The following is a 228,004-nucleotide window of genomic DNA, read 5'->3' on the forward strand; positions in this document are numbered from 1 at the left end:
CCGCGCGATGTCGCGGTCGGAATCACCGCGTCGCATGCGCACAAGGATATGACGATACTCAAACAATTCGAACCTCCTGTTGGCCATAGGCGCTCCGCTCAAATGAACGGAGCGTACCGACTTGGAAAGTTCGAACTGCGCTTGTGCCCGCTACCGCTGGCTTCTACACGCCAGCCCGCTGGGTGGCTTCTTTACGCCGCCCATGAGGTGGCTCGATTACGCCGCCCCTGAACTGGCTTCATTGCGCCGCCCCTCAGGTGGCCCGATTACGCCGCCCCCAGATTGGCTCTATAACGCCGCCCGCTGACAACGGGACCACCGCCGGTGTTGAGAGTCACAGTTGCTCCGACTTTAAATTTCGGTTTCCAAGTAGCCATGGTCTTCCTGTTTAGTTATGGTAAAACTTAATCATAGCGGTTTACGCGAACTCAGTCGAAGCGGTGCTGGCTCACCTACCTCGAACGTCAAGTGCAAAGTCCGGCATTGAGTTGAAAGCAGCTCCATGACCGACGACGAGGTGATTGCCTACGACAAGCAGATCATTGCGTGGCGAGACGATTGCAGGGCGAACCCGAATGCTCATCCTTCAGTCGAGCGTCAGATATCGCAGCTAAAGATCATGCCGCCAACATCGGGCAACTAGATCCACCCGCACAAGCACCATGCAGCACCTCCGGGGCTGTATTTTTTTTGCCAACGTTCGCGTCTCGCCTTTGGCGGTTCGGATCAGATTAGAGATCAGTTTGTGTCGCCAGCACCACTGCGAGGTACACGATCTGGCGAAAGCACAAAACGTTTCTGTTCGTCGTGCTACCAATGAGCTTAGGCGAATGTACAAGTCGGACTACCGGCAAAAAAACAGACTCCCAGACGATATCTCATAAGCTCCGTCGAAATCGAGTTTGCCCAGACGCCACTCGCATTCCCAACTCGCCGATTTCTTCTGGTCTTCATCTGTGGAATTTTTACATGCACTCGTATCACATATGAGATGAGGAATTGATCAGCAAGGTGCCGTGGTCGTATCGGTAGCAGAGAAGATTCACTGTACTGGAAAGAATAGAGGGGAATACGGTACGCGCACTTACCGTTTCTCGAAATTCAAACGGTTCATGTAACCTCAACACGATCAATCACCCGTCTCCGAACATGGCCAGCCAACGGTGCTGGCCTTTTTATTTTTCTAACGAGAAAGGGTAGATCGATCATGGCAAGTTTTCATCACCGAATCAAGAGCGGCAAGAAAGGCTCCGCCACGGATCACGGCGCGTACATCGCCAGACAGGGTAAGCACCGCAAGAAAGAAGAAGATCTGGTAGCCACCGACTACGGCAACATGCCTGGCTGGGCACAAGGCGACGCAACACTGTTCTGGAAAGCGAGCGATAAGCACGAGCGCGCCAACGGTGCCGCTTACCGTGAGCACGAGATTGCGCTACCGGAAGAACTCACGCTTGAACAGCAGAAAGAACTTGTTCGGCAACTCGTTCCGGCACTGATCGGGAATAAGCCATTCCAATTCGCGATTCATGCGCCAGATGCGGCACTCGGCAGTGGGACAAACTCGCATGTCCACCTAATGTACTCGGATCGCGAAGACGACGGTATCGAACGCTCACCGGAGCAAACATTCCGACGCTATAACGCACAGCATCCTGAGCGCGGTGGACGCAGGAAGGACAGCGGGGGCAAGAACAGCATGGAACTTCGCGACCAGATGATCGCAACGCGCAAGAAATGCGCGGACATTCAAAATGCTGCGCTGGAGAAATATGGTCATGCCGCTCGTGTCGACCATCGAACATTAAAGGCACAAGGAATCGACCGGGCACCCGAGCACCATCTTGGTCAGGCGCGAATTCGCGGAATGTCGAAAGAAGAGCGGGAAAAGTACGACGCGCGCCGGCAACAGCTTGTCGGATCGTAGTCGCGACGAAGTGCCCGGCCAGATACAGGTCTCTCCGGCATTTTAAAATCGACACACCGCCTATCCAGAAATGCTTTTTCTGCTGTCCAGCCAGCAGAAAAAGCATATTCGGATGGTGCGCGCGTGCCGTTTTTTTACACATTGCGTAGTGCCCAGCTACACGGGCTGGCGACAGGACACCATGCCGCCTCGGAAGCCAGGCGAACGAATTACAAAAAAGGGAGAAGTCGAGGGGGCACCGTGGGAATTCGTCCTCAGCGCCATGATAGGGGATGCTCGCAACTAGCCGGCAGGCCGTTGCGAGTCGAGGGGGAGGGAAATTGAAACGAGCTGCGCGGCGAAGGCGGTGACCTCTGATATATCAACGCATCAGATCGATCGAGTTTGCCGCCAATTTATCTCGGCGATTTTCAGTTGGACATATTCGGTCTGCCTTCGAGTCGATGTTGGCGACAGCTTGTGATAAACAGAAATTTTGCCGTGCTGGACAAGCCACGCAACAGCTCGATCGAACAGATCTCGGTCCTTTCGCAGATTGAATTTCGTACAAAAATTCCGCAGCTCGTGCTTGGGGTACTCGAAATTCTGGTTCGCCAAAGTCGGGATTTCGGGCAGCTCACCGCCGTTGTTCGCTCTCAGTCTCTCCTTCAGTTTTTTTAGTACATGAGCCGCAACCTCTGCGATCTGAGCATCGGGATTGAAGATTGCGCGGAACTCGTTGAGGTACCACTCGGTAATTTCAATCGCCGACTCGACGATACGGTCCGGGATTTCCATGCCGCGTTGCTGCTGGCGCCCTGACTCCTCAGATTCAGCCAGGATGGCTGTCTCGAAGAACCAGAAAAGCGCAGCCAACCGCGCGACATGCTCGCCGTAGCGGCTGATGAATTCACGCTCATGCACATGCCTGGCGCCGTCAACAGTTTGCGCCTCTTTTTCGTTGACCACGCTATCCCACAACTGCTGGGCAGCAGGTGAGAAGTGCAGAATCGAGCGCTTCGACAAGCGCTGATCTATATCGACGCGACCATATTCCAGCAAATCGCGGACACGTTGGTTAAATAATTCGAGCCAAGTGGTCGAACGAGGTATCGAACGGTCGATGGTACGCTCTCCATACGACGGTTCGGCACGGGCGATCAACGTCCGAGGCAAGAAGCCGATGCCCTTTGCCAACTCTCCCTTTCGCGCAATAAAGCGATCGAAGATATCCGGTTGCACCATCAGCGAAAGTGTCAGGCGTGGATCGGTGACCGCAAAGCTTTCCCGTCTCGTGCGGCCTACCACGTCGATCCGCTGCCCGTCCCACAGCCTATCCAGACGCGCCATATCTGCACTGCTGCGACTTTCAAGCAGGTCGGCAGCCTCGTTTGCAAACCATCCTGCGGACGGCCAGTTCTCATGCAAACTGTGCTGGAGCTCGCGCATTGAGGCTTGCATATACAGTGTCTTGCGCAATTGTGGCGCTTTTTCGGGTGCCCGGCGGCGGATGTCCATCAACATCTGTTGGACCTCTTCAAGCGCAACTGCAGCCTCTTGCGCTTTGGCCGAAGCACCTGTATATGCCTTCCGCATCAAACTCGTGTAGGTGCGCTGAAGTGCTCGCTCCTCGTCCTGACTGAATTTACGCCCGCAATCGGAATGAAGTTTTTGCTGCTCGTGTTCAAGCACGGCATCTTCGTCGAGCTGCTGGATCGCTGCCGTAACTGCATGGTCGGCAGTCGATTTGCGGGCACCGCTGTCTGAAACCGCAAGCAGGAAGAGCGAACAGATCGACGGATCCCCGATGCCGCGGTCGACCATCACGAGGTCCTGGCAGGCCACCGAAACAGCAGACAGCGCAGACTGGGCAGCCAACGCTATTGGCACTTTATCGTTCGCGCAGATTTCGAGTACCGCGCCTCGAATCATCTCCGGCAAGGCTTGCCACGGAAAATCACCGGGCGGTTCGTAGTTAGGAAATACCGACTTACGACGGTCGTCGAGGACATCAATTACCACATTTGGATCAAGGTCTACGTTCACGCGACCTCCGTGTCAAGACGACCAAACCGCTCGGCGTACACTCGGTTGAGATGGCCCGCCCGCTGCTGACCGCAACCAAGAAACTTGCGAATCGCCTTTTGCGTCGGACTAAGGCGCCCCGTCGAGACGGCAGAGTGGATACGTACGATCTCGCGTTCGTCGTCGGACAACGATCCACCTGCATTGGTTGTGTCCATTGCGAGAAAACGCTCGATACCTGCGGCAGGCGCAATGTCCGTCGCGTTGCCCGCCGACCCCGCGACATCCGGTAAAGCGTCCACGCGACTGGCGTAATCCTCCTGACGACCGGACGCGCTCCCAACCACGAGCCAGCTCATGATGGCCGCCCCCTCCAGCACTACAGCCATCGCGACAGCAAACGACAGGGACAACACCGATTCGGTCGCGCCGAGCGACTTGGCGAGATGCGACACTACCGGATCGGAACGCATGCGGTCGCGAAGCGCGTTGCCACGTTCTAACTGTTCAGCGGCGAGATCCGCCGCGACTTCACGGCGCGTTGCCTCACTGGCCTCTACATTCAGTACCGCGAGTTTCGCCGACAATGACGCCTTCCTCGCCTTGAGCTGGACACACGAATCAAGACACGCCTCGGCATCTACACGAGCCAACGCCAAACGTACCTTCGACACGTCCTGCGCGATCTGGAGAGGGTTGCGCACACCCGGCATAGCTACTACCGTCTGCATAGGCTCGTTCGGTACAGCCAGGGCTCGCACATTACCCGCATGCTCTTGCGCCCGCAGGATGAACGCTACCTGGCCGTATGCGACCACGACCAACCCGACAAACCAAAGCACAATTGCCGCCATGCGAGCGGCCCAGCCCAAACGAGGCAACATGGTAGGGGCGAGATGCACAAAAAGAACGGCGACCATCGAGAGCGCGATGCTCACGGCCTGTTCCGCGTATGTGCCGCCGCGCTCGCCCCCCGAGAGCACCGCGATAAAAATCGACGCCGCGGTAGTGAACAGTGCAAACGCAAGGGCGGTCTTGTTAATGCGAAGACGTTCCATTAGGCAGCCTCCAGCGCCAAACGCACATCAGCTGCGGAAAAGTACCAGCGGCGGCCGAAGCGCCGAGGCTTCAGACCATGAAATGCCCCTTTTTGGGAGATTGCCTTGCGGATCGTCTGAGCCTCGCAACGCAGATACGTCGCAGTTTCCTCGACGGTCCAATTCGGCATGACCAAGAAAGCCGGCGGAGTCACTGCTTGACTGTCCGTGCAGTACGACAGCGATGAGCAGGGACGCAGTGTATTCAACGGCGCGTCAATGAGCGGCACTGCGCTCTCGACAGGAACGGCGAGATGATGATCAGGTTCTATCGCGGGCGGGTGATGCAGCATGTTGTTTTCTCCAAGTCGCGAGCGGTGGGCGGCTCGCTGAACGCCGGGCCATCCATGCCGATCCAGTGAGACCGACGTTGACGACTTGGAGCGGATTGAAAATAACGGCATTTGAAGCGGGCCTCAGCGGCCCGATTGCCGGGTTTATTATTTTTCTTTTAAATCAATATGTTACGCACAAACCCGAGCATAAAGCCTACCATCACTGCCGGTTTTCCCTGCCGGGTTTTCCTGCCGCATCCCCCGATTTCATAGGTCGGTAGACATCCTCAAGCCAGTCATTCCAATCTTTCCGCCATCGTCGAAGCAACTCGACTTTTTGAAATCTCTCATCTATCGCACGAAAGAAGTCGCGTGCAGATCCCGTGGAAGGTGCGCGCCGAGACTCCAGTACAGCAACCTTCGCGAACTCCAATGGGTCCCACAGTGATTCATTTCCTTTCCCTTTAGAACCCGCATGAAGGCGAATCTTTGGATCCGTAGCCCATTGCGGCGGGTCTTGTAGATACTTCAGCCAATTTCTGCCGGTCTTACGACTGCAGTCATCGTTATCGGCAAATGCGTCAGCCAGATTTCGTGTCGAGAGTGCGCAGTCGAGCCGCTTCCCTTGTGTGCCACGCAGCAGATTCCGAGATGCGACCGGGAAATCGCCGTTGGCCTGCGGCGTCGAATCAACTGAGGTGCCACCAGTTGACCTCCGGTCCGCCCGGACTTCGCCAATAAGATCGTCCAGCTTTGCCATCATCATTGCTGGAGCGCTTTCCTCTACGTACTGGACGACGTCAACGGGAACCATGCTCTGTGCCGACGATTGGCCGAGGACGTCGAGAAAAATATCAATCCATTCAAACTCGTGAAAGATCGCGTATTGCTCCCTGACCTGATCGTCCAAAAGCCACGCAATGAACTCCCCCGGCGCAACCACGCTTGGACGATGCCCCTCATCTTCGCAATGCTCCTCGAACGCAGCCAGAATTCTGCGCGCTTCGTGGAAACGCGCGTCCCCCAGGCGTCGAATCGCGCCACCATCCAGCCCTACGGCCCCTTGCTCGGGGAACTCAGTGCAGCCCTGCTCGGGACGCAATCCCGCCAGAAGCATCGCGCCCATCGATGGCGTCCATGCGCTCATATCGAGATAGGTACGTAGCTCGGCATGCACACTCGCACTGGAAGCAATTCGCTCCCGCATCATCTTTGCCTGTACCATGATGCCGCTCCTCCTATACACCGGCTCTCAAAGGTCCGAAGTTTTTGGTTTCTATAGTCCGGCTGCAAGCGAACGCTCAGGGTATGTCGGCATTTCCAGCCACCCACTTACCCGGCCCGGACAGGCGTGTAATTGCCTCGAACAGCAACCGAATGACATCATCTATATCTACTGACTGCTGCATTCCTTGACCTGCCAGGAACATGATCGTCGTGCGAATCGACGCAAAATTTTGCGCCAGCAGGATCAGATGTACGCCGCTCGGCCCACAAACTCCTGATAGCCAATTCTGAACGGTTCGTTCACTTGCGTGCGTCATGCGCGCAAGTGAACGAACCGCGTGCCGTGACGTTCCGATCTCCGCCGCAGGAACAGACATACGACAGATCTCATAGGCCAGCCGCCACTAAATCGCGCAACAGCGCTGCGCCAAGCTGAACTCGGTCTTGCATGTCGAGTCGGTATCCACTTGACTCGACTTTTGGGATCGTCAGGAGAAGATCAGGGCCAATCCCATGGTCCGTACAAACGCGCGAGAAAGCATCCGCTTGCGAAGGCGCCGTAGGGAGAGTGCGGAGTAGCAGCCCCTCTTCTACGCACTGGATTTCGATTCCACTCGCCGTGAGACGCATCCAGCGCGCCTCTGTCTCATAGCCCGTGAACCAGGGGCCGCCAGCCCAGTGTTGCGCGACCGCTCCTTCGACGGCCGTCTCCTCTACGCCACTTTGCTGCCGAATCGCAGAGAGATACGGGTCGCGGTAGTAGCTGCTCATCGCCGTCTTATCCAGCATGCATACGTTGTAGCCCAGCGCACCTGTCGCGCAGGCATAGATGCCCGAGCGACCTACGCGCATCTCTGGATAGCGCACGAAGTACCAGCGCCAGTCCAAACCGTTCACACCTCCCGAAATCTCCAGCCAGTCATCCGTAAAGGACTTGAGTGCCGACCGTACATCGCCTTTTCGTTCAGCAACAGCGTCGAGTAGGCGTTTCAGCGCGTCGCGTACGTTCACGAGGTGAGCGCGACTTGAACCAGCAAGGATTTCCTCCCGCCACTGAGACATGTTGGAGCCGGAACCGAGTTGCAGGAACCGATGGTTAATGCGCTGGGCGTAGTCCCCTGCGGCGAGCAACGCCCCGGTGAGAGCGGGCAGTATGCTTGAGTTAGCAAAAAGCTCGTGGAAGGCTTGTGCCCGGCGCTCAAACAACGACGCATCAAGCTCGAAGGCAGCCAGACAGCCGCGCAGAAGTGGATGATCTTCGAGATTGAAGAGATGGTGCTCCAGAGCGGGCGCTTTGCTCAACATCTCGGCCTTCAACCGTTCGTCTGCAAGCTGCGCCTGGTTGAAGCTGGTGATGCCGTCAAGCGCGCCTTCGACGATGATTCGGCGCACATCAGAAATCAGCGCTGGCATCTTTTCAGCACGAAGTTCGCTGTTGGATGCCTCAATCAGGTTTCGAAGCACGCGGAGCCTACGTGGAAACTCGGCGGTACCGTTCAACCTGTGTAGTAGCACTGCGTAAAGCAGAAGGGTACGTGGCAAGCTACGGCGCATTTGGCCCTGACAGCACTCGGCAAACAGGTTTACCGTGCTTCCATATATGCCAAACAGGACCACTTTACTGGTGTCAGCCGACTCGAGCGAAACTGTCGCCTGGGAGAATATCTCGGAGAAAGCGGCGGCTATGTCGATATTGCACCAGGTGTCGAAGCAGCGGATGACAAAGTCTAGGTGCGCCTCAGCCGTTGCATTGCCCGGGCCGAAGACGCGCTCTGCAAGCGTCTCCGTGTCGCCAAACGGAAGCCGTCCGTCGTGCCACTCACAGACCTCCGCGAGGAACTGGAAGTAACGGAGAAACTCGTCATCGACGATGTCGTCGGCTCCTCGGAATGGCCACAGCAGGTTAGCCCATACGCCGTCGACTTTTTGCGCAAACTCCTCGACGCGGTCCGGGGAGGAACGTTCTAAGATCTGCTCGAATCGCGCTTTGAAGTTCTCGAACGGCGTAAGAGGTTTGCCACGCGAATTCATCTTGATGTAAAGGTCCTCGCTCAGCCCCATCTGCTCGATCGGCAACAGGTGAAACGAGATCGGCGGCTCCTTGATGTCCACGAGCCGACCCCATGCAGCAGTACAGTCAACGTCAGCGAAGCGCTCGTGGATCGCCTCCAGCATCAGCAGCATCGCTTGGATCGTCGGATCGTGCCGCCACGTGTGCAGGAACCAGTGCTGGTCCTCAAACCACTCGCGCAACTTCACTTCAATTTGCGGCTTCGACTCCACGAGACAGGCGCAGAAACGACGCGCACTGGGACGGGTGGCATACGCGAATTGCTTCCATCCCTGCTCCTTGTCCAGTTGATCCGCCCGCCAAGCGAGGTACCAGTGCAGCAAGAACAGAGTGGTGAGACGCTGCTGACCGTCGAGAGGACGAAGCGTACCGTTCTCGACATCGCCGTAGACGAAGTCGAGGCTGATAGGCATCCCGGTCGTTAGCGCGTCGTACAAGACGTTGAGGAAGTTAGCGCGAATGCGAGCAACGGCTTCGCTGTCTCGCCCCTGCGCGTAATCTCTTTGAATGATCGGGATCTCAATGCGCTCTACCTCCGGTGCGTCCACCGCGCGTCGAGTGAACAGACCGTTATAAGACGTGACGTAGCTCTTCATGACTGCGGCATCTCCACCTTGAGGTAAGCGCCCACACCCCCGCTGGAGGAGAGAATCGCGTTCAAGTAGGATTCTCGGTCCTGCGTGCTCCAGAAGTGAAACTGCTGTGCATCCGCATCCGTGTAGTACTTTAAGAAGACTTGGCGCGTGCAGATCGGGATGTATGCCCCACGTCGATCGAGCTCGAGGATGCGTCGCCGCTTTACCTCGAAGACCGCGTTATTCAAGGCGCTGTTATGACCACTTGCAAGAAGCGCGAGGTTAGACACTGAATGAACCGAGTGCGCCATGACCGCATTCGGCGCGTCAGCGAGCGTGAATACTGCTGTTATCTCACGCGCCAGCGCTTGGAAAACCTGTCGGTCGATCTTATCGCCGACATCGTCGATCCGGTGGAGAAGTTCTTCCCGTCGAAGTTCGTCGAGTGACGGAAGATCTGCGAGCGCCTCGCGGTGAAGCCGGAGCCATTCCTTCCACTGCTCAGCCTTGGTTAGGTTTTCCGCCTGCTGCGCATGGATATGCTCTAGCGACCATGTTTGGCGGCGATGGATACGGAAGGAGTAGCGCTCGGTCGAGTCCTTCATTCGCCGTACCGTCTCGACGTTCATCAAGAGAAGCAGGCGCGAGCACTTGTGTGCATCGGACTCGTAGTTCAGTGCTGCGACCCCAGAAGGCGTAAGGTCGAGGCTATCGCAAATCCGCGCGTCGAGCAGAGTTCCGAATTCGCTTTTCGTCTTGCCGGACGCAAGCGCGACAAGGTCGCTAAACCGCTGCCCGACGGCCACGAGGTAGCCGATTTTGTGGTAGTGATCCCGGTTTTCGTACCACCCCAAAACGAGCGCGTGGAGTTGGACCACGTCGTTCCAGACCGCCTCCATTCCACTCTTCTCCACCTTGTCCCTCAGGACGTCGAAGGTATGGAACCGCGGACGTAGTCGACCGCGGGGTCCACCCGCAAGGGTGTCGAGTAGCAGCGTTATCCGCGTCGGGCTATCTGCAGCCGCCTCGTCTGCGACAAACGCCCAGACGTCGGGGTGATGGAGATCACGCTCGATGCTATCCCATTGCGCAGCGATCTCATGAATTCTGTCCGAGGTTCCAGCTCCTCCCCGACTTTGGGAAAGCAAGAGCGCCTTGAACAGTTCCGCGTCCGTAAGCGGAATTCTCCCAACGTTAAGGCGCGTGAAGAGTGTCGTCGAATCCAGCTCCTTCGGCGCCTCATACCAGATTACGCGCACACTTTTGCAAAGGTAACGAAAGACGTCGTCGGCAACTTCTTGCCGCTTGAGGGGCGTTGGGCCCTTTTGCTCGAACCACTTTTGGATGCAAGCGTGCGCTGCATGCAGATGAAAGAAATCGATGTTGCTGTTGGCAAGCGCGGGGTCCAGTTCTTGTAAGTAGTCCCGGGTCTGCGTCTTCGTGTCGTAGCTGATGGAGTACTGCGGGCCGACATTCTTGAGGCCCGCGCGCTGCATATATACGAAAATCAGGTACAACGTCGTCAGTCGCTGCTGGCCGTCGACCAGCTCCCAAACGGTTTCGTTGTCGCGTTTCACGACGACCGGCTGCAGGCTGTAGGGTTCTCCCTTGCTCTCCCAGATATCGTTAAGCAGGCGCTCCACCTCGAGCTTGCCCCAGCGATATCCCCGCTGGTATCTAGCCACACGGAATGAGCCCACGATGTCACCAATAAGCCGGAGCTCAAGAATTGCAGTATCTATGCTCATTTCTCCCCTTCGCTCCCCTTTACCGATTCGTGATTCTCAATGATCGGAAGCATACGGGCAATGGCAAAGCCATTCGAATTGGATGGCCACATGCTGACCCTTTCATGGGCCGAACTGTCTGGTCGACGGTAGGTTGCTGATGAAACCATCAGAATTTCGACTGTCAGGATCGACCGCGTTGCGCGCGTAGGTGGTTGCCGCCGCCGTAGCGCTTCGCAGCAGGTCATCGATACAGCGGCATGCCGCACCGGTATTTACTGATGAGAGTTCCGTGAGCCCGCGGGGAATGGTTCACGCCGGCATCGGCATAACGTTGATGCCAAGGCCGCGACAGGAAAGCAGCGGGACGTATACTCGCCGCGTGGCGAAGGACATGGAATAAGATTGACCAAATCCGGTTACACAGCGGTTACACGTCCCGCAGAAACACAAAAGGGTTACAGGCAAATCACCTGTAACCCTTTGAATTTCTTGGTGGAGCGGATGAGGATCGAACTCACGACCTTCGCATTGCGAACGCGACGCTCTCCCAGCTGAGCTACCGCCCCAACGAATCACCGATTCTACACACACAAAATCCGTTTTGCCAAGCGTCAAATTTAACCCCAAGCAAAACTACTTCGAAGGCGCTCCAGCGAGCACCCACGTCACAACCGAATGGATATCGGCGGCGCTCATCCCCGGGTGAGACGGCATAGGAATAGCGCCCCACACCCCAGCACCACCGTCCCGCACCTTCTTCTCCAGCTTGGCCTGGGCAGCAGCATCGCCCTTGTACTTCGCAGCGACATCCTTAAACGACGGCCCCACAAGCTTGCGATCCACCGCATGGCACCCCATGCAAGCATTCGCCTTAGCCACCTTCAACCCATCCGCCACAGCAGCAAAAGCGGGCGAAGCGAGACCAAGACCAACCGCAGCAACTACAACCCCACCAACCAAACGCCGCATCACAAAGCCCCCGTATTCCCCGGCTTCGTGGCCGAAGAATTCGTCACGGGCGCGGGCGCCTGGTGCTCAATAGGCTGCGAGGTCACGCCCGAATCAGGCACTGCCCCCACCGTCGGCGCATCGGCAGCAGGCGCCGCCGCCGGCGCACTGGCAGCAGCCGCCGTCGCCACCGCCGCCTGTTGCGCGTCGATGTACTGGTAGCACTTCACCACCTGCGCCACGCCCATCACCCCGGCCGTCGCGTTGGCGGCGATATTGCCTTCATCCGGCGTAACGAGGCCCATCAGATAGATCGTGCCACGCTCGCTCACCACCTTGAAGTTGTTCGCGGAGATGCCCTTATAGGCAATCAGTTCCGCCTTCACGCGTCCTTCGAGGTACGAGTCGTTCGCGCGGTCGGAGAACGAGCTGGCCGGCTGCACCGCCAGCTCGTTGACGATCGATGCAACGTTCGTCACGGCTCGCACGATGCTCTCGGCCTTCTGCTTCGAGGCGTCGTCGGGCACTTCGCCCGTGATCAGCACGCGCTGGTTGAACACCGCCACGTTCACGTGCGCCGTATCGGGCAGTTGCTTGCCGAGATCGGCGAGCGCCTTTACCTGGATCTCGCGGTCCTCGGTTTGTGATCCCACCGTGCGGCGGTCGGTTGCCACCAGCGCCGTGCCCCCCGCCGCGCCCGCCAGCGCCAGGAAGCAGCCCTGCAGGCTTGCGCAGAGTGAGGCTGCGAAGCCGATCGTCAGCGTGGTCCGTGCCAGCGCGCGCGTCATGCCGTATCTGCTCATCAACTTCCCCTCTCTTCGTCTTACGGTGTCAGTCTTCGCCCAGCAGCATCGCGTCGATGCCGTCGCACAGGCAGTGAATAGTTAACAGATGCACTTCCTGAATGCGCGCCGTCCGGTCGCTCGGCACGCACAGCTGAATGTCGGTATCGGCGAGCACGCTGTTCACGTCGCCGCCGCCCTTGCCGGTCAGCGCAATCACGACCATTTCGCGTTCGTGCGCTTCCTGTATGGCGGCCAGCACGTTCACGGAGTTGCCCGAGGTCGTGATGGCGAGCAGCACGTCGCCGGGCTGGCCGAGCGCGCGCACCTGCTTCGCGAATACCTGCTCGTACGCGTAATCGTTGGCAACGGCGGTGAGCACCGAGGCGTCGGTGGTCAGCGCGAGCGCGGGCAGGCCCGGGCGTTCGCGCTCGAACCGGCCGATCAGTTCGGCGGCGAGTTGCTGGGCGGTGGCGGCGGATCCGCCATTGCCACACGCGAGAATCTTGTTGCTGTTCGCGAGCGCGGCGAACATCGTATCGACCGCGGCGGCAATCGGGACCGCCAGGGTTTCCATGGCCGCGAGCGTAGTGGCTGCGCTATCGCGGAAGTGCTGTTGAATGCGTTCGACGGACATCGAGTCTCTAATCTGTACTGCAGGTATCGCAAAATTTCCGCGTGGCGCGGCGTGCCGCAAGTTTAGCGCACTCGAGGGCGTTCATTTTCACCCTTCTTTCCATTGCGTAAGTTTTAGCTCTCGTGCGCTTCCGGTTGAAACGCGTCGCGCAGCCACACGAGCCGGCCGCTCTCGAACGCGATCACGTCGAAGCGGCACGCGGGCGGCGTTCGCGCTTGCGTGGCCGCTTTCCCGTTCGCATCGGCGGCGCGCCATGTCGCGAGAAAGTAGCGCGCCGCGCGCAGCACGCGCTGCTGTTTGCGCCACCCCACGCTCGCCGCCGCGCCGCCGAACTCCGGCCGCGCGCGGGCGCGCACTTCCACGAAAACCAGCGTGCCGTCGCGCTCGCGCATCACGAGATCGAGTTCGCCGCCGCGGCAATTCACGTTGCGCGCGACCAGCTCGAGGCGCTCGCGCCGCAAAAACGCCAGCGCGTGCGCTTCGAAACGCGCGCCTGTCGCGCGGCGTTGGGCATTCGACTGCGCTCGCGCGCAAAAGTTGTCGACGCGTGCACTTTCGTTCGCGCCGCGTCCCTCGGGTGCGCCCGCGCCCGCGTGGCACAATGTCGGCCTCTTTTCCTGCATTCGCGCGTTGCGTGCCATGACGTCCCTCTCGTCCCCCTTCGAACTCGCACAGGCCCAGCAGTATCCGGCCGCCACGCTGTACGTCGTGGCCACGCCCATCGGCAACGTCGCCGACATCACTTTGCGCGCGCTGCACGTGCTCGGCCTCGTCGATCGCATCGCCGCCGAAGACACGCGCAACACCGGCCAGCTCCTCGCGCGCTACGGCATTTCGAAGCCGCTCGTCGCCGTGCACGAGCACAACGAGCGCGAGGCGGCGCAACGCGTGATCGAATTTCTGCGCGCGGGCGAGCGCGTGGCCTGCGTGTCCGACGCAGGCACGCCCGGCATTTCCGATCCGGGCGCCAAGCTCGTGGACGCCGTGCGCGCCGCCGGCCTGAACGTCGTGCCGCTGCCTGGCGCGAGCGCACTCGCAACTGCGCTTTCCGCTGCCGGCGACTGGGTCTCGACCTTCACGTTCCTCGGTTTTCTGCCGCCCAAGCCCAAGCAGCGCGCAGCCGCCTTGCAGCCGCTGGCCGCGCATACGCACGCGATGGTGTTTTACGAAGCCCCGCATCGCATCGTCGAAACCGTGCAGTCGCTCGCCGATGCGTTCGGTCCCGCGCGCCGCATCCTCATCGCCCGCGAATTGACGAAGCTACACGAGTCGCTCTGGAGCGGCACCCTGGCCGAAGCGCCAACGTGGCTCGCTGGGGATGCGAACCGTCAGCGCGGCGAGTTCGTGCTGGTGGTGGAAGGCGCGAGCGAGCAGGCGGAAGGCGAAGCCGATCACGACGCGCTTTTGCGCGTGCTGCTTCAGGAAGTGCCGGTGAAGGGCGCGGCGAAGATCGCGGCGGCGCTCACGGGTGCGTCGCGCAATGCGCTCTACGCGCGGGCGCTGGAATTGAAGGGTGAAGGCGAGGAAGAAGCGGACGACTGAACCGCCAGCCGAAGCTGCCAAAAGCACGAGCCGGAAAAACCGAAGGGCCGCCTGAGTCAATCAGGCGGCCCTTCGCGTATGTATCCAGCGGTACCAGGCGGTTCAGCTTCGGGCGCGTCGCGGCGCACCCAGCGCCACGCCCAAACGAACGCGCTTAGTGATCGATGTTCGAGTTCGCGGCAAGCATATCCGCTTGCGCTGCCTTCGCTTCCTGGCGCGTGAGGCCTTCGATGTCCACCTTCGCCGTACCCGCGTGCTGCACGCCAAGGAGCTTGGCGGCGGCATACGAGAGGTCGAGTACACGGCCACGTGCGTACGGGCCACGGTCGTTGATCTTCACCACCACCCACTTCGACGTGCCGGGCACGCTCACCCGCACATACGAGCCGAGCGGCAGCGTGCGGTGCGCAGCCGTGAGCGCCTTCATGTTGAAGCGCTCGCCGCTTGCGGTGCGGCGGCCGTGGAACGCGCGGCCGTACCACGAGGCGCGGCCGGTCTGGTGGAACGAGTGGACGTCCGGGCTGTTCTCGTCGATCGCCTCGGCGTTCGCGAGCGAGTTGTCCTTGGCGGTGCCCGATGCGGGCAGCGCAGCGAGCGCGGAGCCGTAGCCCTGCGGCGCGGTGAAAGCGGCATCCTTCGTACGAAGGGCGTCGCTGGATGCCTGGTCCTGCTGGGCAGGCGGCATGGCACAACCGGCCAGAATGGACACGGCCGCGAGACTCCCGAGTCGTCGTCGAGTCAGTCTAAGGTTCATAACATTGCCATCACGTTCTCGAAGCCTGTCCCGCGCCATATGTGCGCGTTGTCGGAAAAGCTTCGGCGGTCGCGGGCAAAGCTTCGCCATCGCTCGCCTGGAATGAAAAAGGCGAACGCGTGCCAATGCCCGGATGCAGCCCTAATAAGCCGCTAACCGCTAGTTATCTTTCACGTCTGGCGCAACCTGTCCCCGGCAGCCTGACCAGACCCCACATGCCGCCATCGAACGATGAAGCTCGTTCAGGCGCGCCGGAAACTCTCGGCGCACAGGAACGGCGGCGTAGGCCCCACCCAGCGTCACGGCATGTAGGCCGTTGCAGGCGCGTGGCACCTGGCTGGGCAAGACGTGCGGCGTCGAACGGATCGACACCTGATTTGCTATCTTGTAAGGCAGCCTGTTTCGGCCCGCCTAGAACGACAGCACTGCTTGACGGCGATGTATGCGACCTCTTTTTTTACGAAGGTCACACCGCCCTTTGAAAGCACGAATTCCGTGCGTGATGGGTCGCATTATACCCAAAAGTTATTCCTGTCACGCCTGTGCCTCACAAATCTCCATGATTTCTCACTATTGATGTAACAAAGCCGTTCGCCTTGCGCCGCCGCATCCCTTGTCAGACAAGGGATTGAGGCCGTCGCGAGCGGCGTCGGCGGCGCTTCCTGCACCCCGGTACAATCGATCCTTTGGCTGGGGCCGTCGGCACGCACCGGCGCTTTCGAAGCGTTGCCGCGCCCGCCCCGCGAGACCCGAACCCCACGAACCCCGCATGAAAGTCACGCTGATTCCCGTCACGCCGTTCCAGCAAAACTGCTCGCTGCTCGTCGACGAAACGACGAACCGCGCCGCCGTCGTCGATCCGGGCGGCGACCTCGAACGCATCGAGGCTGAAATCGAGCGTCAGGGCGTGCAGCTGGAAAAGGTGCTGCTCACCCATGGCCACCTCGACCACTGCGCCGGCGCGAAGGCGCTCGCCACGAAGTGCGGCGTGCCGATCGAAGGGCCGCAGGAGGACGAGCGCTTCTGGATCGACCAGTTGCCGCAGCAGAGCGTGCGCTTCGGCTTCGGCCACGCCGAGGCGTTCGAGCCCACGCGCTGGCTTCAAGACGGCGACACGGTGCGCTTCGGCGGCGAGGAACTCGAGGTCTATCACTGCCCCGGGCACACGCCGGGTCACGTGATCTTCTTCAGCCGCAAGCACCGGGTCGCGACGGTCGGCGACGTGCTGTTCGCGGGATCGATCGGCCGCACGGACTTTCCGCGCGGCAATCATGCGGACCTGATCCGTTCGATCCGCGAAAAGCTCTGGCCGCTGGGCGACGACGTCACGTTCGTGCCGGGCCATGGCCCGGTTTCGACCTTCGGCGAGGAGCGCCGCTCCAACCCTTACGTAGCAGATGGCGTACCTGGATGAGAGTGAAAAGTACGATGAATCAAGCCGCTATTGAGGAGATTTACGTCAGCACCGACGTCGAGGCCGATGGTCCCATTCCGGGCCCGCATTCGATGCTGAGTTTCGCTTCGGCCGCGTACACCGCCGACAAGCGTTTGATCGCCACGTTCTCGGCCAATCTCGAGATGCTCGAAGGCGCGGCGCCGCATCCGGTGCAGGCCGCCTGGTGGGAGACGCAGCCCGAGGCCTGGGCCGCGTGCCGCAAGGATCTGCAGGACCCGGCGGCGGCGCTCGTCGCCTATGTCGAATGGGTGGAGGCACTGCCCGGCAAGCCCGTGTTCGTGGCGATGCCGGCGGGCTTCGATTTCACCTTCATGTTCTGGTACATGATGCGATTCGCCGGGCGTTGTCCGTTCTCGTGGTCGGCGCTCGACATCAAGACGCTCGCCTTCGCGATGACGGGCCTGCCGTACCGCAAGTGCATCAAGCCGCGCTTTCCGAAGCACTGGTTCGACGATCATCCGCACACGCATGTCGCGCTCGACGACGCGATCGAGCAAGGCGCCCTCTTTTGCAACATGCTGGCCGACCTGCGCGCACAGCAAGCCGCGCTCGCAGCAGATGGGGACGACTCAGGGCAAAACGCCGCGAGCACTCCGGCAAATTAGGTAATCTCCCTCATCATCTGCGCTTCGCATTGCGTTCTGTTCTCCTGGCCTCTACCATTCAGGAATACAGCGACGCAATGGAGGCGCAGTTGACACTCGATACGTTCTCTCAGAAGATCCTGCGCCTGCTGCAGCTCGACGCGCGCCGTTCGGTGCAGGAAATTTCCGATCAGGTGGGGCTCTCCAGCACGCCGTGCTGGCGCCGTATCAAGGACATGGAACAGTCGGGCGTGATCCAGCGCTACACGGCGCTGCTCGATCGCGAAAAGCTTGGCCTGCACGTCTGCGCGCTCGCGCATATCCATCTCACGCGCCACACCGAAGGCGGTGTCGAAGCCTTCGAACGTGAGATCGCCACCTGCCCCGAAGTCACCGAGTGTTACAGCACCACGGGCGAATCGGACTACATCCTCAAGATCGTTGCGCCCGACATCAAGGCCTACGACGCCTTCCTGCACGAACGCATCTTCCGCATTCCCGCCGTGGCGCAGGTGCGTACGAGCGTCGTGCTGCGGGAAATCAAGTTCGATACGCAATTGCCGCTGTGAAGCGATAACGGCGCGGTGGCTTCACTGCCGCGCCGCGCGCGTGCCAACCGCGTGGTGAGATTCAATGCGCCTCGCGCGGTTTGACGGGCACGGCCAGCGCGCCATGTGCATCGACCGACTGCATGACGTCGAGCTTGCTCGCGCCGAGGCTCGCGCGCAGCGCTTCGAGGTCCATCGAGGCCGCGCGGCGCGCGTCGTCCGCCGCGGCCAGCACCACCTGAATCTCCAGCCCCGTGCTCAAGTAGTGCAGCGTGATGCCTTCGATGTGCACGTCATGCTCCGCCAGCGCGTTTCGCAAGCGCTTGGCGACATCGTCGCGCGCAGGCAGGTTGGCCACGGACCGCACGTGCATGTCGTCTTCGGGATCGACGTGAATCAGCGCGTCGAACACGCGAGCATCGGTGAGCAGGCGCGCGCGCGCCGTCTCCGCGATGTAGTGCCCTTCCGAAACCGAAATCAGCGGATCGACGAGGATGTGCGCATCCACGAGCGCGAGGTCTCCCGTCTTGCGTGTGCGCATCTCGTGCACGTCGAGCACGCCCGGCGTGCCCATCAGCAGCGCGCGCAGGTCCGCGGCGGTGGCTTCGTCGAGCGCGCGGTCCGAGAGGTCCTGCAGCGCGTCCCAGCCGAACACCCAGCCCATGCGCGCGACCATGAAGCCGACGATGGCCGCCGCGATCGGATCGAGCAGTCGCACGCCCGCGAGACTGCCCACAATGCCGATCGCCACGACGAGCGACGAAGCCGCGTCCGAGCGCGCATGCCACGCATTGGCGATCAGCATGGCCGAGCGCACGCGCTGCGCCTCGCGCAGCATGTAGCGAAAGAGACCTTCCTTGGAAACCAGCACGAGGAGCGCGACGACCAGCGCGCTCACGTGCAGCGCGGGAATATCGCCGAGATTCATGATGCGCGTGCCGGCGCGCACCAGCATGCCGACGCCCACCGCAATCAATAATGCGCCAAGGAATAACGACGCGACCGTCTCATAACGGCTGTGGCCATAGTTATGATCGGCGTCCGGCTTTGCGCCGCTATGCCGGTTGGCCAGCAGCACGACGAAGTCGGAAACGATATCGGCCAGCGAATGAACGCCATCGGCGATCAACGCCTGCGAATGCGCAAACACGCCAATGACGATTTGCAGCACCACCAGAACACTATTGACGGCAACGCTGACCCAGGTCGTGCGGCGCGCGACCTCGTGTTTATCTGATAACGGCGGGGCGGAGGAGGAAGTCATGCGCGGCGCGAGAGCAAATTAGGGAATAACCGCGATTGTAGCGACTGCATGCGACGATTTTATGGATAACCCTAAAAATCTCTTTTAAATCAGATGCCTACAATACCAAGAAGCATTCTCATTCATGTCAAGGATACGCTTCGATCCAATCGCGCGTGGCGCGAAAATCAAAAAGCCGCGCGTCCCCGGACTGCGCGGCTTCTTGTTTTCGAGAATCGGGAGATACCTCGCCCGACTCCGCTGCTGCTTTCACTCATGCACAGCGCGTTCAAACGCGCCGCTGACAAGTTGATTTACTTCTGGATCAGAAAACGATCGCGGTCTTGACCGGCGATCCAGCGCGGCGGCTTGCCACGGCCCGACCACGTGCTGCCGCTGTCGGGATCGCGGTATTTCGGCGCGACGCTCGCACGCGAACGGCTGGCTGCCTTCGCCGCTTTGGCGCTGGCGCGGCCGCCACCGAGTTCTGCCAGGGTAATGCCGTAGTCGGCCATTTTCTGCTTGATTTCATCGAGGACCTCGGCATATTCGCGAGCCTTCGCCTCTTCAATCTGCTTTTCCAGCTTCTCTCGCTGAGCGAGAAGTTCCTTGTAGGAAGACATAGGTGCCCTTGTGGTTTGATCTTAATGGCTACTGATCTCGCGCCAGTATGCCGATTGATAGATGCGTGCCTCGGAAATCGGTGGCGAGATTAACACAGATTTGAATGCCGGGTTGCGTGTAAGCAATAAAAATAATTAAAGCCAGATTTCCAATCCAGCGTCTTCCAGCAAGCGTCTAACTCATTGTCATTTCGTGCAAATCGGTATTTTTACTAAATCCCGCTTTCGCCAGATAAATCCACATCTCATAATTAGCAGCGGATGAAAATTAAATGCGTCGAAATACGTCAAACATTTCATCGCATGACAACTTTGAGCCAATCAACGGGGACAGAAACCGGTTGCTGCGAGGCAGCATGAGGCCACGCGCTATATAGAACGGCGGATAACGCCCGCATGGGCGGAATAAACCGTCATTGCGTATGGCGCTCTATGCAGTCCGCTAGCACCGCATGCAAGGATTGCAAATCAAGCTGTGGTGCATCGAAAACGAAGCGCGTACGAGCGCCGTCGATCACGAGATCGGCGCCGTAGCGATCCACGCCTGCGAGATCCAGGCCAGCGCGCCGCGCGGGGTGCGTTTCGAAGAAGCGGATCAGCGTGGCTTCGTCGGCAGGAGCGAGCGGCGTGAGCGTGTCGAGGTCGGCGCCGTCCATCCAGCCCATCGCGCCAAAGCCGCCGATATAGCGCAGCCGCTCGACGTGCATGACCCAGAAGGTGAAGTCGCCGAGTGCGAGATAGCGCTCGGCGTCCGGGTGATAGCGCACGTAGCGCCGCGCCAGCGCCTCGTTCGCTTCGTGGGCGGCTGAATCGACCGGCGCGACCGGTTCGAAGCGGCCGAGCAGGGTCGCGCGCGGGGCGTTCAGCACGTCGGCGTCGGGGGCGTGCGCGACGAGAAAGCCCGCGCGCGGGTCGTCGAGCAGATTGCGCGTGTGCTCGGCCAGGCGGCTCACCAGGATCACCGGACGATGCCGCGCGTCGACCGCGAACGGCAGCAGCGTGGGATACGGGAAACCGCGCGGCTCGCGCGAGTGCGTGGCGAGCGTGCCGGTGGGCGCCTGGTGCAGCAGATGCAGCGGGGCGTGAGCGGGAATCTTCAAGGGCGCGTCCTCGAATCGAACCATGGATTCTGCCGATATTAGAGCAGCCGGCCCGGCCAACGCGCTGCGACAGGCCGGTCGCACCTTCGTTAGAATCATCGTTTGCTTTCAGGCGCCTTCCTGGTCCCTTCTCTTCCTTCTGCCCGGAATTCCCGTGTCCGACCGACCGACCGATCCCGCGCTCGCCGTCGCGAGCCCAGCCGCCCATCATCGGGCGCTGCCCGCCGCCACGCGTCATCGCGCGCGCATCGCGACCATGGCGCTCTTTTTCGTCGCCGGCATGATGTACGCGTCGTGGGGCGTGCACGTGCCCACCGTGCGCGACAAGTTCCATCTGAGCCCGGCGCTGCTCTCCTACGCGCTGTTCGCGGTCGCGGGCGGCTCGATCGCCGCGATGACGACCATCGGCGGCTGGATCGCGCGCGTGGGCTCGCGCCGCGCCTGCCTCACCGGCGGCCTGACGATGTCCGTGTGCGGCGCGCTGATCCTCGTGGTCCCGTATTACTGGATGCTGATCGTCGTGCTCGCCTTTTTCGGCGTGGGCATGGCCACGCTCGACGTCGCCATGAACGCCGAAGCGAGCGCCGTGGAAGAAGCCGTCGCCAAGCCGATCATGTCGGGGCTGCACGGCATGTTCAGCCTGGGCGGCATGGCGGGCGCGGCGATTGGCGGCGCGCTGCTCGCGCGCGGCATGGCGCCGGCGCTGCATCTCTTTCTCGCTTCGGCGCTGGCGGCGCTCGTGCTGTTCGTCTCGTGCCCGGCCGTCCTGCCGCACGTGCCGCACGCCACACACGGGGAGCACGCGAAAACCGGCAACCGCTGGCGCACGCCCGCGCTCTGGGCGCTCGGCGCCATCGCGCTCATCGCGCTGATCGCCGAAGGCGCAATGTACGACTGGGCCACAGTCTACATGCGCGACGTGGTGCTCTCCACACCTGCGCTCGCCAGCGCGGCCTACGCGGCGTTCTCGGGCGGCATGGCCGCGGCGCGCTTCGCCGGCGACGCCGTGCGCGCACGCTTTGGCGCGCCGCAGCTCGTGATGGCGAGCGCCTCGCTCGCGTGCGCGGGCATGATCGGCGCGCTGTTGCTGCCGTTCTCGTTCACGGCGCTCACGGGCTTCACGCTGATGGGCCTCGGCCTCGCCAACATGATGCCGGTGCTGTTCGCGGCCGCCGCGCGCGTGAAAGGCATTCACGCGGCCGAAGGGCTAGCGCACGTCGCGGGCATTGCGTATTTCGGCTTGCTGTTCGGCCCGGTGGTGATCGGCGGCATCACGCAGGTGACCAATCTCACGGTCGGGCTCGCCGTGGTGGCGTTGTGCGCGGCGCTCGTGGCGTTTGCGGGGCCGAAGGTGCTGCGGCGGCTGGGGATCTGAAAGCGCTTCTAGCGCATCGATAGCCGCGCGGCGCGCAACCCCAAACGAGAAAAAAAGCCCGCGGGCCGAAACCCGCGGGCTTTTCCAATCGCGTGAGCGAAATCGGTAAATACGCGCTAAGCGCGATTTACATCTTCACGACGTCGAGCAGCGACTTCTTGCCCGACTTGTAGTTGTACAGCGAGATCACGCCGTGCTTGAGGTCGCCCTTCGAATCGAAGGTCGTCTCGCCAATCACGCCCTTGTAGTCCGTCGTCGGCATTTCGGCGAGGATCTTTGCCGGATCCGTCGAGTTCGCACGCTTCATGGCGTCGACGATGATGTACACAGCGTCATACGTGAACGGTGCGTAGATCTGGATCGGCTGGCCGAAGCGCTTCTCGAACTTGGCTTCGAATTCCTTGCCGCCCGGCATCTTTTCGAGCGCCATGCCTGCTTCCGAACACACGATGTTGTCGGTCGCGTCGCCAGCGAGGTCGGCCAGCTTGTCGGTACAGACGCCGTCACCCGCGAGCACCTTCGCGCGCAGGCCAAGCTGCTTGGCTTGCTTGGCGAACGGGCCGCCGGTGGCGTCCATGCCGCCGTACATGATCGCGTCGGGGTTTTCGCCCTTGATCTTCGTCAGAATGGCGCGGAAGTCCACGGCCTTGTCGTTCGTCGCGTCATGCGACAGCACGTTCATGCCGAGCGACTTGGCGGTCTTCTCGAATTCGTTCGCGAGACCCTGGCCATAAGCCGTCGAGTCGTCGACCACGGCAACGGTCTTGACCTTCAGGTTCTTCGCCGCGTAGTTCGCGAGCGCCGGGCCCTGCTGGGCGTCCGTCGCCACGACACGGTAGGTCGTCTTGAAGCCTTGTTGCGTGTAGGCCGGGTTCGTGGCCGACGGCGAGATCTGCACGATGCCTGCATCGCTGTAGATCTTCGATGCCGGGATCGAAGTGCCCGAGTTCAGGTGGCCGACGACGGCAACGACCTTGTCGTCGACGAGCTTCTGCGCGACCTGGGTGGCCGTGCGCGGGTCAGCCGCGTCGTCTTGTGCGTCGAGCACGAGCGTGACCTTCTGGCCGCCGACCATGAGGCCCTTCGCGTTGATCTCTTCGACTGCGAGACGTGCGCCGTTTTCGTTGTCTTTACCGAGGTGCGCAATCCCACCCGTAAGCGGCGCGACGTGGCCAATCTTGACCGTAACGTCTGCGCTCGCTGCCGTTGCGAACGACGCGAACATAATGGCCGCAGCGCTGATCGGCAACAGCTTGTGAAGCTTGATAGTCATGTAAGTCTCCAGTTTCGAACCCAAAAGCTACGTAATCGCCCAGTGCTCCCGCGCCCCGAACGTGTCGCTCCCCGTGCGGACGACCACGCAGGATGCATCCTTGATGCACCTGGCCAGCATGGCGAATGGTCCGTTCATGGCGGGCCGCCCATCCATACTTGCGCGCAAGTGTAGGTGATCAAATTAATTTGGGGGATTTTTTTCAGATATTGGTGCGAGTACCAATATGCGTAGTGCAAGAACAGTTCGAAACCCTGATCAATCGACCGCAAGCCTTATGTAATAAGGCATCCCGACTTTGGATCCAATTATTGGGAGATTCCCTGAGGGGTCCCGCGCGAATCGTTTTTTGGATTGGTTGACGGGAGTTATTGGTGTGTTAGCGCACGCGTTCCGGGAATACACCAGGACGCCTTGCGACCATATGAAAATCCCTCGCATTCGCGATAACGTTTGCGAGTTGCGCGCGCGTCGGGCACGCGCTTTTTGCGCGTGCCGGTTCAAGTAAGCATTCGATTAATTTCGGACGCCGATGCGTTGCAGACCCGCATCTCATGCGGCCAGATACCTCACGCGTCGTGACTGAGTCTGCCGAGTCGTTCGCTGAACAGTTTGCCGAGAAGCGCGCGCGATTCGGCATCGAGCGCCGCAACGATTTGCGCGGCGCCGAGACCGGCCTCGCGCGTGCGCGAAAGCGGTGCGCCCTGCCCCGACCACAGCGAAAGATAGTCGCCGTCGTTCTCGCGCGCCGCGCGCTGACGCAACGGCTGCGTGAGCGCGTTCTGCACGGGGTACGGCGCGACCGTCTCGGGCCGTGCTTCGAGTTGCTGCATGAGCGGATTGCGAATGCCGCGCGCGTGGCGCCCGGTGATCGCGCGCGTGACCGAGGTCGCGGTATCCGTCGACGCACGCAGCCGCGCCTTCCAGCCGGCGGGAATCGCACTTTCCGCGCAGCCGAGAAACGCGGTGCCCATCTGCACGCCTTGCGCGCCCAGCGCGAGCGCCGCGACGATGCCGCGCCCGTCCATGATGCCGCCCGCCGCCAGCACCGGCAGGCCGGCCGCCTCGACGGCATCCACGAGTTGCGGCACCAGCGCCATCGTGCCGACGAGCGCGTGCGGCGCCTCGCCGATGAACGTGCCGCGGTGCCCGCCCGCTTCGGCGCCTTGCGCGACGATCGCATCCGCACCCGCGTCGCGCCACGCGAGGGCTTCGGCCACGTGCGTCGCCGTGCCCATCACGTAGCTGCCCGCTGCCTGCAGGCGCGCAACATCGGCCTTGGGCAACAGGCCGAACGTGAAGCTCACCACCGGCACGCGCAACTCGATCACCATGTCCAGTTGCGCGCGAAAGTCGGGCGCGTAACGTGCGAGCGCCTCGCCGGGCGGCAGGCCGAACTGCGCCGCCACCGGATCGATCGCTTCGAGCGCGCGGCGCACGGTGGCCTCTTCGGGATGCGCGGGGTCGAGCACGAAGAGATTCACGCCGAACGGCTTGTCCGTGAGCGCGCGAATCGCGGCGACTTCGCTCGCGATCTTTTCGGGCGCAAGCGCCGCGCCGGCGAGAAAACCGAGCCCGCCCGCGTTGGATACCGCCGCGATGAGCGCGGGCGTGGTCGGGCCGCCCGCCATCGGCCCCTGCACGAGCGGCAGGCGCAATCCGAAGCGGCGGCTGAACGGCGTGGAAAAGTCGGGCGATGTGCGCAACGCGGGAGCAGAACTCATGAGGCGATCCTTGTATGGCGGAATGAGCGATGACGGTACAAATCGCTACCGACTCTAGCCAAAGCCCTCGTGCCCGAAAAATGAATAATCGAGATCATTACGATCCGCTTGCGAGAACGAGGTTTCCGTGGCGTGCGCTGCAGAGGTTCAAGGGCCTATGGCAAACTGGCTCCCCGATTTCGCGACGCGCCGCGGGCAGTGTGCGAGCCGCCTGCCTGAGCGCTGCGGCGCGTCGCATGACTCATTGATGAAGACGGAGAAACAACATGAGCGTTTCGACCCAATGGATCGACATTCCCGCCGGCAATGACAGCTTCGGCGCGTACCTCGCGCTGCCCAAGGGCGGCAAGGGCCCGGGCATCGTCATCCTGCAGGAGATCTTCGGCGTGAACGGGCACATCCGCGACGTCGTCGAGCAATACGCGCTCGACGGCTACGTGGCGATCGCCCCCGACGTGTTCTGGCGCGCAGCCCCGCGCGTCGAGCTCGACTACGTGGGCGCGGACCGCGATCGCGGCATCGCACTGATGCAGAAGACGGACGTCAACCTCGTGGTCGAGGACATCGCCGCGACGGCGGCCGCGCTGCGCGCGCTGCCCGAGTGCACGGGCAAGGTTGCGGCGATCGGCTACTGCTTCGGCGGCCGCCTTGCCTACCTCGCGGCCGCCAGCGGCTCGGTGGATGCAGCGGTGTCCTACTACGGCGGCGGCATCCAGAATCAGCTCGATCTCGCCGACCAGGTCACCAAGCCGATTCTCTTCCACTACGCCGAGCTCGATCACGGCATTCCGCTGTCGGCGGTGGGCCAGGTGAAGGAGCGCTTCGCGGGCCGCCCGAACGCCGAGTTCCACCTGTACCCGAACGCCGATCACGGCTTCAACTGCTCGGTGCGCGCCTCGTACAACCAGCACGCTTCGGCGCTCGCGCACGGCCGCACGCTGAGCTTCCTCGCCGAGCATCTGTAATACCCTTCGGGCGGCGGCGGTTGTCGCGATGAGGCCTTGCCGCCGCCCGTCAGTCGTTGTGCGCGCACCCCTTGCTGCATCGATGCGCGCGCAACGACAGACCCCGCAAGCGCGCCGCCCGCTTACACTCCTTGCGTAGCCCGTATCGCCCAAGCCCGGCCCCAACCCGACGACGAGGAGTGCGCGCCTTGCAGTCCGACTATCTGGAATACGACGCCATCGGCCTCGCCGATCTCGTGCGCCGCCGCGAGGTGAGCGCGCGCGAGTTGCTCGACACCGCCATCGCCCGTGCGGAAGCCACCAACCCTGCCATCAACGCCATCGTCCTCAAGGACTATGAAGCGGCGCGCGAGCGCGCGCGGCGCATCGAGGCGTCCGGCAACGGCGTGAGCGCGCTGAGCGAAGGGCCGCTCGCGGGTGTGCCGTTTCTCGTCAAGGACCTCGGCGCGGCGGTGGCCGGGCTGCGCATGACGCTCGGCAGCCGCCATTACCGCCATTACATCCCCACCGCCGACGCGCCCGTGGTCGCGCGCTTTCGCGCCGCGGGCCTGAACATCTTCGGCAAGACCAGCGCCTCGGAACTCGGGCAGATGCCCTACACCGAACCCGAGCTGTTCGGCCCCTGCCGCAACCCGTGGAACCTCGATCACACGCCCGGCGGCTCGAGCGGCGGCGCGGCCGCCTCGGTCGCGGCGGGCATCGTGCCGCTCGCGCATGCGTCCGACGGCGGCGGGTCGATCCGCATTCCGGCGTCGTGCTGCGGGCTCTTCGGCTTCAAGCCGTCGCGCGCGTTCCAGCCCGCGTCCGACGTGCCGCCGCCGCCCGGCGCGCTCGGCGTCGATCTCGCGGTGTCGCGCAGCGTGCGTGACAGCGCGCTGATGCTCGACCTGATCGCCGGCGACCCCGCGCTGCCTGCCGGCGCGCCCGGCACCTTCCTCGCCGCCGCGCGCGCGCCGCTCGACGGATCGAAGCCGCTCGCCATCGCGCTGCTGACCGAGCCGATGTTCGCGGACACGGTTTCGCCCGAAGTGCGCAGCGCGCTCGACGACGCCGCCGAACTGCTCACGTCGCTCGGCCATCGCGTGGAGCCGTATTCGCTGCCCGTGAACTACGCGCAGGCGCGCGAAGCGTTCCTCATGCTGTGGTCGGTGGTGGCCGAACAGTACGTGCTGCACGCGGACGACATCACCGGCACTAAGCCGCGCCGCCGGGAGTTCGAGATCGCCACCTGGGCCATGGCGCACATCGGCCAGAAGCTCGGCGAGCGCGAGCTGCCCGCGGCGCTCGACGTGCAGCAGCGCATCACGGCGCAGCTCGCCGACCTGATGAAGCGCTACGACGTGCTGCTGTGCCCGACGCTCGCGGCGCCGCCGGTGAAAATCGGCGAACTGAAGCCAAGCCAGAGCGAGCGCATCCAGATGCGCGCGGTCACGGCCATGCCGGTGGAAGTGCTGATGAGAAAGCTGCTGACCGAAGCCTCGAACAAGGCGTTCGCGTGGGCGGGCTGCACGGAGCTGTTCAACCTGACGGGCCAGCCGTCGATGTCGGTGCCGCTCGCGTGGAACGCTCGTGGGCTGCCGATCGGCGTTCAGTTCGCCGCGCGCGAGGGCAACGACGCGTTGTTGCTGCGCCTCGCGGCGCAGCTGGAGGCGGCGCGCCCGTGGTTCAACCGTCGGCCGCCGCTGCTGCAGGCGCGGCTCTAGCGCGCTCGCGCTTCCTTTCTGAACGACGTGCGCGGGCAGCGAAGCGCGTGGGGTCTACGCATTGCACCGCCCGCGCCGATTCATCACGCCTTCTTGTTATAGGCGCTGCACCAGCCCTTACCGGCGACCTGCTTGCCGCCGAACATCGGGCACGGCGCGAACGCGTCGGTGGCCTTGCCCTGATAGAACGTGCAGTTGCTGCAGTCCTGGCCGGCGGCGTACTTCGCGAACTTCGCTCGGTCGACCTTGGTCGCGTCGAGCTTGTAGCCGAGCGCCTGGGAAGTGGGATCGGATTCGGCAGCCTTGGGCGCGTCGGCGAAGGCCTGGCGCGAAAGCGCGAGCGTCGAAGCGACGCCGATGCTCGTGATCAGAAAGCTGCGGCGGGACGATTTCATATGACTCACTCCAGTATTGTGGCGATTCGTTCGCTGGGTTTTCGCGCGGCGCTTTCGTGTGGCGCGTGCCGCGCATGCCTCTGAGCCGCTCTGGTGGCGGCGTCGCGAAGAAGCTTAACAACGAAGCAAGCCCCGGTGACGCTGCAATGCTGGAGATAAGTGAGCGGCATGATGCCGCTCATTGGAAGAAGGGCGCAAAGCCCGATCAATCGAACGAAGCCATCTCGCAGACGCGCTGCGCGATCGCCAGCGAAGCCGTGAGCCCCGGCGACTCGATGCCGAACAGGTTTACGAGGCCGCGCACGCCGTGCGACGCCGCGCCCTGGATCATGAAATCGGCGGCCGGTTCGCCAGGCCCCGAGAGCTTCGGGCGGATGCCCGCGTAGGCCGGCTGCAGCGCGCCGTCGGGCAGCGCGGGCCAGTAGGTGCGGATCTGCGCGTAGAAGGACTCGGCGCGGCGGGGATCGACGTCGTAATCGACCGCATCGATCCATTCGACGTCGGGGCCGAAGCGCGCCTGGCCGCCCAGATCGAGCGTGAGATGCACGCCGAGGCCGGCGTCGTTGGGCATCGGGTAGATGAGACGCGAGAACGGCACGCGACCCGACACGCTGAAGTAATTGCCGCGCGCCAGATAGAACGGCGGCACGTGGCGCGCGTCGAGCCCGCGAATGCGTTTGGCGAGCTTCGTCGCATACAGGCCCGCGCTATTGACGACGCAGCCGGCGCGGATGTCGATCGGCGCGTCGCCGCCCGTTCGCACCGTGAAGCCGCTGCCCAGCGCATCGATCGACTCGACCGGCGACTTCAGCGCGATCACGGCGCCGTCGCGCTCGGCGTCGCCTTGCAGCGCAAGCATGAGCTGATGGCTGTCGACGATGCCGGTTTGCGGCGAGTACACGGCCGCGACGCATTCGAGCGCCGGTTCGAGCGCGAGCGCCTCGCTGCCGCTGATGCGCGTGAGGTCGAACACGCCGTTTTCCTTGCCGCGCGCGCGAATCGCCTCGAGTTGCGGAATCTGGTTCGCCGCCGTGGCGACGAGCAGCTTGCCGCAGCGCGCGTGCGTGACGTTGTGCGACGCGCAGTACTCGTAGAGCATTTCGCGCCCGCGCACGCACAATGTGGCCTTGAGCGAGCCGCGCGGGTAGTAGAGCCCGGCGTGAATGACCTCGCTATTGCGCGAACTGGTGCTGGTGCCGATGGCCTCGGCGGCTTCGAGCACGATCACCTCGCGCCCGCGCGCCGCAAGCGCACGCGCTACGGCGAGGCCGACCACGCCCGCGCCGATCACCACGCATTCGATCTGGTCCATGTCCCTGCGTCCCGCCTTCGCAGCGCCGGCAGGCAAGCCAGCCGCGCCGCGATCCTCTCTGCCATGGGATGGGCAACGCACAACGCGCGCCGCCGCGTGACAAAAATTGTACGCCGCCCGGCGGGGAGGCTACGCCAGACTCTCGCAAGGAAAGAGCGGAAGGGAACAGAGATAGATTGTCGCCGCGCACCCGCCGAGGCGTCAGTTGGCGACGTTGCGAGCGTGGAAGAAGCCCGCGGCCTGCTCGCGAGGCGCGGTATAGCCGCCCATCGCGTATTGCTGCGGATAAGCCGGCGAATTCGGGTCCAGACTCAGTTCGCCGTGCGCACGGGCGCTGGCCAGCTCGGCCTTCACCTGGGCGCGCGTCTTCGGGGCGTTCGTGGCGACCGCCGCGACGGGAAGTGATTGAACCTCTGGCGTCGCCGCATCGCCGCCCGCGAATGCGGGCGCGGCGGCAAGGGCGGTGGCGGCGCTGACCAGCAGGGCAGCAAGCGTAACGGACGGCTTCATGGCGAGGCTCCTTCGAGGCGATGCCCGGCAAGCTTTGCAACCCATGCTGGCCAGCCGGCGGAATCCGGACAACGTGTCGGACACGTCGAAGCCAGTGTAAACACGGGCTATCGAAAAACCATCCCGATAAGCAACAAGTCACCGTTGCAGCCACGACAACAATTTTCACCAAAACACCGCAGACACATTTATGTTTGTTGCACTTCAATAACCAATCGTTCGACGCACGATGGTTGAAGCGCGCCCGCCGCGTCCCCATCTCTCATGAACCGCTGCGGTCCGGCGTTTGCGAACCCGGTATAGGATCGATGGTCAGAACGTACCCGCCCCGCCGTAGCGTTGCCGACACTGTCGCTTCGCGCGGCGCCGTGCACGGAGCCACCCATATGAAGTTGTGGAAACATTGCCTTGCCCTGCTGATCCTGGCCGCCCTCTCGGGAACGAGCGTGTGCGCGCTGGCGCAGGGAACGGCGCAGCCGGCCTATACGACGCCTTCGGAACCCCCCATCCTGCCGGGCGCGCAAGCGCCGGCGCCTCCTCCGCCCGCGACCTCACGCGCCGTGACGCCCCCGCCACCACCGCCGCCGCCCACTGCGCCCGCGGGGACCGCTGTGGCGCCCGAGGCGGCGCCTGTCACCCAGGGCGCTGTCCAGTGGGAGCTGCAGGTCATGCGCGACGGCCAGCAAATCGACGCGTTCAATGGCACGACCTCGATCGGCCAGGCGCATACGGACACGCATCACAAGGTCGTCTCGCACAACGTGGGCTGCAAGGATCAGCCGGCAGGCAGCATCGATCTGTCGCGCACGATCACCGTTTCGCCGTTGCAGGTGCGCGCGAACCTGGTCGTCCTGTCGGTCGAGGCGCAGGAAACGCTCGAAAACGACGCCGTGCCGACGACGCCCGAAGGCTGCCGGCTGCCGCCGCAGCCGCGCCAGGTGAGCGCGAGCCATCCGGGCCTGATCGTGCCCGATGGGCAGTGGGTGACCTGGCAGATCGTCGACCAGAACCCCTCGCTGGCGTACCGGGTGCGCGCGATACTCGCGCCGCCGTCCGCACAGTGACCGCACCGATCCAATGCACGACCCGGCGTGACCCAATCCGTTAGAAAAAAACGCATGCGAAATCCCGAACAACCGCTCATCGACACTTCACTGAGCAAAGACTTCGTGGCCGTGAGCTGGAATCTGCACAAGGGCCGCTCGCCGCTGGGCTTCGAGGCCTGGGAGGCGATGCGGCGCTGGGTCCAGTCCACCCATGCCGACGCCTGGTTTCTGCAGGAAGCGATGGCCCGCCGCTTGCCGCAGCCGGTGCTCGCCTCGGCCTTCGGCGCGCAGCTGGGCGACCCCCTCGACGACGTCTGGCACTGCCAGGCCACCGAAATCGCCACCGCGCTCGAATTGCAGATCGCCCTCGGGCCCAACGTGTTCAAGCCTTCATGGCGGCACGGCAATGCGATTCTTTCGCCGCATCCGCTCGATCTGGGCGGCCGCTGGGACATTTCCGCGCACCGCTTCGAGCGGCGCGGGCTGCTCGTTGCGCGCGCAAACGTCGCCGGGCAGTCCGTCACGCTGCTGTGCGCGCACCTTGCGCTCACGCGCAGCGCGCGGCTGCGGCAGATGAACTGGATCGCGCACTGGATCGTGAAGGAAGCGCCGCAGGGGCCGCTCGTGCTGGCGGGCGACTTCAACGACTGGCGCAACGACTCCGTGCCGCTCTTCGCGGAGCATGGGCTGCAGGAAGTCGCGACGCTGCTCGGCGAGCCGGCGCGCACCTTTCCGGCCTTCTCGCCGGCGCTCGCGCTCGACAAGATGTTCGTGCGGGGCCTCAAGCCCGTCGAGCTGATCCAGCCCGCGCAGGAGACCGCCTGGCTCTCCGATCACCTGCCGTACATGGCGCGCCTGCGGCTCGAAGACTGACGCGCCGGGCGGCGGCGCGACGCGGTTCCGCCGAAGCATCCGCGCGACACGCTCCCGATCGCGGCCACCGGCACGCGCAAGCCCGCGCTAATATGTCGCGTCGCGCGCGCCGCGCGTTTCGTCAGGTCTCCTCAGATGCATTACCTCGCCACGCTGCTGCAGATCGTTGTCGTCTATCTGTTTGCGCTCATCAGCCCTGGCCCGAACTTCTTCATGGTCACGCAGCTTTCGCTTGCCGGCCGGCGCGGCCTGGGCGTCGCATCGGCGGCGGGCGTGGGCGTCGGCTCGACACTCTGGGCGGCGCTCGCCATGCTCGGCTTCGCGGCCGTGCTGCAGCACATCGGCTGGCTCTACAACGGCGTGCGCGTGGCCGGCGCGCTCTATCTCGTCTGGTTCGGGCTCAAGCTGCTGCGCTCCGGCGTGCGCCGCGAGCTGGCTGCCGCGGCACAGGCCGCAGTCGCACCGCCGCCTCTCGCCGACCGGCGCGCGTGGCTGCGCACCTGGCGCGCGGGACTCATCACCTGCCTCACGAACCCCAAGTCGTGCGTGTTCTGGACCAGCGTGTTCGCGGCCGTGTTTCCGGCGCATCCGCCGCTGTGGTTCTATGGCGTCGCGCTCGGCACGGTCGCCGCGATGTCGTTCGGCTGGCATTGCAGCCTCGCCTTCCTGTTCGCCGACGACCGCACCCAGCGCGGCTACCGCCGCCTGCGCCGCCCGATCGACGCGTTTTGCGGCGCCGCGCTGATCGGGCTCGGCGTGAAGCTCGCGGCCGACCGCTAGCGCGCGTTCATGCGCCTCGGGCTCCCCGGTCGCCGCGGCGCACCGCCGCAGCACCGCTGCAGCGTCGCAAATGGCGCCATTACGCGCGTATCGGCGCCTAAAAGCCGCGTCGAAACTGCCCCGCTAGCAGGGTCAATGCTGCGGGCTGTCAGACCTTCCGGTATCATTTAGCCGAAAATTCGCACACGCCGATCGCGTTTTCGCAATCTGCCGCGTGTCGCCAGCAACAGGAAAGCCCGCTCTCGCGGGTCCTGGCAAGGTCCGCTGCGGCCCGCGAGGCCCGGCGAAGTTTGACCCGCCGCCCCCTTTTGCCGTCGCCAGCAGTCCCGGCCGTTGCGTGTTGCGCCGGCGCGCGGATGCCAGCACACCGCCGCAGCGAGCCACCCTCCCTTGCCGCGCAGGGGACCCAACCCGGTCCAGGCAGATCGACAAGCAGGATCGACCGGGTCCTTGCGGCTCGAGCGCGGTAAAATAGCGGATTGCGCCTCGTTCGCAGCGGGGCGAACTGGCAAAACAACAGGGACTTGCCTGCCGTGGCGTAACACCAGGCCGCCGGGTCCCGGGCATATCGTCAAAGCTACGCTGTACTGGACAGCAGGCCGGCAGGATCGCCGCAGTCAGGCGGCGCTTGTTTCGCACTTCAGGAACCATGAGCAAATTCACCGAAGAAACCGTTCTGAGCGTCCATCACTGGACCGACACGCTTTTCAGCTTCACCTGCACGCGCGACCAGGCCCTGCGTTTCGACAACGGCCAGTTCACCATGGTCGGCCTCGAAGTGGACGGCAAGCCGCTGATGCGCGCGTACTCGCTCGCGAGCGCCAACTACGAAGAGCATCTGGAGTTTCTCAGCATCAAGGTGCCGGACGGCCCGCTCACGTCGCGCCTGCAGCACCTGAAGATCGGCGACAAGGTGCTGATCGGCAAGAAGCCCGTCGGCACGCTGGTGGCCGACAACCTGCTGCCCGGCAAGGTGCTGTGGCTGCTCTCGACCGGCACGGGCCTCGCCCCGTTCATGTCGATCATCAAGGACCCGGACATCTACGACCGCTTCGACAAGATCGTGCTCACGCACACTTGCCGTTTCGTCGACGAACTCGCGTACAAGGACTTCATCACCGAAGAACTGCGCGAGCATGAATACCTCGGCGAAATCGTGCGCGAAAAGCTGGTGTACTACCCGACCGTCACGCGCGAAGTGTTCGACAACCGCGGCCGCATCACCGAACTGATCGACACGAAGAAGCTGTTCGAAGACCTCGATCTGCCGACGTTCTCGCCCGAGCGCGACCGCATCATGCTCTGCGGCAGCACGCACATGCTGCGCGACACCGTCGAACTGCTCGAAAAGGCCGGCCTCACGGAAGGCAGCAACAACCAGCCGGGTCACTACGTGGTGGAAAAGGCGTTCGTCGGTTAAGCGCCCGCCTCAGGTCACTCGCGACAAGAAGAACCGGAGCCTCGTGCTCCGGTTTTTTTTCGCCTGCGCATTTTTATTTGGCCCTTTATTTTGTCGCTGGCACAGTTACAGTTGTCACACAAATGCGATACCTTTCCTGTCAGTATTTTTCCTACATGACAAAGGCCCGCGACCTCATGCGACACCTGAAGTTTGGCCGCTAACCCTCGTCCAGCCTGAAGTTTTTCCTTTTTTAAGATATTATCGCAGCGCAACATTGGACACACTGATACGTGTCCAGGGGCAGAGCCAGGTTGTTACTGGTTGTAAATTTCGTTACGCTGCGCCGTGCTGTTCGCCGTCACGTCGGGGAGGCCAAATCCCGACGGACGTCTGACAGCAGGAACCGGTTCCTGAACGGGGGAATGATGGATACGTCGAGATACGCCGCGCCGAACGCGCGCACGCCCGCCGGCGATGCGCCGCGCGCCGCTCATGGCGTCGACGGCCTCGCCCTCCTCGCATGGTCCGCTGCGGCCGACGAGGCGGCCACGGTGGCCGCGCTCGAAGGCCTCGACCGCGCGCATCGGCAGATTGCCGCGCCAGCACGCGGCGCGCGCCGGCGCGCGAGCCGCACGCTTGCCCACGGCAGCGCCGCCCAGTCCATCCACGCCGACGAAGCCGTCCGCCACCAACTCGCGCGCGACCTGCACGACAGCGTCGGCGCGGAACTCGCCGCCACGCACTTCGCGCTCGCCAACGTCCACACCTGGCTGCCCGCCAACGCCCCGCCGCAATGCGCCGAGGCGCTCGCGCTCGTCGCCCGCTCGCTCGAAGCCGCCACCGGCGCGATGCGCCAGGTGCTCGACGGCCTGCACGCGCCGCACCTCGACGCGGGCCTGGCGCCCGGGCTCTCGACCTGGGTGCTCGGCTTCGCGGCGCGCACGGGCCTCGCCGCAAGCGTAGCCGGCGCCAGCGACGACGCGCGCCTCGCCCGCCTGCCCGCCGAGGCCGCGCTCGCCGTGTTCCGCGTCGCCCAGGAAGCGCTCGCCAACGTGGCGCGCCACGCGCAGGCCACGTGCGCCGAGGTGCGGCTCGAAAGCACGGCGCGCCACCTCACGCTCACGATCGCCGACGACGGCATCGGCCTCGCGCGCGCCGCGGGCCGCATGCGTCGCAGCCTGACGAATGGTCATGGCGACGACAGCACAGACAACGGCACGAGCCGCTCCGGCCACTACGGCCTCGCCGGCATGCGCGAGCGCTGCGCCGCCTTCGGCGGCTCGCTGCGCGCCGTCAAAGGCGGCATCGCACGCACGCATCACGACGACGCACCGCAGGAAGCCGCCCCGCGCGGCACGACCGTGCGCGCACGCTTCGCGTGGGACGCGCTGCTCGGCGTCGCCCATTCCGCCTCGCCCCTCCTCATCAAAGAAGGCGCCCGCTCATGACCCATCGCATCCTGCTCGTCGACGACCATGCCGTCGTGCGCCAGGGCGTTCGCCAGCTGCTGCTCGACCGCGGCATTGCCGCCGAGGTGATCGAGGCGCAAACGGGCGCCGAGGCGCTCGCCGCGATTGCGAAACACGTGTGCGACGTGGTCCTGCTCGACATCTCGCTGCCCGACATGAACGGCGTGGAGGTGCTCAAGCGCGCCAAGAAAAAGGCGCCGCGCGTGCCGGTGCTGATGTTCTCGATGTATCGCGAGGATCAATACGCGGTGCGCGCGCTGAAGGCGGGCGCGGCCGGCTATCTCTCGAAGACGGTGGACGCCGCGCAGATGATCTCCGCGATCCAGCAGGTCGCCGCGGGCCGCAAGTACGTGAGCCCGGCGATGGCCGAAGCGCTCGCCGACTACGTGCTGGTGGACGGCGAGCAGCTGCCCCACGAGAAGCTCTCCGACCGCGAATACCAGACGCTGTGCATGCTCGCCTCGGGCAAGCGTCTCACCGACATCGCCCACGCGCTCTCGCTGTCGGTGAAGACGGTGAGCGTCTACCGCACGCGCCTGCTCGAAAAGATGAAGCTCACCAACAACGCCGAGCTGACCTTCTATGTGATGAGCAACCGGCTCGTCGACCTCTCGCCTACCGTCAACGCCTGACGTTCCGGCGCCCCTGCGGCATCGAGGCGGCCTTCTCGCTACAACCCGTTGATCCGGAAATGAATTGCGCCGTTTGGGCGGGTCCCGGCAAGGATCGCGCTCGGGCGTCGCCGATTGCGGCGGAATCGTCCGCGTCAAACGAGCGTTTCCGACCCTGCTCGACCGGTCTCGCGCACGACTTCCGCTAAAATTTAGGGTTTCCCCCAAAGACATCCGGCACGCGAAGCCGGCGCAGGCGGGCGTAGGTCAATCATGGGTCAACCACGGGTGAACCACCGCTCCAGCTCCTCGCATTCGCGCGTTTTACGTGGAGTTCCCCGCCAAATGTCCCTCTTTCGCAAGAAGAACGTCGAGCACATGTTGCAGGCGAGCGCCCAGGGCGCCGGCCTGAAAAAAGCACTCGGCGCACTCGACCTCACCTTTCTCGGCATCGGCGCGATCATCGGCACCGGCATTTTCGTGCTGACCGGCACGGGCGCCGTGCAGGCAGGCCCGGCGCTCATGATCGCGTTCCTGATCGCGGCCGTGGCCTGCTGCTTCGCCGCGCTCGCCTACGCCGAGTTCGCCTCGACCATTCCCGTGGCCGGCTCGATCTACACCTATTCGTACGCCACGCTCGGCGAGCTGGCCGCATGGGTAATCGGCTGGGACCTGATGCTCGAGTACGGGCTCGCCACCTCCGCGGTCTCGGTGGGCTGGTCGGGCTACCTGCAGTCGCTGCTTTCGGGCTTCGGCCTCACGCTGCCCGCCGCGCTCTCGGCCGCGCCCGGCGCCGTGCCCGGCGTGCACACGCTCTTCAATCTGCCCGCCTTCCTCGTGATGATGGCGATCACGGGGCTGCTTTCCGTGGGCGTGCGCGAATCCACGCGCATCAACAACGTCATGGTGGCGATCAAGGTGACCGTGGTGCTGCTCGTGATCGCCGTGGGCGTGTTCCACGTCACCCCCGCGAACTGGCATCCGTTCATGCCCAACGGCTGGCGCGGCGTGTTCGGTGCCGCGGCCGTGATGTTCTTCGCGTTCATCGGCTTCGACTCGGTGTCGTCCGCCGCCGAGGAAGTGAAGAACCCAAAGCGCGATCTGCCCGTCGGCATCATCGCCTCGCTCGCCGTGTGCGCGGTGCTGTACGTCGCCGTGGCGGCGGTCGTGACCGGCATCGTGCCCTCGCCGCGCTTCGCCCATGTCGGCCACCCGGTTTCGTTCGCGCTGCAGGTGGCGGGCGAAAACTGGGTCGCGGGCTTCATCGATCTGGGCGCCGTGCTCGGCATGCTCACCGTGATCCTCGTGATGAGCTACGGCCAGACCCGCATCATCTACGCGATGTCGCGCGACGGCCTCTTGCCCGCCAAACTCTCGAAGGTGCATCCGCGCTTCGCCACGCCGTTCTTCACGACCTGGCTCGTCGGCATTTTCTTTGGTCTGATCGGCGCGCTCGTGCCGCTGAACGTGCTCGCCGAGCTGATCAACATCGGCACGCTCGCCGCCTTCTCGATGGTGTCGATCGCCGTGCTCGTGCTGCGCAAGACCCACCCGCACCTGCCGCGCGCGTTCCGCTGCCCGGGCGTGCCCGTGGTGCCGATTCTCGCGGTCGCTTCGTGCCTGTTCCTGATGATCAACCTTCAGCCGCTCACGTGGGTCGCGTTCCTCGTCTGGACCGCGTTTGGCCTCATCGTCTACTTCGGCTATTCGCGCCGCCATTCGCGTCTCGCCCACGCACCGCACGAGCGCGTGCATCACGACTGATGTTTGCGTGATCTTCGCGGCGCTTCGATCCCGCCTGGATCCCGCCTGGATTGCCTTCGATCGCTGCACTGCAACGCAACGGCCCGCCCCGAGTCATCGAGGCGGGCCGTTTTTTTGCGCACGCTGCAAGCATTCTGGAGGGTAAAACCCCGCGCAGCGAAATTCGGCAAATTGTGCTTTACTGTCCGGGCGTCACCCCCAGGCTTCACTGAAAAGCAAGGCACCAGCCGGACCCAGATGCCGCTCCACCCGCAATGGTTCGATCCGCCCGAAGCGTTCCGCGTGATTTGCGTGGCGCCGTGCGTTGCGCGCGCAAAGAGGCGCAATGCGTTGGACGGGCGAGTTTTCCTGCGGGCGGTTATAGCGGTCGATTCAGTGTAAAAAAAGCGGGCCCAGGCAGGTCTCTATCCCATCATCTGGCATGGGACCGGAGCCACACGCAGCGCCGTGCTCCGGTCGACATTGGAGACACATCAATGGCGATCAGTATTAGCCTCACGGTCAACGGCGCGCCCGTGACCGCCGAGGTCGAACCCCACACGCTCCTCGTCCAGTTCCTGCGCGAACAGCAGCGTCTCACCGGCACGCACGTCGGCTGCGACACCGCACAATGCGGGGCCTGCACCGTCCACCTGAACGGCCGCGCGATCAAGTCGTGCAACCAGCTCGCGGTGCAGTGCGACGGCATGGAGGTGACGACGATCGAAGGCCTCGCGAAAAACGGCGAGCTGCATCCCATGCAGGCCGCGTTCCGCGAATGCCACGGCCTGCAATGCGGTTTCTGCACGCCCGGCATGGTGATGTGCGCGACCGCGCTCGCCGCCGCCAAGCCCGACCTCACAGAAAGCGACATACGCGAAGGACTCGACGGCAACTTCTGCCGCTGTACGGGCTATCACAACATCGTGAAGGCCGTGGCCGCCGGCGCGCAGGCAATGCGCGCGGGCGCCCCCGCTGCCGCCACGACGGCGTGACTCGGGAGGCCACCATGAACGCACCCGAACCCAACCGCATGATCGGCGCACCCGTCAAGCGCAAGGAAGACTACCGCTTCCTCACCGGCATCGGCCAGTACACCGACGACGTCGTGCTGCCCGCACAGACCTACGCCGTGTTCGTGCGCTCGCCGCACGCCCATGCGCGCATCAAAAGCATCGACATCGACGCCGCGAAGGCAGCGCCCGGCGTCGTGGCCGTCTTCACCGGCGCGGACCTCGCGGCGGAAAACGTGGGCGGCCTGCCGTGCGGCTGGCTCATCCACAGCATCGACGGCACGCCCATGAACGAGCCGCCGCATCCCGTGATCGCGCATGAAAAAGCGCGCCACGTGGGCGACCAGGTCGCGCTCGTGATCGCCGACTCGGTCAAGGCCGCGAAGGATGCAGCCGAACGGGTCGAGGTCGATTACGAAGAGCTGCCCGCCGCCGTCGACACGGCGCACGCCGCCGACGCCGGCCAGCCGCTCGTGCACGACGGCGTGCCGAACAACACCTGCTACACGTGGGGCCACGGCGACAAGGCCGCGACCGACGCCGCCTTCGCGCAGGCCGCGCACGTGACGACGCTCGACATCGTCAACAACCGGCTCATCCCGAACGCCATCGAGCCGCGCGCCGTGAACGCGAGCTACTCGCCGCACGACGACAGCTACACCGTCTACGTGGCGAACCAGAACCCGCACGTCGAGCGCCTGCTGATGGCCGCGTTCGTTCTCGGGCTGCCGGAAACGAAGCTGCGCATCGTCGCACCCGACGTGGGCGGCGGCTTCGGCTCGAAGATCTTTCTGTATGCCGAAGATGTCGCGCTCACGTGGGCCGCGAAGAAGATCCGCCGGCCGGTGAAGTGGACCGCCGAACGATCGGAGTCCTTCGTTTCCGATGCGCACGGCCGCGACCACGTGACCAAAGCCGAACTCGCGCTCGACAAGGACGGCAAGTTCCTCGCCATGCGCGTGCACACCACGGCGAACATGGGCGCGTATCTCTCGACCTTCGCCTCGAGCGTGCCGACCATCCTGTACGCCACGCTGCTCGCGGGCCAGTACACCACGCCCGCGATCTACGCCGAGGTGAAGGCCGTGTTCACGAACACGGTGCCCGTGGACGCGTACCGCGGCGCGGGGCGCCCGGAAGCGACCTACGTGGTCGAGCGTCTGGTGGAGACGGCCGCGCGCGAGATGAACATCGACCCGGCCGAAATCCGCCGCCGCAACTTCATCACGAGCTTCCCGTACGCCACGCCCGTTGGCCTCACCTATGACACGGGCGACTACGAAGCGTGCCTCGGGCGCGCACTGGAACTCGCCGACGTGAAGGGCTTCGCCACGCGCCGCGACGCATCGAAGGCACAGGGGAAACTGCGCGGTCTCGGCTACTCCTGCTACATCGAGGCGTGCGGGCTCGCGCCTTCGAACATCGCGGGTGCGCTCGGCGCGCGTGCGGGCCTCTTCGAAGCCGGTGAGGTCCGCGTGAATCCGACCGGTTCCGTCACCGTGTTCACGGGCTCGCATAGCCACGGCCAAGGCCACGAGACGACCTTCGCGCAGGTCGTGGCCGATCGCCTGGGCGTGCCGATCGAACAGGTCGAGATCGTGCACGGCGACACGGGCCGCATTCCGTTCGGCATGGGCACCTATGGCTCGCGCTCGATCTCGGTGGGCGGCTCGGCCATCATGAAGGCGCTCGACAAGATCGAGGCGAAGGCGAAGAAGATCGCCGCGCACATGCTCGAAGCAGGCGTGGAGGACATCGAGTTCGCCGACGGCGTGTTCCGCGTGGCGGGCACCGACCGCACGAAGACCTTCGCGGAAATCTCGCTCGCCGCGTACGTGCCGCACAACTATCCGCTGGAGACGCTCGAACCGGGCCTCGACGAAAGCGCGTTCTACGATCCGACCAACTTCACCTATCCGTCGGGCGCGTATCTCTGCGAAGTCGAAGTCGATCCCGAGACGGGCGAGACGCGCATCGAACGCTTCACCGCCGTGGACGATTTCGGCAACGTCATCAACCCGATGATCGTCGAAGGCCAGGTGCATGGCGGCCTAGGCCAGGGGATCGGCCAGGCGATGCTCGAACAGTGCGTGTACGACAACGAGAGCGGCCAGCTGCTCTCGGGCTCGTATATGGACTACGCGATGCCGCACGCGTCGGATGTGCCTTCGTATACGGTCGAAACCGCGAAAGGCACGCCGTGCACGCACAATCCGCTTGGCGTGAAGGGCTGCGGCGAAGCCGGTGCGATCGGCTCGCCACCCGCCGTCATCAACGCGATCCTGGACGCACTTAGCTCCCTAGGCGTGAAGGACCTGCAGATGCCGGCCACGCCGCATCGTGTATGGCAGGCGATCCAGGCCGCGCAGGCCCCTACACAACCTTGAGCGGAGGCGCTCCATGTACGCATTCGACTATCAACGCGCAAGCGACGCGCAAGGCGCCGTGAAAGCCCTCGCGGCCGACGCCGACGCCAAATTCCTCGGTGGCGGCCAGAGCCTGCTCGCGGCCATGAAACTGCGGCTCGCGCAGCCCACCACGCTCGTGGACGTCACGCGCATACCCGAACTGAAAGCCGTGCAGGTGGACGGCAAGGTGGTGAAGGTGGGCGCGGCCGTGTGCCATGCCGACGTCGCCGAGAACGCGCAGATCCGCAACACGCTGCCGGCGCTCGCGGACCTCGCGGGCATGATCGGCGACCGCCAGGTGCGCGCGCTCGGCACGCTGGGCGGCTCGCTCGCGAACGACGATCCGGCCGCCGACTATCCGGCCGCGGTGCTCGCGCTGAACGCGGTGGTGGTGACAGACCGGCGGCGCATCGCAGCGGACGACTTCTTCCTCGGCATGTACGAAACGGCGCTGGAACCCGACGAGCTGATCGTGGCCGTCGAATTCCAGGTGCCCGAACGCGCGGCCTACGAGAAGTTTCCCAATCCGGCCTCGCACTTTGCGCTCGCGGGCGTGTTCGTCGCGAAGTATGCTGGGGAGGCGGCGGGCGGTCCCGTGCGCGTGGCGGTCACGGGCGCCGGGCCTTCGGTATTTCGCGCGGGCGCGCTGGAAAGCGCACTGAAGACGAACTTCGCGCCCGAAGCCGCACGCGCGGTGAAGATGCCCGCCGACGACCTCAATACCGACCTGCACGCGAGCGCGGCCTATCGCGCGCACCTCATCCCGGTGCTCGCGGCGCGCGCGGTGGCGAAGGCCAACGGCTAGGCTTGTCCCGAGGGCGAGCGCTTCCAGGTGAACATGGGAGCGCTCGCCGCCTTTGATTCGCGTTGCCAGAATCCCGCATGCAATCCGCCTCGATCGACGACACCCTCGCACAACTCGAAGCGCGCGGCTATTTCGCGAGCCGCGAACTCGCCACGGCGCTCTTTCTTGCGCTGCGCATGGAACGCCCGCTGTTTCTCGAAGGCGAGCCGGGCGTGGGCAAGACCGAACTCGCGAAGGCCGCGGCGGCGATGCTCGGCACGACGGTGTTGCGCCTGCAATGCTACGAAGGACTCGATACGGCCAGCGCGCTGTACGAGTGGGACTATCCGCGCCAGATCATGGCGCTGCGTCTTGCCGAAGCCGCCGGCGACAAGCCCCGCAACGACACGCTCTATCGCGACGAATTTCTGCTCAAGCGCCCGCTGCTCCAGGCGCTGCAGCCCGACCCGCAAAACCCCGGCGCGCGCCGCGTGCTGCTGATCGACGAAATCGACCGCGCCGACGAACCGTTCGAAGCCTTCCTGCTCGAACTCCTTTCGGACTTCCAGGTATCGATTCCCGAATACGGCACCGTGCGCGCGAGCACGCCGCCGCTCGTCGTGATCACGTCGAACCGCACGCGCGAAGTGCACGACGCGCTCAAACGGCGCTGTCTCTATCAATGGCTCGGCTACCCAGACCGCGCGCGCGAACTCGCGATCGTGGCCGCGCGCGCGCCCGAGACCGCCCCGGAACTGCAGCAGCGCGCCGTGGCGTTCGTGCACCAGTTGCGCACGATGGACCTTTTCAAGGCGCCCGGCATTGCGGAAACGATCGACTGGTGCCGCGCGCTGAGCGCGCTCGCCGTGACGGAACTCGATCCGCAGTCGGTGCAGGACACGCTGGGCGTGCTGCTGAAGTACCAAGACGACCTCGCGCAGCTCGACGCGCAGCGCATCGCGCAAACGCTCGCGCTCGCGGAGTGAGCACGATGCCCGCTGCCTCGTCGTCCGGAACCCACGCCACCTCGCCCGCCGCCATGCCCACGCCCGCGAGCGTGTTCGCGCGCAACGTCGTGCATTTCGTGCGCGTGCTGCGCGGCGCCGGCCTGCCGATGTCGCCTTCGCGCGCCGTCGACGCGATCGAAGCGCTGCGCCACATCGACCTCGGCCGCCGCGAAGACGTGCATGCGGCGCTCGCCGCGCTCCTCACGAGCGCGCCCGACGAGCGCGAGATCTTCGACGCCGCGTTCGCGCTCTTCTGGCGCGATCCGGATTTCGAAGGCAAGCTGTGCGCGCTGCTGCTGCCGAAGGTGCAAGGCGGCGTGCCGCCGCCGCGCCGGAACAACCGCCTCGCCGACGCGCTCGCGGCGCGTCCTGCCCATCGCCCCGGCGCGAAGCCACCGCCCTCGCACGAAGAGCACGAGTTGCGCGCACACGCCACGTTCAGCGCCGAGGAACGCCTGCGCCAGCGCGACTTCGACACGCTCACCGCCGACGAATGGCGCACGCTGCGCCACCTGATCCGCGCGCGCCGCCTGCCGCTCGCCACCGTTCGCACGCGACGCCTGAAGGCAGCGTCGCGCGGCACCCACGCGGATCTGCGCGCGAGCGCGCGCCACGCGGTGCGCGCGGGCGGCGACTGGACCGTGTGGAAATATCGCGCGCCCGTGGAACGCAAGCTGCCGCTCGTGCTGCTGCTCGACATCTCCGGCTCGATGAGCAGCTACTCGCGCGCGGTGCTCTACTTCTGCCACGCGTTGCTGCAATCGCGCGAGCGCCTGCAGGTGTTCCTGTTCGGCACGCGCCTGACGCACGCCACGCGCGCGCTGCGCGAACGCGACCCCGACGTCGCGCTCGCCCAGCTCGCCACCCAGGTCGCGGACTGGTCCGGCGGCACGCGCATCGGCGCCACGCTCGCGGAATTCAACCGCCGCTGGGCGCGCCGCATGCTCGGGGGGCGCGCGACGGTGCTGATCGTCACCGACGGGCTCGATCACGATGAATGCGGCCGGCTCAGCGAGGAGATGGCGCGCCTGCACCGCTTCGCGCATCGCGTGATCTGGCTCAATCCGCTCTTGCGTTACCACGATTTCGCGCCGAAAGCGCGCGGCGTGCAGGCGATGCTGCCCCACGTCGACGCCCACTACCCCGTCCACAATCTCGACAGCCTCGAAGCGTTCGCGCGCAGCCTGTGCGAAGCCGCGCCGATCGGGTCTGCGCCTCATGCGGCAACGCCTCTGGCGACTCGTCTGCCGAAACCGGCACGCGCGTTGCACACCCTGCAGGCGCGCCCGGCACAAGGAGAAACACGATGGAGCTGACTGAAAGCCACACGCTGCCGGTGCCGCAACAGCGCGCCTGGGAAGCGCTCAACGACACGGCGATCCTCAAGGCGTGCATACCGGGCTGCGAAAGCATCGAGGCCGACGGCGAGAACGCCTACGCCGTCGCGCTGACCGCCGCGGTGGGCCCGGTGAAGGCGCGCTTCAAGGGCCGCATGCAGCTCGCCGATATCGACGCCCCCAACAGCTACACGATCGTCTTCGAGGGCCAGGGCGGCGCAGCGGGCTTCGGCAAGGGCGACGCGCACGTGAAGCTCGAAGCCGCGGGCGACGCGTCGACCACGCTCACCTACACCGCGAACGCCCAGGTAGGCGGCAAGCTCGCGCAGATCGGCTCGCGGCTCGTCGACGGCGCGGCGCGCAAGATCGCCGGCGAGTTTTTCAAGCGTTTCGGGCAACAGCTGGGCGGCGGCGCGCAGGAAAATACCGACGAGGCGGCGGAACCGGCCGCGAGCGACGCAGAAGGCCAGCCACAAGGCGAAGGCGCAGAGGAAACACCGAAGAGGAAACGATCATGGACAGCGTGGATCTCGAAGTCCTGAAATCCAGCGTGCGCTGGCTCGACGCAGGGCACCGCGCGCTGCTGGTGACAGTCGTGAAAACGTGGGGCTCGTCGCCGCGTCCCGAGGGCGCGATGCTGGTGGTGCGCGGCGACGGCCTCGTGGTCGGCTCCGTGTCGGGCGGCTGCATCGAGGACGATCTGATCGACCGCGTGCACCGCGAAGGCGTGACGATCGTGAAGCCCGAAGCCGTCAAATACGGCATCACGGCGGAAGAGGCGCATCGTTTCGGACTGCCATGCGGCGGCACGATCCAGCTCGTGCTCGAACCGCTCTCCGAGGCCTCGGGCATTCGCGAACTGCTCGAAACCGTCGAGCGCGGCGAACTCGTTGCGCGCACACTCGACATGGCGACCGGCCGCGCCACGCTCGGCCCCGCGAAAGCGACCGATGGCGTGGACTTCGACGACGTGCGCCTGCTCACGATTCACGGGCCGCGCTACCGCATGCTGGTGATCGGCGCCGGGCAGCTCTCGCGCTATCTCTGCCAGATCGCCGTGGGGCTCGACTACCAGGTGACCGTGTGCGACCCGCGCGAGGAATACACCGACACCTGGGACGTGCCCGGCACGGCGCTCGTGCGCACGATGCCCGACGACACGGTGCTCGACATGAAGCTCGACGAACGCTGCGCCGTGATCGCGCTCACGCACGACCCGAAGCTCGACGACCTCGCGCTGATGGAAGCGCTCAAGACGCCCGCGTTCTACGTGGGCGCGCTGGGCTCGCGGCGCAACAACGCGGCGCGGCGCGAGCGGCTCAAGGAGTTCGACCTGAGCGAAGCGGAACTCGCGCGGCTGCATGGGCCGGTGGGCATTTACATCGGCAGCCGCACGCCGCCGGAAATCGCGGTGTCGATCCTCGCGGAGGTCACGGCGGCGAAGAACGGCGTCTCGCTGCCCACCATTCTCCAGGTGGAAGGCGCAAAGGCCGCGCGAGAACACGCGGCGGGCGCGGGATCGACGTGCGATGTGTGAGGCCGCTGCGCGGCCGCCTTCACGCGTGAGGCGAGCGCCCGTCGCGGTCCGTCCCGCGCCACCGTTCCTGCTCGCGCTCGTGCCACTACGCGCCCCCCAAAAAACTGCGGGCCGCGACTTTCGTCGGCGGCCCGCAGTACGGGTTTCTGGCGGGCGGCTCGCGCCGCCTCGCTTCACTCGAGCGTCACGGCATCAGCCGAACAGCTTCATCGCCTGCGTGAGCGTGTTGGTCACACCCCACACGAGCGGCACCAGCACGTAGAGCCAGAAGATCGCCATCAGCGCCTTGTTCGACGATTTCGGGGCGGCTTGGATAGACATTGCGCGTTTCTCCTTATTTACCGGCGGCGAGTTGCGTCTCGCTCATGTGGTGCTTCGCGTCCACGCGGTGCACGAGCAGATTGCAGATGAAGCCGATCACCAGCAGCGAAGCCATGATGTGCACGGTCATCGTGTAGGCGTCGGCCTTCGCCACGCCGTGCGCGACCTGGTACGCGCGCACGTAGTTCACGAGCACCGGGCCCGCCACGCCTGCCGCGGCCCATGCGGTGAGCAGACGGCCGTGAATGCCGCCGACGAACGCCGTGCCGAACATGTCCGCGAGATAGGCGGGCACGGTCGAGAAGCCGCCGCCGTACATCGAGAGAATCAGGCAGAACGCGAGCACGAAGAACACGATGTTGCCGCTCTGCGCGAACTGCGGCACCGCGTAATAGAGCACCGCGCCGAACACGAAGAAGATGAAGTAGGTGTTCTTGCGGCCCACCCAGTCGGAGGCCGAAGCCCACACGAAGCGCCCGCCCATGTTGAAGAGCGAGAGCAGGCCGACGAAGCCCGCCGCCGCGCCGGCGCTCACGGTGTCCTTGAAGCTTTCCTGGATCATGACCGAGGCCTGGCCCAGAATGCCGATGCCGGCCGTCACGTTGAGGAACAGCACGAGCCAGATCAGGTAGAACTGCGGCGTCTTGAGCGCCTGGTCGATGTGCACGTGCTGGTTCGACACGAGCTTCTTCGCCACGACGGGCGGCGTCCAGCCCGCCGGCTTCCAGTCCGGCGCGGGCACGCGGATGGTGATGGCGCCGATCGTCATCGAGATGAAATACGCCACACCGAGCACCACGAAGGTCTGGGCGACGCCCACGCTCGTGTCGCTCGCGAAATGCTTCATCAGCATGACGGAGAGCGGGGCGGCGATCATCGCGCCGCCGCCGAAGCCCATGATCGCGAGGCCCGTTGCCATGCCGCGGCGGTCGGGGAACCAGCGGATCAGCGTCGAAACCGGCGAGACGTAGCCGAGCCCGAGGCCGATGCCGCCGATCACGCCGTAGCCGAGATAGAGCAGCGCGATCTGGTGCAGATACACGCCGAGCGCGGAAACGAGGAAACCGCCGCCAAAGCAGCACGCCGCGGTAAACATCGTGCGGCGCGGGCCGACACGTTCGAGCCACTTGCCGCCGAACGCGGCGGAAAGGCCGAGAAACACGATGGCCAGCGAGAAAATCCAGCCCAGCGTGGTGAGCGACCAGTCATCGGGCGCGGACTGCGTAATGCCGATCACCTTCGTGAGCGGCGCGTTGAACACGGAAAACGCGTAGGCCTGGCCGATGCACAGGTGCACGGCCAGCGCGGCGGGCGGCACCATCCAGCGCGAAAAGCCCGGCGGGGCGACGGTCGCCTCTTTGGAAAAGAAAGGTGCGCTTTGCGCACCGCGCGTCGAATCTGCAACGCTGCTCATGGGATCTCCCGAATCGACCAGAGGTTGAGAGCGCGGGGTAAACGCTCGCTCTGGTCCCATCCAAAATGGCTGTTGGTAGGCGTGGTCTTTCGTGCTCTTTATATGCGCAAACGCATAGAACACTTAATTGCCGCTTGACGGCTGCACGAACCTTAGTCCCCAACCGCCTCCTTGGCAATATGAGGTAAACATACATATGCCATACAACGGCCCGCGCGCCGCCGCGCTGCCTCGATTGTTGCGTGCGCAGCAAACCGGCGGGGACGCCCAATGACGCCGCGCAGGGCGCCGCAGACGGGCATGTGGTTGCGCGGCCCAGCATTAGACTCAATGCTCGATACAGGGCCCCCAGCGGGCTGTGTGCGGGCCATCCGCTTGACAAGCGCCTTGCATGACTTTTAAGTGGCAGAAGTAGCGCCCATCCGCGACCCGCCACCTGCCGAGCCCCCCATGCGCCTCGCTCTCGCTCTTTGCCTAGCCGTGCTCGGCCCCGCCACGGGAACCTTCGCCGCCGACCTGCGCCCGGGTGTGGCGCAGCTCACTCCGGTGCCGCTCGAAGCGAGCGCGCTGAATCCGGCAGGCAGCGCCGCACAGGCGCCCTACACCAACGAAGCGGAAACGCAGACCTTCACCGTCAATGCGGACGGCTCGTACACCAAGCTCGACTCGCTCACGCTACGCGTGAACACAGAGGCCGGCATTGCGCGCGCGGGCCAGTATTACGTGTGGTTCAACCGCGAAATGGCCCACGTGGAGGTGCTCGAAGCGTGGACCGAGGACGCCCAGGGCGGGCGTCACGACGTGCGCCCCGAGCAGATCCGCGACGTGCAGGAAGTGCGTTCGTTCGACGCCCCGATGTTCCAGGACGTGCAGGACAAGGTGATCGTATTCCCCGCCGTGGAGCCGGGCGCGCGCGTGCATCTCACGTGGCGCAAGATCCAGCGCGTGCCGCTCGTGCCCGGCTGGTTCAGCGACTTCACGCCACCCGACCTCGCGCCCACGCACCGCTTCCGCGTGATCTACGACCTGCCCTCGAAAGTGCCGCTCTACGCCGACGCGCGCGGCTTCACCGTGCTGCCGCCCGCCACGGTGAACGGCCGCACGCGCTACGAGTACCGCTACGACAAGTCGAACTTCGAGCGCCTCGAATATGGCTCGGTCGCCTACGTGAGCTACGGCGACCGGCTGATGGTATCCACCTTTCCCGACTACGCGGCCTTCGCGAAGGTGTATCGCGAGGCGGCGATGGATCCCACCGTGCGCGATCCGGCCATCGTGCGCCTTGCGCAGACGCTCACGGCGCACGACGACACGCCGCGCGCCAAAGCGCAAACGCTCTATGACTGGGTGCGCCGCAACATCCGCTACGTGGCGATGAATATCGGGCGCGGCGAGATCGTGCCGCACCACGTAACCGACGTGCTCGCGAACCGCTACGGCGATTGCAAGGACCACGTCGCACTCTACGGCGCGCTGCTCGGGGCCGTTGGCATCCGCAGCACGCCGGCGCTCGTGAACAGCGGCACGGTCTACACGCTGCCGAGCGTGCCGGGCTTCGGCGTGATCAATCACGTCATCACCTGGCTGCCCGATCTGCAGATGTTCGCGGATTCCACGGCGAGCAACATCGAGTTCAGCTATTTGCCGTCGACGGACATGGACCGCGAGGCCGTGCTCGCCGGCGACGGCACGCAGGTCCGCACGCCCGCCACGGCCACGACCACGCGCGAGAGCGATCTCGATATCACGGTCGCGCCCGACGGCTCGGCGCGCTTCATCTACCGCTTGCAATCGGAGGGCTGGTCCGCCGAACAGACGCGCAGCGTGCTGCGCCTGCAAACGCCCGCGCAGCGCGAGGAGTCGCTGCAATGGGAGCTGCGCAACGCCAACCTGCGCGGCAACGCCACGCTCGCGTCAAGCCCGCTCGACGCCACCGCGGGTCCGCTCGTGCTCACGCTCACGGGCACCTTCGACGGCTTCGTCGACCCGGAAATGACCACGCCCGTGCCCACGCTCACGAGCTTCGTGGGCGGGCTCGACGCGAATCTGCGCTACTGGCTCGGCGAATCGCGGCGCACGCAGCCCTTCATGTGCCGCAACGTGGTGGTGACCGAGCGCACGCGCATCGTGTTGCCGCCTGGCATGCACGTACTCGACGTGCCCATGCCGCAGCACGCCGACAACCGTTTCATCGACTTCAGTTCGCAGTACGCGCTCGACCCGCAGGCGAATGTGCTGCGCGTCACGCGTATGGGTCAAACGCATTTCGCGAGCGACGTCTGCAGCGCCGACGATTTCGCGCAGATGCGCCCCGCGTTCGAGACGATGGCGCGCGACCTGCGCGCGCAGTTGATCGTCAAGCCGTCGGCCCAAGGCGCGGCGCCGGATAGTCCGGCGAGCGCGCAGTGACCCGGCGCACGACGTTCACACGGGCCAGAGCGGTCCTTCCTGCATCGCGCCGATCTGCTCGCGCAGTTCGAGAATGCGCTCTTCCCAGTAGCGCTGCGTGTTGAACCACGGGAAGGCGGCCGGAAACGCGGGATCGTGCCAGCGGCGCGCGAGCCAGGCCGAGTAGTGGATGAGACGCAGCGTGCGCAGCGCTTCGACGAGGTGCAGCTCGCGCGGCTCGAATTCGCAGAAGTCCTCGTAACCGGCGAGCAAATCCGCCATCGCACGCGAAGCGCCTGCGCGATCGCCGGGCAAAAGCAGCCACAAATCCTGGATAGCGGGACCCATGCGGCTGTCGTCGAAGTCCACGAAATGCGGGCCGGCGTCGGTCCAGAGCACGTTGCTCGGATGGCAATCGCCGTGCAGGCGCAACGACCGCAAGTCGCCCGCACGCTCGAAGGCCGCCTCCACGCCTTCGAGCGCGAGCGTCACCGCGGCCTGCCACGCTTCGCGCACGTCCTCTGGCACGAAGCCGTGTTCGAGCAGATACGTGCGTGGCTCGTAGCCGTAGGACTGAATGTCGAGCGTGGGGCGCGCCTCGTACGGCCGGGTCGCGCCCACGGCGTGAATGCGGCCGATGAAGCGGCCGAGCCACTCGAGCGTGTCGCTGCGGTCGAGATCAGGCGCGCGGCCGCCGCGCCGCTCGAACAGCGAGAAGCGAAACCCCTCGAACTCGTGCAGCGTGCGCCCTTCGAAGGCGAGCGCAGGCACGGCCGGAATCTCGCGCGCGGCGAGTTCGGCGACGAAGGCGTGCTCTTCGAGGATCGCCTCGTCGCTCCAGCGCCCGGGGCGATAGAACTTGGCGACGAGCGGCGGCCCGTCTTCCACGCCCACCTGGTAGACGCGGTTCTCGTAGCTGTTGAGCGCGAGCATGCGGCCGTCCGTGCGGCGCTCGGCCGGGATCAGCACGCCGTCGACGGCGTCGAGCACGCATTCGGGTGTGAGGCGCGCGTAGGGCGCGGCCTGGTCGCCGGGATGGCCCGGTTGGCTGGACTCGCCGGGACCGGAAGGCCCGCCCGGGACGGGAGAAGGATCGTAATTCATACCCGCAATTGTGCCTCTTGCGGGCAGTGCCGGCGAGCGCGCGGTGCACGCGCCAGACACGATCAATACAAACGCGGCGCACAACCCTGCGACGGGACGCAACGCGCCTCGTCAACCTGTGACACGGCCCGGACTCAGTGGATCTGCGCGCCGGCGGGCATGACGTGCTCGCCCGTATCGATCAGATCTTCGAGAAAAAAGGGCTCGGTATTGAGCTGCGCCGACGAGCCAGGCTCCCCGGCATACCACGTCACCATCGCCATGTCGCCGAGAATGCGCATCACGATGCCGCGCGCGCCCTGTGGCACCGCGATATGAACGGAACGGACGATAGAACCGATTTGCATGATGTTTCCCCGTTACCTCGCTACCTTCGCCGGCTCCCTCGAAGGAAGACCGGTCGGCATGCTGACAAAAAAACCGATGCGCACCATCAGTTGCGCGCGCATCCAAACCCGCCTCGGGCGACCCGCTCGCGCCGCGCGCTTAAGCACGGCCGGACCCTTGGCATCCCCATTGTTGCCTGTTTGAGCGCGTGAGCAAAGCGAAAAAATAGGGGGGGGTATCAACGGCGGCGGGCAGACGGCGCCCTGTGCCGCCAAAAGCCCCGCCCCCCTTCGCTCACGCATCTTACGAAAACCTGACTGTAATAGATGGTAAACCCCATTCCTCGCGACCTTGCCAGGGCAGTCCCTGAAAAAGTACGCTGATGCAGGGGACTGGCGCTATAGTCCTGTGCCAACCGTGCACCACAAAGGCCCGGCGCAGCACAGGCAAAGACCTCACGCGCGCCACAACAGCCGGCCACGATACCGATAACCTGAACGCTCGCCACCGCGGCCAGACCAGCTGCGCGAGCCAGACTCCGCCACCAGCGAAGGAACCCGCCGTTCCATGTGGATCGTTCGACTCGCGCTCAAGCGCCCGTACACGTTCGTCGTGCTCGCGTTGCTGCTTTTGATTGTCGGGCCGCTGACGATCCTGCGCACGCCCACGGATATCTTCCCGAACATCGACATTCCGGTGCTCTCGGTGATCTGGACCTACACGGGTCTGCCCGCCGACGAGATGGAAAAGCGCATCGTGCTCAACTACGAGCGCGGCCTTTCCGTGGCGGTGAACGATATCGAGCACACCGAATCGACGTCGCTGAACGGCATCGCGGTCGTGAAGATCTTCTTCCAGCCGCATGCCAATATCCAGGAAGCGCTCGCCGAAGTCACGGCGCTGTCACAGGCGCAGCTGCGCTCGCTGCCGCCCGGCATCCAGCCGCCGTTCATCCTGCGCTACAACGCCTCGACGGTGCCGATCCTGCGCCTGTCGCTTTCTTCGCCGCAGCTGACCGAGCAGGAGCTGTTCGACTACGGCAACAACTTCCTGAAGACGCAGCTCGCGACCGTGCCGGGCGCCTCCGCGCCGCTGCCCTATGGCGGCAAGCAGCGGCAGATCATGGTCGACATCAACCAGCGCGCACTGCAGCAGCACAATCTCTCGCCCATGGACGTGGTGAATGCGATCAGCGCGCAGAACCTCATCCTGCCCTCGGGCACGGCAAAAATCGGCGCGACCGAATATTCGGTGACGATGAATGCAAGCCCCGACAGCTTAGCGGGCCTGAACGACATTCCCGTGAAAACCACGGCGAGCGGCACGATCTACATCCGCGACGTGGCGCACGTGCGCGACGGCTACGTGCCGCAAACCAATATCGTGCGCGTGGACGGCCAGCGCGCGTCGCTTCTCACCATCAACAAGAGCGGCAACACGTCGACGCTCGAGATTGTGGACCGCATCAAGGAGATGATGCCGACGCTGCGCAATCTCGTGCCGCCGTCGCTCAATATCGATCCGGTCGCCGACCAGTCGCTGTTCGTGCGCGCCTCCGTGCAGGGCGTGCTGCGCGAAGCGCTGATCGCCGCGGCGCTCACGGCGCTCATGATCCTCCTGTTCCTCGGCAACTGGCGCGCCACGCTCATCATCGCGATCTCGATTCCGCTGTCGATGATCACCTCGGTCATCGTGCTCGCAGCGCTCGGCGAGACCATCAACATCATGACGCTGGGCGGGCTCGCGCTCGCGGTCGGCATTCTGGTTGACGACGCAACGGTCGCGATCGAGAACATCAGCCAGCAACTCGAGCAAGGCAAGACGCTGGAGCAGGCGATTCTCGACGGCGCGCATCAGATCGCCATTCCTACGCTCGTCTCCACGCTCTCCATCTGCATCGTGTTCGTGCCGATGTTCCTGCTCACGGGCGTGGCGCACTACCTCTTCATTCCACTCGCGGAAGCCGTGGTGTTCGCGATGCTGGCGTCGTACTTCTTCTCGCGTACGCTCGTGCCCACGCTCGCGAAGTACCTGATGCGCCATCATCACAAGCCCGCCGACCTGCATCACCTGCATGGCACGACGCGCAATCCGTTCATGCGCGTGCACCTCGCGTTCGAGCGCGGCTTCGAGGGGCTGCGCGAGCGCTATCGCGCGTTTCTCACGGCGCGGGTGAAGCATCCCGTGTGGTTCGTCGTGGCGTTTCTCGCCTGCTGTGGCGCGTCGCTGCTGCTCATGCCGTTCCTCGGGCGCGACTTCTTTCCACAGGTCGATGCGGGCACCATCGCGCTGCACGTGCGCGCGAAAACCGGCATGCGTGTCGAGGAAACCGCCGTGCTCGTCGACCGTATCGACAAGCGCGTGCGCACGCTGATTCCGCCGGGCGAGTTGCATTCGATCATCGACAACATCGGCCTGCCGGTCTCGGGCATCAACCTCTCGTACAGCAACACGGGCACCATCGGCACGTCCGACGCCGACGTACTGATCTCGCTGAACGAGGACCATCACCCCACCGCCGGTTACGTGCGCCTCTTGCGGCGCACGCTCAACGACGAATTCCCCGGCGTGCAGTTCGCCTTCCTGCCCGCCGATATCGTGAGCCAGACGCTGAACTTCGGCATGCCCTCGCCCATCGATGTGCAGATCGTGGGCCGCGACGTGGCCGGCAACCGCGCGTTCGCGGCGAAGCTGCTCGCGCGGCTGCGCGGCGTGCCCGGTTTCGCCGACGCGCGCATCCAGCAGCCCGCGGACCTGCCGCGCATTTTCATCGACGTGGACCGCACGCGCGCGCAGCAGGCAGGCTTCACGCAGAAGGATGTGGCGAGCGACCTGCTCATCACGCTCTCGGGCAGCCAGCAGACCACGCCCACGTTCTGGCTCAATCCGATCAACGGCGTGAGCTACAACGTCGTCACGGAAGCCCCGCAATACACGATCGATTCGCTGCAGTCGCTCGCCAACATTCCGCTCACCGCGAACGGGCGCAGCAACATACTCGGCTCGCTCGCGAGCATGCAGCGCATCTCGGGCGACGCGGTGGTCACGCACTACAACGCGCAGACTACCATCGACATTTACGGCACCGCCGACGGGCGCGACCTGGGCGCCGTTTCCGACGACATCGCGAAGATCATCGATGAGACGCGCAGCGAACTGCCGAAGACGTCGAACATCAAGCTGCGCGGCCAGGTCCAGACGATGAACGATTCGTTCTCCGGACTGTTCGGCGGGCTCATCTTCGCGATCGTGCTCGTGTATCTGCTGATCGTCGTGAACTTCCAGTCGTGGCTCGATCCGTTCATCATCATCACGGCGCTGCCGGGCGCGCTCGCGGGTATTGTCTGGATGCTGTTCCTCACGCACACCACGCTGTCCATTCCCGCGCTCACGGGCGCGATCATGTGTATCGGCATCGCCACGGCGAACTCCATTCTCGTCATCAGCTTTGCGCGCGAGCAGTTGCGCCTGCACGGCGACGCGGCGCGCGCCGCGATCGAAGCGGGCTACACGCGCTTTCGCCCGGTGCTCATGACCGCGCTCGCCATGGTGATCGGCATGGTGCCGATGGCCATCGGCCTTGGCGAAGGCGGCGAGCAGAACGCACCGCTCGGGCGCGCCGTGATCGGCGGCCTCGCGGTGGGCACGCTCGCCACGCTGATCTTCGTCCCGGTGGTGTTCTCGCTCATCTACCGCAAGCTCGGCGAGCGCCGCCAGCGCGCCAGTGAAAACGTGGTGCCCAAATCATGAAACCCCTGTCATGACGACTCATTCGCAAACGCCTTCGCCGCAAGAGCCGCCTCGTCCTCATCAACCGCGGCGCTGGCCCATCGTGCTCGCCGCGCTCGTCGTGCTCGGCCTCGCGGCGCAGGGCATCTGGTCGCGCCATAGCGCACACGCGGCGCTCGAACGCGAGGCGAAATCCGCGAGCACCCTGACCGTGCAGGTCGTCACGCCGCAGCGCTCGGCGCGCGCGCTCGACCTCGTGCTGCCCGGCAACGTGCAGGCCTTTCTCGACACGCCGATCTACGCACGCACGAGCGGTTATCTGCGCAAGTGGTACTTCGACATCGGCGCGCACGTGAAGGCGGGCCAGCTGCTCGCCGAAATCGACGCGCCCGAAGTGGACGACCAGTTGCGCGCCGCGCGCGCCGATCTCGCCAACGCCGAAGCGAACTACGCGCTTGCGAAAACCACGGCCGACCGCTGGACGCAGATGCTGCAAACGCGCTCGGTGGCGAAACAGGACACCGACGAAAAAGTCGGCGACATGCTCGCGAAAAAGGCCACGCTCGACTCCGCGCGCTTCAACGTCTCGCGGCTCTCGCAGCTACAGTCGTACGAACGCGTGACGGCCCCCTTCGCCGGCATCGTCACCGCGCGCAACGTGGACGTGGGCGCGCTCATCGACGCGGGCAACGGCGGCACCTCGCAAAAGGAGCTGTTCCATCTTGCCCAGGCCGACCGTCTGCGCGTGTACGCGAACGTGCCGCAGGCTTACGCACAGCAGATCCGCGTGCAGCAGCATGCGTATCTCACGCTCAACGAGGAGCAGGGCAAGCACTTTCCCGGCATCGTCGCGCGCACGGCGGGCGCCGTCGACGCACAGCAGCGCACCATGCTGGTCGAAGTCGATGTGGACAACCGCAGCGGCGAGTTGCTGCCCGGCGCCTACGCGCAGGTCCACTTCGCGCTCGACGGCTCGGCCACGCCGATCACGCTGCCCGGCAACGCCTTCCTGTTCCGCCCCGACGGCGTGAAGGTGGCGACCGTCGATGCGCAAGATCGCGTGAAGCTCGTGAAGGTCACGCTCGGCACCGACTTCGGCACGCGCGTGGCAGTGGCGGCGGGGCTCACCGGCGACGAGCGCGTGATCGTCAATCCGCAGGACGCGATCGTCGACGGCACGCCGGTGCGCATCGTGCAGCCGCACGGCGAGCACGAGGCCGGTGCGGCGCATGGCGCGAGCGGTGCGGGCAGGAACATGGGCAACAGCGCACAGGCGCAGGGCGAATGATGAAGCCCGCGCGGATTCGACTGTTCGCGTTGGCCATGCTTGCGGCGCTCGGCGGCTGCAAGGTGGGCCCCGACTACGTGCGCCCGGCGATGCCCGTGGCCGCAACCTTCAGGGAACTCGAAGGCACGGGCTGGACGATTGCACAGCCCGCTGACAGCGCGGCGCGCGGCGCGTGGTGGACGATCTACGAGGACGCCCAGCTCGACGCACTCGAAGCCCAGATCGAAGGCGCGAACCAGAACGTGCAGGCCGCGCAGGCGCACTTTCGCGCGGCGCGCGCGAACGTCGCGCAGCAGCGCTCGAGCTTTTTCCCGCTCGTGACGGCGAGCGGCGACTTTTCGCGCTACCGCACCTCGCAGAATCTCCTGTACACGTCGAAAGCCGGTCAGACGATCAACGACTACTCCGTGGGCATCGACGCCACCTGGGAGCCCGACATCTGGGGCCGCGTCGCGCGCAACGTCGAGGCCGCCAAGGCGAACGCACAGGCGAGCGCCGCCGACATGCAGGCCGTGCTGCTCTCCATGCAGGCCGAACTCGCGACCGACTACTTCGAGTTGCGCGGCGTCGACCGCGAACGGCAACTGCTCGACGACACCATCAAGGCCTATCGCGAGTCGCTCGAACTCACGCAGAACCGCTACGCGGGCGGCATCGCCACCGACGCCGATGTGGGCCAGGCGCAAACGCAGTTGCAGACCACCGTGGCGCAGGCGATCGATCTCGGCGTGCAGCGCGCGCAGCTCGAGCACGCCATCGCGATTCTGATCGGACAGTCGCCTTCCACGTTCACGCTCGCTGCCGCACCGAAGGAGGCTTACGCGGTGCGCGCGATCGCGAGCCCGCCGGGCGTGCCGTCGACGCTGCTCGAACGGCGTCCCGACATCGCGGCAGCCGAGCGCCACGTCGCCGCCGCGAACGCGCAGGTGGGCGTGGCGACGGCGGCGTTCTTCCCGAACCTCATGCTCGCGGTCACGGGTGGGCTGGAGGCGACCAACTTCAGCCAGTGGCTCGTCGCGCCCGCGCGCTTCTGGTCGCTCGGGCCGACGCTCGCTGGCACGCTGATCGACTTCGGCGGGCGCGAGGCGGTGCGCAACGAAGCGCGCGCGCAGTATGACGAGAACGTCGCGCAGTATCGCCAGACGGTGCTCGACGCCTTCGGCGAGGTCGAGGACAACCTCGCGGCGCTACGCGTGCTGGCGCAGGAGGCGACCGCCCAGGACCGCGCGGTGGATGCCGCGCAGCGCACGCTCGTCACCATCAACAATCGCTATCTGGGCGGCGCGATCACCTATCTCGACGTGGTGGTCGCGCAAACCACGGCGCTCACCAACGAACGCCAGGCCGTGGCGATCTCGCGCCGGCGCATGGCGGCGAGCGTCGCGCTCGTGAAGGCGCTCGGCGGCGGCTGGAGCGCGGCGGATTTACCAGGCGATGCGGCGCTGGTCCACCCGGACGACGCGCAAAAAGCGCAGCCCGCCAGCGGGCCGCAAGGCGCTTCGCCGAACGCCGCTCGCAGCGCGCAGCCGGGCGCCTCGCGCGCTCCGGGCTGAGCGGCCGCGCGGTTGCGCCGGGCACCCGGCCTGCGGCGCTCGACCACGCCATTTGCTCAACAGGCGTATCGTTGCGCCTTTGCAATCTTGCTGGAGATCCTGTCGTGACTGCATCACCGGGCGCCCCGCGCACTTCCGCGCCCTCCGCCGTTCCGTACATCGAACGCGGCACTCCCGAATTCTGGCGCGCAAGCCTCGCGCTGCTGTTCGCCGGCTACGCCACCTTTTCGCTTCTCTACTGCGTGCAGCCGCTCCTGCCCGCGTTCTCCCAAACCTTCGGCGTGAGCCCCGCGCAGGGCAGCCTCTCGCTCTCGTTCACCACGGCCGCGCTCGCCATCGCGATCTTCGTCGCGGGCTTCGTCTCCGAAGGCTGGAGCCGGCGCGGCATGATGACCGCGTCGCTGTGCGCCTCGTCGCTGCTCACGCTCGCCAGCGCCTTCGTGCCGCACTGGCATGAGATGCTCGTGCTGCGCACGCTCCTCGGCATCGCGCTCGGCGGCGTGCCCGCCGTGGCCATGGCCTGGCTCGCCGAGGAAATGCACCCGGACGGCCTCGGCCTGTCGATGGGACTCTACGTGGGTGGCACGGCGATCGGCGGCATGGCGGGGCGCGTGATCACGGGCATCGTCACCGACCTGTTCGGCTGGCGCGCGGCCGTGGCCGTGATCGGCGTGCTCGGGCTCGCCTCCATGTTCGCGTTCCGCTCGCTGCTGCCGCCCTCGCGCCACTTCGTGCCGAAGAGCGGCCTCGGCTTCGCGCATCACCGCGCGGCGCTGCTGCGCCATTTCGCGCGGCCGGGCCTGCCGATGCTGTTCGTGATGGGCTTCGTGCTGATGGGCAGCTTCGTCACGCTCTACAACTACATCGGCTACCGGTTGATCGCGGCGCCCTATCACATGAGCCAGGCGGCCATCGGCGCGATTTTCCTCGTCTACCTGACCGGCGTGGTCGCCTCGCCGTGGTCGGGCCGCATGGCCGACACCTTCGGGCGCGGCCGCGTGCTGATCGCCAGTCTCGCGCTGATGCTCACGGGCGTCGTGCTCACGCTGTTCGCACCGCTCACGGCGATTGCGGCGGGCATCGCCTGCCTGACCATCGGCTTCTTCGCGGGACACGCGGTGGCGAGCGGCTGGGTCGGCCGGCTCGCGCGCGAAGCGAAAGGCCAGGCCGCCGCGCTTTACCTGCTCGCCTATTACCTCGGCTCGAGCGTGATGGGGTCGATCGGCGGACACTTCTGGGCCGGCGCGGGCTGGGGCGGCGTGGCCGGCCTCGTGATCGTGCTGCTGGTCGTGGGCCTCGCACTGGCGCTCACGCTGCGCGGGCGCGAGCGAGCCGGAGCGGCCTGAGCCCGCGAAGCCGCCCGCGCGGCATGCAAACTGCGCACTCGCGACTTTGTGTGCTGCGCGCGACGGCAATCGAAAGGCGTCCGTAATATTCAGACGACTCGCGATTTGCGGGCCGTGTGCCTCGCACCGCAGCGCAGCGCCGCATCTGGCGGGCTTTTGCGGCGCGGCATCTGCTTCACGGGGAGTCTGACGGCGCGCACACGCGCCGCCGCCCTCACCTATACTCGATTGCAGGCCCGGGGCCGCAGCGTCATGCCATTGGCATGGCGACGAGAAAGACAACCACTGCGAGCCATCGTCGCCCATACGATACGCAATCCCTGCATGGGACCGGAGTCAATGCTGAAGCACTAACTCCGGATCGACAGGAGACAAGCATGGAAGGTTATTTCACGATCGGCGATTTCGTGATGATCATCCCGATGGCCCTCGCTGGCGCGCTCTTTCTTGGCGCAGTGCCGTGCGCAACGGAATTCAGACACAACACGCTGCGCGTGATCGGCGCGCTGATCGGCGTACTCGCGGCCGTTGCACTTGTCGAGACGCTGCCGGCGCTAATGTAGCGGACGTTTGCCGCACGCTTCGTACGCACGGCGGCTCGCAGGCGCGCGAAGTGGCGAAGCACCATCCTCGCGGCTCGAAGCGCCGCGGCTGGCGCGCACGCGCGCCACTCGCTCGCACTCCCCCCTCTCAGCCGGGATCGATACCCGGCTGCAAGCCCTTGAACTGACGCAACGCAGCGGCCAGATAGCCCGCGCGCGCAGGCGCGCCTGCAGCGTCTTCGGCGTGCACGAGCGCGGGCAGCGCCGTCCACGGCAGCGTCGGATGCAGATGATGCTGGCGATGCAGGTGGTGGTTCATCAGCAGCACGCCCAAAGCGCGCGGCACGCGAAAATCCCGCGCGCGGCCCGGTTCGTCGAGCGCAACGCCGTAGTGCGGCAGGTTGTCGGCAAGCGAAAGCCACAGTCCGCGCAGGTACATCGCCACGAGCAGCACGGGCCAGGCCTTGCCGTAGAGCGCGAACGAAGCCGCATAGAGTGCGAGCGACGCAAGCCAGTCGCGCCGCGCACGGCGGCGCCTCACGGGATCGGTAGCGTGGTTCGCGAAGAGCCGCTGCACCTGCACGCCTTCGCGGCCATGCGCGCCCACGCCGCGCTCGATGACGGCACGCGCGAGCCGCGCCGGCATAAACGCCAACAGCGGCAGCAGCAATTCAGCGAGGTAGAGACCACCCATCAACCGCCCGTAGTACGCCACGCGACGACGCCAGCGCGGGCCGCTCGCGCCGTGCGTGTCGTGCACATCGGGCCGGTCGAACGGCTCGCGCGTGAAGCGGTGATGCATCAGGTGTCCGAAACGCACGGCGTCGAACGGCATCGCCAGACCGATCGAGAGCGCGCGGGCGAGCCACTCGTTCACGCGCCGGTCGCGCGCCAGTTGTCCGTGTATGCCTTCATGAATGAGGCCCCAGTGGATCGGCGTGGCGAGCACGACGGGCGCGAGTGTCGCCAGCAGCGCGAGCGTCGGGCCGCCCGCTGCGTCCAGCAACAGCGGCAAGCCGATGAGTTCGTAGCTAAGCGCCGTGAGCGCGAACGCGATCAGCGCGGCGTTCATGCGGCTCGCCGTTGCGGGCCGGGGTGAGTGGGTTGACCGCCTGGCGGGTTCGGCGCGGGTGGCGGACGGGGAAAGCGCTTCAGTTTCGGCGCTCAAGAACTCCATGGTGATTCCTCGCGGCAAAGGCTGCCGCGACGTTAGCAGGGCCACATGACAAAGCGAAGAACCGCGCGCCGCGCGGCCGTGGCCGATGTGCGCCCGATCGTTCGCGCATAAAAAACCGCCTCGCGAGGAGGCGGTTCTTTGCGCCGGGAAGCAGGCAGAAGCGTGCCGCTCAGATGGGCTGATCGGTCGACGGCTTCTCCCACAGGTTCACGCCGCCTTCGGTCGCATAGCGGTCGATCTCCGCGAGTTCTTCCTTCGAAAACTCGAGGTTCTTCAGCGCCGCGACGTTCTCGCGTACCTGCTCCGCGCGGCTCGCGCCGATCAGCGCCGAGGTCACGCGGCCGCCGCGCAGCGTCCACGCGATCGCCATCTGCGCGAGGCTCTGGCCGCGGCGCAGCGCGAGGTCGTTGAGCTTGCGCACGTGCTCGATGTTCTGGGCGCTCAGGTGCTCGCTCTTGAGCGAGCCGCCGCCCGGGCGGTTCACGCGCGCGTCTTCGGGCACGCCGTTCAGGTACTTGTTCGTGAGCACGCCCTGCGCGAGCGGCGTGAACGCGATGCTGCCCGTTCCCAGGTCCTCGAGCGTGTCGAGCAGTTCTTCCTCGACCCAGCGGTTGAGCATGTTGTACGACGGCTGGTGAATGAGCAGCGGCACCTTGTATTCGGCGAGGAGCCGGGCCATTTCGCGCGTCTTCGCGGAGGAATACGACGAGATGCCGACATAGAGCGCCTTGCCCTGCTGCACGGCCGTGGCCAGCGCGCCCGCCGTTTCTTCGAGCGGCGTTTCCACGTCGAAGCGGTGCGAATAGAAGATGTCGACGTAGTCGAGGCCCATGCGCTGCAGGCTCTGGTCGAGGCTCGCGAGCACGTACTTGCGCGAGCCGCCGCCCTGGCCGTACGGACCCGGCCACATGTCCCAGCCGGCCTTCGACGAGATCAGCAGTTCGTCGCGGTACGGACGGAAATCGTCCTTGAAAATACGGCCGAAGTTGGTTTCGGCGCTGCCGTACGGCGGGCCGTAGTTGTTCGCGAGATCGAAGTGCGTGATGCCGAGATCGAACGCGGTGCGCAGGATGTCGCGCTGGGTCGAGATCGGCGTGGTGTCGCCGAAGTTGTGCCACAGACCGAGCGACAGCGCGGGCAGTTTGAGCCCCGACTTGCCGCAAAAGCGGTACTGCATGTCCGAATAGCGTTCTGAGGCTGCTTCGTAAGCCATGGTCTGAATCCTCGGCGAAAACGGGAAGTGAGCGAAAAGATGGGCGCGATGCGCCGTGGGGCACACCGCTCGCGTGAGGCAGCTATGTTAGCCAATCCGCCCAAGGCGTGCAGATGCCCACTATGCGGGAAAGGCGATGGGGCGCGCGTGTCAGGCAGGCGCAAAAACCGCACCCTGGACGCGCCGCGGCCACTCGCCTACACTGCGGCGTCCATCCTTTGCGAGAGGTTGTTCATGGCCAAAGCGATTTCGATCGCGCTCATCGCCTGTGGCGTCGTGCTGTTGTACTTCGGCGGCCAGTCGCTCCATTCGTTCGCGAACGACATGTCGCGCCTGTTTACCGGCGCGCCCACCAACCGCACGATCCTCCTGATCGGGGGCGGCATCGCCGCGACGCTCGCGGGCATCACCGGGCTCGCGATGTCGGGGCGCCGGCGCTAGGCGCCAGCACGGCAGCGTCGGCTCAGAACTTCACCTCGGGCTTCGACGCCGAGCGCGTGCCCGGCAGCGGCACGTTGCTCGCGCCGTGATAGGTGTACACGAGCGAAAACTTCACCTGATCGCTCTGGTTCTGCCCCGCCGAATGCAGCGTGTTGCAGTGGAAGAACACCACGTCGCCGGCGGCGAGCGTCGGGGCAATGGCGCGGTCGATCCACACCTTGTTCTCGGGCAGGTCGGCGCGGAAGAATTTGGCGGCGTCGAACTTGTCCGAGGTGAACGGCGCGTCGTGCGAGCCCGGCACGAACCACAGGCCGCCGTTTTCCATCTTCTCCGGCCCGAGCGCGAGCCAGACCGACACGAGGTCGTCGCGCTCGAACGACCAGTAGCGCACGTCGCGGTGCCAGCCCGTCAGGCTGCCGTAGTGCGGGTGCTTCGTCATCATGCAGTTGTGATGCGCGCACGACAGGACCGGCTCCTCGCCGAAATACAGTTCCATCCACCCCGCGATCTCCGGCGAAGTCGCCCACTCGCGATACAGCGCGTGGCGCGAGTACGCGTCGAGCAGGCGCCGCACCGTATGGCCGCCGGGAGCGTGCTTCGATTCGGGCGCGCCGGGGTAGCGCAGATCGGCTTCGAATTCGAGCGGCGCGGCAGCCGCCTGCAACTGCTCCTGAGCAACCCGCTTGATCGCCTCGCAGCGCTCGGGCGAGACGAGCACCGGCACGACCACGAAGCCGCGCTCGCGCAGCGCCTGCACCTGTTCTTTCTTTGACTGGACTGACATGGGACTTCCGTTATGCGATCTCGATGCGAGCAAGGGCCGCAGCCTGCGTTCGCCGCTTCGTCAAACGACAAGCGTGCGGCGTCGGCGCGCGCCGACTTCATCGATTGTAAAGCGTGCCGGCACGGCGGGAAGGACCACGCGCTCACACGAGGTGGCTCCATGCGCGCCGCGCATCGAGCCGCACGCGAATGGCGCGCGCGCACCGCGATGAAGACAAAGGGCGGGATCGCATGCATCAAAGACGCGCAGGGCCGGGTATTAACGGACTTTCTGCCGTCATGATTCGCGTGTAGCCTGTCGCGATGTTGTTTGACTTCACCGAATTCTCATCGCACGGACGGATCGCCGTGAACGCCTTGCCCCACAAGGTGCTCCAACAGAAGAATCCGTCGCGTCGCGTCCTACGCCGCGCCATGCGGCCCGTCTCCCGTCCACCGAGATCGTGACGCCCTGGAAGACAGGCACGTTTGCTGCTCGACGCATAGCGTCGCGCAAGGCGCACCTCGAACCGATTGCTCAACCGCCATGCATACCCTCTTCAATACTCAACGCATGACCCACGCCGCCCACACCGCGCTGAAAGCGGCACGCCCCGCCCGCCGTCACCTGGTGCGCGCACTGCGACACCATGCCGCCCGCACTCGCGCGCTCACGCAACAAGTGCGCGAAGCGAAGCCCGTCGACGGCATGCGCACCTGGTTCCACTCGTTCTTCGCCGTGCTGCGCATGCGTTCGGGCGCGCGCCACTTCTCGCTGCGCACGCTGCTCTATCGTCCGAATGCGCCGCTGCGCACGCTCGCCGCCCCGTCCACGGTTCACGTGACGCGCAGCACGCGCAAGCCGCGCCGTATGGGCGCGAGCAGCACAGGCTGGTTCGGTTTCGCGATGCGCTGAGACGCGCGCGCGGTCCGCTCCGCGCAATCCGCAGAAAACAAAAAAACCCCGCACGGGCTCGCGCCCTGCGGGGTTTTTCTTCGCTTTCTTGACTCAAGCCGGCGTGAGGCCGGCTCTTGCGAATGCTTACGCGACGGCTACGCTCACCGGCTCCGTGCCGGCGGCTTCGGCCAGAACCAGCGCCTTGTCGGTCGCTTCCCACGAGAATTCCGGCTCTTCGCGGCCGAAGTGGCCGTAGGCGGCGGTCTTTTCGTAGATCGGGCGCAGCAGGTCGAGCATCTGGATGATGCCCTTCGGACGCAGGTCGAAGTGTTCGCGCACGAGCTTCGTGATGGTCGCGTCCGAAACCTTGCCGGTGCCGAACGTGTTGACCATGACCGAGGTCGGCTCGGCCACGCCGATGGCGTACGACACCTGGATCAGGCAGCGCGACGCAAGGCCGGCGGCCACGATGTTCTTCGCGACGTAGCGGCCAGCGTAGGCTGCCGAGCGGTCCACCTTCGACGGATCCTTGCCCGAGAACGCACCGCCGCCGTGCGGGGCTGCGCCGCCGTACGTATCGACGATGATCTTGCGGCCCGTGAGACCGCAATCGCCCTGCGGGCCGCCGATCACGAAGCGACCGGTCGGGTTCACGAGGAACTTGATGTCGCCCTTGATCAGCTCGGACGGCAGCACCGGCTTGATGACTTCTTCGATCACGGCTTCGCGCAGCGTGCCGAGGTCGATGTCCGGCGAGTGCTGGGTGGAGAGCACGACGGTGTCGATGGCGTGCGGCCGGCCGTCGACGTAGCGGATCGTGACCTGCGACTTCGCATCCGGACGCAGCCACGGCAGACGGCCGTCGCGGCGCAGGTTCGACTGGCGCTCGACCAGACGGTGCGACAGGTGGATCGGCAGCGGCATCAGTTCGGGCGTTTCGTCGCACGCATAGCCGAACATCAGGCCCTGGTCGCCGGCGCCCTGGTCGAGGTTGTTGTCGTGCGCGCGGTCCACGCCCTGGGCGATGTCCGGCGACTGCTTGTCGTAGGCGACGAGCACCGCGCAGCCGCGGTAGTCGATGCCGTAGTCGGTGTTGTCGTAGCCGATGCGCTTGATGGTGTCGCGCGCGACCTGGATGTAGTCGACGTTGGCCGTCGTGGTGATTTCACCGGCCAGCACGACGAGACCCGTGTTGCACAGCGTTTCCGCTGCAACGCGCGAGTACTTGTCCTGCGTGAGGATGGCGTCGAGGATCGCGTCCGAGATCTGGTCGGCGACCTTGTCCGGATGGCCTTCGGAGACGGATTCGGAGGTGAAGAAATAGTCGTTTGCCACGTGTATAGCTCCTTGTAGCTGGTGACGGTTGAGTTCACGTAGCCAGCTTCGGGAGCTTTGAAGCGGCGACGCTTTAGCGGAATTGCTGCCCGGTTGCCATGATTCGCGATCGCTCACGCGTAGTTCACAGCCCACCGGCTTCGCCCCGCAAGTTGTCTATTAACTCGGCGAAGCCCTTATTATAGCGACTTCCTTAAATTGTCGCAGAGTCTCCCCCGCGTGCCGCCCATCGCCCCTTCCACAGTTCGCAAGCCCTGCAGCGGAGTTGCCGCATGATAGGCAAACTCGGCTCCCGTTTCGCCATCGGCCTGCTCAAGCTGTTCGCGATCCTGCCCTATGGCTTCGTCGCGCGTCTGGGCGACGGCCTCGGCTGGCTGCTCTACCAGATCCCGAGCCGGCGCAAGCGCGTCGTTCATACGAATCTGCGCCTGTGCTTCCCCGAGTGGAGCGACGAAAAGCGCGAGGAAGTGGCGGGGCTGCACTTCCGTCATGCGATTCGCAGCTATATGGAGCGCAGCGTGCAATGGTTCGCCTCGGCGCAGAAGCTCGAAAAAATCGTCGAGCTCGACAGCGAGATCGATCTCACCGATCCGAACCTGCCGCCGACGCTCTTTCTCGGCCTGCATTTCGTGGGCATCGAGGCGGGCTCCATGTTTCTGAACTACTCGCTGCACCGGCCCTGCGGCTCGCTCTACCAGCCGTTCTCGAACCCCGAGTTCGAAGCCGCGGCCAAGGCGGGACGCAGCCGTTTCGGCGCGGAAATGGTGAGCCGCGCGGACAGCGCGCGCGCCGTGCTGCGCTGGCTGCGCGACAAAAAACCCGTGATGCTCGGCGCCGACATGGACTACGGCATGCGCAATTCCACGTTCGTGCCCTTCTTCGGCGTGCCGGCGTGCACGCTCACGGCGGTGGGACGTCTGGCGAAGGTGGGTCATGCGCAGGTGGTACCGTTCATCGGCGAGGTGTTGCCCAATTACAAGGGTTATCGGCTGAAAGTGTTCAAACCTTGGGAAAATTATCCGACCGGCGACGACGATCTCGACGCGCGCCGCATGAACGCCTTCCTCGAAGAACAGATTCCGCACATTCCCGAGCAGTACTACTGGGTCCACAAGCGCTTCAAGACGCGGCCGCCAGGCGAGCCGAGCGTCTATAACTGAACTTCGCGCACACGATCGAGGCCCGGGTTTTCGCCCGGGCCTCGCTTACAATGACGGCATGAAACTCAAATTCACCAAGATGCACGGCGCGGGCAACGACTTCGTCGTGCTCGACGGCTACAGCCAGGACCTCGCGCTCACGCCCGAGCGCGTGCGCGCGCTCGCCGACCGCCACTTCGGCATCGGCGCGGATCAGTTGCTGCTGGTCGAGAAGCCGACCGTCGAAGGCGTGGACTTCCGCTATCGCATCTTCAATTGCGACGGCGGCGAGGTCGAGCATTGCGGCAACGGCGCGCGCTGCTTCGTGAAATTCGTGCGCGACCGCAAGCTCACCGCTTCGAACCGCGTGCGCGTGCAGGTGCAGAAGGGCACGATCACGCTCGTCGTGCAGGAAAACGGTGAAGTCGTCGTCGACATGGACCGCCCCGAGTTCGAACCGGCGCTCGTGCCGTTCAACGCAAACGGCCTCGAAGGCCGCCGCGAAGGCAACGACACGCTCTGGCCGCTCGACGTGAACGGCGCCCGGCGCTGGGTGTCGGTCGTCTCGATGGGCAATCCGCACGCGGTGCAGGTCGTGGACGACGTCGAGGCGTACCCGGTGAAGGCCGAAGGCGCGGTCATCGAAACGCATGCGCGTTTCCCGAACAAGGTGAATGCCGGTTTCATGCAGATCGTTTCGCGCAACGAAGTGAAGCTGCGCGTATTCGAGCGCGGCGCAGGCGAAACGCTCGCGTGCGGCACGGGCGCATGCGCGGCCGTGGCGGCGGGCATTCGCCGCGGGCTGCTCGACACGCCCGTGAAGGTGCATACCCACGGCGGCCTGCTGACCATCGCCTGGGACGGCGCGCGCGACGAATCCGCCGCGCTCACCATGGCGGGCCCGGCTGCCACGGTATTCGAAGGCGAGATCGAGCTGGCCGACTGACACGCACCATCGGCCTCGTGCGGCGCGCGCAATGAGAGAACGTCGCGCTGTACGAATACCCGAAAACCATCCACCGCATGACAGACCGCGCGCCGCCGTGCGCGCCTCACAACTACAACGCGTCCACAACATGAACGATCGCGAAGTTGCCGACTATCTGCTCGCCCACCCCGATTTTTTCGTTGAGCACGCCGAACTGCTCGCGACGATCAAGCTAGGCAATCCGCATGGCAAGGCTGCCGTCTCGCTGCAGGAGCGCCAGATGGAAATGCTGCGCGAGAAGAACAAGCATCTCGAGCGGCGTCTCTCCGAGCTGCTGCGCTACGGCCACGAGAACGATTCGATCGCCGCGAAGTTCAACCGCTGGACCACGCGCATGATCGCCGAGCGCGATCCGTACGCGCTGCCGCGCTCGATCACGCAGAACCTGCGCGACGTGTTCGACATGCCGCAAGCCGCGCTGCGCGTGTGGGACGTGGCCGAGTCCTACAGCCAGGCCGACTTCGCACGCCATACCGGCGAGGAAGTGCGCATCTTCGCGAACAGTCTCGACACGCCGTACTGTGGCGCGAACACCGGCTTCGAGGCCGCGCAATGGCTCGACTCGAGCGACGGCGCCGCCGAATCGGTCGCGATCATCGCGCTGCGCGCCCCCGCTGTGGCCTCGAACGACGCGCCAGTGGGCGAAGCCTTCGGCCTGCTGGTGATGGGCTCGCCCGACCCGCGCCGCTTCCACGAAGGCATGGCCACCGACTTTCTCACGCAGATCGGTGCACTGGCGAGCGCGGCGCTCTCGCGCCTGCTGCCGCACTGACACCCGCCCAGGCCGCCCAACGTGAACCCGACCGATCCGATCGCCGACTATCTCGCGATGCTCGAACACGAGCGGCGGCTCTCGGAGCACACGCTGCGCGGCTACACGCATGAACTCGACGAGCTGAAGAAGCTCGCCAACGGCAAGCCGCTCGAAGCGGTTACCGCCGCGCAAGTGCGCGGCGCGGTGGCGCGCGCGCATGCGGGCGGCCTCTCGGCGCGCTCGATCGCGCACCGGCTCTCGGCCTGGCGCGCCTTCTATCGCTGGCTCGCGGGGCGCATCGAGATGGACGCGAATCCCGTGGCCGCCGTGCGTGCGCCCAAGCGCGCCAAAACGCTGCCGAAGGCGCTTTCCGTCGACGACGCCGCGCATCTCATGGAAGCGCCGGCCGTCGCCGGCACGGAAGAAGGCGGCCCCGAGGCGCTGCGCGACCGCGCGATGCTCGAGCTGTTCTACTCGTCCGGGCTGCGCCTCGCCGAACTCGTGGGCCTCGACGTGCGTTACGTGAAGCGCGACGGCTACGAATCGGCGGGCTGGCTCAAGCGCGACGCCGCCGAAGTCGAGGTGCTGGGCAAGGGCAATCGTCACCGCATGGTGCCGGTCGGGCGCAAGGCGCTCGACGCGCTCGACGCCTGGCTGGCCGCCCGCAGCGCCTTCGTAAAGCACGACGACGCCCCGCTCTTTCTCTCCGTGCGCGGCAACCGCATGGCGCCCGGCGTGGTGCGCGAGCGCGTGAAGCGCGCCGCCATCGCGGCGGGCATTCCCGCGAACGTGCACCCGCACGTGCTGCGGCACTCGTTCGCCACGCATCTGCTGCAGTCGAGCGGCGACCTGCGCGCCGTGCAGGAACTGCTCGGCCACGCGAGCATCTCGGCCACCCAGGTCTATACGTCGCTCGACTTTCAGCATCTCGCGAAGGTCTACGACACCGCGCATCCGCGCGCCAAGAAGCGCGATTGATACGCTACGGCGCTCGCGCAACGCTGCGCGATAGCAGTGCCGTTACCCCAGCATCGAAGCCATCATGAATATCGTCACCCTCAAGCCGTCCAAAGAAAAATCCCTGCTGCGCCGCCATCCGTGGGTCTACGCAAACGCGATCGACCACGTGGAAGGCAAGCCCGCGCCAGGCGCGACCGTCATCGTGCGCGCGGCCGACGGCCGCTTTCTCGGGCGCGCCGCCTACAGCCCGCATTCGCAGATCCGCGCGCGCGTGTGGAGCTTCGACGAAAACGAGCCGATCGACCACGCGTTCTTCAAGCGGCGCGTGCAGCGCGCCGTGGCGGACCGCCGCGCGATGGTGAGCGGCACGGGCGCGGTGCGCCTGATCTTCGGCGAGGCCGACGGCCTGCCCGGCCTGATCGTCGACTACTACATCGAAGACGGCGGTGATGTTGCGCAAAGCGGCCGCGGCCAGCTGGTCTGCCAGTTCATGGCAGCGGGCGTCGAGGCGTGGAAGGAGGCGATCGTCGCCGCGCTCACCTCGGCGACGGGCTGCCCGAACGTGTACGAGCGCTCGGACGTGTCGATCCGCGAAAAGGAAGGGCTCGAACAGATCACCGGCCTGCTCGCCGGCGACGAACCGCCCGCCACGATCATCACGAGCGAGAACGGCGTGCGCTATCACGTCGACGTGCGCAACGGCCACAAGACCGGCTTCTACGTGGATCAGCGCGACAACCGCGCGCTCGTGCAGACCTACGCGCGCGAGCGCGAGGTGCTCAACTGCTTCTGCTACACCGGCGGCTTCTCGCTCGCGGCCATGAAGGGCGGTGCGAAACGCGTGGTGTCGATCGATTCCTCGGGCGAAGCGCTCGCCACGGCGCAGAAGAACGTCGAGGCGAACGGCTTCGACGCCGCGCTCGCCGCCTGGCTCGATGCCGACGCCTTCAAGACGCTGCGCCGCCTCTACGACGATGGCGAGCGCTTCGACCTCGTGGTGCTCGATCCGCCCAAGTTCGCAGCCTCGCGCGAGCACGTGGACCGCGCCGCGCGCGCCTACAAGGACATCAATCTCACGGGTTTCAAGCTGCTGCGTCCGGGCGGTCTGCTGTTCACGTACTCGTGCTCGGGTGCGATCGATTCGGCGCTGTTCCAGAAGATCGTGGCCGGCGCCGCCGCCGACGCAAAGGTGGACGCGCGCATCCTCAAGCGCCTTGGCGCGGGTGTGGATCACCCGCTGCTCACGGCGTTCCCGGAAGGCGAATATCTGAAGGGCCTGCTGTTGCAAATCGCCTGAGGCGGCCTTACTTGAGGTTTTTCGGCGACGCGCCGGAACGCCTTTCGGGCCGCCTGTTCGCGCCCCGATTGGGCCTCGCGCCCGGCCGCCGCATGCGGGCGCGGCGCAGATATGTTTCAATAGGAAGTTATGTTGTAACACTCGAAGGCAGCGACAGCACGAAGCGGCGCGCCTGAACGTACCCCTCGAACACCTACCAGGCAGACAGCATGGCAACCAGCATGATTCCCGTCACCATCCTGACCGGCTTTCTCGGCAGCGGCAAAACCACGCTGCTCAAGCGCATCCTGAACGAGAAGCACGGCATGAAGATCGCCGTGATCGAGAACGAGTTCGGCGAAGAGAACATCGACAACGAAATCCTCGTGCAGGACAGCACCGAGCAGATCATCCAGATGAGCAACGGCTGCATCTGCTGCACGATTCGCGGCGACCTCGCGCGCGTGCTCGGCGACCTCGCGCAGCAAAAGCGCGACGGCAAGCTGGACTTCGACCGCGTGGTGATCGAAACCACCGGCCTCGCCAATCCGGGCCCGGTCGCGCAGACCTTCTTCATGGATAACGAGATCGCCGACGAATTCCTGCTCGACGCGATCATCACGCTCGTGGACGCCAAGCACGGCAACCATCAGCTCGACGAGCACGAAGTGGTGCAGCGCCAGGTCGGTTTCGCCGACCGCCTCTTCATCACGAAGGCCGACCTCGTCGACGAGAATGAACTCGCCGACCTGCGCCATCGCGTGCTGCACATGAACCCGAAGGCGCAGATCCGCCAGGTCAATTTCGGCGAGGCCGACATCAAGGAAGTGTTCGACCTGCGCGGCTTCAACCTGAACGCCAAGCTCGAAATCGACCCCGACTTCCTCGCCGAAGACGATCACGCTCATGCGCATCACGATCATGACCATGACCACGCGCATGATCATGACCACGCCGATTGCGACCACGATCACGGCCAGTGCAGCCACGAAGGCCACGATCACGGCCACCACCATCACGCGCACCACGACGACAAGATCAAGTCGTTCGTCTACCGCAGCGACCGTCCGTTCGATCCGAACCGCCTCGAAGACTTCCTCGGCGGCATCCTGCAGATCTACGGGGAGCGCCTGTTGCGCTACAAGGGCGTGCTCTACATGAAGGGCGTGGACCGCAAGGTGGTGTTCCAGGGCGTGCACCAGATGATGGGCAGCGACCTGGCCGCCAAGTGGCTGCCGATCGAGAAGAAGGGCAGCAAGATGGTGTTCATCGGCATCGAGCTGCCGCAGGACCTCATCACCGACGGGCTCGACGCCTGCCTCGCCTGACCGGCTTCCCCGCTTTTCCCGATACGCCCGGCCCGCTGCCGGGCGTTTTCGTCTGGAGTTTGTGCACTGCGACGCGAGAGCCGAGCCAAGTTTGCGGCCGGCGCAAAGAATTCCTTCTGGTTCTGTGCGTCAAATAACGTACCCGACCATCGCTTTTTCACGATTGGCGCGTTATATTTTCTGGATATCGACCGGTTCGCAAACGGCCTGGCGACCGGCGGGTCACAGCAGGGATTTCCCGCTTGCGGCGCGAGTTTGCGGTTCGGTTACAATACGGCCCCACTGGAAGAGAGGTGCCCCGGAATTCAGCCGAGGGACACCCCGCCGGCAGCGCATCGCGTCGCAGCGCGCAGTCGGTACGATATATGCCTCAGGAGCATCTGATGACCGGTTTCCAGAGGAGTTCGGCCCCGCAGCGGCGCTTCGGGCGTCACGACAGTTCATCGTCCGTGCCCGCCAGCGCGCATATAACGGCGCGGTAACTGCGCCTGGCAAAGTGGTAAAGGTTGGTAACGGCCACCGCGGCCACTGCGGGCAACACAAAAGTGCAGGCAAGATGTGCCAGTTTTGCCTCACTCATTGAAGAAGCAAGCCAGATGACGACGAAACGACTCTTGACCGAAGCCGAAATCCTGAAGATGGGCGACAAGGATTACATGAACGAGGATCAGCTCGCCTTCTTCAAGAACCGGCTCGAACAGCTGCAGGCGGAAATCCTCCGCAATGCGGGCCAGACCACTGAGAATCTGCGCGAAACCGTGATCGTTCCCGATCCGGCCGACCGCGCGACGATCGAAGAAGAGCATGCGCTCGAGCTGCGTACGCGCGACCGCGAACGCAAGCTGCTCAAGAAGGTGCAGCAATCGCTCGCGCGCATCGATTCCGGCGACTACGGCTGGTGCGAAGAAACGGGCGAGCCGATCGGCATCCCGCGTCTGCTCGCGCGTCCGACCGCCACGCTCTCGCTCGAAGCGCAAGAGCGCCGCGAACTGCGCCAGAAGCTGTTCGGCGATTGAGCTTTTTTCTGGCCGCGAAGCCCTGCTTGCGCGGCTAGCGACTTGCCTTCCCTGTCGAAGCGCACGGAGCCCCGTGCGCTTTTTTCTTTTGCGCGCGCCGTTCCACACCGGCGATCGCGCCGCCGTGCCGTTTTCTGCGCCCGCGGCCCTTGATATGCCCATCGCCGCCCTAAACTGCAACTGATATGCGCTCGCGGCGCGCGAGAAGCGCGTGCGACGCACCCGGATTCAGGGCGGCGGCGCCCGCAGCGTGCACGGCGCGCGGGTACCGCGGCGCCCACCCGAAAGCGGCAGGCACACCACCTTCGCATCCAACCCGGCATCAACGGTAAAAAGGAACGCACATGGAGCAATTTCACGGCACGACGATCGTATCCGTGCGGCGCGGCGACAAGGTCGCGCTCGGCGGCGACGGCCAGGTCACCCTCGGCAACATCGTCATGAAGGGTGGCGCGAAGAAGGTCCGGCGCATTTACGGCGGCAAGGTCATGGTCGGCTTCGCCGGCGGCACCGCCGACGCGTTCTCGCTGCTCGACCGCTTCGAAGCCAAGCTCGAAAAGCATCAGGGCAACCTCACGCGCGCCGCCGTCGAACTCGCCAAGGACTGGCGCACCGACCGCATGCTGCGCCGCCTCGAAGCCATGCTGATCGCCGCCGACGCGACCACCACGCTCGTGATCACCGGCAACGGCGACGTGCTCGACCCCGAGGAAGGCATCTGCGCGATCGGTTCGGGCGGCGCGTATGCGCAGGCCGCGGCCCGCGCGCTCGTGGAGAACACCGAACTCTCGCCGCGCGAGATCGTCGAAAAATCGCTCGAGATCGCGGGCGATATGTGTATCTACACGAATCACAACCGCGTGATCGAAACCATCGAATAACTCGCCAACCGACCGTACCGACGAGAAGGAATCAGGATGAGCACCATGACCCCCGCCGAGATCGTCTCGGAACTCGACAAGCACATCATCGGCCAGGCGAACGCGAAGAAGGCCGTGGCCGTCGCGCTGCGCAACCGCTGGCGCCGCCAGCAGGTCGCCGACCCGCTGCGCCAGGAAATCACGCCGAAGAACATCCTCATGATCGGGCCGACGGGCGTCGGCAAGACCGAAATCGCGCGGCGTCTCGCGAAGCTCGCGGATGCGCCGTTCATCAAGATCGAAGCGACCAAGTTCACCGAAGTGGGCTACGTGGGCCGCGACGTGGACAGCATCGTGCGCGACCTGATCGAAATCTCGGTGAAGCAGACGCGCGAAACGGAAATGCGCAAGGTGCGCAGCAAGGCCACGGATCAGGCCGAAGACCGCATCCTCGACATCCTGCTGCCGACGGCGCGCCCGGTAGGCTTCGGTTCGTCCGATGCGGCGAGCCACGCCGAAAGCGGCGACAACACCACGCGCCAGACCTTCCGCAAGCGCCTGCGTGAAGGCCAGCTCGACGACAAGGAAATCGAGCTGGACGTCGAGCAGCCGCAAGTGGGCATGGACATCATGGGCCCCCCGGGCATGGAAGACATGACCGAGCAGATCCGCTCGATGTTCGCCAATCTCGGCGGCGGCAAGAAAACCCGCCGCAAGGTGAAGGTCAAGGAAGCGCTCAAGCTGCTGACCGACGAGGAAGCCGGCAAGATGCTCAACGACGAAGAGGTCAAGCAAAAGGCCGTGCAGAACGTCGAGCAGAACGGCATCGTGTTCCTCGACGAAATCGACAAGATCGCCTCGCGCAACAACGAAGGCAGCGGCGGCGAAGTTTCGCGTCAGGGCGTGCAGCGCGATCTCCTGCCGCTCGTGGAAGGCACGACCATCAACACGAAATACGGGATGGTGAAGACCGATCACATCCTGTTCATCGCGAGCGGCGCGTTCCATCTCTCGAAGCCGAGCGATCTGATTCCCGAACTGCAGGGCCGTTTCCCGATTCGCGTGGAACTCGACTCGCTCTCCGTGAAGGACTTCGAAGCGATTCTGGTCGCGACCGACGCGAGCCTCGTGAAGCAGTATCAGGCCCTGCTCGCAACCGAAGACGTGCAGCTCGATTTCGCCGAAGACGGCATTCGCCGCCTCGCGGAAATCGCCTTCTCGGTGAACGAGAAGACCGAGAACATCGGCGCGCGCCGTCTTTACACGGTGATCGAAAAGCTGCTGGAAGATGTCTCGTTCGCGGCCGGCAATCACGCGGGCAAGAGCGTGATCATCGACGCCGCCTATGTCGACAATGCACTCGGCGAAGTGGCGCAGGACGAAGACCTGTCGCGTTACGTGCTCTAAACGTTACGCATGGCGCATGAAAAAGGGACCCCGCGGGGTCCCTTTTCTTTTGCCGCGCCTTGGGCAGCCGTGCTTACTGGCGCACCGGGCGCTTCGCGAGCTTGCGCTGCAGCGTGCGCCGGTGCATGTTGAGCGCGCGCGCCGTGGCCGAGATGTTGCCGTTGTGCTCGGCCAGCACGCGCTGGATGTGCTCCCATTCGAGGCGCGCGACCGAGAGCGGCGCCGGGTGCTCGATGGCCTCTTCGGCCTGCATGGCGCTCGCATCGCTTTGGAGTGCCGAGAGAATCATCTCGACGTTGGCGGGCTTGGCCAGATAGTTGTCCGCACCGTCCTTGACGGCCTGCACCGCCGTGGCGATGCTCGCGTAGCCCGTGAGCACGAGCATGCGTGCGTCCGGCTGCAGTTCGCGCAGCGGCGCGATGAGCGACAGGCCTGAGTCGTTGCCGAGATGCAGGTCCACGGTGATCTGCGAGAACTTCTGCTGGTTGGCGAAGCGAATCGCCTCTTCCGCATTGTGTGCCTGCTTCACCTCGAAGCCGCGCCGCGTGAGGCCGCGCGTGAGGATGTCGGAGAACACTTCGTCGTCGTCGATGACCAGAAAACTCATATCGCTCATGCCTAATTCTCCGTGTTGTTACGCGGCGTCGGGCCGGGTCGGCCCCTCGCCTGATCCAATCTCCGAACCCGCGGGCGCGGCGCCCTCGCGCGCCGCCGCGGAGTTCGCCTGACCCGCCTTGACCGGCTTCGCCGGCAAGCGCAGCACCGCACGGGTGCCGCGCGGACGGCGCGTGCGCATGCCGCTGCCCGTTACGGCGCCGGCCGACGTCTCGTCATCCGCACCGCTTACCTCGCCCGACGCGCTGCCGGGCGGCGTGACGTCGTTGAGCTCGATCGAGCCGCCAAGCCGCGCCGCCGACGAAAACGCCAGATACAGCCCGACGCCGTGGCCGCCCTGGGTGCTGTCCACGGGCGCGGCGCCCAGCGAGGCGCGCAGCGACGACGGAATGCCGGGCCCCGCATCGCAAACTTCGAAATCGACGTAGCCGGCTCGCGCGGCCGCATAGGCGCGCAGCGTCACGAAATCGCGGCTGGCGCGCGCGGCGTTGTCGAGCAGGATGGTGAGGATCTGGCCAACGGCGACGGTGTCGTCGAGGGCGAAGTCGCCCGGTCCATTGTCGAGGAGTTCGAACTTCACGTGCGGATGACGCAGGCGCCATTGCTCGACGAACGGCCCGAGCCATTCGCTCACGAGCTGGCGCGCGCCGGTGGACGATGCGCGGCTCCTCAGCCGTGCGAGCGCCGAGGTGCAAAGCGAGATCTGCTTGTCGAGCAGTTCGAGGTCGGCGGCATACGGTTCGAGGCCCTTGTCCGTGCGCGCGACGTCGCGCAGTTCCTCGGTGAGCATGGCGATGGTCGAGAGCGGCGTGCCGATCTCGTGCGCCACGGTGGCGGCCTGCACGCCCAGCGCCACGGCACGCTCGTCGCGCAGCAGGCGCTGCTGCGCGTCGCCGAGCGCGGTGTCGCGCTGGCGCAGCGCGCGCGACATACGCGCGACGAACCACACGATCAGGCACACGCTCACCATGAAGTTCACCCACATGCCCGCGCGATAGTAGTCGAACAGGTTGGCGGGATTGTCGAGATTGAGCGGCACGTTGTCGAAGCCGAGCAGCACGTAGCAGGCCACCGCAAAGGCCGCGAGCCAGGCAGTGAGATACCACGGCAGCACGGCGGCCGCGATGGCGAGCGACGGCAGGTAGAGCGAGACGAACGGATTGGTCGTGCCGCCGGAAAGAAAGAGCAGCGCGGAAAGCGCGCCGAGATCGACCCAGAGCTGGCCGAACAGTTCGAGATTCGATTCGGGACGATCCTGCGTGACGCGCAGCCAGGTCACGCCGTTGAACGCCACTTCCATGGCGATCACGAACAGCATGGCGGGCAGCGGCAACTGCACGCCGATGAAGAGTTGCACGAACGCGATCGTACAGAGCTGGCCGATGATGGCGAGACTGCGCAGCCAGAACAGATGGCTGAGATTGACGCGAGCACTGACGGTTATGCGATGCATGCTGTCAGTTTACCGGTTAAGACTTATCTGATTCATCATCTTGAAAGGGTTTGCTTCAATCTATGTCATCCGCCGACCACTTTTGCTTCGGCGCTTTCTGACAAGCCAGACGGAACAATGCAAGCCTCGCCCCCTGACGTACTCCACACCGTGCGCAATCTCTTTATCGATTTCATCGACGCTGCGGCGGCCAGTGGAACCGGCAAGGCGACCGATGCGTCCGCACACGAATTGCTGGCCGCCACGCGCGCAGCGCTGAGCGGCCTCGACGACGACGCGCTCATGCGCATCGCCGCTCGCGCACAGGACAGCGCCCTCGCGCAAGAAGCCGTACGCCTGAGCGCCGCGATCGCCCGGCTCGCTCCGGAGCGGGCCGCCGCGTGGTTCGCAGCGGGCCTCGCACTGCAGTTTGCAAACCGTCATGCCGAAGCGGTAGAACCTTACCGCCACGCGCTGGGAATCGCGCGTACGTTTCCAAATCTGCGCAACAATCTTGCAACAGCTTTGATGCAGATCAATTTTGGAGACCGCGAGATTCTGTCGCTGCTCGAAGAAACGGTCGCCGAAGAGCCCGCCAACGTCAACGCCTGGATCAACCTGGCGCGCGTGTTCCCAACCGATACCGACGCGGCGCGTCCACTCCACGCCAGTCGCCGCGCGCTCGAACTCGCACCGCAAAGCCCGCTCGCCCTGAACAACCATGCGATGGCCTGCAAGGAAGCGCAGCAGTGGGACGAGGTCGAACGCGCCGCACGCGCCGGCTGCCAGTATGCGCCGAACGACGCATCGCTACGCTCGAACCTGTCGATGACCCAGCTTCTGCGCGGCAACTATGCCGAGGGCTGGCCCGGCCACGAGATGCGCTGGCAGGGGTCGAGTGAGCTGGCCATGGGCCGCCCGCTGTTCCCGAAGCCCGAGTGGCGAGGCGAGCCGCTCGCGGGCCGCACCTTGCTGGTATGGGGCGAACAGGGCATGGGCGACCTGCTGCAATTCTGCCGCTACGTGCCCCTGCTCGCCGAACGCGTGCATCGCGAAGGCGGCCGGCTCGTCTGGAATTCGTTTCCGCAGATGGGCGCGCTGCTCGCACGAAGCCTCGGCCACCATTGCGATCTGTACTGCGCGGGCGGCCCCGTCGAAAACCTGCCGCCCTACGATTGCGAAGTCTCGCTGTTGAGCCTGCCGCTCATCTTCGGCACCGAGGAAGCGACGATCCCGGGCCCCACCGGTTATCTCAAGGCCGATCCCGAGGCGGCGGCGCGCTGGCGCGAATGCCTTGCGGGCGAACCGCGCCTGAAGGTTGGGCTCGCGTGGACGGGCAGCCTCACGCACAAACGCAATCCGTTTCGTCGCGTCGGGCTCGAACGGTATGCCCGGCATTTCGGCGGCATCGAGGGCGTGGCGTTCTATTCGCTGCAGCCCGGCGCACAGCAGGACATCGCCGCGGCGCGCGCAGCGGGCTTCGAGGTGACCGACTTCAGCGCCCAGTGGAAGACCTTCGACGACACCGCCGCGTTCGTCGACGCGCTCGACCTGGTGATTTCAGTGTGCACGTCGAGCGCACACCTTGCGGGCGCGCTCGGCAAGCGCGTCTGGGTGCTGCTGGACGTGAATCCGCATTGGGTCTGGCTGCTGGATCGGCGCGACAGTCCGTGGTATCCGAATACCCGGCTGTACCGTCAGAAGGCGTTCAGACAGTGGGAGCCCGTGCTCGACGAGGTGAGCGCCGATCTCGCGGCGCTCGCGCACGGCGCGCAACGCAACGCGCAACTCGGCGCGCCATTCATGGCATAACGCTTCTGCCCTTCGGCGCGGCGCCCGCTGCCGGCGCCGCCGCCGCCGCGAGGCATTCGGGGCAGAGGCAGCGTCCGCGCGGGTCCAGCTCGCTCGCGGGCAAGGCGGGCAGCGACTTGCACCAGCAATCGAAGGGTTCGGTGTTCCTGCCGCAATCGAAGCTGTTGCCGCAGCGCGGGCAGCGGGCGCTTTTCATGCCGGTGGCGGGCACGGCGGAGGCGGTCATGGCGCGCACTCCTCTCGAAGCCATGGGTTGGCGACAGAAAGATGATGCCACAGCCCGCGCGCGGGTCCTGCGCCTCGCTTGTCACGCCCGCCTTTCCCTGCCGATTTCGCCCCGTTTTGCGGCGCCGCCGATACGCTCGCGCCCGTGTTGCGCATGTGCCTCGCGAAGCGCCCGATGCGCGTCGTTTTCCCCGCCGTTTTCCCTGCTGCACCGCGCCAGTCCTGTACAATCCGGCCTGTTTCGACCGTTTTGCGGCCGCGTTCTTCGTCCGCGGATTTTCGTCCGCGAGTTTCGTCTGTTTTTCGTCCAAGTCTCCGCCGCCATGTCCGAGCCCATCGACCTTTCGCAGATCGCCCCCACCCTGAAAGCCGAAATTCTGGCCGAAGCGCTGCCTTACATTCGCCAGTATCACGGCAAGACCGTCGTCATCAAGTACGGCGGCAACGCCATGACCGAAGAGCGGCTCAAGCAGGGCTTCGCGCGCGACGTCATCCTGCTCAAGCTCGTGGGCATCAATCCGGTCATCGTGCACGGCGGCGGCCCGCAGATCGACACGGCGCTCAAGAAGATCGGCAAGCAAGGCACGTTCATCCAGGGCATGCGCGTGACCGACGAAGAAACCATGGAAGTCGTCGAGTGGGTGCTCGGCGGCGAAGTGCAGCAGGACATCGTCACGCTCATCAACCACTTCGGCGGCCACGCGGTCGGCCTGACCGGCAAGGACGGCGGCCTGATCCACGCGCGCAAGCTGATGATGCCGGACCGCGACAACCCCGGTCAGTACGTCGACATCGGCCAGGTGGGCGAAGTCGAGGCGATCAACCCTGCGGTCGTGAAGGCGCTCCAGGACGACGCGTTCATTCCAGTGATCTCGCCGATCGGCTTCGGCGAAGACGGCCTCTCGTACAACATCAACGCCGACCTCGTGGCGGGCAAGCTCGCCGTGGTGCTCAACGCCGAAAAGCTCGTGATGATGACGAACATCCCGGGCGTGATGGACAAGGCAGGCAATCTGCTCACCGACCTCTCGGCGCGCGAAATCGACGCGCTCTTCGAAGACGGCACGATCTCGGGCGGCATGCTGCCGAAGATCTCGTCGGCGCTCGACGCGGCCAAGAGCGGCGTGCGCTCGGTGCACATCATCGACGGCCGCATCGAGCACTCCGTGCTGCTGGAAATCCTGACCGAACAGCCGTTCGGCACGATGATCCGCTCGCACTAAGCTCCTTGCTCCCGGCGGCGGCGCGGTGCCGCCGCCGCGTCTCACGTCCGCGATGACCGACTCCAGCCTTCATGCCAGGCGTGCCCGGCGCCGGCCGCGCCGCGTCGCCCGTACAGCGGGCGCCCCCACCTCGCGCGGCCCGGGCTACGGCGCCCCCACCTCGCGCGGCCCGAGCTACGGCGCCCCCGTCTGGCTATTCGATCTCGACAACACGCTGCACAATGCGTCGCGCGCAATCTTCCCGGCCATCAACGCCGGCATGACGCAGTACATCGTCGACGCGCTCGGCGTGAGCCGCGACGAAGCCAATCACCTGCGCACGAGCTACACGCGCCGCTACGGCGCGACGCTGCTCGGCCTCACGCGCCATCATCCGATCGACCCGCACGACTTCCTCAAGGTCGTGCACACCTTCGACGACCTGCACGGCATGCTGCACGCCGAGCGCGGCCTCGCCCGCACGCTCGCCGCGCTGCCCGGGCGCAAGATCGTGCTCACCAACGGCCCCGAGGACTACGCGCACGCGGTGCTCGCGGCGCTCGGCATCGAGCGGCTGTTCGAACGTGTGATCGCCATCGAAGGCATGCGCTCGCGCAGCCACTGGCGCGCCAAGCCCGACTGCGCGATGCTGCGCGGCACGCTGCGCCGGGCGGGCGTGGCGCTCGCCAATGCGATCCTGATCGAAGACACACGCAGCCATCTCAAGCGCTACCGGCGCCTCGGCATCCGCACCGTCTGGATCACCGGGCATTTGCCCCCGCACTTGCCGGGTACCGGCAGGCCGCACTATGTCGATCGTCGCATTCGTTCGCTAAAATCCCTGAAACCAGGCCTGCAGTCGGGACGCTCGAAGTAAAACGGGGGAGCGCCAACCCAGAGGCCAACGCCAGGGACGATATCCATGCAGCCGACAGAAACGCGTGAAGCAGTCGAAGCAGCAGAATCGCCGGGCGCGGCCCGCCGCGCCCCCCGCCCGAAACCGGGCGAACGCCGTATCCACATTCTCCAGACGCTCGCCACCATGCTCGAGGCGCCGCGCGGCGAGAAAATCACCACCGCGGCATTGGCCGCGCGCCTGGGGGTTTCCGAGGCCGCGCTGTACCGCCATTTCGCGAGCAAGGCCCAGATGTACGAGGGCCTGATCGATTTCATCGAGCAGACGCTTTTCGGGCTCATCAACCAGATCGTCGAAAAAGAGCCGAGCGGCGTTCTGCAGGCGCGCGCGATCGCCCTGATGCTCGTGAACTTTTCCACACGCAACGCCGGCATGACCCGCGTCCTGACCTGCGAAGCCCTTGTGGGCGAGCACGAACGCCTCGCCGAGCGCGTGAACCAGATGCTCGATCGCGTCGAGGCGTCGCTGCGCCAGTGCCTGCGCGTCGACCTCGCGCAGGAGGCCGAGCGCAGGGCAGTTTCGGGGTCTGACCATGTCAACGCGAAGCCGGCCGCCAAGGGATACGATCCAACGGTCCGGGCGAATCTGGTCGTGCGCTATGTGATCGGTTGCTGGCATCGCTATGCGCAAAGCGGTTTCACTCGCTCACCGAGCGAGCACGCCGACGAGCAGATCCGCATCATTCTTCAATAGCGGCCGCGGGGCGTCTTTCCGTGGCGGCTGCTCGCGTCGCTACAAGGAGAACCGTCACATGAACCGTCCCGTTCCTCCGCTCGGCCTGCCGCCCATCCTGACGGGCCTCTCCGCCCATTGGGGCTGGCTCATCGCGCGAGGCATCGCCGCGATCGTCTTCGGCGTGCTTGCCTTCTCGCTGCCCGGGCTCACCGTGCTCACGCTCGCCATCGTCTGGGGCGCCTACGCCCTCGTCGACGGCGCGTTCGCGCTCATCTACGGCGCGCGCGGCGGCGGCACGCGGCGCTGGACCTACATCATCATCGGTCTGATCGGCGTGATCGCCGGCCTCGTGGCGTTCTTCTGGCCCGGCGAGACCGCCATCGTCCTCGTGATGATCATTGGCGTGTGGGCGTTCTTCACGGGCATCTTCGAGATCGTCTATGCAATCCAGTACCGGCACGCCATCGCGCATCCGTGGGCGGTCGGGATTTCGGGGCTGCTCTCGGCCACGGTAGGCTTTTTCTTCGCGATGTTCCCAGGCGCTGGCGCGCTCTCGCTGATCTGGGTGATCGCCGCCTATGCGGTCCTCTACGGCCTCCTGATGATCATCGCGGCCTTGCAACTGCGGCGCTGGCGCAACGCGCATCCTTCTGCGCCCGTGAAGTGATAAGGCTTCGCGGCCTCGCGCGGTGCGCGGGCACGTGAAGGGACGGTGCAAAAGCGCCGGGGCGGCATCGCGCCGCCCCGGCTCGCCTTTCCCGTGCGGCGCGTCGCTTTACACTTTTTCCGATATACTCTGCGTTCCTTTTGCAATACCCACGCGCCGATTTGCTGACTCGATTGCGGGCGCGTGAACTCTCAAGGCCAGGGCCCGGGAGTTCGATATAAATGCGGCTAAAGAGGTCGTCAGCTGCGCCAACCCTTTCGCACTCCGCGCCCGCCGACACCGTTTAGCCGCCCGAAAAACCAAGGCGGAACGAATGGAATCGATCGGCATCGTCGCTCCTCAAACACTGCATTTCGACGAGCCTCTGCAATTGCAGAACGGCACGGCGCTGGCCGGGTACGACCTCGTGGTCGAAACCTACGGCACGCTCAACGCCGCGCGCAGCAACGCGGTGCTCGTCTGTCACGCGCTCAACGCGTCGCACCACGTGGCGGGCGTCTACGAGGACGACCCCAAAAATGTGGGCTGGTGGGACAACATGGTCGGCCCGGGCAAGCCGCTCGACACCAACCGCTTCTTCGTGATCGGCGTGAACAATCTCGGCTCGTGCTTCGGCTCGACCGGCCCGATGAGCATCGACCCGGCCACCGGCCAGCCCTATGGCGCGAAGTTTCCGGTCGTGACCGTCGAGGACTGGGTGGACGCCCAGGCGCGCGTGGCCGATCGCTTCGGCATCGAGAAGTTCGCCGCGGTGATGGGCGGCAGCCTTGGCGGCATGCAGGCGCTTGCATGGAGCCTGCGCTATCCGGATCGCCTCGGCCACTGCATCGTGGTCGCCTCCACGCCCAAGCTCTCGGCGCAGAACATCGCGTTCAACGAAGTCGCGCGCTCGGCCATCCTCTCGGACCCCGACTTCCATGGCGGAGACTACTACGCCCACAACGTGAAGCCGCGCCGCGGCCTGCGTGTCGCGCGCATGATCGGCCACATTACCTATCTGTCCGACGACGACATGGCCGAGAAATTCGGCCGGGCGCTGCGCCGTGCGGAAGGCGCCGAAAACGCCTACAACTTCAACTTCGAGGTGGAATTCGAAGTGGAGTCGTACCTGCGCTATCAGGGCGACAAGTTCGCCGACTACTTCGACGCCAACACCTACCTGCTGATCACACGCGCGCTCGATTACTTCGACCCCGCCAAGGCGTATGACGGCGACCTCACGCGCGCACTCGCGCACACGAAGGCGAAATACCTCGTGGCGAGCTTCGCGACCGACTGGCGTTTCGCGCCGGCGCGCTCGCGCGAACTCGTGAAGGCGCTGCTCGATCACAAGCGCCAGGTGACCTACGCGGAAATCGACGCGCCGCACGGCCACGACGCCTTCCTGCTCGACGACGCGCGCTATCACAATGTGGTGCGCGCTTACTACGAACGTATTGCTGCTGAGGTGGGCGCATGAACCAGAGCGCTTTCGACAGTCTTTCCGCCCGTCCCGACTTTCGCACCATCGCGCGCTGGATCGAACCGCGCGCGAAGGTGCTCGACCTCGGCTGCGGCGACGGCTCGCTGCTCTCGCTGCTCACCGAGGAGCTGGAGTGCACGGGCTACGGCATCGAGATCAACGACGCGGGCGTGCTCGCTTCGGTGAAGAACGGCATCAACGTGATCCAGCAGAATCTGGAAGACGGCCTGCGCCTGTTCGAGGACGCGAGCTTCGACTTTGCGATCCTCTCGCAAACGCTGCAGACCATTCACCAGACGGCCGCCATCCTGCGCGAGACGGCGCGCGTGGGCAAGGAGTGCATCGTCTCGTTCCCGAACTTCGGCTACTGGCCGCACCGGCTTTCGGTGCTGCGCGGCCGCATGCCGGTTTCGAAGTCGCTGCCCTACCAGTGGCATAACACGCCGAACGTACGTGTTCTCACGGTGAAGGACTTCGAGGCGCTCGCGCCCGAGGTGGGCGTCGAGATTCTCGACCGCGCCGTGCTCCATGGGGGTCAGACCGTTCGTTGGGGTGTGAACTGGCGTGGTAGTCTTGCGGTCTATCGCGTGAGAAAAAAATGACGCCGTGCGCGGCGTCGCGTGTTTTTCTGCCCGACCGGTTCACCTGGAACCGCACCCAACACCGCCGCCGCTAACGACGACATGCAGAATCCGCCCCACGAGGCACCCGCTCTTACCGCTCACGAATCCCACCCCGGCTGGCGTGCGTATCTGAATACGCACATGCTGATCTGCGTGTTCCTCGGCTTTACCTCCGGGCTGCCGCTCTTCACGCTCGTCTATCTGGTGCAGGCGTGGCTGCGCTCAGAGGGCGTCAATCTCAAGGAGATCGGCCTCTTCGCGCTGATCCAGTTCCCCTACACCTGGAAGTTCGTCTGGGCGCCGCTCATGGACCGCTACGTGCCGCGCCTGCCCGGCTGGCGCCCGGGGCGGCGGCGCGGCTGGATGCTCGTCACGCAGATTCTCGTGGCGCTCGCCATCGGCACGCTCGGCTACGTTTCGCCGAAAGATTCGATCTGGACTGTGGCCGCGCTCACCGCGCTGGTGGCGTTCTTCGGCGCGAGCCAGGACATCTCCATCGACGCCTACCGGCGCGAACTGCTCACCGATACGCAGCAGGGCCTCGGCAACGCCGTGCACGTGAACGCCTACAAGATCGCGGCGCTCGTGCCGGGCTCGCTCGCGCTGATCCTCTCCGATCATCTGCCGTGGAGCACCGTATTCGTCGTGACGGCGGCGTTCATGATTCCAGGCATGATCATGACGCTCGTCGTGAAAGAGCCCGAAGTGCACGGCGCGCCGCCCAGGAACCTGCGCGAAGCGATCGTGCAGCCGTTCGCCGAATTCGTGCGCCGCGACGGTCTCGCCGCGGCACTGTTTGTGCTCGCCTTCATCTTTCTCTACAAACTCGGCGACACGATGGCGACCACCCTGTCCACATCGTTCTTCCTCGACATCGGCTATTCGCGCACCGAGATCGGCGTGATCGCCAAGATGACGGCGTTCGGCGCAAGTCTCGCGGGCGGCATCATCGGCGGCGTGGCGCTCGTGAAGATCGGCATTGGGCGCGGGCTGTGGATCTTCGGCTTCCTGCAAATGATTTCTACTCTGGGTTTCGCGTGGCTCGCGCAGCTCGGCGCTGGATCGCCCTCGCTCGCCGCCATCTACGATGCCGTGCTCGCCGTGAGCCATGCGGTTGCGTGGGCCGCGGGTCTCTTCGGCGCCACCGTACAGTTCACGCTCGACCCGCGCGCCGTTGCGCTCGCGCTCGTGTACGGCTTCGAGACCTTCGCAACGGGACTCACGCTCGCCGCGTTCACTGCCTATATTGCAAGCACGACCGATCCGCGTTACACCGCCACGCAGTTCGCACTCTTCACGAGCCTCGCCTCCGTGCCGCGCACGCTGGCCTCCGCCGCGAGCGGCTACGTGGTCGCGAAGATCGGCTGGTTCGACTATTTCATCGTCTGCACGGTGCTCGCGGTACCGGGTATGCTCCTGCTCATTCGTATTGCCCCGTGGAGAGTCCGGTCGTGAGCACGCATGAGACCGTCGCGCAAAGCCCGCGTGCGCCGCTGTGCAGCGGCGAGCGCGCTCGCGCGCTCGTGCTGGCGCTCGCCGCCGTCTTGCCGGGTCTTTGCGCATGGAATGCCTGGGGTGCCGAAAACCCGGCCGCCACGAGCGCCCCGGCGAGCGTGCCGGCCAACCCTGCCACGCCGCCAGCAGGCAGCGCCGCGAGTGCAGGCAATGCCGCAACGAACCCGACGAACGGCGCGGCGAACAGCGCGAACGCAAGCGTCGCGCCGGGCAGCGTCGCCCCCGGCGCACCGAACACGGGCCGTGTGGTGCGCTTCGGCAACGCCGCCGTGTACCGCAACCTGATTCCCTCGCCGATGCTCGAAGCGCAGGCCACGGCAGAGTTCAACGAGATCGTGCGCGGCGCGGCCCATTCGAACCGCCTCTATGCCGAAAGCGATCCGCACGTGCAGCGCGTGCGGGCTTTCGTCGACCGGCTCGCGCCTTACTCGCTGAAGTGGAGCGATCGCGTCAAGAACTGGAAGTGGGAAGTGGCGGTGATCCGCTCGAACGACATCCGCATGTACGCGCTGCCGGGCGGCAAGATCGTCGTGTATGGCGGCCTGCTCGATCGCGTGAAGCTCAACGACAACGAGTTCGGCATGCTGCTCGGCCACGAGATCGCGCATGCGGTGCGCGAGCACGTGCGCGAGCGCCTGGGCGAACAACAGGCCGCGCAGATCGAATCGGGCTCCGTGCCGCAGCTCTTCGGGCTCGCGGACCTCGGCGTGTTTCCGCTCGGTATCGGCTCGCAGCTCGTGGAAATGCACTACGGCCGCGCCGACGAAACCGAAGCCGACGTGATCGGCAGCGATATCGCCTCGCGCGCGGGCTTCGATCCGCGCGCGGCGCTCACGCTGTGGGACAAGCTCGCGGTGGCGACGCGCGCCGACCGCGATCAGGGCTTCATCTACGTGCATCCGTACACGCCGGCGCGGCGTGCCGATATCGCCAAGCGCCTCGCCGACATGATGCCGCTCTACGCCAAGGCGATCGGCAAGCCGCTCGCCGAGTTGCCCGACTACGAGGGCATCCCGGCCGTGCAAAAGCGCAAGGTGGTGTCGGCGCCCTGAAAGCGGTTTCACAGCGCGCCGGTGTGAGCGTCAGCTCTTGACCATGTAGTCGTAGTCGATGGTCAGCGGCGCGTGGTCGCTGAACTTGATGTCCTTGAAGATCGACGTCTTCTTCGCCTTGTGCGCAATGCCGGGCGTCGCGATCTGATAGTCGATACGCCACCCCACGTTCTTCGCATACGCCTGGCCGCGATTGCTCCACCACGTGTATTGCTCGGGGCGCGCGTCGAGCGTGCGGAACACGTCCACGTAGCCCACGTCGTCGAACAGGCTCGTGAGCCATGCGCGCTCTTCGGGCAGGCAGCCGGAGTTCTTCTGGTTGCCCTTCCAGTTCTTGATGTCGATTTCCTTGTGGACGATGTTCACGTCGCCGCACAGGATCACTTCGCGCTCACGCTTGAGTTCCGCGAGATGCGGCATGAATGCGTCCATGAAGCGGTACTTCGCGGCCTGACGCTCGTCGCCGCTCGAGCCCGAAGGCACGTACACGGAGATCACCGAGAGCTTGCCGAAGCGCGTTTCCACATAGCGCCCTTCCGGGTCGAACTCCTCGCTGCCAAAGCCGATGATGACGTCGTCGGGCTCGTGGCGCGAATAGACGCCCGCGCCGCTATAGCCCTTCTTGACCGCATGCTGGAAGTAGCCCGTGAAGTCGTGCGGGGCGAGGAATTCAGGCGTCATGTCGTCCTGCGAGCACTTGATTTCCTGCACGCAGAGCACATCGGCCTTCTGTTCGCCGAACCATTCGAAAAAGCCCTTCTTCGCCGCCGAGCGGATGCCGTTCAGATTCGCGGTGATCACACGCAACATGTCTTCTTTCCTCTTGATTGTGCGTTGCCTCGCACGGCGCGCCGAACCGGAACTGCGCCGCGCCGCGCGAGGGAATACGGTCGGTCTCAGTCGATCTTGAGACCCTTGAGTTCGGCCTTGGCCGGCGGAAATTCGAGCTTCAGACTTTCCATCAGGCGCAGCAGCAGTTCGGCCACCATGAGGTTGCGGTGCGACTTCGAGTTCGCGGGAATTACGTACCACGGCGCGTATTCAGTGGAGGTGGCCGCGAGCGCCTCGTGGTACGCGGCCTGATAGGCGTCCCAATGCTTGCGCGCTTCGAGATCGGATACGTCGAATTTCCAGTGCTTGGTGGGGTCGTCGATGCGCGCCTGGATGCGGCTGCGCTGCTCGTCCTTCGAGATGTGCAGCATGCACTTGATGATCGACGTGCCGCTCTCGGCGAGCAGCGCCTCGAAATGGCGGATCTGCCGGTAGCGGCGCTCGCACTCGGCCGGGTCGATCTGGCCGATTACGCGCGGCACGAGCACGTCTTCGTAGTGACTGCGGTTGAATATCGCCAGCTCACCCGCCGCGGGCACCTGCAGGTGCACGCGCCAGAGAAAGTCGCGCGCGGCCTCGATGGGCGTCGGCGCGCGAAACGGCACGATGCGCAGGCCGAGCGGATCGACCTCGTGAAACACGCCGCGGATCGTGCCGTCCTTGCCGCTCGTGTCCATGCCCTGCAACACGAGCAGCACGCGCTGATGGCGCTGCGAATGCAGACGCTCCTGCAACACGTCGAGCTGGTTGCCGATCTCGGCGAGCCGGTCGCGGTCGGCGTCCTTGCTGCCGGTCGAGAACGGTTTCACGGCGGGGTCGAGCGCGTTGAGCGAGAACGTCCCCGCCCTCTTGTCGCTGAAGTACGGCACGCGGTAATCGTCGAGACTCGGGATATGGGACATGCGTTGTTCTCCTCTCTCTCGTGAATTTGACGGCGCCAGCGCCGTTGCCCGCCTGAAGCGGCAAGGCGGCGCCGCACTGCTACGCACGACGCCGCCTCGCAAGCATGCCCGAATCAGGCCGGCTCAAGTCAAACTCAGCCCAGCTTCTTCTTCAGCAGCTCGTTGACCTGCTGCGGGTTCGCCTTGCCCTTCGTCGCCTTCATGGCCTGGCCGATCAGCGCGTTGAACGCCTTTTCCTTGCCGGCGCGGAATTCTTCCACCGACTTCTGGTTCGCGGCGAGCACCTCGTCGATGATCGCTTCGAGCGCGCCGGTGTCCGAGATCTGCTTGAGGCCCTTCGCTTCGATGATGCGGTCGGCTGCGTCGACGTCCGTGGCCTTCTCGTCCCACATCGCCTGGAACACTTCCTTGGCGATCTTGTTCGAGATCGTGCCGTCGGCGATGCGCGCGAGCAGCACCGCGAACTGCGCGGCCGAGACCGGCGAGTCGGCAATGTCGAGGCCTTCGCGGTTGAGCTGCGACGAGACTTCGCCCATCAGCCAGTTGGCCGCGGCCTTGGCCTGCGCCGCGCCCGCCTTGGCCACCACCGCTTCGAAGTAAGCCGCCATCGCCTTGCTCGAAGTGAGCACGTTCGCGTCATACGGCGTCACGCCGTACTGCTCGACAAAGCGCGTTTGCATCGTCGCGGGCAGCTCGGGCAGCTCGCCCTTCACGCGCTCGACCCACGCGGCATCGATCACGAGCGGCATGAGGTCGGGGTCGGGGAAATAGCGGTAATCGTGCGCGTCTTCCTTGCTGCGCATCGAACGCGTCTCGCGCTTGTCCGGGTCGTAGAGGCGCGTTTCCTGCACCACCGTGCCGCCGTCTTCGATCAGCTCGATCTGGCGGCGCACTTCGTACTGGATCGCCTCTTCGAGGAAGCGGAAAGAGTTCAGGTTCTTGATCTCGGCGCGCGTGCCGAATTCCTTCTGGCCGACCGGACGCACGGAGACGTTCGCGTCGCAGCGGAACGAGCCTTCCTGCATGTTGCCGTCGCAAATGCCGAGCCACACGACGAGCGTGTGCAGCGACTTCGCGTACGCAACCGCTTCGGCGGCGCTGCGCATTTCGGGTTCCGTGACGATTTCGAGCAGCGGCGTGCCGGCGCGGTTCAGGTCGATGCCCGTCATGCCCGCGAAGTCTTCGTGCAGCGACTTGCCCGCGTCTTCTTCGAGGTGCGCGCGCGTGAGATTGACAGTCTTCTCGTAGGCTTCCTTGCCAGCCTTTTCATTAGCCGGGACCTGAATGGTGATCTGGCCGCCCTGCACGACCGGAATCTCGTACTGGCTGATCTGATAGCCCTTCGGCAGGTCCGGATAGAAGTAGTTCTTGCGCGCGAAAATGCTGCGCGGCGCAATCGTCGCGTTGATTGCGAGGCCGAACTGGATCGCGCGCTCCACGGCGCCGCGGTTCATTACCGGCAGCACGCCCGGCAGCGCGAGATCGACGGGGCAGGCCTGCGAGTTGGGCGCGGCGCCGAACTGCGTCGATGCGCCCGAGAAGATCTTCGACGCCGTCGACAATTGCGCGTGCGTCTCGAGACCGATAACGACTTCCCACTGTGTTGCCATGTTCACACCCCTGCCGGCGCCGTGCGATGCCAGTCGGTCGCGCGCTGGAAGGCGTCGGCGACCTGCAGCATGCGGGCCTCGTTGAAATAGTTGCCGACGATCTGCAGACCGACGGGACGCTGCGCGTTCGCACCCGCGCCGAAGCCGCACGGCACGCTCATGCCGGGCAGGCCCGCGAGGCTCGTGGAGAGCGTGTAGATGTCCGCGAGGTACATCTGCAGCGGATCGTCGCCCTTGGCGCCGAGGTCCCATGCCACGCTCGGGGCGACCGGCCCCATGATCACGTCGCACTGCTTGAACGCTTCCTGGAAATCCTGCGCAATGATGCGGCGGATCTTCTGCGCCTGCAGGTAGTACGCGTCGTAGTAGCCGTGCGAAAGCACGTAGGTGCCCACCAGAATGCGGCGCTTCACCTCGGGGCCGAAGCCCTCGGCGCGCGACTTCTTGTACATGTCGAGCAGATCGCGGTATTCGGCCGCGCGGTGGCCGAAGCGTACGCCGTCGAAACGCGAGAGGTTCGACGAGGCTTCCGCCGGGGCGATCACGTAGTACACGGGAATCGACAGTTCGGTCTTCGGCAGCGTGACTTCGACTAGCGTGGCGCCGAGCGACTCGTACGTCTTCAGCGCGGCGTCGATGGCGGCGCGCACGTCGTCGGCCAGGCCCGCGCCGAAGTATTCCTTCGGCAGGCCGATGCGCAGACCCGCGAGCGGCTTGTCGGCGCCGGCGTCCTGGCTCCACGTCTGGCCGATGAAGCGCGTGTAGTCCTCGTGCTCGTGCGTGAGGCTGGTCGAGTCGCGCTCGTCGAAGCCGCCCATGGCGTTCAGGAGCAGCCCGCAATCGCCGGCGCTGTGCGCGAACGGGCCGCCCTGGTCGAGCGACGAGGCGAACGCGATCATGCCGTAGCGCGAGACGCGGCCGTAGGTGGGCTTGATGCCCGTCACGCCCGTGAACGACGCCGGCTGGCGAATCGAGCCGCCGGTGTCGGTGCCGGTCGCGGCGGGCGCGAGGCGTGCGGCGACGGCCGCGGCGGAACCGCCCGACGAGCCGCCCGGCACGGCCTTCGTGTCCCACGGGTTCTTCACGGCGCCGAAATGCGAGTTCTCGTTGGACGAGCCCATCGCGAATTCGTCCATGTTGGTCTTGCCGAGGCAGACCATGCCCGCGCGCTCGAGCCGCTCGACCACGGTCGCGTCGAACGGGCTCACATAGTTTGCAAGCATCTTCGAGCCGGCGGTCGAGCGCCAGCCGCGCGTGACGAACACGTCCTTGTGCGCGAGCGGAATGCCCGCGAGCGGGCCCGCGTGGCCCGAGTGCAGGAGCGCGTCGGCGGCCTTCGCCTGGGCGAGCGTCAATTCGGGATTGACGTCGACGAAGGCGTTCAGGTCTTGATGCGCTTCGATCCGGCCCAGAAAGTGCTGGGCCAGCTCGACTGCGGAGCACTCCTTCGCAGCCAGCGCGGCGCGCAGTTCGGTCAAGCTTTTGTCATGCATTGCGTGATTCCTGGAAGAACGTCACGGCGTGGTCGAAATCCGATCGTTGCGCCGTCCGGGAGCGGCTCGACTGACGTTGGCAAACGTTCAGGCCGCTACCCGGAAAACCCCGGAAAATTCGGGAGTCCGTGCCGTTTCGAACTGTTCCGACGACTCGAAAGATTTCGAAATGGCGAAAAAATGCTGCGCGCTTATTCAATCACGCGCGGTACGAGGTAAAGTCCGTCCTGCACCGCGGGCGCGGGACGCTGCAGCGCTTCGCGGTCCACGATTTCGGTCACGGCGTCCTCGCGCAGACGCAGCGCGACATCCTCGATCTGCTCGATCGGGTGGGCGAGCGGCGCAATGCCGGTCGTGTCCACGGCCTGCATCTGCTCGACGAGGCCGAAGAAGCCGTTCAGGCGTTCGAGCGTATTGCCGGCTTCGGCGTCGGCCAGTTCGAGGCGCGCAAGATGCGCGATACGCTTCACATCGTTCAGGGTCAGGGCCATGCGGTCACCGGAAAAAGGGGCTGCGGCAGTGCGGAAATTCGGTGCTGCAACAGCGGTTTATCGCGCCGGATCCGGCTCTGGAGGAAAGCTTCGACGAGGTCAAAAACTGCCTTCCGGATCCTGCAAAACAGGCAAAATTATAAGGTATCATTACGCGTTCGACCCAAACCCGGACCGCCTTGCATCCGCCTTTCAGTTCTGTACGCAACACAATGCGGCCAGACAAGATCAAACGGGCGGCGCAGCCAGGCTGCCTCCGGTAATCATCCCCGCAGTCTCAGGCCCCTCGTGGCGCCCCTTGCGACGCCCTCCGCCGTGATTTCGGAGTGCTCTCGTGGTGGAGCATAGCGCCCTGAGGCTGTTAATTTTTCCGCTGCCGCCCTCGCCCACCAAGCTGGAAGGACGGCCACAAGCGAGACAGGATTTTTGAATGTTCGGTTTTCTGCGTAGCTACTTCTCCAACGACCTGGCGATCGACCTCGGCACCGCCAACACCCTGATCTACATGCGCGGCAAGGGCATCGTCCTCGACGAACCCTCGGTCGTCTCCATTCGCCAGGAAGGCGGCCCGAACGGCAAGAAGACGATTCAGGCAGTCGGCAAGGAAGCCAAGCAGATGCTCGGCAAGGTCCCGGGCAACATCGAAGCCATCCGCCCGATGAAGGACGGCGTGATCGCCGACTTCACCGTCACCGAGCAGATGATCAAGCAGTTCATCAAGACGGCGCACGAGTCGCGCATGTTCTCGCCGTCGCCGCGCATCATCATCTGCGTGCCGTGCGGTTCGACCCAGGTCGAGCGCCGCGCGATCAAGGAAGCCGCGCACGGCGCGGGCGCCTCGCAGGTCTACCTCATCGAAGAACCGATGGCCGCCGCGATCGGCGCTGGCCTGCCGGTTTCGGAAGCCACGGGCTCGATGGTCGTCGACATCGGCGGCGGCACGACCGAAGTGGGCGTGATCTCGCTCGGCGGCATCGTCTACAAGGGCTCGGTGCGCGTGGGCGGCGACAAGTTCGATGAAGCGATCGTCAACTACATCCGCCGCAACTACGGCATGCTGATCGGCGAGCAAACCGCTGAAGCCATCAAGAAGGAAATCGGTTCGGCCTTCCCGGGTTCCGAAGTCAAGGAAATGGAAGTGAAGGGCCGCAACCTGTCGGAAGGCATTCCGCGCAGCTTCACCATTTCGAGCAACGAAATCCTCGAAGCGCTCACCGACCCGCTGAACCAGATCGTCTCGTCGGTGAAGATCGCGCTCGAACAAACGCCGCCGGAACTGGGCGCCGACATCGCCGAGCGCGGCATGATGCTCACGGGCGGCGGCGCACTGCTGCGCGACCTGGATCGCCTGCTCGCCGAAGAAACCGGTCTGCCGGTGCTCGTGGCCGAAGACCCGCTCACCTGCGTGGTGCGCGGCTCGGGCATGGCGCTCGAGCGCATGGACAAGCTTGGCAGCATCTTCTCGTACGAGTAAGCGCGCCGCGCACCGCTGCGCTCGCCCGCGGCGCGGTTTCGGCGTCGCCGCGCCATTGATGGCGTGGCGGCACGCGCGCCGCCACGGCGCCCGCAATGGGGCGTCCTGCGGGGCGCCGAAGTTTCACGCTTCGTTGTGCCCTCCGTTACCCCCTCTGTTTCACCGAACCGCACACGCCCCCGGCGCCGACCATGGAATACAGTCCGCCGCCCCTCTTTAAACAGGGCCCATCGGCACTCGCACGGCTGATTTTCTTCGTCGTGCTGTCGCTCGCGCTCCTCGTCTCCGACGCGCGTTTCAAGACGCTCGAGATCGTGCGCGGCGTGCTCGGCGCGGGTCTCTACCCGCTGCAACGCGCGGCCCTCGTGCCGCGTGACTTCTTTATGGGCGCCGCCGATCTGGCCGTGACGAGTTCCACGCTGCGCACCGAAAACACCCAGCTGCACGTGCGCAATCTCCAGCTTTCGCAGCAGGCCAACGCGGCCGCTTCGCTCACCGCCGAAAACGCGCACCTGCGCGCGCTTCTGCAGCTCTCGCAGCGCATCGGCGCGCAAACCACGCCGGCGGAGATCCAGTACGACACGCGCGACCCGTTCACGCAGAAGGTCGTGATCGGCGGCGGCTCGCAGCAGAATATCCAGAACGGCTCGCCGGTATTGAGCGAGGACGGCGTGATCGGCCAGGTCACGCGCGTGTTCCCCATGCAGTCCGAAGTCACGCTCGTCACCGACAAGGACCAGGCCGTGCCGGTCGAAGTCGTGCGCACCGGTCTGCGCAGCGTGATCTACGGCACGGCGAAGGGCGACCTGCTCGATCTGCGCTTCGTGCCGATCAGCGCCGATCTGCAAGTGGGCGACGAACTCGTGACGAGCGGCCTCGACGGCATCTATCCGCAAGGGCTGCCGGTCGCGAAGGTGTTGCGCGTGGACAAGCAGGCGGACACCGCGTTCGCGCGCGTGGTCTGCCTGCCGCTCGCCGCCGTGCGCGGGGCGCGCCAGGTGCTCGTGCTGCACTATGTGCCGCAGGTGCCGCCCAACCCGATCGCCGCCGAAGAGGCCGCAGCGGCCGCCGAGGCGAAGGACGCGAAGAAGAAGTCCGCCAAGGCCGCGGACAAGAAGGGCGACAAGAAAGCCGACGACGCGAAGGCGAAACCCGCCGCCGCTGCATCGGGCGCGGCCCCGGCCCCGGCGCAGCAGGCGAAGCCCGCAGCGAATGCAGCCGCAGCAGACACGAAGCCGGCGGAGAAAAAGCGGCCCAGGGAGAGCCTGCGCGAAGAGGCAGCGAAGGCCGTCGAGAAAGGGGGCCATTGATGCCGCGTCCGCAATACATTCTGCAGCCGGTCAATCCGTACTTCATCGTTTTCAGCCTCGCGGCGGCGTTCCTGCTGAACCTGCTGCCCTGGGGCAAGCTGCCCGGCGTGCCCGACTTCGTCGCGCTCGTGCTGCTGTTCTGGAACATTCACCAGCCGCGCAAGGTCGGCATGGGCGTCGCGTTCTTCCTCGGGCTCCTCATGGACGTCCACAACGCGAACCTGCTCGGCGAGCACGCGCTCGCGTACACGCTGCTTTCCTATGGCGCGATCACCATTCACCGCCGCGTGCTGTGGATGTCGATCGGCCTGCAGATGTTCGCAGTCACGCCCATGCTGGTCGGCGCGCAGGTCGTGCCGTTCGTGATCCGCCTGCTGATGGGCGCGTCGTTTCCTGGCTGGGGATACCTCATCAGCGGCTTCGTCGAGGCGATCCTCTGGCCGATCGCGAGCGTGCTGCTGCTGTTGCCGCAGCGCCGCCCCGTCGATCCCGACGACACCCGGCCCATTTGAGCGGCGCGCCGCCCGCCGCTGGAAGACTCGCTTGACTACCTCTTACGCACCCCGGCCCGCCGTTCCTCGCGATTGGAACCGTGGGGCCTGGGTCTGACAGCATGACCGAATTCAAGGACACCCAGCAGCAGCTCACGAAGTTCCGCCTGCGCGTCGCGGCGGCGGGGCTGTTCGTGTTCGTCTGCTTCGGGCTGATCGCGTTCCGCTTCCTCTATCTGCAGGTCTGGAACCACAGCAAGTACTCGCTGCAGGCGGACGAAAACCGCATTTCCGTCGCACCGATCGTGCCGAACCGCGGCATCATCACCGACCGCAACGGCGTCGTGCTCGCGAAGAACTACTCGGCGTACACGCTCGAAATCACGCCCTCGAAGCTCACCGACACGCTCGACAACACGATCGACGAGCTCTCGACCGTGATCCCGATCGATGCGCGCGACCGCCGCCGCTTCAAGAAGCTGCTCGAAGACTCGAAGAACTTCGAGAGCCTGCCGATCCGCACGCGCCTGACCGACGACGAAGTCGCGCGCTTCACGGCCCTGCGCTTCCGCTTCCCCGGCGTGGAAGTGCGCGCGCGCCTGTTCCGCCAGTATCCGCTTGGGCCCACGGCCGCGCACGTGATCGGCTATATCGGCCGGATTTCGCAGCGCGACCAGGAGCGCATCGACGACCTCTCCGACAAGAACGACAGCGATCCCGAGCACTACGATCCGCGTCTGGACGCGAACAACTACAACGGCACCGACTACATCGGCAAGATCGGCGTCGAGCAGAGCTACGAAACCGAGCTGCACGGCCTGACCGGCTTCGAGGAAGTGGAAGTGACGGCGGGCGGCCGCCCTGTGCGTACGCTCTCGCGCACCCAGGCGACGCCGGGCAACAACCTCGTGCTGTCGATCGACATCGGTCTGCAGCAGATCGCCGAGCAGGCCTTCGCGGGCAAGCGCGGCGCGCTCGTGGCGATCGAGCCGTCCACGGGCGACATTCTCGCGTTCGTCTCGGCGCCGAGCTTCGACCCGAACTCGTTCGTGGACGGCATCGACCAGCAGACCTGGGACGAGCTCAACAACTCGCCCGATCACCCGCTCCTGAACCGTCCGCTGCACGGCACCTACCCGCCGGGCTCGACCTACAAGCCGTTCATGGCGCTCGCCGCGCTCACGCTGCACAAGCGCACGCCGCAGTGGGGCTTCTCCGACCCCGGCTTCTACATGTTCGGCGGCCACCGCTTCAACAACGACGTGCGCTCGGGCCAGGGCTGGGTCGACATGAACCGCGCGATCATGGTGTCGAACGATACCTACTTCTTCATGCTCGCGCACGACCTGGGCGTGGACAACATCGCCAACTTCATGAAGCCGCTCGGCTTCGGCCAGCTCACCGGCATCGACATCGCGGGCGAGGCGCGCGGCATCCTGCCCTCCACCGAATGGAAGCGCAAGGCGTACCGCAAGCCCGAGCAGCAGCGCTGGTACGAGGGCGAGACGATCAGCCTCGGGATTGGCCAGGGCTACAACTCGTTCACGATCCTGCAGCTCGCGCACGCCACGGCCACGCTCGCCGACAACGGCGTGCTCATGAAGCCGCACCTCGTGAAGGAAATCGAAAATCCGATCACGAAGCAGGAACGCCTCACTGTGCCGAGCCAAAGCGGTCGCCTGAACGTGAGCCAGGCCGACATCGACGTGGTGAAGCGCGGCATGGAAAACGTGACGATGAATCAGTCGGGCACGGCGTATCAGGTGTTCCGCAACGCGCCGTACACGTCGGCGGGCAAGACCGGCACGGCGCAGGTGTTCTCGCTGCAGGGCGGCAAGTATAAGGCGCATGCGCTCGCCGAAAATCTGCGCGACCACGCGCTCTTCATCGCGTTCGCGCCGGCCGAGAAGCCGCAGATCGCGCTCGCGCTGATCGTCGAAAACGGCGGCTGGGGCGCGCAGGCCGCAGGCCCGATCGCGCGCCGCGTGCTGGATTACTACCTCGTCGATCGCCTGAAGCCGGGCGTCGAGCAGGCGGCCGTGAGCGCGGCGGCGTCGGCCACGGAAGACGCCTCCGCGCCCGTGATCGGCGCGCCGCCCGAGGCGGCGTCGGCTTCGGCGGCGTCGGCGGCTTCGGGCCCGGCCCCGGCCACGCCCGCCGTGCAGCCAGTGCGGGTCGCCGCCGGCTTCACGCCGCTGCCGATTCCCGGCGCGGCATCGGCCGCCGCGGCGGCTTCCGCTGCGGCGGCGGCTGCACAAGCTTCAGGCGCGGCCGCCGCTGCGCCTGCCTCCGCTGCCGGTCCGGCTGCGGCCTCCGGCGCGGCGGCGCGGCCCATGCCCGCCAGCAGCGCCGCCGGCAAGACTCGCAAGCCCCGTCAGAACGTGAGCCCCGATGCGCCCGCAGCAACCGACGCCGTGAATGGCGGCACCGCCGGCACGCCCGACACGGGCGCCGCGCGCCCCGCGCCCGCCTCCGAGCCCCGCCACTTCGGCCCTGGCCCCCATCGCCCGCGCCGCCCCGCCAGCGCGAGCGACGCGGCCACGCTCGCACCGCCGCCCAAGCCCGCAACGGGCGGCATCGACGAGTAAGGAATCACCATGCCTTTCCTCCAGTTCGACAAGATCGACAAGCGCGCGGTGCTCGATACGCTGCGCAAGATGTTCCTCGGCTTCGATCGCCCGCTCGCGCTCACCGTGTTCCTGCTGCTGTGCGTGGGCATCGTCACGCTGTACAGCGCGAGCCTCGACGTGCCGGGCCGCGTGGAAGACCAGCTGCGCAACATCATGCTCACCTTCGTGCTGATGTGGGCGCTCGCCAATGTGCCGCCCAACACGCTCATGCGCTTCGCGGTGCCGATCTATACGTTCGGCATCGCGCTGCTCGTTGCGGTGGCGCTATTCGGCCTCACGCGCAAGGGCGCCAAGCGCTGGATCAACGTGGGCGTCGTGATCCAGCCCTCGGAAATCCTCAAAATCGCCACGCCGCTTATGCTCGCCTGGTACTACCAGCGCCGCGAAGGCGTGATGCGCTGGTACGACTTCGTCGTCGGCTTCGTGATCCTGCTCGTGCCGGTGGGGCTCATCGCCAAGCAGCCGGACCTCGGCACCGCCGTGCTCGTGTTCGCCTCAGGCCTCTTCGTCATCTATTTCGCGGGACTCTCGTTCAAGCTGATCGTGCCGGTGCTGATCGCGGGCGTGATCGCGGTGGCCTCGATCGCGGCGTTCCAGGACAAGATCTGCCAGCCGCAGGTGAACTGGCCGCTCATGCACGACTACCAGAAGCACCGCATCTGCACGCTGCTCGACCCGACCTCCGATCCGCTCGGCAAGGGCTTCCACACCATCCAGGCCGTGATCGCGATCGGCTCGGGCGGCCCGCTCGGCAAGGGCTGGCTGAAGGGCACGCAGTCGCACCTCGAGTTCATCCCCGAAAAGCACACCGACTTCATCTTCGCGGTGTTCTCCGAGGAGTTCGGCCTCGCGGGCGGCCTCGTGCTGCTCACGCTCTACATGTGTCTGATCGCGCGCGGGCTCTATATCGCCGCGAACGGCGCGACGCTGTTCGGGCGATTACTGGCCGGTTCGCTCACGATGGCGTTCTTTACCTACGCGTTCGTCAACATCGGCATGGTGAGCGGCATCCTGCCCGTGGTCGGCGTGCCACTGCCGTTCATGAGTTATGGCGGCACGGCGCTCACCACGCTCGGCGTGGCGATCGGGCTGATCATGAGCGTGGGACGCCAGAAGCGCTTGATGCAGAGTTGAGGGCGCGGCGGGCGGCCATGGCCGCCCGATCGCGGAGATCGAAGCCCCCAAAAAAAACGCGCCGGCATAGTCCGGCGCGTTTTCGTTTCGGTGATCGCTCGCTGGCGCTTACTGGGTGGGCGCCGACTTCATCAGCTGTGCACTCAACTGCTGGTACTTCAGGCGCGCCACGGGATCGCCCTGGGCCGCCGCCGCCGCGTAGTACGCGCGCGCGACGTTGAGGTTCTTCGGCACGCCGTCGCCGCCGCGCTCGTAGAACGAGCCGGTCACGTATTGCGCCGTCATGTCGCCGCCCTCGGCGGCCTTTTTGTACCAGTAGAACGCCTGCTTGTTGTCGCGCGTGGTGCCGCGCCCGTCCAGGTACTGGTTCGCGAGCGCCAGCTCCGCCTGCACGTGGCCCTGCTTCGCTGCCTTGAGGAACCACTGGTGCGCCTGCACGGGATCGCGCTCGACGAAGTCGCCGTCGTCGTACATCTTGCCGTACACATACTGCGCGTGCGACATGTTGGCGTCCGCGGCCTTGCGCAGCCACTTGCGCCCCTCGCCCACATCGGCGGCGCCGCCTTCGCCGTTCACGAGCATCATCGCGTAGTTGAACTCCGCCAGCCGGTTGCCGCGCTCCGCGGCCGCCTGGAACTCGGCGCGCGCCGCGCTGAGGTTGCCCGCGTTGTAGTCGGCAACGGCGTTGGCCGTTTGCGGATCGGATTCCGCGCCCGCGGCGCTTGCGGCGTCGGCGCCTGCCGCGATTGCGCTCACGTTGAGCGCCGCGCCCGCCAGACAGCCGATGGCGAGAGCGCGCGCGATCCGCGCCAAATGCCGCCCCAAAAGCGCTTTCGGGCGCGTCATGATCTCGCCTCCTGGAGCGCCTGGCGTGTCGCGCGCACGAGCCACATCACGTCGGCGGCCAGGGCAATGAAGCTGAAGCCCATCTCGCGATACTGCCTCGCAGCGGCCGCATCCATCGCGAAGATGCCCGCGGCGACGCCCGCCTCGCGCGCGGCCGCGACGATGCGCTGCACGGCGGCGACCACGTCCGGATGCTTCGAGTCGCCGAGATGGCCGAGGCTCGCCGCCAGATCGGCGGGACCCACGAACAGGCAGTCGACGCCCGGCACCTGCGCGATCTTTTCGACTTCGGCCAGCGCCGCCGCCGACTCGATCTGCACGATCGTCGCGATCTGCGCGTTCGCGCCCTGAAGGTAATCGCGCCGCATGCCGTAGGCCGCCGCGCGCACCGCGCCCGCCACGCCGCGCTGGCCGCCGGGCGTACGCGCGTCGGGGTACTGCGTGAGGCTCACGGCGCGCGCCGCTTCTTCAGCCGATGCCACATTGGGGAACATCACCGTGCGCGCGCCCGCGTCGAGCACGTGCTTGACGAGCCACGGCTCGCTGTCGGGCAGACGCACCACGGGCTCGGTGGGCAGATGCGCGGCCGCGATGGCGCGCAGTTGCGCGATGGTGTCGGCGCTGTCGTTGGGGGTGTGCTCCATGTCGATCAGCAGCCAGTCGAAGCCGGCGTGCGCGAGCGCCTCGGCGGCGGTCTCGCTGCCCATCGACAGCCATAGGCCGAATAGCGGGTCCGCCTCCTTGAGGCGTTCCTTGAGGGGATTGGTGAAGGTGCTCATCGCCGTGCTCCCGGCGAGGCTGCGGGGCGCACGCGCCAGGCGCGGGCGGTGTCGCCCGGCAGCGCGGCAGCCGGCAGGTCTCGCTCCGTTATGTGTTTGTCGGGCCGCGCGCGGGGATGCGCAGGCCTTGCGGCAATGATCATACCGCGACAAAAACTTACGGGACGGCACGGAAAACCCGCCTTGCGCGGGTCGCCGGCGCGCGGGTGAGTGAGGCGGGTAAAGCGGCCCTGCGCGCGTCAGTCGCGCGTGACTTCGGCCCAGCAGTTCGGCGTCTCGTACAGGCGCAGCTTGTGCAGGCGCAGATTCACGCCATAGTGCGCGTCGTACACGTTCGCGAGAATGTCGAACGCGATGGCCGCGAGGTTTTCCACGGTCGGAATGCGGTCGATCACGACCGTCTTGTGGCCCGGCAGCGTTTCGAGGAAGCCGCGCACCTGCGTATCGCCCGCGAAGACGAGGAACGCGTGATCCCACAGATCGACGAGATGCTGGTTCGCGAGCGACTTCACGTCGGCGAAGTCCATCACCATGCCGCGGTCGGGCGCGCCCTCGGTTTCGACGAGGTCGCCTTGCAGCGTGATTTCGAGCACGTAGCGATGGCCGTGCAGATTACGGCACTGGCTGCGGTGGTCGGGGATGCGGTGGCCCGCGTCGAATTCGAGTTTTCGGGTGATCGTCAGCACGGCGCTTCTTCAGGTAAATTCGCGTGAATCAGGGAATGTTCAGGTATTTGTGGGTCTGCATCGACAGGCGCCACTGCGGATGGCGCTTGCACCAGTCGATGGCGAGCTTCGTGTTCAGGTCGCGCGACGGGCCGTCCATGGGCTGCACGAGAAAATACTCGAAATCGAGCTTCGCGTAGTCGGCGAGGCGCTGGTTTTCCTGCGGCACGACAACCTTCAACTCGTTGCCCTTCGTGACGACGAGCGGCGCATCGGCCTTCGGGCTCACGCAGATCCAGTCGATGGTTTCCAGCACCGGCAGCGAGCCGTTGGTTTCGATCGCGATCTCGAAACCGGCGGCGTGCAGCGCGTCGACGAACGGCTGGTCGATCTGCAGCATCGGCTCACCGCCCGTGCAGACCACGAAGCGGTTGCCCTCGCCCTCGGGCCACAGCGAGGCGATCTTCGCAACGAGCTCTTCCGGCGTGCGGAATTTGCCGCCGTTCTCGCCATCGGTGCCGACGAAGTCGGTGTCGCAGAAGCGGCAAACGGCCTCTTCGCGATCTTCCTCGCGGCCCGACCAGAGATTGCAGCCGGCGAACCGGCAGAACACGGCCGGACGCCCGGCGTTCGCGCCTTCGCCCTGCAACGTGTAGAAAATTTCCTTTACCGCGTAAGTCATCGTGCAGCCTGGTTCTGGCTCATGCGCGCAGCGCGTGCAAAGCCGGTTGGTCTCGGGCGCGAATTCATCGTGTCGGCGGAGCGCGCCGCCCGTGCGCGGCCCTGGCCGTATTCATCCAGCGCGAAAGTCACATGTGCGGCCCGAGGCTAATACTCAGACCGGGGCTTCCGTCACGTTCTCGCCGGCGAGATACGCTTCATACCCGCGCTTGCGCAACTTGCACGCCGGGCACTCGCCGCAGCCGAAGCCCCACGCGTGAAGCTCGGCGCGCTCGCCCAGGTAGCAGGTGTGCGTTTCCACGCGGACCATGTCCACCAGCGCTTCGCCGCCCAGCTGTTCGGCGAGCCGCCATGTGTCGGCCTTGTCGAGCCACATGAGCGGCGTTTCCAGCACGAAGCGCGTGTCCATGCCGAGATTGAGCACCACCTGCAGCGCCTTCATCGTGTCGTCGCGGCAGTCGGGATAGCCCGAGAAGTCCGTTTCGCACATCCCGCCCACGAGCACCTTGAGCCCGCGACGATAAGCGATCGCCGCGGCGATCTGCATGAACATCAGGTTGCGGCCCGGCACGAAGGTGTTCGGCAAGCCGCTCGCGGCGGTTTCGATCTCGATCTCGCGCGTCATGGCCGTGTCGCTGATCGAGCCGAGCACCGAGAGATCGATCATGTGATCGTCGCCGAGACGCTCGCCCCACTCGGGGAACGTGCCGGCAATCGCCGCGCGAAAGCCCTCGCGGCATTCCAGTTCGACGCGATGACGCTGACCGTAGTCGAAGCCGAGCGTTTCGACGCTCTCGTAGCGGTCGAGCGCCCATGCGAGGCACGTGGCCGAATCCTGGCCGCCGGAAAACAGGACGAGCGCCCCTTTGGCGTCTGTTCGAGTCACCGTGAAACTCCGTGTATGAGGTTTCCGCGCGAATGCCTTCGTTGCGTGCCTGGGTTGCTCGCTTTTGTCGCCTGGCGCCCGGCGGACCGGCAGGGACAACCCCCGCGCCGGCTCATGCAGTATAGGCCGGGGCCCCTGCCCGGGCATCGGCGACCCCTTATACCCCGGATACCGTCGATGTCTGGAGTTCGGGCCGCAGGACAACGCGCACAACGAAAAAGCCCCAGGAATCGAACGATCTCCTGGGGCTGCATTCTGGTGGCCTGGGACGGAATCGAACCATCGACACGCGGATTTTCAATCCGCTGCTCTACCAACTGAGCTACCGGGCCAACGAAGAAAGAAGAGTATAGCGGTGAAATCAGCGTTTGCCAAGTGGCTTACGCAAAATCGATGCGTCTGGCCGCGCCGCTCACCTGCCCACGTTCATTCGCCCTTGCTCTTGCCGAGGTCGACGCCGAGCTGCTTGAGCTTGCGATACAGGTGCGTGCGCTCAAGCCCCGTTTTTTCGGCCACGCGCGTCATGCTGCCGTTCTCGCGCGCGAGGTGGTACTCGAAGTAGGCGCGCTCGAATGCGTCGCGTGCATCGCGCAGCGGGATGTCGAACGAGATCGATGCCGTTTGCGTGGCCGCGCCCGCCTGCATGCCATGCACGCCGTCGGCGCCCAGCACCGGCAGCGCCGCCGCCGATGCCACGACCGCGGGTCCGCCCGCCGCCGTCTTCCCCGCCGCCGCCGAGGTGGCCGGCGTGACCGGCGCGGCCGTGCCGCGCGCGAGCCCCTGCTCGACCGCCTTCAAGAGCTTTTGCAGCGCGATCGGTTTTTCGAGGAAGTTGAGCGCGCCGATCTTCGTCGCCTCGACGGCGGTGTCGATGGTCGCGTGCCCCGACATCATGATGACCGGCATCGTGAGATGACCCTGCGCGGCCCATTCCTTGAGCAGCGTCACGCCATCGGTGTCCGGCATCCAGATATCGAGCAGCACGAGGTCCGGCACGTGGCGCTGCCGGAAGTCGCGCGCCTGCTGCGCATCTTCCGCGAGCTCCACGACGTGTCCTTCGTCGCTGAGGATCTCCGAGAGCAATTCCCGGATGCCCATTTCATCATCTACCACCAGGATGGTTGCCATTTACGCTGCCCTTGTCTGCACTGTTGCTTTTGATCCCTGCTCCGCTTCGGCACGCGCCTGCCCCTCCCCGGATCGGCCGGGTCCGGGCGTGACGGCATCGTCTGCCAACTGGAGAAAGAGAATCGAGATCTGCGCGCCTTCGATCACATCGCCCGCTCTCATTCGATTGCGGATGTCGATGCGCGCGCCGTGCTCGTCGACGATCTTCTTGACCATCGCAAGCCCGAGTCCTGTTCCTTTGGCCTTGGTCGTCACATAGGGTTCGAACGCACGCGTGAGGATGCGCGCCGGGAAACCCGGGCCGTTGTCCGATACCGTGAGACGCACCGCCACGCGCGTGCGGCCTTGCGCGTCGGGGTCTCCGTATTCTACGGCGCGGGTCTCGAGCGTCACGCGAGGATTCTGCGTGTCGGCCACCGCGTCCTGCGCGTTTTGCAGCAGGTTGTGGATCACCTGACGCAATTGTGTCGCGTCGCCGCGTATCACCGGCAAGTCGGAGAGCTCGACCTTGATCGCGCTCTTGCCTTCTTCCGCGCCGTAGAGCGTGAGCACTTCGCTCACGAGTTCGTTGAGCTGCAGGTTCGCGAGCACCGCCGGCGGCGTGCGCGCGTAATCGCGGAAGTCGTCGACCATCTGCTTCATCGCCGCGACCTGATTGACGATGGTGGTCGCGCCGCGCCTGAGCACTTCGGCATCGGTGGGCGCGAGCTTGTCGGTGAGCTTCATCTGCAGGCGTTCGGCCGAAAGCTGGATCGGCGTGAGTGGATTCTTGATCTCGTGCGCAAGACGGCGCGCGACTTCGCCCCACGCCACCGAGCGCTGCGCCGAGATCACGTCGGAGATGTCGTCGAACACCACGACGTAGCCCGAGGTCTGCATGTCGCCCGCGTCGCGGCCCGTGTCGGATACGAGGCGCGCGCCGCGCACGAGCAGCGTGAGCGGATCGGTCTCGCCCGGAATCGGTACGGAGAACTGCTGCTGCCAATGGCCGCGCTCGTGATCGCCATCGCCGCGCGACGCTTCCTGGTCGGCGAAGGCCTTGCGCACCATCGCGCCGAACTCCGTGAGCGCGCCGATGTGATCGAGCGCGACGCCGAGCTGCGTCTGGAACGGCTGACGGAAGATACGCTCCGCACCGGGGTTGGCCGTCGTGAGGCGGAACTGCCGGTCGAACACGAACACGCCCGCCGTGAGGTTCGCGAGAATGCTCTCGAGGTACGCCTTCGAATGCTCGAGCGCGACGCGGTTCTTCTCCACGGCCTGGCGCGCTTCGGAAAGCTGGCGCGTCATCGCGTTGAACGACTGCGTAAGGAAGCCCAGCTCGTCGCGCGACTTGATTTCGCGCTTGGGCGTGTAGTCGCCCTCGGTCACTTCCTTCGTGCCCTGCGCGAGCAGGAAGAGCGGCCTCGCCAGCTGGTTGCCGAGCGCGAGCGCAAGCATCATCGCGACGAAGGTGGCGAGAAAGAGCGCGAGCGTGAGCGTGCCGATATACATCTTGCGCAGGCCCGTGCGGCCGAGCGCCTTTTCCTGGTACTCGCGATACGCGCGCTGCACGGCGTCGGCGTTGCGCGCGAGCGCGGCCGGCACCGGCTGCTCGAGCTGCAGGAAACGCTCGACCGGCTGCAGATCCGTTGTGTTCGCATCGGGAATGCGCGTGACCACGCGCAATCGCAGCGCGCCCTTCGAGCCAAGCTGATGCGGGTCGCCGTCCACTTCGCCTTCGATCGCCGCATAGCCGCGCCCGCGTGCCTGATCGATCATGAGCGCCGTGGGCATGTCGGCGGGCATGAGCGACGAGAAGTTGCTCGATGCCTGCGCCACCACGTGCATGTCCGGCGCCGCGCCCGACATGCTGCGCACCGGCTCGACGATCATCGCGTCCTGCACCCCGAACTGGTCGCGCGCACGCAGCAGCGTGAGCGTCGTGCCCGCGGAATCGCCGTTCGCGATCTGCTCGGCCATCAGACGGCCCTTGGTTTGCAGGTCGGAGAGCGACGCGTCGAGCATGCCGCGGCCGAGATTCAGGCCGGCGGTGAGCGCGGTTTCGACGTTCACGTCGAACCACGACTCGATCGAGCGCGAGACGAACTGGTACGAAACGATATAGATGATGCCGCCCGGCACCACGCCCACGAGCGCGAAGAAGAACGCGAGCTTGGCGAGCAGCCGCGTGCCGAACTTGCCGCGCCTCAAGCGCACGACGATCACGATCATGAGCGCCGTGACCACCGACAGGAAGATCAGCGCGACGACGATGTTGGCCGCATAGAGCCAGCCGTAGTAGCGGTCGAAGAACTCGGTGTTCGCGCTCGCCGCGGCGAGCAGGACGAGCAGCAGCGTCGCGGTGAACGCGACGGTGGAGACGAGCAGCTTGACGACGACGCTGCTGAAGCTGGTGGCGCGGCGCACTTTATTTAGCACGTTCGGTCACCGTGAAGTTGAAGCGCTTCCAGTCGGAAGCGAGGTTCCAGTCGCGGTTGTTCACGGCGTCGATCTGGAACGGCTTGGGCATCAGCGCGACGTCGAGCTGCATGCGCACCGAGGCCGTGTACGTTTCGCCGGCATGCACGTCGTTGCGGTCGATCACGTGCCACGAGGTGACGTGCTTGATGACCGCGAGCGCGTCCGCGAGCGTCGAGAAGCCGAGCTGCAGGCCGCCGCTCGACACGCGGTACTCGCGCGTGAGCGGCTGGAACGACAGGCGAATGCTTTGCGACACGTTCACCGGCTGCTCGTCGAACCAGTACCAGCGCGCGCGCGTGAGCTCGAAGTCGGTGGTGAAGTAGAGCGGAATGCCCTTGTTGACCGCGTCTTCCAGGCTGCTGTTGAGGTCGAAGTCGAAACGGGCGTCGAGGCTCCAGCCGTTGCTGTCGGCCTGGAGCGACGCGCGCTGCACCGAGATCGAGTCGGCGCGAGCCGGCGCGGCGGCCACCAGGCCGACGACGGCAAGCACCAGCCAGATCAGGGCCGCGAACCGCAGCGGGAAGAAGCGTTTGATGGTCACCGTTTCTGAAAGCGCGCGTAGAAGAATCCGTCGTGATCTGCGGTGCGATCGGGAACGGGAAAGCCAGTTGTCGTCACTTCGGCCTTTGCAGCGGCCTCGTGCCGCGCCTCGCCGGCTGCGCCGTCTTCTGGCCCCCGGGCCGGCGCGCCGAACGCCTCGGGCAGCAACTGCCCCGGGGCGTCCAATCGTACCGCATCCGCATGGGTGCTTTCAAACCAGCGCGCCTGCGCCTCGCCTTCCTCGGGGAAGATCGAACAGGTCACGTAGAGCAGTTCGCCGCCTGGTTTCACGAGCGGCCACAGCGCATCGACGATGCGGCGCTGCTCGGCGGCAAGCGCCGCGATGTCGCTCTCGCGGCGCAGCCAGCGGATGTCCGGATGACGGCGCACGATGCCCGAGGCCGAGCACGGCACGTCGGCGAGGATGCGATCGAAGCCTTCGCCGTCGTGCCACGCGGCCGGATTGCCCGCGTCGCCGACCACGATCGTTGCGCGCCGCATCGGATGCGCGGGATCGTCCTGCGTAAAACCGAGGCGCGCGAAGTTTTCGCCGATGCGCGCGGCGCGCGCGGCGTCGCTTTCGAGCGCAACCAGCTCGATGTCGGCAAGCTCGAGCAGATGGCCGCTCTTGCCGCCGGGCGCCGCGCACGCGTCGAGCACGCGCATGCCGTCACGCACGCCGAGGATTTGCGCGGCCACTTGCGCGCCGGCGTCCTGCACGGACACGTCGCCCGCGAGGAATCCGGGGATGCGATCCACCGGCAACGCGGCGGCGAGACGTACGGCGTGTGCGCCGATCTGCGTGGCAGCGATGTTTTCGGCGGCGAGCCGCTGGACGTAATCGGCCGCGCTCGCACGGCGCGCGTTCACGCGCAGCGTGAGCGGGCCCTGCGTGTTGCCCGCGGTGAGTATCGCCTGCCACTGCGTGGGCCACGCGGCGCGCACCGCGTCGATCCACCAGCGCGGATAGTTCCAGTGGGCGGTTTCATCGGCCTGGGCGGCGGCAAGCGCGGTCTCGCGCTCGCGCAAAAAGCCGCGCAGCACCGCGTTGACGAGCCCCTTCGCGAAGGCGATCTCGCGGCGAGCGCCCACGGCGCGCACGGCCTGATCGACGACCGTAAACGGCGTGTAGGCCGCGCTCGCCTCGTCTTCGGCGAGCAACGCCAGCGCGCAGGCCAGCAGGTTCGCGACGAGCGGCGGCGGCGCCTTGCTCACGCGCTGCCGGATCAGGCAGTCGACCGTGCCGAGCCGCCGCATCGTGCGGTACGCGATGTCCTGCACGGCGCCGCGAGCCTGCGGCGCGAAGTCGGCGGGCAACGCGGCGAAGGCGCTCGCGAGCGCGGCAGGCAGCGCCGCACCGGCGCGCACGGCGCCGACCGCATGAGCAGCCTGGTCGAGCGCAAAGCCCAGCGAATCGGGGGCCAGGTGCACGGCGTGGCTGTGCGCCGACGCCGCGCCCCGCTGGCGCGCGGGCGATGCGGAACTCTTTTTGCCGTGAGACGGCTTGCTGGGTCGCCGGGATGGGCTCGATGTCATGAAAAAACCGGATGCGGGCCGCGGTGCAGCGCGGCGTCGATGATGCACAAGCGAGCCATTGTAGCGTGGCGAGCGCGCAACACTGCCAGGCGGCGCGATTCCCGTTGACGGCACCGCGCCCGCAGGCGGACAGCGACGAAAGCGCCGGGATACATATTGGCGGATACCGACTAACGGCTCGCCGCATGATGGCGGCAGAAAACGCCCCTCCTCCCTGCGACGTAGCGGCCATCATGAAACTACTCGGGAAGAAACAAGACTTCGCGTTCCTCGCCTTCGTTGCGCTCTTTTCCGTGTACCAGCAGGGACGGGGAAAGCTGTTCTCGCCTTTCTGGGACTACAAGGTGTACGCCTACGCGCTGGATCAGTTCAAGCGCGGCGCGAATCCGTATATCCCGCACGGATTCCCCTTCGTCTATCCGCCCATCTTCCTGAATCTCTTTTCGCGCGTGCCGTTTCACTGGCTCTATCTGGCATTCGCTATCGCGTCGCTGATCTATCTCACCTACAGCATCGGGCATGCGGATTTCGTCGTCGCGGGAGCATTGGGGTTTCTGACCGGTGGCGCGGGCGTGGGCGGCATCCTCACCGGGAATTTCGCGATCTTCGGCCACCTGCTGACCATTGCGCTTTTTTATGCGGCTTCACGGGGCAGCCGTGGCGCGACCGCAAAGTATTGCGCGCTGGCTTTTTTCATCGCCCTGTTTGCCTCCATCAAGATCTATTTCCTGACCTACGCCGTCGTGTTCTTTTTCATCCCCAAAGGCATGCGCTACTTCTTCGCCGTGCCCTTGTGCGTTGCGCTGGCAACCATCGCGCAGCTCGCGCTGGAACCGCGCCTGTGGACCGACTTCGAAACCCTGCTGCGCTGGCAGATGCTCGCCCAGAACGATTCCGGGCTGGTGCTGTTCGGGATACTCGAACAGCACGTGCGCGCGCTGTCGACGCTGGAAGACGTGCTGCTCTACGAACTGGTGGTCGTGGCGCTGTTCGTGTATGCGGTCAATCCATTGCGCGGGCGGCGGCTCATGATTGCCGAAAACGCAAGCGTGCCCGGCAGGCTTTTCTATGTGCTCGCGTTCTGTCTCGCGCTGAATCCGAGAATGAAGGAATACGACATCGCGCCGTTCTTTGCGTGCTGCTACGTTTCGCTGTTCCAGAGCAGCAAAGAAGAAAACCGGATGGATCGCGTGTTTTTCTACGCCGTACCGTTGGCGTTCATCGCCGCGTGGATCGTCGTCAAGTTCGGGCACGTGTACTACGCGCTCGACGTGTCCTGGTTCATCGGCGTCTATTTCGTGTTCTTCGTGGTTTCGCTGCGTCAACGGGCGTTGCGGGTTTCGGCGCGAGCGGGCGCCCGACACATGGACGGCGACGCCGCGGCGACGGGCTGAATAAAAAACGCCTCGAAGAGGCGTTTTTTTTCGTTACCCGTTACCGGTCGACGCTTTAGCGTCGGCCACCCGCAGCCATCTCCATCAAGCGGCGGATGCGCTCTTCCGTGGACGGGTGCGTGCTGAAGAGGTTCTGCAAGCCGCCGCCCGACAGCGGATTCATGATCATCATCTGCGCCGTGGCCGGGTGCTGTTCGGCCGCCGGGAACGGTATGCCCTGCGCGTAGCGGTGGATCTTGTCGAGCGCCGAGGCGAGCGCCTGCGGATCGCCGGAAATCTCGGCGCCGCCGCGGTCCGCCTCGAACTCGCGCGCACGCGAAATCGCCATCTGGATCAGCGCGCCCGCGATCGGCGCGAGCAGCGCCACGGCAATGCTCGCGATGGGGTTCGCCGGGCGGCCGTTTTCATCGCGGCCGCCGAAGATCATCGCGAAGTTGGCGAGCGCCGAGATCGCGCCGGCCATGGTGGCCGAGATCGTCGAGATGAGAATGTCGCGGTGCTTCACGTGCGCCAGCTCGTGCGCCATGACGCCGCGCATTTCGCGCTCGGACAGCACGCGCAGGATGCCCGTGGTCGCCGCGACCGCGGCGTGCTCGGGGTTGCGGCCCGTGGCGAAGGCGTTGGGCGCGTCCTCGTTGATGAGGTAGACGCGCGGCATCGGCAAGCCCGCCCGCGTGGCCAGATCGCGGACCATGCGATAGAACTGCGGGGCCGTGGTCTCGTCGACTTCCTGCGCGTTGTACATGCGCAGTACCATCTTGTCCGAATACCAGTACGAGAAGAAGTTCATGGCGAGCGCGAAGAACAGCGCCAGCACCATCCCGCGATGCCCGCCGATCAGCCCGCCAATCACGATGAAAAGGGCCGTAATCGCGGCCATCAACATCGCGGTTTTGACCCAGTTGAACATGTGCTGTGCTCCTTCACCCACCAGGGGATCAAATCGATCGTTGAACGCCCGCCGCCAGCCGGTCAGCCGCGCTCGGGCGAGCGCATTGTAAGCGATTTGTTAGATATGGGCAGATCCGAAAAATTCAATCTCAGCGCGTGGCGGTCGCGAGCTTCAGGCCCAGCCCGACGAACGCCGAGCCGACCGTGCGGTCGAGCCACTTCTTCACGCCCGGCTTGCCCGAGAAGCGCTGCGTGACGCTGCCCGCCACCCACGCGACGAAGCTGTTCCACACCGTGCTCATCAGCAGGAAGACGGCGCCGAGCGTGAGGAAAGCGAGGGCCTTGTGCTCCGTCCCCGTGGACACGAACTGCGGGAAGAACGAGACGAAGAACAGCACCACCTTCGGATTGAGCACGTTGGTGCAGAAACCCGACACGAACAGATGGCGCAGCGGGCGCGGCGCGGCGGCGGAAGGCGTGGCTGGCGCGCCGCCTGCGGCAGGCCTGGACTCGTGCTTCGTGAGCATGAGGCGCACGCCGAGATACACGAGATAGACCGCGCCGACGATCTTGATGACCGTGAACGCCGTGGCCGACGCCGCGAGCAGCGCGGTCAAGCCGAACGCGCAGGCGAGCGTGTGCACACAGCAGCCCGCCGAGATACCCAGTGCGGAAACGAGGCCCGCGCCGCGGCCCTGCGCGACGCTGCGGCCGACGATATAGGCCGTGTCGGGCCCCGGCGTCACGTTCAGGAGAAATACGGCGACGACAAAGAAACCGAAATGGGTAATGCCGAGCATGACAACCTCAAAATCGAAAAACGCTCAAACGCCATTGATTCTAGCGCGCCGGGAACCGCGCGGCACTTGGCTTCGCGGCCGTTGTCAGGCGCTGGCGTTCAGGCAATGGCGCGAGCCCGCGTTCAGGCCGCAGGGGTCTCCGGCAACTGGAACCGCTGCCCCGCCGCCAGCGGCATGCCGGCCAGGAATTCGCGCGCGGGCAGGCGCTTGCCGCCCGGCTTTTGCAGCTGCGTGAGGCGCAGCGCGCCCTCGCCGCAGGCCACCACCACGCCCGCCGCGCTCACTTCGAGAATCTCACCCGGCTCGGCGGCGGCGGTCGACGTACGCTCGACCGGCTCGGCGGCCCACAGCTTGAGCTGCGCGCCGTCCAGCGTGGCCGCGCCGCCCGGGAACGGGTCGAATGCGCGAATCTGCCGCGCGAGCGCCAGCGCGGGCCGGCGCCAGTCCAGCGCGGCTTCCTGCTTGCCGATTTTTTCGGCGTAAGTCGCGCCTTCTGCCGGTTGCGGCGTGGCGGGCAGCGCGCCGTCGCGCTCGAGCGCGACGAGCCCATCCACGATCAGCTGCGCACCGAGTTGCGCCAGGCGGTCGTGCAGCGTCGCCGTGGTGTCGCCGGGCGCGATCGGCGTGCGCACCTCGGAGATCATCGGGCCGGTGTCGAGCCCCGCGTCCATCTGCATGAGCGTGATGCCGGTCTCGGTGTCGCCGGCTTCGATCGCGCGATGAATCGGCGCCGCGCCGCGCCAGCGCGGCAGGATGGACCCGTGAATGTTGATGCAGCCGCGCGGCGGGATGTCCAGCACTTCCTGCGGCAGCAACAGCCCGTAGGCTGCCACCACCATCACGTCGTGCGGTGTGGCGCGCAGCAGGTCCAGCGCCGCGGCGGCCTCCTGCGGATACTTGCCCGCACGGCGCAGCGACGGCGGCTGGGCGACGGCCATGCCATGCTCCTGCGCATAGCGCTTGACCGGGCTTGCCTGGAGCTTCATGCCGCGGCCCGCCGGGCGGTCCGGCTGGGTCAGGACGAGCGGCACGGCAAAGCCCGCTTCGTGAATCGCCGCGAGCGCCGCGGCGGCGAATTCCGGCGTGCCGGCGAAGATGACGCGAAGAGTGTGGCTCATGGGCGCTCGGTGCGTGGCGGCGGGTTGATGAAGAAAGAGACCGTCGGATCGCGCTTACATCGCGCGTTCGAGCTTCTTCATCTTGCTGCGGATGCGCGTCTGCTTGAGCGACGACAGGTATTCGACGAACACCTTGCCCATCAGGTGATCCATTTCGTGCTGGATGCACACGGCGAGCAGCCCTTCGCAGTCCACCTCGTAGGTCTCGCCCTTTTCGTTCAGCGCGCGCACGCGCACCTTTTCCGCGCGCTCGACTTCATCGTAGATGCCCGGCACGGAAAGACAGCCTTCCTCGTGCACTTCGCGCTCGTCGCTCGACCAGATGATTTCCGGGTTGATGAACACGCGCAGCTCGTCGTGCGCGTCGGACACGTCGATCACCACGACGCGCTCATGCACGTCGACCTGGGTGGCCGCGAGACCAACGCCCGGCGCGGCGTACATGGTTTCGGCCATGTCGGCGACCAGCTTGCGGATGCGATCGTTGACCGCCTCGACCGGCTTCGCGACCTTGTGCAGACGCTTGTCCGGGTAATGAAGAATGTTCAGTAGAGCCATGATTTGACGGGTTTCTCGTTGGGCGCCTGAAAGAGCCGGGCACAGGGAACGATGCACGGCCTGGCCATTCGGCCAGCTTGCGGGTCCCAGGCCGGATACGGAGGATATCTCCTCATATTCGGACGAAAGGGCCGCAATTCAACGTTGAACGCGCGTATCGCCCGTGCGGGCGCAGTGCGCCCGAAGGCGGGTGCGCAGTGCCACGGGTCAGGACGCCACGGTGTATTTCGGATGGTGAAAATTTTATCACGAGGTGCGGCAAGCCGTCCGCGCCCGGGGAACGCGATGCCGACGACCTTGCCGCTGTCAGAAGAGGAACTGGCCGCCTGGCTGAGCCTCGCCCTCGCGCGCGGCCTGAGGCCCGCTGCGCTGCGCGCGCTGCTCGGCGCGTTCGGACTGCCTCAAAACGTGCTGGCCCAGCCGTTCGCCGCGCTCGCCGCGGTGGCGGGTGCGCAAGCAGCCCACGCTGCCCTGGCCGAGTCCCGGCCGGACTTCGCGGCGCAACTCGATGCCCTGCAGGCGTGGCGCGCGGCGCCCGGCAATGCGCTAATCACGCTTGCCGATCCGGCCTATCCGGCCCGCCTGCTCGACATGCCCGATCCACCGCCGTTGCTCTACGCAATGGGCCGGCTCGAGCTGCTCCACACGCGCGCGGTAGCCGTCGTGGGCAGCCGCAGCGCCACGCCGCAGGCCGTCGAGGACGCCATGCGCTTCGCGCGCACACTCGCCGCGTCCGGTCTCACGGTCGTCTCGGGGCTCGCGCTCGGCGTGGACGGCGCCGCGCATCGCGGTGCACTCCACGAGCAGGGCGGCACCGTCGCCGTGATCGGCACCGGCGCGGATCTCGTCTATCCCCCGGCCCATCGTCCGCTCGCCATGGAGATCGCCGCACACGGCGCGCTCGTCTCCGAATGGCCGCTCGGCACCCCGGCGCGCTCCGCGAACTTTCCGCAGCGCAACCGCGTGATTGCGGCGCTCGTCGAAGGCGTGGTGGTGGTCGAGGCCGCGCAACGTTCCGGCTCGCTCATCACGGCAAGGCTCGCCAACGAAATGGGACGCGACGTGTTCGCGCTGCCCGGCTCGATTCACGCGCCGCTCACGCGCGGCTGCCACGGGCTCATCAAGCAGGGCGCGCAGCTGGTCGAAACGCCCGAAGAGGTGCTCGATGCACTCAATGTCGGGCCACCCCCGGGTGCCGGGCGCGCGCTCGCGTCGCCGCGGGAACCACGCCGCCAGAAGGTCTCGGTTCCCTTCGATTGCATCCAGCGCGACGACACAAGCGAAACGCCGCAGCTGGCGCTCGCACTCCCTCACCCCGAGCCGCCGCCTGTGCCTCGCACTGAAGCAGCGCGAAAACCGCCCGCCAGCCTTGGCGCCGAAGCCCGGCGCCTGCTCGACGCGCTCGGTCACGCGCCGGCCACGGTTGAAATCCTCGCGCAGCGCACCGACATGGCCGAAGCGGTGCTGCAAGGCACGCTGCTGCAACTCGAACTCGCGGGACACCTCGACGCCCTGCCCGGCGGCTGGTTCGTGCGGGCTTCGCGCGGCTGATGCCGCACATTGGGGGAGCATCACCGCCTGCGCGCCGCCGTGATACATTCGCGCCAAATACCCCGCTCTATATATAAGAGAACGCAAGGAACGACCATGCCCGCGCTAGACCTCGACACCGACGCCGACCAGATCGCCGAGCGCGTCAGCAATCAGGACACGCTGTTCGTCGCGTGCCTGTGCGCGCAGTGGTGCGGGACGTGCCGCGACTACCGTGCCACGTTCGACCGCATCGCCGAGGCGCATCCCGATGTCTGCTTCGCATACATCGACATCGAAACCCATGCCGACCGCTTCGACGATCTCGATGTCGAGAACTTCCCGACCATCCTGATCGAGGACGGTCACGCCACGCGCTTTTTCGGCACGGTCCTGCCGCACGCCGCCGTGGTCGAACGCATGCTCTCGGACCTCACGGCGCTGCCGGGTGTGTCCGATGCGCCCAAGCTGCGCCCCGCCCTGAGCGCGGTTTGAGCGCCCCCAGCATCTGACCCCGATCAGGCACACCGCTTGCCGCGCGGCCTGGCGCGCCCTTATGATTGGGCGCCCTGGCGGGTGCGCGGGTGTCGTCATGAGATGACGCAAAAATCGACGCCGACGCGCCATGTGCTATAAAGCGGTCGAGAACGGCCCCCCGAGCGGGGCAGCAACGCCGGGCATCGAGCCCAAGCGCCCATTCAGGCGGCATCGGCCCCGGGGGCGCCAACCGGAACACCCACAAGCAACCAGTCATGTCCAAAGCTCTGATCATCGCCGAGAAGCCGTCCGTCGCGAACGACATCGCGCGCGCGCTGGGCGGTTTTACCAAGCATGACGAGTACTACGAGAGCGACGACTACGTGCTCTCGTCGGCAGTCGGCCATCTGCTGGAAATCGCAGCGCCGGAAGAATACGAGGTCAAGCGCGGCAAGTGGAGCTTCGCTCACCTGCCCGTGATCCCGCCGCACTTCGACCTGAACCCGATCGCCAAGAGCGAATCGCGGCTCAAGGTGCTCAACAAGCTGATGAAGCGCAAGGACGTCACGCAGCTCATCAACGCCTGCGACGCGGGGCGCGAGGGCGAGCTGATCTTCCGCCTCATCGCGCAGCACGCGAAGGCGAAGCAGCCGGTCCAGCGCCTGTGGCTCCAGTCGATGACGCCGCAGGCGATCCGCGACGGCTTCGCGAACCTGCGCAGCGACCACGACATGCAGCCGCTCGCCGACGCCGCCCGCTGCCGCTCGGAAGCCGACTGGCTCGTCGGCATCAACGGCACGCGCGCGATGACCGCCTTCAACAGCAAGGGCGGCGGCTTCTTCCTCACGACGGTGGGCCGCGTTCAGACGCCAACCTTGTCGATCGTCGTCGAACGCGAAGAGAAGATCCGCCGTTTCATCCCGCGCGATTATTGGGAAGTGCGTGCGGAGTTCGTCTGCGCGGGCGGCTTCTACGAAGGCCGCTGGTACGACCCGAAATTCAAGAAGGACGAGTTCGATCCGGAAAAGCGCGATTCGCGCCTCTGGAGCCTGCCGGCCGCCGAAACCATCGTGGCGGCCTGCCATGGCCGCGAAGGCACGGTCAGCGAGGAATCGAAGCCGTCCACCCAGCTCTCGCCCGCGCTCTTCGACCTGACGAGCCTGCAGCGTGAAGCCAACGGCCGCTTCGGCTTTTCGGCCAAGAACACGCTCGGCCTTGCCCAGGCGCTGTACGAAAAGCACAAGGTGCTCACCTACCCGCGTACCGATTCGCGCGCGCTGCCCGAGGATTACATGGGCACGGTCAAAGAGACGCTCGAGATGCTCAAGGAGAGCAACAACTACCTGCCGCACGCCAAGCAGGTGCTCGACAAGGGCTGGGTGAAGCCGAACAAGCGCATTTTCGACAACTCGAAGATCAGCGACCACTTCGCCATCATCCCCACGCTGCAGGCGCCGAAGTCGCTCTCGGAGCCCGAGCAGAAGCTGTACGACCTCGTCGTGAAGCGCTTCCTCGCCGTGTTCTTCCCGGCGGCGGAATATCGCGTCACCACGCGTATCACCGAAGTCGCCGGACATCACTTCAAGACCGAAGGCAAAGTGCTGGTCGAGCCGGGCTGGCTGCAGGTCTATGGCCGCGACGCGGGCGGCGACGACGCCAACCTCGTGCCGGTGAAGAAGGACGAGAAGGTCAAGACCGACAAGATCGCGGCGCACCAGCTCGTGACCAAGCCGCCTGCGCGCTACAACGAAGCGACGCTGCTCTCGGCCATGGAAGGCGCGGGCAAGCTCGTGGACGACGAAGAGCTGCGCGAGGCCATGGCCGCCAAGGGCCTGGGCACGCCGGCCACGCGCGCGGCGATCATCGAAGGTCTGCTCGGCGAAAAGTATCTCGTGCGCGAAGGCCGCGAACTGATCCCCACGGCCAAAGCGTTCCAGCTCATGACGCTGCTGCGGGGTCTCGACGTGAAAGAACTCACCGCTCCGGAACTCACCGGCGAGTGGGAGTACAAGCTTTCGCAGATGGAGCGCGGCAAGCTCCCGCGCGACGCGTTCATGCAGGAAATCGCCCGCATGACGCAGACCATCGTGAAGCGCGCGAAGGAATACGACTCGGACACGATTCCCGGCGACTACGCGACGCTGCAAACGCCATGTCCGAATTGCGGCGGCCAGGTGAAGGAAAACTACCGCCGCTTCGCCTGCACGAAGTGCGAGTTCTCGATCTCGAAGATTCCGGGCGGCCGTCAGTTCGAAATCCCCGAAGTGGAAGAGCTGCTGCAGAACAAGACGATCGGCCCGCTCTCGGGCTTCCGCAGCAAGATGGGCCGCCCGTTCTCGGCGATCCTCAAGCTCTCGTTCGACGACGAAATCAAGAACTACAAGCTCGAGTTCGATTTCGGCCAGGACTCCGGCGCGGAAGACGGCGAAGCGCCCGACTTCTCGCAGCAGGAGCCGGTGGGCGCGTGCCCGAAGTGCAAGGGACGCGTGTACGAGCACGGCATGAGCTACGTGTGCGAGCACTCGGTCGCGAATCCGAAGACCTGCGATTTCCGTTCGGGCAAGGTGATCCTGCAGCAGGAGATCGCGCGCGACCAGATGGCCAGGCTGCTGGCCGAAGGCCGCACCGACTTGCTGACCAACTTCAAGTCGTCGCGTACGGGCCGCAACTTTAAGGCCTTCCTCGTCAAGCAGCCGGACGGCAAGATCGGCTTCGAGTTCGAAAAGAAGGAGCCGAGCGCGAAGACAGCGGCCAAGACGGCCGCGAAGAAGTCGGCTGCATCGGCCGAGGCGACGGACGATGCCGCGAACGACGCGGCGGAGTCGGCCGAAGAAGGCAAGGCGAAGCCCGCGCGCAAGACGGCGGCCGCCAAGGCCGCACCGGCGCGCAAGACCACCGCCCGCAAGACGCCGGCGCGCAAGACAGGGTCGTAAAGCCCATCCTCACCAGGGCCGTCGCCGGCCTTGATACAGCAAGGCGAAAAGGCGCAGCTTCTCACGAAGCTGCGCCTTTTTTATCGCCGGATGAAGGGCGATATCGGGCTTATAGCGGCGAGATCGCCGAAGTCCGGGTGCGCGCCGCCGAAGCGCGCGCGGCCTTCGGTGCGCGCTCGCCGTCCATGCCGTTGTGCTCGCCGTCGTGCAGGCTACCGCCCGGCGCGGGCTGCACGCCATCGTAGTCGTCGCCCGCAACACCGTTGCGAGCCGCCGCTGCCGGACGTGCAAGACCATCCCTGACCCACTGCTCGCCAAGCTGGCTGTTCGGCGTCTGGCTGAAGTGCTCGACGAGATGGTCGATGAACGTACGCACCTTGGCCGGCAGGTGACGGCGGCTCGGATACGCGACGTTGATCTCCACCTGCGGCAGACGATAGTCGCCAAGCAGCCGCACGAGGCGCCCGCGCGTCATGTCGCGGCCGATCAGGTAGCTCGGCAGGATCGCGATGCCCATGCCGAGCAGCGCGAACTGACGCAGCATCTCAGTGTTGTTCGCCACGATCACGTTGGTCGGGCGCACGCGGATTTCGCCGTCCGGCCCCGTGAACACGCGCTCGTCACCCCAGTACTCGGAAGGCAGCGAGAGGCTCGGGTGCTCCATGAGGTGCTCGGGGCGCGTGGGCGTGCCGTGCTTTTCGAGGTACGCGGGCGTGGCGCACACCGTCATGCAACCCGTCGTGAGGCGGCGCGTGACGATGCTGGCGCTGCGCATCTGGCGCGCAGTCACGACGCCCAGATCGAAGCCCTCTTCGACGAGATCGACCTGACGGTCCACCAGCGTGACGTCGGGAATGACCTGCGGATAGCGCTGCGTGTACGTCTGCAGCACCGGCGCGAGATTATGGAGCCCGAACACGACCGGCGCGACGATGCGCAGCGTGCCGACGGGCTCGTGATTGCGCGCGACGACCATCTGTTCGACATCCTCGAGTTCATCGAGGATCTGGCGGGCGCGCTCGAGATAGACCTGACCCGATTCGGTCAGGGAGAGACTGCGGGTCGTGCGGTTGAGCAAACGCGTGCCGAGTCGACCTTCGAGGTCGGCAACATGCCGCGTCGCAACCGCGTTGGAGATATCCATCGCGGCAGCGGCCCGGGCGAAACTGCCGAGGTCGGCCACTTTGACGAATACTCGCATCGACTGCAAATGATCCATGAGACAACTCCTGCCTGTTACTACCCCGCTGTTAATCAGCGGAGGAAACCGCGAATTCTCCTACGACAGCAGAAATCCTGCAGAAGTTGCCTCCGAAGCCCTTATTTTCTTTACGAATTCTTCGACTGCACCCCAAAATGTATTAACCGAGGTCCGATTGTTACCTCGAACGAAACAATTTTGCGCATTGCAGCGAAATAGCCGCTCAAACGGCGAACAGACGGGCCAGTGCACCGCACCAATGCATTCGCCCCCGAAAATAAAGAAGGCCGCCCGAAGGCGGCCATTCAGTTAGCGAGCGCTCACATCACATACTTACAGGCGCGTTTCCAGCGTCTTGCGAGCGTCCTTCAGCACTTCCGGCAGGCCATGAGCGAGCCTGTCGAACAGCTCGGCGTGCAGCGCGAGTTCGGCGCGCCAGGCGTCGGCATCCACCGAAATCACCTGCTCGAACTGCTCCTGCGTAAAGTTCAGGCCGCTCCAGTCGAGATCGCTGTAGCGCGGCGACACGCCGAATGCGTGCTCGTCGCCCGTGGCCTTGCCCTCGATACGGCGCACCATCCACTCGAGCACGCGCATGTTCTCGCCGAAGCCCGGCCACACGAACTTGCCATCCGGCCCCTTGCGGAACCAGTTCACGCAGAAGATGCGCGGCACCGTCGCGCCGGCCCTGGCGAGGCGTGCGCCCACGTCGAGCCAGTGGCCGAAGTAGTTGGCCATGTTGTACCCGCAGAACGGCAGCATCGCGAACGGATCGCGGCGCACCACACCCTGCTGCCCCGCGGCCGCGGCCGTGGTCTCCGAGCCCATGGTCGCGGCCATGTAGACGCCCTCGGTCCAGTCGCGCGCCTCGGTCACGAGCGGCACCGTGGTCGAACGGCGGCCGCCGAAGATGAACGCATCGATGGCCACGCCCTTGGGGTTCTCCCACTCGGGATCGATCGACGGGCACTGCGACGCGGGCGCCGTGAAGCGCGCGTTCGGATGCGCGGCCTTGCGGCCGGTTTCCTTGCCGATGGCGGGCGTCCAGTCGTTGCCGAGCCAGTCGATCGCGTGCGCCGGCGGCTCGTCGGTCATGCCCTCCCACCAGACATCGCCGTCGTCGGTGAGCGCGACGTTCGTGAAGATCACGTTCTCCTTGAGCGTCGCCATGGCGTTGAAATTGGTCTTCTCACCGGTGCCCGGCGCCACGCCGAAATAGCCGGCCTCCGGGTTGATCGCGTAGAGACGGCCATCGGCGCCGGGCTTGATCCAGGCAATATCGTCGCCGATCGTGGTGATTTCCCAGCCGTCCATGGCCGGCGGCGGAATCAGCATGGCGAAGTTGGTCTTGCCGCACGCCGACGGGAACGCCGCCGCGACGTGGTACTTGCGGCCTTCCGGCGAACGCACGCCGAGAATCAGCATGTGCTCGGCGAGCCAGCCTTCGTCGCGGCCCATGGTCGAAGCGATGCGCAGCGCGAAGCACTTCTTGCCGAGCAGCGCATTGCCGCCGTAACCCGAGCCATAGCTCCAGATCTCGCGCGTTTCCGGGAAGTGGACGATGTACTTCGTCTTGTTGCACGGCCACGGCACGTCCTGCTCGCCCGCCGCGAGCGGCGCGCCCACGCTGTGCACGCACGGCACGAACGCGCCGTCTTCGCCGAGCACGTCGTACACGGCGCGGCCCATGCGCGTCATGATGCGCATGTTCACGGCCACGTAGGGGCTATCGGAAAGCTCTACCCCGATATGCGCGATCGGCGAGCCGAGCGGGCCCATCGAGAACGGCACGACATACATCGTGCGGCCGCGCATCGAGCCTGCGAACAGGCCGTCGAGAGTCGCGCGCATTTCGGCGGGCGCGACCCAGTTGTTGGTGGGGCCGACATCTTCCTTGGTGGGCGAGCAGATGAAGGTGCGGTCTTCGACGCGCGCGACGTCCGAGGGGTCGGAGCACGCGAGATACGAATTCGGCCGCTTCTGCGGATTGAGACGGCGCATCGTGCCGGCCTCGACCATCTGCGCACACAGGCGGTCGTATTCTTCCTGGGAGCCGTCGCACCAGACGATGCGATCCGGCTGCGTATGCGCTGCGATTTTCTGCACCCAGTCGATCAGTTTCCGGTGCCGGACCCAGGCGGGCACCTGCGCGGCGGCCTGGGCTTGGTAATCGGGATGGTTCATCGAGCTGTCTCCATTTTTAGGGCTGTAAAAAGGGAATCGGCCCTTTTCAACGCTGCACGCGAGAGGCGCAACTCATGCGAACCGGATGTCGATGGCAGATCAACATGCGAATCGATTCGCGCAGTTGGGCAGGTCGTCAAGGTCCTTCAGCCTGGGGTTCGAAACCGTCTGTAAAGCGGCTTGCATCGGAGCCCGACAAGCTGTTAAAAGTTGCAAATTCGCGGCTGATTACCGCGTCAAAAACCTGCGTGCGTAGCCTCGGGCTTGCGCAATTGCAATGCCTGCTGCGCACGCGGCGAGCGACGTGAAGGCTCCCTATATTCATACCAGCCTTCCCGGCGCTGCATAGTGGGATAACCACCAGATGAACACCGAAGTCGCGCTACGAAAGGCGCGATGCAAAACACGCAAAACAACCCGCTGCCATGAAAATTGCCATCCTTGACGACTACCAGGACGCCGTCCGCAAGCTCGACTGCTTTCAACTGCTCGCCGACCACGAGGTCAAGGTTTTCAACAACACGGTGCGCGGCCTCGGCCAGCTCGCCAGCCGCCTCGCCGAAGTCGACGCGCTCGTCCTGATTCGCGAACGCACCCGCATCACCTCGCAACTGCTCGACAAGCTCCCGCATCTGCGCATGATCAGCCAGACGGGCAAGGCCGGTCCGCACATCGACATCGAGGCCTGCACCGAGCGCGGCATCGCCGTGCTCGAAGGCACCGGTTCGCCCGTCGCGCCCGCCGAACTCACGTGGGCGCTCATCATGGCCGCGCAGCGCCGCATTCCGCAGTACGTCGCCAACCTCAAGCAGGGCGCGTGGCAGCAGTCGGGCCTCAAGACCTCGGCGATGCCGCCCAACTTTGGCCTCGGCCAGGTGATGCGCGGGCAGACGCTCGGCATCTGGGGCTACGGCAAGATCGGCCGGCTCGTGGCCGGCTACGGCAAGGCCTTCGGCATGCGCGTGCTGGTGTGGGGCCGCGAGCATTCGCTCGAAGCGGCGCGCGCCGACGGCTACGAAGCCGCCGCAAGCCGCGAGGCGCTGTTCGAGGAGAGCGACGTGCTCTCGCTACATCTACGCCTGCACGATGACACTCGCGGGATCGTCAAGCAGGAAGATCTGCTGCGCATGAAGCCCACGTCGCTGCTCGTCAACACGAGCCGCGCAGAGCTGATGGAAGAAAACGCGCTGCTCGGCGCGCTTGCGCACAACCGGCCGGGCATGGTCGCGATCGACGTGTACGAGAGCGAGCCGATCCTGCAGGGCTACAGCCTGCTGCGCATGGAAAACGTGATCTGCACGCCGCACATCGGCTACGTGGAGCGCGAGAGCTACGAGCTGTACTTCGGCGGGGCGTTCCGCAACATCCTCGCGTTCGACGCGGGCGATCACGCGAGCGTCGCGAACCCCGAAGCGCTGCAGGGCGGCCGCCGCAAGTAAGCGCGGCGGCACGGGGGGCGCGCGCCGCCCTTCGTGCGACTTTGCGTCTGATTTTCGATGCGGCCGCGTGCGCTCAAGCGTTCGCGGCCGCTTCCATGACCTCGGGCAAACGCGCGAGGAAGCGCTCGCCGTCCACGCGGCCGAGGTTGTAGGCGTGCTGCATCTGCTGCGGGCTCGTGTAGTCCCAGCTCGAGATCGGCACCCTGGCCGACGGCTGCACGTAAAGGCGCTGCTGCACGCCCTGCGTTGCCTGATGCCGCACCACGAACATCTGCGGACGCGGATAGAGCCGCGTCACCATCACCAGCACACGGCCGGGCGTGTCGTCGAGCGCGCCGACCGGCACGTTGTCGACCATGCCGCCATCGAGCACCGGGCGGCCGTCGCGCCGCAGCACCGGCGTGAACGGCGGCGTGCATGACGACTGCAGGATGAGATCGGCCAGATCCTCCACGCTCGCGCATTCCTGCGCCGTCACGAACTCCGGATGAAACCCGAGCCTGCGCCCGAGCGTGGGGTGCAGCGTCTTGCGGATGTGTTTTTCGATGTTGTACGCGATGAGACCGGCCGCCACGGCGCTGCGCGCGCCGAGCCAACGCGGCACATGCGACACGCCGATGCGGATCTCAGGCGCGTCCTGAAGCTGCGTGAACGGCTCGCCGTAGATGTCGAGCAGCGCCTGGCGATAGATGCGGTAGTGCGGAAACACCGACTCGCCGCGCAGCAGATTGCCCCAGTAGGCGTTGCGCTTGTTGTGGCGCAGCGCTTCCTCGTAATAGCGCATGACCCAGTCGGCGTCGCGCGTGTAGAGCATGCACGCGGTGGCCGCGCCTGCCGAAATGCCCGTAATGACGCGCGGGCGAATGCGCAGCTCGGGCTGGACGATGTCCCAGAACCCCGCCTGCCACCAGCAGCGATTGCCGCCGCCGGCGAAAACCACCTGATCGAACATGCCTTCTGCGTCCTTCGAAGCGACCGAAACCGATCGGAAGCGCCAAGCTTAATCGAGCAGCGCGTAGGTCGAGGTCGCGTGAACGGCCATCCGGCCGTCTTCGTCGTAGAGTTCTATTTCACCGAACACCAGATTGCGGCCCATGCGCAGAACGCGCGCCGTCACGAGCACGTCGCCCTTGCGCACCGCGCGCATGAAATTCGTGTTCAGCGCGACGGTCGTCATGGGCTTGAAGCCGCCGAGCGCGGCCGTGATCGCGACGATCATGGCCGTATCCGCCGCCGCCATGAATACCTGGCCGCAGATCACGCCGCCCGAATGGCGCAGCTCGCCGGAAAACGGCAGGCGCAAGGTGGCGCTGTCTTCCGAGACCTCGACGGGCTTCATCCCGAGCGCGCGCACCCACGGGGCCAGCACGCGCTCCAGCAGCGCGTCGATTGCGTTGTCGTCCATCGTTTGCCTTTGTGGATTGCCGTGCGACGATTCCAGCCGATTGCCACCGACCTCGGCCAGCTTTGGCTTCGGCAAACGGGCGGTGCACAGCGGCTGGCTTGAAACCTGGCTTGATGCCAGGAGTGGCGACATCATACCGGGACAGCAAGGCCCCCGTGGTAAAGGGGCAAACGCGTTCGCAGACGGAGCCTGCACCGCATCGACAAACTATTTCCAGATAATTTGCAGAAGGGGCTTGCCAAGCCCAAAAAAGTCCTGCATAATCTTTCTTCTGTTGGGGGCGTTAGCTCAGTTGGTAGAGCAGCGGACTCTTAATCCGTAGGTCGAGTGTTCGAGTCACTCACGCCCCACCAGCGAATTCAGCCAAAAAGCCCGATCCTTGCGATCGGGCTTTTTGCATTTCTCCGCCGCCACAGGCCTGAGTTACTTCACGCGCCTCACGTGACGCGAGGCCTGCTTCGGGCGCGGCAGCCAGCGGCCGAGCGCCTCGAAGCCGTCGAGCTGGCGCAGCAGCGTGTCGACGGTCGAGAGTTGAACGTGGGTCAGATGATTTTGCTTCAGAAGCGCGTGCAGGCGCTTGCGCCAGTACGCGACACCCATCACCGGCATTTCGAAATCGCCAGCCAGCGACGGCGGCATCACGCGCGCGATGTGCGCGATTTCCTGTTCGACGAATGTCATGGCTATCCCCGTTGGTCCTGCCGTGGTTTCTTATCGTATGAAGTACTGTAGGACGCTCCGGGGCGCTCGCCAGCCTACCCGTATGGATAGGTAACAAATAGTCCGACTAAATTGGGGATGGACGCCGCTGAAAGCGGCGCCTCGTTGCCCGACTCTCGTGCCTCACCGGTAGTCGGCAAGCCGGTCATGCACTTGCCACGCTTGCCAGGTCCGTAACGGTATGGACGGCAAAAAGCTTCGGAATCCAGACGATCCAACGCCGATCCGCTCGCCTCGCTTTTCGGCCTCTTCTTCGGCGTCATGCTCGCGGCCCAGAACCTCTAGCCGCCAGCGCTCAGAGGAACGGCTTGCCGTCCACCTGTTCGTAGACAACGTTGCCATCGTCGTCTTCGAACTGCTCCAGGTAGTTGCGGGCGCCGCACAGCGGACACCGGAACAAGGGCCCCTGCCCTTCGTTCTTGATCACCACCTCGTTCTGTTCCCACGGGGTGCCGCACGACTGGTTGCGGCAAACAAATGTACTCGACATGCAGACTCTCCTGACTGTTACGGGTGCAAAGCCTACCGCAAGTACGGCCCGGGCGCCGCAAATCTCCGACTCCCGCCGCTGTTGCGCTCCCAGGCTGTTCACTTCTTGAGCAGTTGGCCGCCCTCCTGTTCCGGCCTGACGCAATCCTTTCGCGGCCCTGAAGGCTCGCGTGCCGCGCATTCGAGCGGCATGCACGCGCCAGGCCGCGACTGCCCGGCGGCGCGCCGCGCTGGCATGGTTCTCGCGTTAGCGTGCCGCGGTAGCGCGGCCTCGCCGCGTCCATCCACATCGAGATCGAGAACACAGAGGAGCACGCAGATGAATCACGCGGACATGCAATTCCTGACCACCGAATTCCCGTACAAGAGGCAGTATGGCAACTTCATCGGCGGCGAGTGGGTCGCGCCGCTCGGCGGCGAGTATTTCGACGATGTTTCGCCCATCACCGGCCACGCGTTCACGTCCATCCCGCGCTCGCGTGAAGCCGACATCGAACTCGCGCTCGACGCCGCACACAAGGCCAAGGCCGCATGGGGCAGGACCTCGCCCACCGAGCGCGCCAACATTCTCAACCGCATTGCCGATCGCATCGAGCAGAACCTCCACAAGCTCGCCGTGGCCGAGACCATCGACAACGGCAAGCCGCTGCGCGAAACGCTCGCCGCCGACATCCCGCTCGCCGCCGACCACTTCCGCTATTTCGCGGGCTGCGTGCGCGCGCAGGAAGGCGGCATCTCCGAGATCGATCACGATACGGTCGCGTATCACTTCCATGAGCCGCTGGGCGTGGTCGGCCAGATCATCCCGTGGAACTTCCCGATTCTCATGGCCGCGTGGAAGCTCGCGCCGGCGCTCGCGGCCGGCAACTGCGTGGTGCTCAAGCCCGCCGAGCAGACGCCCGCGTCGTTCCTCGTGCTCACCGAACTGATCCAGGACCTGCTGCCGGCCGGCGTGCTCAACGTGGTGAACGGCTTCGGCCTCGAAGCCGGCAAGCCGCTCGCCTCGAACAAGCGCATCGCCAAGATCGCCTTCACGGGTGAGACCACGACGGGCCGCCTCATCATGCAGTACGCGAGCCAGAACATCATTCCCGTGACGCTGGAGCTGGGCGGCAAGAGCCCGAACATCTTCTTCGCCGACGTACTCGACCACGACGACAGCTATTTCGACAAGGCGCTCGAAGGGTTCGCGATGTTCGCGCTCAACCAGGGCGAGGTGTGCACGTGCCCGTCGCGTGTGCTCATCGACGAGAAGATCTATGACCGCTTCATGGAGCGTGCGCTCAAGCGCGTAGCGGCGATCCAGCAGGGACATCCGCTCGACACGAAGACGATGATCGGCGCGCAAGCCTCGCAGGAGCAGCTCGAGAAGATCCTCTCGTATATCGACCTCGGCAAGCAGGAAGGCGCGCAATGCCTGATCGGCGGCGAGCGCAACAGCCTCGCCGGCGAACTCGGCGAGGGCTATTACGTGAAGCCCACCGTCTTCCGCGGCCACAACAAGATGCGCATCTTCCAGGAAGAAATTTTCGGACCCGTGGTGTCCGTCACGACCTTCAAGACCGAAGAGGAAGCCCTGGAAATCGCCAACGACACGCTCTACGGCCTCGGCGCAGGCGTGTGGACGCGCGACGGCACGCGAGCCTATCGCTTCGGCCGCGCGATCCAGGCGGGACGCGTGTGGACCAACTGCTACCACGCTTACCCGGCGCACGCGGCGTTCGGCGGCTACAAGCAGTCGGGCATCGGGCGCGAGAACCACAAGATGATGCTCGACCACTACCAGCAGACGAAGAACCTGCTCGTGAGCTATAGCGAGCAGCCGCTCGGGTTCTTCTGATCGCACGGTGTGCCCTGTGCGTCGCGCGCGGCGTTTTGCGGTCGAGCAGCCGCAGCCGCGCGCGACGCCTCCATCATTGCACCTTGAGAGGAGCATCACGACATGGTCGAACGCGTTATCGCCACGCCGGCCGCGCTCGCGCTGATCGAGCAGTTGGCGCGCGAGCACGGGTCCCTGCTCTTTCACCAGTCGGGCGGCTGCTGCGACGGCAGCGCGCCCATGTGCTTTCCCGTCGGCGAGTTCATGGTCGGCAATGCCGACGTGCAGTTGGGAGAAATCGGCGGGATGCCGTTCTATATGACCCAGGCGCAGTTTGAATACTGGCAGCACACCCAGCTCGTCATCGACGCCGTGCCAGGCAACGGCGGCATGTTTTCGCTCGAACGCCCCACGGGCCTGCGCTTTCTCACGCGCTCGCGGCTCTACGACGACGAAGAGAACGCGTGGCTCGAGGCGCATCCGGTGACGCGCGTGAGCTTGTGAGGTTCGAGCGCCCGGCACGTCAGGGACGTCGCACGGAGCGTGGTGCTATCTTGGTCCGCAGGCGCCGCGCATTCGCGCGGCCATCGCACCAGGAGACGCCATCATGCAAAACCACGACGTGAAACTCCTCACCCTCGAGCCGATGGACCTGCTCGCCGTCAGCCACGTGGGTCCGTACATGAAGATCGGCGACGCGTTCTACACGCTCGCGCAATGGCTCGGCGAGCGCAACGTGCGCACGTCGGGCTCGAAGATGGTCGGCATCTATTACGACGATCCCAATACGGTCGACGAGACGAAGCTGCGCTCAAAGGCGGCGCTGCATCTGGGGCACGAAACCGATGTGGAGGTCGTGGCGCCGGTCGAGAAGTTCCAGCTGCGCGGCGGCGAGCACGCGATGGTGCTGTACAAGGGGCCGTATCAAGGGCTGGGCCAGGTGTGGATGTGGTTTTACAACGAAGGATTGCAGAAGCTCGGACGCACGCCGGACTTTTCGGCGCCATCGTTCGAGGTTTATCTGAATACGCCCGATGAGGCGGCGCCGGATGACCTGAAGACCGAGCTTTATATTCCGCTCGCATGAGCTATGCGATTCGCACGGTTTGAACGATGCCGCCGGGACGTTTACGGCGGCATCTTCGTTTCCGATCCGAGGGTTCTAAGGTTTTAATAACGTATGTATACGTAAACGTAGTAATAGTTAACAAGCCCCTGGGTATTCTGTGGATAACCCCGGAAAACCATTGAGTAAACAAGGCTGTGGAAAAACCATAACCTTGCGGGCGTTAACGGGACAACGCCAGATTGCTGCTGGCAACTTTTCCACAGTTTGCGTGCAGACGAAGTTATCCCCGATTCATGCACAGTGATTTCCAGGGGTTTTCCGGCGGTTATCCGCTGGGGGCTGTGGATAGTGCAGGAAGCGAATTCCCGCTGTCTTCCAGACGAAAAAATAGCGCCTCCAGGGGCGTTTTTTTGCTGGTGAAAATCGCGACGTTGAATCGGTCCTCGCAATCTCGAATATACGGTCTATAACTTCTGCGAGTGGGCCAGTGGTGACTGTTGATCAAATTGCGCCATGGCCCGAGTGTCGCTCGAAAAGGTGAAATAGTAAGAATCGCGAAGGCCATTGAGGCCTGCTCCGTCACTCATGGAGGCGCCGGATGAAACGCCGTGAACTGCTGGCCGCGCTAGCTGCGGGCGCAATGACCCAGGTTTCCACCGGCCAGGCACAGGCGAGCCCGGCGAAGTACACCGACGAGATCGAACTGCCCAAGCCCAAAGTCTCCGGCACGGTCTCTCTCGAGGATGCCATCCAGCGGCGCAGGTCCGTGCGCAGGTTCCGGTCCGACGCGCTGCCTGTCGAGACCATCGGCCAGCTGCTGTGGGCCGGCCAGGGCGTGACGAGCCCGGACGGCAAGCGCGCGGCGCCTTCGGCCGGCGCCTTGTATGCGCTTGAACTCTACATGGTGACCGCCGCGGAGGTGATGCACTACGTGCCTCAAGGCCACCGCGCGCAGACGCGAGCAACGCCCGATATGCGCCCCAAGCTGCAAGCGCTTGCACTCAACCAGGCGTCTGTCGGGGCGGCGCCAGCCTTGATCGTGGTGGCTGCCGATCCCGGCCGGCTCAAGCAGCGGTATGGGGGAAGAGCCGGTGTGTATAGCGACCTGGAGGCCGGGCACGCCGCCCAGAACATGCTGCTGCAGGCCGTTGCGCTGGGGCTCGTCGCCGTGCCCGTGGGCGCGGTCGACGGGCCGCAGGCAGCCCAGGCGCTCGGTTTGCCTGCCGGGCAGAGCGTCGTCTATGTCATCCCGGTGGGATTTTCGGCTTGAGTTGCGGCGTGCGACCGTACAAAAAACAAACGCCCGGGAAACCGGGCGTTTGTTGTTCAATGACAGCAACAGACGATCAAACGTCGATATTCCCCGCCCGCAGCGCATTGCTTTCGATAAACGCGCGACGCGGTTCGACATCGTCACCCATGAGCGTCGTGAAGATGCCATCGGCGGCGATCGCGTCCTCGATCTGCACGCGCAGCAGACGGCGCACCGTCGGGTCCATCGTCGTTTCCCACAGCTGCCCGGGGTTCATCTCGCCAAGCCCCTTATAGCGCTGCTTCGACACGTTGCGCTCGGCATCCGCGATCAGCCACTTCATCGCGCTCTTGAAGTCGTTCACGGCCATGCTGCGCTCGCCGCGCTTGATCACGGCGTTCTTGCCGATCAAGCCCTTGAAGGTATTGGCCGTGTTCACGAGCTGCTGATAGTCGGCGGTGAGCTGGAACTCCTCGTCGATCACCGAGACCTTCACGTTGCCGTGATGGCGGCGCTCCACGCGTAGCGAACGTTGCTCGCGCACCTGATCGTACATCGGCACCACGCTCACTTCAGGCTTGAGCGGATCGTCGCGCAGCTGCGCTTCGAGTGCACGCGCCGAAGCTTCGGTCGAGGCTTCGCTCGACAGGTCGATCGCCACGCCGTCCATGATCGCTTCGAGCGCGCGCTCGTCGTACAGACGCGAGAGACGATCCACCACGCCGCGCGCAAGCTGGTACGAGCGCGCGAGTTCGCCGAGCGCGTCGCCGGAGATCGGCGTGGCGCCTTCGTTCGGCACCAGCTCCGAGCCTTGCAGGGCGAGACGCAGCATATGCGCGTTGAGCTCCGAATCGTCCTTGAGATAACGCTCGTCCTTGCCCGCCTTGAGCTTGTACAGCGGCGGCTGCGCGATATACACGTAGCCGCGCTCGATCATCTCCGGCATCTGGCGATAGAAGAAGGTGAGCAGCAGCGTGCGGATGTGCGCGCCGTCCACGTCCGCGTCGGTCATGATGATGATGCGGTGATAGCGCAGCTTGTCGAGGTTGTAGTCGTCCTTGCCAATGCCGCAGCCGAGCGCGGTGATCAGCGTGACGATCTGCTCGGAAGACAGCAGCTTGTCGTAGCGCGCCTTTTCGACGTTCAGCACCTTGCCGCGCAGCGGCAGGATTGCCTGGAACTTGCGATCGCGGCCTTGCTTGGCCGAGCCGCCTGCCGAATCGCCCTCGACGATATAGACCTCCGACTTCGCCGGATCCTTTTCCTGGCAGTCCGCGAGCTTGCCCGGCAGGCCCACGCCGTCGAGCACGCCCTTGCGGCGCGTCATTTCGCGCGCCTTGCGCGCCGCGTCACGCGCCCGCGCGGCGTCGACGATCTTGCCGCAAATGGTCTTCGCGTCGTTCGGCGTTTCGAGCAGGAACTCTTCGAGCGCCTTCGCCACGACGTCTTCGACCGGCGCGCGCACTTCCGAGGAAACCAGCTTGTCCTTCGTCTGCGAGCTGAACTTCGGCTCCGGCACCTTCACCGAAAGCACGCACGACAAACCTTCGCGCATGTCGTCGCCCGAGGTTTCCACCTTGGCCTTCTTGGCGATTTCGTTGTCGGCGATGTACTTGTTGATCACGCGCGTCATCGCCGCGCGCAAGCCGGTCAAGTGCGTGCCGCCGTCGCGCTGCGGGATGTTGTTCGTGAAGCACAGCACGCTTTCGTTGTAGCTGTCGTTCCACTGCATCGCCACTTCCACGCCCACGCCGTCCTTCTCGCTCGAGACGTAGAAGATGTTCGGGTGCAGGACCTGCTTGGCCTTGTTGATGTACTCGACAAAGCCCTTCACGCCGCCCGCGAAGGCGAAGTCGTCTTCCTTGCCGGTGCGCTGATCGGTCAGGCGGATGCGCACGCCGTTGTTCAGGAACGAGAGCTCGCGAATGCGCTTGGCGAGAATGTCGTAGTGGTACTCCACGCTGCCGAAGATGGTTTCGTCGGCCATGAAGTGCACTTCGGTGCCGCGATTTTCCGTGTCGCCGAGCACTTGCATCGGCGAGATCGCGTGGCCGTCGCGCTCTTCGAGAATGCGGTTCTGCGGCACGCCACGGTGGAATTCCATGAAGTGCTTCTTGCCGTTGCGGCGCACGGTGAGGCGCAGGAAGCTCGAAAGCGCGTTCACGCACGACACGCCCACGCCGTGCAGGCCGCCCGAGACCTTGTAGCTGTTCTGGTCGAACTTGCCGCCCGCGTGCAGTTCCGTCATCACGATTTCGGCGGCGCTGCGCTTCGGATCGTGCTTGTCGTCCATCTTCACGTCCGTGGGAATGCCGCGGCCGTTGTCGGTGATCGAGATGGAGTTGTCCGCGTGGATCACCACGTGGATGTCGTTACAGTAGCCGGCGAGGGCTTCGTCGATCGAGTTGTCCAGCACTTCGAAGACGAGGTGGTGCAGACCGGTGCCGTCCGACGTGTCGCCGATGTACATCCCGGGGCGCTTGCGCACTGCCTCCAGACCTTCGAGGATCTGGATCGACGAGGCGCCGTAGCTGCTGTTGTCGGGTTGCGAGTTGTTCGTATCAGTCATGGAATTTTCCGGTTCTGCGTACTGCCTGTGTTACTGCTCGAGACTTTTTCAAAAAGCCATAAAAACGCCAAAGGGGCGCAGCGCCCCCTGGTGTTCTTCTTCTGTCGCGCTTTTTAGATGCGCATCGGCATCACCACGTACTTGAATTCCTCGTTCTCGGGAATCGTGATGAGCGCGCTGGAGCTGGCGTCGCCGAGGCTCACTTCCAGCGTGTCGACCTTCAGGTTCGCGAGTACGTCGAGCAGATACGTGACGTTGAACCCGATGTCGATGGTGTCGCCCTGGTAGGCGATTTCCAGCTCTTCCTGCGCCTCTTCCTGGTCGGCGTTGGTCGACATGATCTTGAGCTGGCCCGGCTCGATGATGCAGCGCACGCCCTTGAACTTGTCGGACGTGAGAATCGCCGCGCGTTGCAGCGAGCGTTGCAGTTCTTCTCGGCCGATCTGGAAGGTGTTCTTGTGCGCCTTCGGGATCACGCGCTGGAAGTCGGGGAACTTGCCTTCCACGAGCTTCGAGACGAGCTCGACCTGGCCGAACGTGAACTTCACCTGGGTCGAACCGATGTCGATCTTCAGCACGTCGTCGATGTCTTCGAGCAGGCGCTGGAGTTCGAGAATGGTCTTGCGCGGGATGATGACTTCCTGGCGCGCGAACGAGCCTTCGATCTTCATCGACGAGAACGCGAGGCGGTGGCCGTCGGTGGCGACTGCCATGAGCTGGTCGCCGTCCACGACGAGCAGCATGCCGTTCAGGTAGTAACGGATGTCCTGCTGCGCCATGGCGAAATACACCATGCCGAGCAACTGGCGGAACGTCTTCTGCGGCACCGCGAGGTTCGCGCCGAAGTCCTTCGCCTGCGCCACCGTGGGGAACTCGTCCGCGGCGAGCGTTTGCAGGGCGAAGCGGCTCTTGCCCGACTGCACCGTGAGGCGCTTGTCCGCGAGCGTGAGCGTGACCTGGCCGTCGGGCATCGCGCGCAGGATGTCGAGCAGCTTGCGTGCGGCGACGGTCGTGGCCACCTGGTCGTTGCCGACGCCGAAGTCGGCGGTCGTGGTGATCTGCAACTCGAGGTCGGTCGACAGGAACGAGACGTCGGAACCGGTTTTGGTGATCAGCAGATTGGCGAGGATCGGCAACGTATGGCGGCGTTCGACAATGCCGCTCACCGTTTGCAGCGGCCTCAGCAGGTTATCGCGTTCGGTCTTGACCAGTTGCATAGAGTTCCTTCGTTGATGTGACGGACTGCGCGCCCGCCTGGCGCCGGTTTTGCCGACGTGACCCCACGAAAGTCACGCGGCTTTGGCGCCGCTCAGGCGGTTAATGCGGCACAGGCCGCGGCGGTGGTTCCCGCCCCTGACCGCCGGGCGGTTAAACCCATATTGTGCCTGAAAACGGACCACTTCCCTAAATTGGGGGCGATCCGCGAAATAAACAAGGCAAACCTTTCGGGATGCGACGTCCGCCCCGCCATTCCGTTGCCGCCTGATGCGTATTACCCCTTCAGCGTCTGCTCGAGCACGTGCAGCTCATGATTGAGCTGGGCGTCCTTGGTGCGTTCGTCGGCGATCTTGCGCACGGCGTGCAGCACCGTGGTGTGGTCGCGGCCGCCGAACAGCTCGCCGATTTCCGGCAGGCTCTTCTGCGTGAGCTCCTTGGCCAGATACATGGCGATCTGGCGCGGGCGCGCGATGTTCGCCGGGCGCTTTTTCGAATACATGTCGGCGACCTTGATGCTGTAGAAGTCCGCCACCGTCTTCTGGATGTTCTCGACCGAAATCTGGCGGTTCTGCACCGTCAGCAGGTCCTTGAGCGCTTCCTTGGTCAGCTCGATCGAGATCTCGCGGCCGTGGAACTTCGAATACGCGAGGATCTTGCGCAACGCGCCTTCGAGTTCGCGCACGTTCGAGCGCAGGTGCTTGGCGACGAAGAACGCCACGTCCTCGTTCAGGCTCACGCCTTCCGACTGCGCCTTGCGCATCAGGATGGCCACGCGCATTTCGAGCTCCGGCGGCTCGATCGCCACGGTCAGGCCCGAGTCGAAGCGCGAGATCAGACGGTCGTCGATACCCGAGATTTCCTTCGGATAGGTATCGCTCGTGATGATCACCTGCGCCTTGTTGGCGACGAGCGCCTCGAACGCGTAGAAGAACTCTTCCTGGGTGCGCGACTTGCCCGAGAAGAACTGAATATCGTCGATCAGCAGCAGGTCGAGCGAGTGGTAGTAGCGCTTGAAGTCGTCGAACGCCTTGCGCTGGTAGGCCTTCACCACGTCGGACACATACTGTTCGGCGTGGATGTAGCGGATGCGCGCGCCCGGCTTGTCGAGCAGCAGCTGGTTGCCGATCGCGTGGATCAGGTGGGTCTTGCCGAGGCCCACGCCGCCGTAGAGGAACAGCGGGTTGTACGAGATGCCGGGGTTGTCGGCGACCTGGATGGCGGCCGCGCGCGCGAGCTGGTTCGCCTTACCCGTCACGAAGTTGTCGAACGTGAGCACCGGGTTGAGCTTCGAGCGCTCGTAGGTCGGGTCGGGCTCGCCGCTCGAAGCGGCCGCAGCCGCGCCCTGGCCCGGACGCCATGTGCGGCGGCCGGCGGCGGCTTCGTTGGCGTCGAGGCTCGGCAGGTCGAGGTCGGCGGCGTCTTCGGCGGTGGCCTGCGCGGCGGCGGCCGACGCGGCTTGCACCATGCCCGCGAGTCCCGTACCGCCCGTCACGGCGGCCGGGTGCGGCGCGGCGGCGGCGCTCATGACCGATGCGGACGCCGGCGCGGCAGCCAGCGGGCTGCGCGATGCCGCGGCGGGTGCCGGTGCGACATGAGGCGCGCGCATGCCCGCCTTTGGGTCGAGGACGAACTGCACGTCGACGGGCGTTTGCCAGAAGTCGCGCGCGAGATCGGTGATCCGGCCCGAGAACTGACTCTTGACCCAGTCGAGCTTGAAACGGTTGGGAGCGGCTATCTGCAGCGTGTTCGCCGCAGCATCGAAGGCAACCGGGGCCAACGGTTTAATCCACGTCACGTACTGCTGGGGCGTTAGCTCACGCTCCAGTAGTGCGGAACAGTGTTGCCAGAATTCGTTCATCGAGTTGCTGTGGTCGTTTTGTTTGCATGCGTTGCGGTCGCTTCGCTCTTGTCGCACAGATGCGACGAGGCCCTGACGAGGCGACGGCAATGGCTCCGGAAGCCCGCGCGGCAAAGGTCTTGCGGCAAGCAGGCGGGCCGGAGCGGCATGCAGGATTCTTGGGATAGGCGAGATTCTAACGCCGAAATCCCCTCACCAGGAAGTTATCCACAGGGACGGATCAACGCACGCTCGTTCGTGCCCTCGCCGCGGCCGATGCAGGCGCTGCGCGCCCGTCCCGGAAGGTTCGATCGCCTAACCTATTGACGGCCAACGAAAAACCGGCTTAAATAGCGGGTTCCTCGAAAACCAATCCCTAGTACCACCGGCCATTGCCTTTTTCCGCGATGCTCGCCGCGGTCAAAACTCAACAGTGAGAGCAACATGAAACGTACTTTCCAACCTTCCGTTACCCGTCGCAAGCGTACCCACGGTTTCCGCGTGCGCATGAAGACCGCCGGTGGCCGCAAAGTGATCAACGCACGCCGTGCGAAGGGTCGCAAGCGCCTCGCCGTCTAAGTCGGGCAGCATCGCTATCAGCGAAATCACGGGTAGCGGCCCGCTCGCGAGCACGGCGAACAGGACGAACCTGGTAACTGATCGGGGCGTCATGCCGTCGCGAACGCAAGCCGCTTTTCCGAAAGCCGCAAGGCTACTGAAAACGGATGAGTTCTCATCCGTTTTTCGTTTGCGCCCCTGGCGCCGCACCGAGCACTTCGTCGTGTACGGCCGGCCCACCGGCAACGAGGCGCGGCTCGGACTCGTGATCGGCAAGAAGTACGCACCGCGCGCGGTCACGCGCAACCTGGTGCGCCGGATTGCCCGCGAAGCGTTTCGTGTGCGTCGTGCGCAGTTCGAAGGTTTCGACCTGCTGCTGCGCCTGCATACGAAGTTCGACCGCAAGGCGCTGCCGGGCGCGTCTTCGCCGGGGCTCAAAGCTTTGTGCCGCGGCGAGATCGAGACGCTGCTCGAAAAGGCCGCGCGCGAAGTCACGCGGCGTGGCGGCGCCGTGCCTGCGACATCTGCGCGCACCCCTTGCGCAACGCAGGCTGCGGCACCAACTGGGCAGGCAGCCGGGAAACCGGCGCAGGCCCAGGCCAGTAAAGATTTGCCGCCGGACGAGAGCAAGACCCGCGCATCATGAGCGGGGCGCGCGAGTCCGGCATATCCGACGTCGCCGCCGCGCAAGCGGCACGTGGTTCGTCATCGAACGCGGCGCAGCCAGGCCGCAACGCCATGCAAACGGTATTGATCGCACTGCTGCGTTTCTACAAGCTTGCCGTGAGTCCCCTCCTCGGCAGCCGGTGCCGTTTTTATCCTTCCTGTTCGGATTACGCACGCGAGGCAATCCAGTATCATGGCGCCGCGCGTGGGACTTACCTCGCCGCGCGGCGGCTGTGCCGCTGCCATCCGTTTTCGGCGGGCGGCGTCGATCTCGTCCCGCCTGCATCTCCGAAAAAGCGCTGACGCGCCATTCCATCGACACTGAGACAACGCATGGATATTAAACGCACCGTCCTATGGGTCATCTTCTTCATGTCAGCTGTCATGCTGTACGACAACTGGCAGCGCGACCATGGACGCCAGTCGATGTTCTTCCCGAACGCGACGCAAACGCAGACGCAAACCGCCGCGAGCGGCCCTGCGCCGGCTAGCGCCGCCAACGGCGCGTCCGACCTGCCGACGGCCGCCGCCGCGGGCCAGGCGCCGACGAACACCGCCCAGCCGGCTGCAGCCGCAGCACAGCTCGTTCACTTTCGCACCGACGTCTACGACGGCGTGATCGACACGCGCGGCGGCACGCTCGTGAAGCTTTCGCTTCTCAAGGAAAGCGCCGACGGCAAGGGTCCCGACCAGTACATCACGCTGTTCGACCACACCAACGACCACACGTACCTTGCGCGCACCGGCCTGCTCGGCGGTGACTTCCCGAATCACAACGACGTGTTCACGGCAGTCGAAGGCCCGCGCGAGCTGACCGGCGACGCCAACTCTTTCCAGATCGCGCTGCAGTCGCCCGAGAAAGGCGGCGTGAAGGTCACCAAGACCTACACGTTCACGCGCGGCAGCTACGTGATCGGCGTGGACTGGAAGGTGCAGAACGTCAGCGGCGCGCCGGTTTCGCCCACGCTCTACATGGAAATCGTGCGTGACAGCCAGCCGGTCGAAACGCCGCGCTTCTCGCACACCTTCATCGGCCCGGCGGTGTACTCGAACGAGCATCACTTCCAGAAGATCACGTTCGGCGACATCGACAAGAACAAGGCCGACTTCGTGACCCAGGCCGATAACGGCTGGATCGCGATGGTGCAGCACTACTTCGCGACCGCGTGGATTCCGCAGCAAGGCGTCAAGCGCAGCATCTACGTCGAAAAGTTCGACAACTCGCTCTATCGCGTGGGCATGAAGCAGCCGCTCGGCACGATCGCACCGGGTGCGACGGACACCGTGCAGGCGCGCCTCTTCGCGGGTCCGCAGGAAGAGCGCATGCTCGAAGGCATCGCGCCGGGCCTGGAACTCGTGAAGGACTACGGCTGGGTGACGATCATCGCCAAGCCGCTCTTCTGGCTGCTCGAGAAGATCCACGGCTACGTGGGCAACTGGGGCTGGTCGATCGTGCTGCTCACGCTGCTCATCAAGGCCGTGTTCTTCCCGCTCTCCGCCGCCAGCTACAAGTCGATGGCGCGCATGAAGGAAATCACGCCGCGCATGCAGGCGCTGCGCGAGCGCTTCAAGAGCGACCCGCAGAAGATGAACGCGGCGCTCATGGAGCTCTACAAGACGGAGAAGGTGAACCCGTTCGGCGGCTGTCTGCCGGTGGTGATCCAGATTCCGGTGTTCATCTCGCTGTACTGGGTGCTGCTCTCGTCGGTGGAAATGCGCGGCGCGCCGTGGATTCTCTGGATTCACGACCTCTCGCAGCAAGACCCGTTCTTCATCCTGCCGGTGCTGATGGCCGTCTCGATGTTCGTGCAGACCAAGCTGAACCCGACGCCGCCGGACCCCGTCCAGGCGAAGATGATGATGTTCATGCCGATCGCGTTCTCGGTCATGTTCTTCTTCTTCCCGGCCGGCCTCGTGCTGTACTACGTCGTGAACAACGTGCTGTCGATCGCGCAGCAGTACTACATCACGCGCATGATGGGCAAAGGCAAGAAGAAGCTCGCCTGAGCGCCGGGGCGGCAGTGATGCCGCCACCTGAATCAAGGCTCGAAAAAAAGCCGTCCGGTGCGAACCGGACGGCTTTTTGCATGATCGGAGCGCCATTTCCTTGACGACGCAGAGCGCAGCGTTCGGGTGCGCGCGTTAGCTCTTGTCCGCGTCGCCGTAGAATTGGGCGACCAGTTCCTGCACGAGATAGCGGTGATGGGCGCTGAGCGACTCGATCTTCGAGGCCAGTTCGAGCGTTTCCTCGGAAACCGGATATTTGCCGTCAGGCTTGCGCGGCCGCGGCACGCCGGCGCCTGCGTTACCCGGAGGACCGTAGTGCAGCCAGTGGATGTCCACGTCGAACCATTTCGCCAGCGTCTCCAGCTTGTCCTGGGTGGGAATGGTGCGGCCGCTCAGCCACTTGTGAGCGGTTTGCGGCGAAACCGGATGCTCGCCGTGATGGCGCAGATTGAACCGGTTCGCCAGGTCGGTGCTGCCGCGTAGTTTTTCGGGCGCGCGCTTCATGGCGAACCTGAGACGTTCGGCAAAAGCGGCTTTTTCGTTGGAGGTCGGCATGGGCCAGATTGTGCAACCCGAAATCGCCGAAGATGACAACCAGTTAGGCTACATTTAACGTGTAAAAGTGAAAATTCACCTGCTTATGGTTGGCGTATGACTTTGGTCGAGATCTCCGCGAGTTCGCTTGTGGCAAGACGTCGGTAGGGTCCAGCGCCCGAATTCTGTGAAATCTGACAGAATTCTCTAAGACTAATCTTAGCTAAATTAAGATAAAGCGAGACGATTCTTAGCCGAGCTTCCAGCCGGAAAACGCTCTGTCCGGCGCGTTACAATGCCTCGCGTTTTGCGAGTGCTCGCAAGACCGCAGCGAGTCCCCGCACTCCATCCCGATTCCAGCCCTGCTCTACGGTCCGCCCATCATGCTCGCCACCGATTCCGATCCCATCGTCGCCATTGCTACTGCGCCCGGACGCGGCGGGATTGGTGTCGTGCGCGTGTCGGCCGGCCGCGCCGGCGCGGCGGCGACCGCTGCGTTGATGCAGGCCCTCACGGGCCAGGAGCTGGTTGCGCGCCACGCGAGCTACGTGCCGTTCCTCGACGGCGCCGGCACGGTGCTCGACCGGGGTATCGCGCTGTCGTTCCCCGCGCCGCATTCGTACACCGGCGAGCACGTACTCGAACTGCAGGGCCACGGCGGCCCGATCGTGCTGCAACTCGTTTTGCAACGCTGCATCGAGGCCGGCCGCGAATTCGGGCTGCGCCTCGCGGAACCCGGCGAATTTACGCGGCGCGCGTTCCTCAACGACAAACTCGATCTGGCCCAGGCGGAAGCCGTGGCCGACCTGATCGAGGCGAGCACCGAGGCGGCGGCGCGCTCGGCCGGCCGCTCGCTCGACGGCGCGTTCTCGCGCGACATTCACGCGCTCGTGGACGACGTCGTGACGCTGCGCATGCTGGTGGAGGCGACGCTCGATTTCCCCGAAGAAGAGATCGACTTCCTCGAGGCCGCGGATGCCCGCGGCAAGCTCGCACGCATTCGCGAGCAGCTCGACCACGTGCTCTCCGAAGCGCGCCAGGGCGCACTGCTGCGCGAGGGACTTTCGGTCGTGCTCGCGGGACAACCCAACGTGGGCAAGTCGTCGCTGTTGAACGCGCTGGCAGGCGCGGAACTCGCGATCGTGACGCCCGTGGCCGGCACGACGCGCGACAAGATTTCCCAAACCATCCAGGTCGAAGGCATTCCACTGCATGTCATCGACACGGCAGGTCTGCGCGACACGGAGGACGAGGTCGAGAAGATCGGCATCGAGCGCACGTGGAGCGAGATCGGCCGCGCAGACGTAGTGCTGCATCTGCTCGATGCGCGCACGGGTATGAACGCCGAAGACGAGGTGATCGCCGCGCGCTTTCCCGCCGGTGTGCCGGTCGTACGCGTGCTCAACAAGACCGACCTGACCGGTGTGCCGCCCGAAGTGGCGAAGCGTCGTGCCGAGAACGGCAGCGATATTTGCGAGTTGCGCCTTTCGGCGAAACAGGGCGACGGTGTCGGCCTGCTGCGCGCCGAGCTGCTGCGCATTGCAGGCTGGCAGGCGGATGCGCAGAGCGTCTATCTCGCGCGCGAGCGGCATCTCATCGCGCTGCGTGCGGCGCGCGAGCATCTCGCACAGGCGGCGGCGCATGCCGACCAGAATTCTCAATTGCTCGACCTGTTCGCCGAAGAGCTGCGGCTCGCGCAGGAGTCGCTGAATTCGATTACCGGCGAATTCACGTCCGATGACCTGCTGGGGGTGATTTTCAGCCGCTTTTGTATCGGGAAGTAACCCGCAAGCGCGCTCCGTCCCACCCCATTCTTCTCCAGCCTGGAACAATCCCTTCGAAGGCTGAGGGTTAACCCTCGGCGGCAATCCGCCTAGACTTTCGCTCATCGGATGCAGACACGTTGTCGCACCGAATCAAAAGCCAAAGGAGGTAGTTAGCATGAAGTCCCTGATCCAGACCGTAGCCGTTGCCGTTGCACTCGTGGTGCCGATGGCATCGTTCGCGCAATCGAATGCGCCCGTGACCCGCGCCCAGGTGCGCGCCGAGCTCGAGCAGCTCGCGAAGGCGGGCTGGCATCCGGGCGCAGGGGCGGACCCGCACTACCCCGACGATCTTCTCGCAGCCGAAGCCAAGGTAGCCGCCGCGAACGGCGCAACGAGCGGCTATGGCGGCGTGGCAGCCGGCAACTCGGATGCAGGCCGCCCGGCGGTGTCCAAGGCCGACTGGAACGCGATGTATAACCATCCGTAACACGGCAATACTGCTGAAACGCTTGCGAAGATCCCGCGCAGGCGTTTCGCATACCTGAACGAATACCTCCGCCGTCGTTGACGCGACGGCTTCGCTCGGGCCTTCGGGCCTGGGCGCTTTTTCCAGCGACCGTCGAGCAAACTGGCGAGGCTGCTCAAAAGCAAAGCTTGTTCAGCCTCATCTCTGCGCACTACGAGCTAACTGCCAGGTCATTTAGTTCGTAGTGCGATCTATCAAGCAGCCCACAAGCAGTCGATTGCTTTGCGCGGGCCCCGACGCTATCGCTCGCTGACACGCCCCTGTCTCACTCCACAAGCGCGCAGCGGCCGCTGTGTGCGGCTGTAATTTGTGGACACACATCGTTGCTTTTCCAAACCCTTGCCGCGGCGTGGCTCGTCGACAATCAGTGGCATAGGAGAACGACGATGAAAACACTCTTCTGCGTTATTGCTCTGGTTGGCTTGTCGGCTGGCCTCACCGGTTGTGTGGTGGCGCCGCCGTATGCGTACGCGCCTGCGCCGGCCTACGGCTATGGCTATGCGCCGGGCTACTATGCGGCGCCGTCGGTGGATATCGGGGTTGGCGTGGGCGGCTATTACGGCCACGGCTGGCGACGTTAAGGGGACCGTAACAAGCCGTCTGAAAGGTTGAGGCCTGACCTTTGAACTTGACCTATCCGATGTGATAGCTGGACACGCGCCGCCGCCGAATTAAAGTGGCGAGACACGTTTTCACAAGACGTTGGACCAGCGCACCGGGGGCACTGATGAGATTCATCGACGACGAAATCGCGCATATCACGCGCGCGATGGCACCCTCGTTATCCGCTGGCACGACGCCGGCAGTCTTTTCATTCGATTACTGGTACACGCGCCTCTGCGCGTTGCTCGACCTCGTCCAGATTACGCCGTCGCAGTTCCGCACCGTCGACGCGCTCATGGTCGAGCTCGAATCGCGTCGGGCTGCGAGCGGCGCAACGGTGCGCGAGGCGCTGGCCGCCTGACTCACCGGTTCACACGTTTGCTTTGCGCGCGCCCCGCGCCGCGAATTCCCGCTTAACCTCGCCATGTCACCCGAGCATGGATTAGCCCGCGCGAGCGGGCTTTTTTCTTTTGCAGGGCGCTCGCCAGCGGACTGGCAGACTCGATCAGAAGCTTGACGTTCCGGCCGACCCGGCGCGCGCTCTTGAAAACGTCGCGCGCCCCCTGCATGTACAGCCCACTTTTTTCGGAGATTCAGATCGTGGGCAGACGACCTTCCTTCATTGACGATCTGGCTCGCGGCGTCCCTCCCGACGGCGCGGGCCAGCGCCCGGGCTTCGACGACGACGCACTCCTCGACGCCTATTCGCGAACCGTGATCGGCGCGCTGGAGCGCGTGCAGCCCGCCGTCGCGCATATTGCCGTCGAGCGCCGCGCATCGGGCCAGGCGCCCGCGCGCGGCGGCAGCGGCTCGGGCTTCCTGTTCACGCCCGACGGCTACTTGCTGACGAACAGCCACGTCGTGCATGGCGCCAGCAAGCTGAGCGTGACGCTCGCGGACGGCACGACGCAGGGTGCCGACCTCGTCGGCGACGACCCGAACACGGATCTCGCCGTGCTGCGTATCGGCGCGGCAGAGGCGCTGCCGCACGCGCAGCTCGGCGATTCGGCGGGCCTGCGTGTCGGGCAGATCGCGATCGCCGTGGGCAGCCCGCTCGGCCTCGCGCAAACGGTGACGACGGGCGTCGTGTCGGCGCTCGGCCGCTCGCTGCGCTCGGAGTCCGGCCGCATGATCTACGACGTGATCCAGACCGACGCCGCGCTCAATCCGGGCAACTCGGGCGGGCCGCTCATCAATTCGGCCGGTCAGGTGATCGGCGTGAATACGGCGATCATTCCGGGTGCGCAGGCCATCTGCTTCTCCACGGCCATCGACACGGCAAAGTGGGTCATCACGCAGCTCTTCGCGCACGGCCGGGTGCGGCGCGCCTATATCGGTATTGCCGGCACCACGGTGCCGATCGCGCGCAAGGTGCAGCGTTACTTCGACTTGAGCGCGACCACCGGCGTGCGGGTGATGGAGATCGTCAAGGGCAGTCCCGCCGCGCTGGGCGGCCTGCGCATGGACGACACGATCGTGACGATCGATGGCGTGCCCGTCGACGGCATCGATACGCTGCAGCGTCTCTTCGACGTTTCGCGCATTGATCGCGCGGTGGAAGTCGGCGTGATCCGCTTGACGCAGCGACTCAACCTGAGGGTGACGCCCGTCGAGCAGACGGGCTAGGCGCGAGGAGCAACCGGTGATGGGCGGCGCACCGTCGCGTGCGCCGCTTCAGGCACTACCAGCCGCCGCCGGGCTGGGCATAACCCGGCTGTTGTCCGTAGCCGGGCTGCGCGTAGCCGTCGTCATATTGCGGCGGCGGCGGTGCAGGCTGGGCCGGTGCGCAGGGCACGTAGCGGCCCGAATACTGGTCGTAACACGCCGCGCCGGCCGGGGCGGCGACATAAACCGGCGCCGGCTCGGCATACACGGGCGCGGGCTGCACATAGGCCGGCTGAGCCGGGTAGGCCACCGCCGGGCCGCTGTTGAGCACGGCGCCGACCGCGGCGCCAATCAACGCGCCGCCAACCAGCGCACCCACCACGTCACCGCCGTGATCGTGCGCGCTCGCGGGGCCAGCTGCCACCGCACACCCCGCCAGCACCAAAACGGCTGCCATCTTTCGCATGTCGTTCTCCCTGAGAACCTTTGAAAACATGCGAGCGATTGTCAGCCCGATTGCTGGATACAGGTGCTGCAAGTGGTAACGCGGAATTACGGGGGTGTGGCTTGCCAGCGCGCGCTGGCCGGGAGCGAGTCCCGTCAGCGTGCGTGCTCGCCGTCGTGCGCGTCTGCCACGTGTGTGCGCGGCGTGCTACCGCGCTGCCCGGCAGACGGACAGAGAAGGGTGAGCGCGATGGATAGCACCATCAGCACGAACAAGGCGACGAAGTACGCCATCCAGGAGAACTCGAAATCCAGGAGTGCCACCCATGTGCTTCGGCGCATTCATCAGCGCGATGCGTGCTCCCGCTCAGTGATGCAGGAAGCTGCGTAGCGGATGACGCCAGTCCATATGATGTCCGTCTCCCGCTTCTACGCGCTGTCGATGCTCCTCGAGGATTTCGTCGGAAAACAGGAAGACGACAATGACAAGGGGAATCACCAGAAACGCGCCCAGTATTACGTGCTCGATCACGATTACCTCCTGGTTGTCAAGCGGTTTGCAATTGCATTGTAGCCAAGACGCGACAGTTTGCACATTGGGCGCGCACTGAAGCTTGAAAACAATGTTCGCCAACCATCACAACCCGCGCTGAGCAGCCTGCGTGCCCGGTTTGCAGCCCGGTTCGCAGGGCTCGGGACGTGCCCCGCATCAAGGTCGCCGTCGATCCGGTTGCGCCGCTTACGCCGCCGACTTTCTCCACGCGGCGGCAAAGAGCCCGGCGCCGATGAGCAGCGTGCCGCCCGTACGATTGACCGCGCGCTGTACGCGCGGGCTGCGCACGACCTTGCGCGCGGCCGCCGCGAGCAGCGCGTAGGCGAGCGCGTTGAGCGTCGCCAGTGCGATGAAGGTGGCTTCGAACACGACGATCTGCGGCGTCATGGCCAGATGCGGATCGATGAACTGCGGCACGAACGCGACGAAAAAAATGATGCTCTTCGGGTTGAGCGCGGTGACGGCGTATGCATGCGCGAAGATGCGGCCGGTGCGGGTCTCGGAGGTGTCCGGCGCGTCGCCAACGCCAACGGGCGCGCGCCAGAGCTTCACGCCCAGATAGATCAGATAGGCGGCGCCGATCCATTTGAGCACCGAGAACAGCGTGGCGGAAGCCGCGAGGATCACGCCGAGTCCGAGCATGGAAGCAGTCATCGCCGTGAAGTCGCCGAGCGCGACGCCGGCCGTGGTGGCGAGCGCGTAGCGGCGGCCGTGGCCAAGCGCGTACGAAACGACGAGCAGTACGGTCGGGCCGGGAATGGCCACGAGAATGGCCGACGCGATCGCGAACGGCAGCCAGTGAGCGAAAGTCATGGGGTTCCTCCATTGGGAAGCCCGATTTATCCACGAACTTTTGCCGTATGCAAGCGCGGGCACGGGTTCGTTTCGAGAGGCTCATGGAGCATCTGGCATCGATTTTATTCTGTCGCCAATCCATTAATGCGCGCGTTCCAGTTGGCGCTTACGGGACTTTAGGTGCGCCGCGTCATAGGCTGCCTGGCGAGCTATTAAACCGTTTAAATCAAAGCGGGCTTGATTTCCCTATCCTGGCTATAACCGGCTGCGCCTCGTCGGATAAGGCGCGGGACGATGTAATCGATGCTTCGGAGTGCTGCTGGACGCCCCTTAGCGCCAGGCTGAAAGGCATAACAGCACTCGACACCAAGCTGCAAGCCTCCGTGACTGTTGCGAACGCACACAAGTCGGGCTTGCAGTCTTTCGGCAGTTTTCTATGTTTAGAGATGCGGGTGAGGCATGAGAGTTAAATACATAGCTAACCTGAGTAAAAACCCGCAGGAGGCAATCATGAAAACGCTAACCGGTATGGTCGTCGCGGCGGCCAGCCTCGCTTGCGTCGTCGCGGTTCAGGCTCAGGATGTGAGTGTCAAGCCGCAGCAAACGGTGCAGCTCAAGCCGGGCTCCTATGGCTGCCTCACGAAAGACAAGCTCGACGCCGTCGCGCTTCACGAGCAGGCCGGCGAGCATCAGCAGATGCAGGAATACTTCACGGGATTCCAGTGTCTGTCCACACCCGACAACCAGTCGTTCCGCGTCGTACAGGTGGTGGGCCACGACGTCGAATTCGTCAACGCCGCGAACGGCGACGAGCAAGGTCTCTGGACCACGGACCGCTTCATCAAGCAGTAAGCTCCCAACGCGCCTCTCGACATGGCCCGACGCACGTGCGCCGGGCCATCGTGCTTGCCGGGCGCGCGGCCGTGACGCGATGCAACGCGCCGCGCGCCGCTGTCAAACCCCCGTCATTTTCCCGTCAGACCATCCGCATTGCATCGCGCACCGCAGCGACGCGCGCTGCGCGTCCATTCGACCGGCACGTGGCTTGCTAGAAACTTCGCTATCATGTGCGGCTTTCGCAAGACCGGAATTCGGTATGGCACTCAAATCGACCATCTACAAGGCAGAACTGCAGATCGCGGACATGGACCGGCATTACTACGCCGACCATGCGCTCACGATCGCGCGCCATCCGTCCGAAACCGACGACCGCATGATGGTCCGCATCGCGGCCTTCGCGCTGTTTGCAGGCGAGCGGCTCGAATTCTGCAAGGGCCTGTCCGATACGGACGAGCCCGACCTCTGGTGCAAGGACTACACCGGCGCGATCGAAACGTGGATCGAGGTTGGCCAGCCCGACGAGCGCCGCATCGCCAAGGCAAGCGGGCGCGCGGGCGAGGTCATCGTGATCGCCTACGGCGGACGCACCTCCGACATCTGGTGGCAAGGCGTGCGCAACAAGGTCGAGCGCCTGCGCAACGTGACGGTCTGGTCGCTGGGCGAGGGCGTTGCCGCGTCGCTCGGCGCGCTGGCCGAGCGCACCATGCGCCTGCAATGCACGGTGCAGGACGGCGCGGCGTGGATCGGCAATACGAGCGCCGAGCCAGTGGCAGTCGAATGGAGCGTGTTCAAGGCGCCCGAGAACGTCTGAAAGCCGGCTGTGCGCCCTCAAGCGTGCGGCGGCCCCTTGAGTTCCACCATGTTGCCCTCCGGGTCGAACAGATACAGCGACGGCCCCAAACCCTCCGCCCCATAGCGCTCGACCGCATTGCCGGGACGCGCGCCATGCTGCGTCAGATGTGACGTCAGCGCCTCGGCGTCGAACGGCTCCACGCGCAGACAAAGATGATCCATGTTGCCGCTCGCGCCAGCCGGCGCTGCGCCGGAACCCCGGTCGAGCGGGCCGCCGATCGTCACGAGATCGATCAGCGAGCGTCCCGCGCGCAACTGCATCAGGCCGAGATCGCGCTGTTCACGCTCCGGCTGGCAACCGAGTACTTCGCAATAGAAACGCGTCATGGCGGCCACATCGGCCGCCCGGATAACGACGTGATCGATCTCGCGAATCTGGATCCGCATGGCGTCCTCGAGGTCGTGTTGAGAATCTCATGATGAACCTGTGCAAGCCGGGCTGCGCAGAGGGCGCGCATCTCAGCGAGCCTTGCGAACTGGAATCGCGGGCAGCAGAACCGTGGGAGCCGGCGGAAAATAGCTTCGGGCTCTCAGGCGAGGGAAGCGCCGCGAGTGGCGGCGAGTTGACGTACGGAAACGCTGGACGAAAAAAAGCCCGCTGCATTGAGCGGGCTTAATCCATATCAGGAGGAGACATGGAGGAGACAGGAACCACTATACCGAGTCGGCTGTCGCGACGCAACAACTTTTTAAGGGAAAACCCGCAAAGTTGCCATTTTGTCGCACGGGAATCGGCAAGACGCCACCAGGGATTCACCGAAGACCATAAAAGTGCCCGATCATGGCGCATTCACGGCACAAGTCGACCGCAATGACAGCGCAAGATCCGGCGCGCCGTCGTCCGTACGCGAAGCTAGAGTAAGGGCATACAGACAGGCACTTCGAGGAGCCTCAAATGTGCGCCGTCCCTGCAATGAAACCAGCGATGAAACCCGCCAAACCCAGCCAGACGCCAGACAGCGAGTGGACGAACGACGCCGACCGCTGGCAAGCCGTCACGTCGCGCGACGCCCGCGCCGACGGTGCGTTCTTTTACGCCGTGCGCACCACCGGCGTGTTCTGCCGCCCCTCGTGCGCGTCGCGGCTGCCGCGGCGCGAGAACATCGAATTCTTCGCCGAGGCCGACGACGCGCGCGCCGCCGGCTATCGCGAATGCAAGCGCTGCCGCCCGGGCGGCCTGCCGCGCGAGCTGGAAATCGTGCGGCGCGCGTGTGCGGCGCTGGACGCCGACCCGCAGGAGCGGCTCACGCTCGCGCAGCTGGGCGAAGCCGTGCACCTGAGCCCGTTTCACCTGCAGCGCCTCTTCAAGCGCGTGCTGGGCGTCTCGCCGCGCCAATACCAGGCGGCGCGCCGCGGGGCCGTGCTGCGCGACGCGCTGGGCGACGGCGCCGACGTCACGCGTGCCAGCGCCGACGCCGGCTTCGGCTCATCGTCGCGGCTCTATCACAGCGTGCCGGGCGAGCTCGGCATGGCGCCTTCCGCCTATCGCCGCAAGGGCGCGGGGCTGACGATCCACTACGCCGCCACGCCCACGCCGATCGGCTTCGTGCTCATCGCGGCAACGGAGAAGGGCATCTGCCGGATCGCGTTCGGCGACGATGCCGCGACGCTCACCGCCGCACTCACGGCCGATTTCGCGAACGCGCAGTGCACCGAGGACAAGGCCGCGATCGCGCCGTTCGCCGCGCAGATCGACGCCTATCTGCACGGCCGCCGCGAGCGTTTCGATCTGCCGCTCGACATTGCCGCGACGGCGTTCCAGCAGCGCGTCTGGGACGCGCTCCAGCACATTCCCTACGGCGAGACGCGCAGCTACTCGCAGATCGCCGAAACGCTCGGCGCACCGCGCGCGGTGCGGGCCGTGGCGAGTGCGTGCGCGTCGAATCCGGTGGCGCTGGCAATTCCGTGCCATCGCGTCGTGCAAAAGGGCGGCTCGCTCGCGGGCTATCGCTGGGGGCTCGAGCGCAAGGCGGCGCTGCTCGACGGCGAAGCACGCGCATCGCAAGGTGCGCAAAATGGCGCAAAAAACCTGAAAGGCACCCGTTCGACCTCGAACCGCGCCAACACGCCGGAGACCGCCACTTGAGCGCCATCGCCTCGCAATCCGCAGCACAAACCGAGGCGCCGACGCACAGCGCCACACTCGAACTGTCGTTTCGCGCGCCCTACGACTGGCCACGCGTGCTGCGCTTCTTCAGCGGCCGCGCAACGCCGGGCGTCGAGGCCGTGGAGGACGGCGCGTGGCTGCGCGCGATCGACTTCAACGGCGCGAGCGGCACGCTCGCCGTGTGCCGTCACGCGCGCAAGCATTGCCTCGTCGTGCAGATCGACGGACCCGTGAGCGCGCACGCGGCGGCACTCGCCGCGCCGCTCTCGCGCATGTTCGACCTGCATGCCGATCCCGCCGCCGTCGCCGCGCATCTGCGCAGCGACCCGTGGCTCGCGCCGCTCGTCGCTGCCGTGCCGGGGCTGCGCGTGCCCGGCGCCTGGTCGGGCTTCGAGCTCGTGGTGCGCGCGATCGTCGGCCAGCAGGTCAGCGTGAAAGCGGCGACGACGATCATCGGGCGCCTCGTCGAACGCGTGGGCAAGCGCATCGACGACCATGCGCACGCGCGCACCGCGTGGCGCTTTCCGACGCCCGCCGCGCTCGCCGCCGCCGATCTCGCGGGTATCGGCATGCCGGGCAAACGCGTCGCCGCGCTGCAGGGCTTCGCGCAGGCCGTGGCGAGCGGAGCGGTGATCATCGAACGCGACTACGAGCAGAACGATCCAGACAATTCGCGCCACAAGCGTCAAAGCAGACGAATCGACGCGATTGCAGCCGAGCCCGCCGACCTCGACGCCATGCGCGCCGCGCTGCTCGCGTTGCCCGGCATCGGCCCCTGGACCGTCGAATACGTCGCGATGCGCGCATGGCGCGACGCGAACGCCTGGCCCGCGACCGATCTCGTGCTCATGCAGGCCATCGCGGCGCGCGACCCGTCGCTCGTGCGCGCGACCCAACAGCGCACCCGCACGGATGCATGGAGCCCGTGGCGCGCGTACGCGGCCATGCATTTGTGGAACGAAATCGCCGATCGCGCGGGCGCGGCGCGCGGCGGCTAGCGCAACGGAAGGCAGCGCAGGAAAGGGGTGCCATCACCGCGAGAAGTGCGCGCCGACGGGCCAAAACCCCGCCCGAGGCAGGCCCAAGCAGGTCTTTCGGCGAGATGTTAAAGTGCCCGCTACCGAAAAGAATCCCGGCCGGCGAATGTCAGCAACACTGCGCGCAGCACTGCGCCGCCGGCCCGAGCCCGACTTGCCTCAATGTCAGACACGACCTCTACACGCACGAACGACGTTCTCGCACAGCGCCTTTCCGTGCTGGGCGACGGGCCACATCGCGGCGCGCTCACGCGCGGCCTGCGCGGCATCGAGAAGGAGAGCCTGCGCGTGACGCGCGACGGCCGTCTCGCCATGACGCCGCACGCGGCAGCGCTTGGTTCGGCGCTCACGCATCCGTCGCTGACCACCGACTATTCGGAAGCGCTGATCGAGATCATCACGCCCGCCGAACCCGATGCGTCGATCACGCTCGCGAAGCTCGACGAGCTGCACCGCTACGTCTATGCGGTACTCGCGCGTGACGGCGAGATGCTCTGGAACGAATCGATGCCGGGCCTGCTGCCCGACACCGACGACGGCATTCCCATCGCGCGCTATGGCAGCTCGAACATCGGCCGCCTCAAGTACGTGTACCGCATGGGCCTCGCGCTGCGCTACGGCCGCACGATGCAGTGCATTGCCGGCATCCACTACAACTATTCGCTGAGCGAGGACGTGTGGCGCGTGCTGCATGCGCATCAACAGTCCACGGCCTCGCTCACCGACTATCAGTCGGAGCGCTACCTCGCGCTGATCCGCAATTTCCGCCGCACGAACTGGCTGCTCATGTACCTGTTCGGCGCCTCGCCCGCGCTCGACGCGCGCTTCCTGCGCGGCCGCGCGCACAAGCTCGAAACCTTCGACGCCGACACGCTCTATCTGCCGTACGCGACGAGCCTGCGCATGAGCGATCTCGGCTACTCGAACACAACGGGCCAGTCCGCCTTGCGCGCCGACTACGACACGCTGGCAGGCTATCTCGACGCGCTCGCGCAGGCCGTGAGCCAGCCGTATCCGCCCTACGAGGCGATCGGCACGCATCGCGACGGCGAGTGGGTGCAGATCAACACGAACGTGCTGCAGATCGAGAACGAGTTCTACTCAACGATCCGCCCCAAGCGCGTCACGCATCCGGGCGAGCGGCCGCTGCATGCGCTCGCCGCGCGCGGCGTGCAGTACGTCGAGGTGCGCTGCATGGACATCGACCCGTTCGAGCCGACCGGCATCTCGCTCGAAACCGCACGGTTCCTCGACGCCTACCTGCTCGCCTGCGCGCTGGATGAAAGCCCGTTCCTGCCTGCCGACGCCTACGCCGAATCGAACGAAAACTTTGGCCTCGTGACGAAAGAAGGGCGCCGCCCGGGTCTCGCGCTCAAGCGCGACGGCAAGGACGTGCCGATGCACGAATGGGCCGAAGCGCTGTTCGAGAAGATCGGCCAGGCGGCCGCCGTACTCGACGCGGCGCATGGCAGCGACGAACACACACGTTCGCTCGCGACACAGCGCGCAAAGCTGGCCGACCCGTCGCTCACGCCATCGGCGCGCGTGCTGCAAACCATGCGCGATGGCAAGCAGTCCTTCCTGCAATTTGCCCGTGCACAGAGCGAGCACCACTCGGCGCAATTCCTCGCGCGTCCGCTCGACGCCGCGGCTACGGCCGAGTTCGAAACGCTCGCGCGCGAATCGCTCGCGGAGCAGGCGCAACTCGAGCGCGACGAAGTCGGCTCGTTCGACGCGTTCGTCGCCGCGTATCGCGCTTATACGCTCAATCGCTTCAGCGTCTGAGCCGCGCGCCGGTGCGCTCCCATCCCTCGAGGTTTGTCCCAGGCACCGCATTTGCTCGCAACACCAGCGTGCAGATGCGGTCCAACCAGGGTAGGCGCCGCGTTTCTGAGCCGCGCGGACAAAGCGCGCGCCGGACGAACGAAGCTGAAAACACCAAAAATGCACGGGCCGCGCGCAATGCGGCTCACTCTGGGAGGAATCCACGCGATGAAACGAATGCTTGCGATCCTGCTGTGCGCGACGGCTGCGGCCTGCGCGTCGCGCGGGCAGGTCAATCCCGACGTCATGCAGATCGCGACCGCGCCGCTCACCTGTTCGAACAAGACGGAATGCGATCTCTGGTGGCAACGCGCCCAGGACTGGGTGCGCAGTCATTCGAAGTACGAAGTGCAGACCGTGACCGACACGCTGATCCAGACGTCGGGCCCGGGCGGCGGCCGGCGTCTGCTCGCCTATGAAATCACCAAGCAGGCCAACGCCGACGGCACGGCCACGATCGGCTTCGCCGCGCATTGCGACAGTTCGCTCGGCTGCAAGCCCAACCCGTGGTCGGCGGGCGCGGCGTTCAAGCAGTATGTGCGAACCGGCGTCGATGCGCCGATTCCCGGCGACACGACCACGGGCGCAGGCGGCGACACGGCCGGCGTCAGCGGCGCGGCCGTGGCGGAGCCGGCGTCGAGCGCGCATTGATCGGCACATGGCCGATTTTGGGCATTGTCTGATTGAGGTAGGGATTGAGGAGCCCGTATCTTGGGCTGGTTTCGGCCTGCGTGGTCTGGGCCGTTCATCCTCATCCACAACTCGAATCGACAATGAAACTGCGCCTCCTGTCTGCCAGTGCCGCGGCTGCCGTCATCGCCGCCGCCGCTGGCTGCACTACCGCCTCAGGCCCCACTCACAATCTCGACATCGTCACGCTCGCTAACGGCTCACAGGCGTATCGCGTGCAATGTTCCGGCCTGTTGGAAAGCTCCAGAACCTGTATGAAAAAGGTCAACGAGATCTGCGGCAGCAAGACGCCGCTGCGCGTCTCGTCGGTGGATCACGCCGTTGCCGGCTTCAAGCCGGAAGACGACCCGCGTGAAATCACGTTCATCTGCCAGCCGCCGCAGCAGCCGGTCCCGTCGCCAGCGCCGGCGCCGATCGGCGAGACGCCGGCCCCGGTTCAGCCGCGCACGATCACGCTGAACGCCGACGCCAACTTCGCGTTCGACAAGGCCGATCTGCTGCCCGACGGCAAGCGTACGCTCGACCAGTTCGTCAGGGAAAGCGACGGTGTGAACATCGGTACGGTCGTGATCGACGGTCACACCGACTCGGTCGGCTCGAAGGCGTATAACGATCGCCTCTCGCTGCGCCGCGCCGAGGCCGTTCGCAACTATCTCCAGTCGCGCGGCCTCCACGCCGGCCAGTACGAAGTGCACGGCTACGACTTCTCGCGGCCCATCGCGTCGAATGCCACGCCTGAAGGCCGCGCGCAGAACCGTCGCGTCGAGATCCAGACGAGCGGCATCACGCAGCGCTAGTCACGCCGCGCAACGCGCACCTGGTCGCCCGCGGCTCGCTCGGGCGTCCTTTCGCGGGACCGTCAATGACCCATTGCCGGTCCCGCGCCTTTTTTCGGCTTCGTCACCCACACCAGCAGGGCCAGCACGACAAACATCGCGCAGGAAATGCGGAAGAAGTCGTTGGTGGCCATCATGTAGCCTTGCGTCGTCACGACATCGTTGAGCTTGGCAGTCAGGCTTTGACCCGCGAAACCGAGGTTCGCGAGCGCGTCCTTGTACGCGACGGTGTTCGGCGAGGACTGGGTCACCGATTCCGACAGCACGGCATGGTGATAGATGGCGGCGTCTTCCCAGAACGTCGTACTCGCCGCCGTGCCAATCGCGCCCGAGAGCGTACGCAAAAAGTTAGAGAGGCCCGCGGCGCTCGCGAGCCGCTCGTCGGGAATGCTCGAGAGCGTGATGGTCGTCATCGGCACGAAGAAGCAGGCCACGCCGATACCCTGTACGAGACGCGGCAGGATCACGTGGTCGAACGGCACGTCGAGTGTGAACGTCGAGTTCCAGAGCGAAACGAGCGCGAACACGATAAAGGCGAAGCTCGCGACCATGCGCAGATCGAGCCGATGCATGTTGCGTCCGATGAGCGGCGAGAGCACGAGCGCGAGCAGGCCCACCGGCGCGGTGGCCAGGCCCGCGAGGCCCGCCGTGTAGCCCATGACGGTCTGCAGCCAGAGCGGGAAGATCACCACCGAACCGAAGAAGGCCATGAAGCCGAACGAGATGATCATCGCGCCGAGCGCGAAGTTGCGGTCGCGAAAGAGCGAGAGATCGACCACGGGGTCTTTTTCCGTGGCCTCCCACGCGAGCATGAACGCAAGCGCGACCACCGCGATGATGGCGAGCGTGACGATGAACGTCGAGTTGAACCAGTCACGATCCTTGCCGAGGTCGAGCATCATCTGCAGGCACGACACGCCGATCACGAGAAGCGCGAGGCCCACGGCGTCGATGCGCTGCTTCGTCGTTTTCGTCTCGCGGCCACGCAGCAGCAGGTACGCGCAGATGCCCGAGAAGATGCCGATCGGCACGTTGATATAGAAGATCCACGGCCACGTGTAGTTGTCAGTGATCCAGCCGCCCATCACCGGACCGAAGATGGGCGCAACGATCACGGTCATCGCCCAGAGGCCGAGCGCGAGGCCGCGTTTGGCGGGCGGGTAGGAGCGCATGAGGATGGTCTGCGAGAGCGGGACCATCGGGCCGGACACGAGCCCTTGCACGAGACGGAACGCAATCAGCGTCTCGAAGTTCGTGGCGAAGCCGCAAGCGGCCGAGGCCAGCGTGAACAGCAGCACGGAGAGCGTGAAGAGGCGCACTTCGCCCACGCGGCGCGCGAGCCAGCCGGTGAGCGGCACCGCAATCGCCGAGGCAACCGAATACGACGAGATGACCCACGTGCCTTCGCTGTTGGCGACGCCGAGGTTGCCCGAGATGGTCGGCACCGCCACGTTGGCGATCGAGGTGTCCAGCACCTCCATGAAGGTCCCGAGCGCGAGCCCGACTGTGAGGAGCGCGAGCGTGCCGCCGGAAAACGGTGCGGGTTCGGCCTGCGCGGGCACCGCGGGGGAAGCTGCCATGTTCCGTGTCCTTGTTGGGTCGGCCGTGGCTGCCGCCTCCAGGGGGCAGCACACGGCAGCGTACTATTTCGTGTCTGTGCATATTCTGCCCAGACAGTGATTGGATCAAACTACGCCACGTATTGCGCCGCGGCGCGTCGTGCCGCGTGGCTAGCCGCCGTCTTCCTGCGCCGGCGCTTCTGCGTCCTTGCCGGTGCCGATCATCGATCCGCACAGCGGCGTGGTCGAGCCGTCATTGGCGATGAAGCGCTGCAGCAAATGAACCAGCGTCGCGACTTCTTCGGGCGAGAAGCCGCGCAACTGCTCGGACATCTCCGCGGCGATCAGGTCGGGCAATTGCTGCGCCGCCGTGCGTCCCTGATCCGTCAGTGCGAGTTCCACGACCCGTCGGTCCGCCTGGCTGCGCTGCCGCTCGAGAAAGCCTTTTTTCTCCAGCCGGTCGAGCATGCGCGTCATGGAGCCGGTGTCGTACGAGAGCGCGCGCGACATCTCGTTCGGCGTGCTGGCGCGCTCGAACCACAATAAAAGGATCACACCAATTTGCGACGATGTGAGTCCAAGCGGCGCGACCGCACGGTCGATGCGCCCGGCCAGCACGTTGCGCGCCGTTGACAGGAAATAGCCGAGACTTGGCTCGACGCCCAGACCGGCCGGGACGAAAGGACCGTCGCTCATGGCAGTTCGCTTTGCAGCATCTCAAAAGACGGGCGGATTATAGCGGGTTATGTCGCTGCTCAGGCAGATAAATCAGGTAGCAGGTCGCGATCGCTTCTGTCGTCGCGATCGGCGCGTAAAAACAACAGTTGGTTTGATGCGCTGCAAAGTATGTTGTGATTTGATTGCATAGTCAATATTATGACAGGCAACCAGTTTCATTCTTCTACGCCCACCCGTTTCCGCATCATGCTTTTCCTGATCAACGCGCTTGGCGGCCTTGGCCGCTCCGTCACCGACACCGCCCGCCTCGCTTTCGCGAAGACCGGTGAGTCGTCGCGCTGGCGCAAGCTCGCGTTGTATGCAGCCATGTTCGCGCTGCCGGGCGGCTCGATTGCGGTGGTAGCCGTGGTGCTGGCGCAGCGTCGGCGCGCGCAGCCCGAAACCGCCGCGGCAAGCGCCGTCGTGCCGGCCACGCCCGCGGCCGCAACGGCAGTAACACCGGCAGCAGATGCGCTCGCGTGCGGTGGCGGCCAGCTCGCCTGCCGCGCGCCGAAGCGCCGCCGTAACGACGCGTAACCTGCGCGCCTCACGCCGTAACACCCGCCAACCCTTCCAACGCGTAAGCTTTCGGATTCCGTGCAGTGACTAGCGCGTGCGCTACCATTGCCGCAACGCGACAACCCCGTGCGCGGCCGGCCGCCCGAACGCGCGCCGGTTGCATCGACAGGAATCCTTGCATGCCTTGCCGTTTCGTCCGCTCCGGCGCGACCGCTCGACCCGCCGGGTCCGTGGCGCGCCGCGCGCCCAAGCCGCTCTCCATCCTGACGCTGTGCGCGGCCGCCGCGCTCACCTTCCAGTTGACCGGCTGCGCCGTCGGCCCCGACTATCACCGGCCCAGCGCCGCCGTGCCCGCTTCGTTCAAGGAAGCGCCCGAGGGCTGGAAGGTCGCGCAACCGGCCGATACCGCCGACCGCGGCGCCTGGTGGCTGATCTACGACGACGCGCCGCTCAATGCGCTGATGGATCAGCTCAATACCAGCAACCAGACGGTCGCGCAATCTGCCGCCGCCTACCGTCAGGCGCGCGCCCTCGTGGGCGAGGCGCGGGCGGCGTACTTCCCCGTGATCAGCGGCTCGTTCGCGGGCACGCGCTCGTACACGCCCACGCGCGTGGCCAACTCGAGCGGTGGATTGTCGAGCGGCAGCATCAACAACAACGTCAACCTGGGGCTCGACGCCACCTGGGAACCCGATCTCTGGGGCAAGGTGAGCCGCACGGTCAGCTCGCAGGAGGCGAGCCAGCAGGGCGCCGCCGCCGATCTCGCGAACGCGCGTCTGTCGGCCCGGGCCACGCTCGCGCAAACCTACTTCACGTTGCGCTCGCTCGACGCGCAGCAGAAGCTGCTCGACGATACGGTCGTCGCGTACCAGAAGTCGCTGCAGCTCACGCAGAATCAGTACGCCCAGGGCGTGGCGGGCCGCGCCGACGTGATCCAGGCGCAAACCCAGCTGCAATCGGCCCAGGCTTCGGCGATCGACAACGGTGTGGCGCGCGCCCAGGACGAGCATGCGATCGCCGTGCTGGTCGGCCAGCCCGCCTCCACGTTCTCGATCCCGCCGTCGCCGCTCGCCGCCACGCCGCCCACGCTGCCGCTCGCCATGCCTTCGGCGCTGCTCGAGCGCCGGCCCGACATTGCCTCGGCCGAGCGCAAGGCGGCGTCCGCCAACGAGCAGATCGGCGTCGCGATTGCGGCGTATTTCCCCACGCTCACGCTGTCCGCGAGCGGCGGTTTCGAAAGCTCGGTCATGTCGCAGCTGTTGCAGATGCCCTCGCGCTTCTGGACGCTCGGGCCCTCGCTTGCCGGCACGATCTTCGACGCCGGGCTGCGCAAGGCGCAGACCGAGGCCGCGCGCGCCGCCTACGACCAGCAGGTGGCCACCTACCGGCAAACGGTGCTGGCCGCGTTCCAGGACGTGGAGGACAACCTCGCTTCGCAGCGCATCCTCGGGCAAGAGGTCGTCGTGCAGCAGCAGGCGGTGGAGTCGGCGCAGCATGCGCTCGCGATCGTGACGAACGAGTACAAGGCGGGCACGACCGACTTCCAGAACGTGCTCTCCGCGCAGGCCACGGCCTTTACCGCGCAGCAGAAGCTCGTGAGCATCGGCGGGCAGCGCATGGTGTCGTCGGTGGGGCTCGTGAAGGCGCTGGGCGGCGGCTGGGATGCCTCGCAGATGGACCGCGAGACCGGCAGCGTCGCCGCGCCCGCGGTGGCTTCGGCAGCTTCGGGCCCAGCGGCGGCTCCGACGGCCGCCCAGCCGCAGTAACGCATACGCGCCCGCTCAGGCGGGCGCACGCTCAGACCATGGACCTCAGCGCATGAACGTCAGCGCGACGGTTCCCGGCCCGACCGGCCGCCCCAGCAGATTCAGCAGGCCCGCGAGGTTGTCGCGCTGATCCGGCGCGGCGCTCGCGGTGCCCTGAAACGATGCCGACGCACGCGAGAACGAGCCGCGCCCCGCGAGCATCAGCGGTCCCTTTTGTGTCGACAGGTCGAGCGTCGACGTCGCCCCTTGCGCCTGCAGCACCACCTGATACGTGCCGAGCGGCTTCACGAGCGAAACGCGCGAACTCATGTCGGCGAGCGAGACGGTCAGTCGTCCGAACGCATCCGTGCCGAACACGCGCCACGGGCTCCATGCGAGCCGCACCTTGCCGTCCAGATCGAGTGTGTTGAAAGGCGCGCCGAGACCCGCGAGCAGCGACGCCGGCACGGCGATCGTGCCCGCGCTCAGGTTCGCGCCGCGCAACGATGCATCCACCGTGACCGGGTCGGGCATCGCTTCGGTCTGCAGCATCTCCATGCGCACGCGCGCGACGAACAGCGGCCAGAACGCCGTACGCCAGACGATGCGCCCCGGTAGCAGCGTCGCGCCGCGTGCGTCCTGGCCCGCGGCGAGCATCAGCGTGGCGGAGCCGTGCCAGAGCGAGCCTTCCGGGTCGATCAGATTCACGTGGCCCTGGGTCGCGCGCGCGAACTGCGGCGCGATCCAGGCCGCGGGCAGGCGGGCGAGCAGCACGACGGCGCTCGACAGCACGCCCACGATCAGCCAGGGCAACGCGGCGCGCAGGCGCCGCATCCAGTAACTCATTGCGTATTTCTCCGGCGATTCTCATTGCGCGCTTTTCGATGCGCGCTTTTTCTTCTTAATGCGTATTCGCCGGTTGCAGCGAGGCCGTCAAATCGACCTGGCCATCGGCCTTCAGCGCGGTGATGTGCGCCTCGACCACCTGCACCTTGAACTGCTTGCGCACGTCGTCGAGCCACGCGGCCCACGCCGGAAACGACGCGTTCTTCATCTGCACCTGCACCGTCGTGCCGATCAGCTGAATCTGCGCGCCCGTGAGCGCGTGATCGGCGAGCGACGCGGTGAGCGCGTCCTTGAGCGCCTGGCCGCCGGGCGCCACGCTCGCCGCCGCGCCGGCCAGCGAACGCGCCTCGTCGGCCTCGGCAGTCATCTGCGCGAGTTCGCGCTGCATGCCGGGCAGGCTCTGACGCAGGCGCGCGCGGCCGTCGGCGGCGGGCTGCCACAGCACCGACCAGCCGATCGCCAGCGCAAGCACCGCGCCACCCCACGTGAGCAGCGTCTTTTCGCGCGTCGAGCGCGCCTCCCAGAAGTTCGTCCAGGCCTCGGCCCACGCGCCGCTTATAGCCGTTGTCTTCACGATGCGCTCCTGATGGTCCATTTGCCCGTGCTGGCATCGACCGTGCCCGCAAGGCCGTTGCCCGCGAGGCGTTTCGCGAGATCGGCGTCGACGTTGACGCCTGGCTTGAAGGTCACGTCCAGACGCCGGTCGTGATAGTCGAGGGCCGCGATGCCGTTCGCGGGCACCGGACCGAGCGAGCGAGCGAAGCCGTCGGAGAGTGCGAGGAAGTCGTCGGGCGAGGGCTCGCCCGCGGCCAGGCGCAACTGCTGCAACTGGCGCGCCATCTGGCCGGCGGGATCGAGCACCACGGTCGTCTTCGGGAACGCGTTGAGGAGCAGCTCGGTCATCTGCGCGCTGATCGCGTCGCGCTGGCGCGCCATCATGAGCCACTGGATATTCGCGCCGACGACCGCCACCACGAGCGAGGCCGCCACGAGCACGATCGGCACGCGCAGACGGCGCAGCGTCGCGCGGTCGAGCCGCCACGGCTGCGAGGCGAACTCGAACTGGCAGAGGTCGAAGCGGCAGGCGAGCGCGCGGCGCGCGAGCGCCTCGAACGTGAGCGTCTGCGCACCCGGCAACGCGGCGGCCAGCGACGCGCGCGCGGCGGCACTCACGGGCTCGCCCGGCAGATTGGTGAGCACGTAGCCCGAAACCGGCGCGCCGCCGGCGAGCGCCGTGACGGTGGCGGCGACGCTCGCGGCAGGCACCGCGAAGCCCTCGGCGAGGGCGCCGCGCACGATCGCGAGTTCGAGCGCCGCTTGCGCCGTGGCGGCCGCGGGCTCGAGCGCGACGCCGGGCAGCAGTGTGGGCGCGGTCGCGACGACATGGCCGAGCACGCACGCGGTCACGGGTTCGGGGGCGGGGGTGGCGGGAGCCGCGGCGTTGGGCGCTGCGCCCGGCTCTGCCGCCCCGGCAGGTTCCGTCACTGGAACCTCCTGAATGGCTTCCACCGCCTGCGCGGCCGGCAGGCAGCGCGCCACCGGCACGGCGCGCAGATTGCGGTGCCCCGCGGCGGTGAAGCCTTCCAGCAGAAAGCGGAACCAGCCGCGATCGATGGCCGCCACCACCTGGCGGCCGTCGGCCAGGCGCTTGGGATCGAGCGCCAGATGGCAGGTCTGCGCATCCTGGATCAGATGATCCTCGACTACGTTCGGCAGCGCCTGGCGCAGCCGCGGCCCCTTGAGCGGCGGCACGGTGGCGGCGAGCGTGAGCAGGTCGCGCGCGGCGATCATCAGGATGGTGGCCGAGGCCTTCGGCAGCAGCCCGAGCGCCGAGCGGCCCGCGCGCTGCGTGTTGCCCGTCTTGTCGAGCAGCACGAACGGCAGCTCCGGCAGCTGCCATTCCTGCGAGTGGACCGCCGGGTCGCGGGGCGGCATGAGAACGATCAGCGTGCTCAAACGCACCTCTTTTCGATGTTGGTCGGGGACGGATTCATGGTTCGTCGCTAACGCGCACGATGCGCGTCGTATGAGTGAGCGGGTCGCGCCAGACTAGCGTCGTGCGGTCCACTTCCGCGCGCTCGTGCTGCACGCGCCCATGGACGAGAAAATAACTCGTGTTGACGTCGATTTGCGTCGTATCGATCGAGGCCTGCTTCACCCCCACGCCTTCGAGCGCGAGCTGCACGTCGCTCACGTTGCGGAAAAACACGCTCTGGCGGCGCGCGACGAGGGCCTGTGCGTTCGACAGGCTCATGCCCGTCACGACGGAGGCGATCACCTCGGCGCTCGCCGTGTTCATGTTCACAGGCGTCACCGTGGGCAGGATCGTCACGAACGGGCGCAGCCGCGCGACGGTGTCGGGCGTGAAGCCGGGCACGTCGAGCAGCGAATCGACGCTCGTCATCAGGATCGGGGCGACGCCGCTGTTGCTGTCGGCGTCCGAGAGGCCCGGGTTGTCGGTGTAGTTGCCGCCACCGGTCGAACCGCCGCCTGCGAGCACCTCGGTTTGCGAGGTGCCGCTCGTCGTGGCGGTTTGCGTCTGGAAGCGCGTTGCGGAGTAGGCGAGGCCCGAGCGCAGATACACCGCGGTGTTCTTGGCGAGCTGCTGGTCGATGCCGAGAATCTGCAGCAGGCGCGCAAACGCTTCGATTTCGGTCAAGTTCAGCTGCAGCGAGCCCGGCGCGCTGGACGCCACGAGATCGCGCAGATTGAAGCGCGCCTGGGCGTCTTCGATAGAACCCGAGAGCCAGGTGTCCGTGCCCTGTTGCGCGTGCGCCTCGCCGATCTGGCCGAGAAAGTCGGACAAGCGCGTTCTCGCGAGCGGCACGCCCCACGCGCCGCCGAGATACGTGATGCCCGCCGACGTATCCGCTTCGGAGCGCAACACGAGGCGCGTCCAGTCGAGCGAGGCGCGCGCGATCCATTGCGCCTGCGCGAGCAGCCGCTGATTCTCGATGCGGCGCAGCTGCACCTGCTGGCGCCACAACATGCCCGAGACGAGGATCGCCGACAGCGCCACGACGAGCAACGCGCTGATGATGGCCGCGCCGCGCCGTGCGCGCGTAGAGCGGCTGGATGCTCGGAATCGTCGGGCGGAGGTTCGTTGTGTGCGCAACGTCATTCCCCCACCATGAATACGCGGGTCACCGGCCGCTCGAGCGAATGCGAACCCACGCTCACCTGTACGCCCGTCACCGCGCGCGGCAGCGGCGCGTTGCCGAGCTGCGGCACCTTGAGATCGTTGTTGTAGCCGCTCACCTGCGAGCGCACGTCCTGCATGTTCGCCGTCCAGCCTGTTTTCGGCACGTACAGGCGCGCGTTGATGACGTCCACGCCGCTCATCATCGGCAACGCGCCCCAGTTGTCGCCTTCGCCGCCGCGCAACGCGCGCCGCAGCTCGCCGAGATTGGCGAGCGGGGGCGACGCATAGCGCACCACCTGGCCGCCCGACACGCGGTAACGCACCACCTGCAGGCGCGGCGCCGCGCCCGGCGGGACCGCGAACGCGCGCACGATCTGCAGCGCGCCGCCGTCGAGCGAAATGGCGACGCCGCCCGCCTCGTCGTCGGAGGTCGCTTCGCGCAAGTCGATGCGCATCTGGTCGAACATCTGCGCGAACACGCGTTCCTCCGCCATCGAGCGCGTGATGGTTTCGCGCCCGCGCACGATCTCGTCGAGGCCGCGCCACGAGAGGATCGCCACCACGGCCATGATGGCGATCGCCACGAGCAGCTCGATCAGCGTGAAGCCGCGCGCTGACGAGGCGGCGCGCGCGCGGTCACAACGAGCGGTTCGTCTCATTGGCGAGCACCGTGACGAGTTGCGCGAGATTGCCGGAACGGCCGGGCGTCGCCACCGACACCTCCACGCGCCGGAAGACGGGGTTGGGCGTCGTCGCGACCTCCTGCGTGCAGGTCAGGCGCAGATTGCCCTGCGAGCAGTCGAAGCTGCTCTCGCCAAGGTCCGGCCATGCGTGCGCGAGACGCAGTTGCGCGAGCGTGTTGTCCGCACTCCAGCCCGCGAGCAGGCGGTCGTGCAGATCGGCTTCGCTTGCGGCGAGGCTGCCGACGGCGCGCAGCGAAGCAGCCAGCGCAATTGCGATGATTGCGAGCGCAACCAACACCTCGATCATCGTGAAGCCGCGCTCACGCACCGGACGAGCCGGACGAACCCCGCGAGCGCCGTAGCCGCGCCTTCTTCCACGCATCGAGAGCCGCATCTCAGCGCACCTCGAAGCGGCCGGTGCCGGTGCCGACGATCGTCGCGCGGCCGGCTGCCGAGAAGAGCGTGACCTGCACCGGCACGTCCACGGCTTCCGTGCCGAAAATGAGCCGGTTGGCCTGCGTGTCGTCGCTGCCGGGGTAGGTGATCGCCACGCCGGTCACGCCGCCTTCCCAGTGGCGCGGACCGAGCAGATCGTCGCGCAGCGGACGCCAGCCGTCCTCGGTATGAACGTCGAAGCGGAACCCGCCCGCGAGCGGCTGCCATGCAATGGGCCGGGCACGCACCTGCGCCTCGTCGCCTGCCGATTCGAACAGCAGCGCGAGGCGCTGCGCTTCTTCGTTCAGGTCGGTGCGCGGATTGCGCGTGAGCGTGAGCGAAGCGAGCGAGATGAGAATCCCCGCGATCAGCAGCACCACGAGCATTTCGAGCAGCGTGAAGCCCGCCGCGCGCGAACGCATGCCCGCGCGTGAGGCGCGCGCGCTGCGTGGCGATCGGCAGTCCCGGCAAGGGGCAAGGCGGCTCGGTTGCATGAAAGCGGCGTGGCGGATGGCTTACTGCCAGGACCCGATGTCGGCGTCGTTGCCTTCGCCGCCGGGTTTGCCATCGGCGCCGTAGCTGAACACGTCGATCTCGCCGTGCACGCCCGGGTTCAGGTACTGGTACGCGTTACCCCACGGGTCGTTGGGCAGACGCTCCAGATAGCCGCCGTCCTTCCAGTTGTTCGGCACGGGGTCGGTCGTCGGCTTTTGCACGAGCGCCTGCAGCCCTTGGTCCTGGGTCGGATAGCGGCCGTTGTCGAGGCGATAGAGCTTCATCGCCTGCATGATCGTGCCGATGTCCTGGCGCGCGGCGACGCGGCGCGCTTCATCGGGACGGCTCATGATCTTCGGCACGATCAACGCGGCCAGAATGCCGAGAATCGCGATCACGACCATGATTTCGATGAGCGTGAAGCCGCGTTGGCGGCGCGCGCGCGTGACTTCGATTTCGGCACGGCGTTTGGCCCACATGGACATGAGTTCTTTCCTCCCTCGCTAGATATGGTTGCGGTGCACGCCTGTGCGCCGCGCTTCGTCCCGCCTGCAATCGAACCCGCCGCTCGATTCGGCCGGGTCCTCGCACGCATGACGGGTCATTGTAATGTCACACGATGACGCCTTTCCGACGCCTTGCGGGCATGGCAAACGCGTACATCAAAATTTTCATAAACCTTCGTACAATGAGCGCATGAACCCACTGCAAATCCGCCTTCTTTCCCTCGCCGCGTTTGCGGTGTTCTGCGCCACGGCCACGTGGTGGGGAATCACCCTGGCCACGAACCACGCGGCGCCGGTGCAGGCCGCCGCCGCCCGGGCGCCGGTTTCGCTCGACCAGGCCGGCACGCTGTTCGGCGGCAGGCTCGAGCGCAACCCCGTGCAGGACATTCACCTGTTCGGCATCCTCTCGCTCGCACAGGGCGCGGCGGCCATCGTCAGCGTGGGCGGCGAACCGCCGCGAGCCATTTCGCTCGGCGGCCCGATCGACCAGAACTCCAAACTCTTCGAAGTGCGCCCCCGCTCGATCGTCATCGACCGCCACGGCGTGCACTCCGAAATCTTCCTGCCGCCCAACGCAGCCGGTCCCACCATCTACGTGCGCTGAGTTCCGCGCGCCCGGCTTCCCGCGACTTCGTGCCGTTCGTAGGCCTTACTGCACGAGGTTGTTCAGCTCGATGATCGGCAGCATCACCGCGAGCACGATCACGAGCACCACGCCCCCCATCGCCAGGATCAGGAGCGGCTCCAGCAGGCTCGTGAGGAACATCGTGCGCCGCTCGAGTTCGCGCGCCTCGCCTTCGGCCGCGCGGTCGAGCATGGTCGTCACGTCGCCGGTCGCCTCGCCCGAGCGAATCAGGTGCACGAGCACGGGCGGAAACGTCTTCGTGTTGCCAAGCGCCCGAGACAGCGACGTGCCTTCGCGCACACGCACGATGGCTTCGTCGATGTTCGTGCGCATCGCCTTGTTCGAGAGCGTTTCGCCGGCCGCCTGCAGCGCGCGCAGGATCGGCACGCCCGCCGCGCTCAGAATGCCGAGCGTGCTCGCGAAGCGCACGGTGTTGTAGCCGCGCACGAGCTTGCCCGCGAGCGGCGCGGTGAGCATCCAGCGGTCGAACGCGAGACGCGGGCCGGGCCGGCGCAAGGTCGAGCGCACGATCCACGCCACCACGGCCACGGCGATCAGCACCGCCCACCACCATTGCCGCACGAAGCCCGAGAGCGCCATCATCACGATGGTGAGCAAGGGCAGTTGCTGCTTCGTGCTCGCGAACACGTTCACCACTTGCGGCACCACATAGCTGAGCAGGAACGTGACGATGCCGAACGCGATGATCGTGACGATCGTCGGGTAGGTGAAGGCGAGCACGATCTTCTGCTTGAGCGCGTTGCGCTGCTCGATGTAGTCGGCCAGACGTGACAGCACGATGCCGAGCTTGCCGGTGTGCTCGCCCGCGGCCACGAGCGCGCGGTAGATGTCCGGAAAGTCGCGCGGATGCTGCTCGAGCGCGCTCGCGAGCGAATGGCCGCCGAGCACCTCGGCGCGAATGGCCGCCATCAGCTCGCGGATGTAGTCGCGCTCGGACTGCTCGGTGAGCACCGCAAGCGCCTCGCCGAGCGGCAGGCCCGCCACCAGCAGGCTCGCGAGCTGGCGCGTGAGGATCGCCTGCTCGCGCTGCGAGAGCTTGCGCCCGAGCGCGAGCCGCTGCTGGCGCGCGCCGCGCGTGCGGCTCGCGGCGGGTTCGACCACGAGCGGCGTGAGGCCCTGGCCGCGCAGCAGCGCACGCGCGCCGCGTGCACTGTCCGCGTCGAGCACGCCTTTTTGCGCTTTGCCCGTGGCGTCGATGGCTTCGAAGCGAAATGCCGGCATGTTGCTGATCGCCCTCGCTTTTATTGAGCGTCCAACTGGGGGTTCATCGGGCGGCCCATCACGCGCCGCCCGTCACGCGCAGCACTTCCTCGAGCGAGGTCCTGCCCGCCTCGACCCAGCGCTCGCCGTCTTCACGCAGCGTGCGCATGCCTTGTGCGCGGCCGGCCTCGAAGATCTCCGCATCGGCGGCGTTGCGGTGGATGAGCGCGCGAATCGGCTCGTCGATGAGCAGCAGTTCGTACACGCCGCGCCGACCCGCGTAGCCCGACTGGCCGCAACGCTCGCAACCCACCGGATGCCAGCGTTTTCTGCCGTCGTCTTCCTCGCGTTCTTCCTTGCACACGGGGCAGAGCTGGCGCACGAGGCGCTGCGCGAGCACGCCGAGCAAAGACGACGCGAGCAGATACGGCTCGACGCCCATGTCGGTCAGACGCGTGACGGCGGAGGCGGCGTCGTTGGTATGGAGCGTGGCGAGCACGAGGTGGCCCGTGAGCGACGCCTGCACGGCGATCTGCGCGGTTTCGAGGTCGCGGATTTCACCGATCATGATGATGTCCGGGTCCTGACGCAGGATCGAGCGCAATGCGCGCGCAAACGTCATGCCGATGCGCTCGTTCACCTGCGTTTGCCCGATGCCCGAGAGGTCGTACTCGATCGGGTCTTCCACGGTCATGATGTTGGTCGTGGCCGTTTCGAGCCGCGACATCGACGCGTACAGCGTGGTCGTCTTGCCCGAGCCCGTCGGGCCGGTGACGAGCACGATGCCGTGCGGCTTCGCGATCAGCTGGTCGAACTTGCCGAGCGTGTCGCCGGCCATGCCGAGCGCTTCGAGGTTCAGACGCTGCGCATCTTTTTCCAGCAGACGCAGCACCGCACGCTCGCCGTGGCCCGTGGGCAGCGTGGACACGCGCACGTCCACCGGACGCCCGCCCACGCGCAGCGTGATGCGGCCGTCCTGCGGCAGGCGTTTCTCGGCGATGTCGAGCTGCGCCATGATCTTGATACGCGAGATCAGCGCGCCGTGCAGCGCCTTCTTCGGGCGCACGACGTCGCGCAGCGTGCCGTCCACGCGAAAGCGCACGACCGAGGCATTCTCGAACGGCTCGATATGAATGTCCGATGCCTGCTCGCGCGCGGCCTGCGTGAGGAGCGCGTTGATCATGCGGATGATCGGCGCGTCGTCTTCGGACTCCAGCAGGTCTTCCACTTCGGGAATGTCCTGCATGAGGCGCGAGAGATCGACTTCGCCTTCCACTTCACCCACCACCTGCGCGGCGCTGCCGTCCTGGCGCGCGTACGCCTGGTTGATGGCCTGCGTGAGTTCGTCGGCCGGCACGCGCACGAGCGCGAACGCGCCGAAGTTGCGCGCGACCTCGGCGATGGCGGCCTGCGAGGTACGCTCGCTGATCCACACTTCGAGACCTTCGGCACGCTGCTGGGCGACCAGAATCTGGCCGCTGCGCGCAAAGCCGTACGGCACGAGGCGCGCGGCAAGCGGCGAGGGCGGCTCGCGGTCCGCGCCGCCGGTGGCCGCAGGCGCGTGCGGCGTGCTCACGGCTGCACCCGCGTGGTGGCAGGCGCCGCCTGCTGCACCGGCGTGGTTTCGATCGGCGCCGTCTGCACGGGTGCGGCGGGCTGCATCTGCACGGCGCTTGCCGGGTTCGCGGGCGCCGCGGGCTGCACGCCCAGCGCCTGTTGACGCCGCATCTGGTCGAGATCGAACAGGTTCAGCACGGAGCCGCCCTGGCTCGGACCGACCGGCATCGGCGGCACGACCGGGTCGTCGCGATCCTTGATCAGGTTGTTGTCGGACTTGTAGGCGCCCGTCACGCCCTGGATATAGTCGTAGCGATTCGACGTGACCGCCTGCGCCGTGTCGCGGTCGCTGATGATCACCGGCCGCAGGAACACCATCAGGTTGGTCTTCTCGCGCGTCTTGTTTTCCGAGCGGAACAGCTGGCCGATCCACGGAATGTCGCCGAGCAGCGGCACCTTGCTGTTGGCGACCTGGTAGTTGTCCTGCATCAGGCCGCCGAGCACGATGATCTCGCCGTTGTCGGCCAGCACCGTCGACTGGATCGAACGCTTGGTGAATTCGGGGCCGGCGGGATTGGTCGTCGCGTTGGTCGTGCCCGTCACGATCGCCGAGTCTTCCGTGTACAGCTGCAGCTTCAGGATGCCGCCGTCGGTGATTTGCGGCTTGATGTGCAGCGTCAGGCCCACGTCCACACGATCGTAGGTGTTGAACGCCGTGCTCGCCGTGCCGCTCGTGAGGTTCGAATACGAACCCGTCTGGATCGGCACGTTCGTACCGACGACGATCTTCGCTTCCTGGTTGTCGAGCGTAATGAGGTTAGGCGTGGACAGCACGTTGGCGTCGGCGGTTTGCGAGAGCGCCTGCAGCAAGGCGCCGAGACCCCGCACACCGAAGATGTTCTTGATCCAGCCTACATTCAGGCCCTGCTGGAGGCCGGAAGCCCCGAGCGCGCTCGCAAGGCCGCCGGTGCTGGCGTCGGCGGCCGCAGCGGCCGTCAGGTTGATGATGCTGTTGCCGCTGCCGGTGGAAAGATTGGTGCCGGCGTACAAATTGCCATTCGCGACCTGCCACTGAATGCCCAGGTTGGCGTTGGTGGTCGAGTTCAGTTCGACGATCAGCGCCTCGATATAGACCTGCGCGCGCCGCGCATCGAGCTGGTTGATCACGGCGCGCAGGTTGCGGTACACCGCGTCCGGGGCCGTGATGATCAGCGAGTTGGTCGCCGCGTCGGCCTGAATCATGCCGCCCGGCTGGTTCTCGTCGCCCTTGTCCTTGTCGCCGCCGAGGAACGGCGCTTCGTTGCTGCCGCCGCCACCGCTGCCGTACGAGCTGCCCCCGCCCAGCGAACTGCCCGACGACGTACCGCCGCTGAGCGAGCTCGACGGCAGCGGCGGCGTGCCGGAGGTGCCCGTCGACATGCTGCCGCCGCCGCCGCTGTTGCCGGCCTGGTTGAAGCCGTTCGCATTGCCGGACGTCGACGTATCGTTGCCGCCCTTGCCGAGCATGCCGCGCAGCGTCTTGGCGAGCTGCGTGGCGTCGGCGTTGCGCAGCGGCACGACGTGAATGTTGCCCGGCATGCTGGTGGGCGCGTCGAGCTGCTTCGAGAGCTGGACCGCGGAGGCGAGGCGTTGCGCGTTCGAGGCGCGCAGCATCAGCGAGTTGGTGCGCGGGTCGGCGATGACCGAGACCTTCAGCGACGGGTCCGAGGCGCCAATCGCGCCCGGGTCGAGCATCTTCGCGATTTGCGGCGCGATGTCGAGCGCATTGGCGTTGTGCAGCGGCACCACCTGGACCTGCTGGCCGGCGGCCGAGTCCACACCCGCGATGATCGAGGCGATGCGGCGCACGTTGTCCGCATAGTCGGTCACGATGAGCGTGTTGTTGGCCGGGTAGGCGGCAATCGTGTTGTTCGGCGAGATCAGCGGGCGCAGCACCGGCAGCAGGTTGTTCGCCGACTCGTGCCTGAGCGTGAACACCTGGGTCACCACCTGGTCGCCACGCGCGGTGGGCGCATTGCCCACATAGGTGGGCACGCCCTGCAGCTTGGCGTCGGCTTCCGGCACGACCTTCAGGACGCCGTGATCCTGCACGAGCGCGAAGCCTTGCATGCGCAGCGCCGACTGCAGGGTCTTGAGCGCCTGGTCTTCAGGCACGGGGTTCTCGGAGACGAGATTGAGCTGCCCCTTCACGCGGGGATCGACGATGATCGTTTTGCCGGTGGCGGCGCCAATTGCCTTCGCCACCTGGTCGATGTCGGCGTTGACGAAATTGAGCGTGACCTGCGCATAGGCAAGCTGTGCCGTAATTAGTCCGCTCACGAGCAGCGCCGTGGCGACGCGACGCAAAGCCATACGATTTCTTCTCATGGGTGTCTTATCGAAGCCAGCGGCAGACGCGCGCGGCTATTCGTCCTCGACGTACGGCTGTGGGGCCGACTCGCCTGTGCTTTCCTGACTAGTGCCGGCGCCGGCTCTCCTCAGCCCGGACGTCCGTTAGTCAACAAAAGATGGAACAGTAGCAGTTTTTCATGTCGAATTTGTCACAAAAAATGGGGCTCCGGGGAATTCTTCTAATCGCCGAGCCGCGCCAGCCGGTAATCCCAAGCTGTTTGTAAGCATGCGTGCCTCATGAGCTGGCGTGCGCGGACTTCGATTGGTTCGAAGCGCCGCGTCTTGTCTGAGCAGCCAGCTTGACGCGTCATCGGTGACCGGTATCATACGAGCGGCCCGAAGGATGGCCAACGCACGTTTCCCCCGTCTTTATGTGGGAATTCCCGCATTGCGCCGCCAGAAATCAGGCCGGCCAGCGAGAGATTGCGTCATCCTGCAGGCTGCGTCGTTCGCCTCTTTGCTTGTCCTTTGCTTGCCCGTTGTTTGCCCTTCTGTCTGCTTTCGCGCGAGTCGCCATGCCAAACGTCTGGTCCGCTACGCTTGCCGCCGTCGTGGTGCTCGTCGCCGCGAGCGTCAGCACGCTCGCGCACGCGGACTGTTTCGACGAGGCCGCGCGCTATCAGAAGGTCAATCCGCTGATCCTGCGCGCCATTGCCTGGCAGGAGTCGCACAACCGGCCCGACGCGGTACACAGGAATGCGAACGGTTCGATCGACTACGGCGTCATGCAGATCAATTCCGTGCATCTGCCCGTGCTCTCGCAGTACGGCATTTCGCAAAGCACGCTCATGGAGCCGTGCAAGAACGTCTATATCGCCGCGTGGCACCTGCGCCAGAAGATGAACAAGTACGGCAACACGTGGGCTGCCGTCGGCGCTTACCATTCCGAAACGCCGACGCTGCGCGACCAGTACGCGCAGCAGATCGCCGACATTCTGCGCAAGTGGCATCTCATGCAGTAGCGCGCTTGAGCGCATGTTGAGCGCTCACCGCGTGCTCGCGCCCTGAATGCGGCGGCACGCGTGCCCTGCGCGGCGCGCGTGCATGGTGCAAAATGCTGGCTGGCGCCGCACCCTTACGAGGATTTCGATCCTTTCGCGCGGCGCGCCTCCCGACTCACTTTCTGCACCAAACTGCGATGAACCAGCCGCCACTGCCCGTCACCGTGCTCTCGGGTTTTCTGGGCGCGGGCAAGACCACGCTGCTCAACCATATCCTGTCGAACCGCGCGGGCCTGCGCGTGGCGGTGATCGTCAACGACCTCGCCTCGGTGAACATCGACGCCGCGCTCGTGCGCGACGCCTCGGCGCTCTCGCGCGTGGGAGAGCGCGTGGTCGAAATGTCGAACGGCTGCATCTGCTGCACGCTGCGCGACGACCTGCTCACCGGGATCCAGCGCCTCGCCGACCCGGCGCGCGCCGGCCAGCGCTTCGACGCCATCGTGATCGAATCGACCGGCGTGGCCGAGCCGATGCCGATCGCGGAAACCTTCACGTTCGCCGGCGACGACGGCGTCGCGCTCGACGAATTCGCGCGTCTCGACACAATGGTCACCGTCGTCGACGCATTCAACTTCCTGCGCGACTACGCGAGCCCCGACCAACTCGCGCAGCGCGGCGTGGCAGCGAGCGAGGAAGACGACCGCGCGATCGTGGAACTGCTCGTCGATCAGGTGGAGTTCTGCGACGTGCTCGTGCTCAACAAGGCCGACCTCGTAAGCGACGACGAACTCGCACGCCTGCAGCACATTCTCGCGCGCATCAATCCGCGCGCGGTGCAGGTGGTGAGCCGCTTCGGCAACGTGCCGCTCGAGGAGGTGATCAACACCGGCCGCTTCGATTTCGATGCGGCGTCGAGCGCGCCGGGCTGGCTCGCGTCGCTGCACGACCATGACCATTGCGATGACCCGGCGCATTGCCACGATCCGGCGCATACGCATGCGCCGCGCAACGAAGCCGACGAGTACGGCATCAGCAACTTCGTTTATCGTGCGCGCCGCCCGTTTCATCCCGAGCGCTTCTGGGCCCTGCTCAACCAGGAATGGAAGGGCGTGCTGCGCTCGAAGGGCTTCTTCTGGCTCGCCACGCGCAACGAGGTAACGGGCACGCTCTCGCAGGCGGGCGGCGTATGTCGTCACGGCCCCGCGGGCACGTGGTGGGCGGCACTGCCGCGCGAGGAATGGCCGCAGGACGCCGAACTCGAAAAGGAAATCGCCGCCGACTGGCAAGGCGATCTCGACGACCCCAGCGTCGGCGACCGCCGTCAGGAGCTGGTGATGATCGGCGTGGATCTCGACCGCGATGCATGGCGCGCGAAGCTCGATGCGTGCCTTCTCAACGATGCGGAATACGCGGCAGGTCCCGAAGCCTGGCTGGGCTACGCCGACCCGTTCCCGTCCTGGGAGCTCGACGACGACGATCACGATCATGATCACGGCGATCACGACGAAATCGTCCACCGTCCGAACTGAGCCAAACGACGCGCTCAACGAACAACGGCGCCGCAAAAATGCGGCGCCGTTTGCTTTTGCGCGCGCGATGCATGAGGCTCGCAGGCGAAAAAAAACCCGCCAGGGGCGGGTGTCAACTTAAAGCGGCAATGCCTTAGCGCTTGTTGACGGCGTCCTTGAACGCCTTGCCAGCCGTGAACTTGACGGTCTTGGCAGCGGGAATCTTGATGGTTTCGCCGGTCTTCGGGTTACGGCCCGTACGGGCTGCGCGCTTGCCCGAACCGAAGCTGCCGAAGCCGATCAGCTGAACCGCGTCACCCTTCGACACAGCCTTCTTGACCACTTCGAGGAGCGTGTCCAGCGTCTCGCCGGTTTGTGCCTTGCTAGCGCCCGTCTGTGCTGCGACGGCGTCGATCAGTTCCTGTTTATTCATTGAGAAGTTCCTTTCTGTGTTTAGGTTGACACGAACAGCGCGAACGCGCCGATTATACGGACGCGTGCCGCGCCGTCGAGCAGCGACGGACCCGGAGCACCCCGGCGTTTTCGCGTTGCGGCGACTAGCGTGTGTCTGCTGCCGCAACGTCCGTGCTGCCGCTTCCCTGGGCGGCGCTTGCTATGATAGCGCAGCGCAAACCCAATAACGACAAGGGTTTCGAAGATTTCGCGCGGGACATGCGGGTTTTTTGGAGCTTGTAGACCTTTTTCGGGTGTCCACCCCCGCAAATCCCTACGTCTGCGACGTTTTTCCCGCCGCAGGCGTTGCGCCGCGCCAACGCAGCATGCGCGCAAACGCCGGCCCGGCAAGCGTTTGCGGCGACGCGATCCGCCTTCGCCACACGCTTTTTGCAGCCTCGCTGCTTGCCCGTTTTCTCCTCACCTCTGGCTTCGCGTTCCTCATGACCGCCACCCTGACACCCGCCACGCTCGCTTTCCGGGAAGACGGCACGCCGTTTTCGCCCATCTATGGCGACGTCTATCACAGCGCTGCGGGCGCATTCGCACAGGCTCAAGCCGTCTTTCTGAACGGCAACGCGTTGCCGCAGCGCTGGCAAGACCGGCGGATCTTCACCGTGGTCGAAACCGGCTTCGGCATGGGCGTAAACTTTCTCGCCACGTGGTCGGCATGGCGCGACGACCCGGCGCGCTGCGAACGCCTGCATTTCGTTTCGGTGGAAAAACATCCGTTCGCGCGCAACGACCTGCGAAGCGCACTCGACGCAGTCGTTGCGCACGCACGCGAAGCGCCGCTCGCGCGCGAGCTCGTGAACGCCTGGCCGATGCTCGTGCCGGGCACGCACCGCCTGGAATTCGAGGGCGGGCGCGTCACGCTCACGCTCGTGTTCGGCGACGCGCTCGAGATATTTCCCAAAATGTGGATGCGCGCCGATGCGATCTACCTCGACGGCTTCGCCCCGGCGAAGAATCCCGACCTCTGGTCGCCGGCCATTTTCAAGGCGCTCGCGCGCATCGCCGGCGAGGACGCCACCTTCGCGACCTGGAGCAGTTCGGGCGACGTCAAGCGCGCGCTGCAGCAAAGCGGCTTCGAATACCACAAGGTGGAAGGCTTCAACGGCAAGTGGGCGATGCTGGCCGGACGCTTCGCGCCGCGCTGGCGCGTGCGCCGCTACGAGCCGCCGCTGCCGCTTACGCTGCGCGAGCGGCACGCGGTCGTCGTCGGAGCGGGACTCGCCGGCTGCGCGCTCGTCGAGCGGCTGGCCGTGCGCGGCTGGCGCGTGACGCTCGTCGAACGCAACGCCGCGCCCGCGCTCGAGGCATCGGGCAATCCGGCCGGCGTATTTCATCCGCTGATTTCGCGCGACGACAGCAGCGCGTCGCGCATCACGCGCGCGGGTTTTCTCTATGCGCTGCAACGCTGGGCCGCGCTCGAAGCCGCCGGCCATGCGCCCCGGCGCTCGCACGCCGGCTTGCTCCATCTCGCCACCGACGACGAGTCGCGCGCCGTCGCCGCCGCGCTGGAATCGTTCCGCTATCCCGAAGAATTCGTGCGCGCCGTCACGCGCGAGCAAGCGCAGACACTGGCCGGCGTCGCGCTCAATCAGGGTGGCTGGTTCTATCCGCAGGGCGGCGCGATCGACCCGGCAACCCTCTGCCGCGCCCAATGCGCCTTCGCCGCCGCGTTGCCCGGCGCCAAGGTCGAGACACGTTTCGGTGTGCGTATCGGTCACATTGCGCGCGCCGCCGAACGCGAATCCAACGAATGGCAGGTGTTCGACGACGCCGGTCGGCTCGTCGCCCGGGCAGCCGCGGTGATCTTCGCCAACGCCCAGGACGCTTCGCGCGCCGCCGCGCTCGCGCACGCGCCCACCCGCATCGTGCGCGGTCAGCTCACGCTCGTCGATCCCAGCCCGCTCGCGAACCTGCGCGTACCCGTGATCGGCGATGGCTATGCGGTGCCGCTCGACGGCGGCGTCACGCTCGCGGGCGCCACCTACGAAGTCGACGACGCCGACCACGCGCTGCGCGCCGCGGGCCATTCCGAGAACATCGAACGCGTCGCGCACATGCTCCCTGAGCTTGCCGCGGCCCAAAGCGCAGGCGAGCGCGATTTCGCGGGCCGCGTGGCGTTCCGCTGCGTCACCAGCGACCGCATGCCGATGCTCGGCCCGCTCGCCGACGAAGACGCCGCCCGCCGCGACGCGCAGCGTCTGGCCGGTGCGTGGCCGCTCGACCTGCCGCGCGCAAGCGGCCTCTACGGCGCGTATGCGTTTGGCTCGCGCGGGCTCGTCTGGGCGGGGCTGGGGGCGGAGCTGGTCGCATCGCAGCTGGAGGGCGAGCCGTGGCCTCTGGAGCGGGAACTCGCGGACCAGCTGGATCCGGCGCGCTTCCTGCAGCGCGCCTTGCGCCAGCGCAGTCTTTGAGGGCCCTACACGGAAAAAAGAGCCTCCAGGTTATCCACGCAAATCTGTGGATAACCGCGCGAATTGGCAGCGAATCGAGTGTGGACGCGGTGTGGACGTAAACGGGGTAACTCGGCACGCCCCGCTCCAGGCCCAAAAGTTACTCTTCGAAGTGCGCATGGACCGCACATGCTTTGCGTGCGGTTGTACGAGCGGCAACTCGCGGATTCCTTTCGGTAAACCCCGGTTATCCACAGGAAATCCAGGCCCTTGTTAACTTCTACTACGTATACATACGGTAAACAGTAAACCCCAAGCTAGCGCCATCGCTGCCGACAAAGACTATCCAGCCGGAGCTTGAAAACCCAGACGAAAGCCGGCCGCCGATGCGGTCATTTTTTCCGCATACGTCGCCAAAAGCGCACAATACGGACGCTATTACCGTCTTTGTCGATGCTTTCGAAGAGGTGGGGACAATTGCAAAAAAGCTATGGCACAATCGCCGTTCTTTCCGCGTCAAATGCCGCATCAGACGGTCGACGCATCCAAGGAACGGTTGCCCCTCATCCTGAATCTGAGTGCTCAGGGTAGACGGCAGCGTTCTTCATCCAACGCGGGCGCAGCCACACCACACGCAACGCGCCCGTACCGGCTGTTCGCCGCACCGTCATGTGCCGGCTGCTTTGTCGCAGCGTTTTGCCGCACGGTTTGTCCGCACTCGCCGCAGGAAGCGCCTGGTCGCGCCGGCTCGCCCAATCGTCATATCGTCGGGCCAGCCGGCTGCATGGATTGGTGCGCCAGGCAGGCAGACAACGGACGGGGAGTAGAGGTGTCGTTCGCCTCGTGCGGCACGCGGCTTGCCTGTTAGCCAGTCGTATGTCGAACTAACGTCGGACAGCCGGATTCGATCCCACGCAAGAAGTCGTTGCCAAGGAGAAGCCACCACGATGAAGTCGGCGTTTTCGTTTTTTCCCGCCTGGCCGTTGCAGCTCGACGGAATTTTCTGGGCCGGGCTCGCGCTGCTCGCCGCCGGTTTGTGCGGCGAGCTTTGTTATCGGGCGTGGCGCTTGCCGCGGATCTCGGGCTATGGGGTGATCGGGCTCATTGCCGGATCGGCCGGGTTCGGCGTGATCGACGCCGATGTCGGCACGGCCGCGCGGCCGCTGCTCGATGTCGCGCTCGGCCTGCTGCTGTTCGAACTGGGCAGCCGTCTCGACCTGCGCTGGATCCGCCGCAATCCCTGGCTCATCCTGTCGAGCCTTGCCGAGTCCTCGCTCACCTTCGTGCTCGTGCTCGCGGTGCTGCTGTTCCTTTCCGTACCGACGATGATCGCGCTCGTCGTGTCGGCGATCGCCATGGCGACGTCGCCTGCCATGGTGATCCAGCTCAAGACGGAGCTGCGCGCAGAAGGCCAGGTCACGCAGCGCCTGCTCACGCTCACGGCGCTCAACAGCATGTATGCGGTGATCGTCGAAAAGCTCGCCTCGACCTGGCTGCATCAGGAGATGTACGGCAACGTGTTCGCGACGATCCTGCAGCCGCTTTATCTGCTGATCGGCTCGCTGATTCTCGCGTTCGTGCTCGCCCGCGCATGCACGCTGTTTTACCGCCGCCTGAGCCCGCAGGACGAGCACTCGTTCGTCGCACTCTTCGGCCTCGTGCTGCTCGCGATCGCCATCGCGCACCTGCTCAAGCTCTCGACGATCCTGAGCCTGCTCGCCGCCGGCATCATCGTGAAGAATCTGGAGCCGCGCCCGCAGCTGTGGCCGCAGCATTTCGGCACGGCCGGATGGCTGCTCACGGTGATTCTGTTCGTGCTCACGCTCACCACCTTCGAGTGGCACGACATTCTCGTGGGCGGCGTGGCGGCGGCGGGGCTGATCGTCGCGCGTCTCGCGGCCAAGCTCGTCGGCGTGCTGATGTTCGCCAAGCCGAGCGGGCTGCACTGGAAGCAGGGGGTAGCGCTCGGCCTCGCCTTGACGCCCATGTCGGCGCTCGCGCTGCTGCTCGTCGAGGACACCTACGAGCTCTATCCGACCTTCGATCCGCGCCTGCGCGCGATCATTCTGTGCTCGATCGTCGTGCTGCAGCTCTTCGGACCCTGGGTGGTCTACCGCGCGCTTGCGCTCGTCGGCGAACGCGGCGAAAAATGAATCTCGCGGCGCGCGCGGCCGGCGGCTTGCGCGCGACGCCCCGAAGGAAACGCCATGTCACTTGAAACGTTTGTCGATTCGAAGCCGTTCACGTTCGGCGTCGAACTCGAAATGCAGATCGTCAACACGCACGACTACGATCTGACCAAGGCGGGGAGCGACCTCATGCGCCTCGTCAAAGATCAGGAGATTCCGGGCAATATCACGCCCGAAATCACCGAAAGCATGATCGAACTCTCCACCGGCATCTGCACGAATCACGAGCAGGCCGTGGCCGATCTGCGCAGGATTCGCGACGTGCTCGTCAGCGCGGCCGATCGTCTCAACGTCGGTCTGTGCGGCGGCGGCACCCACGCGTTCCAGCAATGGAGCGACCGGCGCATCGTCGATACGCCGCGCTTTCAGTATCTGTCCGAGCTGTACGGCTACCTGGCGAAGCAGTTCACGGTGTTCGGCCAGCACGTGCATATCGGCTGCCCCGATGCGGACAGCGCGCTCTTTCTGCTGCACTCGCTTTCGCGCTTCATCCCGCATTTCATCGCGCTCTCGGCGTCGTCGCCCTATGTACAGGGCGTGGACACCGGATTTCATTCGGCACGACTGAATTCCGTGTTCGCGTTTCCGCTGTCGGGCCGCGCGCCGTTCGTGCTGAGCTGGGAGGAGTTCAAGGAGTACTTCTCGAAGATGGTGCACACGGGCGTTGTCAACAGCATGAAAGACTTCTACTGGGACATCCGCCCGAAACCGGGCTTCGGCACGATCGAGGTGCGCGTGATGGACACGCCGCTTTCGGTGGAGCGCGCCGCCGCGATCGCCTGCTACATCCAGACGCTCGCGCGCCATCTGCTCACCGATCGGCCGATCGCGCCGCTCGAGGACGACTACCTCGTCTACACGTTCAACCGCTTCCAGGCGTGCCGCTTCGGCTTGGCCGGCACCTGCGTGAATCCGCAAACGGGCGAGCGCCGCACGATTTCTGAAGACATACTCGAAACGCTGGACCGGATCGCGCCGCACGGCGAGGTGCTCGGCTCGACGCGCGCACTCACCGAAATCGGCACGATCGCCCGTGCGCAGAACAACGACGCCACGTGGCTGCGCAGCGTGGTGGCCGAGGAAAAATCGCTGCACGAAGCGGTGCGCCAGCAGTGCCTGCGCTGGCGCGCCTGACGGGAATCGTAAGAGGGAGCCGGCGGACACACAGGACCACTGACCGATTTTCGCGGGGTGCCGGATGCGCCCCGCGCCGGCAAAGCAGGATGCGAGGGCAGCTTTCGGGCTGCCCTTCGTGCTTTCAGGGACCGGAAAACGGGTAAGAGCTGTTAAAAGCGGGCCAAAAACGGGTCGCGTTGGTTCCGCACGCCACTTTTTTCGAGGTGGACGAAAATTTTTTTACCGGCTTCGAGGTACCTGGGGGTTCTTATTTTTTTTGACCTGGGTCCCGACATGGTCCATATTCAAGAACGAATGGCCCAGGCCGTTGTGGGTAACCTTCGTTTTCCCTGCAAACTCAATGGACTACGTAATGATTGGTTAGTCACAATCGGGCAGATTCCAGTTGCGTTCGGGACAGAAATCCGCGATAACCTGCATGGGTCACGGGGCGGTGGCGGCGAGCAGCGCGGAACCTGTACACAAGGCAATAGCCTGCTTATCAACGGGTTATCCACAATTCGCGCTGGATAAGTTAGCTGTGCGATTTGCCGCTCTCGCATAGAATGTCGGTTTGCTGCACTGGCGTCGGGACTTGAAGGATGTTTCCGGGGCCAGCGGCAAGAAACATGACAGTGCAACGCGTACGATGGCGTACGCGAAGCAGGAATTTTTTGAGATGGTGCGGCGCTCGGGGAACCGGGCGCCAGCGTTCCCACAGGCCGTCGGTCAAAGCGGCGGCTGACGATGCAGCGCAAGCTGCCAATAACCAGCGAAAGACTATGAGCGAAGGCGTATACGGAGAGCAGGCAGCCGGGCGGGTGACCCATAGCCTGCTGCGACTGAGCACGGCAATGCGGAGCCAGGCGTGGGACTGGGCCGAAGGGGCAGGACTCACGCCTACCCAGGGCGAAATTCTCGTGCTGCTGATGCAGCGAAAGGGGCCGATGCGCCTCGGCGAGATCGCGCGTGAAACGGCCCTCACGGCCGCGACCACCAGCGATGCGGTGAGCACGCTCGAAACCAAGGGGCTGGTCGAAAAGCGCCGTGCGCTCGACGACGGCCGCGCACTCGCGGTGCGTCTCACGTCGCGCGGCCGCACGGCGGCGAAAAAGGCCTCGCAGTGGCCCGACTTCCTGTCGAAGGCGGTCGGCACGCTGAAGGCGGACGAGCAGTCCACGCTTTATCGCACGCTGCTCAAGACGGTTTTTCTGCTCGAAGCGCAGGAAACCAGCCCGCAGCACCGCATGTGCCTGACCTGCTCGCATTTCGAGCCGAGCAAGAACCCGAAGAAGACGCCGCATCACTGCCAGCTGCTGAACATCAACATGGCTGACACGGATCTGCGTCTCGATTGCTCGGTCTACGAACAGGCCGACGTGACGACCCAGAAGAAAAACTGGAAGATCTTCGCGGTGTAAGGCCGAAGCCGCGCCGCCGCCCCCATGCGGGCGGCGCGCGTCATGCATGTAATGCACGGTAATGCAAAGCAGCGCGCGGTCGTTGGCGTGCCGACGTTGCGTGCTGACTTTGCGTGTATCAAACGCGTGCGTGGCAATTTGTGTAGTTCTCGCAAGTATTGGCCATACGTTTTTTGTCACGACCGCTGGCGCAAACGTTCGCACGCGCAGTGAAAGAGCGGTGACGTGCATGCCGTCCACAGCCGACCCGGGAATTTGCCGATGAATCGCGAAGTATTGGCTGTGCGCCATGTCTATTTCGAGGACCTCGGCAGCTTCGAGCGCGTGCTCGGCGACCGCGGCCGCCCCGTGCGCTACGTCGACGTCGGCTTCGCCCGTGTCGGCGCGCTCAATCCGCTGTCGGCGTCGCTCATGGTCGTGCTCGGCGGCCCGATCAACGCGTGCGACGATGCGCGCTATCCCACACTCGTTCCCCTTGCCGCGATGATCGAAAAGCGCATCGCGGCGGGTCTGCCTACGCTCGGCATCTGCCTCGGCGCGCAGCTCATTGCGCGCGTGCTCGGCGCTCGCGTGTATGCGGGGCCCCAGCCCGAGATCGGCTGGACGCCGCTCACGCTCACCGACGCCGGCCGCGCCTCGCCGCTGCAGCACCTCGACGGCGCGGCGACCTCCATGCTGCACTGGCATGGCGATACCTTCGATCTGCCGCAGGGCGCGACGCGCCTCGCTTCCACGCCGCTCTGCGAGAACCAGGCGTTTTCGTGGGGCGACAATGTGCTCGGCCTGCAGTGCCACCCGGAAGTGCGCGCCGACCGCTTCGAGCCCTGGCTGATCGGTCATGCCGCGGAAATCGCCGGCGCGGGCGTGGACGTGAACGCGCTGCGCGACGACACGGCGCGCCACGGGCCGCTCCTCGAAGCGCAGGCGAGCCGCATGTTCGGCGAATGGCTCGATGCCGTCGACGCACAGATGGCCGCGCGCCAACCCTGACCCGCGCCTGAACCCGGCTTGATCCACTTCGCGCCGGCGCACGCCGCGCAGGCGTCGTGTTCCCTGTCGAACGCGTGAAAAAAGCGCGTGCTATTCTCGGACGCTTCTGCCAACCGTCCGTGGACCTCCCATGAGCAAGCTCTTCACTCCGCTCGAACTGCGTGGCGTGACGCTCCCCAATCGCATCGTCGTTTCGCCGATGTGCCAGTACTCCGCCGAGCGCGGCGAAGCCAACGACTGGCACATGATCCATCTCGGCCACCTCGCGCTTTCGGGCGCGGCGATGCTCTGCATCGAAGCGACGGCGGTCGAGCCGGACGGCCGCATCACGCCGGGCTGTCTCGGCCTGTGGGACGACGTGACCGAAGCCGCGCTCGAGCCCGTGATCGCCGCGATCCGCCGCCATTCGCCTGTCCGCATCGCGATGCAGATCTCGCACGCGGGGCGCAAGGCGTCGAGTCATGTGCCCTGGGAGGGCGGCCAGCTGATTCCGGTCGCCGACGGCGGGTGGCTGCCGCATGCGCCTTCGGCGCTCGCGCACAAGGAAGGCGAGGCGCCGCCGCTGGCACTCGACGTCGCGGGTCTGAATCGCGTGCGCGATGCGTTCGTGGCCACGGCGCGCCGCGCGGCGCGTCTGGGCATCGACGCCCTCGAAATCCACGCGGCGCACGGCTATTTGCTGCACCAGTTTCTCTCGCCGATCGCGAACCAGCGCAGCGACGAGTACGGCGGCTCGCGCGAAAACCGCATGCGCTTTCCGCTCGAAGTGTTCGACGCCGTGCGTGCCGAATTTCCGGCCGATCGCCCGATTGGCGTGCGCGTTTCGGCAACGGATTGGGTCGATGGCGGCTGGACGCCGGAGGACACCGTCGTCTTCGCGCAGGCGCTCAAGGCGCGCGGCGCGGACTGGATCGACGTGTCGTCGGGGGGCGTGTCGCCGCTGCAGAAGATTCCGCTCGAACCCGGCTATCAAGTGCCGTTCGCACGCAAGGTGAAGGCCGAAACCGGCATGACGACGATTGCCGTGGGCCTCATCACCGACGCCTTGCAGGCCAACCAGATCATCGAAGACGGCGAAGCCGACATGATCGCGATGGCGCGCGCGATGCTCTACGATCCGCGCTGGCCGTGGCACGCCGCGGCGCAGCTCGGCGCGAGCGTGAGCGCGCCGCCGCAATACTGGCGCTCGCAACCGCGCGAGTTGAAGAAGCTGTTCGGCGAGACGACGCTCGGCCAGCGCTGAAACACATGGCGCGTGGCGGTTTCTCACGGCGCATATGGGTTGAACGAAAGAGGCGCGAGCGTGTACGATGCCGTCTGTGGCGCGCCGGGCGTCGCATGAGCGCGGCGCCCAATCGGCGCCGCGTTTGCGTACGGAGCGCGACGAGCCAGGGCGCGAGGTTTGATGCAAGGGCCGATGCAAGGCCAGGCAGACCGCCAGGCACGGCTTCATGAGAGAGCCGCAGGCGGCGCGCGGGAGGACATGTTCCGCGCCGCCTGTCATGGCCGGGACAGTCTCCCCCAGTACTTCACAAGGATTCATTCAATGAGTGAACGCAGGATCGTCGTGCGCCAGTCGGGCGTGCACGGCAAGGGCGTGTTTGCGGCGGTCCCCATTGCGACCGGCGAACGACTGATCGAATACAAGGGCGAGCGCATCTCCTGGAAGGAAGCGTTGCGGCGTCATCCGCATAATCCTGCCGAACCGAATCACACGTTCTATTTCGCGCTCGACGACGGCGACGTGATCGACGGCAAGGTGAAGGGCAACAGCGCGCGCTGGATCAATCATTCGTGCGCGCCGAACTGCGAAGCCGAGGAAATCGACGGACACGTCTATATCCACGCGCTGCGCGATATCCCGGAGGGCGAGGAGCTTTTCTACGACTACGGCCTCGTGATCGACGCGAAGCAGACGAAGAAGCTCAAGCGCGAATACGAATGCCGTTGCGGCGCCCGCAAGTGCCGCGGCACGATGCTCGCGCCGCCCGACGACGACAAGTCTGCGAAGGGCGCGAAAGCGTCGAAAGGCAAGAGCAAAAAGAAGAAGTAAGCGGCGCGGCGCGCGTCGCACCGTATCAAGCACAAGGGCCGCATGAGCGGCCCTTGTCGTTTTCCCGGCACCTGCAGCGTCAGAGATCGACGCTCGCCTGGTGGCTCGGTTTGTTCTCGCGCGGCGGCTCGCCGGCCTCGTCCGTACGCAGATTTGCGGCCTCGAGCGCGGCGGCCTCCTTGCTGTCCTTGCGGTCTTTGGCGTCCTTGCCGCCAGGCGCGCCGCGATGCGCGAGCGGCACGCGCACGATGAAGCGCGCGCCGCCTTCCGGCGCGTCTTCGTAATGCACGCTGCCCCGATGCAGCGTCATGATGTCGTGGACGATCGCGAGGCCCAGGCCCGCGCCGCTATCGACACCGCTTTCGCTCTGGCCGTCGCCGCGGAAGAAGCGCTTGAAGAGATCCGCCTGCTGCGAAGCGGGCACGCCGCCGCCGTTGTCTTCCACGACGATCTCGGCCATCGGCATGCCTTCCGCGGAGGACTGCGAAACGGTGACGGTGATGCGCGCGCCTTCGAGACGCGCGGGCGGCAAATACTTGAGCGCGTTGTCGAGCAGATTCGCGATGACCTCGTGCAGCAGCACGGGGTTGCCGCGCACCATCAGCGGCGTGTCGTTTTCGGGGTCGTCGAGGCGCTGGAAGCCGAGATCGACGTGGCTCGCCAGCGCCCGCGGCACCCACTCGGCGCCCGTCTCGAAGGCGAGCGCGGCCATGTCGATATCGACGAAGCGCGCGGCCTGTTCACCCGGCTCCGCGCGCGCGAGCGAGAGCAGCTGGTTGGACAGACGCACCGCGCGATCGGCGGCCGCCCGCAGTTCGCGCACCGCGTCGGTGACCTTCTGTGGCTCGCGTGCGTTCACGGCCTGCTCGGCGTGCAGCTTCACCGCGGTGAGCGGCGTACGCAGCTGATGGGCGGCGTCGGCGATGAACTTGCGCTGCGCGTCGAGCGCGGTCTTCAGGCGGCCGAGCAGCGCGTTCAGCGCGCCCGTGAGCGGACGGATCTCGACCGGCACGTAGGTCTCGTCCACGGGTTCGAGCGACGTGTGCGTCTGGCGGTTGAGCGAGTCGGCGAGCGCGGTGAGCGGGTTGAGCTGCTGGTTGACCACGCGCCACACGATGACCCAGCCGGCGAGCAGCAGGAGCAGCAACGGCATCATGATCGCGACGAGAAATTCGGCTGCGATGCGAAAGCGATGATGCACCGGCTGACCGACTTCCACGACGATCGGATTGCCGTGCGCTTGCGGCACGCGCACCTGGGCGACGCGCACGGTTACGCCCTGATAGATCGTTTCGAACACGTACGCGTAGTGCATGCGGCGCACGTTGGTGCCCTGCAGCGGCAGGTCATGGTCGCCCGCGATCTCCGTTTCGCCGTTGCTGATGCGATAGACGAGGTGCTCGACGGGGTCGGAAAACATCGCCTGCGCGAGCGGCGGGACGGTATTGGCGGCATCGTCGCCGGCGATCTGGATCTGGCGGGAAATGGCCGTGGCGAGGTCGGCGAGCGAGCGGTCGACCACGTGCTGCGTGTACTGCCAGGCGAGCCAATAGGCGATCAGGCCGCTCATCAGCGCGAGGAGCGAAAGCGGGGCGGCGAGGCGCCGTAACAGCGTGCGCCGCAGGCTCGTTGCGGCCGGTGAGGACATGATGGCTTCGGGGCGAATGATGAATCGTGGGTGCGGCGGCGTGCGCGGCACGGGACCGATCCATTGTACGCGGGCCGCGGGCGTGGCGGCTGAAGTGCCAGTGAGACGCCAAAGCCGGCGCCATCAAGCGCAAACGGCGGCGGATTGCTCCGCCGCCGCTGGCTGGCCCGGAAAGCGAGGCGGATCAGGCCGCCTGGCGGATTTCCTGCAGCAGATAGCCGAAGCCGCGCACCGTGACGATCTCGACACGGCAGTTCTCGAGCTTCTTGCGCACGCGGTGCACGTAGACTTCGATCGCGGTGTCGCCGAGGTCGCCGCCGAAGTGCGTGAGGTGGTCCTGCAGTTGCGCCTTGCTCACGACGCGGCCGTGCCGCAGCAGCAGCATTTCGAGCACGGCGAATTCACGCGGCGAGAGTTCGAGCGGCTTGTCGTCGTTGAAGATGCGGCGATCGACGCCCGACAGGCGCACGCCGCCGAGCGACACTTCGGGGCGCGGCACGTCGCCGTGCGGGCCGCTGCGGCGCATCACGGCGCGAATGCGCGCTTCGAGCTCGGCCGGTTCGAACGGCTTGAGCATGTAGTCGTCGGCGCCGGAATTCAGGCCCTGGACGCGGTCGTTCAGTTCGTCGCGCGCGGTGAGCACGATGACGGGCGTATGCCGGTTGCTTTGGCGAAAGCGCGAAAGCAGCGTCATGCCGTCGATGCCCGGCAGCCCCAGATCGAGGATCACGAGCTCATGGCGATTTTGCGTGAGGGCCTGTTCGGCGAAGATGCCGTCGTGGACCATGTCGACCGTAAAGCCGGCTTGTTCGAGGCTGGACTGGATGCCGCGTGCGATAGGGCGGTCGTCTTCGATCAGAAGGAGTCGCATGGGATTCGCTCAAGTACAATGGGTTTAGCGTTCAGGCACGCAGTTCGCGAAGCGTCGCTTGCTGGCCTCGAGGCACAGCCCGACGGTTGCGCGATCACGATCCACATGTCCGATATTTCGATCACCGAACTCGAAGCCGCGATCAACTTCTGGCGCAACCGCTCGCCTTCGATTGGCGATGAACTCGCGTTGTGCCAGGAGGCGAGTGCGCTCTCCAAGCCTTATGCGCTGCTGATTGTACAGCGTCAGAACACCATATCACCGGAACGTTTAGACCCGATTGCCCGCGCTGCCTGGGAGTCTTACGTATCCATCAAGAATAGCCTTCAAAGCTGAAGGTTTGAAGGCCCGGTACCCTGCATTATGCTTTCACGGCGCGCTGTGCGCTCGTTGTGTGCATTCGCCGTGCGCACAGCGTACCCATGCTTAGTACCGCTGCTTATGCGCTGAGCGGCCCCGGCGCGATCGAGTCGATGAAGCGCGCGAGTTCGATGTCGCGCGACGTGAGGCCGTCGGCTTCGTGGGTGGAAAGCGTGATCTCCACACGGTTGTAGACATTGAACCACTCGGGGTGATGGTTCATTTCCTGCGCCTTGATGGCGACGCGTGTCATGAAGCCGAACGCTTCGTTGAAGTCGGCGAAGCGGAAATGGCGCTGGATCGCATCGCGGCCGGCGACGGCCTGCCAGCCGCGCAGGTCGGCGAGTTCGGATGCGCGCTCTTCGGATGTGAGTCGGTTGATCATCATTGCACCTGTATTGAGCTTGAGGCCGGGCGTGCGCCGTGAGCCGATCAGCCATTTTTTCACGTCTGGGGCACGCGTGCGAGCGCTCGCATCAAGGAACGCGCGCTTACTGCGGCGCAAAGCCCGCGTGTCGGTCAGACGTCGCCGTCGTCGAGCCAGCCCTCGCGCGTGCCGCGCGTGAGGATCGTGTCGCTGTGCAGCACGTCGCCTGCAGCGTGAGGCTGCGCCGCGATGAGCGCCGCCGGATCAGCCAGACGCGCAGCAATGCCCGCGCCCAGCGCGTCGAAAAGCTGGGCGAACGAATCGATCACGAAGTAGGTCTTCTGGAACGTGTCGATGCGATAGCGCGTGCGCAGCACGCGGTCGAGGTCGAACCCAAGCCGGTTGGGCGCCGGGCTCTCCACGCTGTAGAGCGTTTCGCCCTTGCTCGAGACGATGCCGGCGCCGTAGATCTTCACGCCGTTGGGGGCGCTCGCGTCGTGCATCAGGCCGAACTCCACCGTGTACCAGTAGAGCCGCGCGAGCAACGGCAACGCGCGTTCCTCGACGGCGAGCGCGGCGCGCCCGTAGGCGTGAATCGCATCGGCGAAAGTGGGGTCGGTGAGCAACGGGACATGGCCGAACAGGTCGTGAAAACAGTCGGGCTCCTCCAGATAGTCGAGCTGATCGGGATGGCGCATCCACCAGGTGACCGGAAAGCGCCGGTTCGCCAGGTGCTCGAAGAAAATGCGCTCGGGCACGAGGCCCGGTACGGCCACGATGCGCCATCCGGTTGCGGCCATCAGGCGCTCGCTCACCTGCGCGAAGGACGGAACGTGGGCAACATTCAGGCCGATGCGCAACGCCCCTTCCAGGAAGGCTTTGCAGGCGCGGCCTTCGAGCAGGGCGCGCTGGCGCCGGTAGAGCTGGTCCCAGACGGCGTGATCGGCCGCGCCGTAGCGCTCGAGCGGCTGGTCGAGCGTGAAATCGGGACGGGTGGTGAGACCCGCGTCGAACTGCTCCTGCAGTTTCGCGGTGGCGGCGGCCATGTTCGTAACGCTCCACTAAAAAGGCTTGCTGTCATGCAAGTCTAGAGCGGTTGGCGCGCGGCATGTGCGCGTACTCCATGGGATGCGGCTGGTGTATGCAATAATCGAGCGCAACATTGTTACTTAATGCGGATTTTATTCATGCTTGAACTCGACCATTTCGATCTGGCGCTGCTCGACGTACTGCAGCGCTTTGGCCGCGCCACCCATCAGCAGCTTGGCGAGCAGGTGCCGCTCTCGCCCTCGCAGATCGGCAGGCGGCTGCAGCGCCTCGAGGCGTCGGGGGTGATCGACGGCTATCGCGTGGTGCTGCGCCCCGAAAAACTCGGGCTGGGCGTGACCGCGTTCACGAGCCTCAAGCTCAAGCATCATGGGGATTCGATCATCGAGCAGTTCCAGCAGCAGATCGACGTGCTGCCCGAAGTGCTCGAATGCCACGCCGTGGTGGGGGACGCCGATTATTTGCTGCGCATCGTCGCGCCCGATCTGAACGCGCTCTCGACCTTCGTCATGAAGAAGCTCATGCGCGTGCCAGGCGTGGACAGCGTGCGCTCGAACATCGTGCTCACCACGTTCAAGCGCAACGGGCCGCTGCCGCTCGGGCATCTGGAGCCGGGCGCGCCGGCGGCGTGAGTGGCATGGGAGGGAAGGCGTAGCGGGCCGCAAGGGCCCGCTTGGCCAATTTCAGATGTCAGGCCGCGTTGGCCGTATTGAGCAGATCCACGTAAGCTACCGCGACGAGATCGCTTTCGTCCACGCCGAGCTTCGCGAACATCGCGTGCGCTTCGGCTTCGCCGCCTTGCTCGTCGTCCTCGGGGCCGAGTACCACTTCCAGTTCGACGAAGTCGCCGAGACCATCCACGCGGTCCAGGTGGATGCGCGTGCGGCCAGCCAGATACACGTGGCGCTCCTTCGAGACGATGCCGCGCGTGGTGAGCGCCGTGGCGAGCAGCGAGTGCATGGCCTCGGCATTCGTGACGGGGCTGCGCGTGTAGTACGAGGCCTTCGGGCCGTCGCGGTCGTCGCGCTGATAGAAGATCAGCTCGGGCGGCGTGCCGTCGTCGAACTGGCGCAGCTTCAGGCGGCCGCGCGGTACGTCATAGAAGAAGTCCTGCTGGCGAAAGATCAGCGGCGCTTCGGTGGCGAGCTGGGAAGCGCGATCGCGCAGGGCGTCGAATTGACGGGCGCGGGCTTTGATTTCGATGTTGCGGGCCATGCAAGGCTCCTGTCGAACGAAGAGAACAAGGGGAACGATGGGAGAAGCGGGAAACGCGCCGCGCAGGGTGAACACACCCGTGGGCGTGCCGAAAACGCGGAGCGAATTCCCAATCTATCAAAACTTGTGTGACAGCGCTGTTACGCGACCAGGTCGGCGCTTACGTCAGACATGAACGGCGCACGTGCCTCTTCATGAGCGCGGCTCATATCGCCCACTGCGTTTCGATCGCCTTGAGCGCCGCCGCGATGGTGGGCTCGTCGCGCCGCGCGGCGAGCGTGACGAAGGTGAGTTCCGTGGGCACCGTCACGCCTTCGACGATGGTGAGCCCGTGCGCGTGCGCTTCGGCGAGGGCCGTGGAATCGCGTGCCAGCGTGAGGCCCACGCCCGACTTCACGAGATCGAGCATCGACGGCTCCTGGTCCACCTCGGCCACCTTCACCGGCCTCGCGTGCGCGGCCTCGAAGAGTGTGGTGAGCAGGCGATTGTGCGCGGAGGCGGGCGGAGTCCAGATCCACGGCAGCGCGGCAAGTGCGCGCCAGTCGTGCGCATCCTTGACGCGGTCCTTCCAGCCCGCGGGCGCGAGCACACGGTACTGGAAGCGCGTGAGCGTGATGGCGTGGAAGGTGTCGGGGTCGGGGGCGGGCTGGCCGATGTAGTAGCCCACGTCGAGCTCGCGCGAGCGCACCTGGTCGAGCACCCAGCCCGACATGCCGTGGCGCAGCGCCGTTTCGATCTGCGGCCAGGTTTCGACGAGCTGGCGCAGAAAGCCGCCGAGGCGCAGGAATGCCGGATCGAGAATCGTGCCGATACGCAAGCGCCCGCGGACTTCGTGCCGCAGTGCAGCAGCGGCGCGCTGCACGTCGCCGGCGGCGGCGAGCGCGCGTTCGGCGTGTGGCAGCAGCGCCTGGCCGTCGCGCGTGAGCGCGAGGCCGTGCGAGGTGCGCGTGAAGAGCGTGACGCCCAGCGCCTCCTGCAGATGCTTGATCTGCAGGCTCACGGCCGGCTGCGTGAGATGCAGATGGGTCGCCGCGCGCGTGAGGTTGCCCTCGCGCGCGACCGTGACAAACGCTCGGAGCAAGGTCAGGTCCATATCCTGATATTAAACCGCCTTATATCGCTGTTGAGCATTAATCATTGGATCGCGCCGACGCCAGGCGATTACGCTAGTTAGATCGAGGCTTCACGACAAAAGAGGCACACCCATGGGCGAGACACATCAGAACGAAGCCGGCGTACGCATGCTGACCCACTTCGTCAACGGCAAGCCGCTGGCTGGAACGAGCGAGCGTCATGGCGACGTCTTCAATCCGGCATTCGGCAAAGTGAGCGCGCGCGTGCCGCTCGCCACCGTGGCGGAGGTCGACGCCGCCGTTGCCGCCGCGCAGGCCGCCTTTCCCGCGTGGGCGGAGATGGCGCCCATCAAGCGCGCGCGCATCCTCTTCAAGTTCAAGGATCTGCTCGACCAGCATCACGACGAACTCGCCGAACTCATTACGCGCGAACACGGCAAGGTGTTCTCCGACGCGAAGGGCGAGGTGATGCGCGGCATCGAGGTGGTCGAGTTCGCGTGCGGCATTCCCAATCTGCTGAAGACCGATTTCACCGACCAGATCGGCGGCGGCATCGACAACTGGAATCTGCGCCAGCCGCTGGGCGTCGTGGCGGGCATCACACCGTTCAACTTCCCGATGATGGTGCCGTGCTGGATGTTCCCGATCGCGCTCGCCTGCGGCAACACGTTCGTGCTGAAGCCTTCGGAGCGCGATCCTTCCGCTTCGGTGCGGCTTGCCGAACTGCTCAAGGAAGCCGGGCTGCCCGACGGCGTGTTCAACGTCGTGCACGGCGACAAGGTGGCCGTTGATGCGCTGCTGGCGCATCCCGACGTCACCGCGCTGTCGTTCGTCGGCTCGACGCCGATCGCCGAGTACATCTACACGGAAGGCACGAAGCACGGCAAGCGCGTGCAGGCGCTGGGGGGCGCCAAGAATCACCTCGTCGTGATGCCCGACGCCGATCTCGACCAGGCCGTCGATGCGCTGATCGGCGCGGCCTACGGCTCGGCCGGCGAGCGCTGCATGGCGATTTCGGTGGCGGTGGCCGTGGGCCATATCGCCGACGAACTCGTCGAGCATCTCACGCCGCGCGTGAAGGCGCTGCAGATCGGCAGCGGCATGGACGGCGCCTCGGAAATGGGGCCGCTCGTCACGGGCGTGCATCGCGCGAAAGTTCAGGGCTATATCGAGGCGGGCGTGGCGGCGGGCGCAAAGCTCGTCGTGGACGGGCGCGGCCACAAGGTGGACGGTCACGAGGACGGCTTCTTCCTCGGCGGCACGCTGTTCGACGACGTGAAAACCGACATGACGATCTACAAGGAAGAGATCTTCGGTCCGGTGCTGTCGGTCGTGCGCGTGCCCGATTTCGCCAGCGCCGTCGAGTTGATCAACGCGCACGAATTCGCCAACGGCGTGTCGTGCTACACCTCGGACGGCGGCGTCGCGCGCGCCTTCTCGCGCCAGATCAAGGTGGGGATGGTGGGCATCAACGTGCCGATTCCGGTGCCGATGGCGTGGCACTCGTTCGGCGGCTGGAAGCGCTCGCTGTTCGGCGATCACCACGCCTACGGCGAGGAAGGCGTGCGCTTCTACACGCGTTACAAGAGCATCATGCAGCGCTGGCCCGACAGCATCGCCAAGGGCGCGGAATTCACCATGCCCGTGGCGAAGTAGGCGAGCGGGAACCGGGCGGTTCGACAGGAATCCGAAGCGTTCGATGCCGCCCGGCGCAGCAATCGCAGTTCAAAAAATACAACATGAAGAGAGCAGTCATCGCTGGAGACACATCATGCCTGCACCGAGTGAAGCCCAGGCCGCGCGCCGCCTCGAAGGCGAATTCGACTACGTGATCGTTGGTGCGGGCACCGCGGGCTGTGTGCTCGCCAATCGCCTGACCGAAGACGCGGACGTCTCCGTGCTGCTCATCGAGGCGGGCGGCAAGGACGACTATCACTGGATCCACATTCCCGTGGGCTACCTGTACTGCATCGGCAATCCGCGCACGGACTGGCTCTACAAGACCGCCGCCGAAAAAGGCCTCAACGGCCGCTCGCTCTCGTACCCGCGCGGGCGTGTGCTGGGCGGCTCGTCGTCGATCAACGGCATGATCTACATGCGTGGCCAGCGCGAAGACTACGACAACTGGGCGCGCGAGACCGGCGATGCCGGCTGGTCGTGGGACAGCGTGCTGCCCGTGTTCCGCCGCAGCGAAGACCATCACGGTGGCGCGAGCGAGTTTCACGGCGCGGGCGGCCAATGGCGCGTGGAGAAGCAGCGCCTGCGCTGGCAGATTCTCGAGTCGTTCGCGCACGCCGCGCAGGAGCAGGGCATTGCCGCCACCGACGACTTCAATCGCGGCGACAACAGCGGCGTGGGCTATTTCGAGGTGAACCAGAAGCGCGGTGTGCGCTGGAATGCGTCGAAGGCGTTCTTGCGTGTGGCAATGAAGCGGCCCAACCTCACGGTCGTCACCGGTGCGCTCACCCAGCGGGTGATATTCGAAGGAAAGCGCTGCGTGGGCGTGGAGTATCGCGGCGACGTCGACTACGTCGCGCGGGCACGTTGTGAAGTGATCCTGAGCGCCGGTGCCGTGAATTCGCCGCAATTGCTCGAGCTTTCCGGCATCGGCGACGCTGCGCGGCTCGCGCAGCTCGGTATTGGCGTCGTGCAGGATCTGCGCGGCGTGGGCGAGAATCTCCAGGACCACCTGCAATTGCGCATGGCGTTTCGCGTGAGCGGCGTGCGTACGCTCAACACGGCCTCCGCGCACTGGTGGGGCAAGCTGATGATCGGCATGCAGTACGCGTTCTTCCAGAGCGGGCCCATGTCGATGGCGCCCTCGCAGCTCGGCGCGTTCGCGAAGTCGGACCCGAGCGATCCCGCGCTCACGCGGGCCGACCTCCAGTATCACGTGCAGCCGCTTTCGCTCGACCGCTTCGGCGAGCCGCTGCATCGCTTCAACGCGTTCACGGCCTCGGTGTGCAATCTGCGGCCCACGTCGCGCGGCAGTATTCATGCCGTTTCGGCTGACCCGTCGCAGGCGCCCGTGATCGCGCCCAATTATCTTGCGACCGATCACGACCTGCGCGTTGCGGCCAACTCGATCCGGCTCACGCGGCGCATCGCGGCTTCTGGCGCGCTCGCGCGCTACCAGCCGCACGAGATCCTGCCGGGGCTCGCGTTTCAGACCGAGGAGCAGCTGCGCGAGGCGGCCGGCAACGTCGGCACGACGATCTTTCATCCGGTCGGCACCTGCCGCATGGGCCGCGCGGACGACCCCGACGCCGTGGTCGACGCGCGCCTGCGGGTGCGCGGTGTGGAGGGCCTGCGTGTGGTGGACGCCTCGGTCATGCCGACCATTACTTCGGGAAACACGAATTCGCCGACGCTGATGATTGCGGAGCGCGCCGCCGAGATGCTGCGCGCCGACCGCCGCGAGGGCGCGCGTGCGCAAACGGAGGCCGCCGCCGGTGCAACGCTGACGACCGCCTGAGGGCATGGAGCGGCGCGCAAGATAGCGTCGATTCGAAGACTATTTGGGACGCGAGCGGAAGCGCTTCCGCTCGCGTGTTTCTGTACGTCTGTGAGCTACAGGTTGGCGGCGATCGTGCGCCTAACGTGTGCGCATCTTTCATCGTACTGTCGTCAACTGCCGGGTGTAATGTTCGCTGTCCTTGTGGCGCTCCCTTAAGTGCAAATCCCAATGATTGCGCTGCATCATTGGCGAGACAATGACGCGAAAGTCGGCAGGCGCGCGTTGCGCGCATCGGGAGGCGCGCCGCCACGTCCGCGCCGGACCTCATCGTGCACCACGCGTCACGGACGGTCTGCAGTGTTACGCCTTACCACGCTCGGAAGGGGACATGATTCTCGGCGACACGATTCTGGAGACGCGCGACCTCACGAAACAGTTCAAGGGCTTCACGGCCGTGAACGGCGTGAACCTGCGCGTGTGCCGCGGCTCGATCCATGCGCTGATCGGACCGAACGGCGCAGGCAAGACCACCTGCTTCAATCTCCTCACCAAATTCCTCGTGCCCAGCGCGGGGCGCATCGTCTTCAACGGCATCGACATCACGCATGAGCGGCCGGCGCAGATCGCGCGGCGCGGCATCATCCGCTCGTTCCAGATTTCGGCTGTGTTTCCGCACCTCACGGCGCTCCAGAACGTGCGCGTGGGGCTGCAGCGCTCGCTCGGCACTGCGTACCACTTCTGGAAGAGCGAACGCACGCTCGCGGAGCTCAACGACCGCGCGATGGATCTGCTCACGCAGGTGGGCCTCACCGATTTCGCCGACGTGCCCACGGTCGAGCTCGCCTACGGCCGCAAGCGCGCGCTGGAAATCGCCACGACGCTGGCGATGGAGCCCGAACTGATGCTGCTCGACGAACCGACCCAGGGCATGGGTCACGAAGATGTGGACCGCGTGACGGCGCTCATCAAGAAGGTATCGAGCGGTCGCACGATCCTCATGGTCGAGCACAACATGAACGTGATCGCCGGCATCTCCGACACCATCACGGTGCTCCAGCGCGGCGAGGTGCTCGCCGAAGGCAGCTACGCCGAAGTCTCGAAGAATCCGCTCGTCGCCGAGGCCTATATGGGCAGTGCGGACGCGGCGCTCACGGGGGCGCACGCGTGAATACGGTCACCGAACGCGAAACGACTGCGGCCGCCGGCGCGACCGAGAGCGCGAAGGCGCTCGAGATTGCGGGGCTGCAGGCGTGGTATGGCGAGTCGCACATCCTGCACGGTGTCGATCTGTCCGTCGGGCGCGGCGAGGTCGTGACACTGCTCGGGCGCAACGGCGCGGGGCGCACGACGACGCTGCGCGCGATCATGGGGCTCACCGGCCGGCGCACGGGCTCGATCCGGATTGGCGGGCGCGAGACCATCCAGATGCCCACCTATCGCATCGCGCACTGCGGCGTGGGGTATTGCCCCGAGGAGCGCGGCATTTTCGCGAGTCTCTCGTGCGAAGAGAATCTGCTCCTGCCGCCGCACATCGGGGCGAAAGGGGCGAAGTTGGCGGAGGGCATGTCGCTCGACGAGATTTACGCGATGTTTCCCAATCTCGCCGAACGGCGCAACAGCCAGGGCACGCGGCTTTCCGGCGGCGAGCAGCAGATGCTGGCCGTGGCGCGCATCCTGCGCACGGGCGCGAACCTGCTGCTGCTCGACGAGATATCCGAAGGTCTCGCGCCGGTGATCGTGCAAACGCTCGCGCGCATGATCCTCACGCTCAAGTCGCGCGGCTACACGATCGTGATGGTCGAGCAGAATTTCCGTTTTGCGGCGCCGCTCGCGGACCGCTTTTACGTGATGGAGCACGGGCGCATCGTCGAGCATTTCGGCACTGCCGAGCTCGAGGGGAAGATGCCGGTGCTGCACGACCTGCTGGGCGTTTAATTTTCGGTTCTGGTTTGCTGCGCGACGCAACCGTGCCGCGCGAATCGCTTTGCCTCCAGCGTTCATGGAGTGTTCCTGAATAATTACGCAACCAAGGAAGGAGACTGCAATGAAGAAAACCACGTTCGCGCGGCTCGCGGGCCTTTTTGCCGCCTCGGCAGCTGCGATGGCGTTCAGCGCGGGGAGCGCGCAGGCCGCCGACGACGCGGTGAAGATCGGCTTCATCACGGACATGTCCGGCCTCTACGCCGACGACGACGGCCAGGGCGGCCTCACGGCGATCAAGATGGCGGTCGCGGACTTCGGCGGCAAGGTGCTCGGCAAGCCGATCCAGATCGAGTACGCCGATCACCAGAACAAGGCCGACATCGCCGCTTCGAAGGCGCGCGAATGGTTCGACCGTGACGGGCTCACCATGCTGCTCGGCGGCACGAACTCGGCAACGGCGCTGGCGATGAACCAGGTCGCGCAAGAGAAGAAGAAGGTGTACTTCAACACGGGCGCGGGCACGGACGCCCTGACGAACGAGCAGTGCACGCCGTACACGGTCCACTACGGCTACGACACGGTCGCGCTCGCGAAGGGCACGGGCCTCGCGGTGCTCAAGCAGGGCGGCAAGAGCTGGTTCTTCCTGACCGCCGATTACGCGTTCGGCAAGTCGCTCGAGAAGAACACCGCGGACGTCGTGAAGGCGAACGGCGGCCAGGTGCTCGGCGAAGTGCGCCATCCGCTCTCGGCGTCGGACTTCTCGTCGTTCCTGCTGCAGGCACAAGCCTCGAAGGCGCAGATCCTCGGCCTCGCGAATGCGGGCGGCGACACGGTCAACGCGATCAAGGCCGCGAAGGAATTCGGCATCAACAAGACGATGAAGACCGCGGCGCTGCTGATGTTCCTGCCTGACGTACACAGCCTCGGGCTCGACACCACGCAGGGCCTCGTGCTGACGACCGGCTGGTACTGGGACCAGAACGACGACACGCGCAAGTGGGCGCAGCGCTACTTCGACCAGACGAAGAAGATGCCGTCGGAACTGCAGGCGGCTGACTATTCAGCGGTGACGAATTATCTGAAGGCGGTGCAGGCGGCCGGCACGACGGACTCCGACAAGGTCATGGAGCAACTCAAGAAGACCAAGGTCAACGACTTCTATACCAAGGGCGGCTACATCCGCCAGGACGGCGTGCTGATCCACGACATGTATCTCGTCGAGGTGAAGAAGCCGTCGGAGTCGAAGAAGCCGTGGGACTACTACAAGGTGCTGCAGACGATCCCGGGTGAGCAGGCCTATACGACGAAGCAGGAGAGCAAGTGCGCGCTGTGGAAGTAAGCGCGCGCGCGTAAATGCTGCAGTCGGATGCCGCGCCCGGCGCCCCGAGGTGGGTGCGCCGGGCGCGGCATGATTGTGTAATCCGTTAATGCGTCAATGGGCGGCTCTCATGACGATTTTTGGCATTCCGCTTCCGGCAATGCTGAGCCAGTTGCTACTCGGGCTCGTGAACGGCTCGTTCTACGCGATCCTGAGCCTCGGTCTCGCGGTGATCTTCGGCATGCTCAACGTGATCAACTTCGCCCACGGCGCGTTGTTCATGCTGGGCGCGATGCTCACGTGGATGGGGCTCGCGTACTTCGATCTGCCGTACTGGGTGATGCTCGTCGTCGCTCCACTCGTGGTCGGCCTGTTCGGTGTCTTGATCGAGCGCTCCATGCTGCGCTGGCTCTACCGGCTCGATCATCTGTACGGACTCCTGCTCACTTTCGGCCTCACGCTCGTGGTGGAGGGCGTATTCCGTTCGATCTACGGTTCGTCGGGCCAGCCCTATGATGTGCCCGACCTGCTCGCCGGCGCGACCAATCTCGGCTTCATGTATCTGCCCAACTATCGCGCCTGGGTGGTGGTGGCTTCGCTTGCCGTGTGTTTCGCGACCTGGTTCGTGATCGAAAAGACACGCCTTGGCGCGTATCTGCGCGCGGGCACCGAGAACCCCAAGCTCGTCGAGGCGTTCGGCATCAACGTGCCGCTCATGATCACGTTCACCTACGGCTTCGGCGTCGCACTCGCGGCGTTCGCGGGCGTGCTCGCCGCGCCCGTGATCCAGGTGTCGCCGCTCATGGGCCAGCCGATGATCATCACCGTGTTCGCCGTGGTCGTGATCGGCGGCATGGGCTCGATCATGGGCTCGATCCTCACCGGCCTCATGCTCGGCGTGATCGAAGGCTTCACGCGGGTTTTCTGGCCCGAGGCCTCCGCGACCGTGGTGTTCGTGATTATGGCGATCGTGCTGCTGATTCGCCCCGCTGGTCTCTTCGGCAAGGAACGATGATGCAAAGAAAAGCGCTCTATGGTTTGTTGCTGCTCGGGTTGATCGTCGCGCCGTTTGCCGGCGCCTATCCGCTCTTCGTGATGAAGGTGCTGTGCTTCGCCCTGTTCGCCGCGGCGTTCAACCTGCTGATCGGCTACACGGGCCTGCTCTCGTTCGGCCACGCGATGTTTCTGGCGAGCGCGGGCTATACGGCCGGCTATGCGATCCAGTCGCTCAATTTCACGCCCGAGGTGGGCGTGCTCGCTGGCACGGTGGTGGCCACGGTCCTCGGGCTCGTGGTCGGCATCTTCGCGATTCGCCGGCAGGGCATCTACTTCTCGATGGTCACGCTCGCGCTCGCGCAGATGGTCTACTTCGTGTTCCTGCAGGCCCCGTTCACGCACGGCGAAGACGGTCTGCAAGGCGTGCCGCGCGGCAAGCTGTTCGGCGTACTCTCGCTCGGTTCCGATCTCACGCTGTACTACGTCGTGCTCGTCGTGATGGTGCTCGCGTTCGGTCTGATCGTGCGCATCGTGCATTCGCCGTTCGGGCAGGTGCTCGTGGCGATCAAGGAGAACGAACCGCGCGCCGTTTCGCTCGGCTACGACACCGACCGCTTCAAGCTGCTCGCGTTCGTGTTGTCGGCGGGGCTCGCGGGTCTGGCCGGCGCGCTCAAGGTACTGGTGCTCGGCTTCGAAACGCTCGGCGACGCGTACTGGACCATGTCCGGCCTCGTGATCCTCATGACGCTCGTGGGCGGCATGGGCACGCTGTTCGGGCCGCTGCTCGGCGCGACGCTGATCGTCGCGCTGGAGGACCGGCTGGGCGACATCGGCACGGCGCTCGCGAGAGGGACGGGTGTGGAGTGGTTCCGCTCACTCGGTGAGTCCACGACGATCGTCACGGGCCTCATCTTCATTGCCTGCGTGCTGGCGTTCCGGCGCGGCATCGTCGGCGAGATCGTGGCGCGCGTGCGACCCCTGCGCGCGTGACTGCCGGGTATGCCAGGACTGCTCTGGACTACGATAGAATGGTCGCCCGCCGGCCTGAGCTGGCATAGCCCGCGCAAAGATGTCGCGTTGCGGCATGCCGAGGCGGCCCGCCGTGCGACAAACCTGTGTAGCAACGCCCCATTTCGGTGCCGCACTGCACCACTAGGGTAAATGCTAGTTGCTGCAGAGGGGGGTGAAGTTTAAAGTTGCACCTAGTTCTGATGCACCGAATTTGCAGGTGGAGAACGAGGAGACAACTGAGGCACCAAGTGCCCGGACAAGGAAGCGCTGTTGGATGAGAGTCCAACAGCGCTTTTTATATTTCTGCGCGCCTGTTTTCAACGACGAGCCGATTACATTTTATCCGCTGCGAGGCGTTCGACTTACGCACCTTCGCACGCGTCGATTATCCCTTCCCAAATTACGCAAATCAGGCCACGCGGCCGGCTTCGCCCGCTGCACAAGCGTTTGCACATTACGCAAAGCGAGCGCGGAATCCTGCTCACTGTAAGCAAATGGAAAGCGCTTGCCATCTGAATACGCAGACCGCTACACTCGCCAATCACCGACCATGCGGTCAGCATTTTTGCGTTGATTTCCCGCAGCCGATTATCGATTTGCGTATGAGGTAATCGGCCGCGGTGCGCCACAAATCCGTAGCAATAAAGAAAACGAATATCGAAGGAGTGGAGATGCAGTCGGTTTTGCGTTGGATGGGGGCGGCTTGCGTCGCGACCGGGGTGCTCGCGGCGACGGCCGGCGGGGCGTATGCAGATGTGAAGATCGGAGTGACGCTGTCGGCGACGGGGCCGGCTGCCTCGCTCGGGATTCCGGAAAAGAACACGGTTGCGCTGCTGCCGAAGGAAATCGCGGGCCAGAAAGTCGATTACATCGTGCTCGACGACGCCACGGATTCCACCCAGGCGGTGAAGAACGCGCGCAAGCTCACGAGCGAAGATCATGTCGACGCCTTGATCGGCTCGACTGTCGTGCCCAACTCGCTCGCCATGATCGACGTCGCCGCGGAAACGTCCACGCCGATGATCTCGATGGCCGCAGCGGCCTCGATCGTCGAGCCGATGGATGCCAGGCGCTCGTGGGTCTTCAAGACGCCGCAGAACGACGCGCTGATGGCCGGCGCCATCGCGCAGCACATGGCGGCGCACGGCGTGAAGACGGTGGCCTTCATCGGCTTCGCGGACGCCTATGGCGAGAGCTGGTACAAGGAATTCAGCGCAGCCGCTGCCAAACAGAACATCAAGGTCGTCGCGAACGAACGCTTCGCGCGTAACGATGCCTCGGTCACGGGCCAGGTGCTCAAGATGATCTCGCAGCACCCCGACGCCGTGCTCATCGCAGGCGCGGGCACGCCGGCCGCGCTGCCGCAGAAGACGCTCAAGGAGCGCGGCTACGCGGGCAAGTACTACCAGACCCACGGCGTGGCCAACAACGACTTCCTGCGCGTGTGCGGCAAGGACTGCGACGGCACCTGGCTGCCCGCCGGGCCGCTGCTCGTCGCCGATCAATTGCCGGATTCGAATCCCGTGAAGCAATCGGCGCTTGCGTATAAGGGAGCTTATGAAAAGGCCTATGGCGCAGGCTCGATCTCGACGTTCGGCGGTCATGCGTGGGACGCGGGCCTTTTGCTCCAGCAGGCGATTCCGGTCGCGCTGAAAGCGGGTCAGCCGGGCTCGAAGGCCTTCCGCGAAGCGCTGCGCGCCGCACTCGAAAACTCGCATGACGTGGCAGGCGCGCACGGCATCTTCAACATGAGCGCGACGGACCACGCGGGTCTCGACCAGCGTGCCCGCGTGATGGTGGAGATCGTCGGCGGCAAGTGGAAGCTCGCCGGCGATTGAGCGCCGGTTGAATGAAGCACGAAACACGAAAAAGGCACGCTCGATTGAGGTGCCTTTTTTGTTGCCATTGCAACAGATTCGCAGCAGCAGGGAAGGCAGTAAAGGCAGTGCAGCAGGCAGTCGATAAAAGGGAAAGCGCACCCACGCGCGCGGCGGCTTGTGCGGCGCCGCAGGCAGGGAAAACCATGCATTACACGCGCGATCCCGATTACTACACTCAAAGGCCGGCGCCGATTTACGAATATCCTAGTAATCGGCGCAGGATCAATCGACAACACGCAGACGAAGCGTTTGGAGACGCGCAATGAAAACGAAGAAGTGGGTTTTGAGCTCGATTAGTGCCGGACTCGCAGCGGCGCTGATGGGCACGGCGGGCATCGCCGCCGCGCAGGTGAAGATTGGCGTGACGCTCTCGGCAACGGGGCCGGCCGCGTCGCTCGGCATTCCCGAGAAGAACACCATCGCGCTGCTGCCCAAGGAGATTGCAGGCAAGAGCGTGCAGTACATCGTGCTCGACGACGCCTCGGACACGAGCAAGGCCGTGCAGAACACGCACAAGCTGATCGACGAAGACCACGTGGACGCGATCATCGGTTCGTCGGTCACGCCGAACTCGCTCGCCATGCTCGACGTCGTCGCGCAGGGCAAGACGCCGATGATCTCGCTCGCCGCGTCCGCTGCGATCGTCGAACCGGTCGAGGGGAAGCGCCAGTGGGCTTTCAAGACACCGCAGAACGACAGCCTGATGGCCGACGCGCTCGCGAGCTACATGGAGAAGCAGGGCGTGAAGACGGTGGGCTTCATCGGCTTCACCGACGCCTACGGCGACAGCTGGCTCAAGGAATTCACCAGCGCGGCCGGAAAGCACAACCTCAAGATCGTGGCGAACGAGCGCTATAACCGCACCGACTCGTCGGTGACGGGCCAGGCGCTCAAGCTGATGTCGGCGAACCCCGATGCGATCCTGATCGCCGGCTCGGGCACGCCCGCGGCGCTGCCCGCGACCACGCTCAAGGATCGCGGCTACAAAGGCAAGATCTATCAGACGCACGGCGTGGCGAACAACGACTTCCTGCGCGTCTGCGGCAAGGACTGCGAAGGCGAGCTGCTGCCCGCAGGCCCGATTCTGGTGGCCGACCAGCTGCCCGATTCGAACCCCGTGAAGAAGTCGGCGCTGGCCTACAAGACGGCCTATGAGAAGGCCTATGGCGTCGGCACGGTGGCGACCTTCGGCGGTCATGCGTGGGACGCTGGGCAGCTGCTCCAGCGCGCCATTCCGGTCGCGCTGAAGGCAGGCCAGCCGGGCACCGAGGCGTTCCGCGTGGCGCTGCGCGCCGCGCTCGAAAGCTCGCAGGACGTGGCGGGCGCGCACGGCATCTTCAACATGAGCGCGACGGATCATGCGGGCCTCGACCAGCGCGCGCGCGTGATCGTCGAGATCGTCAACAACAAGTGGAAGCTGCAGGGCGAATAACGTGCGGCGCACGGGAAAGCGCCGCGCGCTTTCCCGTGAAACCCACGCGCGTGTCACGGCGTCATTCTGGCCACTGACAATCGAGATCAAGCAAGATCAAGCGAGATCAAGCATGAGCGGTGTGCGGCGTCGTCGCTGCGCACCGGCTTTTCGCACATGAAGTCCGAACCGCGCCTGTGACGGTTCACTCACGCCAGCATTGCCGTTGTTTCGACGTCTTAGTTTTTCCGGGTTCCAGAAAGTTTCAGGAAGAGGGGAGTATGGATTTATCGATCGCCGCGATCCTCGCGCAGGACGGCATCACCACCGGTGCGATCTATGCGCTGCTAGCGCTCGCCCTGGTGCTGGTGTTCTCCGTCACGCGGGTGATCTTCATTCCGCAGGGCGAATTCGTTTCATATGGCGCGCTCACGCTCGCCGCGCTGCAATCGCAGAAGTTTCCGGCCACCTGCTGGCTGCTCGTCGCGCTCGGCGCGGCGTGCTTCGTGGTCGAGACCGCCGGACTCGTGCGTCACGCCGAACGCAGGCGCCATGCAGCGCGCACACTCGTGACGCTTGCGGGCAAGTATCTGCTCTTTCCCATCGCGCTCTATGCGGTGACGCGCGGCGTAGCGAGCCAGCAGCTACCCATGCTCGTACAGATCGCGCTCACGCTCGCGATCGTCGTACCGATGGGGCCGTTCATCTATCGCCTCGCGTACGAGCCCATCGCCGAGGCGACCACGCTGCTGCTGCTGATCGTCGCGGTGGCCGTGCACTTCGCGATGGTAGGCCTCGGGCTCGTGATGTTCGGCGCGGAAGGTTCGCGCACGAACGCGTTTTCCGACGCCACGTTCAACATCGGCAGCCTGTCGATCTCGGGCCAAAGCCTCTGGGTGATCGGCACGGCCGCCGTGCTGATCGTCGCGCTGTATCTCTATTTCGATCGCACGATCTCGGGCAAGGCGCTGCGCGCGACCTCGGTGAACCGGCTCGGCGCGCGGCTCGTCGGCATCGGCACCACGCAGGCCGGCCGGCTCGCGTTCACGCTCGCCGCAGGCCTCGGCGCGCTGTGCGGCATTCTCGTCTCGCCGCTCACCACCATCTACTACGACTCGGGCTTCCTGATCGGCCTCAAGGGCTTCGTGGGCGCCATTATCGGCGGCCTGGTGAGCTATCCGCTGGCTGCGGCAGGTTCTGTGTTCGTGGGCCTGCTGGAGTCGTACTCGTCGTTCTGGGCGAGCTCTTACAAGGAAGTGATCGTGTTCACGCTGATCATCCCCGTGCTGCTGTGGCGCTCGCTCTCGACGCCGCACGCCGAAGAGGAAGAGGAGTGACGCGATGAAACGATTCGTCATGCACAACCGCTTCTTCTGGCTGTTCCTCGTGGTGATCTTCGCGTTGCCGGTGCTGCCGCATCCGGTGCACGTGCCCGAGTACTGGATCACGCTGCTCAACTACATCGGCCTGTATTCGATCGTCGCGATCGGGCTCGTGCTGCTCACCGGCATCGGCGGGATGACGAGCTTCGGGCAGGCCGCGTTCGTCGGGCTCGGTGCTTACGCGACCGCCTATCTGACGACGCAGTACGGCGTTTCGCCGTGGCTCGCGCTGATCGTCGGCGTGGTGATCACGGGGCTCGTGGCGCTCGTTCTGGGGCTCGTGACGATGCGTCTGTCGGGCCACTTCCTGCCGCTCGGCACGATCGCCTGGGGCCTCGCGCTGTTCTTCCTGTTCGGCAACCTCGACATGCTTGGCAAGTACGACGGCATCAACGGCATTCCCGTGCTGAACGTGCTGGGCATCGACCTCGAATCGGGCCGCCATATCTACTACCTGATCTGGGTCGTGGTGCTAGCGTCCGTAGTGTCGGTTCAGAACCTGCTTAATAGCCGCATGGGGCGGGCGATTCGCGCGCTGCGCGGCGGCGGCTTGATGGCCGAGGCCATGGGCGTGAACACCGGCTGGATGCGTGTGGTGATCTTCGTCTATGCGGCCGTGCTCGCGGCCGTTTCGGGCTTCCTGTACGCGCATCTGCAGCGTGCGGTGAACCCGACGCCGTTCGGTCTGAATCACGGCATCGAGTATCTCTTCATGGCCGTGGTGGGCGGCGTGGCGCACGTCTGGGGCGCGGTGCTGGGCGCGGCGATTCTCACCGTGCTGCAGGACTGGCTGCAAACGCTGCTGCCGAAGCTGCTCGGCGAGAACGGCAACTTCGAGATCATCGTGTTCGGCATTCTGATGGTGCTGCTGCTGCAATACGCTCGCCGCGGCGTCTGGCCGTTCGTGGCGCGCTTCTTCCCGCGCGGTCCGCGGGCGCATGTGCCCGAGCACGCCGAGGCTTTGCCGCAGCGCAGCAAGCCGACCACCGGCGAAATGCTGCTTACCGTGAACAAGGCGCGCAAGCAGTTCGGCGGCCTCGTGGCCGTGAACGACGTGAGCTTCGAAGTGAAGGCGGGGCAGATCATCGGCCTGATCGGTCCCAACGGCGCGGGCAAGTCGACGACCTTCAATCTCGTGACCGGCGTGCTCCAACCGACCAGCGGCGAGATCACGTTCCGCGGCGAGCGCATCGATCGCCTCACTTCACGTGAAATCGTCGCGCGCGGCATTGGCCGCACGTTCCAGCACGTCAAGTTGCTGCCGACGATGACGGTGCTCGAGAACGTCGCCATCGGTGCGCATCTGCGGGGTCGCGCGGGCGTGCTGCGCAGCGTGGCCAAACTCAATGCCACGGAAGAGGGCAGGCTCATGAGCGAGGCCGCAAAGCAGATCCGTCGAGTGGGCCTCGAACAGCATATGTATGACGAAGCGGGCAGCCTCGCGCTCGGTCAGCAACGCATCCTCGAGATCGCCCGCGCGCTGTGCTGCGATCCGACCTTGCTGCTGCTCGACGAGCCTGCGGCTGGCCTGCGTTACAAGGAAAAGCAACAGTTGGCGGCATTGCTGCGCAAGCTGAGAGAAGACGGGATGAGCGTGCTGCTGGTCGAACACGACATGGATTTCGTGATGAATCTCACCGACCGCCTCGTGGTGATGGAGTTCGGCACGCGTATCGCGGAAGGTTTGCCGCAAGAGGTGCAGAAGGATCCGGCCGTTCTGGAAGCGTATCTGGGCGGGGTGGAATGATGACGACTCCCGTACTGGAAGTTTCCGGACTCGCCGTTCGCTACGGCAAGATCGAGGCGCTGCACAAGGCGGCGATCAGGGTGGGCGCGGGGCAGATCGTCTCCGTGATCGGTCCCAACGGCGCGGGCAAGTCCACGCTGCTCAACGCCATCATGGGCGCGCTGCCCGTGACGGGACATGCGAGCGGCCGCATCGCTTATATGGGCGAGGAGATCGGCGCGCTGCCGATCGAGCGACGCGTGGCGCGCGGCATGTGTCTCGTGCCGGAAAAGCGCGAGTTGTTCGCCTCGATGACGGTGGAGGACAACCTCGTGCTCGGCGCGTATCGCCGCAAGCGCGCCGGTGAGCGTAATTTCCTCGACCAGCTCGAACCCGTTTTCGCGCTGTTTCCGCGCTTGAAGGAGCGCCGGGCGCAGGCGGCCGGTACGCTCTCGGGCGGCGAGCGGCAGATGCTTGCAGTCGGCCGCGCATTGATGGGCAAGCCCGATCTGCTGATGCTCGACGAGCCGAGCCTGGGTCTCGCGCCGCTGATCGTGAAGGAAATCTTCCACATCATCAGTGCGCTGAGGCAAACCGGCGTCGCGACGCTGCTCATCGAGCAGAACGCGCGCGCCGCGCTGCAGATTTCCGATTACGGCTACGTGCTGGAAACCGGCGACCTGGCGCTCGAAGGGCCAGCAGGGGAGTTGGCGCAGAACCCACGCGTGATCGAAACGTATCTCGGGTTGGCCAAGAAGCCGGTCTGACTTCGTCTATTGCTGTAGAAATGAGCGGTGTGTTTCACGTGAAACACGCCGCTTTTTTTTGTTCAACACGGGCCGCGTCCGGGAACAAAATTCGGGTGTGAACGGCCGAAAACCCGAAACCGTTATAATTCGCGGATACCATTTTTTTCTGAGAAGGTTCACGCGGTCGTTTCCGTCCATGCGTGAGGTCCCGCCATGCTTTATCCCACAGAGTTTGACGTAATCGTCGTCGGCGGCGGTCACGCCGGAACCGAGGCTGCGCTTGCCGCCGCCCGCATGGGCGTCAAGACGCTCCTGCTCACGCACAACATCGAAACGCTCGGCCAGATGAGCTGCAATCCGTCGATTGGCGGCATTGGCAAGGGCCACCTGGTCAAGGAAGTCGATGCGCTCGGCGGCGCCATGGCCGCGGCGACGGACGAGGGCGGGATCCAGTTCCGCATCCTCAATTCGTCCAAGGGCCCGGCAGTTCGGGCGACGCGCGCACAGGCCGACCGCATTCTTTATAAGGCGGCGATCCGCCGGCGCCTCGAGAATCAGCCGAATCTGTGGCTGTTCCAGCAGGCCGTGGAAGACTTGATGGTCGAGGGCGACCGCGTCGTGGGCGCCGTCACGCAGGTGGGCATCCGCTTCCGCAGCCGGGCAGTCGTGCTGACGGCGGGGACGTTCCTCGACGGCAAGATCCACGTGGGCCTGAACAACTACACGGGCGGCCGCGCTGGCGACCCTGCTGCCGTGACGCTCTCGTCGCGCCTGAAAGAGCTGAAGCTGCCGCAGGGCCGCCTCAAGACGGGCACGCCGCCGCGTATCGACGGCCGCACGATCGACTTCTCGGTGCTCGAAGAGCAGCCGGGCGACCTCGATCCAGTGCCGGTGTTCTCGTTTCTCGGCCGCGCCGAGCAGCATCCGCGCCAGATTCCGTGCTGGGTCACGCACACGAACGAGCGCACCCACGATATTATCCGCGGCGGTCTCGACCGCTCGCCGATGTACACGGGCGTGATCGAAGGGGTAGGACCGCGCTATTGCCCGTCGATCGAGGACAAGATTCATCGCTTCGCGTCGAAGGAGTCGCATCAGATCTTCCTCGAACCGGAAGGCCTGACGACGAACGAGTTCTACCCGAACGGCATCTCCACGAGCCTGCCGTTCGATGTGCAGCTCGAGCTCGTGCACTCGATGCGCGGCCTCGAGCACGCGCACATCCTGCGTCCGGGCTACGCGATCGAATACGACTACTTCGACCCGCGCGGCCTCAAGGCTTCGCTCGAAACCAAGGTCATCAACGGCTTGTTTTTTGCGGGCCAGATCAACGGCACCACAGGCTATGAAGAGGCGGCAGCACAGGGCTTGCTCGCCGGCATGAACGCAGGCCTGCAGGTGCAGGGCAAGGACGCATGGTGCCCGCGCCGCGATCAGGCGTACCTCGGCGTGCTGGTCGACGATCTGGTGACGCGTGGTGTTTCCGAGCCGTATCGCATGTTCACGAGCCGAGCCGAATACCGCTTGAGCCTGCGTGAAGACAACGCGGATATGCGTCTGACGGAGATCGGTCGCGAGCTGGGTGTGATTGATGACGTTCGTTGGGACGCGTTCTGCCGCAAGCGCGATGCTGTTTCACGTGAAACAGAGCGTTTGAAGGCGACGTGGGTGAACCCCAAGACGCTTTCGGCTGAAGAAGCGACGGCACTGCTTGGCAAGTCGATCGACCGCGAATACAACCTTGCGGACCTGCTGCGCCGCCCGGGCGTGAGTTACGACGGCGTGTGCGGTCTGCGCGAAGGCGCTTGCGCGCCGGAAACTCCGCTCGCCGACGACGAGGTTCTGCTCGCCCAAATCAAGGAGCAGATCGAAATCGGCATCAAATATCAGGGCTATATCGATCGCCAGGCCGACGAGATCGAGCGCAATGGCGCACAAGAAAATACCCGTCTGCCCGAAGGCATCGACTACGCGGAAGTGCGCGGTCTTTCGTTCGAAGCGCGCCAGAAGCTGAGCCAGTTCCGCCCTGAGACGATCGGCCAGGCGTCGCGCATTTCGGGCATTACGCCCGCCGCTATTTCATTGCTGATGGTGCACCTCAAGCGTGGCCTCGGCCGCCGTCGCCAGAATCCAGGCGCTGCTGACGAAAGCGGCACCGACTCGACGCCGGTGGCGCAATGACGGGCCGCTCGAGGCAACCCGGTATTGCGGACCGCGACGCGCTGGCTCGTCTGCTGAAAGAGGGCGCCGAGGCACTGGGTGTCGAACTCAGCGAACGGCAGCACGAGCAGTTGCTCGACTACGTTACGCTGCTCGCGAAGTGGAACGCCGTGTATAACCTCACGGCGATCCGCGATCCGCGTCAGATGCTGATCCAGCATATTCTCGATTCGCTCTCGATCGTGCCGCATCTGCCGACGCGCGCCGAAGCAACGGTGCTCGATGTCGGCTCCGGCGGTGGACTGCCCGGCATCGTGCTCGCAATTGTGCGCCCGGACTGGCAGGTCACGCTCAACGATATCGTGCAGAAGAAGTCGGCGTTCCAGTCGCAGGCGAAGGCTGAACTCGGACTCGCGAACCTCTCGGTGGTGACCGGCCGGGTCGAATCGCTGCGTCCCGGCGTCGAAGTACCGAAAAAATTCGATTTGATCGTGTCTCGGGCATTCGCGGATCTCGCCGATTTCGTTACACTGGCCCGTCATCTCGTTGCCGACGGTGGCGCGATCTGGGCCATGAAGGGTGTGCACCCCGAAGACGAGATCGAGCGCCTGCCGGCGGGCACCCGGGCGCTGAATACAATCCGCCTGAGCGTGCCGATGCTCGATGCGGAGCGCCACTTGATCGAAGTGTCGGTTGAGTCGGTCGCAGCGGCCTGAACCGGTCCTGCGATGGCCAATCAGCCGAATGGTGCGCGAAGCAGTTGCGTCATAACGTCAGCAAACTACTTAAGGCAGTAAAAGGGACACACAAAAGATGGCAAAAATCTTCTGCGTTGCGAACCAGAAGGGCGGTGTCGGCAAGACGACGACAACGGTCAATCTCGCCGCGAGCCTCGCATCGCAGGGACAACGTGTCCTTCTCATCGACCTCGACCCACAGGGCAACGCCACGATGGGCAGCGGCATCGACAAGGCCGCGTGCGAGAACACGGTGTACGAGGTGCTTGTCGACGGCGTCACGGTGAACGCCGCGCGCACGCGGCCGGAGCAGGTCGGCTACGACGTGCTGCCGGCCAATCGCGAGCTGGCCGGCGCCGAGGTCGAACTGGTGACGGTCGAACAGCGCGAGCGGCGCCTGAAGGCTGCGCTCGCCGAAGTCGACGCCGACTACGACTTCGTACTCATCGACTGCCCGCCGGCGCTTTCGCTGCTCACGCTCAACGGCTTGTGTGCCGCCCATGGCGTGGTGATCCCGATGCAGTGCGAATACTTCGCGCTCGAAGGCCTTTCGGATCTCATCAATACGATCAAGCAGGTCCACGCGAACATGAATCGCGACCTGAAGGTGATCGGCCTTCTGCGCGTGATGTTCGACCCGCGCATCACGCTGCAGCAGCAGGTTTCCGAGCAGTTGAAAGAGCACTTCGGCGACAAGGTCTTTGACGCCGTGATCCCGCGCAACGTCCGCCTCGCCGAAGCACCCAGCTACGGCTTGCCGGGTGTGGTGTTCGATCGCGCCTCGCGCGGCGCACAGGCCTACGTGCAGTTCGGCGCGGAAATGATCGAGCGCGTGCGCGCACTCTGACGAGACTGGGGAAGCACGATGAATGCAGTAGCACGGAAGAAGGGGCTGGGCCGGGGGCTGGAGGCATTGCTCGGCGGCAGCGCGGACATCACCGAGGCGGTGAAGATCGACGGCGCGCCCAACACGCTGCCGCTGACGCAGATGCAGGCCGGCAAGTACCAGCCGCGCACGCGCATGGACGAGGGCGCGCTCCAGGAACTGGCCGCGAGCATTCGAGCGCAGGGTCTGATGCAACCGATTCTCGTGCGCCCGGTTGCGACGGGGCGCTACGAAATCATCGCGGGCGAGCGACGCTTCCGTGCTGCGCACATCGCCGGCCTGACCGAAGTGCCGGTGCTCGTGAAGGACGTGCCCGACCAGGCCGCCGCCGCGATGGCGCTGATCGAGAACATCCAGCGCGAGGACCTGAATCCGCTGGAAGAGGCGCAGGGCATCCAGCGCCTGCTCGACGAGTTCAGCTTCACGCACGAGCAGGCGGCCGAGTCGGTGGGACGCTCGCGCAGCGCGGTGTCGAACCTGCTGCGTCTGCTCAACCTCGCGGCGCCCGTGCAGACCATGCTGCTGGCCGGCGATCTCGACATGGGCCACGCCCGCGCATTGCTCGCCGTGGATGCCGCCACGCAGATCCAGCTCGCCAACCAGGTAGTCAACAAGCGGATGTCGGTGCGTGAAACGGAAAAACTCGTTTCGGCCACCACGAAGGCCGCACCGGCGGTGAAGGCGAAGGCCGCGCACGACGGCGGGCGCGACACGCGCCGCCTCGAAGAGGAGTTGTCGGACCTGCTCGCCGCATCGGTGAAGATCAAGCTTGGCCGACGCGGGCGAGGGCAGCTCACGGTCGACTTCGGCGACCTCGACGCGCTCGACGGCATCCTGCTGCGCCTGCGCGGCGAGACGGCGGCGTGATGGGCACGATGGGCACGATGCGCGCCGCCGTGGCTAACGCACGCGCCGGCGCATAAAGCCGGTGCGCGAATCGGAGCAGGGCGCGCGCGAGCCCTTGAGCCTGCTGCGCCGCATCGGCGCATTCGCCGTTTCGGAACCGGTGCTCGCGATCCTCGTCGTGGCGTTCGTGGCGTTGCAGATTTACGCGCCTCGCCCCATCGCCTCGCTGCCCGCACTCGTCGACTGGCAAACGGTGATGACCCTCGCGGGCCTACTCATTCTGACGAAGGGTATCGAATATTCAGGACTGCTGACCTGGCTCGCGCACAAGCTCGTCCACCACATTCACTCGGAGCGCGGGCTCGCGTTGCTGCTCGTCGCGCTGGCCGCGGTGCTGGCGATGATCGTGACCAACGATGTGGCGCTTTTCGTCGTGGTGCCGCTCGTGCTGTCGCTGCACAAGCTCACGCCGCTGCCGCTCAAACGGCTCGTGATCGTCATCGCGCTTGCCGTGAACGCGGGTTCGGTGCTCACGCCGCTCGGCAACCCGCAGAACCTGTTTCTCTGGCAGGTGAGCGGGGTCTCGTTCGGACACTTCGTCGTGGGGCTCTCGCCGCTTTGCGCGTTGCTCATGGCGATGCTCATCCTGCTCTCCGCGTTTCTTTTCAAGGCCACACCGCTCGATCTCTCGAAAGACGCCGCGCCGCAGCGCGTCGATCGCGCATTGGCGAGCGTGGCGGCCCTGCTCTTCGTCGCGTTCGTGCTGCTCGCCGATGCACATCACGCAGGCGTCGCGCTGGCCGCCGTCGCCGCGGGCTTCGTGATCTGGCGCATTCGCATCGTGCTCAAGATCGACTGGCTGCTGCTGCTGATCTTCGTGCTGATGTTCATCGTCCTGCGCAGCGTGGCCGCGCTGCCCGCTATCCATCACGCGCTGACGTCGCTGTCGCTGCAAACGCCGATGCGCGCCTTTGCCGCAGGCGCGGTGCTGTCGCAAGTTATTAGCAATGTTCCGGCCGCCATTGTGCTCGCGGGCTTCACGCACGACTGGCGCGCGCTCGCGTTTGGCGTGAGCGTGGGCGGCTTCGGGGTCGCCATCGGCTCGCTGGCGAATCTCATCGCCGTGCGTCTGTCCGGCCAGCGCGGCGTGTGGATGCTGTTTCACCTGATCGCCGTGCCGTTCTGGATCGTGGCCTTTTTGGGCGGCGCGCTGCTGCTGCATCTGTTCTGACGGCACCCCGTCCCACATCCTGGCGCATAGCCCGGGTTGCGCGCCAGATGGCCTCAAAATTACCTGGTCATCCTGATGATTGCGCCTTGCCTGCTACGCCCCTTACAGTTACCGGTCACACCCTCGCGGCGCTGAGTTTTCCGCATCATGAAGTCGCATTTCACGGGTGTTATTGAAGGGCCTAAAGTCTTGAATTGCCTGCAACTATCGCTTACAATCGCCCGGATTTATTTGGTTGGCGATGCCGTAAGTGCGCTGTAATAAAACGCGTGCAAGGCGAATTTCCGGAATAAAGCGATGGTGGGTCAGAGGCCAGATGAAGCGCCGCAAGCGCATGAAGGGCCCGATGTACCGCCGGGCGCAGTCGGAGCATCCAGCCGGGGGCAGGGTGTAGCGGCAAAAAATTCCGGACGCGTTGTTTCCAAAGCGGATCACAACGCGCGCTGGGATGAGCTGGACGCCAGCCAGCAAGATAACAACGACATCGTTCCGCTCACCCGGGCCGAAGCCGAGCAAATCTTCGGCGCACAGGTGAGTCGCCCATCGCGCGTCACGCCGTTTCGTGTCGTCGCGGCGCAAGTGGTTTTGTCCCTGGTTGCAACGTTGGCGTGGTGGCTGTTTTATAAGCCGCCGGGCAGTGCTGCGTTGTCGGCCTTCCTGGGCGGAGCGATCTGCTGGTTACCCGGTGCGCTGTTCGCGGCGCGCCTGAAGCAGTTGAGCAGGGCGGGCACCGTATTTAACTGGATGCTCGGTGAAGCCTTCAAGATGGGGGCGACGATTGCGATGTTCGTCGCCATCGCGTTCTGGTATCACGACGTGCTGTGGATTCCGCTGCTCGTCACGTACCTGATCGCACTAAAGACATACTGGATCGCGCTCGCGTGGCGCTGACCCACCCACATCGCGCCGCCTCAAGTCAAGGCGTCGAAGCGATGATGGTGGAAGTTAGCTGGCCGATGCGAAGTAGATAAGACACGATCCACGGCGGCGCGTTCCCGCAATACAGTATTGCGGCGGGAACGGCCGAAAACGATTTTCGACAATTTGGGTGGCTCTAACGATATGGCAGCTAGCGAAGGAACGAGCGGACCGGGTCCGTCCGAGTACATTGCTCACCACTTGCAGAACTTTGCGACCTCGCACCAGACGTCGATCGTCGACTTCAGCGTCTGGAACATCGACACGCTGTTCTGGTCGATTCTGTGCGGCGTCGTGACGATCCTCATCCTGCGCCTCGCTGCGCGCAAGGCGACCCCGGGCGTACCGGGCCGCTTCCAGTGCGCCATCGAAATGCTGGTCGAAATGGTCGAGGACCAGTCCAAGTCCATCGTCCATGGCAACCGCGCATTTATCGCACCGCTCGCGCTGACCGTCTTCATCTGGGTCGCGCTCATGAACTCGCTCGACTTCATTCCCGTCGACCTGCCCACGCGCGTGATCGGCTGGCTCGGCCTGTCCGAAGCACTGCCGCACCAGCGCATCGTCCCGACTGCCGACCTCAACGGCACGTTCGGCATCGCGCTCGGCGTGTTCGTGCTGATGATTTATTACAACCTCAAGATCAAGGGTCCTGGCGGCTTCGCACACGAGCTGCTCTCGGCCCCGTTCGGCGCGCATCCGCTGCTGTGGATCCCGAACCTTGCACTGAACATCATCGAGTTCGTCGCCAAGACGGTTTCGCTCGCCCTGCGGTTGTTCGGCAACATGTATGCAGGCGAGCTGCTGTTCCTGCTGATCGCGCTGCTGGGCGGTCTGTGGAGCTTCGGCGCGGACACGACGGTGCTTGGCTTCATCGGCCACGTGATTGCGGGCAGCGTCTGGGCGATCTTCCACATCCTGATCGTTCTGCTGCAGGCGTTCATTTTCATGATGCTGACGCTGGTGTACATCGGCCAGGCACACGACAAGCACTAAGTGCTCGTCAAACCAGATTTGCAGTTTTAAATCCCCAGTTCCAGAAAATCTCAATAAGGAGTGATCATGCAAGCTTTCATCGCCAACATCCAGGGTTTCACGGCCATCGGTATCGGCATCATCATCGGCCTGGGTGCAATCGGCGCCTGTATCGGTATCGGCCTGATGGGTGGCAAGTACATCGAAGCGTGCGCACGTCAGCCTGAGCTGATGAACCCGCTGCAAACGAAGATGTTCCTGCTGGCTGGTCTGATCGATGCGGCGTTCCTGATTGGCGTTGGTGTTGCAATGCTGTTCGCGTTCGCTAACCCGCTGCTCTCGAAGCTCGCGGGCTAAGTTCCCTGGAAGGTTGCGCCTGACCTATAACGGGTAGTGGGCGCATGGCGGAACGGGAGACGAGGCGCTGATCGAGTTTCACAACCGATGAGCGCCTTGCCGTTTCAATTCCCCGGAATAGCAACGATTAAGGAAACACCGTGAATCTCAACGCAACCCTGTTTGCGCAAATGGTCGTGTTCCTGATCCTCGCGTGGTTCACGATGAAGTTCGTGTGGCCGCCGTTGATCAACGCCCTCGACGAGCGCTCGAAGAAGATCGCAGACGGCCTGGCCGCTGCGGAAAAGGGTAAGGCGGAACTCGAAGCGGCGCACAAGCGCGTCGGCGAAGAGCTCGCCACGGCCCGTAACGAGGGTCAAAGCCGTATCGCCGACGCTGAAAAGCGCGCGCTGGCCGTCGCAGAAGAAATCAAGGCCCAGGCACACGCCGAAGCGGCACGCATCATCGCTCAAGCGAAGGCCGACGCCGACCAGCAGGTCGTCAAGGCACGCGAAGCACTGCGTTCCGAAGTCGCAGCTCTCGCTGTGCAAGGCGCCGAGCAGATCCTGAAGCGCGAAGTCGATCAGTCGGCCCACGCCGAACTGCTGAATCAACTGAAAGCCGAGCTCTGATCATGGCCGAACTTGCAACCATCGCCCGCCCGTACGCAGAAGCATTGTTTGGCGTGGCCGAAGCTGGTGACACCGCCGCCTGGTCCACGCTCGTTTCGGAGCTGGCACAGGTTGCGGCCTTGCCCGAGGTGCAGTCGGTCGCGACGAGCCCGAAGGTGAGCCATGCCCAGGTCGCCGAGCTGCTGCTCGCGGCGGTCAAGTCGCCGGTCAAGGAATCGGCCGAGGTGAAGAACCTCGTGCAGATGCTGATCGAGAATCATCGCCTGGCGCTGCTGCCGGAAATCCAGACGCAGTTCGAAGCGCTCAAGAACGCCAGGGCAGGTGCTGCTGACGCAGTGATCGTCAGCGCGTTCCCGCTCGAAGGCACGCAACTGGACGAACTCGTGGCCAGTCTCGAACGCAAGTTCAAATGCAAGCTGAAGCCGACGGTCGAGGTCGACAAGTCGCTGATCGGCGGCGTGCGCGTCACGGTCGGCGACGAAGTGCTCGATACCTCGGTCCGCGCGCGGCTCGCCAGCATGCAGGTGGCTCTGGCCGCCTGAGCGCCCCGATTACAAATATCGGGCGCGGCGGCTGGCACGCAACAGAATTGAACATCAGGAGCGAATAATGCAACTCAATCCCTCTGAGATCAGCGAGCTGATCAAGAGCCGGATCCAGGGCCTTGAAGCGAGCGCAGACGTTCGCAATCAGGGTACCGTGATCTCCGTGACCGACGGTATCGTGCGTATCCACGGCCTGTCGGACGTGATGCAGGGCGAAATGCTCGAATTCCCGGGCAACACCTTCGGCCTCGCGCTGAACCTCGAGCGCGACTCGGTCGGCGCGGTGATTCTGGGCGAGTACGAGCACATCTCGGAAGGCGACATCGTCAAGACGACGGGCCGCATTCTCGAAGTGCCGGTTGGCCCCGAACTGATCGGCCGCGTGGTCGACCCGCTCGGCAACCCGATCGACGGCAAGGGCCCGGTCAACGCCAAGATGACCGACGCGATCGAAAAGATCGCTCCGGGCGTGATCTGGCGTGAAGGCGTGTCGCAGCCGGTGCAAACGGGTCTGAAGTCGATCGACTCGATGGTGCCGATCGGCCGTGGCCAGCGTGAGCTGATCATCGGCGACCGTCAGTGCGGCAAGACCGCAGTGGCCGTCGACACGATCATCAACCAGAAGGGCAAGGACCTCATCTGTATCTACGTCGCCATCGGTCAGAAGGCTTCGTCGATCCAGAACGTGCTGCGCAAGCTCGAAGAAACGGGCGCGATCGAATACACGATCGTCGTCGCCGCTTCGGCTTCGGAATCGGCCGCGCTGCAGTACCTCGCGCCGTACGCCGGCTGCACGATGGGCGAATACTTCCGCGACCGCGGTCAAGACGCCCTGATCATTTATGACGACTTGACCAAGCAAGCCTGGGCATACCGTCAGATCTCGCTGCTGCTGCGCCGCCCGCCGGGCCGTGAAGCTTACCCCGGCGACGTGTTCTATCTCCACTCGCGTCTGCTCGAGCGCGCCGCGCGCGTGTCGGCCGACTACGTCGAGAAGTTCACGAACGGCGAAGTGAAGGGCAAGACGGGTTCGCTCACCGCACTGCCGATCATCGAAACGCAAGCCGGCGACGTGACCGCGTTCGTTCCGACGAACGTGATCTCGATTACCGACGGCCAGATCTTCCTGGAAACCGACCTCTTCAACGCAGGCATCCGCCCGGCAATCAACGCCGGCGTTTCGGTCTCGCGTGTGGGTGGTGCGGCTCAAACGAAGGTCGTGAAGAAGCTGTCGGGCGGTATCCGTACCGACCTCGCGCAGTACCGTGAACTGGCGGCATTCGCCCAGTTCGCATCGGACCTCGACGAAGCGACCCGCAAGCAGCTCGAGCGCGGCCGCCGCGTGACGGAACTGCTCAAGCAGCCGCAGTATCAGCCGCTGCAAGTGTGGGAACTGGCTGTTGCGCTGTTCTCGGCGAACAACGGCTACCTCGACGACATCGACGTCAAGGACGTCCTGCCGTTCGAAAAGGGCCTGCGCGAATACCTGAAGTCGAAGCACGCTGACCTCGTCGCGCGCATCGAGGACAAGAAGGACCTGTCGAAGGACGACGAGAACGCGCTCCACGCGGCTCTCAAGGACTTCAAGAAGTCCGGCGCATATTGATCCGTCCGGGAATCAATCACGATAAACGGACTGGGACCCGAGTCAGCGCGAAAGCGCTAACCCGGGTCGACAAAGGAGCAAAGCAATGGCTGGAATGAAGGAAATTCGCGGCAAGATCAAGAGCGTGCAAAACACGCGCAAGATCACCAAGGCGATGGAAATGGTCGCGGCGTCGAAAATGCGCCGTGCCCAGGAGCGCATGCGCGCCGCCCGCCCGTATGCCGACAAGGTCCGCGACATCGCTGCGCACATGAGCCGTGCGAACCCCGAGTACCGCCACCCGTTCATGGTGGAAAACACCGGTGCGAAGGTCGCAGGCGTGATTCTCGTCACGACCGACAAGGGTCTGTGCGGCGGGATGAACACCAACGTGCTGCGCGCGACGCTGCAGAAGTTCAAGGATCTGGAAGCATCCGGCACGTCGATCGAAGCAACTGCGATCGGCAGCAAGGGCCTCGGTTTCCTGAACCGTCTGCGCGCGAAGGTCGTCTCGAACGTTGTCCAACTCGGCGACACGCCGCACCTCGAAAAGCTGATCGGCGCGATCAAGGTGCAGCTCGACCAGTACTCGGAAGGCAAGCTTTCCGCCGTGTACCTCGCGTACACGCGCTTCGTCAACACGATGAAGCAGGAGCCTGTGATCGAGCAACTGCTGCCGCTGTCGGCCGAGCGTCTCGAAGCGAACGACGACGGCACGACGCCGAAGTCGGCGTGGGACTACATCTACGAGCCGGACGCGCAAACCGTCGTGGACGAGCTGCTGGTGCGCTATGTCGAAGCCCTGGTCTATCAGGCCGTGGCGGAAAACATGGCTTCGGAGCAGTCGGCCCGTATGGTGGCGATGAAGGCGGCGTCGGACAACGCGAAGACGGTCATCAACGAACTGCAGCTCTCGTACAACAAGAGCCGCCAGGCCGCGATTACGAAGGAACTTTCGGAAATCGTCGGCGGCGCAGCAGCCGTTTGATCAAGCGACAAGCGCGAACCGATTGCGAAACCGCGCCGGTGTATGCCGGTGAGCGAGTGAAGAATTCAGGTATCTAAAGGAAAATCGATGAGTACAACTGCTTTGGTAGAAGGCAAGATCGTACAGTGCATCGGCGCGGTGATCGACGTGGAATTCCCGCGCGAGAGCATGCCGAAGATCTACGACGCGCTGATTCTCGAAGGGTCGGAACTGACCCTGGAAGTGCAGCAGCAGCTGGGCGACGGCGTTGTCCGCACCATCTGTCTGGGTTCGGCTGACGGCCTGCGCCGCGGCACCGTGGTCAAGAACACGGGCAACCCCATCCGCGTGCCGGTCGGCAAGCCGACCCTCGGCCGCATCATGGACGTGCTCGGCCGTCCGATCGACGAAGCCGGCCCGATCGTGAGCGAAACGACGCGCTCGATCCACCAGAAGGCTCCGGCGTTCGACGAGCTGTCGCCGTCGGCGGAACTGCTCGAAACCGGCATCAAGGTTATCGACCTGATCTGCCCGTTCGCAAAGGGCGGCAAGGTCGGTCTGTTTGGTGGTGCCGGCGTGGGCAAGACCGTCAACATGATGGAGCTCATCAACAACATCGCCAAGGAACACGGTGGTTTCTCCGTGTTCGCGGGCGTGGGCGAGCGTACCCGTGAGGGCAACGACTTCTACCACGAAATGAAGGACTCGAACGTTCTCGACAAGGTCGCGCTGGTGTACGGCCAGATGAACGAGCCGCCGGGCAACCGTCTGCGCGTCGCGCTGACCGGTCTGACGATGGCCGAGCACTTCCGTGACGAAGGCCTCGACGTGCTGTTCTTCGTCGACAACATCTACCGTTTCACGCTGGCTGGCACGGAAGTGTCGGCACTGCTCGGCCGTATGCCGTCGGCAGTGGGCTATCAGCCGACGCTGGCTGAAGAAATGGGCAAGCTGCAAGAGCGCATCACGTCGACCAAGAAGGGCTCGATTACGTCGGTTCAGGCCGTGTACGTCCCTGCGGACGACTTGACCGACCCGTCGCCGGCTACGACCTTCGGCCACCTGGACGCAACCGTCGTGCTGTCGCGTGACATCGCCTCGCTGGGTATCTACCCGGCAGTCGACCCGCTCGACTCGACCTCGCGCCAGATCGACCCGAACGTGATCGGCGAAGAGCACTACTCGATCACGCGCGGCGTGCAGCAGACGCTGCAGCGCTACAAGGAACTGCGCGACATCATCGCGATTCTGGGCATGGACGAACTGTCGCCGGAAGACAAGCTGACCGTCGCCCGCGCTCGCAAGATCCAGCGTTTCCTGTCGCAGCCGTTCCACGTCGCGGAAGTCTTCACGGGCTCGCCGGGCAAGTACGTGCCGCTGAAGGAAACGATCCGCGGCTTCAAGATGATCGTCGGCGGCGAATGCGATCACCTGCCGGAGCAGGCGTTCTACATGGTCGGCACGATCGACGAAGCCTTCGAAAAGGCCAAGAAGATCCAGTAAGGGTTGAGTTGCCAACGGGCGGGCAGGTAACGCGTTATTTGTCCGCCGAAGCAACCCATTGACCCCAAGGAGTCGACACATATGGCAGCAACCATCAAGGTAGACGTCGTCAGCGCCGAAGAGAGCATCTTCGACGGTCAGGCGAAGTTCGTCGCGCTTCCGGGCGAGGCGGGCGAGCTGGGCATTCTGCCGGGCCACACGCCGCTCATCACGCGTATTCGTCCGGGTGCAGTGCGCATCGTGGCGGAAGACGGCGGTGAAGAGTTCGTGTTCGTCGCAGGCGGCATTCTCGAAGTGCAGCCGGGCGCCGTCACGGTCCTCGCCGACACCGCGATCCGCGGCAAGGATCTCGACGAGGCGAAGGCCACGGAAGCGCGCAAGCGCGCTGAAGAGACGCTGCAGAACGCGGGCTCGAACCTCGAGTACGCCACCGCCCAGGCCGAGCTGGCCTACGCGGTCGCGCAGCTCGCGGCGATCCAGCGCCTGCGCAAGATGAACCAGCACTAATTGGTTCTCGTACGCGCGCCCTCGTGGCGTCGCGTTCGAAGCAAAAAGGGCTCCCCAAGCTGGGAGCCCTTTTTGCATTTTGGCGCCGGTGAGCGGGCACGGCCCAATGGCATCGCAATGAAAAACGCGGCATAAAGGCCGTGAGCCACGGAGGTCGACAAAAACGCTCTGGCATACTTGACGTTTACGGAAAGGTAATGCCAAATCATGCGTTCGCAGTCGGCCCAGACCTGCGGGTAAGACTTGATGCCGCCCCCGGGAAAGCCGGTGGCACAATAGTTTTCAAATTCATTTCAAACGCGGGAGTGACGCTCCCCAGGAGACAGCCATCATGGCAATCGACGCAGCAGGCGCGCGCGCCGCGCCCGGTGTACATGAGCCGCTCATCGCGCCGAAAGACGGCCTTTCCTACGTGCGAGGCACGACCGACGTGCCGCTCAGCGACGCGACCCTCGGCACGTTCCTGCAGGAGACCGCGGCCCGCTTTCCCGAGCGGCCTGCCGTGGTGTTCCGCGAGCAGGGCATCCGCTGGAACTGGCGCGAGTTCGCCGCCGAAGTCGACGTGCTCGCCGCCGGTTTCGCCGAGCTGGGCATCGTCAAGGGCGACCGCGTCGGCATCTGGTCGCCCAATCGCGTCGAATGGCTGCTCACCCAGTTTGCGACCGCGCGGATCGGCGCGGTGCTCGTCAACATCAATCCCGCTTACCGCCTCGCCGAACTCGGATACGCGCTGAACAAGGTCGCTTGCAAGGCGATCGTCTCGGCCGAGAGCTTCAAGACCTCGAAGTATCTGGAGATGCTGCAGACGCTCGCGCCCGAGCTTGCGAGCGCCACGCCCGGCCAGTTGCAGGCCGCGCGCCTGCCCGAACTGCGCGCGGTCGTGCGCATGTGCGACACAGCCACGCCCGGCATGCTCTGCTTCAGCGAACTCGTGGAGATGGGCCGCGAGCGCATCGCGCGCGACGGCACGGCGTGGCTCGACGCCATCACCGCGACGCTATCGCCCGACGAAGCCATCAACATCCAGTTCACGAGCGGCACGACCGGCAATCCGAAGGGCGCCACGCTCACGCACCGCAACGTGCTCAACAACGGGCGTTTCATCGCCCAGGCGATGCGCCTCACGGAAGAAGACTCGCTCTGCATTCCGGTGCCGCTCTATCACTGCTTCGGCATGGTGCTCGCGGTGCTCGCGTGCGTCTCGGTGGGCGCAAACATGGTGTTCCCGGGCGAGGCGTTCGATCCGCGTGCGACGCTCGAAGCGGTCTCGGAGGAGGGCTGCACGGCATTGCACGGCGTGCCCACGATGTTCATCGCGGAGCTCGATCATCCGGAGTTCGCACGCTTCGATCTTTCGAAGCTGCGCACGGGCATCATGGCCGGCTCGCCGTGCCCGATCGAGACGATGAAGCGCGTGGTCTCGAAGATGCATCTCGCCGAAATCACGATCGCCTACGGCATGACGGAGACGAGCCCGGTGTCGTTCCAGAGTTCGACCACTGACCCGCTCGACAAGCGCACGACCACGGTGGGCCGCATTCAGCCGCATCTCGAAGTGAAGATCGTCGACGCGCTCGGCAACACCGTGCCGGTGGGCGAAACGGGCGAGCTGTGCACGAAGGGCTATTCGGTGATGCAGGGCTACTGGGGCGACGCGGAGAAGACGGCCGAGTCGATCGTCGATGGCTGGATGCATACGGGCGATCTCGCGACGATCGACGCCGAAGGCTACTGCAACATCGTCGGCCGTCTCAAGGACATGCTCATCCGCGGCGGCGAGAACATCTATCCGCGAGAGATCGAAGAGTTTCTGTTCCGCCACCCGAAGGTGCAGTCCGCGCAGGTGTTCGGCGTGCCCGACGCGAAGTACGGCGAGGAGGTGTGCGCGTGGATCGTGCTGCGTCCGGGCGAATCGGCAACCGCCGAGGAGATCCAGGCGTTCTGCCAGGGGCAGATTGCGCACTACAAGATCCCGAAGTACATCCGCTTCGTCGACGAACTGCCGATGACCGTGACAGGCAAGGTGCAGAAGTTCGTGATGCGCGCGCGCATGATCGATGAACTCAAGATCAGCGAGCAGAAGACGGCTTGATACGAGGTTCGATGCAATGCCGCGGCGGACGATGCACGACGCCGCTGCGGCATTGCAGAACGCACAAAAATAGTCGGGAAACCGAACGATTATCTGACGCTGGAGGGAGTGGGTGCAGAGCGATGCCTGTTGAATAACGAAACGTACAGGCGAAAAAAAAGCGGGCCTGGAGCCCGCTAAAAACCACACGCTACGGGGTTAGCGCGAGGAGACCAAAGGAGGAGCCGGGTCATGAAACGTCTTCGACGCCGGTCACGGCTCCAACAAGGATGCCCCTCGAGAGGGCTTCGGCGTAGGGCCGACCGGCTGGTGTTTTGTGTCCGCTCACACTGGCACCGTGCCACATCCGTGTTGAAACCGTTGAAGGCATTGTGGGCGAATTAAGATAGGTTCGCGGTAACAAAGTGTTTCAGGTTGTAACGCCCGTCAGATAAGGCTCTGCGGCTCTTTTTGCCATCCAGAGCGTTTTGCGGAAGTCATTTTTACCGCTATTTTTCGAGGCTGTTTGACAGCCTTGGCGGCAATTCGCGCGCGAGGATTCGAATGGCATGAAAGAAGGCCCACGGCATGGGCCTTTTACGCAGGACGCGCACGGTACAGAATTACCGGCTGCGCACATGCGCAATGCGTCGGCATTGCGCTCGTGCGCGAAATGCAAACTTTGCGCGCCCCGCGTGACCCCATCTTCTGCAACTCATCGTAGCAATTCGAAGGGCCATAACAATGCGGCGCGATTCAACACCTCACTTCAGCCACTTGTCGGAGATTGCCTGATATTCGCCGCTCGCGCGCGCAAGGTGCAGCCACTGATCGACATACTGCTGGAACACCACGTCGCCGCGCGGCACCATCCACGCTTTCTCGCCGTATTGAAACGGCTTGTCGGGATGCACCGAGCACAGCCCCGGGTTGAGCTTCTGCTGCAGCATGGTCTCGGAGGCGTCAGTCACCATCACGTCGGCCTTGCCAGCGAGGATCTGTTTGAAGATCGTCACGTTGTCCGGATACATGATGAGATTCGCATTCGGCAGGAACTGTTTCGCGAAGCGCTCGTTGGTGCCGCCCGGATTCATGATCACGCGCACCGAAGGCTGGTTGATCTGCGCAACGGTCTGGTACTTCTTGACGTCTTCACAGCGCACGATCGGCGTCTTGCCGTCGACCTGATAGGCCTCGGTAAAGAACGCGCGCTTCTGTCGTTCGAGCGTCGTGGAGACGCCGCCCACCGCAACGTCGCACTTCGCGAGGAAGTCGTTCATCAGGTTCGACCACGATGTCTTCACGAACTCGGCCTTCACGCCCAGCGATTTCGCCAGCGACTGGGTCATGTCGATGTCGATGCCTTCGAACGTGCCGTCCTGCCTGTAGAACGAGTAAGGCTTGTAGTCGCCGGTCGTGCAGGCGCGCAGCGTGCCGCGCGCGATGATTTCGTCGAGGCGCGAAGGGGCGGTGGCGGTCTGCGCACCGTTGGCGGGGGTACCGGCGGACTGGTTCGTGGCGCACGCGCTCAGCAAAGCGGCGCTAACGATCGTCAGGCCGAGGGCGGCTTTTTTCATCGTGTCTCCAGATCTGGTTTTGATTGATGTAATGTTTTGGAAAGCCGTCTGATGATAGTCCTCGCGTACGCGGCCGTTAAGCGCGGACTTACCTGGGTAGGCAGGCCTATACTTCAGTGGCATTGCGCTTTCTGATCCCGCCCATCGGCGGCATGACGCGGCGGCCGCTCCGGTAAAATGGCCGCTTGCTTCCGAACCTTGGCGCGACTTCGCGCATCCAGCACGTGGCCCACACTCTCCTGAACGACACCTTCCTGCGCGCGCTGCTGCGCCAGCCGACCGAGTACACGCCGATCTGGCTGATGCGCCAGGCAGGCCGCTATCTGCCTGAGTACAACGCCACGCGCAGCCGCGCGGGCAGCTTCCTCGGCCTCGCGAAGAATCCCGATTACGCGACCGAGGTCACGCTGCAACCGCTCGAGCGCTATCCGCTCGACGCCGCGATCCTGTTCTCCGACATCCTCACGATTCCGGACGCGATGGGCCTCGGCCTTTCGTTCCAGGCAGGTGAAGGGCCGAAGTTCGCGCACCCCGTGCGTACCGAAGAAGACGTGGCGCGACTCGCCGTGCCCGATATCGGCGCGACGCTCGGCTACGTGACCGACGCCGTGCGCGAAATTCGCCGCGCGCTCACCAATGCAGAGGGGCGCCAGCGCGTGCCGCTGATCGGCTTTTCGGGCAGCCCGTGGACGCTCGCCTGCTACATGGTCGAAGGTGGCGGCTCGGACGACTTCCGCACCGTGAAGTCGATGCTGTACGCGCGCCCCGACCTCATGCAGCGCATTCTCGAAGTCAACGCGCAGGCGGTGGCGGCCTATCTGAACGCGCAGATCGAAGCCGGTGCGCAGGCCGTGATGATCTTCGACACCTGGGGCGGCGCGCTCGCGGACGGCGCATACCAGCGCTTCTCGCTCGCGTACATCGCACAGGTGGTGGCGCAGCTCAAGCGCGAGCACGACGGCGAGCGTGTGCCCGTGATCACGTTCACGAAGGGCGGCGGCCTCTGGCTCGACGAAATCGCCAATACGGGCGTGGACGCCGTCGGCCTCGACTGGACCGTCAACCTCGGCCGCGCGCGCGAGCGCGTGGGTGACCGGGTGGCGCTGCAGGGCAATCTCGATCCCACGGTGCTGTTCGCTTCGCCGGCCGCGATTCGCGAGCAGGCGCGCGCGGTACTGGACAGCTTTGGCGCGCACCCGGGCCACGTGTTCAACCTCGGCCACGGCATTTCGCAGTTCACGCCGCCCGAAAGCGTGGCCGAACTCGTGGACGAAGTGCATCGTCACAGCCGCGCGATTCGCGCGAACGGTGCGTGACGTTTTTGGTGCGTCGCAGCAAGCTGGGCTCCGGGCGTCAGGGTATGACCGGGCCCAAGAGGCCATCCAGACGCCATCGCGGTCCTGTCAAGACTTGACTTATACACACTTGGCTCGTTGCGGCGCGCAAGAGGGAAAGGTTGTCGCAGGCGCCCGTTCAGGTCTGGGGAGAATCAATCAGACCCTTGACAGACAAGGCTTTCGGCGCTCCACGGCGCTGTGTGCGGTATCCCACATAACGACGACACGCGGGAGCGCCGCGGCGGCGCCCGGCAAGTTCTCAACAAAGTTATCCACAGGCGCAGATTCGGGGGCGCGATTGTTCTGCGGAATCCAAAACTTAGCGCGAAATCTAAAGTATTACTTTAGGTTTGCGTGTCTGTGCGCTCGCGTACGGAACTTCCCTGGGAGTCAGGCATGACAGGGCAGTACGTGCGCGTGGCGCTGGATCATCCACTGGATGCGCTCTACGACTATCGCTATGGCCTCGACAGAGCGCCGGAGCCCGGCATGCTCGTGCGCGTGCCGTTCGGGCGTCGCGACGTGGTCGGCCTGATCTGCGAAGTGAACGCTCACAGCGACGTGCCCGCGAACAAGCTCCGTGACGTGAGCGCGGTGTGCGCGTCCTGTCCGCCGCTTTCGGCGCAATGGCTCGCGCTGGCTGGCTTTGCCGCCGACTACTACCAGCGGGGCTTGGGCGAAGTCGCCTTGCCGGCGCTGCCGCAGGCGTTGCGCGATCCGTCGCGCTGGACGCGCCTGCTCGCCCCCGAGGAGCGCTACCGTCTGTCGCCGCAAGGGCGCGCCGCGCTGCCCGACGCCTTGCCGGCGCGCGCCCAGGCGCTGCGCCGTCTCGCGCAGGCGCTGGCCGACGCCGGCGAACTCGACGCCGCCGCGGCCCGCGCGCTGCATCCCAAGGCGATTGGGACGCTCGAAGCCTGGTGCGAAGCCGGCTGGGTCGAGCATGAATCCATCGAATTCGGCGCGGCCGCAAGCGTGGCCCACAGCGCCGCGGCGACGGCGGCCGTGGCGGAAGTCCCGCGCCTGAGCGACGAGCAGGCCGACGCCGTGGAAGCCATCGGTGCGGCGAGCGGCTTCGCGCCCTTCCTGTTGCACGGCGTGACGGGCAGCGGCAAGACCGAGGTCTATCTGCGTGCGCTCGCGGCGCTGCTCGAGCGCGACCCGGGCGCCCAGGCGCTCGTGCTGGTTCCTGAAATCAATCTCACGCCGCAGTTCGAGGCGGCTTTTCGGACGCGCTTCGCGGCCACGCTTCCCGATGAGGCCATCGTCACGCTTCACAGCGGCCTCGCGGAAGGCGAGCGCGCCCGCAACTGGCTCGCGGCGCACACGGGCCGCGCGCGCATCGTGCTCGGCACACGGCTCGCGGTGCTGGCCTCGCTGCCGCGTCTCGCGATGCTCGTGGTCGACGAGGAGCACGACCCCGCCTACAAGCAGCAGGAAGGGCTGCGCTACTCGGCGCGCGACCTCGCGGTATGGCGCGCGAAGCAGCTGGGTGTGCCGGTCGTGCTGGGCTCGGCCACGCCGTCGCTCGAAAGCTGGTGGCAGGCCGAGCAGGGCCGCTACACACGCCTCACGCTCTCGCGCCGAGCGATTGCCGATGCGGTGCTGCCCACGGTCAAGCTGATCGATCTAGAAGAGGAGCGCCGGCGGGGCCGCGCGTCGTTCGAAGGGCTCTCCGGGCCTTTGGTCGCGGCGATGAAGACGCGCCTCGAGCGCGGCGAGCAGAGCCTCGTGTTTCTCAACCGTCGCGGTTACGCGCCCACGCTCGCGTGCGACGCCTGCGGCTGGGTGGCGGGCTGTCCGCGCTGCAGCGCGTACGTCGTGCTGCACAAGCCCGAGCGCGCGCTGCGCTGCCATCACTGCGGCTGGGAATCGCGCATTCCGCATTCGTGCCCCGAGTGCGGCAACGTCGACATCGCGCCGATGGGGCGCGGCACGCAGCGCATCGAGGAGGCGCTCGCGAGCGCGGTGCCGGGCGCGCGGGTGCTGCGCATCGACGCCGACAGCACGCGCCGCAAGGGCAGCGCGCAGGCGCTTTTCTCCGACGTGCACGCG

205 protein-coding genes, 3 tRNA genes and 2 pseudogenes (1 of these 210 cut by a window edge) are annotated in these 228,004 nt (G+C 65.2%); 123 read left to right on the forward strand and 87 right to left on the reverse strand.

All coding sequences use genetic code 11. From position 1 onward, the window contains the following. The first annotated feature begins 502 nt into the window (after positions 1–502). Together AB4Y42_RS18455 and AB4Y42_RS18460 are read left to right on the forward strand one after the other, a co-directional pair. A complete protein-coding gene (locus AB4Y42_RS18455; protein WP_368694960.1) occupies positions 503–643 on the forward strand; it encodes a hypothetical protein in 141 nt (46 codons plus the stop codon). Between the two features lie 564 nt (positions 644–1,207). Then, complete coding sequence (locus AB4Y42_RS18460; RefSeq protein WP_368694961.1) at positions 1,208–1,927, forward strand: MobA/MobL family protein; 720 nt, start codon at positions 1,208–1,210, stop codon at positions 1,925–1,927. A gap of 369 nt (positions 1,928–2,296) precedes the next feature. Here the strand turns inward: AB4Y42_RS18460 and AB4Y42_RS18465 are convergent, their stop codons facing one another. The 12 genes from AB4Y42_RS18465 to AB4Y42_RS18520 all read right to left on the reverse strand — a co-directional run bounded on the left by AB4Y42_RS18465 (position 2,297) and on the right by AB4Y42_RS18520 (position 13,914). Continuing rightward, a complete protein-coding gene (locus AB4Y42_RS18465; protein WP_368694962.1) occupies positions 2,297–3,952 on the reverse strand; it encodes a DUF3987 domain-containing protein in 1,656 nt (551 codons plus the stop codon). After that, positions 3,949–4,989 (reverse strand): hypothetical protein, encoded by a 1,041-nt coding sequence (locus AB4Y42_RS18470; protein WP_368694963.1) that lies wholly within the window; start codon positions 4,987–4,989, stop codon positions 3,949–3,951. The genes AB4Y42_RS18465 and AB4Y42_RS18470 overlap by 4 nt, the downstream gene beginning before the upstream one ends. Beyond that, positions 4,989–5,321 (reverse strand): helix-turn-helix domain-containing protein, encoded by a 333-nt coding sequence (locus AB4Y42_RS18475; protein ID WP_368694964.1) that lies wholly within the window; start codon positions 5,319–5,321, stop codon positions 4,989–4,991. The genes AB4Y42_RS18470 and AB4Y42_RS18475 overlap by 1 nt, the downstream gene beginning before the upstream one ends. A 202-nt stretch (positions 5,322–5,523) precedes the next feature. After that, on the reverse strand, positions 5,524–6,528 hold the full coding sequence (locus AB4Y42_RS18480) for a hypothetical protein (RefSeq protein WP_368694965.1): 1,005 nt from the start codon (positions 6,526–6,528) through the stop codon (positions 5,524–5,526). 76 nt (positions 6,529–6,604) lie between these two features. After that, positions 6,605–6,907: a hypothetical protein gene (locus AB4Y42_RS18485; RefSeq protein ID WP_368694966.1), complete on the reverse strand. Its 303-nt coding sequence runs from the start codon at positions 6,905–6,907 to the stop codon at positions 6,605–6,607. Between the two features lie 10 nt (positions 6,908–6,917). Next, positions 6,918–9,197 (reverse strand): DUF262 domain-containing protein, encoded by a 2,280-nt coding sequence (locus AB4Y42_RS18490; protein WP_368694967.1) that lies wholly within the window; start codon positions 9,195–9,197, stop codon positions 6,918–6,920. After that, positions 9,194–10,924, reverse strand: a complete 1,731-nt coding sequence (locus AB4Y42_RS18495) for a DUF262 domain-containing protein (RefSeq protein ID WP_368694968.1) — start codon at positions 10,922–10,924, stop codon at positions 9,194–9,196. Before AB4Y42_RS18495 ends, AB4Y42_RS18490 begins: the two co-directional genes overlap by 4 nt. 472 nt (positions 10,925–11,396) lie before the next feature. Continuing rightward, a tRNA-Ala gene (locus AB4Y42_RS18500) sits at positions 11,397–11,472 on the reverse strand. A 67-nt stretch (positions 11,473–11,539) separates the two neighbouring features. Further along, the gene (locus AB4Y42_RS18505) at positions 11,540–11,875 is read right to left on the reverse strand and encodes a c-type cytochrome (protein WP_368694969.1); all 336 of its coding nucleotides are present in this window, start codon (positions 11,873–11,875) and stop codon (positions 11,540–11,542) included. Next, entirely contained in the window at positions 11,875–12,657 is a 783-nt protein-coding gene (locus tag AB4Y42_RS18510; RefSeq protein ID WP_324159678.1) for a BON domain-containing protein, read from the reverse strand. The genes AB4Y42_RS18505 and AB4Y42_RS18510 overlap by 1 nt, the downstream gene beginning before the upstream one ends. A gap of 28 nt (positions 12,658–12,685) precedes the next feature. Next, positions 12,686–13,273 carry a phosphoheptose isomerase gene (locus AB4Y42_RS18515; protein ID WP_368694970.1) on the reverse strand — a complete coding sequence of 196 codons (588 nt, stop codon included), beginning with the start codon at positions 13,271–13,273 and terminating at the stop codon, positions 12,686–12,688. A 113-nt stretch (positions 13,274–13,386) separates the two neighbouring features. Continuing rightward, a complete protein-coding gene (locus AB4Y42_RS18520) occupies positions 13,387–13,914 on the reverse strand; it encodes a YraN family protein (protein WP_368694971.1) in 528 nt (175 codons plus the stop codon). On the opposite strand from AB4Y42_RS18520, the gene rsmI reads away from it, so the two are divergent. Then, a complete protein-coding gene (gene rsmI / locus AB4Y42_RS18525) occupies positions 13,913–14,815 on the forward strand; it encodes a 16S rRNA (cytidine(1402)-2'-O)-methyltransferase (RefSeq protein WP_368694972.1) in 903 nt (300 codons plus the stop codon). The genes AB4Y42_RS18520 and rsmI overlap by 2 nt on opposite strands. 154 nt (positions 14,816–14,969) lie before the next feature. Here the strand turns inward: rsmI and AB4Y42_RS18530 are convergent, their stop codons facing one another. After that, entirely contained in the window at positions 14,970–15,569 is a 600-nt protein-coding gene (locus AB4Y42_RS18530; protein ID WP_342924392.1) for a septal ring lytic transglycosylase RlpA family protein, read from the reverse strand. Positions 15,570–16,338: 769 nt separating this feature from the next. Between AB4Y42_RS18530 and AB4Y42_RS18535 the strand changes: the two genes are divergently transcribed. The 3 genes from AB4Y42_RS18535 to AB4Y42_RS18545 all read left to right on the forward strand — a co-directional run bounded on the left by AB4Y42_RS18535 (position 16,339) and on the right by AB4Y42_RS18545 (position 18,178). Next, positions 16,339–16,983, forward strand: a complete 645-nt coding sequence (locus tag AB4Y42_RS18535) for an MBL fold metallo-hydrolase (RefSeq protein WP_368694973.1) — start codon at positions 16,339–16,341, stop codon at positions 16,981–16,983. A 14-nt stretch (positions 16,984–16,997) separates the two neighbouring features. Next, on the forward strand, positions 16,998–17,630 hold the full coding sequence (locus AB4Y42_RS18540) for an exonuclease (RefSeq protein ID WP_028203150.1): 633 nt from the start codon (positions 16,998–17,000) through the stop codon (positions 17,628–17,630). 77 nt (positions 17,631–17,707) lie between these two features. Continuing rightward, on the forward strand, positions 17,708–18,178 hold the full coding sequence (locus AB4Y42_RS18545) for an Lrp/AsnC family transcriptional regulator (RefSeq protein WP_174479506.1): 471 nt from the start codon (positions 17,708–17,710) through the stop codon (positions 18,176–18,178). A gap of 61 nt (positions 18,179–18,239) precedes the next feature. Here the strand turns inward: AB4Y42_RS18545 and AB4Y42_RS18550 are convergent, their stop codons facing one another. The 3 genes from AB4Y42_RS18550 to AB4Y42_RS18560 all read right to left on the reverse strand — a co-directional run bounded on the left by AB4Y42_RS18550 (position 18,240) and on the right by AB4Y42_RS18560 (position 21,123). Further along, positions 18,240–19,421, reverse strand: a complete 1,182-nt coding sequence (locus AB4Y42_RS18550) for a cation diffusion facilitator family transporter (protein ID WP_368694974.1) — start codon at positions 19,419–19,421, stop codon at positions 18,240–18,242. Positions 19,422–19,714: 293 nt separating this feature from the next. Then, positions 19,715–20,023, reverse strand: a complete 309-nt coding sequence (locus AB4Y42_RS18555; RefSeq protein ID WP_069265202.1) for an H-NS family nucleoid-associated regulatory protein — start codon at positions 20,021–20,023, stop codon at positions 19,715–19,717. Positions 20,024–20,436: 413 nt separating this feature from the next. Continuing rightward, entirely contained in the window at positions 20,437–21,123 is a 687-nt protein-coding gene (locus AB4Y42_RS18560) for a HugZ family protein (RefSeq protein ID WP_368689403.1), read from the reverse strand. A gap of 154 nt (positions 21,124–21,277) precedes the next feature. Between AB4Y42_RS18560 and AB4Y42_RS18565 the strand changes: the two genes are divergently transcribed. After that, complete coding sequence (locus AB4Y42_RS18565) at positions 21,278–22,498, forward strand: MFS transporter (protein WP_069265204.1); 1,221 nt, start codon at positions 21,278–21,280, stop codon at positions 22,496–22,498. Positions 22,499–22,625: 127 nt separating this feature from the next. Here the strand turns inward: AB4Y42_RS18565 and AB4Y42_RS18570 are convergent, their stop codons facing one another. Then, positions 22,626–23,771, reverse strand: coding sequence for a branched-chain amino acid ABC transporter substrate-binding protein (locus tag AB4Y42_RS18570; protein ID WP_342924397.1), 1,146 nt, complete (start codon positions 23,769–23,771; stop codon positions 22,626–22,628). Between the two features lie 569 nt (positions 23,772–24,340). Continuing rightward, the gene (locus tag AB4Y42_RS18575; RefSeq protein WP_368694975.1) at positions 24,341–25,495 is read right to left on the reverse strand and encodes an NAD(P)H-dependent flavin oxidoreductase; all 1,155 of its coding nucleotides are present in this window, start codon (positions 25,493–25,495) and stop codon (positions 24,341–24,343) included. Between the two features lie 266 nt (positions 25,496–25,761). Between AB4Y42_RS18575 and AB4Y42_RS18580 the strand changes: the two genes are divergently transcribed. Both AB4Y42_RS18580 and AB4Y42_RS18585 read left to right on the forward strand, forming a co-directional pair. Next, positions 25,762–26,460, forward strand: coding sequence for a dienelactone hydrolase family protein (locus tag AB4Y42_RS18580; RefSeq protein WP_368689405.1), 699 nt, complete (start codon positions 25,762–25,764; stop codon positions 26,458–26,460). 188 nt (positions 26,461–26,648) lie between these two features. Further along, the gene (locus AB4Y42_RS18585) at positions 26,649–28,163 is read left to right on the forward strand and encodes an amidase (protein ID WP_368694976.1); all 1,515 of its coding nucleotides are present in this window, start codon (positions 26,649–26,651) and stop codon (positions 28,161–28,163) included. A gap of 83 nt (positions 28,164–28,246) precedes the next feature. Here the strand turns inward: AB4Y42_RS18585 and AB4Y42_RS18590 are convergent, their stop codons facing one another. From AB4Y42_RS18590 to AB4Y42_RS18600, 3 genes are all read right to left on the reverse strand, one after another. Next, complete coding sequence (locus AB4Y42_RS18590) at positions 28,247–28,558, reverse strand: high-potential iron-sulfur protein (protein WP_069265209.1); 312 nt, start codon at positions 28,556–28,558, stop codon at positions 28,247–28,249. A 205-nt stretch (positions 28,559–28,763) separates the two neighbouring features. Beyond that, positions 28,764–29,870 (reverse strand): NAD(P)/FAD-dependent oxidoreductase, encoded by a 1,107-nt coding sequence (locus AB4Y42_RS18595; RefSeq protein ID WP_368689407.1) that lies wholly within the window; start codon positions 29,868–29,870, stop codon positions 28,764–28,766. 201 nt (positions 29,871–30,071) lie between these two features. After that, the gene (locus AB4Y42_RS18600; protein ID WP_368694977.1) at positions 30,072–30,380 is read right to left on the reverse strand and encodes a DUF4148 domain-containing protein; all 309 of its coding nucleotides are present in this window, start codon (positions 30,378–30,380) and stop codon (positions 30,072–30,074) included. 647 nt (positions 30,381–31,027) lie between these two features. On the opposite strand from AB4Y42_RS18600, the pseudogene AB4Y42_RS18605 reads away from it, so the two are divergent. From AB4Y42_RS18605 to AB4Y42_RS18670, 14 genes and pseudogenes are all read left to right on the forward strand, one after another. Then, positions 31,028–31,444: pseudogene (locus tag AB4Y42_RS18605) on the forward strand (hypothetical protein); the annotation flags it as partial. A gap of 54 nt (positions 31,445–31,498) precedes the next feature. Then, positions 31,499–32,299: an endonuclease/exonuclease/phosphatase family protein gene (locus AB4Y42_RS18610; RefSeq protein ID WP_042265511.1), complete on the forward strand. Its 801-nt coding sequence runs from the start codon at positions 31,499–31,501 to the stop codon at positions 32,297–32,299. A 135-nt stretch (positions 32,300–32,434) separates the two neighbouring features. Then, positions 32,435–33,079 carry a LysE family translocator gene (locus AB4Y42_RS18615; protein ID WP_368694978.1) on the forward strand — a complete coding sequence of 215 codons (645 nt, stop codon included), beginning with the start codon at positions 32,435–32,437 and terminating at the stop codon, positions 33,077–33,079. A 649-nt stretch (positions 33,080–33,728) separates the two neighbouring features. After that, positions 33,729–34,499: a ferredoxin--NADP reductase gene (locus AB4Y42_RS18620; protein ID WP_368689410.1), complete on the forward strand. Its 771-nt coding sequence runs from the start codon at positions 33,729–33,731 to the stop codon at positions 34,497–34,499. A 404-nt stretch (positions 34,500–34,903) separates the two neighbouring features. Continuing rightward, positions 34,904–35,929, forward strand: coding sequence for a sensor histidine kinase (locus AB4Y42_RS18625; protein ID WP_368694979.1), 1,026 nt, complete (start codon positions 34,904–34,906; stop codon positions 35,927–35,929). After that, positions 35,926–36,582 carry a response regulator transcription factor RqpR gene (gene rqpR / locus AB4Y42_RS18630; RefSeq protein ID WP_368689412.1) on the forward strand — a complete coding sequence of 219 codons (657 nt, stop codon included), beginning with the start codon at positions 35,926–35,928 and terminating at the stop codon, positions 36,580–36,582. Before AB4Y42_RS18625 ends, rqpR begins: the two co-directional genes overlap by 4 nt. A gap of 324 nt (positions 36,583–36,906) precedes the next feature. Further along, entirely contained in the window at positions 36,907–38,325 is a 1,419-nt protein-coding gene (locus AB4Y42_RS18635) for an amino acid permease (protein ID WP_368694980.1), read from the forward strand. Between the two features lie 476 nt (positions 38,326–38,801). Further along, the gene (locus AB4Y42_RS18640; protein ID WP_342924408.1) at positions 38,802–39,299 is read left to right on the forward strand and encodes a (2Fe-2S)-binding protein; all 498 of its coding nucleotides are present in this window, start codon (positions 38,802–38,804) and stop codon (positions 39,297–39,299) included. Positions 39,300–39,313: 14 nt separating this feature from the next. After that, the gene (locus tag AB4Y42_RS18645) at positions 39,314–41,704 is read left to right on the forward strand and encodes a xanthine dehydrogenase family protein molybdopterin-binding subunit (RefSeq protein ID WP_368689415.1); all 2,391 of its coding nucleotides are present in this window, start codon (positions 39,314–39,316) and stop codon (positions 41,702–41,704) included. Between the two features lie 13 nt (positions 41,705–41,717). Further along, positions 41,718–42,530 (forward strand): xanthine dehydrogenase family protein subunit M, encoded by an 813-nt coding sequence (locus tag AB4Y42_RS18650; RefSeq protein ID WP_368689416.1) that lies wholly within the window; start codon positions 41,718–41,720, stop codon positions 42,528–42,530. A 77-nt stretch (positions 42,531–42,607) separates the two neighbouring features. Next, positions 42,608–43,495, forward strand: a complete 888-nt coding sequence (locus AB4Y42_RS18655) for an AAA family ATPase (protein ID WP_368689417.1) — start codon at positions 42,608–42,610, stop codon at positions 43,493–43,495. Positions 43,496–43,548: 53 nt separating this feature from the next. After that, positions 43,549–44,832, forward strand: coding sequence for a VWA domain-containing protein (locus tag AB4Y42_RS18660; RefSeq protein WP_368695114.1), 1,284 nt, complete (start codon positions 43,549–43,551; stop codon positions 44,830–44,832). Continuing rightward, positions 44,823–45,395: a CoxG family protein gene (locus AB4Y42_RS18665; protein WP_368689418.1), complete on the forward strand. Its 573-nt coding sequence runs from the start codon at positions 44,823–44,825 to the stop codon at positions 45,393–45,395. The genes AB4Y42_RS18660 and AB4Y42_RS18665 overlap by 10 nt, the downstream gene beginning before the upstream one ends. Further along, positions 45,368–46,390 (forward strand): XdhC family protein, encoded by a 1,023-nt coding sequence (locus AB4Y42_RS18670; protein ID WP_368689419.1) that lies wholly within the window; start codon positions 45,368–45,370, stop codon positions 46,388–46,390. The genes AB4Y42_RS18665 and AB4Y42_RS18670 overlap by 28 nt, the downstream gene beginning before the upstream one ends. A 192-nt stretch (positions 46,391–46,582) precedes the next feature. Here AB4Y42_RS18670 and AB4Y42_RS18675 read toward each other — a convergent pair whose 3' ends face one another. After that, positions 46,583–46,711, reverse strand: coding sequence for an oxalate:formate antiporter (locus tag AB4Y42_RS18675; RefSeq protein ID WP_368694981.1), 129 nt, complete (start codon positions 46,709–46,711; stop codon positions 46,583–46,585). Positions 46,712–46,724: 13 nt separating this feature from the next. Beyond that, positions 46,725–48,125 carry an OFA family MFS transporter gene (locus AB4Y42_RS18680; RefSeq protein WP_368694982.1) on the reverse strand — a complete coding sequence of 467 codons (1,401 nt, stop codon included), beginning with the start codon at positions 48,123–48,125 and terminating at the stop codon, positions 46,725–46,727. A gap of 450 nt (positions 48,126–48,575) precedes the next feature. Between AB4Y42_RS18680 and AB4Y42_RS18685 the strand changes: the two genes are divergently transcribed. Continuing rightward, positions 48,576–50,534: a DUF3857 domain-containing transglutaminase family protein gene (locus tag AB4Y42_RS18685; protein WP_368694983.1), complete on the forward strand. Its 1,959-nt coding sequence runs from the start codon at positions 48,576–48,578 to the stop codon at positions 50,532–50,534. A 15-nt stretch (positions 50,535–50,549) separates the two neighbouring features. Here the strand turns inward: AB4Y42_RS18685 and AB4Y42_RS18690 are convergent, their stop codons facing one another. Both AB4Y42_RS18690 and AB4Y42_RS18695 read right to left on the reverse strand, forming a co-directional pair. Next, entirely contained in the window at positions 50,550–51,617 is a 1,068-nt protein-coding gene (locus AB4Y42_RS18690; RefSeq protein ID WP_368689422.1) for a serine/threonine protein kinase, read from the reverse strand. A 134-nt stretch (positions 51,618–51,751) separates the two neighbouring features. Next, positions 51,752–51,964, reverse strand: a complete 213-nt coding sequence (locus AB4Y42_RS18695) for a hypothetical protein (protein WP_028211876.1) — start codon at positions 51,962–51,964, stop codon at positions 51,752–51,754. A gap of 547 nt (positions 51,965–52,511) precedes the next feature. On the opposite strand from AB4Y42_RS18695, the gene AB4Y42_RS18700 reads away from it, so the two are divergent. The 5 genes from AB4Y42_RS18700 to AB4Y42_RS18720 all read left to right on the forward strand — a co-directional run bounded on the left by AB4Y42_RS18700 (position 52,512) and on the right by AB4Y42_RS18720 (position 60,423). Next, positions 52,512–55,694: an efflux RND transporter permease subunit gene (locus tag AB4Y42_RS18700; protein WP_368694984.1), complete on the forward strand. Its 3,183-nt coding sequence runs from the start codon at positions 52,512–52,514 to the stop codon at positions 55,692–55,694. A gap of 10 nt (positions 55,695–55,704) precedes the next feature. Beyond that, complete coding sequence (locus tag AB4Y42_RS18705; RefSeq protein ID WP_368694985.1) at positions 55,705–56,961, forward strand: efflux RND transporter periplasmic adaptor subunit; 1,257 nt, start codon at positions 55,705–55,707, stop codon at positions 56,959–56,961. Further along, the gene (locus AB4Y42_RS18710) at positions 56,961–58,514 is read left to right on the forward strand and encodes an efflux transporter outer membrane subunit (RefSeq protein WP_368695115.1); all 1,554 of its coding nucleotides are present in this window, start codon (positions 56,961–56,963) and stop codon (positions 58,512–58,514) included. Before AB4Y42_RS18705 ends, AB4Y42_RS18710 begins: the two co-directional genes overlap by 1 nt. A gap of 104 nt (positions 58,515–58,618) precedes the next feature. Next, on the forward strand, positions 58,619–59,860 hold the full coding sequence (locus tag AB4Y42_RS18715; RefSeq protein ID WP_368694986.1) for an MFS transporter: 1,242 nt from the start codon (positions 58,619–58,621) through the stop codon (positions 59,858–59,860). 377 nt (positions 59,861–60,237) lie between these two features. Next, positions 60,238–60,423, forward strand: a complete 186-nt coding sequence (locus tag AB4Y42_RS18720; RefSeq protein WP_028203177.1) for a hypothetical protein — start codon at positions 60,238–60,240, stop codon at positions 60,421–60,423. 127 nt (positions 60,424–60,550) lie between these two features. Here the strand turns inward: AB4Y42_RS18720 and AB4Y42_RS18725 are convergent, their stop codons facing one another. Together AB4Y42_RS18725 and mgrA are read right to left on the reverse strand one after the other, a co-directional pair. Then, positions 60,551–61,474 (reverse strand): fatty acid desaturase, encoded by a 924-nt coding sequence (locus AB4Y42_RS18725; protein ID WP_368694987.1) that lies wholly within the window; start codon positions 61,472–61,474, stop codon positions 60,551–60,553. A gap of 274 nt (positions 61,475–61,748) precedes the next feature. Continuing rightward, positions 61,749–62,792 carry an L-glyceraldehyde 3-phosphate reductase gene (gene mgrA / locus AB4Y42_RS18730; RefSeq protein ID WP_368694988.1) on the reverse strand — a complete coding sequence of 348 codons (1,044 nt, stop codon included), beginning with the start codon at positions 62,790–62,792 and terminating at the stop codon, positions 61,749–61,751. 234 nt (positions 62,793–63,026) lie between these two features. Here mgrA and AB4Y42_RS18735 point away from each other — a divergent pair, with 234 nt between their 5' ends. Then, positions 63,027–63,233 (forward strand): DUF3185 family protein, encoded by a 207-nt coding sequence (locus AB4Y42_RS18735; protein WP_069264683.1) that lies wholly within the window; start codon positions 63,027–63,029, stop codon positions 63,231–63,233. A gap of 22 nt (positions 63,234–63,255) precedes the next feature. Here AB4Y42_RS18735 and AB4Y42_RS18740 read toward each other — a convergent pair whose 3' ends face one another. Further along, positions 63,256–64,017 (reverse strand): phytanoyl-CoA dioxygenase family protein, encoded by a 762-nt coding sequence (locus AB4Y42_RS18740; RefSeq protein ID WP_368694989.1) that lies wholly within the window; start codon positions 64,015–64,017, stop codon positions 63,256–63,258. Between the two features lie 525 nt (positions 64,018–64,542). Between AB4Y42_RS18740 and AB4Y42_RS18745 the strand changes: the two genes are divergently transcribed. Continuing rightward, positions 64,543–64,911: a hypothetical protein gene (locus AB4Y42_RS18745; RefSeq protein WP_368689429.1), complete on the forward strand. Its 369-nt coding sequence runs from the start codon at positions 64,543–64,545 to the stop codon at positions 64,909–64,911. Between the two features lie 126 nt (positions 64,912–65,037). Here the strand turns inward: AB4Y42_RS18745 and metK are convergent, their stop codons facing one another. Next, positions 65,038–66,228, reverse strand: coding sequence for a methionine adenosyltransferase (metK, locus tag AB4Y42_RS18750; RefSeq protein ID WP_368694990.1), 1,191 nt, complete (start codon positions 66,226–66,228; stop codon positions 65,038–65,040). A gap of 272 nt (positions 66,229–66,500) precedes the next feature. Here metK and AB4Y42_RS18755 point away from each other — a divergent pair, with 272 nt between their 5' ends. From AB4Y42_RS18755 to hslU, 9 genes are all read left to right on the forward strand, one after another. Next, positions 66,501–67,388 carry a lipid A biosynthesis lauroyl acyltransferase gene (locus tag AB4Y42_RS18755; RefSeq protein WP_368689431.1) on the forward strand — a complete coding sequence of 296 codons (888 nt, stop codon included), beginning with the start codon at positions 66,501–66,503 and terminating at the stop codon, positions 67,386–67,388. Positions 67,389–67,446: 58 nt separating this feature from the next. Next, entirely contained in the window at positions 67,447–68,313 is an 867-nt protein-coding gene (dapF, locus tag AB4Y42_RS18760; RefSeq protein ID WP_368694991.1) for a diaminopimelate epimerase, read from the forward strand. Positions 68,314–68,443: 130 nt separating this feature from the next. Then, positions 68,444–69,127 (forward strand): DUF484 family protein, encoded by a 684-nt coding sequence (locus AB4Y42_RS18765; RefSeq protein ID WP_368689433.1) that lies wholly within the window; start codon positions 68,444–68,446, stop codon positions 69,125–69,127. A gap of 57 nt (positions 69,128–69,184) precedes the next feature. After that, positions 69,185–70,087 (forward strand): tyrosine recombinase XerC, encoded by a 903-nt coding sequence (xerC, locus tag AB4Y42_RS18770; protein WP_368695116.1) that lies wholly within the window; start codon positions 69,185–69,187, stop codon positions 70,085–70,087. Positions 70,088–70,151: 64 nt separating this feature from the next. Further along, complete coding sequence (locus tag AB4Y42_RS18775) at positions 70,152–71,366, forward strand: class I SAM-dependent rRNA methyltransferase (protein WP_368689434.1); 1,215 nt, start codon at positions 70,152–70,154, stop codon at positions 71,364–71,366. A 221-nt stretch (positions 71,367–71,587) separates the two neighbouring features. Beyond that, a complete protein-coding gene (locus AB4Y42_RS18780; protein WP_368689580.1) occupies positions 71,588–72,673 on the forward strand; it encodes a GTP-binding protein in 1,086 nt (361 codons plus the stop codon). A gap of 596 nt (positions 72,674–73,269) precedes the next feature. Then, the gene (gene dksA, locus AB4Y42_RS18785) at positions 73,270–73,689 is read left to right on the forward strand and encodes an RNA polymerase-binding protein DksA (protein ID WP_322031516.1); all 420 of its coding nucleotides are present in this window, start codon (positions 73,270–73,272) and stop codon (positions 73,687–73,689) included. A 344-nt stretch (positions 73,690–74,033) separates the two neighbouring features. Beyond that, entirely contained in the window at positions 74,034–74,570 is a 537-nt protein-coding gene (gene hslV / locus AB4Y42_RS18790) for an ATP-dependent protease subunit HslV (protein WP_238465739.1), read from the forward strand. A 36-nt stretch (positions 74,571–74,606) separates the two neighbouring features. Continuing rightward, positions 74,607–75,956, forward strand: a complete 1,350-nt coding sequence (gene hslU / locus AB4Y42_RS18795) for an ATP-dependent protease ATPase subunit HslU (protein ID WP_368689435.1) — start codon at positions 74,607–74,609, stop codon at positions 75,954–75,956. Positions 75,957–76,029: 73 nt separating this feature from the next. Here hslU and AB4Y42_RS18800 read toward each other — a convergent pair whose 3' ends face one another. Together AB4Y42_RS18800 and AB4Y42_RS18805 are read right to left on the reverse strand one after the other, a co-directional pair. Beyond that, a complete protein-coding gene (locus AB4Y42_RS18800; RefSeq protein ID WP_028203192.1) occupies positions 76,030–76,572 on the reverse strand; it encodes a response regulator transcription factor in 543 nt (180 codons plus the stop codon). An 18-nt stretch (positions 76,573–76,590) separates the two neighbouring features. Further along, the gene (locus AB4Y42_RS18805) at positions 76,591–78,024 is read right to left on the reverse strand and encodes an ATP-binding protein (RefSeq protein ID WP_368694992.1); all 1,434 of its coding nucleotides are present in this window, start codon (positions 78,022–78,024) and stop codon (positions 76,591–76,593) included. A gap of 117 nt (positions 78,025–78,141) precedes the next feature. Between AB4Y42_RS18805 and AB4Y42_RS18810 the strand changes: the two genes are divergently transcribed. Beyond that, the gene (locus AB4Y42_RS18810) at positions 78,142–79,815 is read left to right on the forward strand and encodes a hypothetical protein (RefSeq protein ID WP_368694993.1); all 1,674 of its coding nucleotides are present in this window, start codon (positions 78,142–78,144) and stop codon (positions 79,813–79,815) included. On the opposite strand, the gene AB4Y42_RS18815 is transcribed toward AB4Y42_RS18810, so the two are convergent. Beyond that, entirely contained in the window at positions 79,805–80,041 is a 237-nt protein-coding gene (locus AB4Y42_RS18815; protein WP_368689438.1) for a cysteine-rich CWC family protein, read from the reverse strand. The genes AB4Y42_RS18810 and AB4Y42_RS18815 overlap by 11 nt on opposite strands. A 322-nt stretch (positions 80,042–80,363) precedes the next feature. Here AB4Y42_RS18815 and argB point away from each other — a divergent pair, with 322 nt between their 5' ends. The 8 genes from argB (at position 80,364) to AB4Y42_RS18855 (ending at position 88,152) form a co-directional block, all read left to right on the forward strand. Continuing rightward, positions 80,364–81,263, forward strand: a complete 900-nt coding sequence (gene argB / locus AB4Y42_RS18820) for an acetylglutamate kinase (RefSeq protein WP_368689439.1) — start codon at positions 80,364–80,366, stop codon at positions 81,261–81,263. 52 nt (positions 81,264–81,315) lie between these two features. Continuing rightward, positions 81,316–82,119, forward strand: a complete 804-nt coding sequence (locus AB4Y42_RS18825) for a pyrimidine 5'-nucleotidase (protein ID WP_368694994.1) — start codon at positions 81,316–81,318, stop codon at positions 82,117–82,119. A 45-nt stretch (positions 82,120–82,164) separates the two neighbouring features. Beyond that, positions 82,165–82,851, forward strand: coding sequence for a nucleoid occlusion factor SlmA (gene slmA / locus AB4Y42_RS18830; protein ID WP_368689441.1), 687 nt, complete (start codon positions 82,165–82,167; stop codon positions 82,849–82,851). A 58-nt stretch (positions 82,852–82,909) separates the two neighbouring features. Further along, positions 82,910–83,500: an HdeD family acid-resistance protein gene (locus AB4Y42_RS18835; RefSeq protein WP_368689442.1), complete on the forward strand. Its 591-nt coding sequence runs from the start codon at positions 82,910–82,912 to the stop codon at positions 83,498–83,500. A gap of 313 nt (positions 83,501–83,813) precedes the next feature. After that, positions 83,814–84,959 carry a homoserine O-acetyltransferase gene (locus AB4Y42_RS18840; RefSeq protein WP_368694995.1) on the forward strand — a complete coding sequence of 382 codons (1,146 nt, stop codon included), beginning with the start codon at positions 83,814–83,816 and terminating at the stop codon, positions 84,957–84,959. Then, the gene (gene metW / locus AB4Y42_RS18845; RefSeq protein WP_133188307.1) at positions 84,956–85,564 is read left to right on the forward strand and encodes a methionine biosynthesis protein MetW; all 609 of its coding nucleotides are present in this window, start codon (positions 84,956–84,958) and stop codon (positions 85,562–85,564) included. The genes AB4Y42_RS18840 and metW overlap by 4 nt, the downstream gene beginning before the upstream one ends. 81 nt (positions 85,565–85,645) lie before the next feature. Further along, positions 85,646–87,040: an AmpG family muropeptide MFS transporter gene (locus tag AB4Y42_RS18850; RefSeq protein WP_368689444.1), complete on the forward strand. Its 1,395-nt coding sequence runs from the start codon at positions 85,646–85,648 to the stop codon at positions 87,038–87,040. Next, the gene (locus AB4Y42_RS18855) at positions 87,037–88,152 is read left to right on the forward strand and encodes a M48 family metallopeptidase (RefSeq protein WP_368689445.1); all 1,116 of its coding nucleotides are present in this window, start codon (positions 87,037–87,039) and stop codon (positions 88,150–88,152) included. Before AB4Y42_RS18850 ends, AB4Y42_RS18855 begins: the two co-directional genes overlap by 4 nt. 30 nt (positions 88,153–88,182) lie before the next feature. Here AB4Y42_RS18855 and AB4Y42_RS18860 read toward each other — a convergent pair whose 3' ends face one another. The 5 genes from AB4Y42_RS18860 to gatC form a co-directional block, all read right to left on the reverse strand. After that, positions 88,183–88,962: an exodeoxyribonuclease III gene (locus AB4Y42_RS18860; protein WP_368694996.1), complete on the reverse strand. Its 780-nt coding sequence runs from the start codon at positions 88,960–88,962 to the stop codon at positions 88,183–88,185. Positions 88,963–89,048: 86 nt separating this feature from the next. After that, positions 89,049–89,885: a PPK2 family polyphosphate kinase gene (locus AB4Y42_RS18865; RefSeq protein WP_368694997.1), complete on the reverse strand. Its 837-nt coding sequence runs from the start codon at positions 89,883–89,885 to the stop codon at positions 89,049–89,051. Between the two features lie 134 nt (positions 89,886–90,019). After that, a complete protein-coding gene (gatB, locus tag AB4Y42_RS18870) occupies positions 90,020–91,495 on the reverse strand; it encodes an Asp-tRNA(Asn)/Glu-tRNA(Gln) amidotransferase subunit GatB (RefSeq protein WP_368689448.1) in 1,476 nt (491 codons plus the stop codon). Between the two features lie 2 nt (positions 91,496–91,497). After that, positions 91,498–92,988 (reverse strand): Asp-tRNA(Asn)/Glu-tRNA(Gln) amidotransferase subunit GatA, encoded by a 1,491-nt coding sequence (gatA, locus tag AB4Y42_RS18875; protein ID WP_368694998.1) that lies wholly within the window; start codon positions 92,986–92,988, stop codon positions 91,498–91,500. 191 nt (positions 92,989–93,179) lie between these two features. Continuing rightward, positions 93,180–93,479, reverse strand: a complete 300-nt coding sequence (gene gatC, locus AB4Y42_RS18880) for an Asp-tRNA(Asn)/Glu-tRNA(Gln) amidotransferase subunit GatC (protein WP_028211911.1) — start codon at positions 93,477–93,479, stop codon at positions 93,180–93,182. Between the two features lie 430 nt (positions 93,480–93,909). Here gatC and AB4Y42_RS18885 point away from each other — a divergent pair, with 430 nt between their 5' ends. The 5 genes from AB4Y42_RS18885 (at position 93,910) to rodA (ending at position 100,518) form a co-directional block, all read left to right on the forward strand. Further along, positions 93,910–94,953: a rod shape-determining protein gene (locus AB4Y42_RS18885; protein WP_004189550.1), complete on the forward strand. Its 1,044-nt coding sequence runs from the start codon at positions 93,910–93,912 to the stop codon at positions 94,951–94,953. Positions 94,954–95,144: 191 nt separating this feature from the next. Continuing rightward, on the forward strand, positions 95,145–96,263 hold the full coding sequence (mreC, locus tag AB4Y42_RS18890) for a rod shape-determining protein MreC (protein WP_368689450.1): 1,119 nt from the start codon (positions 95,145–95,147) through the stop codon (positions 96,261–96,263). Next, entirely contained in the window at positions 96,263–96,775 is a 513-nt protein-coding gene (gene mreD / locus AB4Y42_RS18895; protein ID WP_069264625.1) for a rod shape-determining protein MreD, read from the forward strand. The genes mreC and mreD overlap by 1 nt, the downstream gene beginning before the upstream one ends. 101 nt (positions 96,776–96,876) lie before the next feature. Next, positions 96,877–99,342, forward strand: coding sequence for a penicillin-binding protein 2 (gene mrdA / locus AB4Y42_RS18900; protein ID WP_368694999.1), 2,466 nt, complete (start codon positions 96,877–96,879; stop codon positions 99,340–99,342). Positions 99,343–99,351: 9 nt separating this feature from the next. Beyond that, positions 99,352–100,518: a rod shape-determining protein RodA gene (rodA, locus tag AB4Y42_RS18905; protein WP_342920231.1), complete on the forward strand. Its 1,167-nt coding sequence runs from the start codon at positions 99,352–99,354 to the stop codon at positions 100,516–100,518. Positions 100,519–100,626: 108 nt separating this feature from the next. Here the strand turns inward: rodA and AB4Y42_RS18910 are convergent, their stop codons facing one another. The 10 genes from AB4Y42_RS18910 to rsmB all read right to left on the reverse strand — a co-directional run bounded on the left by AB4Y42_RS18910 (position 100,627) and on the right by rsmB (position 110,042). Further along, positions 100,627–101,364, reverse strand: a complete 738-nt coding sequence (locus AB4Y42_RS18910) for a tetratricopeptide repeat protein (RefSeq protein WP_368695000.1) — start codon at positions 101,362–101,364, stop codon at positions 100,627–100,629. Continuing rightward, positions 101,361–102,143: an HpcH/HpaI aldolase/citrate lyase family protein gene (locus tag AB4Y42_RS18915; RefSeq protein WP_368695001.1), complete on the reverse strand. Its 783-nt coding sequence runs from the start codon at positions 102,141–102,143 to the stop codon at positions 101,361–101,363. Before AB4Y42_RS18915 ends, AB4Y42_RS18910 begins: the two co-directional genes overlap by 4 nt. 239 nt (positions 102,144–102,382) lie before the next feature. Further along, complete coding sequence (gene queD / locus AB4Y42_RS18920) at positions 102,383–102,826, reverse strand: 6-carboxytetrahydropterin synthase QueD (protein ID WP_368695117.1); 444 nt, start codon at positions 102,824–102,826, stop codon at positions 102,383–102,385. 31 nt (positions 102,827–102,857) lie between these two features. Then, on the reverse strand, positions 102,858–103,490 hold the full coding sequence (queE, locus tag AB4Y42_RS18925; RefSeq protein ID WP_368689454.1) for a 7-carboxy-7-deazaguanine synthase: 633 nt from the start codon (positions 103,488–103,490) through the stop codon (positions 102,858–102,860). 153 nt (positions 103,491–103,643) lie between these two features. After that, positions 103,644–104,375 (reverse strand): 7-cyano-7-deazaguanine synthase QueC, encoded by a 732-nt coding sequence (queC, locus tag AB4Y42_RS18930; protein WP_368689455.1) that lies wholly within the window; start codon positions 104,373–104,375, stop codon positions 103,644–103,646. Positions 104,376–104,631: 256 nt separating this feature from the next. Beyond that, positions 104,632–104,707 (reverse strand) — tRNA-Phe (locus AB4Y42_RS18935). A 94-nt stretch (positions 104,708–104,801) separates the two neighbouring features. Next, positions 104,802–105,503 (reverse strand): response regulator transcription factor EsaR, encoded by a 702-nt coding sequence (esaR, locus tag AB4Y42_RS18940; protein ID WP_368695002.1) that lies wholly within the window; start codon positions 105,501–105,503, stop codon positions 104,802–104,804. Beyond that, positions 105,504–107,924 carry an ATP-binding protein gene (locus AB4Y42_RS18945; RefSeq protein ID WP_368695003.1) on the reverse strand — a complete coding sequence of 807 codons (2,421 nt, stop codon included), beginning with the start codon at positions 107,922–107,924 and terminating at the stop codon, positions 105,504–105,506. Further along, positions 107,914–108,507: a DUF4390 domain-containing protein gene (locus tag AB4Y42_RS18950; protein ID WP_368689458.1), complete on the reverse strand. Its 594-nt coding sequence runs from the start codon at positions 108,505–108,507 to the stop codon at positions 107,914–107,916. The genes AB4Y42_RS18945 and AB4Y42_RS18950 overlap by 11 nt, the downstream gene beginning before the upstream one ends. After that, on the reverse strand, positions 108,504–110,042 hold the full coding sequence (gene rsmB, locus AB4Y42_RS18955; protein WP_368695004.1) for a 16S rRNA (cytosine(967)-C(5))-methyltransferase RsmB: 1,539 nt from the start codon (positions 110,040–110,042) through the stop codon (positions 108,504–108,506). Before rsmB ends, AB4Y42_RS18950 begins: the two co-directional genes overlap by 4 nt. 233 nt (positions 110,043–110,275) lie before the next feature. Here rsmB and AB4Y42_RS18960 point away from each other — a divergent pair, with 233 nt between their 5' ends. After that, on the forward strand, positions 110,276–111,436 hold the full coding sequence (locus AB4Y42_RS18960; protein ID WP_368695005.1) for a hypothetical protein: 1,161 nt from the start codon (positions 110,276–110,278) through the stop codon (positions 111,434–111,436). A gap of 55 nt (positions 111,437–111,491) precedes the next feature. On the opposite strand, the gene htpX is transcribed toward AB4Y42_RS18960, so the two are convergent. The 4 genes from htpX to def all read right to left on the reverse strand — a co-directional run bounded on the left by htpX (position 111,492) and on the right by def (position 114,803). Next, on the reverse strand, positions 111,492–112,346 hold the full coding sequence (htpX, locus tag AB4Y42_RS18965; RefSeq protein WP_233878856.1) for a zinc metalloprotease HtpX: 855 nt from the start codon (positions 112,344–112,346) through the stop codon (positions 111,492–111,494). A gap of 130 nt (positions 112,347–112,476) precedes the next feature. Next, positions 112,477–113,127, reverse strand: coding sequence for a LysE family translocator (locus AB4Y42_RS18970; protein WP_368695006.1), 651 nt, complete (start codon positions 113,125–113,127; stop codon positions 112,477–112,479). Positions 113,128–113,249: 122 nt separating this feature from the next. Next, positions 113,250–114,245: a methionyl-tRNA formyltransferase gene (gene fmt / locus AB4Y42_RS18975; protein WP_368695007.1), complete on the reverse strand. Its 996-nt coding sequence runs from the start codon at positions 114,243–114,245 to the stop codon at positions 113,250–113,252. 54 nt (positions 114,246–114,299) lie between these two features. After that, on the reverse strand, positions 114,300–114,803 hold the full coding sequence (gene def, locus AB4Y42_RS18980) for a peptide deformylase (RefSeq protein ID WP_368689463.1): 504 nt from the start codon (positions 114,801–114,803) through the stop codon (positions 114,300–114,302). Between the two features lie 285 nt (positions 114,804–115,088). Between def and dprA the strand changes: the two genes are divergently transcribed. The 3 genes from dprA (at position 115,089) to AB4Y42_RS18995 (ending at position 119,743) form a co-directional block, all read left to right on the forward strand. Then, complete coding sequence (gene dprA, locus AB4Y42_RS18985) at positions 115,089–116,354, forward strand: DNA-processing protein DprA (RefSeq protein WP_368695008.1); 1,266 nt, start codon at positions 115,089–115,091, stop codon at positions 116,352–116,354. 96 nt (positions 116,355–116,450) lie between these two features. Beyond that, the gene (locus tag AB4Y42_RS18990) at positions 116,451–116,828 is read left to right on the forward strand and encodes a thioredoxin family protein (RefSeq protein ID WP_110383187.1); all 378 of its coding nucleotides are present in this window, start codon (positions 116,451–116,453) and stop codon (positions 116,826–116,828) included. Positions 116,829–117,085: 257 nt separating this feature from the next. Then, the gene (locus tag AB4Y42_RS18995) at positions 117,086–119,743 is read left to right on the forward strand and encodes a DNA topoisomerase III (protein WP_368695009.1); all 2,658 of its coding nucleotides are present in this window, start codon (positions 117,086–117,088) and stop codon (positions 119,741–119,743) included. Between the two features lie 109 nt (positions 119,744–119,852). On the opposite strand, the gene AB4Y42_RS19000 is transcribed toward AB4Y42_RS18995, so the two are convergent. Beyond that, positions 119,853–120,962, reverse strand: coding sequence for a LysR family transcriptional regulator (locus tag AB4Y42_RS19000; protein WP_368695010.1), 1,110 nt, complete (start codon positions 120,960–120,962; stop codon positions 119,853–119,855). Between the two features lie 315 nt (positions 120,963–121,277). Further along, entirely contained in the window at positions 121,278–123,128 is a 1,851-nt protein-coding gene (locus AB4Y42_RS19005) for a phosphoenolpyruvate carboxykinase (GTP) (RefSeq protein ID WP_368695011.1), read from the reverse strand. A 425-nt stretch (positions 123,129–123,553) separates the two neighbouring features. On the opposite strand from AB4Y42_RS19005, the gene AB4Y42_RS19010 reads away from it, so the two are divergent. Next, positions 123,554–124,567 carry a D-2-hydroxyacid dehydrogenase family protein gene (locus tag AB4Y42_RS19010; protein WP_321922812.1) on the forward strand — a complete coding sequence of 338 codons (1,014 nt, stop codon included), beginning with the start codon at positions 123,554–123,556 and terminating at the stop codon, positions 124,565–124,567. Positions 124,568–124,640: 73 nt separating this feature from the next. On the opposite strand, the gene AB4Y42_RS19015 is transcribed toward AB4Y42_RS19010, so the two are convergent. Continuing rightward, on the reverse strand, positions 124,641–125,519 hold the full coding sequence (locus AB4Y42_RS19015; protein ID WP_342949131.1) for a patatin-like phospholipase family protein: 879 nt from the start codon (positions 125,517–125,519) through the stop codon (positions 124,641–124,643). Positions 125,520–125,567: 48 nt separating this feature from the next. Next, complete coding sequence (locus AB4Y42_RS19020; RefSeq protein WP_028203232.1) at positions 125,568–125,972, reverse strand: PaaI family thioesterase; 405 nt, start codon at positions 125,970–125,972, stop codon at positions 125,568–125,570. 277 nt (positions 125,973–126,249) lie between these two features. Here AB4Y42_RS19020 and AB4Y42_RS19025 point away from each other — a divergent pair. Continuing rightward, positions 126,250–126,325 (forward strand) — tRNA-Lys (locus AB4Y42_RS19025). Between the two features lie 70 nt (positions 126,326–126,395). On the opposite strand, the gene AB4Y42_RS19030 is transcribed toward AB4Y42_RS19025, so the two are convergent. Further along, complete coding sequence (locus tag AB4Y42_RS19030; protein ID WP_051481331.1) at positions 126,396–126,653, reverse strand: hypothetical protein; 258 nt, start codon at positions 126,651–126,653, stop codon at positions 126,396–126,398. 334 nt (positions 126,654–126,987) lie between these two features. Continuing rightward, entirely contained in the window at positions 126,988–127,182 is a 195-nt protein-coding gene (locus AB4Y42_RS19035) for a hypothetical protein (protein ID WP_368689468.1), read from the reverse strand. Positions 127,183–127,500: 318 nt separating this feature from the next. On the opposite strand from AB4Y42_RS19035, the gene adh reads away from it, so the two are divergent. The 4 genes from adh to AB4Y42_RS19055 all read left to right on the forward strand — a co-directional run bounded on the left by adh (position 127,501) and on the right by AB4Y42_RS19055 (position 131,339). Continuing rightward, on the forward strand, positions 127,501–129,021 hold the full coding sequence (gene adh, locus AB4Y42_RS19040) for an aldehyde dehydrogenase (RefSeq protein WP_368695012.1): 1,521 nt from the start codon (positions 127,501–127,503) through the stop codon (positions 129,019–129,021). A gap of 102 nt (positions 129,022–129,123) precedes the next feature. Next, a complete protein-coding gene (locus AB4Y42_RS19045) occupies positions 129,124–129,504 on the forward strand; it encodes a DUF779 domain-containing protein (RefSeq protein ID WP_368689470.1) in 381 nt (126 codons plus the stop codon). 103 nt (positions 129,505–129,607) lie between these two features. After that, a complete protein-coding gene (locus AB4Y42_RS19050) occupies positions 129,608–130,087 on the forward strand; it encodes a GyrI-like domain-containing protein (protein WP_368695013.1) in 480 nt (159 codons plus the stop codon). A 580-nt stretch (positions 130,088–130,667) separates the two neighbouring features. Continuing rightward, positions 130,668–131,339, forward strand: coding sequence for a SagB/ThcOx family dehydrogenase (locus AB4Y42_RS19055; protein ID WP_368695014.1), 672 nt, complete (start codon positions 130,668–130,670; stop codon positions 131,337–131,339). 76 nt (positions 131,340–131,415) lie between these two features. Here AB4Y42_RS19055 and gyrB read toward each other — a convergent pair whose 3' ends face one another. From gyrB to dnaA, 3 genes are all read right to left on the reverse strand, one after another. Beyond that, positions 131,416–133,890 carry a DNA topoisomerase (ATP-hydrolyzing) subunit B gene (gyrB, locus tag AB4Y42_RS19060; RefSeq protein WP_368689473.1) on the reverse strand — a complete coding sequence of 825 codons (2,475 nt, stop codon included), beginning with the start codon at positions 133,888–133,890 and terminating at the stop codon, positions 131,416–131,418. 113 nt (positions 133,891–134,003) lie between these two features. Continuing rightward, the gene (dnaN, locus tag AB4Y42_RS19065; protein ID WP_028203240.1) at positions 134,004–135,107 is read right to left on the reverse strand and encodes a DNA polymerase III subunit beta; all 1,104 of its coding nucleotides are present in this window, start codon (positions 135,105–135,107) and stop codon (positions 134,004–134,006) included. A gap of 275 nt (positions 135,108–135,382) precedes the next feature. Then, on the reverse strand, positions 135,383–136,966 hold the full coding sequence (gene dnaA, locus AB4Y42_RS19070; RefSeq protein ID WP_368689474.1) for a chromosomal replication initiator protein DnaA: 1,584 nt from the start codon (positions 136,964–136,966) through the stop codon (positions 135,383–135,385). Positions 136,967–137,389: 423 nt separating this feature from the next. On the opposite strand from dnaA, the gene rpmH reads away from it, so the two are divergent. From rpmH to yidC, 4 genes and pseudogenes are all read left to right on the forward strand, one after another. Beyond that, positions 137,390–137,524, forward strand: coding sequence for a 50S ribosomal protein L34 (gene rpmH, locus AB4Y42_RS19075; protein WP_026120950.1), 135 nt, complete (start codon positions 137,390–137,392; stop codon positions 137,522–137,524). Between the two features lie 91 nt (positions 137,525–137,615). Then, a pseudogene (gene rnpA, locus AB4Y42_RS19080) lies at positions 137,616–138,038 on the forward strand (ribonuclease P protein component); the annotation flags it as partial. A gap of 203 nt (positions 138,039–138,241) precedes the next feature. Further along, complete coding sequence (gene yidD / locus AB4Y42_RS19085) at positions 138,242–138,472, forward strand: membrane protein insertion efficiency factor YidD (RefSeq protein ID WP_028203242.1); 231 nt, start codon at positions 138,242–138,244, stop codon at positions 138,470–138,472. A 30-nt stretch (positions 138,473–138,502) separates the two neighbouring features. Next, positions 138,503–140,176: a membrane protein insertase YidC gene (gene yidC, locus AB4Y42_RS19090; protein ID WP_368695015.1), complete on the forward strand. Its 1,674-nt coding sequence runs from the start codon at positions 138,503–138,505 to the stop codon at positions 140,174–140,176. 135 nt (positions 140,177–140,311) lie between these two features. Here the strand turns inward: yidC and AB4Y42_RS19095 are convergent, their stop codons facing one another. Then, positions 140,312–140,731 (reverse strand): helix-turn-helix domain-containing protein, encoded by a 420-nt coding sequence (locus AB4Y42_RS19095; RefSeq protein WP_368689476.1) that lies wholly within the window; start codon positions 140,729–140,731, stop codon positions 140,312–140,314. 362 nt (positions 140,732–141,093) lie between these two features. Here AB4Y42_RS19095 and mnmE point away from each other — a divergent pair, with 362 nt between their 5' ends. From mnmE to AB4Y42_RS19120, 5 genes are all read left to right on the forward strand, one after another. Beyond that, positions 141,094–142,494 carry a tRNA uridine-5-carboxymethylaminomethyl(34) synthesis GTPase MnmE gene (gene mnmE / locus AB4Y42_RS19100; RefSeq protein ID WP_368695016.1) on the forward strand — a complete coding sequence of 467 codons (1,401 nt, stop codon included), beginning with the start codon at positions 141,094–141,096 and terminating at the stop codon, positions 142,492–142,494. A 157-nt stretch (positions 142,495–142,651) separates the two neighbouring features. Beyond that, the gene (locus AB4Y42_RS19105) at positions 142,652–142,963 is read left to right on the forward strand and encodes a DUF4148 domain-containing protein (RefSeq protein WP_110383218.1); all 312 of its coding nucleotides are present in this window, start codon (positions 142,652–142,654) and stop codon (positions 142,961–142,963) included. 425 nt (positions 142,964–143,388) lie between these two features. Beyond that, complete coding sequence (locus AB4Y42_RS19110; protein WP_028203247.1) at positions 143,389–143,583, forward strand: hypothetical protein; 195 nt, start codon at positions 143,389–143,391, stop codon at positions 143,581–143,583. Positions 143,584–143,729: 146 nt separating this feature from the next. After that, the gene (locus tag AB4Y42_RS19115; RefSeq protein ID WP_368689478.1) at positions 143,730–143,966 is read left to right on the forward strand and encodes a hypothetical protein; all 237 of its coding nucleotides are present in this window, start codon (positions 143,730–143,732) and stop codon (positions 143,964–143,966) included. A gap of 239 nt (positions 143,967–144,205) precedes the next feature. Beyond that, the gene (locus AB4Y42_RS19120; RefSeq protein ID WP_368695017.1) at positions 144,206–145,231 is read left to right on the forward strand and encodes a S1C family serine protease; all 1,026 of its coding nucleotides are present in this window, start codon (positions 144,206–144,208) and stop codon (positions 145,229–145,231) included. A gap of 55 nt (positions 145,232–145,286) precedes the next feature. Here the strand turns inward: AB4Y42_RS19120 and AB4Y42_RS19125 are convergent, their stop codons facing one another. The 4 genes from AB4Y42_RS19125 to AB4Y42_RS19140 form a co-directional block, all read right to left on the reverse strand. Then, entirely contained in the window at positions 145,287–145,676 is a 390-nt protein-coding gene (locus AB4Y42_RS19125; protein ID WP_368695018.1) for an ecotin precursor, read from the reverse strand. Between the two features lie 134 nt (positions 145,677–145,810). After that, complete coding sequence (locus tag AB4Y42_RS19130) at positions 145,811–145,978, reverse strand: hypothetical protein (RefSeq protein WP_368689481.1); 168 nt, start codon at positions 145,976–145,978, stop codon at positions 145,811–145,813. A gap of 43 nt (positions 145,979–146,021) precedes the next feature. Next, a complete protein-coding gene (locus tag AB4Y42_RS19135) occupies positions 146,022–146,186 on the reverse strand; it encodes a hypothetical protein (RefSeq protein WP_167334410.1) in 165 nt (54 codons plus the stop codon). Positions 146,187–146,393: 207 nt separating this feature from the next. Continuing rightward, positions 146,394–147,020: a LysE family translocator gene (locus AB4Y42_RS19140; protein ID WP_368695019.1), complete on the reverse strand. Its 627-nt coding sequence runs from the start codon at positions 147,018–147,020 to the stop codon at positions 146,394–146,396. A gap of 492 nt (positions 147,021–147,512) precedes the next feature. Between AB4Y42_RS19140 and sap1 the strand changes: the two genes are divergently transcribed. Beyond that, positions 147,513–147,854: a surface attachment protein Sap1 gene (gene sap1, locus AB4Y42_RS19145; protein WP_368695020.1), complete on the forward strand. Its 342-nt coding sequence runs from the start codon at positions 147,513–147,515 to the stop codon at positions 147,852–147,854. Positions 147,855–148,098: 244 nt separating this feature from the next. Beyond that, positions 148,099–148,653 carry a YaeQ family protein gene (locus AB4Y42_RS19150; protein ID WP_110383224.1) on the forward strand — a complete coding sequence of 185 codons (555 nt, stop codon included), beginning with the start codon at positions 148,099–148,101 and terminating at the stop codon, positions 148,651–148,653. A 17-nt stretch (positions 148,654–148,670) separates the two neighbouring features. Here the strand turns inward: AB4Y42_RS19150 and AB4Y42_RS19155 are convergent, their stop codons facing one another. After that, a complete protein-coding gene (locus tag AB4Y42_RS19155; protein ID WP_368689485.1) occupies positions 148,671–149,081 on the reverse strand; it encodes a VOC family protein in 411 nt (136 codons plus the stop codon). Positions 149,082–149,619: 538 nt separating this feature from the next. Here AB4Y42_RS19155 and ada point away from each other — a divergent pair. The 5 genes from ada (at position 149,620) to AB4Y42_RS19180 (ending at position 155,149) form a co-directional block, all read left to right on the forward strand. Beyond that, positions 149,620–150,780 (forward strand): bifunctional DNA-binding transcriptional regulator/O6-methylguanine-DNA methyltransferase Ada, encoded by a 1,161-nt coding sequence (gene ada / locus AB4Y42_RS19160; RefSeq protein WP_368695021.1) that lies wholly within the window; start codon positions 149,620–149,622, stop codon positions 150,778–150,780. Positions 150,781–150,785: 5 nt separating this feature from the next. Continuing rightward, positions 150,786–151,799 carry a DNA-3-methyladenine glycosylase gene (locus AB4Y42_RS19165; protein WP_368695118.1) on the forward strand — a complete coding sequence of 338 codons (1,014 nt, stop codon included), beginning with the start codon at positions 150,786–150,788 and terminating at the stop codon, positions 151,797–151,799. A gap of 201 nt (positions 151,800–152,000) precedes the next feature. Further along, the gene (gene gshA, locus AB4Y42_RS19170; RefSeq protein ID WP_368695022.1) at positions 152,001–153,623 is read left to right on the forward strand and encodes a glutamate--cysteine ligase; all 1,623 of its coding nucleotides are present in this window, start codon (positions 152,001–152,003) and stop codon (positions 153,621–153,623) included. A gap of 207 nt (positions 153,624–153,830) precedes the next feature. Further along, the gene (locus AB4Y42_RS19175; protein WP_368689488.1) at positions 153,831–154,313 is read left to right on the forward strand and encodes a hypothetical protein; all 483 of its coding nucleotides are present in this window, start codon (positions 153,831–153,833) and stop codon (positions 154,311–154,313) included. Positions 154,314–154,606: 293 nt separating this feature from the next. Continuing rightward, a complete protein-coding gene (locus AB4Y42_RS19180; protein WP_368689489.1) occupies positions 154,607–155,149 on the forward strand; it encodes an OmpA family protein in 543 nt (180 codons plus the stop codon). A 62-nt stretch (positions 155,150–155,211) separates the two neighbouring features. Here the strand turns inward: AB4Y42_RS19180 and AB4Y42_RS19185 are convergent, their stop codons facing one another. Both AB4Y42_RS19185 and AB4Y42_RS19190 read right to left on the reverse strand, forming a co-directional pair. Then, positions 155,212–156,768, reverse strand: coding sequence for a DHA2 family efflux MFS transporter permease subunit (locus tag AB4Y42_RS19185; protein WP_368689490.1), 1,557 nt, complete (start codon positions 156,766–156,768; stop codon positions 155,212–155,214). Between the two features lie 150 nt (positions 156,769–156,918). Further along, on the reverse strand, positions 156,919–157,443 hold the full coding sequence (locus tag AB4Y42_RS19190) for a MarR family winged helix-turn-helix transcriptional regulator (RefSeq protein WP_368689491.1): 525 nt from the start codon (positions 157,441–157,443) through the stop codon (positions 156,919–156,921). 228 nt (positions 157,444–157,671) lie between these two features. On the opposite strand from AB4Y42_RS19190, the gene AB4Y42_RS19195 reads away from it, so the two are divergent. Both AB4Y42_RS19195 and AB4Y42_RS19200 read left to right on the forward strand, forming a co-directional pair. Further along, positions 157,672–158,001, forward strand: a complete 330-nt coding sequence (locus tag AB4Y42_RS19195) for a hypothetical protein (protein WP_368689492.1) — start codon at positions 157,672–157,674, stop codon at positions 157,999–158,001. A gap of 161 nt (positions 158,002–158,162) precedes the next feature. Beyond that, positions 158,163–159,749 carry an efflux transporter outer membrane subunit gene (locus AB4Y42_RS19200; RefSeq protein ID WP_368695023.1) on the forward strand — a complete coding sequence of 529 codons (1,587 nt, stop codon included), beginning with the start codon at positions 158,163–158,165 and terminating at the stop codon, positions 159,747–159,749. Positions 159,750–159,794: 45 nt separating this feature from the next. On the opposite strand, the gene AB4Y42_RS19205 is transcribed toward AB4Y42_RS19200, so the two are convergent. The 8 genes from AB4Y42_RS19205 to gspG are packed head-to-tail and all read right to left on the reverse strand — an operon-like array spanning position 159,795 to position 165,814. Further along, entirely contained in the window at positions 159,795–160,574 is a 780-nt protein-coding gene (locus tag AB4Y42_RS19205) for a type II secretion system protein N (RefSeq protein WP_368689494.1), read from the reverse strand. Positions 160,575–160,629: 55 nt separating this feature from the next. Further along, entirely contained in the window at positions 160,630–161,169 is a 540-nt protein-coding gene (locus tag AB4Y42_RS19210) for a type II secretion system protein M (protein ID WP_368695024.1), read from the reverse strand. Next, positions 161,145–162,530, reverse strand: a complete 1,386-nt coding sequence (gene gspL / locus AB4Y42_RS19215) for a type II secretion system protein GspL (protein WP_368695025.1) — start codon at positions 162,528–162,530, stop codon at positions 161,145–161,147. Before gspL ends, AB4Y42_RS19210 begins: the two co-directional genes overlap by 25 nt. A gap of 34 nt (positions 162,531–162,564) precedes the next feature. Beyond that, entirely contained in the window at positions 162,565–163,695 is a 1,131-nt protein-coding gene (gene gspK, locus AB4Y42_RS19220) for a type II secretion system minor pseudopilin GspK (RefSeq protein ID WP_368695026.1), read from the reverse strand. Further along, complete coding sequence (locus tag AB4Y42_RS19225; protein ID WP_342920281.1) at positions 163,692–164,375, reverse strand: prepilin-type N-terminal cleavage/methylation domain-containing protein; 684 nt, start codon at positions 164,373–164,375, stop codon at positions 163,692–163,694. The genes gspK and AB4Y42_RS19225 overlap by 4 nt, the downstream gene beginning before the upstream one ends. Further along, a complete protein-coding gene (gspI, locus tag AB4Y42_RS19230; RefSeq protein WP_368695027.1) occupies positions 164,353–164,781 on the reverse strand; it encodes a type II secretion system minor pseudopilin GspI in 429 nt (142 codons plus the stop codon). The genes AB4Y42_RS19225 and gspI overlap by 23 nt, the downstream gene beginning before the upstream one ends. Before the next feature lie 13 nt (positions 164,782–164,794). Then, the gene (locus AB4Y42_RS19235) at positions 164,795–165,328 is read right to left on the reverse strand and encodes a GspH/FimT family pseudopilin (RefSeq protein WP_368695028.1); all 534 of its coding nucleotides are present in this window, start codon (positions 165,326–165,328) and stop codon (positions 164,795–164,797) included. Between the two features lie 21 nt (positions 165,329–165,349). Continuing rightward, complete coding sequence (gspG, locus tag AB4Y42_RS19240) at positions 165,350–165,814, reverse strand: type II secretion system major pseudopilin GspG (protein ID WP_133183317.1); 465 nt, start codon at positions 165,812–165,814, stop codon at positions 165,350–165,352. A gap of 211 nt (positions 165,815–166,025) precedes the next feature. On the opposite strand from gspG, the gene AB4Y42_RS19245 reads away from it, so the two are divergent. Next, positions 166,026–166,439, forward strand: coding sequence for a hypothetical protein (locus tag AB4Y42_RS19245; RefSeq protein WP_368689500.1), 414 nt, complete (start codon positions 166,026–166,028; stop codon positions 166,437–166,439). Between the two features lie 45 nt (positions 166,440–166,484). Here the strand turns inward: AB4Y42_RS19245 and gspF are convergent, their stop codons facing one another. The 3 genes from gspF to gspD are packed head-to-tail and all read right to left on the reverse strand — an operon-like array spanning position 166,485 to position 171,590. Then, entirely contained in the window at positions 166,485–167,702 is a 1,218-nt protein-coding gene (gene gspF / locus AB4Y42_RS19250) for a type II secretion system inner membrane protein GspF (protein ID WP_028203270.1), read from the reverse strand. 58 nt (positions 167,703–167,760) lie between these two features. Then, positions 167,761–169,257 (reverse strand): type II secretion system ATPase GspE, encoded by a 1,497-nt coding sequence (gspE, locus tag AB4Y42_RS19255; protein WP_368695029.1) that lies wholly within the window; start codon positions 169,255–169,257, stop codon positions 167,761–167,763. Continuing rightward, a complete protein-coding gene (gene gspD / locus AB4Y42_RS19260) occupies positions 169,254–171,590 on the reverse strand; it encodes a type II secretion system secretin GspD (RefSeq protein ID WP_368695030.1) in 2,337 nt (778 codons plus the stop codon). Before gspD ends, gspE begins: the two co-directional genes overlap by 4 nt. A gap of 554 nt (positions 171,591–172,144) precedes the next feature. Here gspD and AB4Y42_RS19265 point away from each other — a divergent pair. Then, positions 172,145–172,591: a lytic transglycosylase domain-containing protein gene (locus AB4Y42_RS19265; protein WP_368689503.1), complete on the forward strand. Its 447-nt coding sequence runs from the start codon at positions 172,145–172,147 to the stop codon at positions 172,589–172,591. Between the two features lie 176 nt (positions 172,592–172,767). Next, positions 172,768–174,099, forward strand: a complete 1,332-nt coding sequence (locus AB4Y42_RS19270) for a GTP-binding protein (protein ID WP_368689504.1) — start codon at positions 172,768–172,770, stop codon at positions 174,097–174,099. A 133-nt stretch (positions 174,100–174,232) separates the two neighbouring features. Here the strand turns inward: AB4Y42_RS19270 and AB4Y42_RS19275 are convergent, their stop codons facing one another. Then, positions 174,233–174,511 carry an HU family DNA-binding protein gene (locus AB4Y42_RS19275; protein ID WP_027815965.1) on the reverse strand — a complete coding sequence of 93 codons (279 nt, stop codon included), beginning with the start codon at positions 174,509–174,511 and terminating at the stop codon, positions 174,233–174,235. A gap of 463 nt (positions 174,512–174,974) precedes the next feature. Between AB4Y42_RS19275 and mnmC the strand changes: the two genes are divergently transcribed. The 7 genes from mnmC to AB4Y42_RS19310 all read left to right on the forward strand — a co-directional run bounded on the left by mnmC (position 174,975) and on the right by AB4Y42_RS19310 (position 184,705). Then, entirely contained in the window at positions 174,975–176,957 is a 1,983-nt protein-coding gene (mnmC, locus tag AB4Y42_RS19280; protein ID WP_368695031.1) for a bifunctional tRNA (5-methylaminomethyl-2-thiouridine)(34)-methyltransferase MnmD/FAD-dependent 5-carboxymethylaminomethyl-2-thiouridine(34) oxidoreductase MnmC, read from the forward strand. A gap of 926 nt (positions 176,958–177,883) precedes the next feature. After that, positions 177,884–179,089 carry a cation:proton antiporter gene (locus AB4Y42_RS19285; RefSeq protein ID WP_368689506.1) on the forward strand — a complete coding sequence of 402 codons (1,206 nt, stop codon included), beginning with the start codon at positions 177,884–177,886 and terminating at the stop codon, positions 179,087–179,089. Positions 179,090–179,143: 54 nt separating this feature from the next. Further along, a complete protein-coding gene (locus tag AB4Y42_RS19290; RefSeq protein ID WP_368689507.1) occupies positions 179,144–180,259 on the forward strand; it encodes a YbdK family carboxylate-amine ligase in 1,116 nt (371 codons plus the stop codon). A gap of 764 nt (positions 180,260–181,023) precedes the next feature. Then, positions 181,024–181,662 (forward strand): MarR family winged helix-turn-helix transcriptional regulator, encoded by a 639-nt coding sequence (locus AB4Y42_RS19295; protein ID WP_368695032.1) that lies wholly within the window; start codon positions 181,024–181,026, stop codon positions 181,660–181,662. Positions 181,663–181,923: 261 nt separating this feature from the next. Further along, positions 181,924–182,652: a glutamine amidotransferase gene (locus AB4Y42_RS19300; protein WP_368689509.1), complete on the forward strand. Its 729-nt coding sequence runs from the start codon at positions 181,924–181,926 to the stop codon at positions 182,650–182,652. Positions 182,653–182,782: 130 nt separating this feature from the next. Then, on the forward strand, positions 182,783–183,895 hold the full coding sequence (locus tag AB4Y42_RS19305) for an NADH:flavin oxidoreductase/NADH oxidase (RefSeq protein WP_368689510.1): 1,113 nt from the start codon (positions 182,783–182,785) through the stop codon (positions 183,893–183,895). A 303-nt stretch (positions 183,896–184,198) separates the two neighbouring features. Next, positions 184,199–184,705: an SET domain-containing protein gene (locus AB4Y42_RS19310; RefSeq protein WP_368689511.1), complete on the forward strand. Its 507-nt coding sequence runs from the start codon at positions 184,199–184,201 to the stop codon at positions 184,703–184,705. Between the two features lie 79 nt (positions 184,706–184,784). Here AB4Y42_RS19310 and AB4Y42_RS19315 read toward each other — a convergent pair whose 3' ends face one another. After that, positions 184,785–186,353, reverse strand: coding sequence for a sensor histidine kinase (locus AB4Y42_RS19315; protein WP_368689512.1), 1,569 nt, complete (start codon positions 186,351–186,353; stop codon positions 184,785–184,787). Between the two features lie 184 nt (positions 186,354–186,537). Beyond that, entirely contained in the window at positions 186,538–187,224 is a 687-nt protein-coding gene (locus AB4Y42_RS19320; RefSeq protein ID WP_027815974.1) for a response regulator transcription factor, read from the reverse strand. Between the two features lie 105 nt (positions 187,225–187,329). Here AB4Y42_RS19320 and AB4Y42_RS19325 point away from each other — a divergent pair, with 105 nt between their 5' ends. After that, entirely contained in the window at positions 187,330–187,560 is a 231-nt protein-coding gene (locus tag AB4Y42_RS19325) for a DUF3717 domain-containing protein (protein ID WP_069264749.1), read from the forward strand. A 103-nt stretch (positions 187,561–187,663) separates the two neighbouring features. On the opposite strand, the gene AB4Y42_RS19330 is transcribed toward AB4Y42_RS19325, so the two are convergent. Together AB4Y42_RS19330 and phhA are read right to left on the reverse strand one after the other, a co-directional pair. Next, positions 187,664–188,017, reverse strand: a complete 354-nt coding sequence (locus AB4Y42_RS19330) for a 4a-hydroxytetrahydrobiopterin dehydratase (RefSeq protein ID WP_256094713.1) — start codon at positions 188,015–188,017, stop codon at positions 187,664–187,666. A gap of 86 nt (positions 188,018–188,103) precedes the next feature. Further along, positions 188,104–188,997, reverse strand: coding sequence for a phenylalanine 4-monooxygenase (gene phhA, locus AB4Y42_RS19335; RefSeq protein WP_368695033.1), 894 nt, complete (start codon positions 188,995–188,997; stop codon positions 188,104–188,106). Positions 188,998–189,138: 141 nt separating this feature from the next. Between phhA and AB4Y42_RS19340 the strand changes: the two genes are divergently transcribed. Then, entirely contained in the window at positions 189,139–189,630 is a 492-nt protein-coding gene (locus AB4Y42_RS19340) for an Lrp/AsnC family transcriptional regulator (protein ID WP_028203286.1), read from the forward strand. 58 nt (positions 189,631–189,688) lie between these two features. On the opposite strand, the gene AB4Y42_RS19345 is transcribed toward AB4Y42_RS19340, so the two are convergent. Continuing rightward, positions 189,689–190,213, reverse strand: coding sequence for a class IV adenylate cyclase (locus AB4Y42_RS19345; protein WP_368689514.1), 525 nt, complete (start codon positions 190,211–190,213; stop codon positions 189,689–189,691). Positions 190,214–190,418: 205 nt separating this feature from the next. Continuing rightward, entirely contained in the window at positions 190,419–191,306 is an 888-nt protein-coding gene (locus AB4Y42_RS19350; RefSeq protein WP_368695034.1) for a LysR family transcriptional regulator, read from the reverse strand. A gap of 112 nt (positions 191,307–191,418) precedes the next feature. Here AB4Y42_RS19350 and AB4Y42_RS19355 point away from each other — a divergent pair, with 112 nt between their 5' ends. The 27 genes from AB4Y42_RS19355 (at position 191,419) to AB4Y42_RS19485 (ending at position 223,059) form a co-directional block, all read left to right on the forward strand. Next, positions 191,419–192,942: a CoA-acylating methylmalonate-semialdehyde dehydrogenase gene (locus AB4Y42_RS19355; protein ID WP_368695035.1), complete on the forward strand. Its 1,524-nt coding sequence runs from the start codon at positions 191,419–191,421 to the stop codon at positions 192,940–192,942. Between the two features lie 115 nt (positions 192,943–193,057). Then, positions 193,058–194,761: a GMC family oxidoreductase gene (locus tag AB4Y42_RS19360; RefSeq protein WP_368695036.1), complete on the forward strand. Its 1,704-nt coding sequence runs from the start codon at positions 193,058–193,060 to the stop codon at positions 194,759–194,761. Positions 194,762–195,131: 370 nt separating this feature from the next. Continuing rightward, positions 195,132–195,911: an ABC transporter ATP-binding protein gene (locus AB4Y42_RS19365; RefSeq protein WP_028203291.1), complete on the forward strand. Its 780-nt coding sequence runs from the start codon at positions 195,132–195,134 to the stop codon at positions 195,909–195,911. Next, complete coding sequence (locus tag AB4Y42_RS19370) at positions 195,908–196,678, forward strand: ABC transporter ATP-binding protein (RefSeq protein ID WP_368689518.1); 771 nt, start codon at positions 195,908–195,910, stop codon at positions 196,676–196,678. The genes AB4Y42_RS19365 and AB4Y42_RS19370 overlap by 4 nt, the downstream gene beginning before the upstream one ends. A 109-nt stretch (positions 196,679–196,787) precedes the next feature. Then, positions 196,788–198,005, forward strand: a complete 1,218-nt coding sequence (locus AB4Y42_RS19375; protein ID WP_069264469.1) for an ABC transporter substrate-binding protein — start codon at positions 196,788–196,790, stop codon at positions 198,003–198,005. A 109-nt stretch (positions 198,006–198,114) separates the two neighbouring features. Continuing rightward, positions 198,115–198,999 (forward strand): branched-chain amino acid ABC transporter permease, encoded by an 885-nt coding sequence (locus AB4Y42_RS19380; RefSeq protein ID WP_368695037.1) that lies wholly within the window; start codon positions 198,115–198,117, stop codon positions 198,997–198,999. Continuing rightward, positions 198,999–199,970, forward strand: coding sequence for a branched-chain amino acid ABC transporter permease (locus tag AB4Y42_RS19385; RefSeq protein WP_368689583.1), 972 nt, complete (start codon positions 198,999–199,001; stop codon positions 199,968–199,970). Before AB4Y42_RS19380 ends, AB4Y42_RS19385 begins: the two co-directional genes overlap by 1 nt. 692 nt (positions 199,971–200,662) lie before the next feature. Then, positions 200,663–201,829, forward strand: coding sequence for an ABC transporter substrate-binding protein (locus AB4Y42_RS19390; RefSeq protein ID WP_368695038.1), 1,167 nt, complete (start codon positions 200,663–200,665; stop codon positions 201,827–201,829). A 304-nt stretch (positions 201,830–202,133) separates the two neighbouring features. Next, positions 202,134–203,303 carry an ABC transporter substrate-binding protein gene (locus tag AB4Y42_RS19395; protein WP_368689520.1) on the forward strand — a complete coding sequence of 390 codons (1,170 nt, stop codon included), beginning with the start codon at positions 202,134–202,136 and terminating at the stop codon, positions 203,301–203,303. Positions 203,304–203,563: 260 nt separating this feature from the next. Beyond that, complete coding sequence (locus AB4Y42_RS19400; RefSeq protein WP_368689521.1) at positions 203,564–204,619, forward strand: branched-chain amino acid ABC transporter permease; 1,056 nt, start codon at positions 203,564–203,566, stop codon at positions 204,617–204,619. Positions 204,620–204,623: 4 nt separating this feature from the next. Then, positions 204,624–206,411, forward strand: a complete 1,788-nt coding sequence (locus AB4Y42_RS19405) for an ATP-binding cassette domain-containing protein (RefSeq protein ID WP_368695039.1) — start codon at positions 204,624–204,626, stop codon at positions 206,409–206,411. Then, entirely contained in the window at positions 206,408–207,157 is a 750-nt protein-coding gene (locus AB4Y42_RS19410; protein ID WP_368695040.1) for an ABC transporter ATP-binding protein, read from the forward strand. The genes AB4Y42_RS19405 and AB4Y42_RS19410 overlap by 4 nt, the downstream gene beginning before the upstream one ends. A 195-nt stretch (positions 207,158–207,352) precedes the next feature. Then, entirely contained in the window at positions 207,353–209,320 is a 1,968-nt protein-coding gene (gene mnmG, locus AB4Y42_RS19415; RefSeq protein WP_368695041.1) for a tRNA uridine-5-carboxymethylaminomethyl(34) synthesis enzyme MnmG, read from the forward strand. After that, positions 209,317–210,015 carry a 16S rRNA (guanine(527)-N(7))-methyltransferase RsmG gene (gene rsmG / locus AB4Y42_RS19420; protein WP_368695042.1) on the forward strand — a complete coding sequence of 233 codons (699 nt, stop codon included), beginning with the start codon at positions 209,317–209,319 and terminating at the stop codon, positions 210,013–210,015. The genes mnmG and rsmG overlap by 4 nt, the downstream gene beginning before the upstream one ends. Before the next feature lie 97 nt (positions 210,016–210,112). Then, positions 210,113–210,883, forward strand: coding sequence for a ParA family protein (locus AB4Y42_RS19425; protein WP_069264452.1), 771 nt, complete (start codon positions 210,113–210,115; stop codon positions 210,881–210,883). Between the two features lie 18 nt (positions 210,884–210,901). Continuing rightward, complete coding sequence (locus AB4Y42_RS19430) at positions 210,902–211,789, forward strand: ParB/RepB/Spo0J family partition protein (protein WP_368689526.1); 888 nt, start codon at positions 210,902–210,904, stop codon at positions 211,787–211,789. A gap of 94 nt (positions 211,790–211,883) precedes the next feature. Next, positions 211,884–212,999 (forward strand): SLC13 family permease, encoded by a 1,116-nt coding sequence (locus tag AB4Y42_RS19435; protein WP_368689584.1) that lies wholly within the window; start codon positions 211,884–211,886, stop codon positions 212,997–212,999. A gap of 297 nt (positions 213,000–213,296) precedes the next feature. Further along, on the forward strand, positions 213,297–213,890 hold the full coding sequence (locus AB4Y42_RS19440; protein WP_368689527.1) for an ATP synthase subunit I: 594 nt from the start codon (positions 213,297–213,299) through the stop codon (positions 213,888–213,890). 171 nt (positions 213,891–214,061) lie between these two features. After that, positions 214,062–214,913, forward strand: coding sequence for a F0F1 ATP synthase subunit A (gene atpB / locus AB4Y42_RS19445; RefSeq protein ID WP_069264450.1), 852 nt, complete (start codon positions 214,062–214,064; stop codon positions 214,911–214,913). Positions 214,914–214,979: 66 nt separating this feature from the next. Next, entirely contained in the window at positions 214,980–215,249 is a 270-nt protein-coding gene (gene atpE, locus AB4Y42_RS19450; RefSeq protein ID WP_028203308.1) for a F0F1 ATP synthase subunit C, read from the forward strand. A 140-nt stretch (positions 215,250–215,389) separates the two neighbouring features. Next, positions 215,390–215,860 (forward strand): F0F1 ATP synthase subunit B, encoded by a 471-nt coding sequence (locus AB4Y42_RS19455; RefSeq protein WP_133183351.1) that lies wholly within the window; start codon positions 215,390–215,392, stop codon positions 215,858–215,860. A gap of 2 nt (positions 215,861–215,862) precedes the next feature. Continuing rightward, the gene (locus AB4Y42_RS19460) at positions 215,863–216,402 is read left to right on the forward strand and encodes a F0F1 ATP synthase subunit delta (protein ID WP_368695043.1); all 540 of its coding nucleotides are present in this window, start codon (positions 215,863–215,865) and stop codon (positions 216,400–216,402) included. A gap of 67 nt (positions 216,403–216,469) precedes the next feature. Continuing rightward, complete coding sequence (gene atpA, locus AB4Y42_RS19465) at positions 216,470–218,011, forward strand: F0F1 ATP synthase subunit alpha (RefSeq protein ID WP_069264448.1); 1,542 nt, start codon at positions 216,470–216,472, stop codon at positions 218,009–218,011. Between the two features lie 85 nt (positions 218,012–218,096). After that, positions 218,097–218,978: a F0F1 ATP synthase subunit gamma gene (atpG, locus tag AB4Y42_RS19470; RefSeq protein WP_028203312.1), complete on the forward strand. Its 882-nt coding sequence runs from the start codon at positions 218,097–218,099 to the stop codon at positions 218,976–218,978. 87 nt (positions 218,979–219,065) lie between these two features. Continuing rightward, entirely contained in the window at positions 219,066–220,460 is a 1,395-nt protein-coding gene (gene atpD, locus AB4Y42_RS19475) for a F0F1 ATP synthase subunit beta (protein ID WP_321922700.1), read from the forward strand. Positions 220,461–220,541: 81 nt separating this feature from the next. Beyond that, complete coding sequence (locus tag AB4Y42_RS19480) at positions 220,542–220,967, forward strand: F0F1 ATP synthase subunit epsilon (RefSeq protein WP_028203314.1); 426 nt, start codon at positions 220,542–220,544, stop codon at positions 220,965–220,967. Between the two features lie 331 nt (positions 220,968–221,298). Next, complete coding sequence (locus AB4Y42_RS19485; protein ID WP_368695044.1) at positions 221,299–223,059, forward strand: AMP-binding protein; 1,761 nt, start codon at positions 221,299–221,301, stop codon at positions 223,057–223,059. 743 nt (positions 223,060–223,802) lie between these two features. On the opposite strand, the gene AB4Y42_RS19490 is transcribed toward AB4Y42_RS19485, so the two are convergent. Further along, positions 223,803–224,615 carry a transporter substrate-binding domain-containing protein gene (locus AB4Y42_RS19490; protein ID WP_368695045.1) on the reverse strand — a complete coding sequence of 271 codons (813 nt, stop codon included), beginning with the start codon at positions 224,613–224,615 and terminating at the stop codon, positions 223,803–223,805. Between the two features lie 224 nt (positions 224,616–224,839). Between AB4Y42_RS19490 and hemE the strand changes: the two genes are divergently transcribed. Both hemE and AB4Y42_RS19500 read left to right on the forward strand, forming a co-directional pair. Then, positions 224,840–225,931 (forward strand): uroporphyrinogen decarboxylase, encoded by a 1,092-nt coding sequence (hemE, locus tag AB4Y42_RS19495; protein ID WP_368695046.1) that lies wholly within the window; start codon positions 224,840–224,842, stop codon positions 225,929–225,931. A gap of 417 nt (positions 225,932–226,348) precedes the next feature. Further along, positions 226,349–228,004: the 5' portion of a primosomal protein N' gene (locus AB4Y42_RS19500; RefSeq protein WP_368695047.1), read on the forward strand. Its footprint extends 600 nt past the window's final position; 1,656 of the gene's 2,256 nt are visible here — the first part of the coding sequence; its start codon is at positions 226,349–226,351; its stop codon lies beyond the right edge, outside the window.

This window comes from Paraburkholderia sp. EG286B, from assembly GCF_040965655.1.
Classification (GTDB): domain Bacteria; phylum Pseudomonadota; class Gammaproteobacteria; order Burkholderiales; family Burkholderiaceae; genus Paraburkholderia.

Bases quoted from the DNA above. Each gene is read 5' to 3' on its own strand.
- AB4Y42_RS18455 (WP_368694960.1), top strand. From the start codon at position 503: ATGACCGACGACGAGGTGATTGCCTACGACAAGCAGATCATTGCGTGG.
- AB4Y42_RS18460 (WP_368694961.1), top strand. From the start codon at position 1,208: ATGGCAAGTTTTCATCACCGAATCAAGAGCGGCAAGAAAGGCTCCGCC.
- AB4Y42_RS18470 (WP_368694963.1), bottom strand. From the start codon at position 4,989: ATGGAACGTCTTCGCATTAACAAGACCGCCCTTGCGTTTGCACTGTTC.
- AB4Y42_RS18475 (WP_368694964.1), bottom strand. From the start codon at position 5,321: ATGCTGCATCACCCGCCCGCGATAGAACCTGATCATCATCTCGCCGTT.
- AB4Y42_RS18480 (WP_368694965.1), bottom strand. From the start codon at position 6,528: ATGGTACAGGCAAAGATGATGCGGGAGCGAATTGCTTCCAGTGCGAGT.
- AB4Y42_RS18485 (WP_368694966.1), bottom strand. From the start codon at position 6,907: ATGTCTGTTCCTGCGGCGGAGATCGGAACGTCACGGCACGCGGTTCGT.
- AB4Y42_RS18490 (WP_368694967.1), bottom strand. From the start codon at position 9,197: ATGAAGAGCTACGTCACGTCTTATAACGGTCTGTTCACTCGACGCGCG.
- AB4Y42_RS18495 (WP_368694968.1), bottom strand. From the start codon at position 10,924: ATGAGCATAGATACTGCAATTCTTGAGCTCCGGCTTATTGGTGACATC.
- AB4Y42_RS18505 (WP_368694969.1), bottom strand. From the start codon at position 11,875: ATGCGGCGTTTGGTTGGTGGGGTTGTAGTTGCTGCGGTTGGTCTTGGT.
- AB4Y42_RS18510 (WP_324159678.1), bottom strand. From the start codon at position 12,657: ATGAGCAGATACGGCATGACGCGCGCGCTGGCACGGACCACGCTGACG.
- AB4Y42_RS18515 (WP_368694970.1), bottom strand. From the start codon at position 13,273: ATGTCCGTCGAACGCATTCAACAGCACTTCCGCGATAGCGCAGCCACT.
- rsmI (WP_368694972.1), top strand. From the start codon at position 13,913: ATGACGTCCCTCTCGTCCCCCTTCGAACTCGCACAGGCCCAGCAGTAT.
- AB4Y42_RS18520 (WP_368694971.1), bottom strand. From the start codon at position 13,914: ATGGCACGCAACGCGCGAATGCAGGAAAAGAGGCCGACATTGTGCCAC.
- AB4Y42_RS18530 (WP_342924392.1), bottom strand. From the start codon at position 15,569: ATGAACCTTAGACTGACTCGACGACGACTCGGGAGTCTCGCGGCCGTG.
- AB4Y42_RS18535 (WP_368694973.1), top strand. From the start codon at position 16,339: ATGAAAGTCACGCTGATTCCCGTCACGCCGTTCCAGCAAAACTGCTCG.
- AB4Y42_RS18540 (WP_028203150.1), top strand. From the start codon at position 16,998: ATGAATCAAGCCGCTATTGAGGAGATTTACGTCAGCACCGACGTCGAG.
- AB4Y42_RS18545 (WP_174479506.1), top strand. From the start codon at position 17,708: ATGGAGGCGCAGTTGACACTCGATACGTTCTCTCAGAAGATCCTGCGC.
- AB4Y42_RS18550 (WP_368694974.1), bottom strand. From the start codon at position 19,421: ATGACTTCCTCCTCCGCCCCGCCGTTATCAGATAAACACGAGGTCGCG.
- AB4Y42_RS18555 (WP_069265202.1), bottom strand. From the start codon at position 20,023: ATGTCTTCCTACAAGGAACTTCTCGCTCAGCGAGAGAAGCTGGAAAAG.
- AB4Y42_RS18570 (WP_342924397.1), bottom strand. From the start codon at position 23,771: ATGACTATCAAGCTTCACAAGCTGTTGCCGATCAGCGCTGCGGCCATT.
- AB4Y42_RS18575 (WP_368694975.1), bottom strand. From the start codon at position 25,495: ATGAGTTCTGCTCCCGCGTTGCGCACATCGCCCGACTTTTCCACGCCG.
- AB4Y42_RS18580 (WP_368689405.1), top strand. From the start codon at position 25,762: ATGAGCGTTTCGACCCAATGGATCGACATTCCCGCCGGCAATGACAGC.
- AB4Y42_RS18590 (WP_069265209.1), bottom strand. From the start codon at position 28,558: ATGAAATCGTCCCGCCGCAGCTTTCTGATCACGAGCATCGGCGTCGCT.
- AB4Y42_RS18595 (WP_368689407.1), bottom strand. From the start codon at position 29,870: ATGGACCAGATCGAATGCGTGGTGATCGGCGCGGGCGTGGTCGGCCTC.
- AB4Y42_RS18600 (WP_368694977.1), bottom strand. From the start codon at position 30,380: ATGAAGCCGTCCGTTACGCTTGCTGCCCTGCTGGTCAGCGCCGCCACC.
- AB4Y42_RS18610 (WP_042265511.1), top strand. From the start codon at position 31,499: ATGCGAAATCCCGAACAACCGCTCATCGACACTTCACTGAGCAAAGAC.
- AB4Y42_RS18615 (WP_368694978.1), top strand. From the start codon at position 32,435: ATGCATTACCTCGCCACGCTGCTGCAGATCGTTGTCGTCTATCTGTTT.
- AB4Y42_RS18620 (WP_368689410.1), top strand. From the start codon at position 33,729: ATGAGCAAATTCACCGAAGAAACCGTTCTGAGCGTCCATCACTGGACC.
- AB4Y42_RS18625 (WP_368694979.1), top strand. From the start codon at position 34,904: ATGATGGATACGTCGAGATACGCCGCGCCGAACGCGCGCACGCCCGCC.
- rqpR (WP_368689412.1), top strand. From the start codon at position 35,926: ATGACCCATCGCATCCTGCTCGTCGACGACCATGCCGTCGTGCGCCAG.
- AB4Y42_RS18635 (WP_368694980.1), top strand. From the start codon at position 36,907: ATGTCCCTCTTTCGCAAGAAGAACGTCGAGCACATGTTGCAGGCGAGC.
- AB4Y42_RS18640 (WP_342924408.1), top strand. From the start codon at position 38,802: ATGGCGATCAGTATTAGCCTCACGGTCAACGGCGCGCCCGTGACCGCC.
- AB4Y42_RS18645 (WP_368689415.1), top strand. From the start codon at position 39,314: ATGAACGCACCCGAACCCAACCGCATGATCGGCGCACCCGTCAAGCGC.
- AB4Y42_RS18650 (WP_368689416.1), top strand. From the start codon at position 41,718: ATGTACGCATTCGACTATCAACGCGCAAGCGACGCGCAAGGCGCCGTG.
- AB4Y42_RS18655 (WP_368689417.1), top strand. From the start codon at position 42,608: ATGCAATCCGCCTCGATCGACGACACCCTCGCACAACTCGAAGCGCGC.
- AB4Y42_RS18660 (WP_368695114.1), top strand. From the start codon at position 43,549: ATGCCCACGCCCGCGAGCGTGTTCGCGCGCAACGTCGTGCATTTCGTG.
- AB4Y42_RS18665 (WP_368689418.1), top strand. From the start codon at position 44,823: ATGGAGCTGACTGAAAGCCACACGCTGCCGGTGCCGCAACAGCGCGCC.
- AB4Y42_RS18670 (WP_368689419.1), top strand. From the start codon at position 45,368: ATGGACAGCGTGGATCTCGAAGTCCTGAAATCCAGCGTGCGCTGGCTC.
- AB4Y42_RS18675 (WP_368694981.1), bottom strand. From the start codon at position 46,711: ATGTCTATCCAAGCCGCCCCGAAATCGTCGAACAAGGCGCTGATGGCG.
- AB4Y42_RS18680 (WP_368694982.1), bottom strand. From the start codon at position 48,125: ATGAGCAGCGTTGCAGATTCGACGCGCGGTGCGCAAAGCGCACCTTTC.
- AB4Y42_RS18685 (WP_368694983.1), top strand. From the start codon at position 48,576: ATGCGCCTCGCTCTCGCTCTTTGCCTAGCCGTGCTCGGCCCCGCCACG.
- AB4Y42_RS18690 (WP_368689422.1), bottom strand. From the start codon at position 51,617: ATGAATTACGATCCTTCTCCCGTCCCGGGCGGGCCTTCCGGTCCCGGC.
- AB4Y42_RS18695 (WP_028211876.1), bottom strand. From the start codon at position 51,964: ATGCAAATCGGTTCTATCGTCCGTTCCGTTCATATCGCGGTGCCACAG.
- AB4Y42_RS18700 (WP_368694984.1), top strand. From the start codon at position 52,512: ATGTGGATCGTTCGACTCGCGCTCAAGCGCCCGTACACGTTCGTCGTG.
- AB4Y42_RS18705 (WP_368694985.1), top strand. From the start codon at position 55,705: ATGACGACTCATTCGCAAACGCCTTCGCCGCAAGAGCCGCCTCGTCCT.
- AB4Y42_RS18710 (WP_368695115.1), top strand. From the start codon at position 56,961: ATGAAGCCCGCGCGGATTCGACTGTTCGCGTTGGCCATGCTTGCGGCG.
- AB4Y42_RS18720 (WP_028203177.1), top strand. From the start codon at position 60,238: ATGGAAGGTTATTTCACGATCGGCGATTTCGTGATGATCATCCCGATG.
- AB4Y42_RS18725 (WP_368694987.1), bottom strand. From the start codon at position 61,474: ATGAACGCCGCGCTGATCGCGTTCGCGCTCACGGCGCTTAGCTACGAA.
- mgrA (WP_368694988.1), bottom strand. From the start codon at position 62,792: ATGGCTTACGAAGCAGCCTCAGAACGCTATTCGGACATGCAGTACCGC.
- AB4Y42_RS18735 (WP_069264683.1), top strand. From the start codon at position 63,027: ATGGCCAAAGCGATTTCGATCGCGCTCATCGCCTGTGGCGTCGTGCTG.
- AB4Y42_RS18740 (WP_368694989.1), bottom strand. From the start codon at position 64,017: ATGTCAGTCCAGTCAAAGAAAGAACAGGTGCAGGCGCTGCGCGAGCGC.
- AB4Y42_RS18745 (WP_368689429.1), top strand. From the start codon at position 64,543: ATGCATACCCTCTTCAATACTCAACGCATGACCCACGCCGCCCACACC.
- AB4Y42_RS18755 (WP_368689431.1), top strand. From the start codon at position 66,501: ATGATAGGCAAACTCGGCTCCCGTTTCGCCATCGGCCTGCTCAAGCTG.
- dapF (WP_368694991.1), top strand. From the start codon at position 67,447: ATGAAACTCAAATTCACCAAGATGCACGGCGCGGGCAACGACTTCGTC.
- AB4Y42_RS18765 (WP_368689433.1), top strand. From the start codon at position 68,444: ATGAACGATCGCGAAGTTGCCGACTATCTGCTCGCCCACCCCGATTTT.
- xerC (WP_368695116.1), top strand. From the start codon at position 69,185: ATGCTCGAACACGAGCGGCGGCTCTCGGAGCACACGCTGCGCGGCTAC.
- AB4Y42_RS18775 (WP_368689434.1), top strand. From the start codon at position 70,152: ATGAATATCGTCACCCTCAAGCCGTCCAAAGAAAAATCCCTGCTGCGC.
- AB4Y42_RS18780 (WP_368689580.1), top strand. From the start codon at position 71,588: ATGATTCCCGTCACCATCCTGACCGGCTTTCTCGGCAGCGGCAAAACC.
- dksA (WP_322031516.1), top strand. From the start codon at position 73,270: ATGACGACGAAACGACTCTTGACCGAAGCCGAAATCCTGAAGATGGGC.
- hslV (WP_238465739.1), top strand. From the start codon at position 74,034: ATGGAGCAATTTCACGGCACGACGATCGTATCCGTGCGGCGCGGCGAC.
- hslU (WP_368689435.1), top strand. From the start codon at position 74,607: ATGAGCACCATGACCCCCGCCGAGATCGTCTCGGAACTCGACAAGCAC.
- AB4Y42_RS18800 (WP_028203192.1), bottom strand. From the start codon at position 76,572: ATGAGCGATATGAGTTTTCTGGTCATCGACGACGACGAAGTGTTCTCC.
- AB4Y42_RS18805 (WP_368694992.1), bottom strand. From the start codon at position 78,024: ATGCATCGCATAACCGTCAGTGCTCGCGTCAATCTCAGCCATCTGTTC.
- AB4Y42_RS18810 (WP_368694993.1), top strand. From the start codon at position 78,142: ATGCAAGCCTCGCCCCCTGACGTACTCCACACCGTGCGCAATCTCTTT.
- AB4Y42_RS18815 (WP_368689438.1), bottom strand. From the start codon at position 80,041: ATGACCGCCTCCGCCGTGCCCGCCACCGGCATGAAAAGCGCCCGCTGC.
- argB (WP_368689439.1), top strand. From the start codon at position 80,364: ATGTCCGAGCCCATCGACCTTTCGCAGATCGCCCCCACCCTGAAAGCC.
- AB4Y42_RS18825 (WP_368694994.1), top strand. From the start codon at position 81,316: ATGACCGACTCCAGCCTTCATGCCAGGCGTGCCCGGCGCCGGCCGCGC.
- slmA (WP_368689441.1), top strand. From the start codon at position 82,165: ATGCAGCCGACAGAAACGCGTGAAGCAGTCGAAGCAGCAGAATCGCCG.
- AB4Y42_RS18835 (WP_368689442.1), top strand. From the start codon at position 82,910: ATGAACCGTCCCGTTCCTCCGCTCGGCCTGCCGCCCATCCTGACGGGC.
- AB4Y42_RS18840 (WP_368694995.1), top strand. From the start codon at position 83,814: ATGGAATCGATCGGCATCGTCGCTCCTCAAACACTGCATTTCGACGAG.
- metW (WP_133188307.1), top strand. From the start codon at position 84,956: ATGAACCAGAGCGCTTTCGACAGTCTTTCCGCCCGTCCCGACTTTCGC.
- AB4Y42_RS18850 (WP_368689444.1), top strand. From the start codon at position 85,646: ATGCAGAATCCGCCCCACGAGGCACCCGCTCTTACCGCTCACGAATCC.
- AB4Y42_RS18860 (WP_368694996.1), bottom strand. From the start codon at position 88,962: ATGTTGCGTGTGATCACCGCGAATCTGAACGGCATCCGCTCGGCGGCG.
- AB4Y42_RS18865 (WP_368694997.1), bottom strand. From the start codon at position 89,885: ATGTCCCATATCCCGAGTCTCGACGATTACCGCGTGCCGTACTTCAGC.
- gatB (WP_368689448.1), bottom strand. From the start codon at position 91,495: ATGGCAACACAGTGGGAAGTCGTTATCGGTCTCGAGACGCACGCGCAA.
- gatA (WP_368694998.1), bottom strand. From the start codon at position 92,988: ATGCATGACAAAAGCTTGACCGAACTGCGCGCCGCGCTGGCTGCGAAG.
- gatC (WP_028211911.1), bottom strand. From the start codon at position 93,479: ATGGCCCTGACCCTGAACGATGTGAAGCGTATCGCGCATCTTGCGCGC.
- AB4Y42_RS18885 (WP_004189550.1), top strand. From the start codon at position 93,910: ATGTTCGGTTTTCTGCGTAGCTACTTCTCCAACGACCTGGCGATCGAC.
- mreC (WP_368689450.1), top strand. From the start codon at position 95,145: ATGGAATACAGTCCGCCGCCCCTCTTTAAACAGGGCCCATCGGCACTC.
- mreD (WP_069264625.1), top strand. From the start codon at position 96,263: ATGCCGCGTCCGCAATACATTCTGCAGCCGGTCAATCCGTACTTCATC.
- mrdA (WP_368694999.1), top strand. From the start codon at position 96,877: ATGACCGAATTCAAGGACACCCAGCAGCAGCTCACGAAGTTCCGCCTG.
- rodA (WP_342920231.1), top strand. From the start codon at position 99,352: ATGCCTTTCCTCCAGTTCGACAAGATCGACAAGCGCGCGGTGCTCGAT.
- AB4Y42_RS18910 (WP_368695000.1), bottom strand. From the start codon at position 101,364: ATGACGCGCCCGAAAGCGCTTTTGGGGCGGCATTTGGCGCGGATCGCG.
- AB4Y42_RS18915 (WP_368695001.1), bottom strand. From the start codon at position 102,143: ATGAGCACCTTCACCAATCCCCTCAAGGAACGCCTCAAGGAGGCGGAC.
- queE (WP_368689454.1), bottom strand. From the start codon at position 103,490: ATGACTTACGCGGTAAAGGAAATTTTCTACACGTTGCAGGGCGAAGGC.
- esaR (WP_368695002.1), bottom strand. From the start codon at position 105,503: ATGGCAACCATCCTGGTGGTAGATGATGAAATGGGCATCCGGGAATTG.
- rsmB (WP_368695004.1), bottom strand. From the start codon at position 110,042: ATGACATCGAGCCCATCCCGGCGACCCAGCAAGCCGTCTCACGGCAAA.
- AB4Y42_RS18960 (WP_368695005.1), top strand. From the start codon at position 110,276: ATGAAACTACTCGGGAAGAAACAAGACTTCGCGTTCCTCGCCTTCGTT.
- htpX (WP_233878856.1), bottom strand. From the start codon at position 112,346: ATGTTCAACTGGGTCAAAACCGCGATGTTGATGGCCGCGATTACGGCC.
- AB4Y42_RS18970 (WP_368695006.1), bottom strand. From the start codon at position 113,127: ATGCTCGGCATTACCCATTTCGGTTTCTTTGTCGTCGCCGTATTTCTC.
- fmt (WP_368695007.1), bottom strand. From the start codon at position 114,245: ATGAGCCACACTCTTCGCGTCATCTTCGCCGGCACGCCGGAATTCGCC.
- def (WP_368689463.1), bottom strand. From the start codon at position 114,803: ATGGCTCTACTGAACATTCTTCATTACCCGGACAAGCGTCTGCACAAG.
- dprA (WP_368695008.1), top strand. From the start codon at position 115,089: ATGCCGACGACCTTGCCGCTGTCAGAAGAGGAACTGGCCGCCTGGCTG.
- AB4Y42_RS18990 (WP_110383187.1), top strand. From the start codon at position 116,451: ATGCCCGCGCTAGACCTCGACACCGACGCCGACCAGATCGCCGAGCGC.
- AB4Y42_RS18995 (WP_368695009.1), top strand. From the start codon at position 117,086: ATGTCCAAAGCTCTGATCATCGCCGAGAAGCCGTCCGTCGCGAACGAC.
- AB4Y42_RS19000 (WP_368695010.1), bottom strand. From the start codon at position 120,962: ATGGATCATTTGCAGTCGATGCGAGTATTCGTCAAAGTGGCCGACCTC.
- AB4Y42_RS19005 (WP_368695011.1), bottom strand. From the start codon at position 123,128: ATGAACCATCCCGATTACCAAGCCCAGGCCGCCGCGCAGGTGCCCGCC.
- AB4Y42_RS19010 (WP_321922812.1), top strand. From the start codon at position 123,554: ATGAAAATTGCCATCCTTGACGACTACCAGGACGCCGTCCGCAAGCTC.
- AB4Y42_RS19015 (WP_342949131.1), bottom strand. From the start codon at position 125,519: ATGTTCGATCAGGTGGTTTTCGCCGGCGGCGGCAATCGCTGCTGGTGG.
- AB4Y42_RS19020 (WP_028203232.1), bottom strand. From the start codon at position 125,972: ATGGACGACAACGCAATCGACGCGCTGCTGGAGCGCGTGCTGGCCCCG.
- AB4Y42_RS19030 (WP_051481331.1), bottom strand. From the start codon at position 126,653: ATGACATTCGTCGAACAGGAAATCGCGCACATCGCGCGCGTGATGCCG.
- AB4Y42_RS19035 (WP_368689468.1), bottom strand. From the start codon at position 127,182: ATGTCGAGTACATTTGTTTGCCGCAACCAGTCGTGCGGCACCCCGTGG.
- adh (WP_368695012.1), top strand. From the start codon at position 127,501: ATGAATCACGCGGACATGCAATTCCTGACCACCGAATTCCCGTACAAG.
- AB4Y42_RS19045 (WP_368689470.1), top strand. From the start codon at position 129,124: ATGGTCGAACGCGTTATCGCCACGCCGGCCGCGCTCGCGCTGATCGAG.
- AB4Y42_RS19050 (WP_368695013.1), top strand. From the start codon at position 129,608: ATGCAAAACCACGACGTGAAACTCCTCACCCTCGAGCCGATGGACCTG.
- AB4Y42_RS19055 (WP_368695014.1), top strand. From the start codon at position 130,668: ATGAAACGCCGTGAACTGCTGGCCGCGCTAGCTGCGGGCGCAATGACC.
- gyrB (WP_368689473.1), bottom strand. From the start codon at position 133,890: ATGACTGATACGAACAACTCGCAACCCGACAACAGCAGCTACGGCGCC.
- dnaN (WP_028203240.1), bottom strand. From the start codon at position 135,107: ATGCAACTGGTCAAGACCGAACGCGATAACCTGCTGAGGCCGCTGCAA.
- dnaA (WP_368689474.1), bottom strand. From the start codon at position 136,966: ATGAACGAATTCTGGCAACACTGTTCCGCACTACTGGAGCGTGAGCTA.
- rpmH (WP_026120950.1), top strand. From the start codon at position 137,390: ATGAAACGTACTTTCCAACCTTCCGTTACCCGTCGCAAGCGTACCCAC.
- yidD (WP_028203242.1), top strand. From the start codon at position 138,242: ATGCAAACGGTATTGATCGCACTGCTGCGTTTCTACAAGCTTGCCGTG.
- yidC (WP_368695015.1), top strand. From the start codon at position 138,503: ATGGATATTAAACGCACCGTCCTATGGGTCATCTTCTTCATGTCAGCT.
- AB4Y42_RS19095 (WP_368689476.1), bottom strand. From the start codon at position 140,731: ATGCCGACCTCCAACGAAAAAGCCGCTTTTGCCGAACGTCTCAGGTTC.
- mnmE (WP_368695016.1), top strand. From the start codon at position 141,094: ATGCTCGCCACCGATTCCGATCCCATCGTCGCCATTGCTACTGCGCCC.
- AB4Y42_RS19105 (WP_110383218.1), top strand. From the start codon at position 142,652: ATGAAGTCCCTGATCCAGACCGTAGCCGTTGCCGTTGCACTCGTGGTG.
- AB4Y42_RS19110 (WP_028203247.1), top strand. From the start codon at position 143,389: ATGAAAACACTCTTCTGCGTTATTGCTCTGGTTGGCTTGTCGGCTGGC.
- AB4Y42_RS19115 (WP_368689478.1), top strand. From the start codon at position 143,730: ATGAGATTCATCGACGACGAAATCGCGCATATCACGCGCGCGATGGCA.
- AB4Y42_RS19125 (WP_368695018.1), bottom strand. From the start codon at position 145,676: ATGCGAAAGATGGCAGCCGTTTTGGTGCTGGCGGGGTGTGCGGTGGCA.
- AB4Y42_RS19140 (WP_368695019.1), bottom strand. From the start codon at position 147,020: ATGACTTTCGCTCACTGGCTGCCGTTCGCGATCGCGTCGGCCATTCTC.
- sap1 (WP_368695020.1), top strand. From the start codon at position 147,513: ATGAAAACGCTAACCGGTATGGTCGTCGCGGCGGCCAGCCTCGCTTGC.
- AB4Y42_RS19150 (WP_110383224.1), top strand. From the start codon at position 148,099: ATGGCACTCAAATCGACCATCTACAAGGCAGAACTGCAGATCGCGGAC.
- AB4Y42_RS19155 (WP_368689485.1), bottom strand. From the start codon at position 149,081: ATGCGGATCCAGATTCGCGAGATCGATCACGTCGTTATCCGGGCGGCC.
- ada (WP_368695021.1), top strand. From the start codon at position 149,620: ATGAAACCCGCCAAACCCAGCCAGACGCCAGACAGCGAGTGGACGAAC.
- gshA (WP_368695022.1), top strand. From the start codon at position 152,001: ATGTCAGACACGACCTCTACACGCACGAACGACGTTCTCGCACAGCGC.
- AB4Y42_RS19175 (WP_368689488.1), top strand. From the start codon at position 153,831: ATGAAACGAATGCTTGCGATCCTGCTGTGCGCGACGGCTGCGGCCTGC.
- AB4Y42_RS19180 (WP_368689489.1), top strand. From the start codon at position 154,607: ATGAAAAAGGTCAACGAGATCTGCGGCAGCAAGACGCCGCTGCGCGTC.
- AB4Y42_RS19185 (WP_368689490.1), bottom strand. From the start codon at position 156,768: ATGGCAGCTTCCCCCGCGGTGCCCGCGCAGGCCGAACCCGCACCGTTT.
- AB4Y42_RS19190 (WP_368689491.1), bottom strand. From the start codon at position 157,443: ATGAGCGACGGTCCTTTCGTCCCGGCCGGTCTGGGCGTCGAGCCAAGT.
- AB4Y42_RS19195 (WP_368689492.1), top strand. From the start codon at position 157,672: ATGCTTTTCCTGATCAACGCGCTTGGCGGCCTTGGCCGCTCCGTCACC.
- AB4Y42_RS19200 (WP_368695023.1), top strand. From the start codon at position 158,163: ATGCCTTGCCGTTTCGTCCGCTCCGGCGCGACCGCTCGACCCGCCGGG.
- AB4Y42_RS19205 (WP_368689494.1), bottom strand. From the start codon at position 160,574: ATGAGTTACTGGATGCGGCGCCTGCGCGCCGCGTTGCCCTGGCTGATC.
- AB4Y42_RS19210 (WP_368695024.1), bottom strand. From the start codon at position 161,169: ATGGACCATCAGGAGCGCATCGTGAAGACAACGGCTATAAGCGGCGCG.
- gspK (WP_368695026.1), bottom strand. From the start codon at position 163,695: ATGACGTTGCGCACACAACGAACCTCCGCCCGACGATTCCGAGCATCC.
- AB4Y42_RS19225 (WP_342920281.1), bottom strand. From the start codon at position 164,375: ATGAGACGAACCGCTCGTTGTGACCGCGCGCGCGCCGCCTCGTCAGCG.
- gspI (WP_368695027.1), bottom strand. From the start codon at position 164,781: ATGCGTGGAAGAAGGCGCGGCTACGGCGCTCGCGGGGTTCGTCCGGCT.
- AB4Y42_RS19235 (WP_368695028.1), bottom strand. From the start codon at position 165,328: ATGCAACCGAGCCGCCTTGCCCCTTGCCGGGACTGCCGATCGCCACGC.
- gspG (WP_133183317.1), bottom strand. From the start codon at position 165,814: ATGTCCATGTGGGCCAAACGCCGTGCCGAAATCGAAGTCACGCGCGCG.
- AB4Y42_RS19245 (WP_368689500.1), top strand. From the start codon at position 166,026: ATGAACCCACTGCAAATCCGCCTTCTTTCCCTCGCCGCGTTTGCGGTG.
- gspF (WP_028203270.1), bottom strand. From the start codon at position 167,702: ATGCCGGCATTTCGCTTCGAAGCCATCGACGCCACGGGCAAAGCGCAA.
- gspD (WP_368695030.1), bottom strand. From the start codon at position 171,590: ATGGCTTTGCGTCGCGTCGCCACGGCGCTGCTCGTGAGCGGACTAATT.
- AB4Y42_RS19265 (WP_368689503.1), top strand. From the start codon at position 172,145: ATGCCAAACGTCTGGTCCGCTACGCTTGCCGCCGTCGTGGTGCTCGTC.
- AB4Y42_RS19270 (WP_368689504.1), top strand. From the start codon at position 172,768: ATGAACCAGCCGCCACTGCCCGTCACCGTGCTCTCGGGTTTTCTGGGC.
- AB4Y42_RS19275 (WP_027815965.1), bottom strand. From the start codon at position 174,511: ATGAATAAACAGGAACTGATCGACGCCGTCGCAGCACAGACGGGCGCT.
- mnmC (WP_368695031.1), top strand. From the start codon at position 174,975: ATGACCGCCACCCTGACACCCGCCACGCTCGCTTTCCGGGAAGACGGC.
- AB4Y42_RS19285 (WP_368689506.1), top strand. From the start codon at position 177,884: ATGAAGTCGGCGTTTTCGTTTTTTCCCGCCTGGCCGTTGCAGCTCGAC.
- AB4Y42_RS19290 (WP_368689507.1), top strand. From the start codon at position 179,144: ATGTCACTTGAAACGTTTGTCGATTCGAAGCCGTTCACGTTCGGCGTC.
- AB4Y42_RS19295 (WP_368695032.1), top strand. From the start codon at position 181,024: ATGAGCGAAGGCGTATACGGAGAGCAGGCAGCCGGGCGGGTGACCCAT.
- AB4Y42_RS19300 (WP_368689509.1), top strand. From the start codon at position 181,924: ATGAATCGCGAAGTATTGGCTGTGCGCCATGTCTATTTCGAGGACCTC.
- AB4Y42_RS19305 (WP_368689510.1), top strand. From the start codon at position 182,783: ATGAGCAAGCTCTTCACTCCGCTCGAACTGCGTGGCGTGACGCTCCCC.
- AB4Y42_RS19310 (WP_368689511.1), top strand. From the start codon at position 184,199: ATGAGTGAACGCAGGATCGTCGTGCGCCAGTCGGGCGTGCACGGCAAG.
- AB4Y42_RS19315 (WP_368689512.1), bottom strand. From the start codon at position 186,353: ATGTCCTCACCGGCCGCAACGAGCCTGCGGCGCACGCTGTTACGGCGC.
- AB4Y42_RS19320 (WP_027815974.1), bottom strand. From the start codon at position 187,224: ATGCGACTCCTTCTGATCGAAGACGACCGCCCTATCGCACGCGGCATC.
- AB4Y42_RS19325 (WP_069264749.1), top strand. From the start codon at position 187,330: ATGTCCGATATTTCGATCACCGAACTCGAAGCCGCGATCAACTTCTGG.
- phhA (WP_368695033.1), bottom strand. From the start codon at position 188,997: ATGGCCGCCGCCACCGCGAAACTGCAGGAGCAGTTCGACGCGGGTCTC.
- AB4Y42_RS19340 (WP_028203286.1), top strand. From the start codon at position 189,139: ATGCTTGAACTCGACCATTTCGATCTGGCGCTGCTCGACGTACTGCAG.
- AB4Y42_RS19345 (WP_368689514.1), bottom strand. From the start codon at position 190,213: ATGGCCCGCAACATCGAAATCAAAGCCCGCGCCCGTCAATTCGACGCC.
- AB4Y42_RS19350 (WP_368695034.1), bottom strand. From the start codon at position 191,306: ATGGACCTGACCTTGCTCCGAGCGTTTGTCACGGTCGCGCGCGAGGGC.
- AB4Y42_RS19355 (WP_368695035.1), top strand. From the start codon at position 191,419: ATGGGCGAGACACATCAGAACGAAGCCGGCGTACGCATGCTGACCCAC.
- AB4Y42_RS19360 (WP_368695036.1), top strand. From the start codon at position 193,058: ATGCCTGCACCGAGTGAAGCCCAGGCCGCGCGCCGCCTCGAAGGCGAA.
- AB4Y42_RS19365 (WP_028203291.1), top strand. From the start codon at position 195,132: ATGATTCTCGGCGACACGATTCTGGAGACGCGCGACCTCACGAAACAG.
- AB4Y42_RS19375 (WP_069264469.1), top strand. From the start codon at position 196,788: ATGAAGAAAACCACGTTCGCGCGGCTCGCGGGCCTTTTTGCCGCCTCG.
- AB4Y42_RS19380 (WP_368695037.1), top strand. From the start codon at position 198,115: ATGACGATTTTTGGCATTCCGCTTCCGGCAATGCTGAGCCAGTTGCTA.
- AB4Y42_RS19385 (WP_368689583.1), top strand. From the start codon at position 198,999: ATGCAAAGAAAAGCGCTCTATGGTTTGTTGCTGCTCGGGTTGATCGTC.
- AB4Y42_RS19390 (WP_368695038.1), top strand. From the start codon at position 200,663: ATGCAGTCGGTTTTGCGTTGGATGGGGGCGGCTTGCGTCGCGACCGGG.
- AB4Y42_RS19395 (WP_368689520.1), top strand. From the start codon at position 202,134: ATGAAAACGAAGAAGTGGGTTTTGAGCTCGATTAGTGCCGGACTCGCA.
- AB4Y42_RS19400 (WP_368689521.1), top strand. From the start codon at position 203,564: ATGGATTTATCGATCGCCGCGATCCTCGCGCAGGACGGCATCACCACC.
- AB4Y42_RS19405 (WP_368695039.1), top strand. From the start codon at position 204,624: ATGAAACGATTCGTCATGCACAACCGCTTCTTCTGGCTGTTCCTCGTG.
- AB4Y42_RS19410 (WP_368695040.1), top strand. From the start codon at position 206,408: ATGATGACGACTCCCGTACTGGAAGTTTCCGGACTCGCCGTTCGCTAC.
- mnmG (WP_368695041.1), top strand. From the start codon at position 207,353: ATGCTTTATCCCACAGAGTTTGACGTAATCGTCGTCGGCGGCGGTCAC.
- rsmG (WP_368695042.1), top strand. From the start codon at position 209,317: ATGACGGGCCGCTCGAGGCAACCCGGTATTGCGGACCGCGACGCGCTG.
- AB4Y42_RS19425 (WP_069264452.1), top strand. From the start codon at position 210,113: ATGGCAAAAATCTTCTGCGTTGCGAACCAGAAGGGCGGTGTCGGCAAG.
- AB4Y42_RS19430 (WP_368689526.1), top strand. From the start codon at position 210,902: ATGAATGCAGTAGCACGGAAGAAGGGGCTGGGCCGGGGGCTGGAGGCA.
- AB4Y42_RS19440 (WP_368689527.1), top strand. From the start codon at position 213,297: ATGGTGGGTCAGAGGCCAGATGAAGCGCCGCAAGCGCATGAAGGGCCC.
- atpB (WP_069264450.1), top strand. From the start codon at position 214,062: ATGGCAGCTAGCGAAGGAACGAGCGGACCGGGTCCGTCCGAGTACATT.
- atpE (WP_028203308.1), top strand. From the start codon at position 214,980: ATGCAAGCTTTCATCGCCAACATCCAGGGTTTCACGGCCATCGGTATC.
- AB4Y42_RS19460 (WP_368695043.1), top strand. From the start codon at position 215,863: ATGGCCGAACTTGCAACCATCGCCCGCCCGTACGCAGAAGCATTGTTT.
- atpA (WP_069264448.1), top strand. From the start codon at position 216,470: ATGCAACTCAATCCCTCTGAGATCAGCGAGCTGATCAAGAGCCGGATC.
- atpG (WP_028203312.1), top strand. From the start codon at position 218,097: ATGGCTGGAATGAAGGAAATTCGCGGCAAGATCAAGAGCGTGCAAAAC.
- atpD (WP_321922700.1), top strand. From the start codon at position 219,066: ATGAGTACAACTGCTTTGGTAGAAGGCAAGATCGTACAGTGCATCGGC.
- AB4Y42_RS19480 (WP_028203314.1), top strand. From the start codon at position 220,542: ATGGCAGCAACCATCAAGGTAGACGTCGTCAGCGCCGAAGAGAGCATC.
- AB4Y42_RS19485 (WP_368695044.1), top strand. From the start codon at position 221,299: ATGGCAATCGACGCAGCAGGCGCGCGCGCCGCGCCCGGTGTACATGAG.
- AB4Y42_RS19490 (WP_368695045.1), bottom strand. From the start codon at position 224,615: ATGAAAAAAGCCGCCCTCGGCCTGACGATCGTTAGCGCCGCTTTGCTG.